The organism is Bacillus cereus group sp. BfR-BA-01523, assembly GCF_022662615.1.
In the GTDB taxonomy this organism is placed as follows: Bacteria; Bacillota; Bacilli; order Bacillales; family Bacillaceae_G; genus Bacillus_A; species Bacillus_A mycoides.
The window spans coordinates 1-230,686 of sequence record NZ_JAKUDX010000002.1 but is presented as its reverse complement, the minus strand read 5'-3'; the positions used below and the strand labels follow the sequence as shown (position 1 = coordinate 230,686).

Here is a 230,686-nt window from a genome sequence, read left to right as displayed (position 1 = left end):
CAGTTCATTCCGTATGGATGGTGATGGAATTTATGACTGGATTGAGAAATTAATGCCTATGTTTAACGGTAATCATTCTTTGACAGAGATAACCGATGGTCTCCCTCTCCCCTATCAAAATCGTGTATTTGAAATTGGAGAGATTTTATATGAAAATGGTTTCATTCGTGATGTAAGCCAAGATGCTCCCCACGAATTAACCAGTGCATTACTCGACAGATATGCTTCGCAAATTGAGTTTTTAGAAGCTGATTCCCATTCAGGCGCTTTAAAATTCGAAACGTACCGTGCAGCAAATGTGCTTATAATTGGTTCTGGCGATATGCTTACTTCCCTAGTTTCTTCTTTATTAGAATCTGGTTTACCTACATTCCATTATCTTGTTACAGATCGTGCTGAAACAAACTACGATCGAATTCATGAACTAAGCGAACGTGCATATGCAAATGATGACAATGTACTTATTCAAGAAATAGATATTACAATTGATCGCCCTTTACATGAAGTATTCGAGCCTTTCGACTGGATTTTATACGTTTCCCAAAATGGAGATATTGAAAGTTTAAGAGCAATCCATACTATTTGTAGAGAGTTTAAGAAAAATTTCATACCAGCTATTTGCTTATCAAGAATTGGTTTAGCTGGACCCGTCGTAACCAGAGACCGTGAAGAATGCTGGGAATCAGCTTGGCATCGTCTACACGAAACTACTTTACAAAGTGAAAATCCACCTGAACCTTTCTCACCAATTGCATCTGCAATGTTAGCAAATGTTATCGTTTTTGAGTTATTTAAACATGTCGCTGAAGATTCACATAGGCAGCATAATCCTCAATTCTTTTTATTAAACTTGGAAACACTTGAAGGAAAGTGGCACCCTTTCATAAAACATCTTCTCGCAACCGATGAAATCTTTACAATTGATACGGTGCAAAATCTTCAAGAAAACCTTGCCCAACGTTCCGGACAATATACTTCAACTGAACTTTTTCGTTTTTTTGATACGTTAACTTCTAAAGAAGCTGGCATATTCCACATGTGGGATGAACAAGATTTACACCAATTGCCTTTATCACAGTGCAATATTCAAGTTGCAAATCCATTATCAGACGGACCTACCTCTCCCCTTCCTACTATAACTTGCGGTGGATTAACTCATAATGAAGCACGCCGCGAAGCTGGTTTAACAGGAGTTGAAACATATGTAGCTGAAATGATTCATCGTCTTATCCCCGAACATACTGATATCGGTATTGGTGCTGGGGAAACGATGACAGAAGGTGTATACCGAGCACTCCAAAAACATTTAAATAATAAGTTATATGAACGCCAATCACATATGCTAGAAGAGATTACAGAGCTTGATTTAACCGAAATTCATGATAAACATTGTAGGTTTTACTACGATGCTCTCTCTACAATTCATGAAATACCTAAAGTAGGAATGAGTGAGGAGTTACTTGGTTTTCCTGTCGTTTGGATCGGTATTAATGATAGATGGTATGGTGCGGCAAATATTAATATAACACTCGCTTTAAGAAATGCTCTGCAACAGGCACTCCTTCATATTCAAAATGAAGAGATTCCTTATAAAGCTAATATGTTACCGGAATCATCCATTGTTTTATATAGTACGGATTCTGTTAGAGTAGCAATACAAGAAGAGGAAGAAATTCCAGGCGTACAGTCTTTACAAGTTGCTTTGCAAAATTTAGCGGAAAACAACTTGTATCCATTCGTTTTTGATTTAGCTATTGAGTCATTTTTAAGAGACAGCTTAGACGGTGTATATGGAGTATTAATTGCAAAGGAGGATGACCAATGACTCAAAACATACTACTTATAGGAGATGGCCTACTCACAGACTATGTACATGAGCAATTGTGCAAGCAATATTCACTCATCCGCCAGCATACAATTACAGAAGCTCTCCCTGAAAACATTCATCTTGCTCTCGTTTTACATGACGGGTCTCCTTCTTCCGTACATCATGATGCTGAGCTTATCTTTCGCTCAAATAATATTCCGTGGCTTCGCTCGTTTACTTCGTTTGGTGAAGGTATTATCGGTCCTTACGTGAAGCCTCTTACAACTGGATGTTCCCACTGCGCTGATGGACGCCGGTTTATAGCTGGCTTTGATCAAAGAGAAATGTGGGAACTACAACGAAAATATGCATTAAAAGCAGAGAACGTGACGAGGCGTGATGTACGCGCCACCCAAAATGGAATGTTACAAATGTGCCAGCTCATTCATGCTGAAACAGAGAAAATATTAGCTCATGGATATTCTTCTTTAGAAAACGAACTCATTTTACTGGACTTACAAACGTTACAATGTACCCGGAATTCGTTTCTCCCAGACCCTCTCTGTCCGGTATGCAGCAATTTGCCTGACGATACAGCAGATGCAGCGCAAATTTCTTTACAACCAAGTTTGAAAACGAGTACTGAAACGTATCGCTGTCGTTCCATTCATGAGCTAAACACATTTTTAACGAGAGACTATTTAGATTACCGGACTGGTATTTTAAACGGCCAAATGCAACATTCTTTATTACCGTTTGCTGATGTCATTATAAACATGCCGTTACTGTTTGGAAATGAAGGTGTCGCGGGCCGGACTCATTCATTTTCACTTAGTGAAGCAACCGCTATTTTAGAAGGGTTAGAACGCTATTGCGGTATGTCACCTCGTGGGAAAAAAACAAATGTACATGGCAGTTTTCGTGAGCTAGAAGATGTTGCACTGAATCCCCTCACACTTGGTGTACATACAAATGAACATTACAATCGTGATAGTTTTCCATTTAAGCCGTTTGATCCTGATTATGAGCAAAACTGGGTATGGGGATATTCTTTATTACAAAGCAGGCCCCTTCTAGTTCCAGAATCAATCGCTTATTATAGCCTTGGTCATAGAGATGCTTTCGTGTATGAAACATCAAATGGATGTGCCATTGGTGGTAGTTTAGAAGAAGCAATTTTTCACGGCATTTTAGAAATTGTAGAGCGTGACGCCTTTTTGCTCACTTGGTATGCCGAATTACCTCTTCCCCGTCTCGATCTTAGTTCAGCCAATGATACTGAATTGCAATTAATGATGGAACGCTTACGCACAATTACTGGATATGAATTATACGTTTTCAACGCGACGATGGAACATGGTATTCCGAGCATATGGGTCATTGCGAAAAATACAAGGCAAGATGGTATGAATCTCGTCTGTGCTGGCGGCGCACATATGGAACCAATTCGAGCTGTAAAAAATGCAATTCATGAAATAGCGGGCATGTTACTTATAACAGATGAAGAGCTTGAACAAAAAAGAGAGAAATATGAAAACTGTTTACAAGATCCATATCTTGTTTCGCAAATGGAAGACCATAGTATGCTGTATGGATTGAAAGAAGCGGAAGAACGTCTTCACTTCCTTTTACGTGATGATGCCCCGGTGCAAACGTTCCAAGAAATGAATGCATTACAATCATTTGATATGGATTTAACATCTGATCTTCATCAACTTTTAAACAGGTTACATCAATCTGGACTTGAAGTAATTGTTGTAGATCAAACGGTCCCCCTTATAGAAAAGAACGGCTTACATTGTGTAAAAGTAATTATTCCAGGCATGTTACCGATGACGTTCGGTCACCATCTCACTCGGGTTACAGGACTGGATAGAGTGTATACCGTACCGATGACACTTGGATATTGGGCTGAGCCTTTAACGAATGAAAGTTTAAATCCACATCCGCATCCGTTTCCATAATTCATAGTGAGGGGGAAATTTGATGCAACCTGATACTTTTTTACATCATCTCCATTTTTCTATTAATGAAATTATGTCGTCCGATAAAGAGATTGACTGGGAAGACGCACCACTTCCTTATAAATTATATCGAAATTTACCAGTAATCCCTCTCTCTTTAGAAATCCCATTAACTTTGCGGAATTCTTCTACTGAACCTACCTTAGAGGAAATCGGTCATTATCTTTGGTACTCATTTGGTTTAACACAATTATGTCAGCCTACTACTAACCTAGAAAATAATAAAACAACGACTCTATTTCGAAGATTCATCCCTTCTGGGGGTGCTTTATATCCAAATGAATTATATATGTATTTAAAAATTGATCATTATCCAGACGGCATTTACCATTACGACGCCGCGCACCACCGTCTTATCTTACTTCGTGAAGGAAATTTCGATTCTTATCTTACAGAAGCACTCGGCAATCGTTGTAACATACATTCTTGTTTTGGTGCTGCATTTGTATCCACTATGTTTTGGAAAAACTTCTTTAAATACAATAACTTTTCGTATCGTCTTCAAGGATTAGATAGCGGTGTTCTCATCGGTCAATTACTTGAATGCGCAAAACAATTTGGTTATACAAATGGTGTATATTTTCAGTTTCTAGATCGGGCAATGAATCATTTACTTGGACTGTCAGAAGGTGAAGAAAGTGTGTATGCTGTTATTCCTTTAAGTACAGAACCGAATACAGATTGGTTTCATGATGATCATCGTAAAAATAAAACCGTTACTTCTCATGACTTGTTGCAACAAATCCCGCCGTTAACACATGAGCATTTCGTTCGTTCAAAACATGTAGATGACTATCCGATGATAAAAAAAATAAACGCGTCATCTATGATTGAATCAACAGAACACTTCCAAACATTTACCTGTGAAGAACGACAACAATATAGTGCACACGCTATGCAGCTACCTAAATTGGAACGTTTATCATATAATTTTTTACAACTTTGTAAAAAACGATATTCACCTGATTCTGACTTCATTTTAACGAAATGGGATGCAGCCGAGCTCGCTACTTTACTACAAGAAGCGAGCCTCTCCTTCCCTTATTACAACGACCTTGATGGCAAATATTTAAATGAAAACGCACGAGTCTCACTATATGGATGTTTTTATAACGTAAAAGACATAGAAAACGGCGCTTACGCTTATAACAGTAGGACACATTCCATACAGCCACTTCGGTACGGAGACCTTCGTTATTCTCTGCAATCTAGTATGACGATGGATAACGTAAACCTTTTTCAAGTACCACTTTGTCTACATGTAATCGGAAATAAAGATTACTATAAAAATAAATTAGGTTATAGAGGATATCGCATTCATCAAATGGAAGCTGGCATGCTCGTTCATAAACTCGTTTTAGCTGCGACCGCTATGGGGATGGGCGGGCATCCGTTACTAAGTTTTGATACAAATTCATGCGATCAATTGTACGGGATTGATGCCGGAAATGAAACTTCACTCATTCAAATTCCGGTTGGGGCGTATCGAGCGCGAAATTGGCTAAAAGGGTCCTTGCATAATTAGAAGCACGCCAATTAATGGCGTGCTTTTTTTAAAGGAGTTAAATTATTAAAAGCGAAATAAATACATATTCTTATATAAAAGGAGAGTTTGAATTGAGTATTTTACAAAGATTAATCGAGCAAGCGAAAAATCCTCGCGGGACAATTGGTTCCTCTATGCTTTGCATTATGAATGCTGCGCATACGAGACTAACAAATTGGGCTTTACAAAAAATACATATACGTGAAAATGCAGTTATTTTAGATATTGGTTGTGGAGGTGGTAAAACCATACAGACTCTTTCAAAACGAACTCCGCTTGGGAAAATATACGGGATCGACTACTCCAATCAAGCTGTTGAAAACTCAAAGAAAGCAAATATGAAGGATGTCAAAGCAGCGAAAGTAATTATTCATCAAGCAAGCGTCTCCTCTATTCCATATCATCCGGACTTCTTTGATCTCATTACCGCTTTTCAAACCCACTACTTTTGGCCCGATTTTGAACACGATATGAAAGAAGTATTTCGCGTCTTAAAACCGAATGGATCCTTTTTACTAGTTGCTGAAACTTTCAAAATCCAATATCATATGGATAAATTTAAGACGACCGAAGAATTAGTAAACCTTTTTTATAAGACGGGATTTACAAACGTGAAATGTTACGAAGAAAGAGGATGCCTTTGTTTAATAGGAAATAAGTAAAAAAGCAGACCTTTCAAGGTCTGCCTTTTTTACTAGATTACTTTAAAAATACTCTTAATTTGTCTTGCAAATAACCAGTTTTTCGTACCGTAGTTATCATTTAGACTATCTAAATTAATAGCTTTCCCGTTAGAAAACTTTAGTTCTAACGTTGTATTTTTGTCATTTGTTTTTAAGTTGCTATTTGTAATGTCATCATACTTTAATTTTTCAATCTCAATATACTCTTCCTTCTCTTCTCCGATAACGACGTGATCTTGGAAGAAGAAGAATACTTCTACTTTCTTACCGAAACAAAATACGTTTTTCGTATAAATTAATGTCGCGTTATCAAGTCCGACACATACTTCTTTCATCTCTTCAACAACGTTTCCTAAGTCTTCTTCGTTTCTTGCATTTGATTCAGCAATCCATTCTTCGATTATATTCATGTTAATTGCCATACTGTGCCCCCTGGTTCGTTCATTGCTTTATTAAAAAATAAATACTATATGACAATATAAGCGATACGTACTATGTTTTCAAGGGTGAACGGTATATTCAAAATAAAGTGAAACTTTAATTAGTGGAGGTTTTCTTCATCCCCCACTGATTATCAGCCCTCACTAATCGGGCTCTTACTGCCCGCAAATAGCGGGATAAAGTTAAATTTCAAAGTAATCTACTAGGGGCACCGATTTTATTATATTTTAAACGTTTGAACGAGACATTCTTCATCATCGATTAACTGTGTTTTCTCATCAAATTCGATGTTTAGCTCCCTATATACTTTCTTCCAAAAAGAAACTGCTGGTATATTTTTCACAAGTTCGATAACGAAATATTGTCCTCTTTTCTCTTTTAATACATTCTCAATAACTTGTTTACCGATTCCTTTTCCTTTGTACTGATTCAATATGAAAATGTCATTTATACCAAAGTCGTTTTCCTTCTTCAAAAACGGGCGTTCCAATAGTAATAAAAATCCTACGATATCAGTATCGCTTTTAATAAAATACGGAGTGATTCCATCATTTACCCAAAACATATGCAAATCTTCGTATTCAAAAAATCCATTTGCCCCAATCTTTATATTAGGAGTGAATGTAGAGAGGTCATGAAGATATAGTGCGTACAAATTACGTAATATTTCTTTTTCTGATTCTTGAACTGTTTGAAGTGTTACAAACATTTTTAATAATCCCCTTCCCTATATGTAACTGTTTCTCCCTCTTTATTATTCGCTAAAAAAGTTTACCTACCTTTGCAAAAAAAATAGCACTTAAAAAGTGCTATTCCGCTCTCCTTGCTGCTTGTTGAATTGGATCCCAAACGCTGTTATATGGTGGTGCGTAACTTAAGTCGACATCTTCTAAATCGTGAATACTCATTTTATTGAAAAGTGCCATCGCGATAACATCAATACGTTTATCTACGCCCTCTTCTCCAATTACTTGACCGCCTAATAATTGTTTCGTATCGGCGTGATATAGTAATTTCAAGTGAAGTGGCGAAGCACTCGGGTAATAGCCTGCCATATTTGTTGAATCTACTTTGACCGTCTTATACGGGATGTTTAGCCCTTTCGCTTCTTTTTCATTTAAGCCTGTTCTTGCGAGCGTCAGATTCATAAATTTAATAATGCCCGTACCTAACGTACCTTTAAATGCTCTTCGTTTATCAACCATATTGAGTCCGGCAAGTCGCCCTTGTTTATTCGCAGTCGTTCCGAGCGGGATATGATCATGAGTTTCCTTTATAACATGGTAATGCGTCGCACAATCACCAGCAGCGTATACGTCTTGTACATTCGTTTGCATATAAGCATTTACTTCAATTGCACCTTTATGAGTTTTACGTATATTTGTCCCTTCAAGAAAATCAGTATTTGGCTGTACACCGACAGATACTAAAACGAGATCTGTTTTATACGTACCTTTATCTGTTTCAATTTGTTCCACTTTTTCTTGTCCTTTAAATGCTTTTACATTTTCATTCGTTAAAATTTCAATATTGTGTTTATCTGCTTCTTTATGTATATATTCAGCCATATCTGCATCATAAATCGTACCGATATGATCATTTCGCTCAATCATTCTTACTTTCTTACCAAGTTCGACGAATGTTTCTGCCATCTCTAGTCCAATTGCACCGCCGCCAATAATAGTTACATCCTCAACTTTATTCGTTTCTAGCGTTTTTAATATGCGCTCAGCATCCGGAATTGTTTTTAAAAGATGAACGCCTTGCAAATCTCGCCCTTCCCATTCTGGCATAACAGGACGCACTCCAGTCGCAATTAATAAACGGTCATACGGAAATTCAAAAACATCTTTCGTCTCCGTATGCTCTGCGTACACCATTTTCTTTTCCGTATCTACTTTCGTTACTTCATGACGTACTTTCGCATCAATTCCATATTTATCACGAAACGTCTTTACATCGCGTGCAATTAACTTTTCAGTAGAAGCAATAACACCACTAATCACATACGGTAATCCGCACTGAGCGTATGAATAGATTTCACCTTTTTCTAACGTTACAACATTTGCAGTTTCATCGTTTCTAACAATTTGCATTGCTGCACTCATACCTGCTGCATCTCCGCCAATAATGACATAGTTCACTTTACCACTCCTTCTTTTTTACATACTCTTTACGATTTCCATATTTTATAGAAATAACACCTACTTCCATTGTAAAGAAAGAGAGTTCTATCTACAAATTTGGTGCACAAACCTATGCATGAATAGGTATCCGTCGTGTCTTATAAACAAGATGTTTAATATGCTATAACAGTAACTATTGAAAGTAGGTGAAACATACATGTGCGCCGGCCTTCTCGTCCAGCTTCCAGAGGAACCGATAGAACCGAGACCAGCCCTCCCGCTTGAACAAGAGTTTACCGTTAGTGTAACTTTATACAGTGCACGTGCTTGGTTATCTGATAATGACACTTTCTCACAAACTATTTGGAAATCGATTCGCTTTGCTTCTGCCTCACACGCTCGCAAATCCATCTTCCCAGTTGGTACTGTTAAAATTGTGAACTTTTCTGAGGATACAATAACGGTTACTATATCATCAGAATCAGATGATGCACTCAAAATAGTCGTTCCCCCTCGTTCTGAAGCTGCTTTAACGTCTAGTTCTTTATCTGATGTGCAAGCAAGTACATCAGGAGGAGCAAGTAAAGTCACATTCCTCTTTCACATCTTTTTCTCAAGGGATCCTGGTCCAGCTAAACAACCATAGAAAAGGTACAGTAATATACACTGTACCTTTTTCATGCACTCTATTCTCTTGATTTAATCAGTTCAACATTATAAGATTCCACACTCGTTAACGTTCCTGTAAAATACGGATTTTCTCTGTACCAAGACTGTTTTAAAAAATACGCTTGCATATCTTTCGTTTGAAACATATGTCCATGCCTTGCGTATATTTCATTTCTAGCAATTTTCAACTGTTCTTTCGATAAATATGTTAAGTCCGCACTCGTTAATTTTCGAATATCACTATCAGGGAAGATGAAACCCTTATATACATACCCAGTCGTAGGCGGAGTAACATTGTAAACAACTGTTTTTTCTACACTTTTCTTTTGAAATGGAAGATTATAAGCCGACAGTGCCGTTACCGTTTCTACCTTTGTCGTTTCCCTTCCGTTTTCTCCATTTCGTTCTAAATAAATCGCCGCACTTCCATCGGTTGCTACCGGCCCCCACGTAATTTCTTCTCCGGCCAACGCTGTAACTGGCTTTTGATTCACATATAATGTTGCACCAGGCGCATTCGTTTGAACTGTAATATATTGCCCTTGTAACGTTAAATCTATCGTCACATTATTTTGACTTTGTTTCATAAGTACAACCTTTTCTTCACGTAATAGTTTTACATAGTCATTTTTATATTCGGATTGAAATACTTGAGTTCCTGGAAGAAACGGTCCATATTGCTTCTCAAACTTTTTGTCATTTGTCTTATCAATTTCTTTTCCGTTCATTTTTAAAAATGTCCCTTTTTCATTTGTAAGCAGCGTCGTATAATACGTCTTCGCTTTCACTTTATACCGATCAAATAAAAAGAAATGTTTCCCATCTTTCGTTAAAGAAAAATCTGCTCTTTCTATTCCATCCCCTTGTTTTTCACCTTGCCTCAAATATTCTTTCAATTCATTCACGTAAGATGGATTTTCTTTTATATATGAAAATAGAGGCGTTAAACTCTCTCTTGTTACAATAACGGCTGGATCATCTGTCGTGGTGATCTCAGCTAATTTCTCCCCGTCCCTCTCTTGTAAAACAGTAATAATTCTCTCTACTTGCGATGATTGTGAGTAATATGAAGATCCATACGCATATAATCCGCCCAATACTATAATAAAAAATGTTAAAAGTGTAATTCCAATTATTGTCCCTTTGCTCATTTTCTGCTTCTTTACTACAGGATCCCGCCTCTTCGTCCCGCAGTTTTGACAAAATTGCACACTGTCTTCAAAATGAGTCCCGCACTTTGTGCATACATTCATCCGTTCAACCACCTTTTCGTTAGAAGCCTGTTAATCCCCCGATAAAGGTTTGGATTATCGTTTTAATGTAAGACCAAAACACGATAAACGTTGCAATTCCAATTAAAACATTTGCGATAATAAGTGTATAAACAGGATCTACTCCACCGTTGTCTTGTTTTAATATAGCTACAATTATACTAATTCCCATATACGTTGTAGCCAGCCCTAATAAAATTGGTAAAAAAAAGATCAATAGGAAACTAAATAGAAAAGAAAGAACTAGTATAGCAATAGCTGGCGTCGCTATCGTCCCCCATATACCGAATGCTTCAAGAAAAGAAAAAGATGATTTCATCATCTTACCACTTACAAAAATAATAAATCCGACAAATAAAGTTAAAATTAATAAAAAGAAAAAGACCATTACAGATTCTCCAAAGAAAGTAGGAGTAGCTATATCTGGCACTAATGTCCTCGTAACAGTCGCCGCTGCGCTCATCATTCTATAAAAAATACATGCTCCTAAAAAACAAATAAGTACAAGGGTTGCAATTCCATTTCGCACTTCAATATTTCCACTTTTCATAATGGCCGATGGTGATTTAAAAGCATTTTTAAAGAACTGAAAATAGCCACTTGCAAATTGTTTCGCTTGTTCTACCGTTTCATTCGGACGACTTTCCTTTACTCGTGCCGGGCGCGATAGCTGCCCTTCTTCCTGCCCACCACTCGCTACCACTTCTTCCGTTAACGAATGTCCACAATTCCCGCAAAACCTTGCTTCCGCTGCATTTTCAGTATGACATGCCGGACATTTCATTCTCTCATCCCTCCTTAAGCATATACCTTATAGGGTGTTACAAATTCAATATATGACTTTGTACATAAAACATGACTACAAGAAAAAGAATATGAAATCCTTCTTTTAAACGAAACTATGTGTGCTAGTATTATAGAAAAATAATGGTATTATGAAACAGAGCAAATAAAGTGAAACTTTAAACAGATTGGATGAAGACAGTGGAATTTGTAAACTCGATTTTTCAAACACTCCTTACAAGCGTGATCCAATTATTTTCTTTAATTGGTGTCATCATTGTAATTGGATTTATATTAGGTTATTTAGAATCTCTCACACGAACGTATTGGTCGAGAGCTTTTGGTAGGAAGGGATTTCTTTTAACTGCGTGGATTGGTGTTCCCGTTCATGAGCTTGGACATGCAATTATGTGTCTATTATTCCGCCATAAAATTGTAGCAACTCAGTTCTTCCCGACAGATACAAGTCAAGGAGCTTTAGGTTACGTCCAACATCAATACAATCAAAAAAGCGTATATCAACGGATCGGTAATTTCTTTATCGGCATCGGTCCTATTATTTCTGGTATTACTGCCTTAATACTTTTAATGCGCTATTTCGTACCAGAGTCATATTATTTATTTAATACGAATCTGGAAAAAACTGTTACATCGACTTCTATTAACTTAGACATGATCCAAAACATGCTACTATCGACGTTTGTATTATTGAAAAGCTTATTTACATTTAACAATTTATTGAATCCTTCATTTTGGTTATTTTTATTTATCGCCATTTGTATTTCTGCACATATCGCTTTAAGTAAACCAGACATTAAAGGATCAATAGACGGTGTTATCGTCATGTTTATCATGTTATTTTTATTCAATATAATTGCAGGACTTTTTCAGTACGATAGTAACCAACTAATCGGTAAAATGATGAAGTATAATATGTATCTCATTGCGTTTTCTAGTGTGGCGCTTCTTTTCTCTTGTATTTCTACACTTGTGAGTTTTGTGTTTTATAAAATAAGAGGAGGGCGTTCATTGTGAACGCCCTCTTCCCATCAATTATTTCTCTTATAATCACAATGCTCAACCGGAACACGAGCATGCCCTTCTTCATCCGTACACCATGATTGCGACTGAAAAGCAAGGAAAATACCTACCCACTCTTCTTTCTTTTCAAAATGAATGAGCAAACCACCATCTTGCCATATACCATTATCCCCTTGCCATTTCTCTACATTCCCTTGATTCATGTGAATATCGTGTATACCGTTTCCAGGTGTAAAGTGGAAATACGAATCCGGAACCTTTTCTTCTGGTCCCCACCTTTCACCAAACGCATAAATAATCGCCTTTTCTTCTATTGCTCGCTTTATATAACGCTCTATCTTTTCATTTAAATCATTATCAACTCCTGCTTTTTCAGCAGGTAAAGGAATCATTTGCTTTGAATCAAATAAATTACCTCTTACATAATCTAAAGCTACTTTCGGTTCATTATTTTTTATTTCTGTAAAACCGAACGGTAATGTCGGTAAAATATGAATCGCCTCTGATCGAATATCGTCGCTCGCAAAATATAAAACTTCTGATGGATAACTTTGCGATTTCACGTTAATTGCAATGCGATAATCTACTCCTGCTTCACCTTGTAAATGAACTTGATAATGAGGTGTTTTGCCTTTTCCAATCTTAGATTGTATAACTGTACCTTTTAATACACCGTAGTTTTTTAAGGGCATACCTTTCATCTCCTATTCATTTAGTAGAAGCTTTTCATTTTTAAAACATTATCCAGTCATAAAGAAAATCCTCCTATGTTAGGAGGATTTTTAATTTCTCAATATATACCAAAAGAAAACTTCCACTACTACAAGTAACACCGCACCAAAAATCATTAACGTCGTCTTCTTTAATAGTTCATTTTCACGATACGGGATATTGCATAAATACGCGCCTAGTGTAATCCGTGATGGACAAGCGATTGTCGCTACTGATGATGCGGTGTTTTGGAGCGTCGTGACGTATTGCCACGGGAGTGCTACGTTTTGCGCTGTTTGCATTTGTAGCTTTATAAACATCGCATTTGATCCTGCGTTACTACCTGTTAAAAAACCGCCGATACCGCCGATGAATGGTGCAACGAAAACGAAAAACGTACCAAATGTTTCACCAGCTGTTTTTGCGAGTAATGAATGCATACCAGATGCGCCCATTAGTTCTGAAATGGCGATGAACATCGTCGTTGTAATTGTGAATGGAATCCATTGTCTTATCGTTTGCGAGAGTGATTGTTTCATAATATTAGATGGAATGCGGAAGAAAATAATTGTAAATAAACAAGTCATGGCGAGCCAAAACCCTGGCGAATATAGTAACTCTAGTTTGTAAGAGTATGATTTTAAATCGAGAACTGCATATGACCTAAGAAAATCATGTAATGCTGGAACGAGGCGAGAAAGTAAAATACAAACTGTTAAGAATATATAAGGGCTAATAATTTTTATAATAGATACTTCTCTCTCTACAGCCGCAGCCTGTTCTGTTATAAAGTTTTGCTCACTTTTCCCTTTTAATTTAATGATAAGAAAGCCAAATGTAATTGTAACGATAGAACTTAATATACCTGCTAGTTCAACACTTACGTATGCGTTAGAAAGATAGATTCCGAGAGAAAATAATAGAAAGAATCCTACTCCTTCCTTCCACTTTTCTATAACTGCCTGCCAGCCACCGACAACGTATAAAGAAAGGATGATAAAGTATGCGAAAATCGGGATGCTTAATAATGCTGTATTTGTACCAAGAGTTGTGAGCGGCATGTTAATAAGCTGAGAACCGATAATCGTACCCGTTGCCATCGCGCCCCATGAACTTGCAAGTAAACCGATAAACGATAGTAGCACAGCTTGAAACGGTTTATAACCGAGCGAAAGAAAAATAGGCGCTGCGACCATAAAACCAATTCCGAATCCACTCACTGATTCAATAAGTGGACAAATACCAAAACACATAAGAAGCATTTGCAATAATCGATCGCGCGTGACTTGTTCTAGAAATCGTGCTACTTGATCGATGTATCCCATTTTGTTCATGAGGTGAAATAAAAAAATACCGAAAAATAAAACGTATCCGACAATAAAACAAATTAACCACCCTTTAATTGTTGCGTGTACAGTTTCACTTACCCCTAATTGAAATGTTGGCGAGAGTAAAACGATTCCGATAGAAACGGCATAAGAGATTATTGAGGCTCTTAATGACGTTTGTTTAAACAAAAACAAACAAATAAAAATCATCATAATCGGGATAAGTGCCAACAATATGGCCATGCTATCATCTCTTTTCGTAAAAATTGCAATTTTTAACTATTATATAACAGATGTTATTATTTTCAATTATTTTCAATTATTTTCAATTATTTTTATAACAGATTTAAAAAAGGAGCCGCTTGGCTCCTTTTTTGAATAACTAATATTTTATCTTTTATCCTGAAAAACCGTCTGCTGTCCAATCATTTTTTCTAGTACAGCAAACACAATATAAGCACATATTACTTGCAATACAATATTCCCAAGTTTTATTAATTCAAATGAATGGATCCATTGGAATAATTCACTTAATAATACAATCGAAACGATACTAAATAGTTCTATACTAACCGAAAATATACATACTTCTAAAATAGATTGCTCTTGTATTCGATTTAATTGGGAAAAGATGAATACATATCCTAAAAACAGAGCCATCAACTCTATTTTCGTCATGCTAATGAGCCAAGCGTATAATGGTACAGTTAAAAGAAGATATAATAGTTTACGTCTTAGCATGCCTTCTCACCCTCTAAGTTATAAGTATTTTCTGTATATTTTAACATTTATTACACAAAAGAAACAGAAGAGACTTAAGCCTCTTCTGTTTCTTTTACTGCATGTATTAACTCACAAATTTCTTCTCGCTTTTCATTTTCTAACAGCTCAATGACTTTACTTCCAACGACTACTCCATCACATATTGTAATCATTTCTTCAATTTGCTCTCGTGTTGAAATACCGAATCCTGCGACTACTGGTAAGTGGACGTGTGATTTTACTTTTTCTAAGTAACTATGAATCTCACCTTTAAAGTTTTGACGTACTCCTGTTACGCCCGCTACTGTAACGGCGTAGACGAATCCTTGTGATTCACTCGTAATTTTCTTGATTCGCTCAATTGGGCTCGTTACAGTTACTAGTGGAATTAAAGCAATATTCGCATCGCGGAGAAGCGGCGCAATAATTTCTTGTTCTTCATACGGTAAGTCTGGAACGATAATACCGTCCACCCCTGCTTCAAGACAGCTCTCGATGAATCGTTCTTTTCCAAATGCGAGTACTGGATTTAAATATGTCATAAGCACAAATGGAATTTGCACTTCTTGCCTTACTTCTGCTAATGCTCGAAAAATACCTTTTAATGTTACGCCGCTATCTAGCGCTCGCTTTCCTGCTCTTTGAATGGTTGGGCCGTCCGCGACTGGATCTGAAAATGGAATGCCAATTTCAACGATACTTGCTCCTGCTTCATCAAGAAAACGAATTCTTTCTTTTAACTTTTCAAGTCCACCATCTCCGCCCATTACATACGGAATAAATGCTTTCTTGCCATTTTCAAACGCTGCTATAATTTTTTCTACTCCCATTTTTTACACCTCTTCCATATAACGTTTTATACTCTCTACATCTTTATCACCGCGGCCGGATAAACAAATGACAAGTCCTTCGTCTTCCTTCATTTGCGGCGCTAGTTTTAAAGCGTATGCAACAGCATGTGAACTTTCTAATGCCGGGATAATCCCTTCTTTTTTCGTTAATAATTGAAATGCTTCTAACGCTTCTTCATCTGTAATGGAATGATAAGAAACGCGGCCAATATCTTTTAGCAAGCTATGTTCTGGCCCAACACCTGGGTAATCCAGCCCTGCCGAAATAGAATGCGCTTCTTGAATTTGTCCTTCTTCATTTTGCAGAAGGTACATCATCGATCCGTGTAAAACACCGACGCTTCCTTTCGTTAAAGTAGCTGCGTGCTTTTCTGTATGAACGCCTTTTCCAGCTGCTTCTACACCGAAAAGGGCAACTTCTTCATCGTGTACGAACGGATAAAACATTCCCATTGCGTTACTACCACCGCCAATACAAGCAACGACTGCTTCTGGTAATTTTCCTTCTAACGCTTCGTATTGCTTTTTCGTTTCTTTCCCAATTACACTTTGGAAATCACGAACAATTTGCGGGAATGGATGTGGCCCGAGAACTGATCCCATAATGTAGTGCGTATCGTGTACATGTGAAACCCAGTAACGAAGCGCCTCGTTTACCGCATCTTTCAACGTGCCGCTACCTGCCGCAACGCTTTCTACTTTCGCTCCGAGTAATTCCATTCGAAACACGTTTAATTTTTGTCGTCTCACATCTTCTTCTCCCATGAAGATGACGCATTCTAAACCGAAAAGTGCACATACAGTAGCTGTTGCAACTCCGTGTTGTCCTGCTCCTGTTTCAGCGACAACTTTCTTCTTACCCATTCTTACCGCAAGAAGTGCCTGACCGATTGTATTGTTAATTTTATGAGCTCCCGTATGGTTCAAATCTTCACGTTTCAAATAGATTTTTGCTCCGCCGCAATACTTCGTCATATTTTCAGCGAAATAAAGCGGTGTTTCTCTTCCAACATACGTTTGTAAATAATGATTTAATTCCTTTTGAAACGCTTCATCTTGCATCGCTTCTTTATATGCTTCTTCTAATTCTAATACGGATTGCATTAACGTTTCTGGAACGTATCGTCCTCCGTATATACCGTAATGACCTTTTTCATCTGGATATGCGTAGTTCATTTTGAACACTCCTTCGCTTTTTTAATAAATTGTTTTATTTTCTTTAGATCTTTCTTTCCTTCTGTCTCTACTCCGCTGCTCACATCGATCATATATGGCTGAACGGTTCGAATTGCTTCTTCTATATTAAGGATGTTTAATCCGCCAGCTAATATCGTTTTCTCTCGCAACTCGTTTGGCATATGTGCGAGTAACTCCCATGAGAATGTCTTTCCGTTTCCTCCGTGGAACTTTTCTTTCGGGCTATCAAATAACAGATAATCTGTATCGTATTTTTTCGCATATTCAATATCTTTCTCTAAAGCTACTCCTACCGCTTTTATAGACGGAATATTCAATCTCCTAATTTGATGATTGTCTTCATCCCCATGTAGTTGCACATGCGTTAACCCGCACTCCTCTGCAATTTTCTGGATCACTTCTACTGATTCATTTACGAAAACACCTACCTTGAAAACGTGGACTGGAATTTCCCCAATAATTTCTTTCGCTAGCCCTAGGGTGATTTTCCGCTTACTTTCTGCAAAAACAAATCCAATTGCATCTGCTCCGTATTCGCAAGCATGTTTTGCTGTTTCAACATCAGTGATGCCGCAAATTTTCACTTTCATATGTTCACCTTACAGTCTTCGAAAAAGTTACTTATAGAAGATGATGTCATAAGCGCTTCTCCAACTAATACACCTTTTGCACCAGCTCGTTTGACGCGAATAATATCTTCTTTTGAATGAATGCCGCTTTCACTAATCCAAAGTAGGTTTTCCTCATTCAGTCGTTTTCCTAGCTTTTCAGTTTGGCTTAAATCTACTTCAAATGTTTTTAAATTACGGTTGTTAATACCGATAACGTGCGGATTTAATCGGATTGCAATTTCTAATTCCTGTTCATCATGAACTTCAACAATCGCTTCTAATCCTTTTTCTAGCACGTAGTTATAAAGCTCGTTTAATTTCTCTTTTGACAATGCTGCAACAATTAATAAAATAAGATCTGCACCAGCTTCATACGCTCTATCAATTTGGATTTTATCGATTATAAAATCTTTACATAAAAGCGGAATGTTACTTTCTGCTCTTGCCGTTTGTAAGTCGTGAAACGACCCTTTAAAAAATTGACCGTCTGTTAAAACCGAAACTGCTCCAGCCCCGCATTCTTCATATGTTTTTACTTGTTTTGGCACATCAACGTGTAAATTAATATCGCCTTTTGATGGAGACGCTCGCTTTACCTCTGCGATTACAGTAAACTGCTCTAAAGCTTTTACAAGTGAGTGTGTTTTCCTTTTTGCTTTTACTGGTGTATATGTTTCATATAACTCCGCAACTTCTATCTTCTTTTGCTCTACAATTTTGTCTAAAATCGTCCCCACTTTAATTCACCCTTTCTAATTTTTCGTTGCTTACTGCAATTAATAAGTTTAGTTTGGCTAATGCTTTTCCAGAGTCAATGCTATGTGCCGCTAGTTTAATTCCTTCTTCAATCGTTTCTGCTCTTCCATTTGCGAAAAGGGCTAGACCTGCATTTAATAAAACAGTATCGCGATAGACACTCTTTTCTCCGCTTAATACTCCGAGCGTAATCTTTGCATTTTCTTTCGAATTCCCGCCTCTAATTTCTTCATTTTTCACTCTTGAAAAACCATATTTTTCAGGCTCAATACTCATTTCGATTATTTCATTGTCTTTTAAAATAGCGACGCAGTTTTCTCCTTGTAATGATGCTTCATCTAAAAATCCACTTCCGTTTACGACAAGCGCTTGTTTTCTGCCAAGTTTCTGCAACACTTCCGCTACCGGTAATAACATATCTCGTTTATAAATACCGACAAATTGTGTTTCTAAATTAACCGGATTCGTCAGCGGTCCAATTAAGTTAAAAATCGTCGGAACGTTTAATTCTTTTCTTATTTTCATAATGCGTCTTAATGCTGGATGCATCGCTGGTGCGAATAAGAAGGCAATCCCTACATTTTCTAATAAGTAGTCAATTTCACCTGGCGTACAACTAATGTTTACACCGAGTTCTTCTAATAAATCAGCACTTCCTGTTTTACTAGAAACAGCGCGGTTTCCATGTTTCGCAACCTTTACACCAGCTCCGGCAAGTACAAATGCCGATGTTGTACTAATATTGAATGTTTGCGCACCGTCACCACCCGTTCCGCAATTGTCCATCGCGCCTTTTATATGATTTGAAAACGGTAATGCCTTTTCGCGAAGAGCACGAACGAGACCGTATATTTCTTCTGCTGTTTCGCCTTTCGCTTTCAGCAATACTAAGAAAGCTGCAACTTCACTTTCCAATATGTTGTCACTTAATAAAAGAAGTCCCGCTTCATACATTTCTTCTTCTGTTAAATGTTGTCCCTCTACTAATTTTCGAAGATAACTGTTCATACTCTCTCCTCCTCTTTCACTTCTGCTAAAAAGGCACGTATTAACTTTCCGCCTTCTTCTGTTGCAATTGATTCTGGGTGAAACTGTAATCCGAAGAGCGGATAATAGTTGTGACGAACTGCCATGATTTCTCCGTCATCCATCGCTGTCGCAAGTATGTCAAAACACTGCGGCAAACTATTTTGCACTGCGACGAGTGAATGGTAACGCATTGCTGTTAGCGGCTGCGTTACGTACGAAAAGATTGACGTTCCGTTATGTTTCACACGCGATGTTTTTCCGTGTTTAATGCGCTCTGCTCTAACAATTTCTCCTCCAAATGCGGATATGATTGCTTGATGGCCAAGACAAATTCCTAAGATGGGAACGTTCTTATAAAAATGACGAATAACATCGATACAAATTCCAGCATCTTCTGGTTTCCCAGGTCCTGGTGAGAGCACAATTCCTTTCGGCTTCATCTCCTCTAATTGTTCAATTGTTATTTGATCATTTCTTACGACAACAATTTCTTTCTCGTACTCGCCTAATAGTTGATACAAGTTATATGTGAACGAATCATAATTATCAATAAGTACAATCATTTCATAACCTCCAAAAGCGCTCTCGCTTTATTTAATGTTTCTTCATATTCAGCAACCGGGTCTGAATCGTAGACGATACCCGCTCCTGCCTGAACGTACGCTCTCTCGTCTTTTACAACCATCGTTCGAATTGCTAGCGCCATATCAAGGTTTCCTGAGAATGAAATATATCCAACCGCTCCGGCATATACATTTCTTTTTTCATGCTCTAACGTATTAATAATTTCCATCGCCCTTATTTTCGGAGCACCTGATACTGTACCAGCTGGTAAACAATACGCTAATGCATCAAATCCACTCGTTTGTTTTCGCAATGTTCCGTAAACTTCAGATACAATGTGCATAACGTGAGAGTATTTTTCTACTTTCATATATTTATCTATCGTCACAGAGCCAATTTCACTTACTCTGCCAATATCATTTCGTCCTAGGTCCACAAGCATCATATGCTCTGCTCGCTCTTTCTCATTTCCTAACAGTTCTTTTTCGATTTCCTTATCTTCCTGCTTCGTTTTCCCTCTCGGCCTCGTACCAGCAATTGGGTTTGTCATCACTTTATCCTCTCTTACTGATAACAAACTTTCCGGCGAAGAGCCAAGTACAACATAATCTTGAAAATCGATATAGAACATATATGGTGATGGATTTGCAATTCGAAGTTTCCGGTATAATGCAAATGGATCTCCAATACATTCACTTTGCAAACGCTGGGATAATACAACTTGGAAAATATCTCCGGCCCGAATATATTCTTTCGCTGTTTCTACCATTTCACAAAATTCTTTTTCAGTTATTGAAGAAGTGAATGATAATATTGATTGTATTTCATTTACTTCCGCTTCTTCTCCCTTTAGCACTTCCTCTTTGTATACTTGCAATCTTTCGTATACTTCTTCATAAGAAGCTGAATCGTCTTCCCTGCATACATATACAAATGACAACTTTTGGCGTAAATGATCGTAAACGGTAAACTCACGATATAGTAAAAGGTGTACTTCTGGAATATTTAATGGATCGTGTAAATCTGCTCCAATGTTTTCATACTGCCGAATGACGTCATAGCCAATATATCCAACTGCTCCCCCGCAAAACGGAAATGGACTGTCTACTTGCGCTGGTGCGATTACCTCTTCTAGCATTTGTAGTACGTTACCCTGCAGCTTTTCTTTTTTCCCATACATCATTCGCTCTACTTCTATACCAACGCTTTTCACTTCTCCATAAGGATTACACCCTAAGTAAGAATAGCGCCCTTTATCTTGATGAAGCTGCGAACTTTCTAATAAAAACTTTTTCTTTCCCTTCATACGTCTATATAAAGAAATTGGCGTAATGCTATCTCCTTCTTCTTCAGCAATTACTAAAAATGTGTTTCTTTGTTCTTTTTGCTTCATAAATTCCTCTTTTGTCATCATGCCTTTCACCTCACTCTGAAAAATAAAAAAGTCCCCTACATATCGAAATATGTAGAGGACGATAAATTTACCGTGGTACCACCTCAGGTTGGACGCAAAAGCATCCCGCTTTATTCAGGTACAAAATATATACCTTATCCTTGTAACGGCGGAACCCGGGTTGCCTACTGAAAATAATTGTTCAGCATACCTCTCGTAAGCCCATTCCGTATATGGCACCGCACCGGGCTCCCACCTGTCCCCGGCTCTCTGAAACGTCTCCAATATACGTACTCTTCTTACTTAAACGATTTAACATATTTAATTTTTTGTACACAAAAAGGGAGTACTCATCCTATAGAAAGGACGGGTACTCCCGTGGTGCCACCTTAATTCGTTACGAATGTAACGCACTTTGCCGTATCAAAAAATAATACGTGTCTCTTGTATCGATGAGATCATGTCGCCAAAGCCTACTTCTTTCGTTTCGGTTTGGAAGCTCCGAAGCCCATTCCACATCAATCCCATACTGATTCGCACCAACCATCAGCTCTCTGACATGTTCATCATGTGTACTCTTCTTCATCAACGCTTGCATTTTTTTAAGTTGCACTCATTATAGACCTAACTTTTTTCACAAGTCAATACTTTTTTAAAAAAAATTATTTCTCCCTTCTTTCAATATTATATTGACAAAACAACGTGTTTTTATGTAAATATAATAAATACTCTATTAAAATTAAGGTTTTTTCGTCTGAAATTTATATATTTAAAAAGTAAAACGATATCAAAAAACGCTTACATTTCTGAAAATTCATATTTGTATATGGATTTTTCAGAATAATCATGATAGATTATAAATATGCAAAATGCATCAAAAGACATGACAAAAGGAAGGGGAACTACATGAGTACGCAGATGTTAACTTTAACTTCTATCTCTATTTACATGCTCGGGATGTTAGTAATCGGCTATTTCGCCTACAAACGAACGTCCAACTTAACAGATTATATGCTTGGCGGGCGTACACTAGGCCCCGCAGTAACAGCATTAAGTGCTGGAGCATCCGATATGAGTGGTTGGCTTTTAATGGGATTACCCGGTGCAATGTTTAGCGTTGGATTAAGTAGTAGTTGGATTGCGATCGGCCTAACACTAGGCGCATACGCAAACTGGCTTTATGTCGCTCCTCGCTTACGTACCTACTCTGAAATTGCAAACAACTCTATTACTATTCCAGAATTTTTGGAACACCGTTTCCACGACAAATCTCACATGCTACGCTTAGTATCCGGACTTGTTATTATGATTTTCTTTACTTTCTATGTAGCTTCAGGATTAGTTTCAGGCGCTGTATTATTTGAAAATTCATTTGGTATGAACTATCATGTTGGATTACTCATTGTAGCAGGCGTTGTTGTAGCTTACACATTATTTGGTGGTTTCTTAGCAGTAAGTTGGACAGACTTCGTGCAAGGAATCATTATGGTAGTTGCCCTTATTCTTGTTCCTATCGTAACAATTATGAATACAAACGGACTTGGACCTGCATTTGATACAATTCGATCTGTAGATCCAACACGTCTAGATATTTTTAAAGGTGCCTCTACTTTAGGAATGATTTCTTTATTCGCATGGGGCCTTGGTTATGTTGGACAACCTCATATCATCGTACGCTTTATGGCAATTTCGTCTGTAAAAGAAATTAAAAGCGCGCGAAGAATTGGTATGAGCTGGATGATTTTCTCTGTTGTCGGAGCTATGTTTACTGGTCTTATCGGTATTGCTTACTATTCACAACAAGGTTTGACATTATCTAACCCAGAGACAATTTTCCTTGAACTTGGAAAAATTTTATTCCATCCACTTATTACTGGATTTTTATTAGCCGCTATTTTAGCCGCTATTATGAGTACAATTTCTTCTCAGCTTCTCGTTACTTCAAGTGCAGTAACAGAAGACTTATATAGAACATTCTTTAAGCGTTCTGCTTCTGATAAAGAACTTGTATTTGTCGGTCGTATGGCTGTTCTTGGTGTTGCTTTAATTGGGTGTGCATTAGCGCTTAAACAAAATGATACGATTTTAGCTCTTGTTGGATATGCTTGGGCTGGATTTGGTTCTTCATTTGGACCTGCTATTTTATTAAGCTTATATTGGAAACGTATGACGAAATGGGGCGCGCTTGCTGGTATGATTTCAGGTGCAGCCACAGTAATTATTTGGACACAGTTTAAGTTCCTAAAAGATTTCTTATATGAAATGATTCCTGGTTTCGCTATTAGTTTAATAGTGATCATAATTGTTAGTTTACTAACTAAACCTTCAAAAGAAGTTGAAGAGCAATTTGAGAATTTTGAAAAACAACATATTCATAATCTATAAAAAGAAAGCTCTGCTGTTACGATAACAGCAGAGCTTTCTTTTAACCGCATTTCGACAATATTCTTCTCGAATTTAACAATTTCTTTATGTTTCGTTAAATTTACTATAACATTCTTCCTTTATATTATTAGTATCGACACCTATACAGAAAGGGGACTCCACAATGTTAGCATCTTTACAGCAACAACATATAAGAAAATTTTCACCTATCACAAACACTTCTACTTCTCTTTTAAACATACAATCTAATCCATCCAAAATTTCAATTGCTCCTTCTGTTATATCTGTAATTGGTATTCATATACAGAAAAATAAGCTTAAAATAAAAACCGGACAAAGTGCCGATTTATCAGCTTCCGTTTTGCCAATGCAGGCAAAGAATCAAGAGCTTATTTGGACAAATATGAACTCCGACGTCATCACCATCTATCCGAAAGGTGAGACAGTAACGATTACTGGAAAAAGTGCAGGGAGAGCAGTCGTAATTGTCACAACTGCTGAAGGAAAATTCCGCGACTTATGTATCGTTCACGTACAATCTTATATGACAAATCCAAAGTGACATAAAGAGAGTAGATATGAATCCACTCTCTTACTTTATTTCAATCCCAGTTTTTTTTCTTTTTAACAACAAAATAAATCCTTCTTTATTTCTTGGAGAAATAAGTTCTGTTTCATATGGTCCATAAACAATTTCTAATCGATCGAATGATAGTGCATAGGCGGCTAACGGATTTTTCGTGCTCGAAATTTGTTTTATATCTCGTATAAATATGCACTTTTTAACGAAACCCGATCTAATAGTAATTGTTTCTTCCCCAACAATATATTTTGTTGAAAACCAACTCCAAATAAATAGTATGGCTAAAGGAATTGTAAAAAATAAAAGAAAATATTCTCTCCCTGCAAATATCGGAGCAAAACAGACACCTACAACAATACAAAGAATTGGATATAACCATGCATCTTTTTTTGATGGAAATTCCACTAAACTTCCTCTCCCTTGATTTAAGTCAATGAATCTCCTCCTCTTCCCTATTACAATGAAAACAACATTAGAATAGGAGGACGTATTATGACTGAGCGAAATTTTGCCTTATTTGCAGGCACTTCTCTTCTTATCATGGCATTCACTGCATTTTTTTCTTACGGTTTTGTTCACGGAAATCTCGTTGTACCAAGTAATGCGAGCACGACACTCCATAATATTCAAACTTCAAGTTCACTTTTCAAAGCAGAAATTTTCGGATGGATTATCATTTTTATTACGGATATTATCGCCTCGTGGGCTCTTTATTTCTTTCTAAAACCTATCCATACTAGCCTCTCATTGCTAGCTACCTGTCTTCGTCTTATGTATACAGCTATACTTGGTATTGCTATATTCAATTTAACATTTGTATTACTTCTTTCAAAAAGCACAGTTGCTAATTCAGAAGCATATACAATGTTATTTCTAGAAGCTTTTGAATACATTTGGTCTGTTGGATTAATCAATTTCGGCTTACATCTTCTCACCTTAGGATACGTAACCTTTCAATCTAAAAACATACCGAAAACTATTAGTATATTACTGCTCATTGCTGCAATCGGCTATATCATCATTAACGTAATGAATACGATGTTTCCACAATATGATGCGATTATTTCCATTCTTAACGTTGTCTTTCAACTACCGATGATCGCAGGTGAACTAGGATTTAGTATATGGCTATTGCTTAGAGGTGGAAAAAACTCTACTGTTTGAGTCGTTTCTTAATTCTGCTTAATGATTCTGGCGTAATACCTAGATAACTTGCCAATTGATATTGAGGAACACGATCGATTAAATGAGGTCGTTTTTGTAATAATGATTTGTAGCGCTCTTCTGGTGTCGATGTAATAAATAATGTAAGTTCTTCTTGTACTTCACCAAAATTGTATTCAATCATTTGGCGCGTCATTTCTTCTAACTGTGAATATTTCTTATACATGTCCTTTGCACTATACAGATCGCCAACTACAACTAGACAATCTTCTAGGCACGTTAACGTATGTGGGGATAATTTATCTTGTTTATGATGGTTGAAATTCGCGATTGCTTGTTCTTCTGTATAAAAATTTGATGTAACTTCTTTTCCAGATTCATCTATACAATGCTGCCTCACGCATCCTTTTAATACAAAATAACATTTAGATGGAACATCTCCTTGCCCTAGGAGCACTGTTCCTTTTTTATACTCTTCAATTTGTAATTCTTCTACGATCATGCGCTGCTGTTCTTCACTTAATGTTGTAAGATTTGTCATGTATTTCATTAAAATCTCTTTCATTTAGTCTCTCCTTCCCCCTCTATATTTGTATGCGAAACGTATGATGTAACTCCACTATATATTATCTTTTTTCATGCTACATGGCGGGAATTCCCCCTATTAATCTGTTTTATTTTCTGCATGGAACAAAAAAAAGAGAAGTTACCAATAACTTCTCTTTTCGTATATTAGAATAAACTCGTTATAATTCCTGTGTATAAGCCGGTTCGTTCACCACATTTTTTGCTGTTCGCTTTTGTTGCTGTAGTAAGAAAACAGATACACCAAACAATACGAGCATGCTACCGATAATTTGCATTGCGTTTAATTTCTCTCCAAGTAAGAAGAAAGCTAGTATAGATGCCCCAACTGGTTCTCCTAAAATACTCATTGAAATCGTTGTTGCATTTACGTAATTTAATAACCAATTATTAATGACGTGTGACACTGTCGGCACAATCGCAAGTAAAAGAAAAATACTCCAATCCCACTTCGTATAGCCTGTAAATGGCACTTGAAGTATAACGTTATAAATCGCTATAAATATACCAGCGAAGGCAAATACAGTGAAACTATAAAACCAATGAGATACTTTCTTTACTGTCGTTTGTCCGATAAATAAATAACCGACAACTGCAATTACACTTAAAAAGGATAATATATCCCCATAAATTGCTTGCTCACTTAGCCCTAAATCTCCCCAGCCAATACACATTACGCCTAGTATCGCAATTCCCATCGTCGCAATTGCTGGATAGGTTGTTCTTTCTTTAAATAAGAAAAAACCTCCCACTAAAGATACGATCGGTTGAAGTGCTAAAATAATCGTCGAACTAGCAACTGTCGTATGCTTTAAGGATTCAAACCATAGAAGAAAATGAAGAGCTAAAAAGAAACCAGATCCAATTAAAAATCCCCAATCTTTTATTTGAATCCTACTAAACTCTTCCCGTTTTTTCCAAACGATCGGCAGCATAATAAGTACGATAATCCATAATCGATACATACTTAAAACGGAAGATGGTGCTGAGGACATCTTTGCAAAAACAGCTGCGAATGAAATTGCTATAATGGAAATTGCTAGTGGTAGTGCGATTGATCTTTCTTGTTTCAAATCCTGTCTCCCCTCTCACCTGTAAAAAATCCCACTTCATTATATCCGTTTTCTTTCACAACTTAAATACTAATTTTTTAGATTCTTCGTACCATTATGGTAAAATAGAAATTAAGGCACCTATTAGTGATTATTTCTTTCCTTTTCACTACAAGCGTTGCTCTTACAATCATTACAGTAAATTTTTATTTAGGGGGATATACATGAATCAAACAATAGGGAGAATTGAAGAAATTTCATTTTTTAGTACATCACTTCAAGAGGAGCTTACACTTCTTGTTTATTTACCAGTAAATTACACACCTCTCCATAAGCATACGGTTGTTATTGCACAAGATGGTAGAGATTATTTTCAGCTTGGTAAAGCGCACCGTGTAATTGAGCGTCTTCGTGAAACTGAAGAAATCGACCGCACAATTATTGTCGGTATTCCATATAAAAATGTACACGATCGTAAGGAAAAATATTTCCCAAATGATGTAAAGAATGCTACTTACATTCGTTTCCTTGCTCATGAGCTTGCTCCATATATTGATGCAAATTATCCAACATATCAAATGGGTAAAGGACGCGTTTTAATTGGAGATTCTCTCGGCGGTACAGTTTCCTTCATGACCGCACTTATGTATCCGCATACATTTGGTAAGGTCGTTATGCAATCACCATTTGTTGATGAAACAGTCATGAACTTAGCAAAAGATTTCAAAAATCCGGGGGCGCTAGATCTTTATCACGTAATTGGGACCGAAGAAACAGCTGTCAAGCGTACAGACGGACAAGTATCTGATTTCGTAGAACCGAATCGCGAGTTAAATAAACTACTTACAGATAGAAATTTCATCACGCATTATGAAGAGTTTGAAGGGAATCACACATGGAAATATTGGCAAGCAGATTTACCAAAAGCATTTTCTCATATTCTATCAATGAAATAATAGAGAGCGGTATTCAGAATAATTTGATATAATAGATAGAGAGATTTATTCTCAAAATCTAACTAGACTTGCAAAGGGAGGAATTGGAACATGAAATTAGGAATTGTAATTTTCCCATCAAAAATGATTCAAGATAAAGCGAACGGATTACGTAAACGTTATGATCCGCATTACGCATTAGTTCCGCCACATATTACATTGAAAACACCCTTTGAGACGCAAGATGAACAATTAGAATCGATTGTGAATGAGTTACATACAATCGCAAATAAAACGAACCCTTTCACCCTTCATGTTGGGAAAGTCGGTTCATTCGCACCTGTTAATAATGTTCTTTATTTTAAAGTAGAAAAAACACCTGAACTTACTTTCTTAAATGAAGAAATGCATAATGGTTTCTTTACACAAGAGCGCGAGTACTCTTTCGTACCTCATTTAACAATCGGTCAAGACTTATCAGACGCAGAGCACGCTGATGTATTAGGTCGATTACGTATGAAAGATTTCTATTATGAGCAACCAATCGATCGTTTCCACCTTCTATACCAATTAGAAAATGGAACGTGGACTGTACATGAAACATTCCACCTTGGAAAGGAGAACAACTAATTTGCACGCACAAATCGTACAAACGGACGAACAACTAAGAGATGCATTCTCTGTACGTAAGCAAGTATTTGTAAATGAGCAACGTGTTTCTGCAGAAGAAGAGTATGATGAGTTTGAAGAGATTTCAACACACGTTGTTATATATGATAATGATGTTCCAGTTGGTGCTGGCCGCTTCCGCATCGTTGATGGAATAGGAAAAATGGAGCGCATTTGCGTACTAGCTTCACATCGTAAAAAAGGCATTGGTAAAATCATTATGGATGCACTTGAAGCGTATGCGAAGGAAGAGTCTCTACCGAAATTGAAACTCCATGCTCAAACACATGCTGAATTTTTCTATAAAAAGCTAGGATACGTGACGGCTTCTGATGTGTTTATGGAAGCAAATATCCCACACGTCGTAATGATAAAAGAATTATAATTTTGTAGCAGGAGGTAGCCCCTCCTGTTTTTTACATTGCTATTTTCTTTTTCTTCCGCTAAAGTTAAATGTTGATGCTATAGTTTTGAAGGTGAATATATGACACAAGAAAAATTTTCACAAAAACCGTTAACACACGCTGGCATTCCGCAAGCGGCGTATCATATTCCGAAAACATCTACCCATTTAATTATGGAAGAAGATGCAGATGCGGCGTATTTCCGCGCATTAGAACAGCAAGGTGTTTATTTAAATGAAAAACAGTTAGAAGCAGTGCAAACGACAGAAGGACCTGTCCTTACACTAGCTGGTGCTGGAAGTGGTAAAACATCTGTTTTAACAACTCGCGTTGGTTATTTAGTTAATGTAAAACATGTCCATCCGCGAAATATTTTACTGCTGACGTTTACACAAAAAGCAGCTGAAGAAATTCGAAGCCGTGTAGCGAATTTACCTGGTATGAATCATGCCGCAAGTAGCTATGTCGTTGCTGGTACATTCCACTCTGTCTTTTTAAAATTGCTTCGTAGTCAAGGATATAATCAGCAAATTTTAGCAAATGAAAAACATAAACAAATTATGATAAAGAAAATTTTGAAAGAATTGCGCTTAAAAGACGATTATGATGCCGAAACTATACTCGCTATGATTTCACTTGAGAAAAACAACTTGAATCGTCCGAAAGATGTAAAAGCGAAAACACCGGTTGAACAAGAGTTCAAAGAAGTATACGAACGTTTCGAAGAGGTAAAACAACGACACAATTATATCGATTTTGATGACATCTTATTAGAAATGTATTATATGTTAGAAAATAACGCTCCCCTGCTTACTCAATTACAAGAGCGTTTTCATTACATTGAAGTAGATGAGTTTCAAGATACGTCGTATGCACAATATGAAATTGTAAAATTGTTAGCCACGCCGAGAAATAATTTATTTATCGCAGGTGATGACGATCAAGCGATTTATGGCTGGCGAGGGGCAAGTCACCAAATTATTTTATCTTTTCCAAAGGAATTTGATAATACTACAATTATCGCACTTAATACGAATTATCGATCTAATCCATTTATCGTAGGACTTGGAAATGAAGTTATTAAGCTCAATCAAGAACGGTTTGATAAAGAGCTATATTCTGTTCGTAACGATGGCATACAGCCGTTTTATGCACGACCTGCGACAACTCTTGATGAAGCAAATCAAATTTTGCAACTCATTCAGGAAAAAGTAGATAGTGGTGAACGAAATTATAAAGATTTTTGTTTATTATATCGTACACATTCTGTAAGCCGTTCTTTACTTGATCAGCTTACAATTCATAAGATTCCATTTATTAAACATGGAGCGAGCCAATCGTTCTACGAACATTCTTTAATTAGGCCCGTATTAGATCACTTACGACTCGTGCTTGAACCGTTCCGCCTCGAATCACTTTCAAATATATTACCAACAATGTATATTGGCCGTGATGAGTGCATTTCATTTATTGAACGTGAACAATGGAAATATGGTGAGGGCCGTTTCCCTTCTCTTCTTCATTTTCTATTACTAAACCCAAGCTTGAAACCTTTTCAAGTTAAAAAAGTAAATGAGCGAATCGATTTTATTAAGTTTATAAAAGAACTTGAACCGAAAAAAGCATTGAAAGAAATTATTCATGGTAAAGGAAAGTATTTAGAGTACTTACAAAGTAATGATCGTTCTTCCTTTACGATGCATAAGGACATACAAGAAGAAATGTTAGAAGAATTAATGGAATCAGCAACTCGCTTTACGGATATTCCAGCTTACTTACAATTTATTAACGAGGCCATTCAAGGTCAAAAAGAAATGGAAGCATTAAAAACAATGCCGCAAAAAGATGCTGTATCGCTTATGTCAATTCATAATGCGAAAGGCCTTGAGTTTCCATGCGTCTTTTTACTCGGAGCAAGCGATGGTATATTGCCGCATACTTCTTCTTTAAAAGATGCAAATGACCGTGTGACGGAGACTTCTGAAGCATTAGAAGAAGAACGACGATTACTCTATGTCGCCATTACACGCGCAAAAGAAGAACTTTACATTTCCTCCCCGCAATTTTTCAGAGGAAAGAAACTAGATATATCTCGTTTTCTATACACTACGCAAAAAGATTTACCTGAAAAGACATCCATTAAATAATGGGTGTCTTTTTCCATATCACGATATGTACATCCCCTCTATATAAATTCCCTGTTTCTATCCTGAGAATTAACGTAATATCAACCATATCCCGTTCATATTGTAATAGTGTATGTCAGAACTCACGATAAGGAGTGAACATAATGAGCTGCAATTGTAATGAAGATCATCAACACCATGATTGTGATTTCAACTGTGTATCTAATGTCGTTCGTTTTATACATGAACTACAAGAATGTGCAACCACAACATGTGGATCTGGTTGCGAAGTTCCATTTTTAGGAGCACATAACACTGCATCAGTAGCGAATACACGTCCTTTTATTTTATACACAAAAGCTGGAACACCTTTTGAAGCATTTGCACCATCTGCAAGCCTTACTAGCTGCCAATCTCCAATTTTCCGTGTAGAGAGTATAGATGATGATGACTGTGCTGTATTGCGTGTATTAACCGTAGTTTTAGGTGATGGTACCTCTGTACCACCTGGTGATGATCCAATCTGTACATTTTTAGCTGTACCAAATGCAAGATTAGTATCAACCTCCTCTTGTATTACTGTTGATTTAAGTTGCTTCTGCGCTATTCAATGCTTACGCGATGTTTCTATATAAAACTGAATACTAATTTAAGCATGGATTGGGTGGCAGATGATTCTGCCACCCAATCCATGCTTAAAAGGTATTATTATGTATTTTTTATAAAATTGGGAACTTGTCTAGAACATAGAACCTGTCCTTTTCATTAACTAAAAGTAGAAACAGATAAAGGAGTGAAAAACATGTTCTCTTCTGATTGCGAATTTAATAACATTGATTGTGAGGCGAAACCAGCTAGTACACTACCTGCCTTCGGTTTTGCTTTCAACGCTTCTGCACCTCAGTTCGCTTCACTATTCACACCACTACTATTACCTAGCGTAAGTCCAAACCCAAATATTACTGTTCCTGTAATAAATAATACAGTAAGTGTCGGAGACGGTATTCGAATTCAAGTAGCTGGTATTTATCAAATCAGTTATACATTAACGATCAGTCTTGATAACGTTCCTACTGCACCAGAAGCTGGTCGTTTCTTCTTATCATTAGGTACACCAGCTAACATTATTCCTGGATCAGGTACAGCGGTTCGCTCTAACGTTATTGGTACTGGTGAAGTAGACGTATCCAGTGGTGTTATTCTTATTAACTTAAACCCTGGTGACTTAATTCAAATTGTACCAGTTGAACTGCTTGGAACTGTAGACATCCGTGCTGCAGCATTAACAGTTGCACAAATTAGCTAGTAAAAAGCGGTATTTCTTAATTGAAATACCGCTTTTTATTTTTACAATAAAAAACACTCACCGTAACATGAGTGTTTCATTCTTCATATTGTTTTATTGTATTCTTCTTTTTCCCACAGTTGCATCCCTTTTTTTTCACAAATCCTTGTTGCTGTAACTGTTCTTGATATGCCTGTTGGTGTGCTTGTTGCTGTTGCTGTATGTTATACCACTGCTGTAGATCATATGAATTTTGCCTTGGATTATTGCTCACAGCAAACATCTCCTCTACTGTCAATTCTGTCTATTTACTATATGAACAACTCTTTATTTCCGTTCCCGCATCCTCTTAAACTCCGCTTTTTCTAACATCATGAAGATTTATCCCGATTGGTGCGGGCTGATAATTAGCGGGGAATGCCCCACACTGATTAAATTTTCACTTTATTATTCTCCCATAAAATATCCTGTAATTGTTTCAATGATTGCTGCTGCACCTGCAATGGCTAATAATGCTAGTACAGGCTCTGCAACAATAGGAATCCATTTATATAAAACTAATAAAAAAGCACTAACCCACACACCTGTACACCAATAGCAGCTTAATAATTCTCCCATCCACTTTCTTAATCCTTTTCCTTTCACCTTTGTAAAAGTCGATACACTTCCATCAGGCTCTGTAATCTCTAACTCATCAATAAACGGTCTTCGCAAAAAAGCTGTAATTTTATCATAAACAATAAGACGAGTTAACCTAAATGCAGCTAGCGCAAAAATAAAAAATAAAAGCCAGCTTGTAAATAACATAATTCCACCTTCCCTATCCTCTTTAGCCTATTTAAAAAAAAAGGTCTTAAGATTGTGACCAAATCTCCCCCACTCCAATATCTTATTAATGTAAATACAAACAAGAAGATAAGGAGTGACATTAATGAGTTGTAACGAAAATAAACACCATAGCTCTTCTCACTGCGTAGTTGACGTCGTAAAATTCATCAATGAACTACAAGATTGCTCTAGTTCAACATGTGGTTCTGGTTGTGAAATTCCATTTTTAGGAGCACACAATACAGCAGCAGTAGCAAATACACGCCCTTTTATTTTATACACAAAAGCTGGAACGCCATTTGAAGCATTTGCACCATCTTCAAACCTTACTAACTGCCAATCTCCAATTTTCCGTGTAGAAAGCGTAGATGACGATAGCTGTGCTGTCCTACGTGTGTTAACTGTAGTATTAGGTGATGGGTCTCCTGTACCACCTGGCGACAATCCAATTTGTACGTTTTTAGCTATACCAAATGCAAGATTAATCTCGACATCTACTTGCATTACTGTTGATTTAAGCTGCTTCTGTGCTATTCAGTGCTTACGCGACGTTTCTATAGTTAAGTAAACTAAAAAACTATTGGGGTGGTAGAAGCTTTCTACCACCTTTACATATTTAAAAGCCGGCCATATCAATCGTTTTGATGTCTTCTATAGATAATCGAATATCTCTCATACTATTTGGTGGCATAATGGATACAATGCCATTACGGTAAGATATAATCGATCCTATATATGAGACGGTCGTCGTTCTTATTCTACATCTTACTTTTGGAATGTAATGAGGACGATTTAATAAAAAATGAATTTTTTCTTCATTATTCATATCCTTAAAGGATTTATTGTAAGGGACCGTTCTCACTTGCTCTTCCTCTACTTTTTCTTCCACCTCCACTTGAGGCTCCTCTCGTGGTTCTTGTTTCTCTTGTTCTACCACTTCTTCCACAGCACTACTTACAATACTTTCATTTCTATTACTTTGCTCTTTTTGATCCTCATCTTCGAAATTCGTTAAAATAATTCTTTTTATTTTCGGTGCAGCGAGTTCTAAATTTACTTGTGCAATATATAACAACGGTTTTCCAACTGTTGAACTTTTATTTTTATTCTTCACACTCGTCCCTCCCACTTCCATACGTAGCTGGATAAATCGTGTACTATTATAGTTATATTCATAACGTGGCTAGAACTTTCGTTAAAAATCGTTCTTTCTGGGAACAATTAAAAAGGACAGTCTCAACGTTTAGAGACTGTCCTTTTTAAACTTTAATTCCTATTATATTTATCCTAAAATATGATATCCTGAATCAACATGAATGTTTTCACCTGTTACTCCGCGTGCTAAATCACTGAATAAGAATACTGCTGTATCTCCAACTTCTTCTGGAGTCGTCGCACGACGAAGTGGTGCGCGTTCCTCAATTTCTTTTAAGATTGAGTTAAAGTCGCCTACACCTTTCGCAGATAACGTACGAATTGGTCCTGCAGAAATAGCGTTAACGCGAATGCCATGTTGTCCTAAATCGTTCGCTAAATATTTCACGCTAGCTTCTAACGAAGCTTTCGCAACACCCATAACGTTATAATTTTTCACAACGCGCTCGCCGCCAAGGTATGTTAAAGTTAAAATATTTCCGCCTTCTGTCATCACTTTCTTCGCTTCTCTTGCTACAGCTGTTAAAGAGAATGCACTAATATTTTGTGCAAGTAAAAATCCATCGCGAGAAGTATCTACAAATTCGCCTTTTAAATCATCACGATTTGCAAAAGCAATACAGTGTGCAACACCGTGAATTGTACCAACTTCTTGCTTAATAGTTTCAAAGCAAGCTGTAAGTTCTTCATCATTCGTTACATCACAAGGTAATACAAGTGATTCTTGTCCTTCTAATGTTTCCGCTAGTTCACGAACATTTCTTTCTAAACGCTCTCCTGCATATGTGAATATTAATTTTGCACCTGCATTATGCAAAGAGCGAGCAATTCCCCATGCAATACTTCTTTGGTTCGCAACGCCCATAACAACAAATGTTTTCCCTTGTAATAGTTCCATGATATATCCTCCCAGAAATACTTATACTTGTTATTAGTACCTGATACTATAATTATAGTACCATAAAACCTCTTAAAGGCAAACAAAAAAGTCACTAACATAAATTTGTTAATGACTTTTTGTTTCTATAAAAAACCTTTCTAATCCTTCTTCCCAAGTAGGCATTTGTAAAAAACCATTTAATTGTAGCATTTTATGCTGAAAGATCGAATATTTCGGTCTCACTGCCGCCGATCCAAATTCCTCAGTCGACACAGGTAACACATTCACTCTTATTTTTGTATGCGAAAATATTTTTTGAGCAAATTCAAACCAAGAACATGAACCGCGATTTGATACGTGATACGTACCGTATAAGGATGTATGAATGAGCTTATTAATCACAGTAATTAAATCCGCCACGTACGTAGGAGAACCAACTTGATCAGCTACAACAGATATGTTTTCTCTCTCTTTTCCTAATCGTAGCATCGTTTTCACAAAATTATTTCCATACTTACCATACAACCACGATGTACGAACTATAAAATATTTATTATGTAACTCTTTTACGAACTGCTCTCCTGCAAATTTAGAAGCTCCATATATATTTATCGGTGCTGGATTATGAAATTCATGATAGCCATCCGGTTTGTCACCTGGAAATACATAATCGGTACTGACATACACTAACTTAGCCCCTACTAATTGTGAAGCAACCGCTACATTTCGAGCTCCAATCGCATTTATTAAGTAAGCAAGATCCTGTTCTTTCTCAGCACCATCTACCTTCGTATACGCTGCACAATGAACAATTGTATGTGGCTTTATTTCTTGTACCACTTGCTTAATTCGGGATATATTTGTTACATCTAATAACTTTTTATCAAATGGATATATGTCATATTCCTCAGAATTCAACTCTTCTTGTAGTTGCTTCCCTAGCTGACCGTTCGCTCCCGTTATAATAATCCGTTCTTTCATCTATATGCCCCTTACTTTTCTTTTAGTGGTTTCCACCAGTCCACATTGTTTTTATACCATTCCACCGTTTCTTTTAATCCTTGTTCGAACGTATACTTCGGTTCCCATTCAAACTCATTCTTCATTTTTTGTGCATCAATCGCATAACGACGGTCGTGACCTAAACGGTCTGTTACAAATTCAATATCTTTTTTCGTTTTCCCTAAAATTTTTATAATTTGTTCCACAACATCTACATTTGTTTTTTCGTTATTTCCGCCGATATTATACACCTCTCCTACACATCCCTTATGCAAAACGGTGTCAATTGCACTACAATGATCCGTTACATGCAGCCAATCCCTTACATTCAATCCATCACCATATAATGGTAGTTTCTTTCCTTCAAGCGCATTCGTAACCATTAACGGAATTAATTTCTCAGGATATTGGTACGGTCCGTAGTTATTAGAACAACGCGTTATAATAACCGGTAATTGATACGTTTCATAATAAGATAAGGCTATCATGTCGCTACTCGCTTTACTTGAAGAATATGGACTATTAGGAGCTAGCGGGGTTTCCTCGGTAAACTTTCCTGTTTTCCCTAAAGAACCGTATACTTCATCTGTTGATACTTGCACGAGTTTAATATGTGAATATTTTTTCACTAACTCCAACAGCGTGACTGTACCTATTACATTCGTATCATAAAAAGGAATTGGGTTTTCAATACTACGATCCACATGTGATTCAGCTGCGAAATTTACAATTACTTGCACGTCACGTTCCTTAACAACATGTTCCAGCAGCTCTCCATTTTGGATTTTCCCTTTTACAAATGAGTAGTTAGGATTTTCTTGAATAGACTTTACATTATTTAAATTCCCGCTATATGTTAATGCATCGTAATTAATGATTTTATATGTTTCATAGTTTTTTAACATATAGTGAATGAAATTACTTCCAATAAATCCAGCTCCACCTGTAACTAATATATTCATAAACAACTCTCCTACTTAAAAACTATCTTCATATTCCTGAAGTAATGGTAATATTCGATCCTTATCGGACAAGATAGGATTTGATACCGGCCATGGAATTGATAATTCTTTATCTTCCCAAAGCAAACCGGAATCGTGATTAGCACTATAATACTCATCTACTTTATACATAACAATTGTATGAGGTACAAGTGTACAAAAACCATGAGCAAATCCTTTCGGCACTAATAATTGCCTATGATTATCCGCACTTAAAATATAACCTCTCCACTTTTTAAATGTAGGTGAATCTTTTCGCAAATCAACGATAACATCATATATTGCACCTTGCATAACTTGAATGAGTTTCGTTTGTGCTTTCGGATTTTTTTGAAAGTGTAGCCCTCGAATCGTCCCCGAATGCGCTGAATAAGATACGTTATCTTGCAGAAATGAATGCGTAATCCCTAACGATTCTAGCATCTTCTTATTATAACTTTCAGTAAAAAAACCTCGCTCGTCTTCAAACAATCTCGGTTCTAACAATTTCGCATCGGTAAAATTTGTTTCTACAACTTTCATATTTTCACCTATTCTCCATTAAACTGTTTCCCAAAGTTTATATCCCGCGCTAACGTATTCGCTCTTTGAAGAGAAGCATGCGTTCCCGCATCAGTCCACCAGCCACTCATTTCATTATAAGTAAGTACTCCTCGTTTTAAATACCAATTATTAATATCTGTAATTTCAAGTTCCCCTCTTGCGGAAGGTTTTAATTCTTTTATATAAGAAAAGACTTTCGAATCATACAAATAAATTCCCGTAACAGCATAAGAACTTTTCGGCTCATTCGGCTTTTCTTCAATTTCAATTATTTTTCGGCCTTTAATATGCGCTACACCAAATCGCTCGGGATCTTCTACAGATTGAAGCAGCACTTTAGCCCCTTCTTTTTGACTTGCAAACTCTTCAACATACGGGCAAATATCATCTGAAAAGATATTATCTCCTAATATAACTACCATCCGATCATTTCCTACGAAATCTTCACAAAGTCCTAGCGCCTGCGCAATCCCACCCGCCTTATCCTGCACACGATACGTAAAGGATACACCAAACTCTTGACCACTTCCTAGAAAGCTCACAACATCTCCCATATGCTCTTTACCTGTAATAATCATAATATCTGTAATTTCACATCGCTTCAGCTTATATACCGCATGATAAATCATCGGATACCGCCCAACGGGAAGTAAATGTTTATTCGTTACTTTCGTTATTGGATATAATCTCGATCCTGTCCCGCCTGCTAAAATAATCCCTTTCATCCTTCATCTCTCCCTTATGATGGAGATAGCACCTCTTTATAATGTTCCACAAAAATTTCCCGGTATTTCTCATATGTATCCGCATCAAACTCATCTCCGTTGTAATGAATACACCATAGATTTGCTTGATTAGGGATACCAATTAAATATCCAGCCTTTTGAAATTCTAAAGACTGTGACACATCATAGAAATGGAATCCTTGAAACAAATCCTCTCGCCACGGAATATCATACTGCGTTGCCATGAGTAAACCATCGATTGCTTGCACTGACATAAAAGATTGATTTCCATAAAACCCCTGATCTAAATTTAATAATTGATAATTCTGCCTTCTATGTTCAATCACTTTCCCTACTAAATTTTTCCCTTCCCACCATATCCCGTTACTCGGTAAAAACTGAGCACCAGCTACTCCAATTAAACCAAGCTTTTCATTTTCTTTAAAAAGAGAAATGAGGGTACAAAACATATCACGATTAATAAGGTAAGTATCTTGATGTATATATACTTTATATTTCGCCGGATATGAAAGTGCTCGATTGTACGCACTTGCCATACTTTTCGCATCTCGTATCGGAAAAATTTGCACTACATAGCCAGTTGGAACAACAATGTTTCTTATTTGCCTTTCGCATTGCTCGAAAAGCTCTTCATTATTTACACAAACAACGACTAATATTGTATGATCTTTCATTTTGTAGCCCTCTATTCTTCCTTATTCACATCTGACATATAGTTCTCTACAAATACTTTTCTATACTTTTCATAGTTCGTCATATTTACATCAAAATGATAATGAATACACCAAGCATCACGCTGCACAGGGACACCGACTGTATACCCAGCTTTTTTAAATTCAAAAGATTGGGATACATCATAAAAATCAAACCCATCAAATAAGTCCTCTCGCCACGGAATATCATATTGTGTCGCCATCAATAAACCGTCAATACATTCCACAGGAATAAATGTTTTCGATTCATGAAATGGTTGCTCTAAACTTGCCATATAAAACAAATCGTTCATATAACCAATGACTTTCCCGACAATCCCACGCCCTTCGTTCCATACACCATTTGGAGGAACATATTGGGATCCAACCATCCCAATCATCCCAAGATGTTCATGCTCCTCAAATAATTGAATTAATCCGTATAGAAAGGCTCCATTTATAATAAAGACATCTTGGTGTAAATACACTTTATACTTCGCTGGATGTGAAATGGCTTGATTGTATCCGCTCGTCATACTTTTTGCATTTCGAATCGGCATAAATTGTATAGTATACCCAGGAGGTACTGCCAATTTCAATATATGTCGCGCACATTGTGCATACAATTTCCGATCATTTATACATGTAACAAATAGTATTGTTTTTTCTGCAGCACTCATAATTGTGATTTTTCTGCTTCAATAATATATTGAAATACAACTGTCTCAGCCATGAAGCCACTTCCAAGACGATACTTTTTACAAATTCCATATAACTCTTCAATAAGTGGCTCATATATTTTATGATCAACATATACACGATCTACTTTACTAATAGAATATCCTGCTTTTAAAAACATTCTTAGCATTTCATTAAAAGTAAAGAAACGAATATGCGTTTTATCTAATAATCCATATTCTGTATACGTCCAATTTCCAGCGAGTAAGGGAGCTAATACTGAAATGTGCGCAACGTTTGGTATGCTAGCTAAAATCACACCATTTTCTTTTATATATGGCTTTACTTTCTTTATAACAGCCCACGGATCAAATAAATGCTCTAATACATCCCCGAATATGACACAATCAAATTGTTCCTTCTCATAAGGAAGATCCATTGTTTCTATATCACCTAAAATAACATGATCTAGTTTTTCTTTCGCTTTTTCGGCAGCCTCTGGGAACGCCTCAATTCCTGATACACGTGCTCCATTTTCTTTTATAGCCGCTCCTAATGCACCGCTCGAGCAACCAATATCAAGAACTTCTTGCCATTCCCTTTTTATATGCTTGAATAAATTAGGGTTTATCGCATTATAATAATGTTCAGATTTTTCTTCGTATAAAGAACTTTTCTCCCGATTCATTTCACACACTCCTTATGCAAATTGAATTTGAAATATAAACAAAAGATATTCTACAAAGGGTGCCATCTCTATTGGTTGCATTACCGATAATCTAATATATAGCCATTCTACTATCATTAGAATAGCGACAAGTCATTTCCTAAAAATAGAACAAATTACATTTTATATTGTTTATCATAGATGCCTCTAAAATATTTACGGTTATATTCAATCGCAGCATTATTCGGAACATAAGAAGCTGCCAATTCATTATAATAATAAGCTTTATCTTGATCTCCTAATCTGCTATAACAAATACACATTTGTAAATATGGAATCCACGTATAACTAGCCGGACTGTGAAAAGGACTATCCTCTGCTAGCGGCACTTCAGTTGCTAGCTTAAACCAAAATATCGCTTCATTATACTTTTGTTGTTCCATATATATATATCCTATTCTTGTACAATTCTCTCCTCTAGGAATACCATAACGAAACGACTTCGTACAAGTTTCAACTGCCTTCTCCCAGTTTCCTAACTTCGCATAACAATCTCCTAACTTACCACATGCATAAATTTTCTCTTCATGCCATCCTTCCTCTTGATTAAGAAATGTTTCATACAGAAGAACCGCATCGTCGTATTTTTGATTATCCATAGATTCATTACCGTAATAAAATAAATCTCTCGGGCTTAATTCTTCTCCAGCTGCTACAGCATTTTGAAAAATTCTCAAATTACGATTCGTTATTTCTTTTTCTTTCTTATGTGTAATGGCGACATTACTATTGTAAATCTCACCAGAAACAGCTAAATACTCATGCACCTTTCCAAACCATTGAAATTGTTTTTCACGCTTTACAAGTCGATATCTTCTTGTGCAATATAAAGGTTTCCCATTAGAATCCATTACAAGATAATAAGGCATAGAAACAGCGTCAACTTTACCATCTAACTCTCGTTTTAATGTTTTCAGTGATTCTTGAGCTTCCTCTAATAACACATCATCAGCATCTAACCATAATATATATTCTTGCGTTGCTTTTGAAAACGCAAAATTTCTAGCTGCCGCAAAGTCATCAATCCACGGAAAATCGTGTATGTTAGAAGTGTATTTTGCTACAATTTCCTTCGTTCGATCAGTGGATCCTGTATCAACTACAATAATTTCATCAACAATTTTTTCTACCGCGTCCAAACATCGATCTATTGTATTTTCCTCATCGCGAACAATCATACATAGACTAATTGTAATTCCTTGCTTGTTCAACATAATCACCCTCTTCCAACTCAATCATATGTTATACATACAATAAACTTTCCATTTTTTTAACTTGTTCAAGCTATTTAAGATTTCTTTTTAATAATTCAAATGTCCGTGTCATTTTCTTGTGATTTTGCATCTACTATATAATGAAAGCTTTATGGAGGTGAATTTATGTCAAATAATAATTATTCAGATGGCTTAAATCCTGATGAATTCTTATCAGCTAGTGCATTTGATCCTAATCTTGTAGGTCCAACTTTACCACCAATACCACCGTTTACACTTCCAACCGGGCCTACTGGACCGACTGGGCCGACTGGGCCTACTGGACCTACCGTACCTACTGGGCCTACTGGACCGACTGGGCCTACTGGACCGACTGGGCCTACTGGGCCTACTGGGCCTACTGGGCCGACTGGAGACACTGGTACAACTGGCGCGACTGGAGACACTGGCGCAACTGGACCTACTGGGCCTACTGGGCCTACTGGAGACACTGGCGCAACTGGACCTACCGGGCCGACTGGAGACACTGGCGCAACTGGACCTACTGGGCCTACTGGAGACACTGGTGCAACTGGTGCGACTGGGCCTACTGGACCTACTGGGCCTACTGGACCTACTGGACCTACTGGGCCTACTGGGCCATCTGGATTAGGACTTCCAGCAGGATTGTATGCATTTAACTCTGCTACAATTTCTTTAGCTCTTGGAATTAATGATCCTGTACCGTTTAACACGGTTGGATCTCAGTTTGGTACAGCAATTTCTCAATTAGACGCTGATACTTTCATCATAAGTGAAACTGGATTCTATAAAATTACTGTTATCGCATATACTGCAGCAGTAAGTATATTAGGTAGCCTTGCAATTCAAGTGAACGGCGTTAATATACCTGGCGCTGGAACAAGTTTAATCTCACTTGGAGCGCCTCTCGTTATCCAGGCAATTACACAAATTACAATAACGCCATCAATGGTTGAAGCTGTTGTTACAGGACTTGGATTATCTCTAGCTCTTGGTACAAGTGCATCCATTATTATTGAAAAAATCGCTTAATTTTTTTACTTAGCAGTAAAACTGATATCAGTTTTACTGCTTTTTCAATTATGAATTCAAGCATGAAACTTTCACTATCTACATAATCATATTGTTGTATGACATTTTGCAGGAGGCACAAATATGGAAAATAAATTTGCTGTTCAGCTTTATCTCGAGTTGTTAAAGAAAACAATTTTATTTGAAATATGGCTAGAGTATGAGCCATACTTACCTGCTTCATTACATATTTCTAAGGAACTCCCATATGAACCAGTTACCGTACCACTTCCTTTATTCATTAAGCAATATGCTGAAAACCATAACTTGAAAATTGTGAAACCAGATGTTTTAAAAAGTGAACGTCAAGATGGGATGGATTGGCCCAGAGCAGCACACAGTATGATCGGCCGGGAACGAATGAATCAATTACATGAAGCACTGGAAACAGTTGTCCGTGAAAATATAGAAGGTGATTTTATTGAAACAGGTGTGTGGCGCGGGGGATCGTGCATTTTTATGAATGGTTTTTTACAGGCAAATAACATTACTGATCGTAATGTGTGGGTTGCAGATTCATTTGAAGGTTTGCCAACACCGAATTTAGAACACTATCCGAAAGATTACGGAGATTATTTACACTCTTTCGATTACTTACGCGTTTCTTTAGAACAAGTACAAGAGAATTTTAGAAAATATGATTTATTAAATGATCAAGTAAAATTTTTAAAAGGCTGGTTTAAAGATACTTTACCAACAGCACCAATAGAAAAAATTGCAATTGCACGCCTTGACGGTGATATGTACGAATCCACAATGGATGGTCTCGTGAACTTATACGATAAAGTTTCTAAGGGCGGCTATATTATTATTGATGACTATGGACTACCAGCTTGTGCAGAGGCCGTGACAGACTTTAGAAATCAAAGAAACTTAAAAGCTCCTATTACTAAAATTGATGTATTCGGGGTTTATTGGCGAAAAGAATAGGGCGAAACTTTATTCAGTTAGGGTTTCTCCATCTCACACTAATTATTAGCCTTCGCCAATAGCATGATAAATAAAAACAAAAGCTCCCATTACTATTTCCAGTTGTTCTAGGGAGCTTTTTACATATCGCAACAGTTCTAATATCGTTTCCCCTCCCACTATAAAATGTTAGCTGCATATTAAAAATGTTGGTTCCCTATTTACTACAAGGAAGGAGTGAAATTATGAGCGAGCTTGAAAAAAAAATCGCATTAATCCCACCTCCCGAACTCGTCCAATATGTAGGTGGCGACTTTCAAAAGGTTGGAAAAGAATTCATAAAGCATTTTATTCAAATTGGCAGTTTAAAATCCAATGAAACAGTGTTAGATGTAGGTTGTGGTGTCGGTCGAATGGCGGTTCCATTAATGAATTACTTAGGTGATGATGGAGCTTATTATGGATTTGATTTATTTAAAGATGGCATTACATGGTGCAAAAATAATATTTCAACTGCCCGTAGTAATTTCCATTTTGAACACGTTGATATATATAATCAATTCTACAACCCAGAAGGAAAAGAAGATGCTTCTCAATACAAATTTCCATATGAAGACGATTCATTCGATTTTATTTTTTTAACTTCTGTATTTACCCATCTCCTTCCGAAAGAATTAGAACATTACGTATCTGAGATTGTACGTGTTCTAAAAAAAGATGGGAGATGTTTTATTACCTTCTTTCTCATTAACCCTGAATCATCCTATTACTTAAATTCTGGGCTAAGTACATTAGGTTTTTATCATCAAATTGAAAATTGTTATGTTGTGAATAAAGATATTCCTAATTTCGCAGTTGCCTATCCTGAAGAAGATATCCGCACCTTATTAAATAAACATGGCTTAGAGGTAATTAACAAACCACATTATGGTTTATGGTGCGGCAGAAATGAGTATACAAGTTATCAAGATATCGTTCTTACAAAAAAAGCTTCTGAAAGGTAGTTTCGTATGAATAATAAAAAAAAGTCACCTCTCGTTTCCATCCTTATTCCCACTTATAATCGACCACATTATTTCAAAATTGCTCTAGAAAGTGCATTAGCACAAACTTATCCAAACATTGAAATTATTATAGGAGACGATAGTACAAATGATGAAACAGAAATCTTAATAAATGAACATTATTTACCTAATTATAAAAACATAACATACATTCGAAATACCACTACTTTAGGACAATTTCATAACGATCTTATGCTCTTAGAGAAATCTAATGGGGAGTATATAAATTTTTTAATGGACGATGATGTGTTTTATAATCATAAAATACAAAAAATGATGGCTTATTTTGAGCAAGACACAAATAAAAATCTCGCTCTTATAACTTCTTATCGAGTACGTATTGACGATCACGGGAATTTAATTGGAGATGCTCATCCAACACAAAGATTATATAGCGAAGACATTCAATTAAACGGAATATTTTTAGGCGACTGGATGTTAAAAGGTGGACATAACATTATCGGTGAGCCTACAACTATTCTGTTTAGAAAACAGTTACTCACTGAACCTTTCGGCACGCTAAAAGGAAGGCACTATTCTTGTAGTGTCGATATGGCATCATGGATTTCCTTACTTTCTAAAGGAGACGCAGTATACATATCCGAACCTTTAAGCCAATTTCGCTACCATACTGGGCAACAAATACACAGCAAGCTCCTTGAAGGATCTGAGGATTTTACGCACCTCGTTATAACTTCAAAAGAATACGGATTTTTACAAGATAATACAGATTATAGACTAGGTCTAATTAGCGCTTATAAATGGTGTAAAGGTTCCTTAGAATATTATAGCCAGCTACCAAACCTCATTCCAGATGCACATGTACGTCTTTCCCATTGTTTGGACATAATTATAAAAGAGCTACATCATTAGTCTATTCTGCGAAAATAAAATGTGTGAGCTTTACGTGAATAATGCGTATAGTTCATACATTCTTTTTAAACTATGTGATGCACCAACTAAAACCCACTAATATAGAGAGCAGTAGAAAGGAATTCATACAGTGAAAGATCCGAACACTCAATATCAAATAGACTACATATTAATATTCATTTTATTTGCCATTGGGATTGTTAGCTGCTTTGCTATCGCAAGTGCACAAGCTTCTTTACCACCATTTTTACAAAACGTAAATTTTGTATTAAAACAAATCCAATGGTATGCCATTGGATTTATCGCCATTGGTGTTATTATGGTTATTGATTTCGATCGCTATAAACAAATTGCTTGGTATTTATATAGCTTTGCACTCATACTTCTAATTGGCCTAGAACTTCAAGTTCCTGGCGCCGTTACAATTAAAGGGGCTACCGCGTGGTACAGACTTCCAGGCATCGGAAACTTTCAGCCTTCTGAAATTATGAAATTATTTTTGATTATCGTCGTTGGACGAATTATAGCGAATCATAATGAAAAATACCTTTTTCGGACAACTCGTGAAGATTTCATTTTACTTTTAAAAATATTTGCAGCTAGTTTACCTCCACTACTTCTAATCGCAAAAGAACCTGATTTAGGAAACACAATGGTCATTTCAGCGATGCTTGCAACAATGGTTTTAGTTTCTGGTATACGTTGGCGCTTTATCCTCGGATTAACCTCCGGTATTTTCGCCATAGGCTCTACCTTAACATATATTTATTTCACGCATACAGAGTTCTTTAAAGAGCACATTCTAAAAGAATATCAATTAAATCGCTTCTATGGTTGGCTTGCACCTTATGAATATGACGCACAAGGATATCAATTAAGACAAGCATTTTTAGCTACTGGATCAGGAGAGATGCAAGGAAAAGGATGGGAAAATAGACAAGTATATTTTCCAGAGCCACATACAGATTTTATTTTTACAAATATCGCTGAACAATTCGGTTTTTTAGGAGCAAGTGTTATTATTTCATTTTTTTTCTTACTCATTTACCGAATGATCCATATCGCTTTAGAAAGCAATGAACCTTTCGGTAGTTATATTTGCGCTGGTACAATTGGAATGTTTACGTTCCAAGTATTCCAAAATATTGGGATGACAATTGGTTTACTCCCTATTACAGGAATAACGTTACCGCTTATGAGCTACGGCGGGAGTTCACTGCTCACATATATGGTTGCTATCGGATTTATTTTAAACGTACGCTCAAGAACTAAAATCTTTATGTTTAAATGAACCATATCGAAAAACGGTATGGTTTTTTTCTATGTCCATTTTAGATATACTAATGAAAAAATGAGCTGGAGGTTTAAATATGAAATATGACATTATAGGTGATATTCACGGATGCTTCCAAGAGTTTCAAGATTTAACAACGAAACTAGGGTATAGCTGGGATAGTGGTATCCCAATCCATAACGCAAAACGAAGGCTTGCATTCGTTGGTGATATTACAGACCGAGGTCCTCATTCATTACGGATGATTGAAATTGTATGGGAGCTCGTAATAAATAGAAAAGATGCTTATTATGCTCCAGGGAATCACTGTAATAAACTGTATCGTTTCTTCCTTGGACGTAATGTTACAATCGCTCATGGGCTCGAAACAACTGTTGCAGAATATGAAGCATTGCCTTCTAATAAGCAACAAATAATAAAAGAAAAATTCATTACTCTTTACGAACAATCACCGCTATATCACATACTGGATGAAAAAAATTTAACCGTCTGTCACGCTGGTATTCGGCAAGATTACATAGGAAGACAAGATAAAAAAGTACAAACCTTTGTATTATATGGTGATATTACAGGCGAAAAACACCCTGACGGCTCACCTGTCCGCCAAGATTGGGCGAAAGAGTATAAGGGTGAAACATGGATTGTTTATGGACATACACCTGTCAATGAACCTCGCTTTGTGAATCATACAGTCAATATTGATACTGGTGCTGTATTTGGTGGTAAACTAACTGGACTACGTTACCCTGAGTTGGAGACCGTTTCTGTCCCTTCTTCCCTACCTTTTGTCCCTGAAAAGTTCCGCCCAATTTCATAAAGTGAAACTTTAATCAGTGGGGGTTTTGTTCATCCGCCACTAATTATTAGCCCGCACCAATCGGGATAAATACCTCTACTTAATACAATTCACGATTTGCAGAGGATCATGGTGTTTTCTAGACATATTCCACACTAAAACTAGATAAAGCAATTAAAAAAAGATGCAATAAAGTGCATCTTTTTTTAATTGCACGGCATATACTGTCGCAGGAGGTGACGGAATGAAGAAAAAATCTTCTAAACAAAAAAGAAAATTCCACCCTTTATACCATCCCATGCATGGAATTAACAACTGGTGCAGTATTCGAGCTGCAGCTATAGAAGAAATAGAAGAACAAGAGTCATCAAAAAAAAGCAAACCGAGAGAAACATATGTCTCTTTAGAAAATGCTGTTATGAGGCGAATTATAGATAGCAGGAAAATAAAAGCAAAACAAAAAAAGAAGCTCGCTTCTAATAATGATGAACCTGTGCTTAATTCGGAAAAGATACAAGAAAATATAGAAGAAAACATTCCTGCAGCAATAAAGGAAAAAGTACAACCAGAAATTCCAGCTACTATTATAAATCAAGTAAAAAAAATAAAAGAAGCATTAATCTCGGGCAACGATGTACAAATAGAAAGATCCGCCCCTATTCAGGCTCCTGTACCTACACCTATAAAAAAAGAAAATAACAAAGGAGCTCGTCACGCATATAAAGAAGGACTTCACTCTAAAGCTGATGGAATCGCTTCACATGCAGAAGGGCTTCTTACACATGCAACGGGTCCCTTTTCTCATGCAGAAGGGACAAAAACAAAGGCAACTGGACATAGTTCGCATAGCGAAGGAAGTGAAACGACAGCAGGCGGCTCTTATTCTCATGCAGAAGGAAAACATGCAATTGCTTTGGGCGAAGCAGCACATGCAGAAGGAACCGCAACTATCGCTAACGGATTCTCATCTCATGCGGAAGGAAATCATACATCAACAGCTAATTTTGCAGGCAGCCATATTATGGGTAAATTTGGTACAGCAGAAGAAGCTTATTCCTGGTTTATCGCAAATGGGACAAATGACACTGATTATAATATAGGCGCCAAATGGCTTGCCCATAACGGAGAAATGTATATCGATGGTGCTTCTTACAATGCAGGTGGTACTGATTTTGCACAAATGTTTGAGGCAGCAGATCATAGCCCTATTGATATCGGCTATTTCATTACATTTAGTAGCGAAGAAAAAATTCGAAAAGCTACTTCAAATGATTCATTCATATTAGGAATATCTAGCGCTACCCCCGCTCTCATAGGAAATAGCGGTGCTTTAAGTTGGCAAAAACGCTATAAAACAGACAGCTTCGGAAAACGTCAATATACGCGTACGGATACGCAAGAAATACGACCTCTTTTAAATACAGAATGGGATCCAGCTTGTAAGTATATATCAAGAAAAGAGCGTACTGAGTGGCTTCCTGTCGGATTAATTGGACAAATGTTAGTACGTGATGACGGCACTTGCGAAACACACGGATATTGTCGTCCGAATGATGACGGCATTGCCACGAAAGCTGAAAGTGGCTTTTTCGTTATAAAACGTACTGGTGAAAATCAAATTTTAATATTATTCCGCTAAAAAAAGGGAACAAAATTCTTTTTATGATAAGAATTTTGTTCCCTTTTAATTGTTATGTAAAGCGTATTGCATATCCTCTGGGATACTTACGGTAAAAGTCATTCCCTTTTCTAAAATAGGATGATAAAACGTCAAAGATGTACTATGCAGCGCTTGACGTTTTATCACATCTCTTCGGCCACCGTATAGATCATCCCCAAGTAGCGGATGTCCTATATATGCCATATGTACACGAATTTGATGTGTTCTTCCCGTCTCGAGCTCAAGCGCTACATGCGTCTTATCGGAAGAACTCTCCATCACTCTAAAATGAGTAACAGCTCTTTGACCATCTTCACAGACAGTTCGCTCGATAATACTATCCGATTTTCGTCCGATTGGCGCGTCAATCGTTCCTACTTCTTCTAAAATAGTCCCATGAACGATTGCCTCATACGTTCGTTTCACCCCTTTTTGTTGATGCTGCTTCGATAAAAGGTGGTGAACGAATCTATTTTTCGCAATTAGCATAAGCCCTGAAGTATCACGATCTAACCTCGTCACAATGTGCACCGTACTTGCAAGATTTTGTTTATCATAATGATATAAAAGAGCGTTTGCAATACTTCCTGACGGGTGCTCCCTAGACGGAATCGTCGACATATTTGCTTCTTTATTTATAACAAGAACCGCATCATCTTCATATACGATACATAAAGGGATCTCTTCCACTTCCATCCCTTCACTTCTTTCCTCCACTGGAAAAAAGATTTGTAACTCTTCACCAGCTTGTAACTTGTGACGAACACTTGTGTGTTGACCGTTTACTTCAATTGCTCCCCCGCGGAACTTTATATCCGTTAAAGCAGCTTTCGAAATCCCTTTTGTTTTCAAAAATTCTCTAACTAAAGTTCCCTCTTCAGCCAGCCCTATATCCCATTTCAATGTAAATCTGTTCAAATATATAAACCCTCTCTATTTATCTGCAACAAACGAGTCACGAACACGTTTCCAGAATGGGAACGGACGGAAACGAACAAATCGTACTTTCTCGTTTGCAACGCGATACTGAATTGATTTCACATCTTGATGAACCATCGTCAAATGATCCACGGTAATTTGCATGTTCATTCCTGCAGCCGGCTTTAAAACGCATGTATGATGCTTCGGCAGTACGAGCGGCGAACCTACCGTACGAAATACACGATTGTTGATAGATGCCATTTCTGCAATTTGAATCGCTTCAATAGAAGGGTGAATAATTGCTCCGCCAAGCGCCTTATTATACGCGGTACTTCCTGAAGGAGTAGAAATACAAAGACCATCTCCGCGAAACGTTTCGAAATACTCTCCGCGTATTTCCACTTCTGTTACTAATGTACCTTCTGCACTTTTTACAGTCGCTTCATTCATCGCCAAATACTGCGACTCTTTACTACCATTCACATAGCGAATAATCACTTCTAAAAGTGGATATTCAACCACTTGGAACGGTGTTTTAGCGATTGCAATCACCAACTTCTCTACTTCCGTCGGTAACCAATCTGCATAGAAACCTAAATGCCCTGTATGTACACCAACAAATGCGGTTTCATCTAATCGATTATAGTAACGATGGAATGCATATAAAAGCGTTCCATCTCCCCCAACAGAAATTACAATATCAGGTTCCTTTTCATCCATTGTAAACCCAAAATCTAACAAGTATTCTTTCATCGTACTTGCTAGTGTATCTGATGATTGATCTCCCTTTGACATAATTGTAAATTTCATCGCCCAACACCCTTTAGTTTATGATTCAGAATCTTTCGTTTCCTGCTTTCGTGAAAAGACCTTTTGCGCTTCTTGAATTTCAAGACGAATGGAAGACATTTCTTCATCTAATAAAAACGCCGCTTCCGCTGCACGTTGTAAGCGTATTTTAATATCTTCAGGAAAACGTCCACTATATTTGTAATTTAAAGAATGCTCAATCGTTGCCCAAAAATTCATTGCTAACGTGCGAATTTGAATTTCAACTAACACTTTTTTCTCCCCCTGTATCGTTTGAACAGGATAACTAATGACAACGTGGTAAGAGCGATAGCCGCTATCTTTCTTTTGCGTTACATAATCACGTTCTTCTACAATGTCAAAATCATTTCGTTTTCGAAGATATTCTACAACAGGCTTAATCTCATCTACGAATTGACACATCATTCGAAGGCCCGCGATGTCCTGCATATCTTCTCTAATTCGGTCTAGCGGTACATTTCTCTTCTCCGCTTTATCAATAATACTTGCAACCGACTTTACCCTTCCTGTTACAAACTCAATTGGAGAATGCTCCGTTAACATTGCAAATTGAGTACGCATTCCTTTTAGTTTCACTTTCAGCTCCGCCACCGCTTGGTGATACGGTGCTAAAAATTCTTCCCAATTACGATTCATTTCAACCACCACCAAAATCAATCCATTTGCTTATAGAAACACTTTTTCTACAGCAGTTACTAGTTCTTCTCCGTAATTTGCATTACCTTCAATATTTTCAACTAAATACTCTACTTCTTCTTTTAATCCTTCTAATTCTATTTCAACATCATTCACGCGAATAAACATCGCTGTATCTTTATTCATCGCTTCATGCACTGCTTCCCAGCATGTATGCGGAATACTTACATAAATGAAAGATGATTCATTTTCTAAGATATATAAAAATGATAAATTGTCTGAGTCTACAAGTACGTGATTACGCGCACTTAACTCCTTTACCTCTATTTCAGTATTTTCCGCACAAAAAATAAGCGCATTCTCTCTCATTTCTACGCTCTTAACTTGAATTTTATTTTGCATACTCGAACTCCTCCATCTCAACTTCCTGTCTTACTTAACAGTATTATTGTATCATAACATGGACGCAAACAAATAAAACATTGAACCAAATTTGCGAAAAAGCGATAATGTGGAAAGAATTATTTTTCAAAAGGAGCGCATACAATGACACAAGAAATTGAAATTGAATTTAAAAATATGGTTACAGAGGAAGAATTCCAAACATTATGCAAATCTTTTTCTATTGAAGCATTTACAAAACAAGTAAATCACTACTTTGAAACGCCTCACTTCTCTTTAAAAGATACGGGCTCTGCACTTCGTATTCGTCATAAAGATGGAACTTATACCTTAACATTAAAACAACCTGCTGAAATTGGTTTATTAGAAACTCATCAGTCTGTAACAGAAAAAGAAGCACAACTTATGATGGAAACAAACACAATCATTCAAGGAACTGTAATGGATCAGCTACACAAATTACAAATTCCCGTTTCCTCTTTAACTTATATGGGTAGTTTAACAACAGAAAGAGCTGAAATATTATTTGAAGGCGGAACGCTTGTCTTTGATCATAGTTTCTATTACAATCACGATGATTATGAGATTGAATACGAAGTGCAAGATGAAAAGACCGGTAAAGCAGCATTTATAAGGTTATTAAAGCAACATAACGTACCAGTTCGTCATACAAACAACAAAGTAAAACGCTTTTTCCTTGCCAAACAAAACGAAGAGCGCTAAAGTAAAATTTCCATCAGTGAAGAAGAGCTGTACTTACGGCTACATTTCACCTTTTTGAAAAGTAAAAGATTTATTAGCAACATATAGAATAAGCAAAGAATGTTATGAAGGCTGTTTAGTTGCTCTTCATAACATTCCATTGCTACAATAGATATACATTTCATGGAAAAAGGGGTTTATAAAGGATGAGCAAGCAACCGATGACACCATTTGAAGCAATCGGCGGTGAACAATGCATTGCAACATTAGTGGATACATTTTATTCCTATGTCAGTGAACACCCTGACTTATCTCCGATCTTCCCGGATGATTTAACAGAAACTGCTAGGAAGCAGAAACAATTTTTAACACAATATTTAGGTGGTCCTAATTTATACACTGAAGAACATGGGCATCCTATGCTAAGAGCACGCCATCTTCCGTTTGAGATTACTCCAAAACGCGCAGAAGCTTGGCTGTCATGTATGGAGCAAGCAATGGATGATACAGGAGTGCACGGTCATATAAGAGAGTTTGTTTTTGAACGTTTAGCATTAACTGCTCAACATATGGTCAATACTCCAAATGAAACAGGTGAAGTGTAATGGATAAGCAGGAAGCAAAGCATATAAATATGCCTTCTCCTTCCACATGCGAGCATAAATCTGTAGAAGCATATTTATTTATTGATCCACTTTGTAAAGATTGCTGGGATATCGAGCCATTTATTATTAAACTATGGCTTGAGTATGGGAAATACTTCTCTATTCGTCATATAGTAACAGGAAAAGTGGACGGAGCAAACGCTTCCTCACACAAATGGAATAAACCTGCTAATATTCGATTTGTGTGGGAAAAAACAACAAGTTTACAAGGTTTTTCATGTGATGGAAAAGTACATATGCAAGAGGCATCGTCAACACCATATTTAGTTTCGATGGCAATTAAGGCGGCGGAATTGCAAGGCCGAAAAGCAGGTTCGAAATTTTTGCGAAAACTCCAAGAATACATTCTTCTTGAAAATGTATCAAACCCTGACTGTGAATTATTGCTTACATGCGCTAAAGATAGTGGCATTGATGTAGAGGAATTTAAAAAAGACCTACACTCAGTTAGCGCAAAAAAAGCTTTCCAATGCGACCTAAAATTCACAAATGAGATGCATATTACAGAAATACCTTCCCTCCTATTTTTTCATGCAAATTCAGATGAGGAAGGTATTAAAATCGCGGGAATTTATTCCTATGATGTATACGTACAGTTATTAAAAGAACTTATAAAGTGCGAGATTGAGCCAGAACCATTACCTCCTTTAGAAGTATTACTAGAAGCAACACAATTTATTTCTTCAAAGGAAATCTCATTTATATATGACTGCCCTCAACAAGAAATAGAGCGTGAACTAAAGAAATTACAACTAAAACGAAAAGTACAAATGATTGAAGTGAAGTGCGAGCGTTATTGGAAATGGATAGCAAAAGAAAAAGACCTGGTGTAAACACCAGGTCTTTTTCTTTACGGCTTATAAAAATATTAAAGGGGATGGGAGAAATTTTCACGTTCAAACAAAGGGGTATATGTTTGTATGTGAATTCGTTCACGCTTATTATATTACAAGATTCGACGTCAGATGACAACCCCTTTTGTCGAATTTCACATTTTTGTCACATTCTAAACGTTTTCATTTTTGAATAAGCTATAAAAAAGAACATTTAGGAGGTTTTATTAATGAAAAAGTCTCATATCGCTCTAATTTTTCTAGCTTTCATTGTTTCTTTTTTCTTGTACATCCTTTCTCTACTACAAGCTTTTCCTAAAATTATTGCCCTCCCTCTTTTATTCGGAGTTATCGTCATCGCTGTCTCTTATTTCAACTATAGAAAACGATTTAAAGGATTTTAATTACAAAAATCAACTGTAAAACTGCCTTCTAATTTAGAAAAAGTAAGGAAATCCCCCTTATTTTTTCGACAAATATCGACAAAAACATTTTCAAACAAAAAAGACGAGGATAAAACCCCTCGTCTTTTCTCATTACTTTTCTTCAAATAATAACGCTTCTAATTCATTTAATTTCTCTTCAAATACTTGAAGTGCCTCTTTCACTGGTTCAGGAGATGCCATATCAACTCCTGCTTTTTTCAACACTTCAATTGGATAATCGGAGCTTCCCGCTTTTAAGAATTCGTTAATGTAACGTTCTACTGCAGGTTGTCCTTCTTCTAAAATTTGTTTAGATAACGCAGTCGCTGCACTAAATCCTGTTGCGTATTGATATACGTAATAGTTGTAATAGAAGTGCGGAATACGAGACCATTCTAAACCGATTTCTTTATCGATTACTAAAGCATCCCCGAAATATTTCTTATTTAAATCGTAGTAGATCTCCGTTAACATATCTGGCGTAACCGCATGTCCTTCTTGTACTTTTTTATGAATGATATGCTCGAACTCTGCAAACATTGTTTGACGGAATACAGTACCACGGAATCCTTCTAAATAATGATTTAATAAATATAGACGCTCTTTTTTATCTTCTGTCGTTTTTAATAAATAATCATTTAGAAGCGCTTCATTACAAGTTGATGCTACCTCTGCAACGAAGATTGAATAATCACCGTATACGTGTGGTTGTGTCTTTCTTGTGTAATAACTATGCACCGAATGACCAAACTCATGAGCAAGTGTATATAAATTATTTACATTATCATGCCAGTTCATTAAAATATACGGATTTGTTCCGTATGCACCAGATGAATATGCTCCGCTTCGTTTGCCTTTATTCTCGTACACATCTACCCAGCGATTTTCATATGCTTCTTTTAAAATTTCAACATATTCATCACCAAGTACGTTTAAAGATTTTAATAACAGGTCTTGTGCTTCTTCATACTTCACATTCATTTTCACTTCTTGTACAAGTGGTGTATATAAATCGTACATATGAAGCTCATCAAGTCCTAGTGCACGCTTACGAATATCAATGTAACGGTGTAATAAATGTAAGTTGTCATTTACCGTTTCAACGAGTTGATCGTATACTGCTTCAGGAATATTATTATTGCTTAATGCTGCTTGGCGAGCAGAGTCATATTTACGAATACGTGCATTGAAATTATTACGTTTCACTGCCCCGCTTAACGTACTTGCAAATGTGTTCTTAAATTTCCCATACGTTTCAAATACAGCTTTGAATGCATCTTCGCGAACACGACGATCATCACTTTCTAAAAACTGAATGTAACGGCCATGTGTTATTTCTACCTCTTCTCCATCCTCACCTTTAATAGACGGGAATTTCAAATCCGCATTATTCAACATACCGAATGTATTACTTGATGCACTCATCACTTCAGATGCTTCTGCTAATAACGCTTCCTCTGCCTCAGATAATACGTGCGGGCGTTGACGTGTAATTTCTTCTAATGCATGCTCATATACACTTAGTTCTCGATTTTCTTGTAAGAATGTTTGCAATGTATCTTCTGAAATAGATAAAATTTCAGGTACGATATACGCTGTGCTACTAGATACTTGTGAGTATAAATTTGTTGCGCGATCATTCAGTGCTTGATACACAGAGTTTGTTGTATCTTGATCGTAACGCATATGTGCATATGTATATAGCTTACCTAATCGCATTGAAATTTCATCTTCATATTGCAATGCCTCAAGCAAATTGTCTGCAGAGTCGCCAAGCTTCCCTTTAAATTCAGTTAACTTTGGCAATAGCTCTTTAATAGCTTGGAATTCTTTTTCCCATTCTGCATCTGTTTGGAAAATATCTTCTAATCGCCATGTGCTTGCTTCTTCAATCTCATTGCGATTTGGTAATGATTTTACTGTATTTTTTTCAGCCATTCTTTAAGCCCTCCTTATAATATCTCTACTTAAGTACAATTCGAGTTTTCTTATGTAATTCCTTCACGATCAGTCTTTATTATATCCCCTTTTCCCTCTCTCATGTTGTACTTTGTCTCAAATAGAGATAGTGCATGTGCTAAGCAAATTTCATCATATTTCATAATTTCTCCCTCTGTTTTTACCAACACAACATCTCTTATTTTTCGATACTTATTAATACCTATTTTTATTAATACACCTGCATAACATAAAAATGTCATATACTCCGAAACTGCTACCTTCCATATATGTTGTGCAAAATACGGAAGTAGACGCCTCTTCGTATATTTTGCTACATAGTTACATACGTATTGCAGAGAAATATACTCCCCTACCTTAAGCATACCTATACACTTCAAATAAAGAGAAGCTTGCCATATAAATGGATTTGTTTGAAAAGCAAACGCGGATGGGAGCGGAACACCGATTTCAGAAGGAAAACCCGCTGGGGTACATTTATATTGATATAAGAGGCGGAGTAGTGACTTATGATTATAATTCCAGACAGATAGAGCGTTTTGCCGAAAATGGTTCTTTTTTCTCTTCCATTCTTGTCCTAATACCTCTTTTTGGAAAGGAACGGGGGAAAAGAGCATGTCAACAGTAGTCGTATCAGTTGGTAAATAAATAGTATGTGAGAAAGAGACATTTGTAGAAAACGGAGTGATAAATGCGCATTTCATAAACGATTTTTGTTTCGGACAGAAGAAAATAAGAAATGGTTGAGGATAAGGTTGTAAGGAGAAAGCCATAAGGGAGGAGAATGTAATCCAATAGGCGGATTGCTTTTTCAACTGATTTCCACCGATTATCCAGATGACTTGTATACTAGCTTGCCAATACGAATATGTTCGCTTATAAAGCTGCTCTACGGAGAGATTTGCACATTGATATTCAATCGCAATTTTTCTATCCGCTCTCTCTACGTAAATATCTGGCCGTTGCTTGATTACTGGCAGGTAATGCTCTATATCCACATGAAAATTTTGACGTTTCAACCATCTATATAACAATTCTTTACCGTGCATATGATACATAGATTCTGCTTCATAAAAGGTAAGACATGAATCCACTTTCTTATGAGCAAAATGCCAGCTCTTTTGTTTTCCTAATTTCATTTGCACTTCTTTTCCGCAAGCTGTACAAAAGAATTTTTCTCGTTTACGCATTTCGCGTAAACGTTCTTCATCCCAGTTATATAATAGATGAATTTTCTCTCCGTTTTCTCTCCTTGCAATAAACATCACCATCACACCCTTTCAACTTCTTGTATTCTACAATTTACTACAAATTCCTCTCAAAAAAAGAGATGTCCTAAATTAGGACATCTCTTTCTATAATAAAGGTGATAATAACCGGTACGTCGATTCAACAATCCGCCTATGAAGACGTCTCTTATGAAATCGGTCAACATGAATTTCACTGGATTCTTCTAAATCGTCTTTAAAATCTTGAACGAGCTTTCTAATGCTACCTGTATCATATAAAAAGGCATTTACTTCAAAGTTTAAATGAAAACTTCTCATATCCATATTAGCTGTCCCAATTGATGCGAGATCAGAATCCACGATGACAACTTTACTATGAAGAAACCCTTTTTCATATTCATATATTTTTACTCCTGCATCTAATAACTCCGGAAAGTACGATCTTGATGCATAAAAGACAGTCCGCTTATCTGGCTTACTTGGCATTAACAAACGAACATCGATACCAGCAAGTGCAGCTACTTTTAATGCAGATAAAATATCATCATCTGGAATAAAGTATGGTGTTGCAATCCAAATCGATTTCCTAGCTGAAGCAATCATTGCAAAATATAAATGTTTAATTGTTTCCCATTTATTATCCGGTCCACCTCCAACAAGTTGGACTCCGCCCCAATGATCACCCTCAACTGCTTCCGCTTGTAAATATTCAGGTGCTAATACCGCCTCACCAGTCATATAAAACCAGTCTTGAAGGAAAATTAGCTGTAAACTTTGAACTGCTTCACCGCGTAAATATAAATGCGTGTCTCGCCAAAAACCGAAATATTTATCCTTCCCTAAATACTCATCACCAATATTTAATCCACCTACAAACCCCTCATTTCCATCTATAATAACGATTTTTCGGTGGTTTCGATAATTAATTTTATCGTTTAAAATTGGAAAGCGCACAGGGAAAAATGGAATCATTTCTACTCCTGCATCATTCAATTCCGCAATATACGAATTTGATAATTTAAAGCTTCCAACCGCGTCGTATAAAAAACGAACGACAACGCCTTCTTTTGATTTTTTTATTAAAATATCTTTAATTTCTGTACCGAGCTTGTCATCACGTACAATGTAATACTCCATATGAATGTGGTGTTTCGCTCGATTTAACCCATCTAAAATTGCCTGAAACGTTTCGTCTCCATTTGTTAATGTCCTCGTTTCAGTTTGAAATGAAATATTTAAAGCACCCAATCGATCTGCTAAACGAAATAACAATTCTTGATGCTTATGATTTCGTAAAATCCGTTCTTCGTAATCTTCGTGTCCCTTATATTGTAAAAACGCCTGTTCATCGAGTAATGCCTTCTTTTGGAACATTCTTTTTCTGCGAAAGTTTTGTCCAAATAAAAGATAAGCAAAGAAACCGAACACTGGAAAAATACCTAGTACGATTAACCACGTAAGTGTTTTTGACGGATGGCGATTTTCTAAGAAAATAACACATCCAATTAAAAATGCGGAAACCGTAAATAAAATACTAATAATACCTAAAATCGAAACATCCTTTATCCCCATGACATCCGAATAAAATGCTACATCAATAAACATGCGTAATGAAACAAATAATGCGAACAGTAGTAGAAAAAAGAAAAGTAGTTTTAGTGTATTTTTCATCTCTTCCCCCCTAATAAGAAAGCCTTCCTATTCTTCATAAAAAAAGCCGATTTCATACTATAGAAATCGGCCTACGTTTTAGGAGGGAAATTGTTGCGAATTGTCTCAAGCGCACGCTCTTTCACAACCTGTTTCCCATACTCACTTACACGGTGAATCGTTAAAGTAGATTCTTCTCCATATTCTAAAACAATACTTAAAATACGATCAATCTCTTCTTCATCATGTAGCACTTCATCGAATTCCACATATACATAATAGCGGTCCTCAAATGAATGTAATTCATCTTTTATATCTTCAAAGATAAGACGATGACTTAATGAAATAACATCTTCAAAATCATTAAACTTAATTAAAAAGCCAAACGTACCATCTTCATTAAAGTTTGTTCCTACTTGTTCTTCTACCTCTTCCACTAATTCTTGCTGGAATAATGATTCGATGCCTTCATCTAGAGGAATGTCTATAATTTTGTCTACACCTATTGGTAATTCCAGCTTTTGTCCATCCTTTGAAAGCTCCGCTTTCGTTACAAGTACTTCAATCCCTTTATCGACTGCTTGCACTTGGATCCATAACGGCCCATCGATAAAGAAATCATCATGATCACGAGCTTCGTCCATCATCTCCCAAAAGAGCTCTTCACTTCGTTCGCGATCATACCAAATTTCTTCACGATTAAACCCTCTGTCCTCTATATCAATGTACGTAATAAAAAATTTCATCGTATGGTCATTAATTCTTTCAATATCCAAAATACAACGCTCCCTTCCTGCTTAGAATTGTTATGAAGGGATTCCCCACTCATATGACAAAACAATAGATTCTTGTACTCTCATTTTATGATAAGATTCTCCAGAAGGGAAATAAAATCGATTTATTTTACAAAAATAGTTATATACCTATCTGTATTCGACTTTTTACATAAAGTGAAACAATAATCAGTATTTTTTTCATCCTCCACTGATTATTAGCTCGCACCAATCGGAATAAATATACCATTATACCAATTCACTGCTCGCAAAAAATTTGGACATACATTCCCATATTCCCTCGTACACTGTAATAAAGTGAAACTTCTATTAGAGGTGATTATTTTTTCCCCAGGCGCGCGGGATCAAAACTAGACAAACTTTCTTCACCACATACATATATTTCGCTTATTAAAACATCATAAATGGAGGCAGACGAATGGACTTAGAGTTTTTAACATCTGTACTAATGATTGTCGGTATCGATGTTGTACTAGGTGGCGATAACGCAATTGTCATCGCACTAGCTAGCCGAAATTTACCTGAAGCAAAACGAAATAAAGCCATTTTGATTGGTACTATGTTAGCAATTGTGCTACGAATTCTCCTCACGATACTAGCTGTCTATTTACTTGATATCCCATTTTTACAACTCACCGGCGGAATTTTACTCACATTAATTGCGGTCAATTTACTCACTGATAATAACAACGACCTTTCTTCTATCAAAGGAAAAACGACTTTATTCCAAGCTGTGCGTACAATTGTATTCGCGGATCTCGTTATGGGGTTTGACAATGTTATTGCCATTGCAGGAGCAGCTCACGGAAGACTTTCACTCGTAATTATCGGTTTATTCATTTCTATCCCGATTATCATTTGGGGAAGCAAACTTATTTTAATACTCATGGAACGCTTTCCATTTCTCATTTATTGCGGAGCAGCAGTTCTCGCCTATACAGCAGGAAAAATGATTACACACGAAGACAGACTTGCAACGTTTTTTCATCATAATCCTAGTTTTGCCACAAGTATCCCTTATTTGTTCATTTTCACCATTTTATGCATAGGCTTTATCGTTCAACAAGTGCGATTACGTAATGTTAAACAGTAAAAAAAAACCTTCTACTCTATAATAGGTAGAAGGTTTTCATATTATTATAATTAATTTACAAGACGCTGTGCTTCACGTAATTGGAACGTTCTTACTGTACGTGGTAAGAAACGACGGATTTCATCTTCGTTGTAACCTACTTGAAGGCGTTTTTCGTCAATCATAATTGGACGACGTAAAATACCTGGATAATCACGAATCATCTTATATAAATCTTGAAGTGGTAAAGACTCTAAGTTCACATTCAATTCTTGGAAAACTTTTGAACGAGTAGAAATAATCTCATCCGTTCCGCTTTCTGTCATACGTAAAATCTCTTTAATCTCATCAATCGTTAATGGATCTGAGAAAATATTACGTTCTGTATAAGGAATATGATTTTCCTCTAGCCATAATTTCGCCTTTCTACAAGACGTACAGCTTGGAGAACTATATAATGTTACCATACAAAGCTCACTCTCCTTAAAGAGTACAAATTCTGTACTAATTACAGTTTAAATTTCTAACTTCCGCAATTTTTCGCGATAACTTGTCTTATAGCAAAGTAAAAAATCGCAATTCATGTAAGCAACAATAATTACTTTTAATAAGTAACTTCTATAATCATTATACAATAGTTTTTGCAAGAAATATACAGTGAATTTACTGCTAGTTGAGAAAATTTCTCCGTGTACTCCACTGCTATGCAACATGATTATACTGAGTAAAACTGTCCTTTAACAACGGTCTTCAACCCTTTTGATACTTACTTTCTACAATAATCTTCACTTGATATACAATTACAGTTTCATAATCTTCCCCATTAAAAAGAGAGCGTTTTCTTACCTTTTCCCGACAAAACAATTGAGAAATGTAAGACTCTAAAGGTTAGAAACAAAAGGAACATTTGTTCTTATTTTAACAAATCTCTCCGCTCATGTCTATATGCTTTCTAAAGTAAATCGAATATTTTTCTGACATTTCTTTCTTTTTTACCATTTATCTCATACAATAAAAATACAGACAGACAAAGGGGGAATTTGCATATGATCGCTTTTTTTACTGATTTTATCATTGTTGCTACCCTCATCATCGGAATAACAGCATTGATTGGTGTCATTACAAATAGCATCGGTGAAAAACTCTTTGGTGGGAAAGAAAAAATGAAGTTTGTTAATAAAAGTTTAGATGTACAATCTGGCTGGAACCAAGTTGGCGGAAAAGGCATTTATAAAAAACGTACGTACTAAAAAAAGCAGGTAATCACCTGCTTTTTTTGTTATTTTCCTACTGATGCCCATTTGAAGCTTACTTCCCCGCCATACTTATGGTTGTACATATCTTTAATTGTTTCTCTTTGTAAATATGCTCTACCACGTTGATATACTGGAACAATCGCAGCGTCATCAAGTAACATTTTTTCTGCTTCAAGTAAGTTTTTCCAACGAGCATTTACGTCGCTTCCATCTTTCTTCGCTTTCATAATAATCTCATCGTACTTCGGATTAGAATACTTCATTTTATTTTGTGCCCCATCAGTTACGAACATATCAAGATATGTAACTGGATCTGGGAAGTCTGCACTCCATCCAGAGAATGACATTACAAAGTCGCCCGCATCTTCTAATTTTAGTTTTTGCGCGAATGGTTGTTGTTTAATTTTCACTGTTAAACCTGGTAAATTCTTTTCTAACTCACCTTTTAAATATTCACCAGTTTTCTTCGATAATTCAACGTCTTCATTTAATAGCTCTAATTCAATTTCGTTTTTACCAAGCTCTTTTTTACCAGCTTCCCAATACTTTTTCGCTTCTTTTACATTTGGTTTTACAATATCTCCATTTTCAACACGGAAATCTTTTTTATCCGGTCCTTTAATGAAATTGTCAGGAATTAATCCCGTCGCTGGCTTAGAACCGTTATTTAATAATGTATCAACGAATGGTTTACGGTCAAAACCAAGAGAAATTGCTTTACGAATATTTTTATTTGCTAAAGCTGGGTCTTTTTGATTTAAGCGAAGGAAGAATACAGATGTATCTTCTACCGTTTTGAAATCTGGTTTTCCTTTATATTTATCGATGAACTCTGCTAATAACGTCGCTCGATCGACTGCGTTTGTTTCATATAAATTAATTGGCGTAGACGTATCTTTCACAATATTAAAGTTCACTTCCTCAAGCTTCACTTCTTTATTGTCCCAATATGATGAGCTCTTTGTCATTTTGAAGCTACGTTCATGTTGCCAATCACTTAATGTAAATGGTCCGTTATAAAGTGTTGTATTTGCTTCTAAACCAAACTTCGTCCCTTGCTCTTTCACATACTTTTCATTAACAGGATAGAAGATCGGATAGACCATTAAATCAACAAGATATGGAATAGAATTATCTAATTCTACTTCTAGCGTATGATCATCAATCGCTTTTACACCTAATTGGTCTGGACTCATCTCTTTTTTATTAATTTTCTCAGCATTTTTTATATCGTACATAATGTACGCCGATTTCGCAGCTGTATCTGGATTAATTGCTCTTTGCCATGCATACACGAAATCTTTCGCCGTTACAGGTTCACCATTTGACCATTTTGCATCTTCACGTAATTTAAATGTATACTTTTTACCATCTTCTGACTTTTGGAATTCCTTCGCTACACCTGGAACTAATTTATCGTCTTTCCCAAGGCGGTATAGGCCTTCCATCGTATTGTTCATTACTTTTGAAGAAACTGCATCAGCTGATAACGCTGGGTCCATCGTTGGAATTTCTTGTGTTTCAATTAAGTTAATAACTTGCTTCGCACCGCTTTTCCCGCTATCCCCTTTTGCGTTCGCTTGCGGTTCATCTTTTTGGTAGCCACATGCCCCTAAAATCATGCTCATTGCTACTGTTGATGCTACAAAAACTGGTATCTTTTTTTTCATACTTCCACCCTCCAAAAAAATGTTAGCCCTTTCATTTTCAAACAGAAAGAAATATATATATGTTCTAATAATTCATATTATACACATAAATATATTCTTTGTATATTTATATTTCTATTTTATTAAAATTTTCTGTTAACACCACGTGCCTTTGTAAACGTTTCACACTGCGTTTTTATTGAACTAAAGTGTTGAAAATGGTCATTTTTATATTTTTCTAAATTATCAGAGAAAAATAAATTTTATATTCTATAATATCTTACGCATAATTATTCCTCCTTTTTTGTCATAAAATGAAGGTTTATTCATATTGAAAATATGTAGGCTAAAATAAGTGCAAAGGATATGAAAGTGTGTTACGATACACTTTGCTAAAAATAGATATCGGTAAAGAGGGGACGGACATGACAGCAATTCGCTCAAAAAACGGGCCAACAGAGAAATTAAGTTTATTCTTATTAACATGGCCTATTTTTCTAGAAGTTTTTCTTTTTATGCTGATGGGGATCGCTGATACTTTCATGTTAAGTGCATTATCAGACGATGCTGTATCTGGGGTTGGTGCAGCGAATCAATACCTTCATATCGCGATTTTAGTACTAGAAGTCATAGGGAATGGTGCAGCTATCGTTGTATCCCAATACCTCGGTTCTAAACGCTTTATGGAAGCATCAAAAATATCAGCATTAGCCGTCACATTAAATTTAGTGGTCGGACTCATTATAAGCGCTGGTTTTCTTTTATTTTCAAAACATATGATGATGGCAATGAATTTACAAGGCGATGTACTAACGTATGCACAAAGCTATCTATCCATCGTCGGAGGAGCTATTTTCCTTCAAGCTATTATTAACTCATTAGCCGCAATTATCCGCGTTCACGGCTTTACAAAGCAAGCAATGTTTGTTTCGCTTGGAATGAATATCATTCATATCGCCGGAAACTACGTACTTATTTTCGGGAAATTCGGTTTCCCTGAACTTGGTGTGCAAGGAGCCGCGATTTCTTCCGCTGTCAGCCGGTTAATCGCACTTATCGTTTTCTTCTGGTTACTGTACCACGTTATGGAATACCGTGTGAAATTACAATATTACTTCACTTTATCAAAAGAATACGTTGGCAAAATTTTGAAGATCGGCATTCCATCTGCATTCGAACAAGTCATGTATCAAGCTTGTCAAATTGTCTTCTTATATTACGCAACATACTTAGGTACGGAATCGTTAGCTGCAAGACAATACGCTACTAACATTTCCATGTTCACTTATTTATTCGCCATTGCTATCGGTATGGGAACAGCTATTATCGTTGGACGCCTAGTTGGCGGAAATGAAAAGGATGAAGCTTACACACGCGTATGGAAAAGTGTACAATGGGCGATTGGTGTAACTTTATTTATGGTCATGCTCGTTGTTACATTCCGCACACAATTAATGGGACTATTTACGGATAATCCTCATATTATCGCTCTAGGGGCAAGCGTTCTTTTACTAAGTGTACTACTTGAAACAGGACGGACGATGAACATCGTCATCATTAATTCACTTCGTGCAGCTGGCGATGCAAAATATCCTGTTTTAATCGGCGCATTCTCCATGGTGTTAATGAGCTTACCACTCGGCTACTTTTTCGCCTTCCATTTAGACATGGGGCTCGTTGGTATTTGGCTAGCGATTGCTATCGACGAATGGACGCGAGCAATTATTATGTTCTTCCGCTGGAGAAGTAGATCGTGGGAAAATTATGCACTTGTTAAACCAAATGAGCAAGATGAGAGTGTTTCTGTTCAGGCGCAGTAAAATAAAAGTGTTTCTAAATGAAGAAAAGGCGGCTGGATTTCAGTCGCCTTTTCTTCATTCTTGGAAACTCTTAATTTGCTGTCTTTAAACAGAAAAAGAACTTGGATAAAATCTCTTTATACTAAATTAAGTTTAATTAGTATAAAAAATAGAGCCATCCTTCTGTAATAGAAGAATGGCTCTACTTTATTATTGATAGATTTCTTTATATTTCTTATACTCTGCTTCAGAACATAATACAAAATGTCCTGGGCGAATTTCACGCATTGTTGGTGCTTCCTCGCCATATTGATGTTGAGATGGATCGTATACGATACGTTTACGATTGCGCTCATAATCTGGATCTGGAAGCGGAATTGCAGATAGTAGTGATTTTGTATATGGATGCATTGGATTCGCATATAACTCTTCACTTGTTGTCAACTCAACGATTTGACCACGGTACATTACACCAATGCGATCACTAATGTATTTTACCATTGATAAATCATGGGCGATGAATAAGTATGTTAAACCTTTTTCTCTTTGTAACTGTTTCAGTAAGTTTACAACTTGCGCCTGAATCGATACGTCAAGTGCTGAGATTGGTTCATCAGCAATGATAAATTCAGGTTCTACAGCTAGCGCACGAGCGATACCGATACGTTGACGTTGTCCGCCTGAGAATTCATGCGGGAAACGGTTTGCGTGCTCTTTATTTAAACCAACTGTATTTAATAATTCATGAACACGGTCCATACGCTCTTTTTTGCCTTTTGCTAGTCCGTGAATATCAATACCTTCTGCGATAATATCCCCTACTGTCATACGAGGATTTAATGATGCATATGGATCTTGGAAAATCATTTGCATTTTACGGTTGAACTTCTTCAGCTCTGCACGTGATTTTTTACCATGTACATTTTCACCATCGAACAACACTTCACCAGCAGTTGCATCATATAAACGAATAATCGTTCTTCCAGTTGTCGATTTACCACAACCTGATTCTCCTACAAGACCAAATGTTTCTCCGCGGTAAATATCAAATGAAATATCATTAACCGCTTTGACAACACCACCACTCACGTCGAAGTGCTGCTTTACATTTTTTACTTCAATTAATTTCTCACGTTGTTTAGTCATGTTGTTCACCTGCTTTCATTTGAAGAATGCGTTTTTCAACGACTGCCGGTGGTTTTACTTCTGGAGCTTGCTCGTGAAGTAACCAAGTTGCCGCATAGTGTGTATCACTTACTTTAAATAAAGGTGGGTCCATTTCAAAATCAATTTTCAATGCCTGCGGGTTACGTGGTGCAAAAGCATCACCCTTTGGCGGTTTTAATAAGTCTGGAGGCGTTCCTGGAATCGCATATAGCTCGTCCTCTGCACCATCTAAGCTTGGCATAGATGCGATTAAGCCCCATGTGTATGGATGTTTTGGATTGTAGAAAATTTCATCAACAGTTCCAATTTCAACAACTTTACCAGCGTACATAACCGCAACTCGGTCTGCAACGTTTGCCACTACACCTAAGTCATGCGTAATGAAAATGATTGCTGCTTCTGTTTTTTGCTGAATGTCCTTCATAAGTTCTAAAATTTGCGCCTGAATTGTAACGTCTAGCGCTGTTGTCGGCTCATCGGCAATTAATAATTTCGGGTTACAAGCTAACGCCATCGCAATAACTACACGCTGTCTCATACCACCTGAGAATTGGTGCGGATATTGTTTTAAGCGCGCTTCTGGATTCGGAATACCTACAAGGTCGATTAATTCTAACGCAACTTTACGTGCATCTGCTTTACTCATCCCTTGGTGTTTAATAAGACCTTCCATAATCTGATTACCAATAGTCATCGTTGGATTTAATGATGTCATTGGATCTTGGAAAATCATCGCAATATCTTTACCGCGTACTTGCTGCATTTCTTTTTCTGTTAGTTTCGTTAAGTCACGACCTTCAAATATGATTTCACCGTTTTTAATACGTCCTGGAGGATTCGGAATTAACCCCATTAACGCTTTAGAAGTAACTGATTTACCTGAACCAGATTCTCCTACAATCGCTAATGTCTCTCCTTTTTTCAAATCAAAAGTAACACCGCGTACAGCTTGTACTTCACCTGCATGTGTATCAAAGGAGACTTGCAAATCTTTTACCTCTAGCAATGTTTTCATTTTTACTTCTCCCCTCTTTTACTTACGCATTTTTGGATCTAACGCGTCGCGTAATCCGTCTGCAATTAAGTTGAATGCTAAGATTAACATACTGATGACAACCGCTGGGATGAACATCATATGTGGATACGTTTGAATTGATTTATAACCATCATTTACAAGAGAACCAAGTGATGCGAATGGTGGCTGAATACCTAGTCCGATGAAGCTTAAGAATGCTTCACCAAATACCGCTGTTGGAATTGTAAACATTGTCATTACGATAATTGGTCCCATTACGTTCGGAATTAAGTGCTTCACAATTAACTGTGTATTCGTTGCCCCTAATGTACGAGATGCTAATACATATTCTTGGTTTTTTAATTTTAGGATCTGTCCACGAACGATACGCGACATCCCTATCCAACCTGTAATTGCCATCGCAAGTGTAATTGACCAAATACCTGATCCCATAATGATTACCATTAAAATAACGATGATTAAGTATGGAATACCGTTAATGATCTCCATAATACGTTGCATAATATTATCTACTCTGCCGCCATAGAAAGCTGAAATACCTCCATATGCAACCCCAATTACTAAGTCAATCGCTGCTGCTAAAAGAGCGATATATAATGATACTCGTGTACCTTCCCATGTTCTTGTCCATAAATCACGGCCAAGATCATCTGTACCAAACCAGAAGTACTCTTTAATATCACGTTTTTCATATTGGTCAACACCATATTGATCTGTACCGTCAAATGGTAGCCAATGAACATTTTCAATCACTGGAATTTTCGGTGGCATTTTCGCACGACCTAAATCCTGCTCTTTATAAGAATGCTTACTTACCATCGGTCCTAAAATTGCTAGTAGTACAATAAGCATTAATAATATGAAACCAAACATTGCACCTTTATGTTGGAACAAACGTCTTCTTACATCTTGCCAAAACGTTAAGCTTGGACGGGCAATGACTTCATTATCAACATTACTCTGATTGGCTGGTTGAAATAAATCTGGAGATAATTTTTGTACATCTTTCATCATTTTTTCCCTCCCGCTAAACGAATACGAGGATCAATAATTCCGTATAAAATATCGACAATGAAAATAACTAAGATGAAGATCGCACTATAGAAAATTGTAGTTCCCATAATAACTGTATAGTCATTCACTGTAATCGATTTAACGAATTGTTCCCCAAGTCCAGGTACAGCGTAAATTTGCTCAATAACTAGTGTCCCTGTAATTAATCCTGCAACCATTGGTCCTAAAATTGTTACAACTGGAATTAATGCGTTACGCAGTGCGTGCTTGATAATGATAACGCCTTGGCTAATTCCTTTCGCTTTCGCTGTTAAAATGTAGTCTGCTTGCATAACCTCAATTAACTCTGCACGAGCGAAACGTGCGATTGTTGCGATAACTGCCATCGATAAGGCAATTGTAGGCATTACTGTAAACTCCGGTCCTTTCCAGAATGCTACTGGGAACCAACCAAGTTTTACCCCTACGAAATATTGTAGTAATGCGGCGAATACGAATGAGGGTACCGACATCCCGAGTACGGAAATAATTGTCGCCCCATAATCGACCCACGTATTGTTACGAAGCGCCGCAACGATTCCTAAAATTAAACCGATAAATGTTCCTAATATAATCGCTTGTAAACCAAGTTGTGCTGATGGTCCAATACGATCCACAATCATATCTGTTACTGGGCGGTTATCATATTGGAATGATACCCCTAAATCACCTTTTGCTAAGTTACCTAAGTAACGTGCATATTGAACTGGTACTGGATCATTTAATCCATATTTTTCAAGAATGATTTCTTTTTGTGCCGGTGATAGCTTCTCCTGGTTTTTAAGCGGAGAACCCGGTAGTAATTTCATCAAAAAGAAAGTCAGTGTAGTAATTAAAAATAATGTCAAAGCCATGTACACGAAACGTTTTAATACATAACGTCCCATAGTCAAGCACCTCCCCGTTTTTCTCAAAAGCAATAAGATAGTTTGAAATATTCTTACTTTTATTTTTTTAAAATAAGAGCACATGCCCATCATAGGCATATACCCTTATTCATGATGGAAACCATTTTTAGTTTTTGAGTTCAACCCACTTATAGCTAAATTCTCCGCCGTATTTATGTTCTAATAGGCCTGTAATTGAACTACGTTGTAAATATGCCTTTCCAGGTTGATATACTGGAGCAATCGCTGCATCTTCAAGCAATTGTTGTTCTGCTTTTAATAGAGCATCCCAACGAGCTTGTACATCTACTTCTGTTTTGGCTTTCTTAATTAGTTCATCATAAGCTGGGTTTGCGTAATTCACTTTATTTTGCGAATTACCTGTTGTATACATTTCAAGGAATGACATTGGATCCATATAATCTGGACTCCATCCCGCATATGACATCGCATAATCTCCACTTGCTTCAAGTTTTAACTTTTGTGCAAATGGCTGCATTTTTGTTGAAACTGTTAAACCTGGTAAGTTCTTTTCGAATTGTCCCTTTAAATACTCTCCGATTTTTTTAGCATCATCAGTATCAAAGTTTAATAACTCTAACTCTACTTTGTCTACACCAAGTTCTCTTTTACCAGCTTCCCAATATTTTTGAGCTTCTTTAACATCCTCTTTTATAAGCTTTCCGTTCTCTTCACGGAAGTCTTTTCCGTTAGGTCCTTTTGCCAAACCTTTCGGAACAAAACCATACATTCCTTCTGAACCATCGTTTAAGATAACTTTCCCGATATTTTCACGTTCAAAGGACATCGCAATTGCTTTTCGGATATTTTTATTTGCTAAAAATTTATTTTTTTCATTTAAACGAATGAATTGTGTAGATGGTCTCTTAATTGTTTTAAAATCAGCATCTGATTTGTATTTATCTACAAATTCTGATGTTAATACTACACGATCAATCGCTTTCGTTTCATATAAGTTTATAGCAGTTGAACGATCCTTAACAATATTGAAGTTTATCTCCTCAAGCTTCACTTCTTTATTTTCCCAATACGTTGGATTTTTCTTAAGGTGGAAACTTTGTTCATGTTTCCATTCATTTAAAACGAATGGGCCATTATAAAGTGTCGTATTGGATTCTAATCCAAATTTTGTTCCTTGTTCTTTTACAAACTTCTCATTCAAAGGATAAAATGTTGGATAGACTGTTAGACTTACAAAATAAGGAACAGGATTATCTAATTCCACTTCAAGTGTGTGATCATCAATTGCTTTTACACCAAGTTCCTCAACTGGTAATTCTTTTTTATTAATTTTCTCTGCATTTTTCACATCAAATAGTATGTAAGCAAATTTGGCACCCGTATTTGAATCAACAGCTCTTCTCCAAGAATAAACGAAGTCTTTCGCTGTTACAGGTTCACCATTCGACCATTTCGCATCTTCACGTAATTTAAATACATACTTTTTACCATCTTCTGATTTCTCATAAGATTTAGCGACTCCTGGAGCGAGTTTATCGTCTTTCCCCAGACGATACAACCCTTCCATTGTGTTATTCATGATGTTAGAAGATGCTGCATCCGTTGATAGCGTCGTATCCATTGTTGGTATTTCAGCAGTTTCTGTTAGATTCAATACTTGCTTATTTGAAGTACTGGATCCTTTCGCGCTTGCCTTATTATCATCTTTTTGATAACTACAGGCTCCTAGCACACTTACTGTCAACGTCGATGCAAGCAATAGCGGTATCTTTTTCTTCATGCTGTGTTGCCTCCCCTAATTGCACTTCCTGTACCCTCACTTGTAGAAAAACAGAATTGAAAGAATAATCTCCAAGTTTCTACAATTTTCATTATACATATAATATGACGATTGTGAATATAGTTTTTTGTTTTTTTGTTAAAATTTTTAATAAAATGTTTATATTTTTAATTTTTTGTAAAGGGATACGTTAACATTGCTACCATCATCTTGAAATTAGAACCTTAATTGCGTATAATTTTCAAAAAATTATTTATATTACTTATTATAACTTTTATAGTATAATAATTCTAGTAATATTTTGACGGAGGGGAATATTTTGAATAAAGTTTTTTTTCATACTTGTATACTATTTTTGGTTGCGATAATCGCTTCTAGTGTGGGCGCATTCCTCGTTTCATCTCATTTTTTGTTGAATTTTGTCAACATCTCATTCTATATTGCATTGTTTTTTATTCTTATAGGTGGTTTTTTATTCATATTTCAAAACGGATTTTTTAACGTAACAATTTACGCATTCCAAAGAGTATTTGGTACGAATAAAAAAATTGACTCTTTAATTGAAGAAGCAGAGGAACCTATCGATAAGAAAGAACGTATTTATAAAACATATTCATTCAAATGGACGTATCCGATTTGTATTACCGGTATCGTACTTGGGTTGTTCTCGATCCTCATTAGCTTTACTATTTTGATGTAGTTTGCAAACACTATCCCATATGATATAATAATCAGCAAAACATTTTGTTATAAAACTTTAGTTCTTTCATATTAAAAGAGCTTAGATAACAATAAATAAATTTATATGTATGCGATGATAAAGAAGAGTACATATTGAGGCAATTTCAGAGAGCTTGTGGCTGGTGTGAACAAGTAATTGCGCAGTATGGAATGGGCTTTTGAGCACCAAACCGAACCGAAAGTAGTAGGCTTTGGCGTTATATCCAGACGTTATTATGGATCTTGAGAGATTTCACAGCTGTGAAATAATTAGGGTGGTACCGCGGTCCATTCGTCCCTATGTAATTTGGGATGAATGGGCTTTTTTGTATGCCTTCTCTTCCCCATCGCACATTCAATTTTAGGAGGAATTACTTATGTCAGTTATCTTTTCTGGTATTCAGCCAAGCGGAACAATTACACTTGGAAACTATTTAGGAGCTATGAAGCAATTTACAGAGCTTCAAAATGAACACGACTGTTATTTCTGTATTGTAAACCAACATGCGATTACAGTACCTCAAGATCCCGTACAACTTCGTAAAAACATTCGCAGTCTTGCTGCACTTTATGTAGCATGTGGCATCGATCCTGAAAAAGCTACTTTATTTGTACAATCAGAAGTACCAGCACACGCTCAACTAGGATGGATTATGCAATCAGTTGCTTACGTTGGAGAATTAGAGCGTATGACGCAATATAAAGATAAATCTTCTGGTAGAGATTCAGTTCCAGCTGGATTACTAACGTATCCACCATTAATGGCTGCTGATATTTTACTTTACAACACTGAAATCGTACCTGTTGGTGATGATCAAAAACAACATATGGAATTAACACGCGACCTAGCAGAGCGTTTCAACAAACGCTTCCGTGAAGTGTTCACTGTTCCTGAAATTCGTATTCCAAAAGTAGGAGCTCGCGTTATGTCATTAACAGAACCTACGAAAAAAATGAGTAAATCTGATCCGAATCCAAAAGCAATGATCAGTATGCTTGATGAACCAAAAACAATTGAAAAGAAAATTAAAAGTGCTGTAACTGATTCTGAAGGTATCGTGAAATTTGATAAAGAAAACAAACCTGGAATCTCTAACTTATTAACAATCTACTCTTCATTCTCTGGAAAAACAGTTGAAGAAATAGAAGCAATGTACGAAGGAAAAGGATACGGGGACTTCAAAGGCGACCTAGCACAAGTAGTCGTAGAAGCAATTCGTCCAATCCAAGACAAATATAACGAACTAATCAACTCACCAGAACTAGACGAAATTCTAGACAAAGGTGCAGAAAAAGCAAACCTCGTTGCATTCAAACAACTACGCAAAGTAGAAAACGCAATGGGACTAAGTAGAAAACGTAGGTAACTTATAAAGCGGAGGCAGCTCGTTCAGCTCTGACTGGCTAAGGTTCTTTCGCATAGAAGACGCTTTTTGTCTTCTTATGCGGAAGGTTCTTAGACACGAAGAGCTTGCTGCCAGAGCTGGATTACTACAAAAAGCGGAAGCGGCTCGTTCAGAATGTGAGGGGGATGGAGCTCCTGACGTAGAGGCGCTTTTTGCCTCGCAGGAAGGCGCGAAGCCACCGAACATTCTTGTCACCTCCATAAAAAAAACCGCCAATTGGCGGTTTTTTTAATTTACCTTCTGCTCATTTTCCATTTCCCATAACTTTTCAAAAAACGGCTGTCCTTTTACAAGGCGCTCACATAATTGCTCGTGCTTCTCAGACCATCCAGTTTTCGCTTCATCATAAAGTTTAGCCCAAACATCTTCAAACTCCATATGTTGGACCATTCCGTACGCTGATGGATCCCACTCTGTGAACCAATAGCGAATTTCAGCTGGATTTTTCGTTGTATGTAATTGATCTAATGCCATAAATAATAATTGTTTTAACTGTCTTTCTTTACGAGTTAGGCCATTCATAATGAAAGGCGACGGCGATAAAATATGATGTTCTTTTTCAATCTCTTCCACTTGGAACTCATACTTTTCTGCTTGCACATTCTCTACCATCTCATATACCATCTGTTCTTGACGCGGTATAAGCCTACTTTTTCTAATTGGCACATTATAGCCGATTGAATCAATCGCAATAATTCCTTTTCCATCTGTAACTACAAAACAATATTCTTGTTGCAAACGTTCGTGATTTTTACGAATATAAGCCTTATGATATACGTCTTCCAATAATTTTTGCGGAAGCTCTAATAATTCGTTCTCGATGTAATGATATAATGTGGCATCTACTTTTAATAATGGCACTTGATCTAATAGCTCAATCGTATCATCTTTCCGCCATTCGTAAAAATGACAAACGTTATACCCATTCTCTTCACCTTCAAACCAATTTACCCATACATCATGTAGATATAACATTCACTACCCCTCACTTCACTACTGTTTGTACCAATCATTATGTTCAGTTTCGCTTAACTTTATTCCACTTGAGGAAATATATTCTAATTATTATTTTTTCTTCTATAATATAAAAAAAACAGGAGATAGCTCCCCTGTTTTTCATGAAACATGAAATGTATTTGCTTTATTCAATATTTCTTTCGCATCTATAGATAATAAAGAAAGTGTATTTTCTCCTTCAAATGCTACACAATCTTTCACAATATGAAATCCAAGTGCATAGCCAAGCATTTTCGGATACGAGTGCAGTCCATTTAATAAAACATCATGCTCCCTCGTACCTCTCTTTACGCCTATTCGTTCTTGTATTGAATTCCTCCAATAATAAATAGCATCTTCTTTTGAAATGTAAGTAGTCCACGGTGCACATCTTTTTTCTGTATACCTTTCATACACAGCTTGCTCAGCTAACCCTTCCATAATCATCGTATCAAGTAATGTATACTCTGTTTCTTTCGTCTCAATTTGATGTAACCTACATATATGATGGTATTCATGCGTTAATAAAGCTTTTAGTTCCTCTACTGAATTACGTCCACATACGAATAGGAAAATAACGTGACGCATAGATAAGCCAGCCTTCCCGTTATATTCCTCTTGTACAGTTCGATTGTATGAATCTGATAATAAAATAAAGATAGGGACATCTGGACCTTTTAGCCAACCTTTCAATTTTTCATACTCCATGCTAAGTTCTTTCCAAATTTCTTTCTTCTCTAACTCTTTAATTTCCTGCTCCCCCCGCATTACTGGGCGATACATACCTTTAGAGATTAAAAAGCGATACAGTCTCTCTTTTGGCAATGGAATATACTTTGTAAATTTCTCACAAAGCTTCTCTGGACGTCCATAATACAGATGTAACCATTCTGCCGTTTCAACAACCCCCAACCTTCATCCCTCCTTTTCTTATGTATATGCAAAAAAGAAAGGAACGTAAAGGTGATTAAAAATAAATAAGGTGTCTTTTCGTAATACTTTACGAAAAGACACCTTATTGTACATATTATTTATATGCTTTAAATACTAATACTGCGTTATGACCACCGAATCCTAATGAATTACTTAATACAGCTCGCACTTCTTGATGCCTCGCTGTATTTGGTACGTAATCTAAATCACATTCTGGATCTGGTGTTTCATAGTTAATCGTCGGAGGAATTACTCCGTCTGTAATTGATTTAATAGAGAAGATCGCTTCAACAGCACCAGCTGCTCCTAATAAATGACCTGTCATTGATTTCGTTGAGCTAATCGCTACTTTATATGCATGCTCACCGAAAGTTTCTTTAATTGCCATCGTTTCATACTTTTCATTTGCATCTGTACTTGTACCATGTGCATTAATGTAATCAATATCTTTTGGCTCTAGACCTGCATCAGCTAAAGCTTGACGCATCGCACGAACTCCGCCTTCACCGCCAGGAGCAGGCATTGTAATATGGAACGCATCACCAGTTGCACCATAACCAGCAATTTCCGCATAAATGTGAGCACCACGTGCTAATGCGTGCTCTAATTCTTCAAGAATAAGAATTCCTGATCCTTCACCCATTACGAAACCGCTACGATTTTTATCGAATGGGCGGCAAGCCGTTGCTGGATCTTCATTGAATGTTAATGCTTTCGCTGAGCTAAACCCAGCGAATGCCATACTTGTTAATGGCGCTTCTGCTCCGCCTGTTATCATCGCATCAGCATCACCGCGCTGGATTACTTTAAACGCATCACCAATTGAGTTTGCTCCAGATGCACAAGCTGTTACAGAGCAAGTATTAATTCCTTTCGCTCCTGTAGCGATTGACACTTGACCTGCTGCCATATCTGGAATCATCATTGGTACGAAGAATGGGCTCACGCGGCGCGGACCTTTTTCAGTAAAAATTTTAAATTGTTCTTCGTATGTTTCCATACCACCAATACCAGAACCAACCCATACACCAATGCGTGGTGCATTTTCTTCTGTAATTTCAAGCTTCGCATCCGCAACTGCCATTTTCGCTGCTGCTACTGCATATTGCGTAAAGCGGTCCATACGGCGCGCTTCTTTTTTATCTATATATTTTTCGACTTCAAAGTCGTTAATTTCTGCTGCTACTTTTGCAGGAATTTGTTCTGAATCTATTCTTGTAAGTCGTCCGATTCCGGATACACCGTTTTTAATGTTTTCCCAAGCTGTTTCAACATCTGTTCCGATCGGTGTAACAGCTCCTAGCCCTGTAATTACGACCCTCTTTTTTTCCATACAAAATACACTCCTTTTTTTCTCTCAGTCCTTATTTACCCCAACGAAGAGCTACTGCTCCCCATGTTAACCCGCCGCCAAAACCGACTAGTATAATTAAATCACCATCTTGAATACGTCCATTTTGCAATTCCTCTACCATTGCAATTGGAATTGAAGAAGCCGATGTATTACCGAACTTTTCAATTGTCATACTCATTTTTTCTTTCGGTAAATTTAATCTTTCTCTTGCAGATTCCATAATACGAATATTCGCTTGATGTGGTACTAAGAAGTCCACATCCTCTTTCGTAAGTCCCGCTTTTTCTAACACGCGAAGACAGGAATCACCAAGTTGGCGAACAGCAAATTTAAAGACTTCTCTGCCGTTCATCATAACATACTCGTCTTGATAAAGATGCTTACCGCCACTTCCGTCCGCTCCTAATTCAAAAGAAAGTACACCTTTCCCTTCCGAAACAGCTCCCATTACGATAGCACCTGCTCCGTCCCCAAATAGTACTGCTGTATTTCGATCGTTCCAGTCTACAATTTTAGATAGTTTGTCACTACCAACTACTAATACATTTTTATAAGTTCCCGTTTGAATAAATTGCTGCGCTGTAATCATTCCGTACATAAAGCCAGCACACGCTGCACTTAAATCCATTGCGGCTGCGTGTTTTGCGCCAATTGCTTCTTGGATTACACAAGCTACTGCTGGGAATGCGCGATCTGGCGTTACTGTTGCCACTAAAATAAGATCGATATCCTCTCCGCTAATCCCGGCATCTTCAAGTGCTTTTTTAGAAGCCTCTACCGCCATATATGAAGTATCTATTGTATCATCGGCAATGCGTCTTTCTGCAATTCCCGTTCTCGTACGAATCCATTCATCAGATGTATCTACGATTTTCTCTAAATCGTGATTTGTGACTACTTTTTCTGGCACATACCTTCCGATCCCTAAAATGCCCACGTTCACATCGCAGCCCTCCGTTTTATATCAATTATTATGACTTGGTACTAATTTTAAAACATAAATGTACTTTTGTCTAGAATATATTTCAGCTAAAAAAATAAGACAGCGTATTACTAACTTTATTTTTCATTAAAAGAAACAGAAAAATTCCTATCCTTTCAAAAGATAAACTTCCCAATACTTTTGACCTTACTCCGCTCGAAACAAAAAAGCCCTTACCGCTTCTATCCACGGCTCGAGCCTCTCTCCCATCAAAAAAGAAGGGTTTTGTTTTATTCTTTATCTGCTTTCCCTTCAAAACTAAGACCTTCTCCTCATAACATTCTCCCTTAACTACCTCATCCCTCTGGTTTCACTCCGCTCGAAACAAAAAAAGGCCCTTACCGCTTCTATCCACGGTTCGAGCCTCTCTCCCATCAAAAAAGAAGGGTTTTGTTTGGTTTTATTCTTTATCCGCTTTCCCAAGCTCATATGCTTCGCCCATTACTTTCATCAATAGCTCTAACACCGGCTGTGCTTTCTCCATATCAAGTGCAATTCCATTAGAATCTAAAATTGCCTTTGCTTCTGGTAAATGCTTCATTGCGATTTGTAAAAATTGCATACTTTTTTCGTTCATGTAATCTCTTCCTCTCCATTAAAGCTTTTCAATCAATTATCCATACAATAGTTTAACACGCGTGCTACCCTTCGTATAACTCTTTATATTTTTTCATATGTGCCAATTGTTTATTTAAACCGAATTCTACTGGTGTATTTTTTTGAATAGAAATAACCTCTACAGCTTCATCTCTTACTTCCACATTTTTGTTATTTACTTTATCATCTGCATGTAAAAGACTCATACCTTTTTCCCATAACTCTTCTTTTCCACTAAGTAAATTATATATACCGAGGTGTTTTACATTCATTCCATTTTCCCATAAATATTCACATACATCTTCAACGTAAAGTAAATCACTTCCTTTTTCTCCATTTATACAACGGCACTCTTTTTCATCAAGTTCTGATAAAATAAGCTGATGATACATCATAAACGACGGTTGCCACGGCCCATATAATGTAGGAACTCGATATGCACTATATTGTAATTCGCCTTTTTTCAACCCTTCTTCCACTTTCGAAAATAGATGTTTGTTTTCGGATTCTTCAGTGCTTCCTATTTCAATAGAAGAAATTAGATTTAACTTTACTTTATTTTTTTCACACATCCTTACGATTCGTTTTAAATATTGTAATATGACCCTTTCATTCCGAAATCCACTTTGCTGATTCGGCTCATACAAGCAAAAATAAACTGTATCGAAACTCTCTTCCTCTACCGATCGCCATCCGTCTTCATCCCTTATAGAATAGTACGTAAATAACGCATTCCGCCCAATCAACAATAATTTCTCTTCATTAATTTTTGTCATACTATCAAATTCATCAAAATCAAGACCATATACTTCTACTTCTTCCGCAATCATTTTATTCACAAGGTGATAACCTACAAACGTAAGTGCACCTATAATCAGCACGCGTTTCATACCACCAACCCTTTCCCCTTGAAACAAATAGCTCCTCATTTATGTATATGGGAGCTTCACAATTCTTCTTCATATTTTTTAAAGAAATCAGTCGTTTGTCTAACCATTTTATATTTCACATCTTGCAGATGGAATAAAACAGAAGTATCGCATTGATTGAATTGCCTCATTTTCTCGTATTTACGTAACAATTGTTTTCTTCCTCTTTTTTCCTGTGTTGAGACAAAAATTTTAACAGGTACACAAGACGGCAGAAGCGCAAATGATTTCTTATTTATTTTTGATTCTAATTCTTCTTCTTTGGAATCATACGCCAAACTTAATTCCTTCACTAATCTTTTGTAAAAAAACTTATGCTCTTTCTCAAAATCCACATATTCTGGTAAATCTAAACACGGATTTAACATAACGACAGAACGTATACATTCAGGGTATTTGTTCATCATCTCCAGCGCTACAAGCGCTCCCATACCATCTGCCATAATGTGCATTTTCGCATTCAATGTCTCTTTTCTTAGAACGACATCATACAAACGTTTTGCAAGACGAACAGCTCGGTCGTTCCCCCAATGCCTTCCATATAAGTTAGATGAAAAGACCGTATAGCCTTTTTCAATAAGGCCCTGTAAAAAATAAGCTCTCCCTGCATGCTGTGTCCATAAACTTGTACCATTCTCAATAAAATAGTTATAATCTCCTAGAAGCATAACAGAAAATCCATTTGGCTTTTCCGGTAAATAAATTACACATGGTTCTTTTTCTAAGTAAAAAAAACGTTCCGTAATACTCATTTTTCTCCCGCCTTATTTTCTAAACGTATAAAAGTACTCTTTTATAATGTATGAACAGAATGCAAATTTGCGTTGAAAAATCTACAAATATTTTTCTATATTCTTTTTTCAATTGTGTTACAATAAGGACAGATTGAACGAATAGAGGTGTAAAATATGCGTTTCATTTGGGCATTAATTTGGTCGTTCGCGCTTGTACATATGATGAGCTACGTAATCGGCTCTATGACTGGCGGTACATACGATTTTAACCAAGCGTCTATTTTCTCAGTTGTTCTTGCGGTATTAGTATTAGCGATTGCAGCTGCGATTCCAAACGAGCCAGTAGAACAACACTAAAAAGAGTCCGGATTTTATCCGAACTCTTTTTTTACTTTACATGAACGACTAATTCGTTATTTTCTACATCAACCACTACGTGACTATTGTCAGTAATCGTTCCTGCAATTAATTCTCTCGCTAATTTCGTCTCAACTTGACGCTGTACGTATCGTTTTAACGGACGAGCTCCGTACATCGGATCGAATCCAGCTTCTACAACAAATTCTTTTGCAGATTCCGTCAATTCTAATGATATGTGGCGATCTGCTAAACGCCCTTGTAATTCTTGTACAATCTTATCAACAATACCTTTAATTTCATTCCTTGTCAGAGGTTTGAATAAAATAATTTCATCGACACGGTTTAAGAATTCCGGTCGGAAATGTCCTCTTAATTGTCCCATTACAAGTTCTCTTGACTCTTCTTTAATAGAACCATCTTCTTCTAGCCCTTCTAATAAGTGAGCAGATCCAATATTTGAAGTCATAATAATAACCGTGTTTTTAAAGTCTACTGTACGTCCTTGCGAATCTGTAATGCGTCCATCGTCTAACATTTGTAATAAAATGTTGAATACTTCTGGATGTGCTTTTTCGATTTCGTCTAACAAAATAACTGAATATGGTTTACGTCTTACTGCTTCTGTTAATTGTCCGCCTTCTTCATATCCAACATATCCAGGAGGCGCTCCAATTAAGCGTGACACTGCATGTTTCTCCATATACTCAGACATATCGATACGAATCATTTGCTCTTCACTGTCAAATAACGTTTGTGCTAGCGTTTTTGCAAGCTCAGTTTTACCAACACCTGTAGGGCCTAAAAAAATGAATGAACCAATTGGACGATTCGGATCTTTAATGCCAGCGCGCGCACGAATTACTGCGTCTGATACAAGGCTTACCGCTTCCTCTTGACCGATAACACGCTCTGATAAAATTTGTTCAAGACGTAATAATTTCTCGCGTTCACCTTCAACAAGTTTTGCGACAGGAATACCAGTCCATCTTGAAACAATGTCTGCAATTTCTTCTTCGCTTACTTCCTCGCGTAATAAACGATTTTCTTGTTTATTATGTGCACCCATCTCTTCCGCTTCTTTTAACTCTTTTTCGATAGCTGGAATTTTCCCGTGGCGAAGCTCAGCTGCTTTATTTAAATCGTAATTTCCTTCTGCTTCTTCTAACTCACGGCGCAAGCGCTCTAAATGCTCACGTAAGTCACGCACTTTGTGAATGTCTTCTTTTTCTTTCTCCCATTTCGCTCTCATACTACTTGCAACTTCTTTTAAATCCGATAATTCACGTTGCAATGTTTTTAGGCGCTCTTGACTACCTAAGTCCTTTTCTTTCCCAAGAGCAGCTTCTTCAATTTCCAGCTGCATAATGCGGCGCGTTACTTCATCTAGTTCTGTTGGCATAGAATCAATTTCTGTTCGAATTGTTGCACAAGCTTCATCAACAAGATCAATTGCTTTATCGGGCAAGAAACGATCTGAAATATATCGATCTGATAAAACAGATGCCGCTACAATCGCGCGGTCATGAATATTTACACCGTGATAAATTTCAAAACGCTCTTTTAAACCACGTAAAATGGAAATTGTATCCTCAACAGTTGGCTCTTCTGCTAACACTTGTTGGAAACGTCTTTCTAACGCTGGATCTTTCTCAATATATTTACGGTATTCATCTAATGTCGTTGCCCCGATACAATGCAGTTCACCACGCGCTAGCATTGGTTTTAACATATTTCCCGCATCCATCGCTCCTTCTGTTTTACCAGCGCCGACGATTGTATGAAGTTCATCAATGAATAATAAAATGCGACCTTCACTCTTTTTAATTTCATTTAATACAGCTTGCAGACGTTCTTCAAACTCACCGCGGAATTTTGCTCCGGCCACAAGTGCACTCATATCTAAAGCGAAAATTGTTCTATCTTTTAATCCTTCTGGGACATCTTTTTTCACAATACGCTGCGCTAATCCTTCAACGATTGCTGTTTTACCAACACCTGGCTCTCCGATTAAAACGGGGTTATTTTTCGTTTTGCGTGAAAGAATGCGGATTACGCGGCGAATTTCACTATCTCTGCCAATTACAGGATCAATTTTCCCCGCTCTTACTTCAGCCACTAAATCACGGCCATATTTTTCTAACGCTTCATAAGTTGCTTCTGGATTTTGACTAGTCACTCTTTGATTCCCCCGAACTGTCATTAAAGACTGTAATAAGTTATCTTTCGTAATATAAAATTTTGCAAATAATTGATTTATATCGCCTTTCTCTTCAGAAAAAGCAAGTAATACATGTTCGATTGAAATGTAGTCATCTTGCAATTTCTCCGCTTCTTTTCCTGCTCTTACAAGCAGTTGTTGCAAAGCACCTGTTACATATAATTTCCCTGCCTCTGCCCCGCTTCCAGTTACAGAAGGCTTTTTCTTAATTAAACTTTCGGCGCCTTGTTTTAACGCTTCTATATCGACATTCATTTTTTGAAAAATACGTACTGTTAATCCGTCTTGCTGCTCTAATAACGTAAGCAATAGATGAACAGTATCTACTTCTTGATGATGATGAGATACCGCTAAAGATTGAGCACTCATAATCGCTTCCTGTGTTTTCGTTGTCATTTGATTTAAGTCCATCTTTACAGCCCTCCAAATGTTTGACTTTCTTTGACCTTTGATTTGATTATACGCCAACTGACTTTTTTATACAATAATTTTGCTTATGTAGTTCAAACTTATTATTGGAAAAAGAAAAAAGTAACATTCATTTTCCTAATCAAAAAAGCCGCAATAACGATTGCGGCTTCTGTTACGGTTTTCTTTTATATGTCCACTGACGGTTATGATTTGCGTTCTCTGGAAACTTTTCACCGGCAGTTAATTGTACCATTTGCGGATTTTTCACCATACTTCCCGTTTCACCAATTTCTACGTAAATGCCATCATTTGGCGCTTTTTGCCCTGAACGAAACCTGCGATTTTGTCCCATTTTCATTCTCCTTCCATGACGTCTTGCCTCATTAGTATATCCATTTTAAAAGAAAGCCTTTCTGTCATGTTTAGGAAACAAGTACTACCGTTTACCCATGTACATATATATAATTACACAAGCTCAAGCAGGAATTATTGGCATATTTGTTGAAAAAAAAGAAACCAACCTACTTTAGGCCAGTTTCAAAGGAGAGTCAAACATATACGAGAAGATTACATGTTCATTATAAGTCGCATCATTCAAACAATGTAACCCTTTTCACAAATTGTACATAATGAAAGAAACATTGTTTGAACTTTCTAAAAAGACATTGACTTTTCCTAATTTCCAACGAGAAATAGTAGACACCACAGCGCTTCGCGACGTAAGATGGATATATAGTGAAACTTTCATCTACAGTAGTTTCACCCAGTCTAACCTCTTATTTCTGCATATTAAAAACGGAAATACAGATAGAATCAAAAAATTTATTATAAGAGGTGAAATTATGAACAAACAACATTTAATCGCATTAGACTTAGACGGAACTTTATTAACAGACAACAAAATAATTTCTCCAAGAACGAAAAACACAATCGCAAAAGCAAAAGAACAAGGACATATTGTCGTTATTTCAACAGGACGCCCATTCCGCGCTAGTTACGATTATTATAAAGAACTTAGCCTTAACACACCAATCGTAAACTTTAATGGAGCTTACGTGCATCACCCTCTTGATTCAAGTTGGGGAACACATCACTCTCCTCTTGAACTTTCAACAGCGCAAGAAATCGTCCGAGCTTGCTTTGATTTCGGCGTGAAAAATGTCTACGCTGAAGTCATCGATGATGTGTATGTCCGTGAAATTGATGAAGATAAAAAACATATTTTTGAATTCGGTTCTCCAAAGATTTTCACAGGAGATTTATTAAATATTTTAAACGACCATCCAACTTGCTTATTAATCGATGCACATGACGAGCATTCTGCTGCAATTCGCCAACATTTAACAGATATGCATGCTGAAGTCATCGACCATAGAAAATGGGGTGCGCCTTGGCCAATTATTGAAATTGTAAAAAGCGGATTAAATAAAGCTGTCGGATTACAAAAAATTTCAGGCCATTATAATATTCCTAAAGAGCGAATTATCGCTTTTGGTGATGAGGATAACGACTTTGAAATGATCGAATTTGCTGGTCATGGAATCGCAATGGGTAATGCAATTCCTGAATTAAAATCACTCGCAAATCATACGACATTAACGAATGAAGAAGATGGTATCGCTCTATATTTAGAAGAGGTTCTTGGATTGTAATCTAAAAATTCCCTGCTTATAGTTTCTCGCCAAACGCTCATACTATTATTAGACGCAAAAGTCAGCGCGTCAATTGTTTTCAGCTAAATAAAGGGGGTTTTTCGAATGGGTAAAAAGAACAAATCAAAACGTTTTATCCAGCAAGGAGCCGATGCTGTTATGAAGCATGATGCAAGATTCCCGTACAGAGGTACATTAGCTGAGGCAGAAAAAGCGAGAAGTAACTCTTCATTTGGAGGGGTTTAAATGGGGAACTTACTATTCCAACAAGCTAGAGACGCTGTTTCAAGTGCCGTTTCTTGTTCAAGTGGCGCTGAACAACAGGAACTCGTTTATAGAGCAAAAAACTCTTTGCACTCTGCTTATGCAAACTCTTCAACTGCTGAAAAAGTTCAGCTACGTGAAATGCAGGAGCAATTGCAAAACATTACGAATTCGCATTAAAAAAGGAGGACCAGCTTTGGTCCTCTTTAATCTTTTCTAAACAATCCAAACACACCGACCGTTTGCAGTATATTTGTAAATGCACCTGGGTCCACTTGTTTAATAACCCTCTCTAATTCGTACAACTCATAACGAGTAATAACAATCATTAACATTTCTTTATTTTCATTTGTATAAGCACCTGTTGCTGGTATAGTTGTAATCCCTCTCACTAAGCGAGAGTGAATCGCTTTTCGCACATCTGCCCCGTTCTTTGTAACAATTAATGCCGTAATCTTCACATGACGGGTATGAATCGCATCAATAATTCTCGTTGATACATACAAAGTGACTAAAGTATATAATGCCTTTTCCCATCCATATACGTAGCCAGCAGCGATAATGATAAGTGCATTAAAGAAGAAAAAATACGTGCCGACAGGCTTATCTTTTATTTTTGATAAAATCATAGCAATAATATCTAGACCACCTGTAGAAGCCCCCCACTTTAAAGCAACCCCTACCCCAATCGCTGAAATAATACCACCAAAAATCGCATTCAATATAATATCGTGCGAAACCGCTCTAACTGGGATAATTTCTAAAAACAAAGTCATAAATACAACACAAAGAAAACTAAAAAATGTAAAGGCCTTCCCAACCTTTTTCCACGCTAAAATAACGACAGGAATATTAAACAAACTAAACAATACCCCCGTAGATATATGAATAGATAAAAAGTCACCTAATATTTGTGACAATAATTGAGACAATCCAGCAAAACCACTCGCATACACTTTCGCTGGTGTTAAAAATAAATTCATCCCAATCGCATTTAATAAACCCGCAATAATTACAACGACTAACTTCTTAATAAGTTCAGTATAATTCAGCTTCAAATCCATTTCTAATCCACCTTTAGTATTCATGAATGCACCGCTATACATAGTCTTTACGAAAAAGGAAATGATAAACATACAACGTTTAGAAATGGAGTTGATACATATGCCACATACTAGCGATAACGACAAAAAAGCACGCGACAATAATGCAAAGCGCACTCAAAAAAATGAACAAGAGCAAAAAAATATTCAGCAAGGAAAACGTGCATATTCTAAGAAAACCGATCACCTTTGATTACATCGTACATCAACTTTAATGTTGATGTACTTTTTTTACATTTTACAGGGAAAAAACATTAAAAATTCACTTCATGTTCACTTCTATATTCTACAATAGCGATAACATATTCGGATGAGGTGTTAGCATGAAAGGAAAAAGTACATTCATTATCACTGCACTAATAAGTATATTAATACTATCTGCTTGCGGACAAAAAAATGACTCGGCCACAATCGCTACAACAACAAACTCAACCATTACGAAGAGCGATTTCGAAAAACAATTGAAAGATCGATACGGAAAAGACACGCTATACGAAATGGTAGCACAAGATGTTATTACTAAAAAATATAAAGTATCTGATGATGCAGTAGATAAAGAAGTAGAAAAAGCAAAAGATCAATACGGAGAACAATTCAAAGCAACACTAGAAAATAATCGTTTAAAAGATGAAGAAGATTTCAAAAATCAAATTAAATTCAAACTTGCATTGAATGAAGCGATTAAACAAGGCGTTACAGAAAAAGATGTGAAAGACCACTATAAACCAGAAATTAAAGCTAGTCACATTTTAGTAAGTAACGAAAATGAAGCGAAAGAGATAAAGAAGAAATTAGATACCGGCACTTCATTTGAAGAATTAGCAAAACAAGAATCTCAAGATTTAGCATCAAAAGATAATGGCGGAGACCTCGGATACTTCGGGGCAGGCAAAATGACACCTGAATTTGAAAAAGCTGCCTACAAATTAAAGCCCGGCCAAATTAGCAATCCCGTAAGATCACCAAACGGCTATCACATTATTAAACTAACTGATAAAAAAGATTTACAACCTTACGATAAAGTGAAAGACTCTATACGTAAAGACTTAGAAGAAGAACGTCTTGCCGACCCTTCCTTCGGTCAAAAATTATTACAAGATGAATTAAAAAAGGCAGATATTAAAATAAACGACAGTGACTTAAAAGATACATTTTCTCATCTTTTTGGGAAAGGGAACTAAAAAACAAGAGTGCAAACTTTTTAAACAGTATACATGATGGTAAATGAGATTATATAAGCATTGTTTAAAATATATCGATTTGCCGACCAAAATCGACAACATAAAGAAGTAGGCTGCTTGAGCAGCCTACTTCTTTTATTCTTTCATTAATACTTTCAGCTTTTTCTTCAGACTTTTATAATGCCAATTGATGTGATCTAGTTCTATCTCTACTTCAATTAATATATCTATTAAGTCATCTTTATTTTGCTGAAAGTTCACCATACTCTCAAGCAACTTTTCAAACCTTTGACTACTCTCATATATATCACTTAAATCAACTGCCGCTATTTCACGTTCTTTTTCGGGGGATAATACGGAAAGGCTCTTTATTAATTGTTCCAGTACATTATCTTGCACTTTCATACCTCCCTTAATTCGATGCTTATACCTCTTTCTTTAACATTTCAAAATTAACCATGGATACCACAATACCTCTTCTGCCTCACTTTCCCCATCATCAATTAAATGGATAATCTGCTTTGCATCTTCATACTTATCAACAAGTGATAATTCATTTAATTTCTTACCAAAATCCTCTTGTAAATTGTTATGAATAAAAGAATAAAAATCATTGTTACTAAATCCGCATATATCAAATCCTAATATTTCATCGTTTTCAACATCAACAGGTAATGAACTTTCGAGAAAGTTATATAGAAACTTTAAAGTCATTTTCTTCTCGCTCATTTATTAAAAAATCCGTCCGATACTCTTCTGAAAGATGCAAACTAATAATCTCTAAATTATCTATCCCTTTTAAATAATTTCGCTTAAAGAATCTCGCATCTTCTAAATTTTTAAAAGCATTCGGCCACGAGAACTTTTCTTCTTCCATTAGTGTATCTAAAAAAGATTGTCCACTTTCACGTTCCTCTTTACTAATCTTCAACCTTCCATTTATCATCTGAGCAATAGGATCATTTTTATTTGAATTACACCAAGGGAAAAACCAATAATCCGGAAATGTAGGCCGAATCTCATTACATATCGTTAAAATCGTTTGTGATAGTCCCTCAATATTGCATTCTTTATAGATAAGTTCCCTATCGTAGGAAATTATGAGGTATCCGGAACTATAATATTTCATTTACATACCTCATTTCTTTTCAATCAAAATTAAATTCAAACTCTCTCTCATATAGATATAACTATCTATCCCTTCTATATTTTTAAAAATATTCCTCTTCCAATGGTTCTCTTACTCCCTTTCTCCTTTTATGCCGAACGTAAAAAAACTACCTCCTCCCTAATAAACTTAGAGAAAAGATAGTTCTTTTTAGTCCACTTTATTTCTTAAAGTAAGTCCAACCTTCTTCTTGGTAAATCTTTTCTTCTTTCATCAGTTTACCAAGTGCACGCTTAAATGCAGCCTTACTCATATTGAAACGTTCTTTAATGTCTTCTGGGTTACTCTTATCCCAAAACGGCATTGCTCCGCCTCGTTCTTCCATATATGCATAAAGTACTGCTGCATCATCTTCCATTCCTTCTTCTTTACGAGGAAGAAGTGAAATGTTAATTGTACCGTCGTCTTTCACGTCAATAATACGACCTGTTACGCGCTCACCGATGCGGACTTGTTCTTTTCTTTCTGTATGGTGTAAGAAAGCACGGAAATGCTCGTCAGTTAGTATGAACGAACCAACTTGAAGTGAGCGATACACACGTCCATTTACGTTTTTATTACGCATAGATGGCGTTGCATCTACGATAATTTCTTGCATATCACTGTCTCTTGCCGGAAGGGCAATTAAACGATCACGATTCGTTAATTTTAACGTACAATATAATTCGTCGCCTTCCTGAGGCCATACTGGCATATAAATTGGAAACTCATCAAGTGGAATTAGTATATCTTTTGATACACCAATATCAACAAACACACCTAAACTAGGAATAACTTCTACAACCTTTACCCAATTCCAATCATGCGTTGTAATAATTGGTTCCTTCATTGTTGCTGAAATACGATTTTGGTGATCAAGGTATAAGAATACATCAATCGTATCGCCTTCTGCAATTTCTCCAGCTAATTCGTTTTTATGTAGGAAGATTTCTTCCTCTTCGTTTCCAACCATATATCCGATTTCCGTTTCGCGTAAAACAGTTACCTGTTCAATCGATCCTAATTGCAAATACATATTTTTTAATTCCCTTCTCTATATATAAAGTTATCTTTTTTATCATTCCAAACAAAAGTTAATTATAACACGATTTTTCCTTTATTTGTCCAACTGCCCAAAATTCACTATAATTAAATAAAGACTGTATCTATAGGACTATATTCCCCTACGGATGATCCGTCAAAACACTTAAGTTGCAACAACTCTATCTAATCGATGTACTTTCCGCTATACTTTAATATGTATATTACATAGCCTATTTAGGTGCATGAAAAGATAGAAATTTATTTGGAGGTGCTAACTATGGCAAAAGAGAGTTCTTTTGACATCGTTTCGAAAGTAGAATTACCTGAAGTAACAAACGCAATTAACATCGCATTAAAGGAAATCCAAAACCGATATGACTTTAAAGGTAGTAAAAGTGATATTAAATTAGAAAAAGAAGTACTTGTTTTAACTTCTGAGGACGAGTTCAAATTAGACCAAGTAAAAGACGTTCTAATTTCTAAACTTGTAAAACGTAACGTTCCAATTAAAAACTTGGACTACGGAAAAGTTGAAACTGCATCTGGTAATACTGTTCGCCAACGTGCAACTCTGCAACAAGGTATCGATAAAGATAACGCGAAAAAAATTAACAACATCATTAAAGAAATGAAATTAAAAGTAAAAACGCAAGTACAAGATGACCAAGTACGCGTAACAGCGAAAAGCCGTGATGACTTACAAGCAGTAATCGCAGCCGTTCGCAGCGTCGACTTACCAATCGACGTACAGTTCATTAACTACCGCTAAGAAAAAAAGATCCTCTATCTATACAGAGGATCTTTTCTTTTTAACCGCAATTAAAAAAGCAATAAATAATACATTCACACCGACTATTAAGGAGATAAACAACCAATTCACACCTGTTTCTTCGCTAACTTTATACACATTCGACTCTTCGCGCTTTAAAACAAGATAAAAATTTCCGTTTTCTTCTCTTATAATTTCGTCTTCTAACAATCCTCTTAACTCTTGTTTTTCACCAATTGCACTTACAGGTAAGGAAACCTTTTGCGTTTTTTTCGTATTATTAATCGCTACTAGTGTTACTTCATCTTTATACTTTCGTTTTAATATACTCATTCCATCTTTATCATATAGAAGTTCAAACGTACCACGTCGTAAAGATGGTCTCGCTTGTCTAAGTTCACCTAGCTTCGTTATGTGCTGCATAAACTTTTCATCAGATTTGAAATCCATTAATCGTCTATTATCTGGAGCATCTCCCCCATCTAATGCGATTTCAGTTCCATAATAAAAATTCGGTATCCCCGGGGATGTTAATAAGTAAGTGATCGCTAGTTTTAAACGAGACGGTGGGTAATACATATTTTCTTTTGCAATACGTGCAAATCGCTTTGTTTCTTGATTATCTAAAAACGTAGCGAATTCCTCTTCTTTTCCACTCACATCATATAAAGGTTTCACAGACATATCTGCTTTTGAAAATGACTCTACTATTTTTTTATAGTACTCATTATCTTCCTTTGTCATAATGTGAAAATCTTTCTTTACCTTCTGCAAATCCTTTTGCACTTCATCCCAAAAAGCACGCGGCTTTTTTTCACTATGTATCACATAACTTCCGTCTAAATCGACTTCTTTTATCCACCATTTCATCGAGTCTATTAATTGTTGTTCATTTTCTTCATACGGAAATTGAAAGACAACTTTCATTCCTTTTTTGTGAGCCTCATTTACAAGTTCTTTCACATCATTTTCTGTTCCGAAATGTTCATTTACTTTTTGAAAATTTCGAACACTTAATCCGTCATACTTTTCACTTTCAAAAAGCGGCGAAAGCATAATAGTAGTAAATCCCATTTCTTTTATGTAGTCCAATCTTTTTATAATCCCACGTATATCTCCGCCCTGATACCCTTCTAAATTACCAACGTCTAACTGTTTGTCATTTTTCGATTCTCCGTTATTAAAGCGATCAATCATAATGGAATATATAACTTCATCTCGCCATTCCCTTTTTTCTTCCGCAAAAGTATGTACTGGTACAAACAAAATAACAGCTAAACAAAAACAAATGAATAGTTCCTTAGTCCATATTTTTTTCACACGCATCCCCCAAACTTCCAATTGTAAGAATATTATACCAATTTTTAGAGCAAATCGCATACGTTGATTTTATCCCTCCAAAATACATCATGTTAGGTTTTCTAACATTACCTAAAAAGTTTTCTGAATTTTTAGTTGATTTTTCTTTTTATTTCGAATATGATATGAAACATAACATATAGATGTTATTTTTTCTAACATCATAGGAGGAGAGAGAATGAATACGGGGGATACAGTTTTTATTTTTGTAACGACAGTAATGGTCATGTTGATGACACCAGGATTGGCACTTTTTTATGGGGGTATGGTTCGCAGTAAAAACGTACTCAGCACGACAATGCACAGTTATAGCGCAATGGCTATCGTTTCGATTCAATGGATTGTTATCGGTTATTCTTTATCATTCGGACCAGATTGGCACGGACTTATCGGCAATCTCGATTGGTTCGGTCTAAACGGAGTTACCTACGCACCAAACCCAGACTACTCATCTACTATTCCTCACAATTTATTTATGATGTTCCAACTCATGTTCGCTATTTTAACTCCCGCTTTAATTTCAGGTGCATTCGCCGAAAGAATGCGATTTTCTGCCTTTCTTATTTTTATCCTACTTTGGACAACAATCGTTTACAATCCTGTCGCTCATTGGGTGTGGGGCGTTGGCGGATGGCTGAGAGAACTTGGTGCGCTAGACTTTGCTGGCGGTAACGTCGTTCACATCACATCTGGAGTTGCTGGTCTCGTATTAGCTATTTTCCTAGGAAAACGAAAAAACATAAGCGGTACCTCTCCTCATCATTTACCATTTACAATGTTAGGCGCAGGCTTACTCTGGTTCGGCTGGTTCGGTTTTAACGTCGGTAGTGCATTATCTTTAAATGACGTAGCTTTAACTGCATTTATTAATACAAATATAGCCGCCGCTGCCGCCGCTTTAACTTGGATGCTTTCTGAATGGTTCTTCCAATCGAAGCCGACTGCGATGGGAGCTGCTTGCGGGGTTGTTTCTGGTTTAGTCGCAATTACGCCAGCTTGCGGATTCGTTACACCTTTCTCCGCTCTTCTTATCGGAGCAATTGGCGGTATATTATGTTTTGGTGCTGTCTTCTTCTTAAAAAACAAATTCGGGTACGACGATACACTTGATGCATTTGGATGCCACGGCATCGGAGGAACTTGGGGCGGTATTGCAACTGGACTATTTGCAACTACTACTGTAAACGGTGATGGCGCTAACGGATTATTTTACGGAAACGCATCTCTCCTTTTCAAACAACTTGTAGCAATCGGCGCAACATATGCATTCACAATCATAATGACGTACGCCATCATTAAAGCGATTAACTTCTTCCTCCCTGTTCGCGTCGATGAGCACGAAGAACAAATGGGGCTTGATATTTCGATGCACGGGGAGAAAGCTTATGAGTATACAGAGAGATCTGTGAACTAAAACTTACAAACATACGAAAAAGGTGTACTCCGTTCTAACACGGGGTACACCTTTTTCGTATATTCATAACAACACAAATATTCCAAACTATCGGTATATAAATATCTTTATCTATCTATTCATATAAGCATCTTATCTTTTCAATAGCGAATTTAAAACAAGTTGCACAGCAACAGCGTCATCTAAATAACCGATAGGAAAAATGTAATCTGGAATCACATCGACTGATAGAATAAAATAGATGAGAGCACTTCCCATTAAAGCTAGTTCTACAGGTGTCCCCTTCTTTTTCGTAAATCTCTCATACAATTCTTTCAGATCATTAATGAATGGTCCAATACTGCTTACCTTCTGAATCTTCTCGGTAAACCCCTTTTCAATCGTTTCTTGTCCTTCTTCTGTTTGCGAATATTGTTCGTAATTAGCCAATTGTTGCTCTACATTCGCGATACTAAACTTTTGATCATATAACTGTGAAGATTCAAGTAAATGCTCAATGTTATTAATAGATACATGAATATCAGATTGTTCTTCCTGCTTTGTTCCAATAGAATAACCTGCCGCCACAAACAAATCTGCGATCGGAATACCGAGGCAATCTGCAAACTTTTGCAAATGCTTTGGATTTGCTTTTCGCTTACCATTTATAATCATTGAAATAGTAGCAGTATCAATCCCAGTAAGCGCGCTCAGTTTTCGCATCGATAAAGATTTTTCCTTCAGTAATTCTTTTAATAACAACCCAAGATTACTTCTTTCATTTCCTTCAGACATATTCCATTCCCCTCTATTCATGAGAATAATCATAGTTGTCACATGCAAAATAACTACAACTTCTATACAATTATATTAACAAATTTTTTTGCCAAGTTACAAGATGGGGATTCGTAATATATGTTTACATTTTGTAAACATATATTACGAATCATAAAATAAAGCCATCTCAAAAAATCGAAATTTTTTAAGACGGCTTTTTCTGCGTAGTTTAATAGAGCAACTTATTGCAACCACTTTCTCAATAAAAAAAATATGCTACTACAAACAATATAAGAACTAATAAAAGTGAAAAATGCAACTAGAAATGAATGGTGCAAGGAAAAAGTTAGCACTGTTAATAACGAAGACAAAAAGAATAAATCTAATAAAATAAAATATCCTGAACTTAAAACACTTTCTACTAATTGTAATTCAGCCTCAAGTTCAGAGTACTTCAACCTTTTATAAAGTAATCTCACTTTCGCTCACCTTCTATTCATCTGATGTTAAAAATATCATTCCTTTCTCTTTCTATAAAGTGAAACTTTAATCAGTGGAGGTTATGATCATCCCTGCTGATTATAAGCCCGCAAATAGCGGGATAAATCAATCAAAAAACGCAGCAAACGCAATAATTAATAGTAACGTTCCGCTAATCAATGTTCCAAATTGTCCTAAAGTAAATTTCCCAATACGAACGTGAGCTATCTTTCTCCCTAATGCAACTCCGCCCCAAACTGTTATGAAACTACCAATTGCCGCAGCAACACATATCGCTATCGGATTCAAACCGAATAAACCAGCACCTAATCCGTTCGTTAATGCATTAGCAGACAGACCAATGCCAAGAAAGATGGATTCTACAAATCCGATTCCTCCAGATTCACCTATATTTTTCGTTAAACCATTTATTTCTGTAGATGCTATTTCACCTTCCGCACCTTCAGCTACCACCTTACGAGGAATTGCTAATAATACAATTCGAAGACCAATGACAACTAATAAGAAAGAACCAATGACTACTGGCATAATCCCAGGCAAAATTTTCGAAAGCCATAACCCAAAATAAATCCCGGCCACACTAAACAAAAAGCAAATAACCGAAATGATAAGATTGGAAAAATGACTAATTCGTATGTTGCGAATGCCGTAAGAAATTCCCACTCCTAAGTTATCAATGCTTGATGAAAATGTCAGTGCTAATACCATCATCCATGCTGTCATTTAATTCATTCACTCCTCCGCGCAAAATATATTTCTGAATATTAAGATAATTTATCCGGCATACATAGTATGGAATATGAATAAGAGAGATACAAACTCCCTATATTCCTTCCACTTAATCCCCCTCCTCGCTTAAAAGCGAGGAAGAGTGAACCATTTCATTACATTCATACGATTTGCTTTTCCTTTTTCACGAACAGAGTGAAAAATTTCACCAGTGAAAGATCCCATTTTCGTAGCAACCTCTTTTTGCATCGCTTTATTTTCTGATGCCGCTTTTACACTTAAATCTAACGCCTGCTCAAAATGCTCTAACGCTTTTTCCAAATGATAATCTACATCTTTTTCTACAGCTTTATGCATCATGCTTAATCTCCTCCTCTTCATCTTGCGCTTGTTCAGCTGCCGCTTCTATAATTTCTTGTTCATCAGTTGTGTCATCTTCCACATAAGAAAGTTCTTTTTCAAATTGCTTTTGCATCCTATCCATTTTCGCTTCCACAATAATATCTTCTACTTCTTCTTTAATTGTTTCAAAAGTAGACTTCACACCTCTTGCTCCTGATTCAACAAGCGGACGAAGTGTATTTCTTACGACAGGTAATAAAGCCGCACTCGCTAACGCTAAAGTAGATCCAATAACAACTTTTCGTATCATTTTCATTGCTCCTTTACACTGTTTTTAATAATGCAGATTCAGAAACTATCGGCTTTACTAGATTATTATTCTTATATGAAACTAAATTAATAATAGGCTTCGAAATTTTAGATACTGTACCCGCTACAAGAAGAACAGGTATCCATTGCGTCAGTGTTAACGGAACGGTATGGAATATACGAGCTAATGGCGGTACATATATAGCTGATAACAATACGAGCCAAGACGTTCCTAACGCTGCAATAAAGAAACGGTCTTTTGACCAATCGCGAATTGTTTCTTCTGATCCCTCTTGTCTCCAGGAGAAAGTTTGAATGAGCTGTCCGGCAACTAAAGCCGCAAACGCTGATGTTTGCGCTACTGGAAGAGGTACTCCAGCCGCTAAACTAATACCAAATACAGCGAGCGAACCTACCCCAAGCAATACTCCTCTTGTCACAACTTTTTTATACAATTCTTTATCAACAATATCTTGGCGTTTCGTTTGCTTCGTTTTGTTTCCAGGGTTTACAGCTAAAATCATCGCTGGTAAAGCATCGGTAATAAGATTCATTAATAAAATTTGAATTGGTACTAACGGAATCGGCATTCCTGCAATAACAGCCGCACTCGTCACTAATACTTCCGCTAAATTGCCCGTTAATAAACAACCAACTGCTTTGCGAATGTTTCCGATGATCGTTCTACCTTCTTTTACCCCTTCAACGATTGAACCAAAATGATCCTTTTTCAAAATTAAATCAGCAACTTCTTTCGTTACTTCTGTTCCAGTTTGCCCCATCGCAATACCAACATTCGCCTTTTTTATAGCCGGTGTATCATTTACACCATCTCCAGTCATCGCGACGATTTGACCGTCAGCTTGGAATGCAGTTACAATTCGTAATTTGTGAGCCGGGGTCACACGAGCAAAAACAGATGTACTTTTTACAACTTCTTTTAATTCCTCATCTGTCATGTTATCAATTTCTAATCCCGTTAAAACACGATCTTCACGATTCCAAATTCCAGTTTGTTTCGCAATAGAAATCGCTGTAGTCGGATGGTCTCCCGTAATCATTACTGGCTTCACACCTAACTCAATTGCTTCATGAATACTCTCTTCCACTTCAGGTTTCGGCGGATCAACCATACCGACTAACCCAACAAAAATAAGATCATCATTTTCGTTAGCACTGTACGCAAAACCTAATACTCGTAATGCCTGTTCCGCAAATTTTTCATTTTGTTGTAAAACGACTTCTTTTTCCTTATCACATAACGGATATATTTGACCGTTATCTTGATACCATTTACAACGAGGAAGAATTGCCTCTACAGAACCTTTCGAGAACTTATACAACTCTTCGTCGTTACTCTCTTTACAAACAACACTCATAATTTTCGTCTCAGAATCAAACGGTTCTTCATGATGGCGTTCAAATGACGCCATATCTTCATGCAGCACACCCGCTTTAGAAGCTAAACTTAATAAAGCTCCTTCAGTCGGATCACCTTTCACAACCCATAGGTCATCTTCCTGCTCTAATTTACTATTGTTACAAAGGACACCAATTTGAAGAATGCGAGCTAAATCAGGATTTTCTAGCGGCATATTTTCCGTTTCATGATAAATAGCATCTTCTACATCCATATCTACAGAAGCAGCAACTTTAGATGAAGTTACATCCGCAATTGTCCCTACTGGTTCATACCCATTACCCGTTACACTCCATAAACGATTTGGCGTAGCAATTACTTTAACAGTCATTTCATTTTTCGTAAGAGTTCCCGTTTTATCAGAACAAATAACCGTTGTTCTACCAAGCGTTTCTAAACTTGAAAGCTTCCGAACGAGCGCATTTTGCTTTTGCATACGGAATATACCCGCACTTAAAGCAATCGTAATCATAATTGGCAAGCCTTCTGGAACAGCAGAAGCAGTAAGAGCAACCGACGTTGTAATCATTTGCGTAATTGGCAGTCCCCTAATTAGACCCGCTACAAGCACAAGACCACCAGCCACAAATGCCCCTTTAATAAATGTTTTACTAATAGATGTCACCTTTTGCTGTAATGGCGTAGGCTCTGTTTCCTCCCCTTTCATTAAGGAGATCATATAGCCCATCTCTGTACGCATACCTGTTTCCACTACGATTGCCACCACTTTACCGCGTGTTACGGACGTCCCCATAAAGAGCATATTGTTTCGCTCTGCTAACGAACATTCTTCTCGCATAGCGTCAGCTTTCTTTTCAACTGGAAGTGATTCTCCCGTTAACATCGCTTCATTAATTTCTAAGTTCCAAGAGTTAACAACGCGAAGATCAGCAGGTACACGGTCTCCCGCTTTAAGGCAGACGATATCCCCAGGAACGAGTTCACTACTTGATATTTCTATTTCCGCTTCTTCCCTTATTACTTTACAAATAGGAGCGCGGAATTGATTTAAAGCCTCAACTACCTTTTCCGCCTTCCGTTCTTGAAGCGTCCCAATTATTGCATTTACAACGAGAATTGTCCCCATTGCTAATCCATCAAACCACCCACCAGATATAACAGATAACCCGGCTGCTCCAAGTAAAATAAACGATGTAAATTCTTTAAATTGGCTCATAAATGATGCAATCCAAGGAACTGACGGTTTCGGTTCAATTTGATTCATTCCGTATTCTTCTTTTCGCATATTCACTTGTGCATCACTTAATCCATATTGTTTCTCAACTTGTAATCTATTCATCACTTTTTCTTGATTAAATGTATACCACAGAATTTGATCTTGTTTAGCAGGAATCACTTTTTGCTGAGAAGAAACTATTTTCGACAATTCTCCATAAGAAAATATCTTCTCGCTCATTCTTTTCGCCCTAGATAAGAACGTTAACGATAAAGCATTTGCAAATAAGGCGATTACAGGTGCTGTGAATATAGACCAAACTGCTAACATCTCTCCCACCACATTCCACACTTTCGCTGCGCGGAAATGCTCATTCACCAACATATTGATTCGGTTTGCATACGCTGTAGATTGAGAGATATTTTTTATTTCTTCAAATGATATAGACGAAAAATCGGTATTTTGATCAGTTGCAAATAATACCTCTTCTCCATTTGAACGAAGCAATTCCACCCGTTTGGTAGCATCACCCTGCTGCCAGCTATCATCCACACCGTATTGAGAAAGAATGTTACGATTTACATGTAAACTATTTTGCAAAACACCTATACTCCACTTATTTTTACGTAACCCATTGACTACTTCTTTGAGTTCAGGAATAATGGTAACCTTCGATCCAACTAATAGACCGCAGCATTTTTTATTTTTAGCGACGAATTGAACTTGAAAACCTTCTTTTTCAAGTCTCTTCGCTTCCAGCTCATACGCACTTATATCTACACCATTTCGCTCGGCAAAATCTTTACTTCCGAAAAAGGAAGTTATCCTTTGAATTTCACCTTTTATCCCTTCATTCTCTACTTGAACTTCAAACGCCTTTCTTAACGTTCTTCCAGTTTTCGCCGCCTGTTGCACGACTTCTTCTTTCCAAACATGCTCACTTTTTTCAATAAGAGAAGCGGCTGTGCACCAAACTTGCCCGTCATTTTCATCTTGTGAAATACAACTCATTCCCTCTGCTGAGACCTGGAATATACGAGATGTATCATCCAATACTATCGTTTTTGTCCGAGATAATTGCGATAACGACCCACCACTCGGAATGACATATCCTCTTTCTCTTGCAACAAGATCACCTTGTCGCCACGCATATTCTGCCGATGAGACAGCTGGTTTGGGATTAGCAGCTAATAAAACTGCCATTCCGCGCAAAGGATTTCTAGTGAAAGCCCAAGTTGCTCCACCAAAAATCATTCCCCATTTTGATTGTTTTTCACTATAGGCTTTAATCTCCGGGGAAAGGAGATTTTCTTTATACGCTTCATTTTCTTCGTTTATGTTTGCTTGACTACGCTTCCAGTTTAAGTAGTTTAATAGACTAAGACCGGCAAGCACGACAATATTCTCCCGTGCGAGCGCAAGTGCAAGTGTTCCTACACCAAGCACAAGATCAGAATTCATCTTTTTGCTAGCAACCATTTTTTTGAATCCTCGCTTCAAGAACGGATAACCCGTCACAACAGATAAAGCTCCGGATACATAAAAAAGACCAGGACTTCTAGCTAAGGCAGATCTCCCCATAAATAATTGTTTTATGCCGAAAGCACCTAACCCAACAACTGAAAGTGCTAACGGTAACGGCACACCTTCATCCTTTTTGCTATGAACCGTGTCATTATTACGAGAAACTACACTAGATGAATAATCTATTAATTCCTTCTTTTCTTCACTGCTATTTGTACTAGTTTTCTTTCGCTTGGTCACTTGTTCTTCTATAAGTTGAATTATTTTGCAAATGTTATGTAGAGAGGTCTTGTTGATATCGTAAGTAATAAGGGCTCTTCCTGTAGAAATTGAGGGACTTACTTGATAAATACCTTCCGCTTGACTAAATCGGTCTAATATCAAGTTCGCCATGTTCTTGTTGTATTTTAGCTTGTAAATTTCAATTCGAATCCTTCCAGGTAACGATCGTATAAATCTCGTTTTTAATGATTTACTTTGCATCATCATCCTCCTTATCGTCTTGAAGGAAGTAAAAAGGTTTATTGCTCATGTGGTACTTAAGGACTGACGGGCAAATTTTCATAATCTATATTTTGCTCAGAATGATACGCATTTACACGAGAAACCCATTTTTCCTGGAATTTAGAAATTGTATTTGGAACAGCTTCTACCGCTCCTAAAATTGGTGATACTGTTCTCACAGCCACTTTACGTGCCGCTTCTTTCACTTTCGGTAAAGCTTCTTCCATTTCTGAACCAGCACTTTGAATTTGTTCTTTCGCACCAAGAAAAGCTGATACTGTTTTTACCGCTAGTTTTCGTAATCCTTTCCTTGCTTTTGGTGATGCCAATATAACCGCTGCTACCCCAATCGCTATACCAATTGGAGATTTCATAAATCGAAACATATTCATTTCTCCTCACTTAAAGTTATTTCGAATCTTTAAAACGAACAATTCATATACAATTAAGTAACCTTGTAAACCATTTCATCACATCCCTTATTTTGTAAAAAGTATATAAAGAGTATATATTTTTGTTTGTGTTATTTCAACAATTTATTAGTTTTTTGTAAATTTTATGTTAATTCTGAAGATTATTTTGTAAATACTTCTATTTCTACGTAATGGGATAAGTAATATATTCCATAAACTTTTCTTACTCAATTGTTGAGATTTTGTTGAGAATTCATTTTGTATTTTTACAAATTATAAACAAGGACATGCACTTTTACGAAACAACTTTTATATACTATAAAAAACACTATAAGGAGTGATTTTCATGAGCTTATCCTACTGGAAATACACTATCCTCAATCACATCACTGTAAATTTCCGCACCTTCTTATTCAATATTACTGTCGCTATTTTAGGTGAAATCGCACTCTTTCTTGTCCTAAGTTTTATTCCAAAAAGACTTCATAAATTTTTCGCATAAAAAAGCCTGAGTTCCTATTGATGTAGAACTCAGGCCACTTAGTTTTATTAAGTAAAAGGAAATTATTACACTTATCGTTTTTGCTATATAGTGAAATTTATACATATAATTTATTCGCATTTGCGCTCATGTATACCCCATCTAGTATTATAGAAAATATATCAACGATTTTTTAAATATACCGATCGTTTCCTTCTATTATATCGACTTTTCGACACAACATATCGATTTATCTGCAAAATTCTACGTAACTCAAACGAGAAATACCTCTGCACAACTTATGAATCACCGTACTTACTTTTGTTCAAGCTTAATATAATAAGAAACGCAATCGCTATTACAGCTAAAAAGCGAACTGGATTAAACGGTGTCCCTACCGTTTCATTAAACCGATGATAAATAAAAGGTATCATCTCAAGTACCATTAACCCCATCGCAATTTGAAACGTCTCAGCCATCGCTTTATTTTTTATAAACGCGGCGCGCTCATCACCCTGTTTCACGATTGTTATAAACATTTTTACAATAGCAAATACTACGAATAAAAATAGCAACATTCATAAAATACACCTCTTATATGTAAAATTTTTTCGACAAAAGTATAACATCTTTTACACAAAAAAGACGACCGAAAATTCTTCCAGTCGTCTTTTCCTATTTACTTCGGAACATTCCCTACATACTGCGTAATATCAACATTTAACGCCCCTGCTAAACGCATTCCGTAGTCATGATCTGCGCGGAAGAAGTTGCAAATAGCTAGTAATTTCGTTTGCTCATTTACGCCTTTTAAGTCGTTTGTTAAGTTCGCAATTAAGTTGTCTTGCTCTTCTTTAGAGAATGAACGGTAACGCTCACCCGCTTGTTTGAAGTCATTTGGTTTTTCAATTTTTTCACGAGATACGTAGCCTTCTACTTTCATAGTTGAATCGCGGTAAGCTGGATCCTCAACTGGATTTTCAGTATGACGGCTCGGTTCGTAGTTTATTGTAGATGGGTTTTGATCCACTTGCATCGCACCATCACGTTGTTGATTACGAACAGCAGCGTATGGGCAGTTTACAGGAATTTGTAAATAGTTTGCACCAAGGCGATAACGCTGCGTATCTGGGTAAGAGAATAAACGACCTTGTAATAATTTATCTTCAGATGGTTCAATACCATTTACAGTTGCACTTGGAGTAAACGCCGCTTGTTCTACTTCCGCAAAGAAGTTTTTCGGGTTACGATTTAACGTCATTGTCCCTACTTCAATTAATGGGAAGCGATCTTCCGGCCATACTTTCGTCGGATCTAGTGGATCGAAATCTAAAGAATCCGTTTCATCTAGTTGCATTACTTGTACGTGTAAATCCCATTTCGGATAGTTTCCTTTTTCGATTGCATCGAATAAATCACGAGTTGCATGATTGAAGTCTTTACCTTGCACTTGCTCGACTTCTTTTGCACTTAAGTTACGCACACCTTGCTGTGGCTTCCAATGATATTTAATGTAAACAATTTTACCTTCTGCATTAATCCATTTAAATGAATGTACGCCGAAACCTTCCATTTCACGGTAGTTTGCCGGTGTACCATAATCAGAAAATACCCATGTCATCATATGTGTAGATTCTGGAGTTAACGTCATGAAATCCCAGTAACGATCTGGCGTTTGAACATTTGTATCAGGTGCTGGCTTTAAAGAATGCACCATGTCAGGGAATTTAATTGCGTCACGAATGAAGAAAACTGGTAAGTGGTTACCTACGATATCGTAGTTTCCTTCTTCTGTATAAAATTTAACAGCGAACCCACGCGGATCACGAGCTGTCTCTGGAGAACCTTGACCATGAATAACCGTTGAGAAACGAACGAATACAGGTGTTTCAGTTCCTTCATTTTGTAAAAACGCTGCTTTCGTATATTGCTTCATGCTGTTTTTCGTTACGAATACACCGTGAGCACCTGCACCACGTGCATGCACAACACGCTCAGGAATACGTTCACGATCAAAGTGAGCAAGTTTTTCTACTAAATGATAGTCTTCTAACAATACCGGTCCACGGCGACCAGCTGTACGAGAGTTTTGGTTATCTCCAACTGGAGCACCTTGGTTTGTTGTTAAGCGCTTATTTGGATTCATCAAGGGTGATCCTCCTCTTTCCTTCATAGTAATTATTATTTATTTAAAATTATTATAAACTAATTATTATTCAAAATTAAATCCTTGTCAACTATTTCCTTCATTTTTTTGGAAACAATTTCAGCTAAACAAGCAATAAATACAGATTGTGAATTGGGCATATTTAGTCTAAATATGCGGCATTTAATTCATCAGTTACAACTTTACATTCATAATCGGTGTCATATAAAACTCCTAAATCGAGCAATGTGTTTTAAACCTAAGTAACAAAAAAATTCATACTCTGTAAACATTTTATTCATTGAATCTGTTAATTTATGCGCCTGCTCTTTCATTATTTTCCCAAGCGGTGAAATTCCACCAATTGCTTTATACCGTCCGATTAAATTTTGGAGCGCTTCTTCAGACGGCTTACGCCCGTGACGAATACGAGTATACATCATCTAATGACTCCGGCGTTCCATACGCCATCACAAGCAAACCTCTTTTCTTCGTCATCTATATAGCACCTCAATCTCGGAAATGAGAATCTTTTTCAAGAACATTTGTTTCCAATTATAACAAGCAATAATAAGTACGTCAAAATAATAATTCTAAATAAGTATTGTTTCTAATATGATTTCGAATTTTATATGACAATTTATTTAAGAAAAAGAGCGGCTCACATAAATATAAGCCGCTCTTTCCCTATTCCTTAATATTTACCCCATACTCTTTAAACCAAACATGAATTTGCGCTAAATGAGCTAAAAGCTGCGGCCCAGTCATTAATTGACCAAACCACGGTTTTTGAAATGCACTGCCGCCAGACTGGATCAATCCGCTCAATTGCTCCTTATCGAACAATTCATGCAAAATTGAGCCTTTATCCGTTAATAAATCTTGGAGCCATACTGTGACTGCTTTCGTATAGTGCGGGTTATGCGTTTTCGGATACGGACTTTTCTTTCTATACAATATATCATTTGGAAGTAATCCTTCTAAAGCCTTACGCAATAGACCTTTTTCGCGGTTTTTATACATTTTCATTTCCCAAGGAATATTCCACGCATATTCGACAAGTCGGTGGTCCGCAAATGGAACGCGTACTTCTAAGCTTGCCCCCATACTCATACGGTCTTTTCTGTCTAATAATGTTGTCATAAACCATACCATGTTTAAATAAAATAATTGTCGTCTCTTCGCTTCTAATGGGCTTTCTCCCTCTAAAATAGGAACTTCTTGAATGGATTCTTCATAGCGTTGTTGTACATATTGTTGTAAATTTAATTTATTTCTCCATTCTTTCTTCAGAAGTTGTTCACGTGCTTCTGTAGAACGCATCCACGGAAATGCACTTGATTGTAAATCATCTTCTCTATAAAACCACGGATAACCGCCGAATATTTCATCTGCACATTCTCCAGATAAACCGACGACAAAATCTTGTTTTATTTCACGGCAAAACCATAATAATGAAGAATCAATATCTGCCATACCAGGCAAATCGCGAACGAGTACTGCTTCTGTTAAATACTGTGCTAGTTGTTCATTAGAAATGACGCAGCGATGATGAATTGTTTGAAATGTCTCTGTCATTAAATTAATAAATGGTGCATCTGAATTCGGCTGAAATGCATTCGCTTTAAAATATTTGTCGTTATCTTCATAGTCAACAGAATACGTGTGCAATTGACCTTTCCCTGATCTTTCATACTCTTTCGCGGCAATTGCTGTGATAGCACTTGAATCTACACCTCCTGATAAAAAAGTGCATAGTGGTACGTCAGAAACTAATTGTCTCGTAATCGCATCTTGTAATAAAAAACGAGTTTTCTCTACTGTTTCTTCAAATGAATCTTCATGTTTTTTACTTTCTACATTCCAATATCTCCATATGCATAAACCGTCTTTTGAGAACGTCATTGCATGACCCGGACGCAGTTCTTGAATACCAGCATATACACCGTGACCAGGCGTTCTAGATGGTCCGAGGCCAAATATTTCTGACAACCCTTCTAACGTTACTTCCGCCTTCACATCTGGATGCGCTAGTATCGCTTTTAACTCTGAACCAAATAATAATCGTCCGCTATCATATTTATAAAAAAGCGGTTTTACACCTAATCTATCTCTAGCAATAAAGACTCGTTCATTTTTCTCATCCCATACTGCAAACGCATATATACCGTTTAAATGATCGACACATTCTTCTTTCCATTCAATATAAGATGCCAATAGTACTTCTGTATCGGAATGCCCTTTAAATGTATAACCTCTTCTTAATAACTCTTTGCGAATATCTTCTGTATTGTAGAGCTCTCCGTTATAGCAAATCGCATAACTCGTTTCGTCTTTTAAACAAGTCATGGGTTGTTTACCACCTTCAGGATCTACAACGATTAACCGTTTATGCCCAAATGCGACGTTCCCTTTAATCCAAACTTTATTATCATCTGGACCGCGTTTCGCTAGCGTTTCCGCCATCTTCGTCACGATGTCCCTTTCCCCTTCTAATGAGCGTTTATAATCCACCCATCCTGTAATCCCGCACATAAGAATCATCCTTCCTAATCTAATATCTGTTTCTGAACGTGCAGTAATCCCCACCCTATGAGTGCGGATACATAAAAACAACAAACTTGACGATAACTAACTATCCACATATGGAATAGCAGTTTCACAGTGTAAAGCGTGTTTTATTGTATGCCCATCTATCTTTAGGTGTGTCTAGTTATAAAGAACGTACGAACTGTCCATAACAAGAATAACTATTTCTATAAAAGGAGAAATGAACTATGCTACAACGCAAACATATTTTGTATAACCAACCGCGCGCTCATACAGTCGGTAATGTAGAATATATAAACAAAGAATGGGTATTCTTTGATGATGAAAATGATGAGGCTTTTCTATTAGAAGATATTGCTGAAGATGGTTTTGAAATTTTATATAACAACAATTGGCTACCAGCTCGTTTTTATGAACAAGATATATTACAAATTGCAAATGAACAACATTCTCTCCAAAACGGGGAAATGATACGAATTCGAAAAAAATTACTTCTTAGCTATAATGAATGGCTTGAGGAATTACCTGACTCTGTCTTTACATTATTAACCGAATCATTGCAATCACTTAATTACTCTTTATATGATTGCATGTATTGTCATAATTATTTATCCTTCTTGCCAAAAGAGGAAGCATGCGAAGGAGTAAATATTCTTTTATTCGATAACGACGAAATGATTTGTACATTGCAGCATCATTTTGTACGCCACTCTTCCTCTAATAAAAATATTTTGCGATTTACGAAAGTAAACGGAGAAGAGTTGCATATTGATGCGACATAAAATAAAAACCACCTTATCTCCCAAATATTTGAGATCATAAGGTGGTTTTATTTTTATTTGAATACGTACCAGCCAAGCGGTAATTTTAGTCCTAAGTATAATACCGCTACTAGCGCGACAATAAATAAGCCCCAAACCGCCCCTGTTGGTTTGTTTTTGCTCATTTTCACAAGAACCATTTCCATTCCAGCGATTACTAATATACCAGCTAGCATTTTCATGCCGTACCACATGTGCATGCTACCTGTTGCCGTCTTCACAATACTCATGTACAACATGAAACCTGTCACAATAATGATGATATACATAAGGCGAAGCCCCATATGTACACCTTTACCTTTTCTTCCTGCTGAATAAAGTGAATACGCAACGAAGAATAAAATTAATCCTAACGCCCATGCTGTAATATGCATATGTACCATCGTATCCCTGCCTCCTCTTTTTCACACTTTTTCACTCTATATGATAACATGTTCATATATTTTCAGGAAATGTTTCGCTTTTTTATATTTAAATGCTATAATATTTAGAGTATTTACAAACTTCTTGTAATAACAAAAGGGGGAACAATCATGATTCAAACTAAGGATATTATCGAACTTACAGACACATACGGGGCAAATAACTACCATCCACTTCCAATCGTTATTTCTAAAGCAGAAGGCGTTTGGGTAGAAGATCCTGAAGGAAACCGCTATATGGACTTATTAAGTGCATATTCTGCAGTAAACCAAGGTCATCGTCATCCAAAAATCATTAACGCTTTAATTGACCAAGCTAATCGAGTGACGTTAACTTCTCGTGCTTTCCATAGCGATCAATTAGGTCCTTGGTACGAAAAAGTTGCGAAACTAACAAATAAAAATATGGTACTTCCTATGAATACAGGTGCAGAGGCTGTTGAAACTGCAATTAAAACAGCTCGTCGCTGGGCTTATGATGTGAAAAAGGTAGAAGCAAACCGTGCAGAAATCATCGTTTGTGAAGATAACTTCCACGGACGTACAATGGGTGCTGTTTCTATGTCATCAAACGAAGAGTACAAGCGCGGCTTCGGTCCAATGCTTCCTGGCATTATTGTAATTCCTTATGGTGATTTAGAAGCGTTAAAAGCTGCGATTACACCAAATACAGCTGCATTCATTTTAGAGCCAATCCAAGGTGAAGCAGGAATTAACATTCCACCAGCTGGTTTCTTACAAGAAGCTTTTGAAGTATGTAAAAAAGAAAACGTTTTATTCGTAGCAGATGAAATCCAAACAGGCTTAGGCCGTACGGGTAAAGTATTTGCTTGCGACTGGGACAATGTAACTCCTGACATGTACATACTTGGTAAAGCACTTGGCGGCGGCGTATTCCCAATCTCTTGTGTTGCAGCAAACAGCGACATTTTAGGTGTATTCGAGCCAGGTTCTCACGGTTCTACATTCGGTGGTAACCCACTTGCATGTGCTGTTTCTATTGCAGCTCTTGAAGTATTAGAAGAAGAAAAATTAACAGAGCGTTCTCTTCAATTAGGAGAAAAACTAGTTGGGCAATTAAAAGAAATTGATAACCCAATGATTACTGACATTCGCGGTAAAGGTTTATTCATCGGTATCGAATTAAACGAGCCAGCTCGTCCTTACTGTGAACAACTAAAAGCAGCTGGTCTATTATGTAAAGAAACACACGAAAACGTAATTCGTATTGCACCACCTCTAGTAATCTCTGAAGAAGATTTAGAGTGGGCGTTCCAAAAAATTAAAGCTGTACTATCTTAATCATAGTGAGGTTGTCCTAAATATAGGACAACCTCTTTCTTTTTTTAATAGTTTATCGTAAAATAAAATTGAATATTCTGTTTTTGTTAAAAAGGGGGTAACTGTATGCTATTGAAATACGGTAAACACATTAATAATTTAGCTACAATTTTTATTTCTATGACATTCATCGGCTTCATATTATCTACAACTTTACTCAGTCATTATTCAACTCCTAATACATTCACACTACTCAAAACATCATTTTGGGCTGCTGTTTTCCTTACAATTATCGGTTTTGGCCGTGAGAGAAGCGCACTTGCAGTTATGCTAATTGGAATTTGTACTTTAGCATTAATCGGATTGTATATTTTCGCCATCATAGATTACTCCGTTAATCCACGCCCATAGAAAAGAGCTATCTTTTCACAAGATAGCTCTTTTTTCATTTCACAATATTTCTAAGCGTACCAATTCCCTCTACTGTAATAACAACTTCATCACCAGCATGTAAAAACTTCGGTGGTGTAAAACCTTTACCAACACCAGCTGGTGTCCCTGTTGCAATGATATCTCCTGGCTCTAATGTCATGCCTTTACTTATAGTTGAAATAATTTCTTCTACTGAAAAAATCATTTCTCTCGTATTTGAAGTTTGCCTTACTTCTCCATTTACCACTGTTTCAACGTGTAATGCATTCGGCGTTCTAACCATCGATTTATGAATTAAATACGGTCCCATCGGACAAAATGTATCGAAACTTTTCCCTAGGAAAAATTGTTTATGTTTCCTTTGAATATCCCGAGCAGTTACATCATTTATAACTGTATATCCAAAAACATGATCAAGAGCTTTTTCTATTTTTATTTGTTTCCCTCTCTTACCGATAACGATTGCTAGTTCACCTTCATAATCAAGCTCATTCGTCGCGTGAGGGTGACCATTAATTTGCTCATCAATTCCAATCACTGTTGTTGGCGCCTTTGTAAAAATCATTATATTTTCAGGGATAGACTCTACTCCGCCCATTTCTACCGCATGCTCACGATAGTTCTTTCCAACACAAAGAATATTTTTTCTCGGCCTTGGAATCGGTGCTAATATTTTCACCTCTGCTAACGGATAATACGCCGATCCCGCATTTTCCTTCGCCCAATTTACAATATCGTACACTTTCTCAAGACATTCGCTTCCTCTTTCAATACACTCTAACATGGTAATTGGGATAGTAACCTTTTCCCCTTTTTGTCTTTGCGCTTCTCTTAAATGTAATACCTTTTCTTCCTCTTCATCCACAATACCTACAAATACTTTTTCTTCTTTCTTCGCCGTTACAAAACGCAACATTTCCACTCTCCATCCTAAAACTCATACCCTATAATTGTATTCGCATCCTTAAGAAAAAAACCTTCTTATACACGCTAATTTTTACAATATTCAACCATTATTATATTTGTTCCTCATCCGTTATTTGACATAAAATGTAGAAATTATACTTTTTTTAGCGAAGATGTTTCTTTTTTATGGGATTTTTGTATAATATGTACTACATATATACATAAAATTTATTGAGAGATGGAGCCGATTTCAATGTTTGAGCAAGCTATCGAAAAAAAACGCGAAAAAATGATCTATTTTGCTGAACGCTACGGAATGACTTCTCAAAAAACAGTAGATTGTAGCCAGGAATTGGACAGGCTCTTAAATGTTGTTTGGCCTATACATACAGATTGCACACATACTCAAATGTTCGAAACACATACGCAATAACGTATGTGTTTCTTTTATTTCGAAAAAATACACATTTTATTGAAAACGCCCATACAATAGTAGAAAAGAAAATTTTAAAAACGAAAGGTGTTTTGTATGCCAGCTATGGTCGGACATATTCGTATCGTTAACATTGGATCAAGTGGTATTTTTCATATTGGAGATGTATTTGCGATTAGGCCTATTAGTTATTCACGCGCTTTTGCCGGAGCCGGTTCATTTAATGTTGGGGATAACGTCTCTGTCTACAATTATCAAAGCTCAACGACCGTCAATGATTCAGATGTAATTGATCAAGCAATAATTGGTTCGAACTAAAGGGGGCGATTGCATTGAATTTTTATGTGAACCAAAGTATCATCATTAACAGCATTAAAATCGATAGCATTACGACCTCTTCCGTTTTTCAAATTGGAACTGCAGGTAGTATTAAAGCTCTTTCTAAATTCTCAAATTCTGGCGGATTTACAGAACCTCTTCGTCCATTACAGGCGAAAGGACAAATTATTTCCATCAAACCATCAACTAGTTCTTCTTAAGGTATCCTTGTCATAAATATATAGCAGGAATATATTTCCCCTCCCTATTGAAAAGGAGGTTTCACAAATGAATCAAGATATATATACTTACCTACACCAACTTCAACAAGCTCTCCAAATACAGCAGCAAACTATTCTAAATCTTGAAGAGCAAGTTCGCCTACTACAAGAAGAGCTTAATGAGTTAAAAAGTCGTCCCTCCTCTTCTATAGGAAAAGTGGAATATAAATTCGATCAATTAAAAGTAGAAAATTTAAACGGCACTTTAAATATTGGCTTGAATCCATTTTCAACAAAAGGGCAACAAATTGAAGATTTTCAAGTGGATACAGAAACATTAAAAGTAAATCCTGAAACAGAAACAAATCCAGATTTTTATCAAGGTATCCTTCAAGAAATGCATCGCTATTTAGATGAAGAAGCATATAGTCGAATTCTCCATTTTGAACAAGAAGAGAGAACGCCGCTTGATGAGATGTATCGACAAATGATGGTGGATGACATAAAAAAACAGATGGAACATAGACTTCCATATTATTTATCACAAGTTCAATCGTATGAGGGTATTTCCTCAGATCCCGATTATTTACGAGACGTCATTATTCAAGCGATGAAACAAGATATTGACAAGGCGTTCCTTTCCTTTATTCAACACATACCAGGTAATTTCCGAAAGGAGTAAGTATGTATGAATTTAAATGTTGTGAACCGCGAGTTAAAAGTAGGGCAGATTAAAATGACCGGGGTTTCTTCTTCCGCATTATTTTTAATTGGAGATGCTAACCTTCTCATCCTTTCTTCTATTCTTGATACGCCATTCGAATCCGTTACAGAGGGACCATTTGTACCATTAGTAACAGATGTCCCTCCGACTCCAGGTTGAGGAGAGGAAAAATTATGCTCCGTCATACTTCAGTTGTACAAAATGTTTCTATCATTTCTATGGGGGTTGCAGCTGTCTTCCAGGCCGGGGATGCTAATCAAATAGAATTAAAAAATAGAGCGCTTATCGTTCATCGAGAAATCCCTTGTTATATAAAAGGTGAAGGTCGTTTTGATGCGTTTGAAATCTTTACAGATGAGTACATTACAATTCCAAAGCGAACAACAGATGTAAAACTAAATATTGTAAATGAGTGCCCTTTTATTGAAGTAAATGATGTTCACTTGCGAACGCTTTTAAATTCCGCGTGCTTCCAAATCGGCAATGTTGACTATGTTTTTAATAATTCTCGTACGCTACAAATCCGCCAATTTATTACTGATGAACCTTCCTCTAAATAATTCATATAGTAATTAAAAAGCTTAGTAAAGTAGGTGGATGGTATGCCTTCGGTTGTAGGAAATCTCGTCGTTCAAAACAGTAACGGCTCTTTCAACTTAGGAGATTTTTATAACGTGTCTCCGAAAGAAAATACGAAAGCTTATAACGGATCTGGAGCTTCCAATGTCGGATTTGTCGTTAACACTTTTAGCGGCGTTAGTGCAACAAATACATTCGATTCGGACGTTGCAGACCAAGATCAAATTGGAACAGCGTAAAAAAAGCATTAGCTCTTCTTGTATAGAGCTAATGCTTTTCCTTCTGTTTTTTAACACCTTACATATTTACGTTTGAACCCCAGTCTTCCTCTATCAAGTCCTTTATGAATACTTTCGTAAGCGTTTAGAAAACTGCTTTTCTTGTTGTCCCGTTTTAGCTCCACTATGCCTACTTCCTTTGCAGTTTCAACTGCCTTTTCATGTAGCGGCACATATGAAATCCCCACAGTGTTTAGAAAATTATTCATAGCGGATTTCGTACGTTCTGGCGCATCATGAATTGTATTTTTTACAACTTCTAGCATATTGGCAATCTTACTTTCGGAAAATTCATGGTCTTTTCGATTCCCTAAAAGCCAGCAGTAGCAACTCCATCCCGCTGACATTCTTAGTTCGTCACCACTTGCAATCCATTTATCAGCAACGTCTTGTGCAAAATCTGACTCTGATAAAGTTACTGCTACCACATAATCGGACAGCATATAAAAGTACGCCCCATCCATCCAACGATCAAAATCCGATTCGTTCATAGTTTTTGGATCTGCAATAATGCCTGCAAAGTACATCGCATCATAGTTCCCTGTAGCATAAAGCTCTTCAGCTAAACTTTGATTGATTTTTATTTTCTTCGCGATTGGTTTCATAGCACCTGTAGCTACTCCAAAAAGTGGCTCCTTTGCACCATTGGATATGTATATTTTTTTAGTTCGTTCCTTGCCGAGAGTTTCAAGCTCTTGCATTACTGTTTCAAAATCCATCGTGTTGCACTTCCTTCCTCAATATTATAATCAATTCGCTTATCTTCTTTATCAAGTTCTCTATACTTCATAACTCCATCTTTTAAAGCGTTTTGTCCATCGATTTACGATTTTCAAAATGGGATTTCGTTATACGCGTTTATCTAGCTAATTAATACCGATTATAAAAACTAATCATTAATGAAGATGCTACTCCCCGCTAATGATTAGTTTTTTTATTTAAATGATAATCCCTTATCTTCTAAAGCCGCTCTCAATTTAGGTAAAGATGCTGGCCCTATACCGTGCAGTTTCAAAATTTCTTTTTCACTATACTTTGAAAGTTCTGCTTCAGTCGTTATTCCATGGTGCTCTAACGCTCGCCTTGCTGGTGCTGAAAGAAGAGAAAGAAAGCCTTCTTTTGGCTTTCTCTCTTTCTCACAGGTTGGGCAAGTTGGACAATCGCTACTTTTGTAGTACTCGTGTCCTTGATCACAAGTTCTTAACGTCGCCATAATCCATAACCCCTTTCTAAGCTCTATTCGTCAATATTTACAACATGATTTCCATCAAAGAAATATAAACATTTCTCTTTCACAGGATGTTTTAAGCTTTTCTCGAGTGCTTTTGCATATAGTGAAAGCTGTACTTTGTATCGGTCTTCTAAAATTGGTTTCGCTTGATCAAATCCGCCTGGGAACTTTCCTTCAATCGTATCTGTTTTAAAGTCGATTAAAGTAATTCCGTCTTCCTCTTCGATCATGCAGTCGATAACCCCTTGGACAAGTATTGATTCGCCTTTCTTCCCTTGCCAATCTTGATACGCTTCTTCTGCTGAAAGCATCATCGTAAATGGTACTTCACGTTCAACACTTTTTGCTGCTAATACCCTTTTACCTAAGTCACTGTCAAAGAATGAAATTACCTTTTCAATCGCTATTTCTTCAGCTTGTTCAAATGTTAATAGTTCTTTATTTACCATTCTTGCAATTTGTTCTTGAAGAACTTCAATCGTAATTGGTTTCTTCAAATCTACATGCTGCATAACGGCATGGACTGCTGTCCCTCGCTCTGCGTATGTTAGCCCTTTTTTCTCCATAAAGCGCGGACGTGTTTTAATTGGTGCACGAAGTTTTTTAATAAAGGCGTTATCGCTACCTTCTTCAGATTGATAATTTCTCTTTATTTCTGTAACAGACTGTTTCGCACGGTGAGATGTCGCGTCCGCATACCCGTATTCCCACATCAATCTGTCGTACACTTCTTCTTTCCGTTCACTTTCTAACGGAACAGGTTTTTTATCACGAAGCGCTTCTAATAACTCTTGTTTCTCTTCTTGAACTGGTTCTGGTGCAAGTAAATCTTTTCCTTCAACAACTTCTACTTTCCAGCTAGCACTATATTCATAAATTTCGCCTGGAATATTTCCTTGACCTAATTCAAGAAGCATTTCACTATCACGGTGTCTATATAAGGAAGGTGCAATCCAGTCTAAGTAGCAAGACGCTCCGGCACGAATATGGTCTGGTAATAACCATTCACTATGCTCTCTTGCATCGAGCCATTTTTCCATTTCTTTATTTGCATCTTTAACTGTTCCAATTAAAATTAACTTCTCTTTTGCACGTGTTAACGCTACGTATAGTACGCGCATTTCTTCCGCAATTAATTCCATCTTCATTTTACGCTTAATCGCTAGTTGCGATAATGTCGTATATTTAATTCGTTTACGAGGATCGATAAATTGTGAACCGAAACCGAAATCTTTATGAAGTAAGAAACGCTTCATTAAATCTTGTGTATTAAAACGGCGACCAAGTCCAGCTACAAATACGACTGGGAACTCTAGCCCTTTACTTTTATGAATCGTCATAATGCGAACAACATCTTCTTGTTCTCCAAGAGCTCTCGCCGTTCCCATATCATCTCCGCGTTCTAAAATACGCTCAATAAAACGTAAGAAGCGGAATAATCCTCTAAACGATGTTGCTTCATATTGTCTTGCACGATCATATAGTACGCGTAAGTTTGCCTGCCTTTGCTTTCCGGCTGGTAAACCGCCGACAAAGTCGTAATAGCCTGTCTCACCGTACACTTTCCAAATTAAATCGGAAAGTGATTGTTGTCGCGCAAATTCACGCCACCCTTGCAGTAAGTTATAAAACCACTCTAATTTATCATGCAGTTCTTGTTCTTCTTCAAGCGGCGCTCCCTTTAAGAATGAGCTCATCACTTCATAAAACGAGCCTTTCTTTCCATGAGCACGAAGCGTCGCAAGTTCTTCGTCATTTAGTCCAACGATCGGTGAACGAAGTACAGCTGCAAGCGGAATATCTTGCATCGGGTTATCAATTACGCGGAATACGTTCATCATAATATTTACTTCTGTCGCTTCAAAGTAACCAGTCGCAAGGTCAGCATATACCGGAATTCCTTGTAGTTTTAACTCTTCCATAATTTGCGGCGCCCATGGCATGGAGCGAAGTAAAATAACGAAATCACGATATTGCACTGGGCGCATACTATCGGTTTTACGATCATACACTTCATAGCCTGAATCGACCATTGCTTTAATACGCTGCGCCATAAGACGAGCTTCAAGCTGCGCTTTTTCTACTTCGGCACCTTCTTCACCGTCTTGAACTTCTTCCTCAGTTTGCTGAATACATAATAGCTCGGCCGCTACATCTTCACCTTCTGGATAGCTAGCACCTAACTTTAATTCAGCGTCAGCATCATAATCAATTTCGCCGACTTCTTCGCCCATAATTTGTTTGAAAATAAAGTTCGTACCTGCTAGCACTTCATGACGGCTACGGAAGTTTTTCGCTAAGTCAATCTTCATTCCGCCGCCCGATCCTTCTTGTGTGAAACGTTTATATTTTCCTAAGAATAAACCAGGCTCTGCTAGTCGGAAACGATAGATTGACTGTTTTACGTCACCAACCATGAACAAGTTTCCTTCACTCTCAGAATCTTTCGTTACGAATTTAATAATTGATTCCTGTACGAAGTTCGTATCTTGATATTCATCAACTAGTACTTCAGCAAATTTATTACGATATTGAAGTGCTACTGCTGACGGCTTCATTTCACCGCCTTCACTTTGCTCGCTTAAAATTTGCAAACAGAAATGCTCTAAATCTGTGAAATCGACCATTCCTTTATCTCGCTTAATCGCTTGGAAACGCTCTGTAAATACTTTTACAAGCTTCACGAGTTTTTCTAATACAGGATGCATATCTTGAAAATCTCGTAAGAAACTTTCGGGTCTGCGGCTAAATAGCTCTTCTTGTAATTTCTTCACTTCATCTTTCGCTTTATTACGAAGAGAATCTACTTGTTTTACAACATCTTCCTTGTAATCACTTTTTTTAATACGCTTTAACGTTTGCCACGATACATTTTGCATCGCTTCATAAACGCTTGTCCACGATCCACTCGCTGCTGAGGATAACGTTCCAAGTAAAGCTAAATCCGCTTGTAAAGTTTCAACGCGAGGCGCTGGACCATCAGGAAGCATTGCGAGTTCAGTCGCCTTACGAATATGCTTTTCCGCTGTTTCAAGCTGAAACTTCACATCTTCTAATAAGTAAGAAGCGTACACTAAATCTTCAATCGTCTTTCCTTCAACGTCATATGCTTCTACTAATTTATCAAGCCACTTCTCCGGGTTTGGATGCGCTCTTGATTCTGTATGAAGCGCTAAAATCATTCGTTGTAAGTCATCGTCACTACGGTCACTCGTATAACGATCAACTAGTTCAAAGAAAATACTATTATCTTCGATTCCATATTCTTCTTCTAATATGTCATCTAGCACTTCTTCTTTTAATAACTCATTTTCTGTTTGGTTCGCAATACGAAAACGAGGATCGACATCAAGCATGTAATAATATCCTCTAATAACTTGTAAACAAAATGAATGAATTGTTGAAATGGAAGCTTTATTTAATAAGCTAAGCTGCTTTCTTATATGCTGTGAACCTGGCCCATCAATTAATACTTTTTCTAACGCTTCCCCAATTCGATTTTTCATTTCTTGCGCTGCTGCATTCGTAAATGTTACAACGAGCAGGCGGTCGACATCGACTGGATTTTCCTCACTTATAATCTTTTTAATAATACGTTCAACTAATACCGCTGTTTTCCCTGATCCAGCTGCCGCTGCGACTAAAATATCACGTCCGTTCGCTACAACCGCTTTCCACTGGTCATCTGTCCATTGACTACCTTCTGGTTTCTGAGGCCAATTTTCTATCATTCTCCGCCAACCTCCTCTCTAATTTTCTCCATCGCTTCGCTATCTTTCATATCTTTTAACGTACGGAATTGGTTATCTTCAAGTGATTCATCAAATTGACAAACAGATTTGAAGTTACAGAACGTACATGCCGCTTTATTCCCCTTTTTGTAAGGAGCAATATCGATAACACCTTCTGTAATGTCTTTTCCGATATTTTCAAACGAGTGGTGTACATATTTTTGTAGTACGTTAAACTCTTGTTCACTTGCAATGCTAGAACGCGCACTAAAACTACCATCTTTTTTCAGACCAGCAGAAATAATATCAGAGCTTCCTGTTGAAAGTTTATTATCCATTAAACGCACAACGTCAGCATCTCCTAGTACGAGACCTTTCATTTTAAATTTCTTTAAAATTTCTTTCTCAATTTCTTCTTCAGATGCATCGCCTTTCATCTCAACAATCGGGTTATGAATATGGAAATACAATACACCCGCCGGTGATGCAGTACTGCCCTTTTTCATCCACGTATGTGCATTTGAAGTAACAACATCTAAATACGTTAACATTTGAAGTGCGAGTCCGTAATACACTTCTGTTAAATCTAACGCTTTCGAACTTGATTTATAATCAATAATACGAAGGAACGTACCACTCTCATCTTCCGCCTTATCAACACGGTCAATACGGCCAACTACTTCCATCTTCACACCATTTGGCAACGCAAATTCCATTGGCGGAAGAGATCCAGTCCCGCCCATACCGAACGGTACTTCTAAATCAACTGGTACAAATCCACTCGACTTCGCATGTTCACGAAGAATAAGTGACGTACGGAAAATGATTTGTTGTAGTTTTTGCTTTAAATAGAAATGACGGTTCGAACTTAATAAAATTTGTCTTTGTAATAACGGTGCAATTTCTTCTATTACTAAAGCAGAAAGGTGTTCACACTCTTTTATTGATAAATCCGCCCAAGTCCGATTTTCACGTAATAACTTGTCTGCAATTCTCTTCAGCGCTGCATGGAATAACTCACCGATATCTGGCGCATCAAGTTTGAAAATATCACGCTCTCTTAGCGATAAACCGTGCTGAGCAAAATGAGCGTACGCACAGCGATTAAATAGCTCCATACGAGAAACGCTTCCCTTAATTGTATCTCCATATAAATCCCTACTTACATCTGTACTTAGTTTCTGTGCACGATTTCGGTAGAATAAACTTGATAACACACGGCTACTTTTTTGCTTCCATTCATCTGAAGTAACGTAGAAGTTATATACGTCCCACCAAAAGTCTAAATTGCCTTCAAATCCGTAACGCTTCCACGTTTGCAATTGCTGCATGACATAAGACAACGTTACTTCTGGCGTTGCTACATATGAGATTTGTTCCGAACGCGATAAGTCATTTACATCATTCGTAATAAACGATTCTTTCACATCAGGGAACATTCTTTTTATTTTTTTAATAAAACTAGAAGCAAGTAACGTCTTTCCTTCTTCATCCGCAAGCGGACAGGAAATGTATAACTTCTCAGATGCTCTCGTCACCATTTGATACATAACGAACTGTTCTTCTAATAAAGTTTGTCTCGTCGTTGGTGCTAATTCGATACCTGCAGCGGTGAGAACATTTCTTTCCTCATCAGAAAGCATACCTTCATCCATAGGCGCTGCTGGAATCACTCCTTCATTTACTCCAATAATGAACGTCGCTTTAATATCTGATAATCTAGAATGATCAATATTAGCAACTAACACTTGATCTAGTGACGGCGGAATGTTCGCAAATTGAAGTGCCTCAAGACCTGTCGACATAACCTCCGTAAACATTGAAAGGGACATCTTCTCTTCGCCAAGCATCTCAACGAACGTATCAAGAAGATTCATCACTTCTTCCCATACTTGCTCATGGTCTGTCGCAAATAAGAAATCTCCATTTTCTTCTGCACGAACACGTAATTCTTCTAGTTTTTTCGGAACGTCAAGCTCCTCTAAAAATAAATATACCGCTTCGCACATTTGCATAACTGTTCCAGCACGCTTCAGTCTTTTTTGCATACGAATAACTGGCGTTCTTACAACGTCGCGAAGTCGATTTATTTTCTCTTCCATTTCACGCTCACTGTCTGTTATCATTTCGCTCGCATCATCAAGAGAACGATAACGACGATACATCCACGGATCTTCAGAAGTCCATCTCTTCCCTTGTACACCGTACGCTAAACAGTAGTTTTCAAACTCATCCATCTCTTCGCGCATCGCTTCTTTTCTTACATCTAATGGATATAAAAGCTCTGTTTTCACGCAGCGGAATACTGCATCATAACGCCAATTCCCGCTAATAATCTCGAGTGCAGAACGAATACATTCTACTAGCGGATGATGTGACATTGGGCGTTTTTCATCGATGAAATGCGGGATATTATAATCCGTAAATAACGTTCGCATTACGTCGTAATAACTTTCTCCGTTACGAAGAAGGACTGCGATATCTCGGTAACGATAGTCTTCATCCGCCACAAGTCTTCTAATTTCACGAGCTACACCGTCTACTTCAGCTCGTAAATTAGCTGCTGTACTAATTGTTACACTCGCTTCACCATAATACTTTTCATTCGGACGCGCTTCATAATGCGTTTCTAAATGAGCTAATGCTGGAGAATGAAAACGCGGTTGTTCCATAAGTGGAATTGTTTTTTCAATTTCTATTTTCTCTTCACGCGCTACTTGTTTTATTTTTTCATACGTTAACGTCGTTTCATAAAATAAATCTAGTTCATTCACTGGCTGCGCTAACGTTTTTTCATCTATCGTTAATGTTATTGTTACTCTTGTTCCTAATCTCATTAGCCCTCTAACGATTTCTAGCTCTTGAGGAGAAAATGAATGGAATCCATCTATATAAATTTCCGCGCCTTTTACATACTCAGAGTCTGAAAGCTTCTCAATTAATAATTGTAAGTAGTCTTCTGAATCTAAATACTTTCCGATTAAAGCACGTTCAAAATCATCATATAGTAACTGTAAATCATACACTTTATTCGCTAGTAGCTTTTGCTCTGCACTACTGCTATGCGTGTCTAATTGTTGCCAAATTTCATATACGCTAGACGGCGTCACATTGTAACGTTTAAACTCAGCAATCATACTACCAAGATGTTCAAAGAAACCGTTTTGCTCCGCTGCTTTTTGAAACACAGATAGTCCATCTTTACGAGATTCTACAATTTTACGAAGCAACATATGTACACCAGCTTCATCAATATGAAGACGACTCGCTCCGCCAACTTCTTGCAGCACCTTCCACGCTAATCGCGAAAAACTAAAAACTTGTGCCCGAATAGAACCTCTTACATCTTCGCTCCCAATTAACGCCTGCTGCGTTTGGAATGTCATCTGTTCTGGCACAAGATATAATATTGTTTTCCCTCTTGGGCGCTGTTTTAACTCTTCTTGCACTTCGTGTAAACAAAGTGTACTTTTTCCACTTCCAGCTCTACCAATCACAAATCGAAGTGACATGAAACCCCACCTTTCACTTACATAACGAACGTTAGTTTGCTATCACAATTGTATTATAGGACGATAAAAAAGACAAACATACTCGTTTGTCTTTTCCTTATACTTCATTTTATTATATCAGCCTTTTGAAAAATTCGTTTGTACCTCTTGAATCGGCCAATATCGTAGATCAACTTTACCGACAACTGTATCAGCTTTCACAAAACCGAAGTGCCTACTATCCCAGCTACCAAGGCGGTTGTCACCAACTACAAAAATAGAACCGGGTGGTACAAACTTTTCTTTCGTTAACTCTTCTAGTTTAAAATCGCCTGTTAATTGCCGTCCATTTGTCTCTTTCTTATACGTCTCTAAATAAGGTTCATCCACGAATTGTCCGTTTATATATAATTTATCATGCTTATATTCGATATGATCCCCAGGTAAACCGATAATTCGCTTTACATAGTCCTCTTTTTTATTCGCATGAAAAACGACGACATCAAATCGATTCAAGTCCCCTACTTGATAACTCACCTTATTCACAACGAGCATATTTCCATCTTGCAATGTCGGCATCATTGACTTCCCCTCTACAACATACGTTGAAAAGAAAAACGTTCGAAAAAATACAGCTAATAGTACACCAATTAAAATTGTTCTTACCCACTCTAGCCCTTCTTTTTTCAAAGTTTTCTTCATTCGCTTCTCCCCTCGCCCTTTAATGATGAAGCTTATTTTTGCAAAGAAGACTTTTCCTAATGTAGTTCTAACTTTACTTCAATTTTTTTACCGACATACCATAAAATAAAAATAACAACGCCCACAATAACCGATTTCACCGGCTTATGAATAAATGACACTAAATCATGACCGATATACGTTAAAATAAAGATCATAACAAGCTTTCCAAATGCTAATGCTAGTCCAAACTGTTTTACGCTAATACGAGACAAACCAGCTACAACATTTATAAGCGCAGATGGTGTGAACGGAAAACAAAATATAACAAAGATTGGCGCGAACCCTTTTCTTTCAATCCATCCCATCGCTTTTCGCACTCTCTCATGCTTATTTACAAAAGAAAAGAAACGACTTCTTCCAAAGCTACGAATAATGAAAAATACAAGCATTGCACCAATTACTGACCCAATCCATGAATAAAGAAAACCGAACCAAAAACCAAATGCAACAGCATTCGCCAACACAAACACAATGAGTGGCAATGCCGGAATAAGCGCCTCAATCATCGGTAAGCCAATACCGAGAAGCGGTCCGAACGCACGATAACTTTCAACAATATGATCCATATTTTCTGGTGAAAAATACTCTTTGATCGTTTGAAAATCCATTCTACACTTTACCCCTTTACTCTAATTACTACCTCTACTGTATCATCGCTTAAATGAAAGAGGAAATGGTAGATACGACATATGGAGATGTATTTATTAAAGTTTCCATATCATTCGCTAGAATTCCTTCATTATTATGCTATGATAATCTTTCAATATTCGACAAGGTTTGTTGTACGTTTGGTTGTTTGAGGAACAATATTTTTTGATGATTTTTTCGGTAAATGAAATTACACTGGTGATTTTCTGAATACATCGACCACAATTTGATTTTTATCGACTTTCCGACAAAAACAGACAAATAAAAAGGATGAGTCTCCCCACCCTTTCCCTCTCACACTTCGCCTTCCTTCACAAAATACACTTTCTCATATGCTGGTGTTAATTTAGATTCTTCATTTTTATCAATCTCTTTAAAGCAAGGATTTCCTTGTTTTTTCTTACGATCTTCATACTCTGTCCGTAATTTCGCTGTACGATTTTGCTGATTTTCAAAGCTACTTTTTGACATTTCTAGTTTCACAGCGAAACCATTTATAAATCTAATAATAAGATTTCCATCTTTTAATTCTTTATTATCTTCAATATGAAAATGAGATAACCACGCACACTCTTTTCGAGAATAAGAATACGTAGGGAAAAAATAAAGTTGATCTGTCGGGCTAATTGCGATAGGAGCTTTATGTGTAATACGAGTTAACTCCTTCGTTCCTTCTTTTCTTCCAAAGAAACTAGAACCATGCTTCCGGCAACTTCTCTCTATAATATCAAGAGGCTTTTGAAATACGAAAAAAGAATCTTCCATTTCTACAATTCGCGTAACAACTTTCTTTTCTCCTAGAACAACAGGAAGTAAGGCCATTGTATTTTTGCTTACAACATAGTTTTCGACATAACGTTCTACTTTACTTTCCATAGTCTACTGTCTGCTACTACAAATATAGGCAAATGTATATCCTTAGAGTATGTAGTTTTTGCACGCTAAGAATACTTTTATCTATACTCGCTCTTTTGTTAGTAACAGATTTTTCACCTCTCTTTTTTTAATTTTCGATTGCTATTTAATTTCCCTTTTATAGTAGCACCTACGAAAAGGAAATGGTTTACATTATGCGATTCTTTACAAATACTTATAATAAATCAAATATAATACAAATATGTTAATAGAAATATATGGATATCAAGAGAATAATCTGTATAAAAAGAGGATTCTATATACGAAAAAAGAATTTATATCATTTGTAATATGTTTAACACATTCCCCTTTTCATATAATTACAGCAATTAATTTTGCTATAATTAAAATATAAATCAAATATACGGAGGTCTCTCATGGAAGAAAAGCAAGATCATCCAACAATTCAAATGAAAAATAGTAGCATTGTTATCGTAAAAAATTCAGCGAGTATTATATTCGGTTTATTTTTTATTTTACTGTTCTTCGCGAAGTCTTTTCGTAAATCTAAATGTCCAGAATGCAAGAAACGTGAAAAGAAAAAAGCTGTGAAAGAACACTAAAAGGCCTTCCTTTACGGAAAGCCCTTTTTACATACTGATTGCCATTTCCTTCATTCTTCTTCACCCTCAAAAAAACCTACTATTTTTTTTCCAAGATTCTCTGTATCTCTTTCAACCTGTACTATGATTATATATGGTTCTTGATCTAAATACCGAGAATGAGACTTCCTCAAATCAATTACCGTCACTTTATCATTTTCATAAGTTTTCGAGTACGCCTTTATTTCTTCAATCGTACTTTTTAGGCTGTCTTTATTACTAATATAAATATCGTATATCTCACCAACAAAAAAAAGGATGGCATAAGCCATCCTTTTTTCTATAATAAACTATAAAATTATAGTTTGATTACGTTTTTAGCTTGAGGTCCACGGTTGCCATCTTCGATTTCGAAGCTAACTTTTTGGCCTTCTTCTAAAGATTTGAAACCATCAGTTTCGATTGCAGAGAAATGTACGAATACATCGTTTTCGCCTGGAACTTCGATGAAACCGAAGCCTTTTTCATTGTTAAACCATTTTACTTGTCCTGTAACTGTCATAATTATTTCCTCCTACGAAAATACATTTTATTTAGTCTTCATGTATAAAAAAAGAATCCACACATTATCAAATTCGAAACATAAACTAGTTCTCACATACTTTTCCCGTTTGTTTTCGGCATTTGATAATATATGGATTGCTTAATTTAATTATTCAACTGGTATTATCATAACACACTTAAAATAGAATGTACAATCTTTTTAAAAATAAAATTTCTAAATTTTAGTATTTCTTATAAAATATAACCATACCTATTCTAATAAGGAGGCGTGTATGACAGAAATAATCCCTAAAAAAACATTAAAGAGAATTGAAAAAGATATTGAAAATAACAACCTTGGAAAAGCAAGAGATAGATTACACGGATTAATCACTACTTATCCGAATGAATTAGCACTTAGGAAAAAACTCGGGGACATTTACTTTACATTACAATACCCAGAAATGGCCGGACGGTATTGGTATCTTGAAAAAGAGAAAACAGATGTTATGCACGCGGCATGTCTACAATTTGAAAAATCGATGGGAAACGACTCTTATCATATTGTACGTGCTTTAAAATTCAAAGGAGATCGTAACATTATTACAGGACTACACACCGAACGTCCCTTACAGCCATTGCAGAAAAAAGTGATAGAGGAACTAATTGATGATTATGAAGAAACATGGAAAGACAAACTATTTACATGGGGCTGCCTATCATTATTCGCATTCCTTCTTTTTACTGCTATCGTTGGTATATTCACTATATTAGATTGGATATTTTAAATAGAAGTGAACGTTCCACAATACGACGACAAATAAAATTACATCCACTTTCCGACAAAGTTTAACAATGTCAGCGACGTAATAATAAATAAGAAAAGTGCCCTAAAAATATTTTTTGGGGCACCTACTTATACCTTTATTTCGTAAACTGTTCTTCTTCTGTGGATCCTTTTAGAGCAGTCGTTGATGAAGTACCGCCTGTAATCACTTGTGCTACTTCATCAAAGTATCCTGTTCCTACTTCGCGTTGATGGCGCGTTGCAGAGTAACCGTATTTCTCTGCTGCGAACTCTGCTTGTTGTAATTCAGAGTACGCTGCCATGCCGCGCTCTTTATAACCACGCGCTAATTCAAACATGCCGTAATTTAATGAATGGAATCCAGCAAGCGTTACGAACTGGAATTTATAACCGTACGATGCAATTTCTTTTTGGAAGCTTGCAATCGTTTTTTCATCTAATTTTTGTTTCCAGTTAAAAGAAGGGGAACAGTTGTAAGCAAGTAGCTTCCCTGGATATTTCTTATGAATTGCGTCCGCAAAGCGTTTTGCATCTTCTAAATTTGGCTCCGACGTTTCACACCAAACGAGATCTGCATACGGCGCATACGCTAAACCACGTGCAATTGCTTGATCAAGACCTGCTTTCGTATGATAAAACCCTTCTGGCGTTCTTTCGCCTGTAATAAACTCTTGATCAACTGGATCGATATCGCTCGTAATTAAATCTGCCGCATCTGCATCTGTTCTTGCGACGATAATTGTTGGTACACCCATTACATCCGCAGCAAGACGTGCCGAAATTAAATTACGCACCGCTGTTTGCGTCGGTAATAATACTTTACCGCCTAAATGCCCGCATTTTTTCTCTGAAGATAATTGGTCTTCAAAGTGCACGCCAGATGCACCCGCTTCAATCATCCCTTTCATTAATTCAAATACGTTTAACTGTCCACCAAACCCAGCTTCAGCATCCGCCACAATTGGGACGAAATAATCCGTATCACCGTTACCTTCCATATGCTGAATTTGATCAGCACGTTGAAGTGTTTGGTTAATTCGTTTTACAACAGCTGGCACACTGTTCGCTGGGTATAAGCTTTGGTCCGGATACATATGTCCAGAAAGGTTCGCATCTGCCGCTACTTGCCAACCGCTTAAATAAATTGCTTTTAATCCAGCCTTCACTTGTTGCATCGCTTGGTTTCCTGTTAATGCTCCAAGTGCATTAATATAATCTTCTGTATGAAGTGATTTCCAAAGCTTCTCTGCACCGCAGCGCGCTAACGTATGTTCAATATCAATCGATCCGCGCAGACGAATTACATCTTCAGCTGTATATGGACGTGTTATCCCTTTCCAGCGCGTATCTAATTCCCAGCTTTCCTGCAATTTATCAATTCTTTCGTTTTTCATATGTTCCATCCCCTTTTCTTGTTTCTTATAAAATTTCATAACCCGGTAATGTTAAAAACGGCATGAACTCGTTATTACGAACAAGGTTTGTAAACAGTTTTGTAGCTTCTTCAAATCTCCCCTTATTAAATGCTTCCTTACCAATCTCTCTTTCTATTTTTGCTAGTTCTTCTTCTTTCAATTCTTCCATTAATTTAAAAGTGATATTACGGCCATCACTTAGCTTTCCACCCTCATGACGAATCCACTGCCATACTTGTGCTCTTGATATTTCTGCTGTTGCTGCATCTTCCATTAAGTTATAAATTGGAGCTGCTCCCCGCCCGCTTAACCAAGATGCAATATATTGAATACCGACGTTAATATTCGTGCGAAGACCACCTTCTGTAATCGTTCCCATCGGTACTTCTAATAAATCCTTTTCTGTTACACGTATTCCTTCACGCTTTCTAAAAATTTGATTTGGCGTTTTCATTATGTGATTAAATACTTCCATTGCAACCGGTACAAGTCCCGGGTGGGCAACCCAAGTCCCGTCATGACCGTCTAAAGCTTCGCGCTCCTTATCAGCACGCACTTTCTCGAAAGCTGCCTCATTTGCTTCTGGATCATTTTTAATTGGGATTTGCGCCGCCATCCCTCCGATTGCTGGCGCATTACGACGATGACACGTTTGAATAACTTTCAAAGAATACGCGCGCATAAACGGCGCTGTCATCGTGACTTGCGCTCTATCCGGAAGTAAAAATTCATTATGATTACGGAAGCTCTTTAAGAAACTAAATATATAATCCCATCGCCCGCAGTTTAAACCAGCAGAATGATCTCTTAGTTCATACAAAATTTCATCCATTTCAAATGAAGCGTGAATCGTTTCTATTAACACAGTCGCTTTAATCGTTCCGTTCGGAATACCGATATACTTTTGAGCAAATACGAAAACATCATTCCATAATCTTGCCTCTAAGTAACTTTCCATTTTCGGTAAGTAAAAGTACGGGCCACTTCCTTTTGCTAAAAGCACCTTCGCATTATGGAAAAAGTACAAGCCAAAATCTACTAAACTGCCAGACATGTTCTTGCCATCAACTTGCATATGTTTTTCTTCTAAATGCCACCCTCTCGGACGCACAATTAATACAGCTGTTTTACTATTTAAACGATATTCTTTTCCGTTTTCATTTTTATGTGAAATCGTTCCCTTATTCGCATCTCGTAAGTTAATTTGACCTTCGACAGCATTTCTCCAAGTTGGTGCATTCGAATCTTCAAAGTCTGCCATAAAAAGATGTGCTCCTGAATTTAAAGCGTTAATGACCATCTTTCTATCCACCGGCCCAGTAATCTCCACGCGGCGATCCTCTAAATCTTTCGGAAGCTGGGCAATTGTCCAATCACCTTCACGTATGCTTTTTGTTTCCTCTAAAAACTTCGGAAACTCTCCCGCATCAATTCGTTTTTGTTTCTCCACACGCTTCTGTAAAAGTTCTATGCGGCGCCCATTGAAATTTTCATGTAGTTCTTTTAAAAAACTAAGCGCCTCAGGTGTCAATATTTCGTTGTACGCTGGTAACATTTCTCCGGCCAGTGTAACCCGTGAAGTTTGCGTCGACATATTAGCATCCCCTTCTTAAACTGTTTTATAACAGATTTGATTTTATGTTTTATATTATATAACAAATCTTCAGAAAAGGAAGTTTTTTTTGAAAATTCACTTCGTTTTTTTCAAACCGCCTTTCTTTCGCGCTTTATTTCACACAAAAAAGGTCACTGTTATACAACAATGACCTTTTCCTATTCTATTTCCAGTCTTCTTTCAAATGATAATTAATAATCGCATTGTTTATAAACTGAGCATATTGCTCTCTAGGTACAAAGCGATTTAATTCATACATACCATTACCAGTTCCTCTTACAACATTATTAGATTGGAGTGCACTAATTGCATCTTCTGCCCAATGACCTTTTGGGACATCTTTAAATGTATGTTTTTGTTTCACTTCAAAAGTAAATGCTTTTTTTAGAACGACAGCCATTTCTGCTCGGGAAATTGGCGCTTTCGGCCTAAAATTTCCTTGTCCATCCCCTTGAAAAACACCACGTTTTGTTAATGCTAAAATTTCTTTTTTGAAATTCGTTGTACTTTCAGACAGATCTTTATATGGATTCGCTACTGATCCTTCTTCTTTCATTTCAAGTGTTCTGTAAATAACCCCAGCTACTTGTTCACGTGTTGTAAGATCTCCAACACCATACTTTCCGTTTCCATACCCTACTATAATTTTATGATAAGCTAAATCCATAATAGCATCAAATGCCCAATATCCGTATGGAACATCATCAAATACAATCATTTCCGGATACTCTTCCGCTTTTACAGGCGCAACATTCGTTCCTACAAATAGTCCTCCTACCATTGTCGCAATCATCATAGCACTCAATATTTTTTTCTTCATTGTCCTCTCTCCCTATTTCTATTTAATTTAAAATAGAAAAATAATAGATAATACGAAGTTATCCATACTACATATGAAGCATTTCCAAATAACATGAGCAAATATTTTTAGTCATGTATTTTCATAAGCTTCACTGATTTAGGAGTATTCATTTATTGATGAATGTACGATAAAATGCAAATCTTCTAGAAGAAACATTTTTACCACCTTACTCCTTCTTCTATTGTCAAAAGGGAAGTGTCCAATCTAATGTGATATATAATGAAGTATTCTATAATCTCTTTATGATCTCCTTTGCATTTTGAAATTTCACTTTATTGCTACAAATAGTGAGATAAGTAGATTATGTTGCACTCGTATTCACCGATAGTTCCTTCTCTGCTCCCTTTCGAAAAGTAAATGCCATTCCTACAAATATTAAGGCAATCCCTACAATTTGCATACTCGTCGGTCTGAATCCAGTAAAGATCGTATCTAACAAAATTGCAACAGCAGGATCTAAAAACACTAATACAGAAATAAGTCTCGTCGGTAAATCTCTTAAACTGTCAAAAAATAAGTAATATACAAACCCAGTATGTATAAGTCCTGTCGCAGTAATCATCATCCAGTTCATCTCTGTTAATCCTTGAAACTTCCCGAAATCTACGAATGGTAGCAATAAAAATATACCTAAAAACGTTTGTAAAAAGGTCATCGCATATGCACTCGTATGCTTAATTCCTTTTCCGAGCAACGTTGTAAAAGCATAAAATAAAGCCGCAAGAAGTGCCCATACCATTCCAGATGACATTAATTTCTCAAGCGACATACTACCGTCCACTCCAGCTACTAACACTGTGCCGATAAAACAAATAACAATGGACATAACAGCAAATACTGTAAGTCTCTCTTTAAATACGATACTACCGATCATTAATACGATAATTGGAGCGAGATGATACACTGAAATCGCAATTGTAATCGACATGAGTTCAAACGCTTTAAATAAAAACACCCAGTTAAAAACGAGAAATACGCCACACGCTAATATTTGCACAATTTCTTTTTTATTCCATTTCTCATTTTTATATTGTCCTGTTGCAAACCAACATAGCGTTAAAAATAAAGTCGCACAAATACAACGAATAAATACTAATTCAAAAGATGGTAAACCCGTTTGGACAGAAAAAAATCCAATCGATCCGAAAATAGACATCGAAAGGATCATTTTTATAGCCGGCATTGATTTTGAATGAAACAATTTTCTCCTCCCCCTACAATCATCTCTTTATAAACTAAAAATTCTAAAAACATTACATATCATTATATATCACAATTGAAAAACTGTAAAAAAATAGAATGTAAAAAGTAGAGTTCACACCAAATTTTCATAATAAAAAAATCATCCTTTATTTCTTATAAAGGATGATTTTTTTGCTATTTATTCAGAGGAATTTCACTATATATAAACTTAAATATACTATTTTTGAAGAGTAAATTGTGAAACAATCTGCTTTAATCCTCCTGCTACGCTATGCAGATGCTCAATTGAAACTGAGATTTCTTGAACTGATTTTTCTTGCTGATGAATAGACTCTTTTACCCTATCAGTTCGATCAGATGATCTTTGGGAAATTTGAGCCATGTCTTCTGCAGAAGCAGAAATCTCCTCACTACTCGCTGCAATTTCATCTGTAGACATAGATACAGTTTGAATTTGATTAGATACTTGCTGCACTTTTTCAGTGATTTTTCCAAATACTTTTTCTGTATTCATCACTACTTGTGTACCTGCCTGTACCTCATTATCTACTTTCCCCATCATGTCTACCGTATGGTTCGTTGTTCCCATAACTTGAATAATAAGTTTCTCAATTTGTTTTGCAGAATCACTAGATTGTTCTGCTAATTTTCTTACTTCATCTGCCACAATTGCAAATCCTCTACCACTTTCTCCAGCACGTGCAGCCTCAATTGCGGCATTTAATGCTAATAAGTTAATCTGAGAGGTAATACCTTGCATAACATCAATGATTTTAACAATCTCTTCTGATTGTTCCTTCATAGTCTCAACTTGTTTGACACCGCTATGTACTGAATTTTGGATTGTATCCATCTGTTGAATCATTTGTTTCATTAATTTGTTACCACTCTCTGCATCTAATGCTGATTGAGCAGACAATTCATTTACAGAGGATGATGTATTCACTATACTCTGCATTCCTTGTGTCAACTCTTCCATCGCACCCGCAGTTTGTTCCATTGCTTGCATTTGGCTCTCTGCGCCATTGGCAACTTCTTCAATATCCATAGTGATTTTCTTTGCTGCACCGCTAGATACTTCTGATGCAGATACTACTCCGTCTGCATGTTGGAATAAAAGCTGAATATTATTCTCTACTTCTTGCATATTTGTTCTTAGCCCTGCAATCATCTCGTTAAAATCACTTACTAATATACCTAATTCATCTTTAGCATTATACTCACCATGTACAGTTAAATCTCCCTCTTTTGCTCTTTCCATCATACGACTAACCGTTTGTAAAGGAGCAACTATAAGTTTGCTAATAATATAACTTACTATACATATAATGATTGTAGTAACTACTGCAAGAATGATAAAGGTAATAACGGACCGATCTATCATTTTTTGAGAATCTTTAAATACTTGGTCAGCTAAATTTGAAACATACTCTTCTAAATCTACAGCATAAGCAGCTAACTCTACTCCCTTCGGTTTTAAGTCCTTTTGAAATTCGTTTACCATTTGAGATTCATTTGTTCCCTTTGCTTTGTCAAACAACTTCTTATATGTCTCCATATAACTTGGCAAAGATTTGTTCATCTTCTGAAACAGTTCATCCTCTTGCTTACTTAAATTAACGCCATCATCATATTCTTTTAATAAAGAATCATATTTTTTAAGATCCTTTTCAACATTACCAATAATCCCTTCTTTATTTGTCCCTTCATTTTGTGACGTTGTAATTAATTCTAGTAAGTTATATTCTAGTGAATTTTGTGTACGAAGCATTCCTTCTAATAAAACTGCAGAATTTTGATAATCATCTACTACAACCTCTGTATCGTGCTTAATCTTATTAATAGAATTAATTGCTACACAACTCATAATTGCCATGCCCAAAACTGCTAATGAGATAAGTAAGAATAATTTATGTTTCACTTTTAAATTTTGTAAAAAATACATATTTCCACCTTTATTCCTTTATATATAGATTTTTAGAATTTTATAGCTTATTATTTACAAAATCACAATAAAAAGCAATGATAAATATTCCCAATACCAAACTTATATTTCTATAAACAAGAAGTAGCATAATCGCTACTTCTTGTTTTTTTGTTTTTCATATTGTTCAAACGTATGAATTCTTTCGAAAATTGGTGGATGTGTATATAAGAAAAACTTCACTAACGCAGGTGGATTTACTTGGCTTAAGCTCGTTTTTGATAAATATTGAAAAGTTTTCACACCTGAATTTCCATCTTTCGTCATATCTAAAGCGTATTGATCTGCCGCTCGTTCCTCTATACGAGAAACGTAGTTTGTTGCTGGTTGTGCTGCAAAAGATAATAAAGAGGAAATTAAGAAAAATAAAGGTAAAATTGAGAAACATGCTAATTTTGGAATTTGCAGTGTATCTCCCCATTTTCGAATACACATATTTATAATACGACTAATTAAATACATACCTATAAACGATAGCAACACATAGCTCGCAACGCCCCAATATATATGTTTCATAACATAATGCCCTATTTCATGGGCCATAATAAATAAAATCTCTTTATCTTTTAATTGCTTAAGTGTTGTATCCCACATTACAATACGGGCGTTAGGGCCAATTCCCGTTACGTACGCATTTAACGAATTCGTTTTTTCCGACATATTTACTTCATATACGTGTTTAGCTGGAATATCAGCTTTATCTGCGATCGCTAAAATTTTCGTTTCTAATTCCTTATTTTTCAGCGTTGAAAAATCATTATAAAGTGGATCAATTACAACAGGTTGCACAAACGTTAAGAAAATCGTAAACGGAACAGAGAGCGCCCATCCTGCTAGCCACCATCTCTTCGGGAATTTACGGATGAGCCATAACAAAACCGTAACAATGAGTAACATAGTCGCATAGTTCACCCAAAAATCGATGACATGATCTTTTATCCAGCTTTGTGTGCTTTGCGTAGATATTCCGTAATCAACGGACACTTTACGCCCGATCCATTGCATCGGTAATGCAAGAACTGTTGTTAGTAGTGATAAATAAAAGAAATAAATCGCAACTTGTAAGACATTTATTTTGGTCGTTTCCTTCGACCATTTCTCAAACTTTTTTGAAATACCGAGCACGAGTACAAATAATAAAATAATCCATTCAAGAGGCGTCGCTAAAAAGAACAGTAAATTTTTCACACGCGAATAATCTTGACTTAGCGTAAGCTCCCTCGCATTCATAAAGGTTTCTGGATCTGCACTCGTTCCTTTATACATGTCCGGAATGAGTTCATGATTCCATCCAAATAAATACCAATATATAAGTAACGCAAACCCAACGTATAAAAAAAGCGACCACCCAATAACTTTCCTCACGCTATTCCCTCCTCTATGCTGCCTGTCTATTATTATTGTAAGTTCGTACTTTCAAAATTAGAACAAGCTAATCGTGATAATTGCTCTAGCTCGTTCAATTTACATAAAAAAACTCTTCTATTACAAGAAGAGTTTCACCGGCTCATAATCTGGTATAAGAAATGTACTTACAAACCAGTGCCTTTTACATATCGTATATATTCATAGTCCTTAAAATCCTTCTTAAGGAAGTACATCTATTAACAAACTAAAATCTTGCAAAGAAAAAGAACTATATTTCATAATACCTTGTACAGTTAAAAGTAAAATAAGACCCATCACACACATATAATTAATACTTTCTTCATGCTTTTTCTCAGCAACTACTCCGCCGCTTATACATAATATTCCTAACAAATGGAGTGCTAAATACATAAAGAAATACGCTTCCTCCCAGCGAAGAATAACATTGACTGTCGTTATCAGCACTATACTAAGCACAATCAAATAAAAAAACTTATTTGATGATATTGTTTCATTCATATAATTTTATACATCCCTTTCAAATTTCGAATTAATGATGTTTCAAAGCTATAAAGTAAATGATTGTTTTCATGCCATAAAACAAAAGGAAAGCCACTATTACTTTCTCGAATACTTTATGAACCCACATATACTTCTCTTCATTTTTTTTGAAGATGCGCTTCATCATTTCTTCTACAATTAGACCAAATATTAGTAAAACCCCTAACACAATAAGAAGAGAAATAATATTTTCTTTTAAATGAGTACTAGAAAATAAGTAATACTCTGGAAACACAATCGTATCTACTACAGGTTGAAGCCAATGGCAAACGTTTCTATCACACATATCTGTAATAGACGTAGAATCTATAATGTCTTTCAATATTTTTTCAATCGTTTTCTTCATCTCATTTACTCCCCACTACGTCTGAAAAGATTTTTTCCTGCTCTACATATATAGCTGGCATTTCTTTACTCCAATATTTGCGGTTAACAAATAAAAAGATGAGTACTAAGTTTAATCCCGTTATAAAAATAATAAGTCCTGGAAAGAACGTCGTATAGTTTGAGAAATCTGCAAAACTCATGATTTTTTCTCTACTTACTAGGAAAGATGCACAGAGTACAAATGTATTGTTTAACATATGTATCGCAATTGGCATGAGTAAGCTTTTCGTACGAATATATACGATTGATAATACGATACTAAATACGGCGGCACCGAGAAAATCGACATGTAATATCGCAAATAAAAGTGCTACAACGACCATTGCTATACTAGTACCCCATTTTGCTGCAAAACGCTGCAGTAAAAACCCTCGAAAAACAAACTCTCCGACAATAGGCGCGATAAATACAACCCTAATAAATTGAAATACATATCCCCCGGTACTATCTATAATCGGTTCATGCAAGGCATTCATAATAAAATCTGGTGTAATCCATGCAAAGCTGTACATATATAAAATAAGATAGCCGTAACTAAACATACAAAGCATAATCGCGATGTACAAAACTTGCACTAGGTTAAATGTTTCGTTTCTATTAATAAATAATGAAAATGAAACACGATGCTTTCTATATCCGTAAAAAATCCATATTATTGGAAGGATATAAAATATAAGCATATTTATAAAAGATGAATTCTGTATATGAAATGTACTTTCTAGCAATTCATTACTGCTTCGTGCTATTAAAATTAATAGTGCAAATACAATTAAAAAATATCTAGCTCGCATCGTTTGAAACGGATTCACATTCATCTCCTCCCCATGTTACTTTTATCATATCATTTGAATCTTAATTTTTTGTGAAAGAAAACCTTAAAATTTCCTTAAAAATTCCATAAGTTACAAAAAGATGATATGATATTCGAGGAAATTAGGAGGGATTCATATGTATCACGCAAATATTCTACTCATTGATGATGAAACAGCAATTTTACAATTACTAACTACCATTCTTGAAAAAGAAGGTTTTTCTCATATTACAACTGCAACATCTGCGGAAATAGCCTTATCTCTCACCGAGCAAAACAATTACGATTTAATTATTTTAGATGTAATGCTTCCTGGACAATCCGGTTTTGACATTTGTCCAATCATTCGCCAAAAAACGGATTGCCCTATCTTCTTCCTAACAGCAAAAACATCTGATGTAGATAAAATTTCCGGATTTTCATACGGTGCAGATGATTACATTACGAAACCATTTAATCCACTAGAAGTAGTCGCTCGTATGAAAGCTCAACTCCGAAGACATATGAAACAAAACATACAAGAACAAAGAATATACTCCTTTTCTTTTGGGAGATTTGAAATTGATCAACATTCTGCGGAACTAACAGTAGATGGAAACGTTGTCGAATGTTCCGCTCAACTCTTTCAACTACTACTATTCTTTTGTGAGAATCCGAACTACGTATTTTCGAAGGAAGAATTATATGAAAAAGTTTGGGGAGCACCTGCCTATAATGGAGATGATAATACTGTTATGGTTCACATTCGAAAACTACGTGAAAAAATTGAACAAGATCCAAGTAAACCAGAATACATAAAAACAGTTCGTGGACTTGGCTATAAGTTCATTACAAAGTAGGTTAAAGATATGAATTTTAATAAACGACTTATAATCCAGTTTATTTTACAACACGTTTTTGTCTTAGTTACGTTACTTATCGCAGTAATTGCTTCTTTTTCTTATTTAATTTTTCTTCTTAATAGTACTTTATATGAACCTAATATTTCTGATTATGATACCTTTACAATCTCCGAATATATTTCTTCTGAAGACAATAACATTACTTTAAAATCTGAGGTAAAAGATTTAATAACAGAAAAGAGTGATTGGCTTCAAATTGTAGATGAAGATGGAAAGGTCCTTTACAACTTTAATACGCCTAACGATGTTCCGACCTCTTACACAAAGACATCCTTACTTACGTATTTACAGAATAGTAACAACAATATTTATAAATTTAACTATTGGGAAATTAAATTAGAAAAGAAACCAGTGATCGTTATTTACGGTGCCAAACTAAAAAGTAATGCATTACTAAAAACGATACAACAAGGACACCCTTCTTTATCATTAAATGAATTTGCATTAACTGAACAAGAAAAACAATTACTTTCTAAAGAAAAAGCAACGCTGCAAATATTTAATAACAATGGCGAAGAAGTTTTTTCCTATCCAACTGGGAAGAAAAAAACATTTTCGGCTATAAAAACAGCTCTTAATGAAAAAGAACCATGGAATTATAAAGAAAATACATCTAGTTTTTACGATTCAAATAGCGGTCATCTCGTCGTTGTATCCGCCCCAAACGCTCATTATTATCCAGATGATGAATTAGATGATATATTTACCAAGAAACTTCTAATCGGATGCAGCTTAATCCTCCTTATTGTGTTTGCTTATTTAGTCATTCTTTCAATTTGGTATGGAAATAAGTTTGGAAAGCCTTTATTACACACGATGCGCTGGCTTAAAAACATAGCCGGAGGAAAATATGAAGAACCTGTTAGTAAAAAAGGCAAACCTGTTCGGTTTCGGCGCTCCGGTAAAGAAAAATGGTCGTTCCGCATATTTAAAGATGTTACAAACTCACTAGAGCACCTTTCTATTACTTTGAAAAAGAACGATGCAATGAGAAAAGTACTGCAACAAACACGTGAAGAGTGGATTACCGGCCTAACGCATGATCTAAAAACACCGCTTAGCTCTATATACGGTTATGCATTATTACTAGAATCGAAGCAATATAATTGGACGGATCAAGACATTCAACAATTTGGCCATGTAATGAAAGAAAAATCTCAATATATGACTACATTAATTGACGACTTAAGCTTAACATATCAATTAAAAAATGATACTCTGCCTGCGCAACACGTAAATGTTGAAATTAATCAGTTCGTCCGAAAAGTACTATTACAATTTATTAATAACCCGACACTACAAAATCAAAACATTGAATTCGTGCCAAGTTCAAGCAAAATCCAATATTTTATTGAAGAAAAATGGTTCCAACGTATTATCGAAAACTTACTCGCAAACGCTGTAAAACATAATAATGAAACGACAAACGTAATCGTAAAACTTTCGCAAAATGCAAATTCATTTACACTATCTATTTCAGATAATGGAAAAGGTATGGATGATAAAACGAAAGAACTTCTATTCGAGCGATATTACAGAGGAACGAATACAGAAGAAAGCAACATCGGAACTGGACTTGGTCTCGCCATTACAAAACAGCTCGTTCATGCCCATAACGGAACGATTTTCATTGATAGTGAAGTTGGAAAAGGAACGACGATTATACTTGTGTTTCCATTTAGTTCGTAGGAAAAGGTGCTTTTATAAAGCACCTTTCTCTTTTCGGAACAGCGCGCTAGTAAATGAAATTATATCGACTTAACTATAAAATACAACAATAGTAGCAACCTATTAATAAAAGAAGACCGTCCAAAAATACCTTTTGAACGGCCTTTCTTTCTATTATTTCTTCTTCACCGGTATCCAAAGCTCAACTTGAGCAAACTCACTCTTATCTGCATGGCAACGCTCATCGTACTGTTCAAACTCTGTAACTCCGCAATGTTCATATCCTGAATGCGGGAACCATTCTGAGAATACTGCATTCCACGTTTGGTGAATAGACGATACCATTTCTTCATGAGGAACTTTCGGCGTTGTAAATACTGCATACGTTGCGGATGGGAATGTACGCTTTGCAACTGCATTTGGTACATTTTCAAAGCCTGTAACTTCCATTCCGATAATATAAGTGAAGTCCCCTGTTTCTAAATTAAAATCAGTACATAATCCAAGTTCTACCCATTGGCTCGTATCTTTACGATTCGGAATCGTCGTTCCAAGATCTTTTTGTAAATATTCTTGCCAAAATGCTGGAATGTCTTGGTGGTTTTTTCCTTCTTTACTTGTCGTCTTCAGCTCATAACCCGCCATTAAAAATTCTGGTTTATTTACAATACGATATTCCATTTGTATGCCCCCTAAATATGGATTTAATTTTCTTTGTTTTACATTCACTCTATAATACATTGGTGTTTCAATTTCTTGTTTTCGATATTCACTTGGTGTCATTTGAAATAATTTTTTAAAGGCTCTCGTGAACGTTTCGTGAGATTGAAAGCCATGCTCAAATGCGATATCAATAACTTTTTCATCCGTATGAGAAAGTTGATAAGCTGCCCGGGCTAACCTCCTCTTTCGAACATACTCCATTACTGTATCGCCTACTAACGCCTGGAATACACGATGAAAATGCGACTCAGAAAAACCTGCAACACGTGCTAAATTACGCAGCGTTTGTTTTTCCATTACATCTTCCTCAATATAATCAATTGACCTTTGAATTTGTGTTTCATAGCTTTCCATCTCTGTTCACCCGCCTTATATGTATTATGATAAAAGAGAATCCTATCCAATTCTTGACGTTTTTTACTATAATTTCGTAAAAATTGTAACTTTTTTATATGTATTTCGTTGTTATGTATGAAGGGAGGGAAATGTAGTGAAACGCAAACAATCATTAGAAGAAATTTACTCCGAGCATATGCAAGATTTATTTCGCTATCTTCTCTCCCTAACTGGAGATTCTCATAGTGCTGAAGATCTCATGCAAGAAACATTTTACCGAATGCTCGTCCATATTGACTATTATAAAGGAGAAGAAATTAGGCCGTGGTTATTTACAATCGCCTACAACGCCTTTATCGATTGGTACCGAAAAGAAAAGAAGTATAAAACAACGCAAATTGAAGAATTCCATTTACCAAACGTGCCAAGTACAGAACACTCTTATTTCGTAAAACATGAGATTGCTAGTTGGTTACAAAGTATAAAAGACGAAATGTGTTACTACTACGAGATTACTACGGATTCTCTTATAAGGAAATAGCAGAAATGACTGGTCTCTCGTTAGCAAAAGTAAAAATTGAATTACACCGAGGACGAAAAGAAACGAAAAGCATAAAGGAGTGATACAGATGGGTTGTGCAGAGTTTAAAAAACTGTGGACGAAATACGAAAAAGGAACGCTCACACATGACGAACAAGAACAGTTAGAAAGTCATATAGAAACTTGTGCAGAATGTGGAGCTCATTTAGATGAATTGCTTGCGAAGAGTGAACCCGTAAAGAAAAAATTACCGCCAAAAGATCTTAAAGTTCCTTTTTGGAGGATTAAATGGAAACATCGTTTGCAGATGTTTGGTTTTATACTATCAATTTGCATCATTATATATATGATCGGCGGAGTATTATCTGCCTTTTATTTTCAAGCTAATAATGATAAAAGGCTAGAAGAAATTAGAGAGGTCCCTTCTCTTGTACTTGAAGCAACTATGCCAAATAGCCGCGTTATGGGGGGCGGAACAAGTGTAGAAGCTTTTTTCCGTACAAATAGCCACTTTGATTTAGTGAAAACGGTCGGTAAAAAAGAAATGCCACTTGGTACAGTAAAAACAAAAAGCTTCTTATCATCTGTAGATGTCATGGACCAAACTTGGATGAATCCATTCTATCAGCCAAAACTCTTCTTCGTTCATCCAAAAACAGAGCAAGGCGATTATTTAAAGGAATCTTCCAAAAAAGTATGGGATACACTTGCAAAAGTACATGATGGAACGGTTGCAGAAGTAGCAATTTCTTTTGACAAATCTTACACTTTAAAAGAATTAGAACCACTTTTATATAACGTATTTGGAGCACAAGAACTCCCTCCAACTCCTGTATGGTACGCTTTAGATACCGGACAAGAAAGAACAGATGTAGAAGACTATATCCTACATGGCGGAGAAGCTATAGGATTTCCAGAACATATAAGATTCCTAGATAGTGACGCAGACAAGAAGAAAACGCCAGAAGATAACATAATCGAAATGATGCGTATTCTTTCTACACATACAGAAACGGTAAGTAAAATAGCTGCCCTGCCTGAGAAAGAACTAAAATTAGATAAACGTTATAAATATGTAAAAGATAACGGCGTAAAAGTATACGGCATTGTCATTACTGGACCGTCAAAAGAATTATTAAAATTACAAAACTCGCCTCACATACGTTATGCGACTCTTGGAGATATTGAGGTTTGGAATTGGTTTGATAATTAATAAAAAGAAGTAGCGCATTAGAAACGGTGCGCTACTTCTTTTTTAATTCGAAATCACTTTCACATACATCCCCCTCACAGCTTTTTCATAAGCAATATCACTCATCTGCCTTATTTTTTCTGATACGACAGACGCCTGAACAACTTCCACTTCATGAAGTAACGGTGGATCAATAAGACGCACTTTATTTTTCTGATATAGATCATAATCGTTTCTATCTTCTTTTACTTTTACATTTGGATGAACTTTGCTTAATAAAACTTCCACTTCCGGATCGTTACATAGCTGCAATTTCGTAATAAGCTCATGATCTTCAAGAAGAAAGTCATCGGCATGAATGACCTTTTTATAAAGAGCCAACTTTAAAGTTTTAGCTAACATATCATTTCCATAAATATTCATTGGTTTCATAAAGAAATCAATTACTTCTTTGTAATACGTTTCTGTAAACCACTCTGCCATTTCGATACTTTGAAGGACCATTTTCCCGTTTACTGCGATGAGATCCTCTAAAAAACTGTGAACTTCTTCTAAAGATGTATATCCATATGTATACATATCTCGTAACGTATAATCCACTCGATCTGCGCATAATTCTGGTGCTGACCTTTCCAATAACGTCCAATTCGAATCATCTAACAAAATATCTTCATAGTTATAATCATGCTTCACAAGGATCGCTGGAATTTCTGAGTTTTTCACAACAGAACTAAATATCTCTTCATGATAACTTTCATTTCTATTATCAAAAACATAATCAATCACATGAGAAAAAGCAGTATGTGATACGTCGTGCAGTAAACCTGCAATTTGTTCTTCTACTGAACCACCTAGTTTTTTAATTAACAACATAACACCAACTGAATGATCGAAGCGCGTTACATTCCAGTTCTCATTTATTAAGTAGCTTGCGCCATTTTGATGAATACCTTTTAGTCTTTGCACGGACTTACTCAAGATTAATTCTTCTAACACTTTATCTACTTCAAATTCTCCGTATAGTACATCTGATATGATCACTTGTAATCCCCCTTTTTCAAGCAGAGTCTTCTTATAGTATCTCTTTTTTCAGAGAGTAAATAAAGAAGTTCACACGAAAATTTTGTACCTTTAAATTTAAAAATAGAGAGCCATCAGCTCTCTATTTCACATACCTATTCAAACGTAACCTCCACCTGCACAATCTCTGACCTGCTTCCAAGTCTTAGCGGCGGTCCCCAAAATCCGAAACCAGAAGAAACAATAGCGTGGAATGCACCTTTTTGTACATATCCCCAGTCTAGCTCGTACATTCTTCTCGTCACAATATGATTCGGCGCCATTTGTCCGCGGTGCGTGTGACCGGATAATAGTAAATCGACGCCGGCATCCGCTGCCTGCTTTAATTCAAATGGCTGGTGATCCATTGCGATAACAGGAAGCGATTTATCTATCGTACTCATTAGATTTTCAAAGCTTTGACGATCACGCTCTGTTTTATCCCTTCTTCCAACGAGATAAAAATGATCTTCAATTGTAATGACTTCATCTAAAAGAATACGAATATCAATCTTATCCATCTCTTGTAAAAACTCAGGAACAGCTCGGCCGTAATATTCATGGTTTCCTAACACACCATATACGCCTAATGGAGCTTTCATCTGTTTCATGATTGGACCCATATTTTTTTGAATGAACACACCTGGATGATCATCTATAATATCACCAGGCAGTAAAATAATATCTGGTTTCATTTCATTTACATGATGGACAAGTCTCTTTAAATGAGATACACCAGACAGTTTACCGAAATGCATATCAGAAGCCATCGCAATGCGTAAACTTTTACGACCTTCTACCTTTTTCGGTATATGTACATCATACTTTCTTACAACCGGGCTATACGCATTAAATACTCCATACGCAAAGATAAAGATGAACACGAGTAAAACGACCGTTCCTGTCCAAATAATTGCCGTCTCTTTCTCCACTGAAAACTGCAGTAGGAAGACTGCAATATCGGCTAACGGCAATAACATAAGCGCGTATTGTATTACCGCAAACCAAATTGAACCGACCGTTCGCAGGAAAGGAAGGAATTTAAACACTTGTACGAGAATGTACGCATATGAAATAAATCCGACTACGAAAGCGTAATATCCCCAAGATTCCCAGCCGAACACCGCATGAAGCCAAACCCATCCGTTCCAGCCGATGTAAAACATAAGTAGTGTGTATACAATTAAAATAGTGAATATATTGAGATAACGAAAATTTTTCACTGCTAGCCTCCTTATTGATTTCTTCTATTATATCTTGTTATGCACGTTTAACGGAAATAGTAAGCATTCCAAATGGACTGGAATAAGACTGCTTTATTTAACCCTTTGTTTCACGAAATTAATCGATATTTTTTAGTTGTTTTTCTAATGACCATCTAGCTGGTTTTTCTGCACTATTAAACCAAATTGCACCTTTTTCCAACCATTTTTTTCTATACTCAATAAACGTATATCCTTGATCATAATCATCATAACCAAATTGAAAGCCGCAACATGAACAAATCTCATATGATGGATCATCATCTTCATCATATGGGGGATCTAATAATTCGTTAAAACCACAAATTAAACATATATAATTCATATCATTATTATTCATCTTATCACCCTTAAAATTAGATAATAAATTATCTAACTCACGTTCAAATTCTTGTATTTCATTGACAACTTGTTCAGCGTTTAATTCACTAATAACTTTGATTGGATTAGGTTTCTCATTAATTAAAAGGTCTACTAATGAAGCAATTTTCTTCCCGCTAATAATCTCAAATTCTTTTATGGACGGACATAACATTAAAAACTTTTATCTAATAGCTTTTCCCTCTACCTTTTCTCTTAACGTTGCAATTTTCTTTAAACGCTCATTCACATTTATCACCTCATACATTCAGTAACTCAACATAATACAGCGTATCATCCGTCTGAAAATACATAACAGATCCGCGGCTATAATAATTAACAAATTGAACTGGCTCTCCTAGTTCATTACAAAGATTACTATCATACACATGATTATTGTTTAAATCATAAACAACCAACTTTTTATCTTGAGTAATGAATACTACTTTATCTTGAGCAACCGCAAAACTTTTCGACCATATTTCCCTAGTTAAATTGATTTCATTCCACGACATATGAAATTTTTTATCTTTCATTTGAACTAAAGGAAATTCTGAATAATAATAGAGCCAAACGTCTCCATCTATAATGTTCATTGCATAACAATCATCTATAGGAGGTACATTAAACCTTTCTACGTATTGATCATAATTATTAAAAATCAAGTGACCTGTAGAGTCAAAAGCAACTATACCATTTACTCCAATTGGGCACTCTCCGAAAATTCCTTCATCACAATAACTAACCCATATATCTTCATTCGCATCAACCTGACAATCTCGGATCCCTTCTCCGGCATAAAACTTAACATATTCACTTCCGTCCGGATTATAAATAACTGCGTTATCATCTTCATAATTAAATATAAGTAACCATTTCTCTCCGATTCGTTGAATACATCGCACAGATTCAACATCGATATCTACGTTTAAATTGAATTTACTTATATTCACATTATTTTTATCCAAATAAATAATACAAGGTTGATTCGTATTATCTTGTACTAGTAAAATCACATTTTGTTTATAATCCAAACTCATTTTTTTAAATTGATAGGCTTCAACTATAGACTTAAAACTTATTAACTCTTTACATATAATATCTTTCATATAGATCAAAACCCTCTCATTTATTCTAAACATAAAAAATAAGCGTCAAACTTCCTTAATCTTAAATATGTTGGACATATAATTTCAAACTGTAACTTTCGAGATTTAGAATCCACAACAATACAGTTATCCTGTATGATACAATGCACCCAAGGTATATAAAGTTGATTCCCTTCTATTATGAGCTTTGAAGGATCTCGTTTAACATTAATATCCCTCTTTTATATTCAAAGTTAACCTTTCATCTAAAATATCCATTATTCCACTAACCATCAAAGAAATCATTATTAATACATTAATGTTAGTACTAAAGAACAACCTATATGGAGTAAAGGTTGCTATGAATATATATATTAGACTCACTACTAACACCGTTACCACTTTATATTGTCTCTTTTTTAACATAAACACCAATAAATGTCTGTGTCGCCTCCATTATTCATCTGTAAAATGCCCTACTATATCACCCCTTTGATATCAAAAATTTGTAAAATATCTTGTTCTAACCTCAGTGCATTAAAATCAGACTTTGCCCTTTTACCCAATATCCTAATAGATTGAATAATGTTTTTGATTATTAATATTTTTCTCCCTGAATCATCTGCCAACAAAAATGTTTCATAATCAATCCTTAATCTAAAATCTGCTTCTTTACTCTTCCTTTTAAAGAGCTTTCTTTCTTTATGAAAACCCGCATCTTCATATTCCGGAGTTATGTTAACTACTATAGGGATTATAGCTATTTCTTCTACTTCGTTACCATAATTATTACTGTTTAATTCTTCAAGTTCACTACCGATTTCTGAAATTATATTTATAAATTCCTCAGCAATGTCGCCTTCTAATTCACCACTTAAAAAAAACCTCATAATCACTCACCCTTTTCAATAATCGCTTTTATTTAGCGGAGGACGCTTTCATTATTTTTCTTTTTATATGCTAATATCTTTTGATGTTGCCATTGATGCATTTCTTTTTTGTCCCCTTTGCTTCGAATTTCATATAAGCGTTATGCTGCTTATACAGTTTTTGTGCATATCATTTAGTTCCTTATGTTGTCTCACCATATTTTAATACTGCTTGCGTTTTTTACCTCTTAAAGAATACCCTACCGCAGATGCTTTTGTATCATGTAAACTTTTATGTACTTCATCTTTTGACTTTGGTTTAGCTTTTTGATTTTTTCTGCGTTCTTGTTTTATTAATTGTAAAAGTCATTTAACTCCACGATTCCGATCCGGACCTATCAACATCGTTGGATTATTATTCGCATACGTATATCCATTTTATGTAACAGAATTATCTTCATGGTCTGTATCCGGATCTATCGATAAGGAAACACACTAAAAAAGGATGTGGAGTATTTCCCCACATCCCTTCAAATTAATAAAGTTGATGGATATACCTTATCGGAACTAATAGGATCAGTATGTACAAATGCTTGCTCCATCGGTAATTCTTGTGGGAAATCTCCTTCATAATGATATTTAGCTTTATCGTAAATTATTGTTTGGAACAAAATTCTCACTCCTATTTCACATAATATAATTGAACTCAAATAAATTAAATTAATAAAAAGCGCCTCTCTAGCATTTTATAATAATACTTCTTTTTCATCATCCAAATAATAATTCTTAATCATTTAATTTATAAAAATAAATAATTCTTTGATACACTCTTTAAAAAGGTAAGTTGACTAAACTCTGTGGATTTTTTGCTACCAAAGGCTAATTCTATTGCTACTGCTCAAGGTTACAGTGCACCATCATCACTCGCAGGCACTATCTCAAACCGGCTAAAATTCGATATGGACTTTCCAGCATTATAAAACCTGTAAATAAAAACCCCTATAAGTTACATTCGAAGTTTGTGTCTAATCATAAAAACGTCGAATGTTTCCTTATAGGGGCTACTAATATTTGTGATTAATAGAAAATCTAGAGTTTAATGTTTTTCCAGCCAGAGAAACCAGATATCAACAATTAACCCTACTATAATCACGAAAATGAATAACTAACTTGACTTCCTAATACATCATATCCCTTTTTCTTTAATGCCGATTTTGCAAGTTCCTCAGCCCTTGCTCCTGCTCTTTTTTTCGCTTTTCTTGCTGCTTGTTTTGCTGCATAACGTGCTACATGAGGGGCAGCCATCCTTGCACCCGCTATTACAAGTGGAGCAACAGGTATATTACCATCTGGATCTATCAACATTACTGGATTATTATCACCATACGTATACCCATTCATTGTAACTGGATCATCCTCATCACCCGGATCAGGATCCACTGATAAGAACACACCATGCTCTGGATTATAATAACGCGCAATCAGATAATACATGCCAATCTCTTTATCATACATGTATCCCGCATATCCAAACGGATTGTCTGCTGCGATACCTTTCGTATCACTCTTTAATACGTTACCCCACGAATCATATTCATACGTTGCGACAACTTCTCTATTTTGATCTGTCATCGCGACTACATCACCACGAGGGTTATATAGTGGTAGTATACTGTTTGTCCTTGCGATTTCATTGCTAGACGTACGCCACTTGTAGAGTATACATATTGACAAAGTACATTTTCACTACCGTCCGTCTCGTACAACGGGTTAATGCTATCTCCATCATAGAAGTAGCGTGTTACTTTTCCATTTACATTATTTTCACCTTGTTTCGTGATCGCAACAATTTGGTCACTTTCGTTCCAGGTATACTTATACTTTCCATCCGATGTACGATTTCCATTCACATCATACGTTAACTATTTATTTCCGAATTTTACAAGTTGATTTCCTTCATTGAATGTTGTCGCTATAGACTTTGTTTCTTTTCCGTTCTCTACAACTTTCACACTCGTACGGTTTCCAAATCCATCATATGTGTAAGATTTACTTGTTCCGTTTGGTAATGCCTCGTTTAATAGTTGGTTAATCAGGTCATATACAAAGTTTGTTTCTGTTACTTTTCCGCCCGCACCTTCATGTTTAATTTTCGTACGGTTACCCGATGGTCATATTCATATCGTTCAGAAATTAGAATACTGTTTGACGTACCTACTACTAAATCTTTAAGTTTATTTGCGTGGTCATAGTTGAAGGTAGAACCTGAACCATTTCCAGCTGTATACGTACGAACATTTCCTTGATCGTCGTAATCAAATCGATACGTTTGAGAACCATCTGTCACACGTATATTTTGATCTAACGTGTTGTAGTCATACGATACTTTATTTGTGTATCCACCTTGCGTTACGGTTTGTTCTTTTAGCTTTTCTGTCTTACTGTTTGCTTTGTCATGATATGCCCAGTCAATTTTTCCGCCTCGGCTATCTGTTTCGCTTGTGACGCGGTCTGCCTTGTCCTATGTTTGTTTTTGTGCGTTCTACAACATTTGTGGTTATTATTAATTCAGTACCTATTTTTACAATAAAAAAAGACTATCTAAAATTTAATTTAGAATAGTCCTTCTTTATTATTACTCTACAACCTGTGTTTCCCATCCATCATAACTCTCACATGTTCCACTATATAAAATCGCTAACTCAGCCATTTGCTTTGTTTCTTCCCAAACATTTTCTTTTGTCGGTATACAATTTTTCCCGACTATAAATAAATAGTAACTTAACCCATCTTCTGATCTTTGTTCAGACGGTTCATAAATATCATAACCTTTTACATGTAGTACATCTGCAATTTTCTCGGCAATCTCTATTGTACCTACTAAAAAGTAATGTTCTAGATAGTGTACTTTCGTTAAATTAGATCCTGCATCCTTCAAAGCTGCTAGTGTTTCTATATCCTGATTTTCTCGTTCTTGTCTTTCATGAACTGTTTCTGTCATTTATAACTCTCCCTTAAATCACTTTATAGTACGGATAAAAGTTGCTATCCTCAGTTATACTCAATTACAAAATCTCTATTAGCGGATATCTCTTCTACAAACTTTTGTTTCTTTTCTACCTTGTATTCCATGCAGAAATCTATTAAATGAGAAGTAGACCAAGTCACATTTCGAACTGGATTTCTCCTAGTGTTTTCATTTATTTCTCCCATTATTTCCATATCAAAAATAACCTTAAGAGTATAATCGTCAAATACCATTCCATTAAGCATCAATGCTGTTAAAATGTTAGCATTATCGATATCCTCTTTAGTAGGCACTGTTTTCAAATGCAAATCGAATATAACACATAAAGGAAACACGTCTTCCATCAATTCAACAATTTGTCCGAAAAAATATGTTTCATTTGGTAAAGAGATAGAAAATACATCCCCAACTTTCCATTTTTGCTTTTTAGGTCGTTTCCAAGATTCAATGAACTGTTCATACTCTCTTTTATTCTCAAATGTAAATTCTTCGTCTATAAGTTTATTCACCAAAATCGCAACTTGTAACATTGTCTTTCCATTTGCTGAATATATCTCTACACAATCGCTCTCTGAATCAAAACGGACTTTACCTTTTATTCCCGCTTCTTTAACTTGATTTCGTATAAAAACCATTGCATCATAATTTGTCTCTAAATCTAAAAGCCCGGCTAAATCCTCAAAAATGATATATTCTTTTGAACTAAAATCCGGTATAAACATACGAATTTTCCCGACCTGTAACGTATAATTTAATTTATTAAATAATACTGATTCCATTTATTCACTCCTTCACTAATTAAACATAGTATTGTTTCCATTTTTTCTTAGCGATTTCATGACGTGCATTTTCCAGTTTCCCACCATATTTTTGCGGGCCGCCGAATTTATTAATCATTTTTTGTTCATATCTTCTTGCTTGTCGCCCTGGCTTCGTTCTAAGTAAAATCTGAAAATCATATTTGGCATTATTTTTCTTTGCATGTTCTTTTTGGCGCTTTTCATACCTTTGCATATTCTTCGCTCTACCAACATATTGTTTTCCTGTTGCTTTATTTGTCCTTAGATAAATAACAGCTGTTTTCGCCGCTTTACTCGCAACTTTAAGTTTACCACCACCAATTGCACCTTTCGCAGCCGCTTTAGCAATTCCTTTTGCACCTTTTCCAGATTTATACGCTCCGTACCCATCATAAGCTGCAAAACCAGCATTAACCACGAGCCAAAATGCATGACCATCTGGATCTACTGACATAACAGGGTTATTCCCTGCATAGGTATATCCGTTTTGTGTTACAGGATCATCTTCATCACCCGGATCAGGATCCACCGATAAGAACACACCATGCTCTGGATTATAATAACGAGCAATCAAGTAATACATACCAATTTCTTTATCATACATGTATCCCGCATATCCGAACGGATTGTCTGCTGCGATACCTTTCGTATCACTCTTTAATACGTTACCCCACGAATCATATTCATACGTTGCTACAACTTCTTTATCCTGGTTTGTCATCGCAACGACATCACCACGTGGGTTGTAGTGGTAGTATAACGTTTGTCCTTTTGATTTCATTGCTAGGCGTACGCCACTTGTAGAGTATACATATTGACGAAGTACATTTCCACTTCCATCTGTCTCGTACAACGGATTAATGCTATCTCCATCATAGAAGTAACGTGTTACTTGACCATTTACATTCTTTTCAATACGGCGATTATCCTCATCATACTTATAGGTTGCGAATGCATTGCTCTCACCTTGTTTCGTGATCGCAATAATTTGGTCATCTTCATTCCATGTATACTTGTACTTCCCATCTGATGTACGATTGCCATTTGCATCATACGTTAACGATTCGTTTCCGAATTTTACAAGCTGATTTCCTTCATTAAACGTTGCCGCTATAGACTTTGTTTCTTTTCCGTTCTCTACAACTTTCACACTTGTACGGTTTCCAAATCCATCATATGTGTATGATTTACTTGTTCCGTTTGGTAATGCCTCGTTTAATAATTGGTTAATCGGGTCATATACAAAGTTTGTTTCTGTTACTTTCCCGCCTGCACCTTCATGTTTAATCTTTGTACGGTTGCCCGCTTGGTCATATTCATATCGTTCAGATAGAAGAATACTATTTGATGAACCTACTACTAAATCTTTTATTTTATTCGCATGGTCATAGTTAAAGGTAGAACCTGAACCATTTCCAGCTGTATACGTACGAACATTTCCTTGATCATCGTAGTCAAAGCGATACGTTTGAGAACCGTCTGTCACACGTATGTTTTGGTCTAACGTGTTGTAGTCATATGCTACTTTATTTGTGTATCCGCCTTGCGTAACTGTTTGTTCTTTTAGTTTTTCTGTCTTACTGTTTGCTTTGTCATGATATGTCCAGTCAACTTTTCCGCCTCGGCTATCCGTTGCACTTGTGACACGGTCTGCCTTATCGTATGTTTTCGTGCGTTCTACACCATTGATATGGTCTTTTACTTTCGTAACTTGTCCATTTTGATCACGTTCGAATGTAAATGAATCTTTTCCGTTACGCTTTTCACCAACGACGCGATCTGCTGTATCATATACAGATTCTAAAATCGAGCCGTTTGGCATTTTTGTTTTAATCTTGTTTGCATTTTCATCGTACGTATTTTCAATACGACGATTTAACGCATCGATATACACTGTATTTTTATTATCTACATCATATTCATATTTGTGTGTTTGCGTTTTCCCACCAAACATGACAGATTTCTCTGTTGTGTTTCCATTATGATCATAAAGATAATTTACAGAAGTACCATTTTTCAAGGTAACCTTTGTTAATAGATTATCTTTATTGTAATCATATAATTTTGTATTTCCTTTTTCATCTGTCTCGCTCTTTTTATTTCCTGATGCATCATATGTGAAGGTGTTTTTCTGTCCTTCTTCATCATACGTGGCAACAACACTTCCATCGTTGTCGTACTCATTTTTAATAAGAGCATTTCCTTCTAGTAAACGTATATCATCAAACCAAACTTTCCCTTTGTTTTCTCTTCTAAATAGAAGATAAACTTCCATACGTTTAATTGGTTTAGTGGCAGGGATTACAACTGCACTACGATTCCAATCATTTGTCCCACTTGGGAATTTAGCTTGGAAATTTTCCCCACTTCCATCTTGATAATGCACATCCGCCCAAATAGAGTAATCTCGAGAGAGTTTATCTGGTGCAGTATTTTCTACATTTTCAGATTTAGACATTCCTGTTAGCGTGATTGGTTCTGCCTTTTTCTGATTTATAGTGATATGCTTGCCATATCCTACATCTGAACCTCCGTATTGGCTACGTTCTAATACAATAGACGAATTTCCTGTAAAGCTTTCGTTATGAGAAATATCTTTTGCATCACAACTTGTTCCATCTCCTCGAATCCAACCTGGCATACAGCCATTTCCCGCTATATTTTCTAAACTACTATTTTCAATTGGATTAAAGCTGGAAGACACTTCTCCTCTTTCCAATTGAATCTTATCAAACCATGCTGAACCACTTGAATCCGCTCGATTATAATCAACTTGTAGATATATTCTAACTTTTTTTGTTTGATCTGTTGTCTTAAAGGTTACTTGGCGATTCGTCCAATCTTTCTCGCCCTCTATCCTATTATGACGTGTATCAAACCAGTTATTTTCACTTCCAAGAGGACTTCCATCTTCTTTTAATAACTGAACATTAAAAAATGCACCAGCGTGAGTTAATGATGTTTTCATCATCCCACTTAATGTGTATGTTGTATTTGGTTCTACTACCACATCTTGAATCGCACTATGGTATCCCCAACCAGCGTTTTGCGCCTTTACTATCATTTGTAAAGATGAAGATCCACCCAATCCACCTGGCGCGAATATTTCATCTTTTTTCAATGATCCATGACTATTAGTCTTCTCTTCATTCCATCTCTCAGTGTTATTCATTTCAAAGCTTGGATTTTGAATCAGGTTTTCTCCTGTTCCCAGCTCTCTAGTTGTTGCAATTGGATTTCCAAACTGATCATACTGCATGAAAGATGATGTATTTGCTGCTTGGTCAGTTTCAGACACTTCTGTATTTGCCGCTTTATAAGCAACTGTTGTTTCACGATTTTCGTTATCTGTCGCCTTTATAATCCCATTGTCTTTATTGTACTCAAACTTTTCTGTCCCCATTTCATCGGTAACAGACGTAACATTCCCATTACCGTCATAGGTCGCAGTTTCTGTTTGATTTTTAGGAGTCGTAGTTTTCACTAAATTATTTGCATTATATTCATACGCCGTTGTTAAATTCAGACGCCCAGAATCTTCGACTGTTTTCACTGGATTTCCAGCATCGTTATACGTATAAACAGTCTTACGCCCTTTTGGATTCGTTAACGTAACTTCTTTCGCATCCGTATTATATGCTAATGTTGTAGCTTTTCCTAATGGATCCGTCACTTTTACTAATCTATTATTTTCGTACGCATACGATGTTTTATATGGTTTTGCATCTGTATGTTGCGGATCATAAATAGATGTTAGTAATCCATTATCATATCCGTATTTATATACTTTTCCTTCTGGTGTTGTAGAAGAAACTAGTAAATCACCATCATACTTAAATGTAATCGTCTTGTTATCTGGACCGATTACTCTTGCGGCTTTTTTATTATTTCCATCATATTGTACTAATAACTCTTTACCAGAAGCGTTCTTTACTTTTGATAAACGGGATTCACCATCATACTCATATGTCGTCGTGTTTCCGTATTTATCTTTTGTATACTCAATACGCCCCTGTGCATCGCCAGATTTATAGAAAGTAACAGTTTGGTCTTTATCTTTTATTTCATACCCACCTGATACTTGCTTAATTTCTAAATATATACCAGTAGGAGCTTGATACGTATTATCTCCTGTTCTAGTAAAGGTAATATTCGCACCGTCAGCAGAAATTAAAAGTAAGTTTCCATTTCCATCGGCCCAAATTCTTTCTTCTAATCCACTAGACCAACCCGTACCAAATAAACCTATCTTTTTACTTTGGCTATTATAAGTTCTTTCTACTGATACATCCGGCCCGCGCCCTGATAATGTAATATCTTTCTCACTCATGATAAAGTTACCATTTGTAGCATTTACTTTACCATTTAACACCGGAACTGATGCCCAGTAATCAAACATCCCTATAAATCCAAAATCTTGGGAGAATTTAGGAACAAACTCATGCGAAATTTCACTTTCAGCATGCCCAGCTTTACTATACGCTGTTACACGGAACCAGTAGTTTTTCGAACCTGCATAGATTCCACCAGAATTCTTATACACAGGTGATGGATCAACTGCTAATTCTGCACCTTTTTTATCGTGATGAAGTAAATATTGGCCTTTCGTTATTTCATCTTTTGTTGGCCAAATCTTCTCATTTTGCGTTGCCCAATTTGTTTTATTTCCCACATCGAACGCTTCGTAATCTTTTCCGTTATAAATCCAAACTTTATAACCTGTTGCTGCTGGAACTGAGTCCCACTTCAGCGTTACATAACCAGTTTGCTGATCTGTCGCATTAATATATGCTGAGCCATCTGGCTTTTTCACTTGTTCTAGTGGAATAAATGGAACTACTCCATCAGAAAGCGGACTATCACCAAATGGATACTCTGCCACAATACGAATCCAGTAGCTACTTCTTCCGCTATAATCCCCGTATGGACCTCCTGCTTGATAAGCATTTTTATATATTTGTCCTGGGTCAGTAGGTGCTTCTGCACCTTGTCCGTCATCATGTATCCAGTAACGCCCTTGTGCAATTTCTTCTGGCGTTGGGAATATTTTTTTATCCTTCGTTGTCCAACTTGTCACATTACCAACTGAAATATATTCATAGTCATATCCATTAAAAATAGCTACTTTATACTCTGTTGCTCCTGGAACTGGATCCCATTGTACATTAAAGTGACCTGAACTACTTCCACTCCCATTCGAGTAAGCTTGTACTCTCGGTGTATTCGGTTTTGCATACGAATACTTAACTTCTAAGTACGGTGCATTTTCTCCGCTTTCAGCTGCAATAAACTTTTTCCAATGATTCTGACCATTTCCATTTGCATGTAGCTTAAAACCGTTGTTTGGTCTCGCACCTTCTACCCATGCTTTCACTGTATTCGTTACATTGAACTGAGCCCATTTTCCGCGGCCTACATCAGCGTGTGCAATGTTGTTAGAACCTGGTTTATTATTCCAGTTAATACCTCCGACATTCCATCCACCTGTAACTTCATCTAACCAAACACCATTTGGTTGATTTCCATAATAATGCCAAACTGCATAGGCATGGAATGTTGCACTTTCAATCTTTGCACCTTTTAAATTTGAAACGTCTGGTTTAATGAATGAAAAGTTTGTCCCAGAGGCCCCGTCATAATAACCTACTTTTAATGTATAAGCATTTTGACCAGCGTCCCAAAGCTTTCCTCCTGAATAATTGACAGTTGGATACGCGCTTGAAGCATAAGCATTTTCAAAATTATCCAGTTCAATTGAAGGGTCTACATATACCGGGTATTTTCGTTCTGGTGCTTGTAACCACTTTGGATCTGCGGTAACAGTTAATATATATGTTTTTCCATCTGTCTTCTCAATATTGTAACGAACCGCATCTGACGTTACAGCCTCACCTGATTGTTGATCTACATTTGAATCGTTCATATACGGTTTCGGTAATGTGAAGACTTTTTCTTTTTTCTCATTTTGGAAGTCGATTGAACCATCTTCCTGTATATTCGGTGTTAAATCTGTTTCTAATGCAAACGTAAAAATATGATGTCCTGTATATTCACGTAATACAAAATCTTCTTTTACATTTTCATTAAACGTCGTACTCTTTAAATCAATATTTGGGAAAATCCCTTTATACCAGACTGTATTATTTTCATGTGTTGCAGTAACTGGTGATGGCTTCACTTCACCTTTTTCACCATTTGCACTTATTAATTTGTACTGAATATTATGATTTTTTATTTTAAATTGAACGTACTTTCCATCTTGTGTTGTTTTCTCAAATTCTGGTTCTAATTTTGTATTTTCCGTTACAATTTTTTCATTTTGTGCTTCTACTAATTTCGGTGAAACCTCTTCTAACTTTCCATCTTTCTCAATATGAATCGGTTCCGTATATACCTTTTTCGTATAAGTACCATCATTATTATCGAAAACTTTCTCTGTTTCCGTTCTTTCTTCTACAATCTCAGTCGGATTTGCCTGTGCTTTAGCCTTATCCTTCTTTAACTGATCTGGATGTGGAGCTGGTAACTCCTTTTCCTCTTTCTTTTCTACTTCTGGACTTTGTTCTGAATTCGGAGATGGTGTAAACGGTGGTGCTGTTTCCGCCAATCCATTCAGTGGTATAGAGGTAATAATTAATGCAACTACCATAAGTTGGATTAAGTACCTATACCAATTCTTTTGTTTCTTTTCTTTCATAAACTCACCTCGCTGAAATATTTTTAACATAATAATGTTACATATCCCAATCTAAATAAACGAAAGAGTAAAGTAAATATAGTTTTAAAGTTTTGAAGATTTTATGCATAAAATCCGACAATTTAACAACAATTTTATAAATTTAATTACAGATAACTTTTTTTGTTATATATTTGAAGATTAACAATAATCTTATCTATTATTGTTCGCTAGCGACATGATATGAACATCATTCAACTAACCTTTTATTTTCACTTTCGATTTTGTTCTAGTATTCAATAAAGCTAATACACTGAGCTTCATATTCCTGGTGTAAATGTGCTTCCCTTAACTGTAATACCTTTATTTATAGAAGATAATCAGAATATATTCCTTAATAACTGTTTGAACACGCCCCCTCTCCTTGTTATATCTACAGCTTTTCCAACTATATTTCATATGAGAAAAGGTTATCACTACAAACAAAGAGGAAGCCTCCCAAAATATATTTTAGGAGGCTTCCTCTTATTAATAGATTGCTGATTTTAACTCTCTTAAATAACAAAATCCTCCGGAATAAACACCTTCACTTCTCTCGGATGTACGTATACAAACTCACCCGTTTGAATGCCTAGCTGTCTAAACTGTTCTTTACTAATTTCTGCTTCTAGATACTCATCTGTTCCGTCGCGCTTCAATTCTACATATACGACAGGGCCAACTGCATGTGAGTATGTTACTTTCGCAGGGATGGCATCTATACTTTGTTTCGTACGATCGATTGATAAGTGATGTGGTCTTACGTATCCCACTCCGTCTACGTTTGAAACGTGCTTATGCTCTGGTGCTTCTAGTTCCACCGATCCTACATTTAGTTTACCTTTATGAACGCGGCCGTGAAATAAATTCACGTTTCCTAAAAAGTCGTATACGAACGGGCTTGCCGGTTTTTCATATACTTCTTCCGGTGTTCCCATTTGTTCAATACGTCCTTCATTCATTACAACGATGCGGTCCGCAACGTCTAACGCTTCTTCTTGGTCATGCGTTACGAATACGCTCGTAATTTGAAATTCGTCATGTAGTTTCCGGAGCCATCTTCGCAATTCTTTCCGTACTTTTGCATCAAGTGCACCGAACGGTTCATCTAACAATAAAATTTTCGGTTCGACCGCAAGCGCCCGGGCTAGCGCGATACGCTGTCGTTGTCCGCCAGATAATTGCGCTGGGTATCGTTTTGCGAAACCATCCATTTTTACTAGTTTCAATAGTTCTGTTACTTTTTCTTTTATTACTTCAGCTGACGGTCTTACACTTTTCCTTCTTACTTTTAAACCGAAAGCGACATTTTCAAATACATTCATATGTTTAAAAAGTGCATAGTGCTGGAAGACGAAACCGACTTGCCTGTTTTTCACGTGAATATCAGTTAAATCTTCTCCATCAAATGAAATGGAGCCTCCATCCGCTTCTTCTAGTCCTGCAATAATTCGTAATAATGTCGTCTTCCCAGAACCTGATGGGCCTAATAAAGCGACCAGTTCTCCTTTTGGAATATCCAAATGAATGTCTGTCAGCGCTTGAAATGTACCATATTGTTTTGATACATTTTGAATTTGAATACTCACCGCACTCACTCCTTATTGTCGTTTTTCCATTCTCCATTCAATCCAGTTTTTTATAACGAGCGTAAAAACTGCGATGAGTGACATTAAAGTCGCCACAGCGAACGCTGCTGAAAATTGATATTCATTGTACAAAATTTCAATATGAAGCGGCATCGTATTTGTAACGCCGCGCACGTGACCAGACACAACGGAAACCGCTCCGAATTCACCAATGGCCCGGGCATTACATAAAATCATGCCGTATAAAAGGCCCCATTTTATATTTGGCAATGTGACGCGCCAAAACATTTTCCAGCCGCTTGCGCCAAGTGATAGAGCCGCTTCTTCTTCACTCTTTCCTTGCGCCTGCATAACTGGGATTAATTCACGCGCAACAAACGGAAACGTAACAAATATCGTCGCAATGATAATGCCAGGGACAGAGAAGATGAGCTTTATCCCGTGTTCCATTAACCATCCGCCAAGATTCGCACGAGGTGTGAAAAGTAAAACGAATACTAATCCTGCAATGACTGGTGATACAGCAAACGGCAGTTCAATAAGAGATAATAATAGTTGCTTTCCTTTAAACTGAAACTTCGTAATAAGCCAAGCTGCTGCTATTCCGAATATCGTATTCAGCGGCACAACAATTAATGCAACGAGAAGTGTTAACCTAATTGCCCAAAATGCTTCTTGATCTGTTACTGCGGCAATATATACATCAATTCCTCGTTCGAATGCTTTCATAAAAATTGTCACGAGCGGCAGTAATAGAAAGAGAGATAAAAATAAAACTGTTATCGTAATGAATAGAATGGGTACAAACTTAGATTCTTTTTTAACTGATACGCTTTTTACTATTTTCTTTTCTAATAATGTTGGTTCCATTTTCTCCCCTCCTATTCGCTTTTCAGTTCATGCCTTCTGCTCCAAGTTTGAATCATATTAATAAGTAGTAGGAAAAGGAGAGAAATAATAAGCATCACAGCCGCTACAGCTGTTGCTCCTGCATAATCATATTGTTCGAGTTTCGTCATAATCATAAGCGGTGCAATTTCTGTTTTCATTGGCATATTACCTGCAATGAACACGACAGATCCATATTCCCCTAACGCCCGCGCAAAGGCGAGTGAAAAACCAGCAAGTAGAGCAGGGAATATTTCTGGCAAAATAATTTTCAAAAATATTTGGAAGCGTGATGCCCCTAAACTAGAAGCTGCTTCTTCTACTTCTTTATCAATACTTTGCAGCACTGGTTGCACCATCCGAACGACAAAGGGCAAACCAATAAACGTAAGCGCCACAATAATGCCGAGCTGGGTAAAAGCTACTTTTATATGAAACAGATTAAATATTTTTCCGATCCAACCATTTTCCGCATAAAGCGTCGTAAGTGTAATACCAGCTACAGCAGTCGGAAGAGCGAATGGTAAATCGATTAGTCCGTCTAATAACCGCTTCCCTGGAAATGTGTAGCGAACGAGTACCCAAGCAATTAATAAACCAAAAATGGCATTTACGATTGCCGCTGCAAGTGAAGTTGTGAAACTTACTTGATACGAATGCAGCACGCGCTCACTCGTTATAACCCCAGCAAACTTCTTCCAGCCTAGCTGCGAAGTTTGAATAAATACGATAGAAAGTGGTATAAGTACGAATAAACTCATATATAGCATTGTAAATCCAAGAGATAATCCAAACCCTGGTAAGACACGCTTCTTCCTCATATAACGTCACCTCATCCCCCCTTATTTTTTATACATTTGATCGAATACGCCGCCATCATTAAAATGCTTTTCTTGTGCTTTTTTCCATCCTCCAAATAGTTCATCAACTGTAAATAATTGAACTTTCGGAAATTGTGATGCGTACTTTTCTGCTACTTTTTCATTACGAGGGCGATAAAAGTTTTTCGCCGCAATTTCTTGCCCTTTTTCTGAATACAAATATTCAAGATATCCTTCTGCTACTTTTTTCGTTCCCTTTTTATCAACGACTTTGTCTACAACTGCTACTGGCGGCTCGGCAAGTATACTAATCGAAGGTGTTACAATTTCGAATTTATCTTTTCCAAGTTCTTTTTGTGATAATAACGCTTCATTTTCCCAAGCGATTAACACATCACCAATTCCTTTTTCAACGAAAGTTGTTGTTGCCCCACGTGCCCCTGAATCTAGTACTTCCACGTTTTTATAAATTTGACCGACAAACTCTTTCGCTTTATCTTCACTATTCTTATATTTCTTCAGTGCATATCCCCACGCCCCTAAATAGTTCCACCGTGCTCCCCCAGATGTTTTCGGGTTTGGTGTAATGACAGACACACCTTTTTTCGTTAAATCATCCCAATCTTTAATTCCTTTCGGGTTTCCTTTTCTCACAAGAAATACAATCGTTGATGTATACGGAGTAGAATTATCCGCAAGTCGCTTCTGCCAATCTTCTGCTAGTTGTTTCTTCTTACTAATCGCGTCAATATCATAAGCGAGCGCTAGTGTTACAACGTCTGCTTCTAAGCCGTCAATAACGGAGCGTGCCTGACTTCCAGATCCCCCGTGTGATTGCTTTACATTTACTGTTTGACCATGCTTCTCTTTCCAATACTTCGCAAAGTCTTTATTGAAATCTTGATATAACTCACGCGTTGGATCATATGAAACATTTAAAAGTTCGACTGTCTTCTTATCTGCACTTCCTTCAGAATTGTTAGTGGATGTTGCCGAACCACACCCTGACAAAAGGACAAATGCTGATAATAAAACACCTGTACTTTTCATTAATGCTGTCTTACTCCACTGTTTCATATATAAAGCCCCCTTAGTTTGTACAATAGAAAAAGGCACACAATCTATTCACAAAAGTGAACGTTGTGCGCCTTCAGTTTCTCTGATGAGCTTCTATTGTATTCTGTTTGATTTCTTTCCATTTTAATTCCGTAATTCACATGTGTCAACTTGGAATTCGGAATTATTATATAAGAAACTTCATACAAGCTAAAAATCAGCGGGAATAGAATCCCACTGATTTTAGTTTCGATTTATTTCTTTAACTTATCTGTCTTCGCAATAAATTGAGCTGCTTCTGCGCGGCTTACCGCTTTATCTGGAGCCCATCCATTATCTGTTCCAACTGAAATATTTTCTTGGATTAAAATGTTCGCATACTTCGTACCCCAATGATCTTTTAAATCAGCAAATTCTTTTGGTAGTTTAATATTTTCATTTCTTTCTAATTTATATGCATTCACAAGCATAGAAGCCATTGATGCACGGTTAATTAGCCCGCTCGGATTAAAGTTACCCTTATCATCACCTTTTACAATGCCAGCTTTTTCAACTGCTGCGATGTAAGGTGTAGCCCAATGATTTTGAGCATCGCGGAATGATGGCTTCGCATCTTTATTAATTTCTAATCCTAAAACAGTAGCTAATATTTTTGCTGCTGAACCACGATCGATATTTTCAGCTGGTGCAAATGTACCATCTGGCTTACCGTGTACTGCCTCTTTGTCTACTAAATATTGAACTGACTCTTGTGCCCAAGTCGGTACATCTGAGAACTTAGATTTCTTTTCAATTGCACTCGCATCGATTTCAAACTGCACTTGATATTTATGGTCATATTTAATTGCTGGAATTAATATGTGCATTTGCATATTATATTTTTTCGAGAACTCATCGATTTCAAATTGAACAACTTTCGTACCATTATTTGTTTTATCTTCAGAGATCACTTTCACATCATGGAATGTCCCTAATTTATTAGTATCTTCTACTTTAAGATACTGGAAATAGCTACTATCTTGTACTGTTAACGTAACAATTTTTTTGTCACCTTGAATTGTTACTTTTACATTTTTTAAATATGTAGAAGCAACAGATGTTTCATTCGTTTGATCTTTATACGTTTTTAAAATAACGTCATATGTACCATCTGCAAGTTTACTATTTGCTTTCATTTCTACTGCCGCTTCTGCTTTCGCAATCGGTGCCATAATACCACTGAATGGAACTGCTAAAGTTGCTGCTATAACGAACGCATTAACATATTTTTTCTTAATCATTATCAATGTCAAATAAAATTAATAATACTATTTCCTACATAAGTACGCCTTCCGCTCATTTTTAAAAAGCAAATAATGCGCCGTGTGAACTTTTCTTTCCAAATAATCAATAGAATACGAGCTTGATGGATCAACTAAATCACCTATCGCCCCTGAAAGGTGATCAATTACCTTTTGCAATGTTTCTAAGTTCTTCTTTTCCCTCTCCATATTCATTTCATCCATAATGTCACAAATAAGATATTGCACTTTCCGTAAGCGTAATTCCTTCTGCTCCACGTATATCTCCTCCTTATTAGTCATATTACGGTTTAAATATATGGGCTTATAGCTTAACCAATTCTAAAAAATAACGTGAAACTTTAATGAGTAAGAATTTTGTCCATCCAAACTAATCCAGCTTTTTTGGGACAAAAAGATATCCATCTCTATACATGTAGTCATAGTGATGGATATCTTTATTTTTATACTTGCAATGCCTTCTCTCTCAAAGCTCTTCGTAACAACTTACCAGTTGTATTCTTCGGCAATTCTGTTAAAAACTCAATGCTCTTTGGCACTTTGTATTTCGCTAAATGCAGCGTGCAGTAATGCGTAAGCTCCTCTTCTGTTACGTTCGTTTGCTTCAGAACGACGTAAGCTCGCACTGCTTCTCCTAAGTTTTCATCCGGTACACCAATTACGACAACTTCAGCCACAGATTCGTGAGTATATAATACTTCTTCTACTTCACGAGGGTATACGTTATAACCACCAACTAGGACGATATCTTTTTTGCGATCGACGATATAGAAGTAACCTTCTTCATCCATTTTCGCTAAGTCACCTGTATATAGCCAGCCGTCTTTAAGTGTCGCAGCTGTATCTTCTGGCGCATTATAGTAACCCTTCATAACGTTAGGTCCGCGAACAATTAGCTCCCCAACTGCACCGACAGGTACTTCTTCCCCAAGTTCATTCACAATTTTATTTTCTACATGCCAAATATTTGTACCAATCGAACCTGGTTTACGAGGACGATCTAACGGATTAAAACAAGTAACTGGTGATGCTTCTGATAAGCCGTATCCTTCTGAAACAATCACATCAAAACGTTTTTCAAAGTTTTGCAGAAGGGCAACAGGCATTGACGCACCACCTGAAATACAGAGACGAAGCGTCTTTACATCTTCTGCGCTTGCTTCTTCAAATAAATATAAGTAATTGTACATCGTCGGCACACCTGCAAAAATCGTTGGTTCATACGTACGACAAATACGGAATACTTCTTTCGGACTAAACCTCGGTACCATTAAAATCGTTGCCCCGTTCACAATCGGCGCATTTACTGCAACTGTTAAACAGAACACATGGAACATCGGCAATGCCGCAACGACGCGATCATCCGCAGTATATTGTAAATATGACGCAACATCGCTTGCGTTACTATATAAATTTTCATGTGTTAACATAGCGCCTTTTGGCTTTCCAGTTGTACCTGAAGTGTATAAAATAACAGCTACATCTTCTTCATCTAGTTCAGGACCTTCGTAAGTTATATCTCCAGTTCCTATAAAACTAGTAAACGTTTTCATTTTTTCCGTTTCTGTATGAGTAAAATCTGATGAGGTTTCGCATATGATGATGTTTTCAAGTGAAGGAAGTCTTGTTGTAAGAGATTGTATAACAGGTAGAAGGACGTCGATTACAATGATTGTTTTTACATCTCCATTTTGTAATATGTAATGTATTTCGTCTGCTGTATAAATTGGATTAATCGGAATGACAGTTGCTCCGGCTTTCATCGTTCCGTATAAACCTACTAAAAAATGTGGTGAATTGCCTACAGCTAATGCGACATTGTCCCCTTTTCCAATGCCCATTTTTGCTAAATTACTAGAAAACCTAGTGACCACTTTGTTTAATTGGTCATAAGAGACCGACTGATCCATAAATATGTACGCCGGTTTATCCCCCTTCTTTTTTGCCGTTTCAGCCAAAGATTGAACGAGATTCACACAAACCCCACCTTTATAAAATTTAGAATATTTAAAAATTCTAAATTAATTATATTAAAAGAAAATTAAAGTAGCAAGTGATATTCCATTAATCGAATATACATAAACCACTTTCTTCCAGAATACTTTAGTAAGATACGAGAATTATATGTGAAAGAAACAGGTACAAACATATAGTTAAACTGTGGCTAAAATCATTGTAGGATAATATGCACTCATCTTTCCCCTAAGTTTTTCACCTTCCTCTTTATTTAAAGCCGTATACTCTCCATACAAATTGAGAGCGTCCGCTCCATTTTCATGCAAGTAGATTGTAACATATAGTGTCGGTAATCCTTTATTGTCTTCATCTATCGACAAGACAACATCTGGCGTTTTACCAACGCTACTAAACGTTTCATTTCTTTTCCATTTCTTATTTTGAAACATAGTTTGTATATCATTTATTTTTTGTTTGTTATTTGTATGCGTATAATATATGACATTATCCTTCGCTGGCTTTCCAATAGACAAAGTCGTACGGTTTGAAGAAGTTTCATCGTTACAAGCTGTCATTCCAATAACGAAGCTGATCAATAATATAAAGTGTATTATCCTTTTCATTTCGATCATCCTCCTTTTAGTATATATATTCCTTTATAAGGAGCTGATGACCTGTAAATATACGTTTTGCGATAAGTGAAATTATATCGGCGATTTTTCGAATATATCGACCATAACTCGAAATATATCAGCGATTTTTGATATATATCGATCGTAAACCAATTTATATCAGCGATTCTTGAAATATATCGACTTACCGACAAAAAGTGACAATCTATATAAAAAGAAAGAGGCTGTCTTTTATGACAGCCTCCCTCATTTTTAGAAGAATAAATGCAAGAAATCTTCTGTTGTAATATTACCGAAGTAGCGTGCGATATCTACGCCTTCTAAAGCTACAATGAATGCATCTTTATCAAATTGTACGCCTGTTAGACGCTCTTCAATGTCATGAACATCTAGTGATCCGAAGAAGTCACCGTAAATTTTACATTCTGTTACTGTTCCTTTTTTCACTTCAAGACGAACGTCAACTTGTCCAACTGAGAAGCGGTGTGAATGTTGTAAGTTGAACTTCGGAGATTTTCCGTAGTTCCAATCCCAATTTTGGTAGCGCTCTTCAGAAAGTTTATGGATTTCTTTCCAATCATTTTCTGTTAATTCGTACGTTGGAATTTCTGTTTCTCCTTCGAAAATTGTTTCTAGAAGAAGTTGTCTAAACTCTTCTGTCGTCATTTTTTCGTTTAAGAACTCTGTAATATTCGCAACGCGGCTACGGATTGATTTAATTCCTTTTGATTGAATTTTATCCATTTTCACTTTTAGTGCTGATACAACGTGATCGATTTCAGAGTCAAATAGTAACGTGCCATGACTAAACATACGACCTTTCGTTGAGAACTGCGCGTTACCTGAAATTTTTCTACCTTCAGCTAAAATATCGTTACGACCACTTAGTTCTGCATTTACGCCTAATTTACCAAGCGCTTTCGTTACAGGCTCTGTGAACTTTTTGAAGTTGCTGAAACTATCTCCATCATCTTTCGTAATAAAGCTGAAGTTTAAGTTTCCTAAATCATGATATACTGCGCCTCCGCCTGATAGACGACGAACAACATGAATACCTTGTTCTTTTACGTAATCTGCATTAATTTCTTCTACTGTGTTTTGGTTTTTACCAATGATAATGGAAGGTTTGTTAATGTAGAACAGTAAATATGTTTCGTTAATATCTAAATTCTTCACACAATATTCTTCAATCGCTAAGTTTATTCTAGGATCTGTAATCCCTTTATTATCAATAAATAACATCGTATCACCTCATGAATTCCATACGTAGCCACTATGCGCTAGCGTAATATGGCCACTGAAAATTTGTTTTGCTTCTGTTACTAAATCAGATGGGTTTCCTGTATGCGGTAAGTGCGTTAATAAAAGTTCTTTTACATTCGCATCTTTCGCAATACTTGCCACTTCTGTACTATTCATATGCCCTGCTTTTGCAGCCTCTTGATGTGCATACATATTACACTCACAAATGAAAAGATCAGCATCTTTTGTGAATGGAATAAATTCAGGAATATAACTGGAATCTGCGCTATATACTACAGCGTCACTACCAGCTGTAATGCGCATCGCAAAACATGTAACAGGATGAACAGTTTTTAAGAATGAAATCGAAAACGGTCCAATTTGAAGTGTTTCTTCTGGATTGTAGGCGATTCCTTTCGTATGCGGTTCATGCGTTAAAGAACGGAATCCATTCTCGTCAAACGTATGACCGTATATTGGTAATTCCGGTAGTTGTCCCTTTGTCGCACTCGTAATTAATCTCGCATATTGCAATACCCCAATGTCTGCAACATGATCGTGATGATAGTGCGACAGTACAACTGCATCTATATGAGATGGTGTTATATATTTTTGAAGCTGTGCTAGTACACCACTGCCACAGTCTACAAGTAAACGAAAACCATCGTGTTCAAACAAATACCCCGACGTTGCTTCTCCCGCTTCTGGAAAGCCGCCCCAAAAGCCGACAACAGTCATCTTCATATGTATCCATCCTTTCTAAAACCGCGTAGGAATGCCGTTTTTTTCCGTACTTGAGAAAGTTTTTTACTTACATCCTACATTGTTAACTATAATCCATTTCCTAAACTTTTTCATTAATTTTCACTTTTGTTATAAAACAGTTGTTGACTTTTGTTTTTTGTACTAATACAATGATAGTAAGAAATGGAAATGGAGGGATTGACATGATCGATCAACCAATGGAGTTTTTCCGAAATTTACCGACGAAAACTTGTGCTCATTGCGGGAAGGAAATTGATGAGCAGCACGAAGCATACCATAACAAATGTGACGATTGCGTTCACGAAGAATAGTAGTTTGTAAACATAAAAAAACCTAGCAGACATAGTCTACTAGGCTAATAACATCGTATCCTTCATCGTTGAACCTTTCACCAAGAGCTCCAGTTCAAACTCATACAATTCTTTTTGTCGATAATTTTTCGTATGGATTTTATCCATCATTAAGTCGACAACTTTTCGGGCCATCTCGTCGATTGGTTGTTCAATTGTCGTAATACCTGGCTCTGTAATCTGCGCCAAAATTTGATTATCAAAACCGATCACAGCGAGATCTTCTGGAATACTCCAACCATGGCGTTTCGCCTCTGAGATAATTCCAGCTGCAACCTCGTCGCCTCCTGCCAAAATCGCGGTAGGATTTTTTTTGTCCTTTAATACTTCATTGAATATTCGTTTTCCATCATCCCAAGAGAAAGCGTTTTCAAGAAAATCGATCGCTTCCACTTCTCTACTCTTTTCAGTAATAGCGCGTAAAAAGCCCATTTTCCGCTGTTGGCTCACTACTTTCGTTTCGTTGCCACGGCAAAAAATCAGATTACGATATCCTTGTTCTAATACATGATTGGCAGCTATGTATGCACCCTGTGCATGATCGAACTTCACTGTTGGAACATTTGCTTCCTCAATATATTCATTACATAACACGATTGGACCGTGTTGCAAGTATGGCTCCACATTCTCCCATGGATTTTCTAGTGAACATAGAATAATCCCATCTACTTGTTTCGTAGATAATAATTGTAAATACTCCATCTCTTTTTCCGGTAAATATCTTGTTTGACAAATAATCAGTTTATATTTATGTTCAGAAGCAGCAATCTCGATTGCTTCAATAAATCTACTAAAAAAAGGATTTGTAATCCTTGGAACAAGCACCGCAATTGTTTCTGTTTTTTGTTTACGAAGCCTTCTCGCCGCAGAATTAGGAACGAAGCCTAAATGCTTCATTGCTAATTGAACCCTTTTCTTCTTCTCATCTGAAACATATGGATGATTATTGATCACCCTAGAAACCGTTGTCCTTGATAACCCCGCTAATTTCGCCACGTCCTCGATAGTCGACACGAAATTCCCCCCTTTGCATGAAAACGTTTTCTTATCCTGATTATATAGTATATTATTGGAAACTGCAATATAGGTTCTTATGATTTTACTATATTAATATTATACATAGGGAAAAGTCTGTTAATAGCAGGGAATTACACACTACTTTTAGAATTTCACAATAAGAATATTTATCAAATAAAGGATGATATTTCATGAATCGGACGGATCGTTTATTAGCTATATTAATTGAATTACAAAGAAAACAAACTGTCACAGCACAAAGCTTAGCTGAAAAATTCGAGACAAGTATACGCACTATTTATCGAGATATGGACGCACTCAGCGAATCCGGTGTTCCCATTTTTTCAATGCCTGGTCACGGCTATTCATTAATGGATGGTTATTTCTTACCACCCATTCAGCTTACGCCAGAAGAGGCCGTTACTCTTTTATTGGGCGGTGATTATATTGAGAAAGCTTTCACCTCTTCTTTTTCTGTACATGCGCAATCAGCAAAAGAGAAACTTGAGATAGTCCTCCCTACTGATCAACAAAAGAAAATTGAGGAATTGCGAGGAACTTTCCGTTTCCTTTCCCCTATATTTTCAAACCAGCAAGCCGAGCAAGAAAAGCTAGAGAGCCAACTTTTCTTGTTACAAGAAGCTATTCAAAGAGAGCAATCTATCTCTTTTTCGTATCGTAAACCGAGAGAAACTACAAAAACAAAACGTACCGTTCATCCTTACGGTTTAGTCAACATTTCTGGAATTTGGTACATCGTTGCTCATTGCTTACTGCGAAAACAAATACGTAATTTTCGCTTAGACCGTATGGATACATTACAGCAAGAACAAGAATTTTTTACAAAACCGAAGGACTTTTCTTTACAAGACTATCAACCTGAAAACAATCGTACTGTTACGATCCATTTATTATTCCCAGCCCACATTGCACATAAAATTATTGAATCACGATACTTTTTTATAGATTCATACGAGCATAAAGATAATGATTTTCACGTCTTTTTGAAATCAAGAAGCATAGACGAAGTATTTCAATGGGTATTAAGCTGGGGAAGCCAAGTGCAAGTACTAGAGCCAAAAATTCTTTCTGAGAAAATATATGATGAAGTAAAAAAAATGTTAAAACTTTAATTTTTCATTTTACTACTGACATAATGTTGTCAGCATCCCTCCTTTATTGTAGGTATTAACAAATACATTTTCTTAAAAAGGGGATAACAATATGAACAGTACTGTTATGTTAGAGAAATTCGAAAGTTTAGCAACGTATTATGTGAAGGAATTAGACAAATATACGATTGAACAATTTAGAAAAAAACCTTCTGAAGAAGAATGGTCGCTCGGTCAAATGTATAACCATCTGCTAGCTGCTGCATATATGCAATTAGATGCACTCGAGAAATGTAAAACTGAAACACCATCTGTAGCTAACAAAAAAACGGATATGGGTGAAAAAGTATATATAATGGGGGCTTTTCCTGACATACAAATAAAAGTGCCAGATTATCCGGGATATACACCCGAAAATCGAACTACTAAAGAAGAATTACAAGAACATTTTCTGGAGTTAATTACAATTGTTAAAGACATTAAACCAACACTTACTTCTATTCCAAATGATTGTAAAGTAGAGCATCCTGGGCTTGGTTACTTAAATGCGACAGAGTGGTTCCAGCTTATTTCTATGCATTTTGCACATCATCTTCGTCAGAAAGAAAGATTGGAGATAAAAGTTTTAGTGTAAAGAATGATAAAAGGTGGTTTGTCCATATCCAAACCACCTTTTTCATACAAGCTTATAATTATACTTCCCACCTATCCTTACGGTTTAGCTATTTCCTGCATAAACCCAGCCATGCTCGCTAATAAACTAGTGAAAACGAAAAGTACAATAATAAGAGGGATAAGTTTGTCTTTATTTAAATTCGTTATCGTTTTTAAACCTATTCCTAATAAAACGTAATACCAAATATTAAATATATCTATTCTTTGAGCGATTGTATGCAAGATCATATTATCTGTCGCTATTGCACCTAAACCTGTATAAGATATCTCATACCCACTTAGAGAAAATGCAATTAATCCGTTTAAAATCATCCCTAATCTTAATACAAACGAAGCATAAATGATTATCGGGAATGTTTCTTTATAGTTAATATCAACTCCAAAGAAAATCATAATATTCTTATAGAATATAGGTGCAAAAAGTATAGCTATGATTCCGCTGACTGCTGAAATTCCAAATGTGGTAAAGAAAGTTATGTATTTTGGAACAGTAAATCCCGTTTTATCATGAAACATACTGAGTACAGGATTGTTTAAAGTATTCCAAGACATTAAGGCACTTGAAATTATAATAAGCACAATTAAAAGAGCTAACGGGAAAAATATATTTCTTTGATTCTTCATCCTTTTGAATTGTAGTGTTGGTGAAGTGAATATCCCAATAATCGATGGTTTTCCCGAAATCTCTTCCTGTATAAGACTACTAGCTTGCAAGAAAATTCCCCTTCCTTATTACACTTATAACTCCTCCCACTTCGTCCACACTTCTCTCCCGTTTATATGGTACATATTATCCTCACGATCCATAAATCCATGCACTATGAATTCTCGTCTAATCGTACAAAAATCATCATGATATTGTTTTATGAATGTATTAATTTCTTTTTCTGTATATTGATTTTCAGCGTTTAACTTGCTCACTAAATACTCTAACAATACTAATTTTTTCTTCTTTTGACCTGGAATCGATTTTAAACGATTCTCTTTATCAAAAAAGTTACGAATGGTCGTATCCCTAAATTTCATTTCGCTTTCGGTCATTTTGTTGTCCTCCATCAGTTTTTATGTAATAAAACTTTATTGTTTGTCCTTACTATTTTTCCTCATTCTTTTACTTACAACATCCACAAAGTAATACCCGCTAATTAGCACATAGTAAACTAAAAGTATTCCTAGTGCATCTTTCATATTTATATATTTTTCTTTATGAAACAAGATAGGTGAAAGGGCGTAAACAAGAAAGATGATTAGCGGATTTAAGATAAAATAATAAGTAAGATTTCCTTTCATCATATCAACTCCCATGTAATATACTTCTATTCAAATTGTTGCAATTCCTGTTCTTTCATTTAGCCTAAACATGAGATATGGTAAAATTAAGGAGAAGATACTCTTTGGAAAGTAAGAACAATTCTGAGTAATATTCAAAAGACCATACACCAAATATGCAATGTTGCATATTTGGTGTATGGTCTTTCTTGCTATAATAATATCCATATAGATTGTATCTTAAATAAAAAAAGGATTATATGCAATGAATCAAATTTTAAAGGATGCAAAACAACTATTACATCATGAAGAAAATATTTTATCCATTTTAAGATGTTCACTTACTGGCTATATTATTACACATAATGTCCCTCGTTCCGGAGTGTTACTTGCCACTAATAGGAGGGTTATTTTTTATGGACAATCATTCAAATGTTGTAAAAATGCATTGATTGTGGAATTTGAATATAAAAAAATTCTATCCATAGAGACGAAAAGAACATTCTTTGATAAAAAACTAATATTTTACTATGAAGACGAATATATAACGGTGGGACAAATTTCAAGCTCAAATATTGAGGGTTTTTTAAATGTAATACAGAGAAAAAGAATTCAATAAAGTGAAACTTTAATCAGTGGTTGATTTTGTTCATCCCCCACTGATTATTAGCCTACACCAATCGGGATTTTACGGAATAAAATACTTTTCATCTAAAAGAGAAGTACAGTTCACCTTTCTTAAAACTGTATTTCTCTCTCATCCACACTTCTCTTAATTTACTTATCACCCTCATTCTCATAACCTATTATTAAAATTAATAAATTATATATGGAAAATTATGTTATAATTAACTTATACATATTTTGGAGGGAAAATAGTGAAAAAAGCTATTATAGTATTAAGCATCCTATATCTTATTTTAACCGTACATACGGGAGCCGTTCTTTTAGGAAAAGAAGATTATAGAGGTGCTATCAATACATTAAAAGAAACGAAGGAAGTCTCTTCATTTCAATCTGCAAAAGACGGTGTGATTTTATTAAAAGGAACATTAACTACTGCGCAACCTATTACAGAGGAAAAACTTCAAAATAAAGAATTTGCACTTCTTGAAATTAATACATATAAACGACGAAAGGCAAATTGGAAAAACATTGATACCGAGCAGCATATTGCAAAGCAGCTCTTACTAAACAATGAGGCTCTTCCTGCATTAAAAGAAATCCGCTTCTCAATGGAACCAATTACACTGTCAGGAAAAGATATTTCCGCCGAAGACTACACACTAAAAAAAGATGATACTCAATTAACAATTAAAGGTAAAGGATACCGATACACAGGAATAGAAAACAAATCAGACACTCTTATTTTTGGTATAAAAAAAGGAGATACACTTGAAGGGTATAGTGGCTCTGAAATTCTAATAGGAAAAACAAAAGAGGACATTTCCAGCAACATGAAACTATATACTTTTGCTGAAAGATATGGTCCATTTGTTTGGATTGTAGCAACAATTATTCTTATAAGTATTGTTATATACTTGTTCCGTAAAAATAGAAAAACAAATGAACTTTCTCAACCAATAAAACAAGACCAATAAAAAAGGCACCATTTCGGTGCCTTTTTTTATTGGTCTTATTTAAGCTTCAATCGATTGATTCTCAGCAATATTTTTAAACTGTCGTTTGTGCATCCAAGTTAATGAAGCAATTGTTCCAAGTGATAATAAAACGATAAAGATCATTAATATCCCTATATTTTGCCACATGAAGTTAAAGTCTCCGCTTGATACGACTGCTTTCAATCCTGATACAGAATATGTCATCGGTAACCAAGCATTAAATGGTTGTAAATACTTCGGAATCAACTCTAGCGGGAATGTTCCAGCACTTGTTGTAAGCTGAATAATTAATGTGATGATTGCGATGAAACGCCCTGCATCACCGAATGCTGTTACTAAACATTGAATTAATGAAATAAACGCTAAGCTCGTAACAATACTAAAGAGTATAAAATATGGAATACTTTGTACTTCTACACCTAACCAGAATAGTAATATGACATCTGCTACTATTGCTTGAATAATACCGACTGATAGTAAAACACCAAACTTACTAATAAACCAGCTGAATCCTGATTTCGGAACGCCGACTGTATCGCGTAATGGGTATACGATAGATAATAGTAATGCCCCAACGAATAAACCGAGTGATAAGAAATACGGTGTGAATCCTGTTCCGTAGTTTGGAACTTCCGCCATTTTCTCCGTCTTCACTTTTACAGGGCTTGCAAACATATCATACGTTTTATCCGTTCCTTTCACTTCACCAGTTTTCTCTGCGCCTTCTCCAAGTTTCTCAGCAAGTTCACCTGAACCGTCGTTTACTTTTACGAGGCCATCTGTTACTTTACCAGATCCGTCTGCTAGTTTATTTACGCCATCGATTAGCTGAGTTGAGCCTGTTGACATTTGATTTAGGCCACCATTTAGTGTACCTAAGCCAGTTGTTACTTGACCAGATCCATCTGCTAATTGATTTACTCCACCTGCCATTTGGTTTGCCCCTACAGATAATGTGCCTAAACCGCCTGTTACTTGACTTGAGCCATCTGCTAATTGGGTTACTCCTACTGATAATGTACCTAAGCCGCCTGTTACTTGACTTGAGCCATCTGCTAATTTCGTTACGCCTACAGATACTGTGCCTAAACCGCCTGTTACTTGACCAGATCCATCTGCTAATTTCGTTACGCCTACAGATACTGTGCCTAAACCGCCTGTTACTTGGCTTGAGCCGTCTGCTAATTGATTTATTCCACCTGCCATTTGGTTTGCTCTTTCAGATAATGTGCCTAAACCGCCTGTTACTTGACCAGATCCATCTGCTAATTGATTTATTCCACCTGCCATTTGATTTGCTTCTGCAGATAATTGACCTAATCCAACTGTCACTTTCCCAGATCCACTTTGTAATTGCGTTACTCCATCAATTAATTGAACTGATCTATCTTTTAATTTATCAGCACCTATTTTTGCATTATCTAATCCCTTACCAAATCCATGAAACTTACTAACAAATTCATTTTGTGCGTTCGTTAGTTTCTCAATACCACCTGCTAGAGTTTTCACCCCCTCTGGATTTGGTAATTTGTTTTGCAATCCATTTGTTGTTTGATTGATTTCACCTTTTAATTGTTTTACTTCTTCATTTAATTTATTTGTTCCACTTGCTACTCCGGTAGCTTTTTGCTGAACTGTCGCTGTACTTTTTACAGCACTTGTTATGAATGGTTGTAACTGCTCTTGATATTCTTTTGGTAAACTTTCAATTTGCTTTTGTAAATTCGCTACCTCTTGCGCTGCATTTTTGGCATCTCCTGCTGTTGATTGTGTAAGTTCATTTAACTGATTTACATTCGCCCCAGCTCCATCTATTTTCTCATTTACTGTATTCAATATAGAAGGAACTTTCGACTGCATTTCCTCTAAGCCTGCAGCAGAATTTTGTACGTTACTATTTAAATCCTGCAATCCCTTTTGAATCTCTTGAGACCCTTTTTCTAATTCACTTTGTCTTCCAACAAGTTGTTCCATACCATTTGATAGTTCAGTTGTTCCTGTTTTTAATTCACCTGATTTACTTACTAATTTGTTCAAGCCATCGGTCACTTTCTCAGATCCATCATGCAATTCGCCAATTCCTTTTTGCATTTCACCCGTTTTGCTATTTAGCGCATTTAAACCGCCTGTTACTTTGCCTGACCCATCTACTAATTTTCCTATACCTGTTTGCATCTCACCTGTTTTACTATTCAACGTATTTAAACCGTTCGTTACTTTCCCGGAGCCGTCTACTAATTTCCCGATACCTGCATTGCTATTTAGTGCATGTAAACCATCTGTTACTTTGCCTGATCCATCCACCAATTTCCCTATACCTGCATTGCTATTTAATACATGTAAACCATCTGTTACTTTGCCTGATCCATCTTGCAATTTCCCTATACCTGCATTGCTATTTAATACATGTAAACCATCTGTTACTTTGCCTGATCCATCTTGTAATTTCCCTATACCTATCTGCATTTCACCCGTTTTGCTATTTAACGTATTTAAACCTGTTGTTACTTTTCCGGACCCATCTTGTAATTTATTAGATCCATCTGCTAATTTCTGAACTCCATCCTTCATCTCTCCAGACTTCCCTTGAAGTGTATGAAGGCCATCCGTCACTTTACTTGAACCATCATGCAGCTCACTTGATCCATCGTGTAGTTTATTTGCTCCGTCCGCTCCATCTGCTAATCCTTTTGAGACGTCTTTAATGGAATCAAACATTTTCTCTGCATATGTTTTCGTTAACGTACTTGATACTTCACCTTTAATCTTTTCGATTGCTGTTCCGCCAATTTGTGAAGATAAGAAGTTCAAGCTTTCGTTTGGAATGTATTCTAAGTTTAATGGTTTTGGATCATCTTTTAATAACGTTGTAGCATTACTTGAGAAGTCATCTGGAATGCGTACTAACATGTAATACTTTCTACCTTCCATTCCTTTTTTCGCTTCTTTTTCACTTACAAATTCCCATTTGAAACTTGTATTATCTTTTAAGTTATCAACGAGCTCTTTTCCGACCTCAATTGGTTTCCCATCAAATACTGCACCTTTATCTAAATTGACTACCGCCACTGGCAAATCATCTAACTGTTTATACGGATCCCAAAAGGCCCATAAAAACATACCTGCATATAAAATCGGTACAAATAAAACCGCAATGATTGGGATTAATATTTTTTTACTTTTTATAATCTCTGCAAATTCTTTACTAAGCAACTTATGCCATTTCATAATTTATCCCCCTTTTCAAAAATGACCGAAATGTATTTTTAGTCATTTTCACCCAAATAAAAAGGCTATATCTGTTCATACATATGCCTTATCCCCGAATTTATACTATGCACATTTTCATCTACATGATTATATTTAACCATCCTCCTTATACGATTGACCAATTTGTTCAATTGGTCAATTTTTATAATATTAAAAGGATTATCTTAATTTGACAATCCTTTTAGTAAATAAAGTTCGAATAATTCCGATATTTTTTCTTTTTCTAACGGTTCATGATTTTTTTCCCAATCAAAAATAAGCGATACGTATAAGCGAAGCATAATAAATGCTGTAATTTCTGGATCACATTTGCTAATTTCACCTTTTTCAATCGCAATCTTTAAATACGATTGAATGACAGAAACGATTTCCACATCTACTTGTTGCATCACTTCTTGTACTTCTTTCGTTCCCATATCACGCTCTTCTTGAATTAACTTAATCATGAGCTGATGTTCTTTTCTGAATTCTAATATGCTATATAATGCTCTATGTACATTTTCAAAAAATGAAATATCTGAACGAATTGCATTTTCTGCAACTTGCTTCATCTCTGTAATTAAATTAGAAATAATTTCACCAAATAGTTCTTCTTTATTTTTGAAAAAAGTATAAATCGTTCCTTTTCCTACATTCGCTAACTTCGCAACTTGATCCATCGTTGTTGCTTTATAACCGAACGCTGAAAAAGACTTTGTTGCAGCTTCAATAATAGAACGTTTTCGATCTATCGCCACATCGTCACCTCCAAAAATGACCAATTGGATAATATAGTCAATCAGTACATCTTTGATATTACCACACGCTTACATTCTATACAAGTTCTCTTTTTTATTATTCCCAGTATAAAAAAATTCCAGTCAATCTATATAATACTGTCATAGTGTATCAGAAAAAAAGGAGAAAGGAAAAGATGTTCTTCAGATATAATTTTTATGAACACCTTTTTCTTATTTCAGTTTAGAAAGCTTAATTTTGTCTAAACTAGAATTCAATATGTCCTTCCTTTTCCTTTCAATCTGACAATTTTCTTCTACAGTTAAACCTTACCTAACAACAACAAAATTCCTCTTTTTCTAATAAACAAATAAAAAAACAAGAAAATCCTTACATTTAATAGTAATATAGAAAGTAGACAGATTTATAAAAATAGTGGAGGCTTTTTCAGTCATGATGCGTGCGCTTCGTTTAAATATAAGGCAAGCTTTTTGTAATCGTGTTTCTTTAATTATTATGTTTAGTGGATTAGCTCTTATTTCTATTTATCATTATTATTATGTAATTCGTTATTTAGGAGACGCAACGAATGGGGCTATAGCAACTGCATTTAAATGGATCGGGTTTCGTAATAATGAAATGGATATTTATTTATTATTAATGCCTGTTATTGCAAGTTTACCATTTAGTACGAGTTATAATTCCGATAAATCCGATGGTTTCAAAACTTTTATAAGTAAGGAAATTTCCCTATTCTCGTATTCCTTTACAAAGTATATCGTTACATTTTTCTGCGGTGGATTTCTTTATACTTTACCGTTCATTCTTTCTTTATTACTTTGCAAATTAACAATTCCAAATGGAGATCCAACTGTCGGTACTAGCATGATAAATGGCAACGGAATGTTCGCAGAGTTATATTTTTCTTCTCCCATCACTTATATTTATCTATATATTGGGATTAATTTTTTATTCGCTGGTTTAATGGCCCTCTTAGGTTTAGCAGCGTCCACATGGTCACAAAAGGATTACATGGCACTTCTATTCCCATTGGCAGTTACTTCCATTCCCTTCGTCCTGCTAAATACAATATTCCCTACAATAGGCGGAGCACCTATTCACTTATATGATCCAAAACAGCCATTACACGGGATGTCACCATACATTTTACAATGTACATTTTTCTTCCTTGTCAGCTTATTTATGTACATAAAAGGATTACAACGGGACAAAAAAAGATATATGAGAAGACTTCAAAAACGAGATCGATGTAGAAAAGCTTTTCAGCCATTGTAAAAACCTAATTTCCTCACGTTATCTTGGAAATTAGGTTTTTTTATTCATTTACGGCGTACCAGCCAATCCCCACAAAATAACAACAGCCGCAAAACAAATTGCTTTAATAGCTACCACTAAACATAATGCAATAATTGCATATTTACTTAATTCTCTTCTTGCACCGATTAAAGTAAAAATAACCGCCAAACTAAACGTTATATAGGAAGATGCTGTATGTATTAAGTTATACGTAATGTCTAAACTTTCAGTAAGCCCTGTTACATCAGCTACAAATTGGAGCATCACGATCGTACTAAAAAAAATTGCAAGCTGATTCATTAACTTTCCGTTTAACCATGCTTGCATCTTTAACCTCCTCATTATAAAAAACCGAATTTTTAATTAATTTCAACGTGATTTTTACAGAAAAAGAACGCTTAGTATATTTCTAAGCGTTCCCCTACTTTAAGAAGCCTTCTTCAAATCAATTTGAACAAGTACTGGATCGTGGTCACTTACACGTCCATGTTCTTTCATAATGTTTGAGTTTAAGTGTACAGGGTCTACAATTGTGTGCGGTGCGATGTTGTTTGTTACTAAAATATGATCTAGCACTTGTGCGTTACCTTCATGAATGTACGTGTAGCGGTTCTCTTTCGGCACTGTGTTTAACATATCTTTTAATATCGTTCCCTCTAGTGCTTCTAAAGGTTTAGAGAATTCAAAGTCATTCATATCACCTAATACAACAACTGGTGCATTTGTATTCTTTTCTTGAATACCTTGTACGAAATGATTCACTTCTTGTGCTAATTGAACTCGTTTTTCTTCACTCTTTAATACGAGCGGCTGCACTTTTCCAAATGGCGTTGCATCTCCTAGTTTTGAGTTTAAGTGATTTGAAATGACAACAAGGTTTTGTCCTTGGAATGTAAATTCTGCCGCTAACGGTTTACGTGTACTTTCAAATAAAGGATTTTCGTCTCCAATACGAACTACATTTTTATCTAGTAACTTCGGTACTGTCGCTAATTTCACACGAGATGGGTTATAGAAGAAACCGACGCGAATATTCGCTCCAGGTGCCCCGCCGTCTTGATTGTTGTTCGGCGCAATTTCTACATACTCATACTTCGGTCCACGAATTTCTAATACAGCATCAATGATACGTTTTGCGCTTAAAGATGCATCAGTCGTACCGTCATTGATTGCTCCATTATTATCTTGCATCTCTTGTACACCGATAATATCAGGCATTTTTAAATTATATTTAATAGAATAAGCTAACGCTTTCACTTTTTCATCTGTTGTTTCTTTTTTGTTCGCTGAGAAGTTTTCAATGTTATATGTAGCAACTGTTAACTTATCAAGACGCGGCTGAATATTTGCCCCTACTTGCTTAAATCCGCCGTCCACTACAGATGGTAATTCCGTTACTGGCGAAATGCGGAACGAACCGTAGTCATATCCTACTACGCCTGTTATATCTCCAGTGAACGTATCGCCTACTTTCGCGACATAATCACGAGGTACTTTTACAGAAAGGCGCTCTGGATTTAATTGCTCTTTATCTAATAAAGGTGTACCATACTTCGTTACTACTTTATCTCCGCCATTTTTTACTGTTACATATAAATTACCGTTTTTCTGCGGAGCGATAATTTTTGGCGTTGGCATCGTAACGCGCATGCCTTCTACACTTTCATAAAAGTCGATTGCATCTTCATTTGGATCAAATAGACCGAATGCATCATTATCGATAATTTGATCAGGGATTTTTACACCGTTTTCTCCTAATACAATCGGCGCTGGTAAAGGTTGATTTTTTGCGATTACTGCAACGCGACTCGCCTTAATTTCCGTCGTCGTTAAGTCTGTTTCAAATCGCTCTGCATATCCAGGTCCAACATATTCTTCTACTTCTCCATCAACTTGGACAAGATCTCCTACTGCTACATTCGCATCTTTTTTGTATACGTAAATACCTTCAGAAGTAGCTGGATCATTATCCGGCTGATTATCTTCTACATAAAAACCATTTTTATCAAGCGCTGTGACAACGCCCTCCACACTGTTTACTTTCTTCCCATTGTAAGGAGAAATATGTGATTTCCCTTGAATATCATGAATACGAACTGGTTCATTATTTACGATAATAAATGAAAATGTTGAAATCGCTGAAGAAGTAAGCCCTTCTTTCTCAGCGATTGCTTTCACTACACTATTTTCATTCACTACAATTCGTCCGTTATAACGAACACTCTTGTTTGTAGGGTTAGAGCCATCTAACGTATAGTAGATTGTTGCTCCTTCTGTATTCGTTGTTAATGTTACTGCTGTTCCTTTTGCAACTTCTCCACCATTTGGTGATGCCACTACATCGCTAACGCGGTTTTGTTCTTCTCCTTGAAACTTATGAGCTGTTACTGATTTTAAACCTGGGCTACCGAAATATAACTCAAGCGTCCCTGTCAACCTAACTTTCTTCCCGATATTTTCAGGATGATCTTTCACGTTTACAGCCGTCCTCACATCACCTTTTGGCAATTGAACAGGCATGATCTTGTCTGGATTTGTTTCGTTTGGCGAATCGGCAATTGCCACGTTTGTGTCGTCAAACTTAGCCGGATCTTTCGTGTATTTAGAAGGACTTTGCGTATACCCAACGATATATCCTTCCACTATCCCCTTCGTTTTCCCTTGCTGCTTAAATACTTGAATTGCTTTTTCTACTGACATAGAAGTAGTTTCTTCCGCCTGCGCTAAAGTTCCAGTAAATGAAAGCAATAACATTAATGATAAAAAGACACTTAACAATTTCTTCACAGCCATCTCCCTCTCCCTATTTCATATTTTCTCAACATTTCTATCATATCAAATGATTCGTTATATAGAACTATATTTCGACAAGTTTTACACAAAATTTATTTAATTTACAAGTTTTCAAACTATAATACAAAATAACTTATATAAGTTTATTGACTAAAGGTATTTTATCCAATAAACAAACGCCTTCAATATAATTGAAGGCGTTTTGTTTGAAATATTTTAATGTGCGACTAATTTAGTCTCCATTACTTTCTCTAAATGAAATAACACACGTTTCGCCGCTAACTCACCTTGCTCAATACAAGCCGGAAGACCAGAACCAGCGTAAGAACTACCTGCCAAATACACACCTGGCAATTCTTCCTCCATAAATGTTGTGAGCTTTTTCATTCGCTCTTTATGGCCTACTGTATATTGAGGCATCGCTTCTTTCCAGCGGCTTACAATTGTAAACTCTGGATTCTCTGTAATATCCATTGTCTTTTGTAAGTCCTCTAATACGAGCTGTACAATTTCTTCGTCAGTTTGTTCAACAATCGCTTCATCACCTGGGCGTCCGACGTAACAGCGAAGAAGCGTTTTTCCCTCTGGCGTTGTATGTGGCCATTTTTTATGTGTCCACGTACACGCTGTAATTGTATAATCACTATTTCTTGATACGACAAATCCGGTACCATCAATATCACGCTGAATTGCAGACTTTGGGAAAGCAAGTGCCACGTTTGCAACTGATGTAGACGGAATGTTACGGAAGAAACGAAACTGCTTATACTGCGCAAACATAGATGGCAATACTTTATGCGGCGTCGCAACTACAATCGCGTCTACTTCCATTTCTTTTCCGTTACTAAGCGTAATCGTATAACTATCACCAAGTTTTGCAACCTTTTCGATACGAGTTCCCTTCATTACCATATCATTAGGAATCTTCGTTTCAAGAGATTCTACTATAGATTCTAAACCGGTTTTCACAGTTTTAAATATTCCTTTTTTCAATTCAGCCTTCTCTTGCTTTGGAGCTAGCGTACGCATACCGAGTGAAATACTACGGTGCTCCTGTTCAATTTGATAAATTTGAGGGAATGTTGACATTAAACTCATTTCATCAATATCCCCTGCATAAATACCAGATAATAATGGCTCAATTAAATTTTCAACGACTTCCTTTCCAAGGCGATGTCTGAAAAACTGCCCGAGTGATTGATCAGAAACTGGTTTTGATCTAGGCATTAATAAGTCAAAACCAGCTCTTAGTTTACCAATTGGGGAGAACAATCCGGAAAATAGAAACGGCGTAATTTGCGTTGGAATTCCCATCATTGAACCGCTCGGCATTTTATGTAACCGATTGTTTACGAGAACGAACGCTTGACCGGCCTTATTATTTACAAGTTCATCGCCAAGTCCTAATTCTTTCACTAATTTAGCTGCACTCTCTTTTCTTGCTAAGAAAGAATCAGGACCGCGTTCAATTGTAAATCCATCTTTTTGAACGGTTTGAATTTTCCCGCCAAGTTTACCAGACGCTTCTATAAGCGATGCATCTATCGGCAAGTTTTTTTCACGAATTTCTTTTTGTAAGTTATACATTGTTGTCAATCCTGTGATGCCACCGCCGATGATCACAACTTTTTTCCTCAAGTAAGCTCCCCCTTTCTACTTACATTACAGATTCTTTTTTCTTTAATACAACATCTGCTAAACAGTCGATAAATGCGTCCGATGCGTTTGGCATTTCTGGACGATAATATTTCGCGCCAATTTCATCCGTTACCACTTTACACTCAAAGTCATTGTCATATAAAACTTCTAAATGTTCCGCAACAAATCCAACTGGTGCGTATACGAATGAAGTATAACCGTACTTTTCATTTAGTTCTCTCGTTAAATCTTGTACATCTGGACCAATCCAAGGGTCTGGTGTATTTCCGGCACTTTGCCAACCTACTGCATAGTTTGCTACTTCAGCACCACGTGCAATATAGTCAGCTGTTTCGTTTAATTGATCTGGATATGGATCGCCGAGTGCGATAATTTTTTCTGGTAAGCTATGTGCAGATACGATTAACACTGCTTTTTCACGTTCTGCTTCTGACATACCGTTATATATACCTTTCACTGCATCGACCCAATACTGAATAAATTTCGGTTCTTTATACCAGCTATCGATGCCGTGAATTGCTAGGTTTCCAAGTTTTCCTGCTTCTTCTTGCGCTCGTCCTACATACGACTTCACGCTAAAAGTAGAATAGTGAGGGGCAAGAACGAGTGCAATTGCATCTTCTATTCCATCTTTATGCATAGCTTGTACTGCATCTTCAATGAACGGTTCAATATGTTTTAAACCAAGATACATGTGGTACTCTACTTCATCTTGTATTTCATTTAAACGCGTTTCTAACTTTTTAGCTTGCTCTAATGTAATAGTAGCTAAAGGAGAAATACCACCAATCGCACGGTAACGCTCTGTTAAATCTTCTAGCATTTCAGGACTTGGCTTTCTTCCTCTGCGAATATGTGTATAGTAACGTTCAATATCTTCTTCTTTATATGGCGTTCCGTATGCCATTACAAGCAAACCAATTTTCTTTTTCATACAGACAATCTCCTTTACTTCGCTAACTGTTCTTTAGAGTACTCATGAATAAATGTAGTTAAGCGTTTTAATGTATCTGGATTTACTTCTGGGAATACGCCGTGACCTAAGTTAAAGATATAACCTGGCTGCTTCATCCCTTGATCTAAAATACCTTTTACATGTTCTTCAATAACAGGCCAAGGTGCTAATAAGAATGAAGGATCCATATTTCCTTGTACCGCCTTGTGAACACCACGTGCGCGTGCTTCTTCAATCGGTAAGCGCCAATCTAAACCTACTACATCAAGCGGTAAGTCGTGCCATTCATTCACTAAATGTGCAGCACCTACGCCGTGCATAATCATTGGAACACCCACCTTACGAACTTCTGCAAAAATACGCTCCATCGCTGGTTTAATAAATATACGGTAATCCGCTACATTTACTGCTCCAACCCAAGAATCGAAAATTTGAACCGCTTTTACTCCTGCGTTAATTTGCGCTTTTAAATATGTAATAACCATATCTGCAAGCTTATCCATTAAAGCGAACCACGCTTTCGGCTCTGCATACATAAACGCTTTCGTATTATGATAGTTACGAGAAGGACCGCCTTCAATCATATAGCTCGCTAACGTAAATGGAGCTCCTGAAAAACCGATTAACGGTACATCTAACATTTCTGTCGTTAATAAACGAATTGTATCTAGTATGTAAGGTACGTCATCTTCTGGATTGATTTCCCCTAATTTTTCTACGTCTTGTAAAGAACGGATTGGACTATCGATAACTGGACCAATGCCAGATTTAATTTCCACATCAACACCAATTGCAGGTAGTGGTGACATAATATCTTTATAAAGAATTGCTGCGTCTACGTTATATTGATCAACTGGCAACTTTGTAACGTAAGCGCACAACTCTGGATTATGTGTAATTTCAAATAAAGAATATTTCTCTTTTATCTTTCTATATTCCGGCTGTGAACGACCTGCTTGACGCATATACCATGCTGGTACATACTCTGTACGTTCCCCCCTACATGCTTTTAAAAATGTCTCATTTATAGTTCTTACCAAGACCCTAGCTCCCTTCCTTACCAATGCTTTTTCTTTAAATATGCTCTATTCCGATATTTATCTTTTTTTACTATACAGCTTGTAAAAACAAAATGCATAACATTATGTACGTTGTTCATTAAATTGACACAAACGTTCGTAAAAACGTTTACTATTTTCACAACATTCTTATTATAGCACAGAGAAAAACTACGGTTTAGCTACTTTTGACTTTTCTCCTTCACGGTTCGTTTGTGTGTTATATGGTACAACGTAAAAACTTGGTTTTGAGAATATATTAATAAACTTCTCCTCATATTTCCCCGTTCCTTTTGCCGTTCCAACGTGAGTATGAATTCCTTTTTCAACTTTATAAATCCGATACATAATTCGCTCATCAGGAAGCGGCGTCCAGCTTAGTTTCATTGCAAATAAACCGAAAGGACTAAATGCTAGTTTTGCTTCCACGTTTTGAATCTTATCTAAACGAATTGGCAGTCCAATTGTTTCAACACCTTTTGGCCTATGAAAACTCGCTTTATCTTGTATGTTTGCTTTCGTTAAAATCTTTTTAAATAACATCGTTGCAGATGCATTTCCATCTTGTAATTGATGCTCTTTATCGGTGCGGTCATAGCCAATCCAAACTGCACCTACTAAATTCGGTGTATATCCAACGAACCACATATCACGCGCACCATTGTCATCATTCGGCAGTGAAGTTGTTCCTGTTTTTCCAGCTAAAGCTCCATTATATACGCCAGCTTTCGCCGTACCTTCTTTCACAACTCCTTCAAGCATCTTTGTCATATACCATGCCGTTTGCTTCGAAAAGACTTTCGTTTCAGCTTTTGATGATTCTCCAATGACTGCTCCGTGTCTATTTAATACTTTATCGATAACGTGCGGTTCGATAATATTCCCGTTTGCTAAAAAAGATCGGTACATTTTGACAAGATCGAATGGAGACACACCATTTTTTAGCCCGCCAAGTGCTGTGCTTAAACCTGAGTCCGCAATATGAACATTCCCTTTCTCTAAATATTGCTTTCCCTCATCTACCCCTAATTCATTTAATAAAGATACAGCTGGCACATTTGCTGATTCTAATACCGCATCGTACATCGTCATCTCTTTCGTATACTCATGATTATAATTTCGAGGTTCATAACCTTCAAACGAACTTTTTTCATTCGTTAATAAAGAATATGGATTATATTTCTTCGTCTCAAGTGCAGGTCCATATACGATAAGCGGCTTTAAAACAGAACCAGGCTGCCGCTTTGCAAAAACGCGATTAAGCCCTCTCGGAACATACTCTCTTCCGCCAATCGCGGCTTTAATTCCGCCAGTCTGATTATCCATTAATAAAAATGCACCTTGCGCCCCGTTTTCTTTACCAGGGAAATTTCTCGCATCTTGAAACTGGTTATATGCTACCTTTTGAACTTTTTCATCCATCGGTACGACAAACGTATATCCTCCGCGCAGTACTTCTTGATGCGATAAACCATATAAACGCGCCGCTTCATCTATAACCATATCGATATACGGCATATATGCGAGTTCACGTTCATCTGAATTTTTATAAAGAGCGATTGTTTTCCCTTGGTAACGAACACTATCTTCCGCTGTTAAATAGCCTTGTTTATGCATAAGTGACAAAACAAGATCACGGCGCCCTTTACTCTTTTCTAGGGATAAGTACGGTGAATAGCCATTTGGCGCTTTCGGAAGCCCCGCAAGCATAGCTCCCTCTTCCACTGTTAAATCTTCTACATTTTTATTAAAATACAACTTTGCTGCCGCTTGAATACCATATGCCCCATGACCGAAATAAATATGGTTCATATACATTTCAAGAATTTGCTGCTTCGTATATTTTTGCTCTAATTGAAGAGAAATTGCGACCTCTTTCAATTTGCGCGTAAATGTTTTTTCGCGAGTTAAAAAGACATTTTTAGCTAGTTGCTGCGTAATCGTACTACCGCCTTCTACCTTCTCTCCGGCTAACGCGTCTTTATAAAGCGCCCGAAATATAGAGGGGTAATCAATTCCTTGATGCTCATAAAAACGAGAATCTTCCACAGCAATAAATGCTTGCTGCACGTACTTTGGAATTTCTTCAATCGGCACGAGCTCTCTATTTTCTACATATAACTTCGTAATTTCTTTTCCTTTCTGGTCAACGATACGTGATGAAGAGTGGAAAACAAGCTGCTTTTCATCCATCATATAGCCACCAGTTAACACAATAAGTTTATAGAGTACAATCGCTACTACGAACGTTGCTACCCCGCCTAATAAAGTCCACTTTGCTTTCTTCATACATCGGCCTTCTTTCCAAATGATGGTACATTTATTATTTGAAAAAGAAGTATCTTTATGTATATAATCTTCGAAGTTTTTTAAGAGAATTGATATAATAGAGACAAATCATAAAGGGGGCATTAAAATGAAGGCTATTATTTCATACGAAACACCTCTAGAACAAGCACATTTCACTGCAAAAAATAACGAAAAAGATATGTTTTATAAAGAAAATACTGAAGAATCTGTAGAATCTACACTTCAGTATGACGTATTAGACGCTGTTGGAGAATTTAAAGGACAATCTGGCTACATCGTTTGTAACAACATTTCTGTAACAGACGAAGGTCGCCCTGTATTTGAAAACCGTTTTAAAAACCGTGCTGGTCTAATCGAAAATGAGCCTGGCTTCCAAGCAATCCGTGTTCTTCGCCCATTAAGTAATGATACATATGTCATCTTAACGATGTGGGAAACTGAGCAAAACTTTAAAGACTGGACAGAATCACGTTCATTCGAAAACGCTCATAAAAAACGCCCTGCACAAGCAGAGGGACAAGCTCAGGCTCAGGCTCAGGCGCATCCACATGCAGAACAGCAAAAAAGTATTTTCTCGCGCCCGTCGTTCGTGACTACTTTTGATGTGTTAGTTTAAGTTTCTGAGTTTAGAGACCTCGGTACATGAAATTATATTAGCGATTTTTCGAATATATCGACTTATCGACAAATGACGACACAAAAAAAGGAAACACCATTACACACTGGTGTTTCCTTTTTCTTTGTACCAATTATATATGCGAAGCGCGTCTTCTTTTCGCATATGCTTCACTTCATAACCATGTCCCGCCACCGCTACAGCAGCTGTACATAACTCGTCTTTCTTTTGAAAATAAGATTGATTGTATCCGACCACTTGAATATGCCTTCTTCGCATGATCCCTGTATATTTCGCGAGACCTCGGTGCACCATTACTAACTGATTGTCTCGTATCATATATCCACCACTTTTATATCTAGCGTATGCAAGTATTGTAAATACAATAAATAGCGGTATAAGAACGAACAACGCAGTATGTTGTTTAAAATATATACTCGCACCAGCGATTGGCACAGCGAGCACAGCACTTGTAATCCAGCCCATTACGACGTAACGGCGTAATGCAGCCTTCGGTAAATGAACGATTTCCTCTTCTATTTCATATGGCAACTGTAAATAGGCAAGTAGCTGCTGTACATCTTTTTTCTTCATAAAAGGATGTAACATCACTTCATTCCCTGCCGCTTCTATACTTTGAATGACTTCCACTTCGACAGAGCAATAACCGAAAGGCTGGCGGAGAATTCCTTCTTTCACAGTAATTGCTTGAATGCGGTGGAGCTTTAAGACAAACTCTTTCTTATCAAATAACCCTTGCACAATACGAATTTCATTTCCGTTTCGCTCTATTTTAAAGTTCGCATATTTTAGCGCATAACCAGCTGTCGAAACGACCCACGAAACCGCCATTAAAATCGCGGCCATAACGATTAATTCATATACACCGTTATCCATCACATACGCTTCCACTTTATTTATGAGCCATTCTGGAAGAAATTGATTAAACTCTGTGTAAATAAGAAGTAATCCAGAAAACACTAATCCGAATCTACCAGACGTAATGGAAGCTACTAAAATCTCTTTCATCGTTAACTGATAAATCGTCTTACTTTCTTCTGCCATGGGTACTTCTTCACTCGCAGCGCTTCTTTTTTTATTTAATAAGGCAATCAGTTCCTTCGCTTCATCTTCTTTAATACCAGCTAACATCACTTCCGGCTCACTACCGCCGCCCGCTACTTCTATATTTAATTTCGTAAGCCCAAGCATTTGATAAATGACATTAGAAGATGTACTAATGTTTTGCACACGGTCTTTATTTAAATAACTTTCCTTCTTCACAAAAACACCGTGTTTAATATGTACAATATTATTTTCAACCCAGTACACTTTGAAATACCATTTTATAGATGAGAAAATTGCCATAATAAATAATATGGCCAAAAGAACAAGATGTAAGAAATACCAAGGTTTTACTTCACCATCTGAACGAAATAAAACAAGCAAAATAAAAGGCAACAAAGTCGCAATTCGAATACCTAACAATATCGTGATCGGATGTTGCCTCTTATACACCCTCATCACTCACTTTCGCAAGCTCTCCAATTTGTCTTTTCAGCTGCTCTGCTTCTTCTTTCGTTAAGCCTGGAATACTATGAGAAGTTGCCGCTGTTGAAATATGTAATTCTGCTAAATTATACTTTCTCATAATCGGTCCTTGCTCAATCGTTACGTGCTGCACGCGAATCATCGGAATAAGTACGCGTTTTACAACGAACATTCCCTTTTGAATCTCAATCTCTTCTTCATTTAATCTGTAACTATAATAACGTTGACGTAAATTTGGAAATACAAAATAGTCGAGTGGTATGTATATAACTGCTCCTGTCACTAACAATCCAAACAACCAGCCCCACCAGTTAAAGTTAATCATAAAAAAGAAATACGCAATTACGACTGCTAGTATAACTGCCGCCCCAATTAAAGCATGAATTCTCCACACTTTCAGCATATTAGAATGAATCTCCCTCTCTAACGGCTGCATCTCATCACTCCAATTATATGAATTTATTAATTATATATTAGTTGTTATATACAGTTTTGTAAAATTATAGTTCCTTACATTGTGTCGAGCATTTCTTTAAAATTCCCTTCATTAATGGAATACACCTGAAACTGAATGTAATCTATCTCATTCGTATTAGGGCGAGCGTATGGAAAAATGTTAAATTTAGAAGCAGTTCTTCCTAACATATCTATAATCATTAGAGAAACGTCAATATATTCGAAGTCTACACGGAATACTAATGCTTCTCCCGTAAATTCATACTCTTTAATCGTATCATAAGACTTATTCGCACTTATAAGCGTCACTTTTAATAGTTGGTTTAAATTTTCTGGCTTGAAATTAATCATTTATACAACTCCTTTTTAATAAAACACTATGAAAATAGTGTAATCTTTTACTTTCATAGCCTCACACATTCATTATATTAAAAATAAAGCTAGTTTTTTATAATTTTTTTGATATAATTACTTACGGGAAACGGGAAGACATTTATCTTCCCTTGTGTTTTTATTTGCATCTAGTACTTTTGCTAGATGCTTTTTTTTATGCTAAAAAGGTACCCTCAAATACTTTGAGGATACCTTTTTCATCAATTTAGTGCATTTCAACAATTGTACCATCTTCGAACACCTTGAATACTCCAGTAAATCCTGCTCCAGCTGCACCTTCTATTTTATATGTCGTACGCACTCTAATTTGATAATATTTCTTTCCATTTTCTACTTGCGTATCCTCTAGCGTGTAATTATATTCTTCTTTATATTCTTTTTTGATATATTCTTTAGCTTTCTCAAAAGTAAATGCATCTTGATTCTTTCCTGTCTCTACCTTTTGATTCTTTTCTGTCTCTACTTTTTGGTTCTTTTCTGTTACTACCTTCTGATTCTTTTCTGTCTCTGTTTTTTGGTTCTTTTCTGTTACTACCTTTTGATTTTTTTCTGTCTCTGTTTTTTGGTTCTTTTCTGTTACTGCCTTTTGATTTTTTTCTGTCTCTGCTTTTTGGTTCTTTTCTGTCGCTACCTTTTGACTCGTTACTGCATCATTTTTTTGTGCCTTCGCTGCTGTCGTTACACTCTTTGCGGTTTTTTCCTCTTCACCAATTTTAGTGATTAATCCTAAAGCCTTTTTATTATATTCTTCAAGGTTCTTGTTATCTTTTGTTTCTGAAACTACCTTATTTAACATCTCTTTCGCTTCTGCATAATTTTTCTTACTTATTAACTCTTCGCTTTTCACCAGTTGCTCTTCATACTTCTTTTTTTGTTCTAAGATCGCTACTAATGCTGTTCGTTCTTCCTTTGCTTGTTTTATAAGCGCATTACTTCCATTCTTCATGCTCTCTACTTTTTCAAATGACTTGATCGATTCTTCTACCTTTGTTTCTTCTTTTAACTTCACTGCTTCAATCATTACTTTCGTTTGTTCTACAAGCACTTTTGCATCTGAATCATCTTTTTTCTCATCTAGTGCTCGTTCAAATGATGATAAAGCATTTTTATATTCTTTATTCGTTAACGCGGTCTTCCCTTCATCCATTGCTTTGTCAAAATCCCCATTACTACATCCAGCTAGCATTAAAAACGTAAGTCCAATTACCGCTAATAACTTTCTCATTTTCTCTCCCCCTATATATAACTAAAACAATAACATCATATGTATAAAAGTCTGTGTAGTAATTAGACTGAAAGTAACTATGTACTGTACATTTCATTTACTATCATTACTTAAAACTCCTAAATAGTTGGTAGTTGGTTTTCTTCTTCTTTTAAGACAGAAAGGAATTTTAATAAAGCCCTTACTCAGAATCTTTACTACACACACTCTTATACACATAGAAAAATCATTTTTCGTTTATAGTTTGCTATTTCTTCAGCTTTAAACATTCTCAGCTAATTGGAATACAAACTATAATCTGTAACATACCGAAAAGCAACAGAAAACGAATCGTAACAAAAGTCACGATTCGTAACTCTCTTGTAACATAAATGTAACATAAGGTTTTTAAACATACAATAGTTTTTTTACATTATTTTCCGCCTCTACATTTTAAGATCCAATAAGATTCCAACCCTAATTTCATCTCCCACCTACTATTGGACTATCGCTCTTCAAACGCTTTAAGAACGGGACTTATTTCCTAAATCATTAAAATTAATTACATAGATTGCTCTTTTTTCAACAAAACACTACGAAAACGTATAAACTTTTCCTTCCATACCTTTACACATCAAATATATATAATAAAGCTAGTTTTTATACTTTTTTTGAAATAAGCACATTCGTGAAGCGGGAAGACATTTATCTTCCCTTGTGTTTTTTATTTGCAGCTAATTCTTTTGCTAGATGCTTTTTTTATGCCAAATAAAGATAAAAAAGGTATCCTCAAATACTTTGAGGATACCTTTTCACTTTTATTATCTTTGCTGTTTTCTACCTAATACGAGTAATCCAAAACTCATCATTACAAGAAGTGCTCCCATATATGGTTCCACAGGCATTTTCTGCCCTGTCTTCGGTAATTCTTTTTCAGGTTTCTCTGGATTCGTTGTTCCAGGTTTCTCTGGATTCGTTGTTCCAGGCTTCTCTGGATTCGTTGTTCCAGGCTTCTCTGGATTCGTTGTTCCAGGTTTCTCTGGATCTGTTGTTTCCGGTTTTTCTGGATCTGGTTTTTCCGGTTTCTCTGGATCTGGTTTTTCTGGACCTGGTGGTGCTAAATGACTCAATTCGTTTAATAATTCTAATTGAACTGAATTTATCATTCCATTTGTGATTTCAAATGGAATTGGATTAGTTAATTTTTCATATCCTTTTGGTGCTTCTACTTCTACAAGTGTATAGTTACCTACAGATAGATCTGAGACTTTTGCTTTTCCTTCTTTATCTGTTGTTACTCTCGCTACTACTTTACCTTTTTCATCATGAACTTCAAACACAGCTCCTGATAATATATTCTTGCTTTCAGCAGCCATTTTTGTAATTTCCACTGAACCTTTATCTAACTTTTCATTCTCTACTTTCAATGATAAAACTTTCGTCATACCTTTTGTAATTTCGAATGATACTGGTTCTGTTAATTTTTTGTATCCTGGTAAGTTTTCCTTCTCTACTAATTTGTACTTTCCTACAGATAAATCTGAAATTGTTGCTTTTCCTTCTTTATCTGTCGTTACTTCTGTTACTACTTTTCCTTGCTCATCTTGCACTTCGAAGACTACGCCTGCTAATGCTTTTTGACTGTCTTTATCTACTTTTGTAATTTCTACTGAACCTTTATCTAACTGCTCATTCTCCACTTTCAACGATAGGACTTCTGTCATACCTTTTGTAATTTCAAATGATACTGGTTCTGTTAACTTCTTGTAACCTGGTAAGCTTTCTTTCTCTACTAATTTGTACTTTCCTACAGATAAATCTGAAATTGTCGCTTTTCCTTCTTTATCTGTCGTTACTTCTGTTACTACTTTTCCTTGCTCATCTTGCACTTCAAAAACTACGCCTGCTAATACTTTTTGGCTGTCTTTATCTACTTTTGTAATTTCTACATTACCCTTGTCTAACATTTCGTTTTCTACTGTTAAAGTAAGAGATTTTGTCATACCTTTTTCAATTTGGAAAGTAATCGGATCTACTAATTGCTTATATCCTTTTGGTGCATTTACCTCTACCAACTTGTATGTTCCAACTGATAAATTAGTAACCTGTGCGTGCCCTTTTTTATCTGTCGTTATTTTAGCGACTACTTGTCCTGCTTCGTCTTGAATCTCAAATACGGCATCAGCTAAAGCATCTTTATTTTCTTTGTCTACTTTTGTAATTTCTACATTTCCTGTATCCACTAATTCATTTTCGACAGTTAATTGTAATGCTGTAACTCTACCTTTTTCAATTTCGAATAAAATTGATTTTTCTAGTGGTTTGTATCCGGCTGGTGTTTCTACCTCCACCAACTCATACTTTCCAATAGATAAATCTGAAACGTTTGCCTTTCCATCTTTATCCGTTTTTACTTTTGTTACTACTTTCCCTTTTGAATCACGTACTTCAAACACAACACCTTCTAATGGTGCTTTACTATCTTTGTCTATTTTTGTGATTTCAACATTCCCCGTATCCACCATTTCGTTTTCTACAGTGAACGCTAGAGATTTTGTCATACCTTTTTTAATTTCAAATGATACTGGTTCTGCTAACTTTTTGTAACCTGTTAAGCTTTCTTTCTCTACTAATTTGTACTTTCCTACAGATAAGTCTGAGACTTTTGCTTTTCCATCTTTATCTGTCGTTACTTCTGTTACTACTTTGCCTGCTTCATCTTGTACTTCAAAGACTACGCCCGCTAATACTTTTTGGCTGTCTTTATCTACTTTTGTAATTTCTACTGAGCCTTTATCTAACTGCTCATTTTCTACTTTCATTGATAGGACTGTCGTCATACCTTTTGTAATTTCGAATGATACTGGTTCTGTTAATTTTTTGTAACCTGGTAAGCCTGCTTTTTCTACTAATTTGTACTTGCCTACAGACAAGTCTGAGATTTTTGCTTTTCCTTCTGTATCTGTCGTTACTTCTGTTACTACTTTTCCTTGCTCATCTTGTACTTCGAAGACTACGCCTTCTAATACTTTTTGACTGTCTTTATCTACTTTTGTAATTTCTACTGAACCTTTATCTAACTTTTCGTTCTCTACTTTCAATGATAGGACTTCTGTCTTACCTTTTTTAATTTCGAACGATACTGGTTTCGCTAGTTTTTTGTACCCTGGTAAGCTTTCTACCTCTACTAGCTTATATTTCCCTACTGATAAATCTGAAATTGTTGCTTTTCCATCTTTATCTGTTGTTACTTTTGTTACTACTTTATCTTTTTCATCTTGCACTTCGAAGGTTACGCCCGCTAATACTGCGCCACTTTCTTTGTCCACTTTTGTAATTTCTACTGAACCTTTATCTAACAGTTCGTTCTCTACTTTCAATGATAAAACTTTCGTCATACCTTTTTTAATTTCGAACGATACTGGCTCTGTTAGTTTTTTGTATCCCGGTAAGCCTGCTTTTTCTACTAATTTGTACTTGCCTACAGATAAGTCTGAGACTTTTGCTTTTCCATCTTTATCTGTCGTTACTTCTGTTACTACTTTGCCTGCTTCATCTTGTACTTCAAAGACTACGCCTGCTAATGCTTTTTGGCCTTCTTTATCTACTTTTGTAATTTCTACATTACCCTTGTCTAACATTTCGTTTTCTACTGTTAAAGCAAGAGATTTTGTCATACCTTTTTCAATTTGGAAAGTAATAGGATCTACTAATTGCTTATATCCTTTTGGTGCATTTACCTCTACCAACTTGTATGTTCCAACTGATAAATTAGTAACCTGTGCGTGCCCTTTTTTATCTGTCGTTATTTTAGCGACTACTTGTCCTGCTTCGTCTTGAATCTCAAATACGGCATCAGCTAAAGCATCTTTATTTTCTTTGTCTACTTTTGTAATTTCTACATTTCCTGTATCCACTAATTCATTTTCGACAGTTAATTGTAATGCTGTAACTCTACCTTTTTCAATCTCGAATGAAATTGGTTTTTCTAGCGGTTTGTATCCTGCTGGTGTTTCTACTTCTACCAACTCATACTTTCCAATAGATAAATCTGAAACATTTGCTTTTCCATCTTTATTCGTTGTTACTTTAGTAACTACTTTACCTTTTGAATCACGTACTTCAAACACAACACCTTCTAATGGTGCTTTACTATCTTTGTCTATTTTCGTGATTTCAACATTCCCCGTATCCACCATTTCGTTTTCTACAGTAAATGTTAAAGACTTCGTCATACCTTTTTTAATTTCAAATGATACTGGTTTTTCTAACTTTTTATAACCAGGTAAACTTTCTACCTCTACTAATTCATACTTTCCTACAGGTAAATCTGAAACATTTGCTTTTCCATCTTTATCTGTCGTTACTTTTTTTACCTCATTGCCCTTCTCATCTTGGACAACAAACGTTACTCCCGCTAACGGCGCCTTATTATCTTTATCTATCTTCGTTATCTCTACGTTTCCCGTATCTACCATTTCATTTTCTACTTTTAATGATAGTACCTCGATCATGCCTTTTTTGATTTCAAATGATACTGGCTCTGTTAGTTTCTTATAGTCTGGTAAACTTTCAACTTCTACTAGTTTGTATTTCCCTACTGATAGGTCTGCAATTTTTGCTTTCCCATTTTTATCTGTTGTTACTTTCTTTATTACTTTTCCAGCTTCATCTTGCACTTCGAAGACTACACCTTCTAATGCTTTTTGGCTGTCTTTATCTACTTTTATAATTTCTACTGAGCCTTTATCTAACTGCTCATTTTCTACTTTCAGTGATAAGACTTCTGTCATACCCTTTTTAATTTCGAATGATACTGGCTCTGTTAATTTTTTGTAACCTGGTAAGCTTTCCGTCTCTACTAATTTGTATTTTCCTACTGATAAGTCTGAGACATTCGCTTTTCCATCTTTATTTGTCGTTACTTTTTTTACCACTTTTCCTTTTTCATCTTGCACTTCGAAGACTACGCCTGCTAATGCTTTTTGGCTGTCTTTATCTACTTTTGTAATTTCTAATGAGCCTTTGTCTAACTGCTCATTTTCTACTTTCAATGATAGGACTGTCGTCATACCTTTTTTAATTTCAAATGATACTGATTCTGTTAGTTTCTTGTAACCTGGTAAGCTTTTCGTCTCTACTAATTTGTACTTTCCTACTGATAGATCTGAAACGTTTGCTTTTCCATCTTTATCTGTTACTACTTTTCTTACCACTTTATCTTTCTCATCTTGGACTTCAAATTCGACACCCGCTAATACTGCGCCGCTTTCTTTGTCCACTTTTGTAATTTCTACATTACCTTTGTCTACCATTGCATTTTCTACTGTTATTGGGAATATGCCGTCCCCTGTTACATTTACTTCGAACTCTTTTTCTTTTAATTGGTATCCTTCGGGCGCTTTCGTTTCTTTTAAAATATATTTTCCTGGTGCTAACGGTTTAGAAATTGCCTTACCGTCTTTATCTGTAATAATATGCTCAACTACTACACCGTCTTTTACTATATCAAACTCTGCATTCGCTAATGCTTTACCACCATTTTCCAAATCAATTTTCTTTAATTCAATTTGACCCTTTTGCATGGTATTTTTAATTTCAATTGTTTTTGTTTCTCCAGCTTGAAGTGTAACCTCTACCGGACTTGTTAATTTTTGATATCCTTCAGGTGCTACTTTTTCATAAATTTTATACGTTCCAGGTGCTAAAGTTTGAGGGGCTGAAAAACCTTTTTCGCCTGTTTTCAGTACTGCAACAACCTTATCCTCACTATCTCGAACTTCAAATTCGGCACCTGTTAACTCTTTAGTCGGATCCTCAGCATCTATTTTATGAATAGCTACTGTACCGTCTTTTAGAGGTTCAGGCGGCGTAACCGTTACTTCATTTGATGTTAATTTCTTATCATCAAAATGTAATTCTGCTTTATTAGGAATCTTCTTATCTACGTAAGAAGATAAGTCTGCATCAGCTTTAATTTTCGCCTTAATATTCAAGTTAATTATCTGGTCTTCATATGACTTATAGTCAAAACTCTCACCGAACGTAAATGCTACTTCACTTTTTTGTTTATCTATCTTTAGTGTTCCTTTAGAAGTAATATCTTGGCCATTTTGATCATACACTTTTGCCTCTAATACTTCTAATACATCTTCTAAGTCATCACTAATTACCATAGATGTGTATTTAGGAGGATCGTTTGGTATATGTGTACCAACTTGATATTGAATAGGTTGATCCATTTGCGCTAACTGCTGATTCTCTACAAGCTTACCATTCTCATCAACTATATTCTTTTCAATACTAGGTGGATTATCTTCGCCTGAACCGCTTCCTCCCCCACCACTTACGAATACTTCTCCTACTTTTTCTTCAGTTTTAATATTTTTACCTTCTAATTTCACTGTATTTTTATGAGGCTTTGCAGCGGGATTGGTAATCTTTGTTTTATATCTTAAAATATAACCTTTTGAACTGTCTGGAAATTCAATTGTAAATCCAGTCTTCGTTGCATTAATTTTAATTTTAGATAAATCTGCTGGCTTAATATTTGTTGGTGCATAACCATCTTCAAATACAGCCTCTTCTAATACTACACTGTCTGTAATTAACTCATGCCCAGGTCCTAATGTATCTGTTAATTTAAGATCTTGCATTTCTGTTCCAGTTGCATTTACATATACAAGCCAATCAGCAATGGACGGATCTTCTTGATTATAAGAACCCCATTTCAATAGGTTATCTGTATTGGGCTGCGGCTTCGGTCTCTCTGTCGTATTACTTACACTTACTTCTTTATTTACGATTTGACCATCAACGTTAAATTCTAATGGGATTTTTTGGACACCATCATATGCTTCTAGACCAAAGTAAAATTCTACGAATAAAGAACCTTTAACGTTATTCTTTCCTTCTACATAATCACCCATAGTACACGTTAATAGACCCTTTTTCATCTCACATATACCAACTGTTTTGCCTTCAGCATCTTTTAAAGGAAAACTCATATTCATAAGATCTTTTCTAAATTCTTTTGGCATATCAATTGTGAATTGATCTCCACTTTTTATTTGCTCTTTAGCTGACCACTTCACTTCTACTTTCATACCATCTGAAGCCTGATATGGTTCAGATGTTGTGCCATCAGTACGAGAAATATTAATCTCGTCCACTGGATTTTTTATCACAGCGGCTTGAATAACTGGAGCCCATACATTCAGCACTGAAAATAATACTAGAAAAACTAATGAAACCATTGAAATGTGCCTTTTAGTACTTTTCGTTTGCATAATTTCCTCCTGATTTTTTATATTTATATAACAAAAAAAGACCGTCCGGTTGCATCAAAAATGTGCAACCAGACGATCTTAGTAACCAATATATTACCGTAGACTCTAAGCTTTGCGGCCTATCCTTTCGAATAGTGTGCTAAAAATATTTTTTTATTCTTTTTTTGTTTCATTTTCCTTTTGAACCAAATATTACTATACCGTCTGGACGGTTATAATTCAACACCCTGCAAAATTGTTCTATTATTCTAATAAAAAAATAATTCCCCATCGGATTAAATAAACCAATGGGGAATTATTTTTTATTCTATAGTTTGTATATTCTACTTATAGGAAGCATTGATAAGAGCTTGAATCACTTTTTCTCTTAATTCAGAACTTAGTCTTCCAATCCCTAAATATTCCGAATACCATAATCCATCAGCTGCTAATCTAATAATTGTGGCACAAACAGAATCCATTTCATCATTTTCTATTTTAGTTTGCAATTGCTGAAATGCTTGTTGTAATGGCTCAAGTAATTCCGGTTTTAGCATTAATGCTGCCATCATACTACTACACAACTCTTCTGTTCTTTTCTCATTACTTAATCTTTCCTCTACAAAAGAACGAATCCACCTTCCTTTCTTCTCTGTGTCTTCCGTTACCCTATTATGAATAGCACCATGATACTCCTCTGTCCCTTTAAGTATCATGCCTTCTATTAAAGCTTCTTTATTTGAAAAGTGATACAATAATCCACCTTTACTTACACCTGCCTCTTTTGCTACTGCTTCTAAAGTTAACTTAGCTACCCCTTTAAATTGAACAATTTGAGAAGCGGCGGCTAAAATCTTTTGCCGTGTTATGCTCGTGTTCATTCCTTTTTAAACCCTCATTTCTACTAATTCTATCTAAATACGTATTTTATTTTTAATATTGTTCAGTACTACTAGGTATTTTTTTATTCAATATAGGCTTCATTATCTTTGAATTGTTAGTTGCTTCTTCTATTAAAAATTTCCATATCATCCAATATGATAACATTAAATACACTCCGTAGACTATACATCTATACATTTATATAAATTCCTAATATTCCCATAAATGCGAAATACAATTTTAACGAGTCGATTTCCTATCCTTTAGTTTTCAAGCATTTTTCGACGCTGGTCTTCCTACCACCCTATCAGCTTTATTGTTTTATTTTATAAGACGTTGCCAATTCTTTAATCACTAAATAAAAAATGTTATTACTTCTCTTTCTATAAGTAATAACATTTTCTACCTATAAACCACTTAACAAATTTGCTTCCAACTAGCATCCTTCATATCTTCACCAGTCGGTTTTCTAACTGATTCAACAAAACATTCCTCACAAGCACCAAACGCAATGAAATTTTTCTGCGCTTGTCTTAGCGAAACCTCATTTGCTCCGCCTTCAAAGTCATGATCGTTAAACTGAACAGGATCATCTTCCCAATAACATATGTTACAGATTTCATATGTACCTGGTGGTTCTTCTTCTATTGTTCTATACCCGCAGCATGGACAAGTATATTTCATTCTGTCACTCCATTATTAACTTGTTTTTTCTCCCATATATTCCGGCCCACAAAGAATGTCACAGCGCAAATCATAGTTATTCCCATGAAAAAAACATTAGAATCTTCATATGTAGTTGGAATCCCAACCGTTACTGAAACAATACTACAAGCTAAAAGTAAATATAATAATAAAGATATAATATAGCTTAGTTTAAATCGTAAAATGATACCTCTAAACAATAGCTCACCAAGAAGACAGCCACCTAAAATGATAGGTACTCCAAAATACAATGTAAGGACTCCCATTTGCGCAGTAGATTGAATTATCTTTCCAATTATGTTCGGCGAAGTCATCTCATCATTTTTTCCCATCCTATCATATAAATCAAGTGCCGTTGCTGAAATAAAGAAACCTAATATAGAAAATGAATACGGAATTAAAAATTTGCTCAATCTCATTCACCTCACTTTTCCCTTCACATATATTATTCATTATTTTCTATCATTTTTACATAAAAAAATAACCCTCTATGATAAAACATAGAGGGAAGAGCTTTGAAGTGAACCCCGAAAACAGTACACATATCAAAAAACCTAAACCGTCTGTTCCCTATATTCTTTAGGGGATAAGTGGTTTAGGTGTTTTATTAGAAGGTAGTATCTTCTTTTTTATAATATTCTTTTGAAATCTCTTCATAAAACGCTGCCGATGTCGCATAGAAATAAGGTGCAGACCATAAGAAACCGATTCCTAAAGTAAGAATACTTAAAATGAACCAGCCAAGGAAACTTAAGCATAGTAAAAAGTAATCCATTTTATGTCCATTCATCATACGGCGACTTTCGGTAATTGCTTGATTCGCTGTGTATTCTGGACGATCATTCAAAATAAAATACGTCATAGAATAAGAAAATGATTTAATAATACCCGGAATAATAAGAAGTAATGTCCATAGCATCAAGTATACATACATTAGTAAATATGTTAAAAACGACTTCATAAGCTTACTTCCATCGCTAAACCATCTAAATAAATCACCAATGCGAGCACTAGTCTCACGGATTACATTTAAAACAAGATAGTAGGCGCCTATTGTTAACGGACCAATAACAAGCATTGCAATAATACTTACTGTAAGCGAATCACTTGCTTCTTCCCAACCCCAAAACATCGAGAAAACACCTGTAATTAGAAGTTCAACAGCTCCAATAAGGATTCCAAGTAATAAGGTTGCCCCTACCGCTAATCCCCATTTTCCTTTTAATGCATCAAGTGCTTCTCTTTTCAACTGACTTATCATATATAACCTCCTAATATTATTTCTATATTAGTATACCATTTATATCAAAATTTTCACGAATTTCCCTGAAATAGAAAGGTACTACTTTTTTCTGATACGTATTGAGAAATGTGAGCTGTATTTGCACCCATATATGAATCAAACTACTCATTTCTCCATAACAAAAAAGCCTGCCTTTCATAATAGGCAAGCTTTTTCAAATTAATTCTCACTTATTCTCTTCTTATACCAATCCTGCATTCTCTCCGCATCTTCTACTCTCGTATGCTCTAGTTTATAATTCGATGATGCACTAGAAAACGTATACGTACATAAATCCGCTCGGCGCTGGAAATATGATTGTGTTTTTTCAATTGATTGGACGTGTCTTCTTCTTACAAGTCCTGTATGTTTCCCAATACTACGATGTATAATCGTAATTTGTTCTCCGTTTACACCGTAACCATTTGTTTTAAATGTTGCGTATCCAAGTGTAAAGATGAGGATAGCTAGCGGTAACAACGCCCACATGATGAAATACTTTTCAAAGTATATGCTTATCCCAGTAAGCGGGACTGCTAGCATTGCGAAGAAAATGAAACTATCAATTAAATAACGGCGCAAGGCTGCTTTTGGTAATGCAGTAATATTTGTATTCAGTTCATATGGCAATTGTAAATGAGCGAGTAACTCTTGCACACGATCTTTTCGAATAATCGGATGCAGCGTAACTTTGTCTTTCTCTTCTCCCAATCCCTTACTTTGAATGACTTCGACTTGCACAGCACAATAACCGAACATCTGACGGAAAATACCTTCTTTTATCGTAATCCCTTGAATGCGGTGTAACTTTAGTACTAGTTCTTTCCTTTCAAGTAATCCTTGAGAAATACGCACTTCATCGTTTTTTCGATTTACTGTGAAATTACCATGTTTTAACGCGTAACCAATTGTAGATATAATCCACGAAAGGACGAGTAAAATAGCTACCATGTAAATCCAGCCGTATATATCATGATCCATTACATACGACTCTACGCTATTTTTTATCCATTTCGGAATGTACTCATCTACTTGGTGATACACGAAAAAGATTAATGAGAATAATAATCCAAACTGACCAGATGTAACAGATGCTAATAAAATTTCTTTCAAAGTTAATTTGTACTCTGTCGCTTGCTTTTCCTCTGTCATAACTTCTTTTTCTACTACTTCTTCTGATGTTTCTTCTGCTTTTACTTCTGGAGTTGGCTCATTTAGTAAGGAAATAAGCTCCTTCGCCTCATCTTCTGTAATACCAGCTAGGCTTACTTCGGCATCATCGCCTCCGCCAGCTGTTTCGATTTGAATTTTCTTTAAACCGAGCATTTGATATAACACGTTTGAACTTGTATTAATCGTTTGAACACGTTCTTTATTTAAGTAGCTCTCCTTCTTCACAAAGAGCCCTTGTTTCACATGTAATACGTTATTTTCAACCCAGTATGTTGTGTAATACCATTTTTCAAACGCTGAAAAGACGGTGAGTAAACCGAATCCAGCGGGAATTAAATACCAAAATGGAAACTTTCCATTTAAACTAAACATGAAAATAAATAATGGTATAAAGTCTGTTATTTTTAATTCTAATAACATCGTAATGGGATGCTGCCTCTTATACATCCTCATCACTCACTTTCGCTAATTCTGCGATTCTCATTTTTAACATTTCTGCTTCGTACATCGTTAAGCCTGGAATGCTGTGAGAAGTTGCCGCTGTTGAAATATGTAATTCTGCTAATCCATATTTTCTCATAATTGGTCCTTGTTCAATTGTAACGTGCTGTACACGAATCATCGGTACTAATACGCGCTTTACAACGAAAAGACCGTGCTGAATTTCAAGCTCTTCTTCATTTAATTGATAGCTATAATAACGCTGACGTAGTTTCGGGAATAAAAAGTACGAAAATGGTGCTAGCGCAACTGTTAACCCAACCATCACATACAAAATCCACGCCCACCAATCAAACTTTATCATGAGGAAAAAGTATACTAAGATGACGAGAATACCTATCCCTTCTTCAATTACAGCACGAACTTTCCACACCTTGACCATGTCAGGATGAATTTCATTTTTCAATGGATCCATGTAACCACTCCAAATCTATTAATCTAATATATGAATTGTCTCAATCTATATTTTACATAACTTTACATAAAATTGAAAATTTATTATTTATCCTCTTTTTTCTCAGGAATAAAATACCCGAACCAAAGCAGCCAAACTAAACTAATTAACGCGAACCAACCTTTATCCGCTTGAAAAGCTTCAATCATACCTGGGATTTTATAAATTCCAATTAACCCCAGAAAACCGAGCCACCAATTTTTCTGCATTTTCATTTTTATTCCCCCTCCTTCATTACGTTTTTCACATTTCGAATCCAAATTTCTTTATACTTTAAATCGAATCCTATTAATATGTAATTACTCATATTATCAATAACGAGCGCTAACGTATGCGCGTTTTCTTCAGTTGCATGTTGTGACACAACACCAAGTTCCACACCTTTCTTTAATAAATCGTGGAATCCATTTAAAAACTCTTCTTGTATTTCAAATAAGCGTTTCTGGTACTTTTCATTTCGCGTCGCAGTTACGATGAATTCATTTATAACGCGTAATATGCCTTCTTGACCTCTATACTCAGACAACATATGTAAACCATCTGCGATTAACTTTTCTGCAAAATTTTCTTTCGTATATTGTTCTTTATCGAAGTAACCCACGAAATAATATCCAGAAAAAATCTCTTCAAATAAAAAATCAACTAGCGCTTCTTTAGACGGAAAATGATAATAAATAGCTGGCTTTGATATGCCAACTTCTTTTGCAATCATTGAAAGACTCATCTTCTCAATACCGTGCTCTGCCATTAGTTTAAATGATGCCTCTACAATGTTCTTCGATGTTTGTAAATTCTTTGTCATACTGTACCTCACTTATTTTTACTTACCGGTCGGTAAGTAAATTGTAAAATGAAAATGAATGATTTGCAAGTTTTCTTTATTAAAACTACTATATGGTACTTTCTTGATCAACATTATGGATCCGAGCCATATTCCTCAATAATTACTACAGTAATCTTTAATCCATTTAAACCACAAAAAGCACCTTTATGAGTGCTTCTTGTAATCTAATATTTAGGACCCATGTAATCATAACTTTGGTCCAGCGCTTTTAGTAAATCAATCGCACCCTTTAACTCTCGTTTATCAGACTCTAATTCTTCCATTTTTCTTTCAATATCTTTTTTAAAAGATTCTAAATCGCTAATGGCTTTTTTCCCTACTCCAAGCTGAGACCAGCTTGATAAGAGTAAATCATGTACAGTACTTACAACTCTTTTATTATGGTTTAAGTCTTGAATCATATGGTCAAATTGTTGTAAAGCTTGGCTCAATGCTTCTTCATTTAAGTAAATTCTCGGCATCCTAATCTTCTCCCTTAATATTGTTGATCCGTCTTCTTATAATCATCGGCTTTCTTCTCAATAAAATCTGAAATTTCCGTTGCTGTTCGTATGTACCAAAAACTTAAATGCTCTACATGTCCACGTATATTATTTACTTTAGCTTCTACCCGTCTACTTTCAGCCGTTTCTAATAATGTCATCATATTAGAAATTAACCTCGGTACTCTATCTTGAAATTCTTGCGCGTTTTGCTTCATATCTCTTACGGCCTTTTCCAAATTCTCTACAACCACACGAATCTCTCCCCCGCCTAATAACGCGCCCGGTGAATCATAAACTCTTTCATTCGTGTCTACATTTAACAAGTATTTATTGGATAAAGACCCATTCTCTCCAAACCGGAAGTTCTGATCTGTTTGATAGTGATAACCAGGGCCACTTATCGAATTCAAAAATCGAGTAACATCCATCCCGATCTTTTGCTGTAATGATAGCTTTGACATTTCTTCTTTCGAAATTGGTGGGGTTACCGCATAAGTAGAGCCTATATGACTTTCATATGCACCAAATGGTCCATAGCCAATTGAATCATTTCCGTGAACAACACTTACAATTCTATTATTAAACTCACCATTATTTGCTTTTTCTTGTAAATCAGGCGGTAACAAATGTTTTGCACTCGGCGCATTCCATGACATACATCTTACATTATCATTAGATGCCGCTGCATATTCCGCTAAAGCTCCCCCTAACGAATGACCCGTCGTATATATCTCCACATCATCCCTGTCCTTGTATGTATCCGTTACTTGTTTCATGACCCTTTCAGCCTGTTCGAATTGATTGTGTGTTTCCCAGCGCTGATTCTCTTCATTCCAATATTTCTTTGAACCTTCATTCTCAGTCCCTGCTACAGGAGGTGCTGCTGGTTCATGAACACCTTCTCGTAATACAAAATGATTGGTATCCGTTTTTAAATCCTTCATGCCTTCCCCTGACTTCATCGGAATGCCTAAAGAGTTTTTCTCTATAATTTTATCCCCTTCTGTACCTCGGAAAGCTACCATAACTTGCTTTTTGCCATCGACATCTCGTTCAAAGACTACTGCGTCCATTCCGGTTTGTTTGTCGTGGAATGTTTCACGGACCTTCCATGTTTGTAAAGTATCATCATTCGCATTATTCACTGTAATTTCATTTCTTAACTCTTTATCTGATTTATACGCATCTTTAGCCATTCGATAAAAGCTTAAATCTAACACTTCTTGTGTATTTTTGCTATCCAAAGTATTCCCTCCTCGGGATATTTAGTATATTCTAAATTATAGAACAACATTAACGGAGGGTAAACATGAGAATTAAAATCCGAAAATTTACCTTTTTTGTCTTTTTTATCTTTGTAAGTACAATAATTGGGGGATGTAATATGCAGGAAAATAATAAAGAAAAACAAATAGTAGATAAAGCAACAGAAAAAACAATTAATTACTTTAAAGAGAAACAAAATTTAGATGTAACTATTACTGATTACAGGTTCCCTTCTAATGATCTAGAATCAGTCTTCATAACTGGTCATATCAAAGATGATGAAAGCAAGGAATTCACTGCTACAATAGATTACAATAATAATTATAATGTTGGTTCTGTTTCAACGAATTTTTCTCTAAAAAAATAATACAATATGGATAAAAAAATGAGGAAATAGCATTAAAAGAAAAAGCAGAAAAGATCGCAATCCAACATTTTAAAGAAGATAAAAAGCTAGGTGTCACAGTGACAAGAGTGGAATTCGCCCCCTCAGATTTTTGGGTGATTTTTGTATCTGGTCATGTAACAAATAATCCAAACCGTAAAATAACTGCAGATATAAATTATAAAAATAAGGTTGAAAGTATTAGTTATGATGACTGAAATTAATATGAAAATAAAGTATATTTTTGTTGGCCCTTTATATTAATTCCAATTATTTCATATGTATATAAAGGATGAGATCAATATTCAATAAGCTCAACTTCTAACATTAAAAATTTAGAAGCAATGTATCAAACTTTTGGGCACCTAACAATAAGGTGTCTATTTTTTTTTTCAAAAGGAGCCCCTCAAATAATTCTTAAAAACCTAGATTGATTTGAACCTATTAAAACATTTTAAAGTTTCTCTTCTGCAACATTTGATATATCCCTAATTTAGGAACCAATGATTGGAGGAGAATTATGTTGCATAAAAGATTGTTTTTTTATTTAGTTTTCATTTTCATTATTACTACCTTAGGAGGCTGTAATAATGAAAATAATACCGAGGAAGAAATCATTAATAAAGCAAAAGAAGAAACCATTCAATATTTCAAAAAAACAGAGGGCTTAGATGTATCAATTACTGATCATGAATTTGGACCAAAAGACTTTCAAACTATCTCTATATCAGGCTATGTGACTAATGATAAAACTAAAGAATTTACTGCTTCAGTTGAATACGCAAATAATTATCATATCGGCGCTATTTCAACCACCAAAAATTTAGAGCTTAAAAACTAATAATCCAGGCACTTTAGAGTGCCTTTTCTTTATACTTCACCACACAATGTTCAGTGAATATAAAATTTATTGAAGAGGAATATAACGCAACATTCATGGAGTGATTATTCGTGAAAAAATATGCTATAAGATTATTCTTTACTTTCACACTTATCCTTTTAGGAGGATGTACTATAGATCAAAAAAATACTGAACAACAAATAGTTGAAAAGGCACAAGAAAGAACAATCCAATACTTCAAAGAAAAACAAGACTTAGATGTAGTAATCACTGATTATAGATTTGGTCCAAGTGATTTACAAGGTATCTTTATCTCCGGCTATATAAAAAATGATGAAAGCAAAACATTTAATATTACAATAGAATACGGTGGAGATGAATATACAATAGGTTCAATCTCTACAAGTGAAAATTTACATTTAAAATAATAAAGGAAAAGGCACTCTTTTAAAGTGCCTTTTCTTTATACCCCACCACAATGTTCAGTGGGTATAAAATTTAGGAAAAAGAAATATAACGCAATATTAATGGAGTGATTCTACGTGAAAAAATTCGGTATAAGATTATTCTTTATTTTTACACTTATACTTTTAGGAGGATGTACTATAGATAAAAAAAATGATGAACAACAAATAGTTAATAAAGCAGAAAAAGTAACAATTGAATATTTCAAAGAAAAAGAGAATTTAGAAGTAACCCTTACAAGTCATAAATTTGCTCCCAATGATTTTCAAACAGTTTTTATAAATGGACATGTTAAAGATGACAAAAGTAAAACTTTCTCTGTGGATGTAGAATATGGTGGCGGAGAATATCGTATAAGCTCTATGTCTCATTCAAAAAATTTAGAACTTAAAAACTAATAACCTGGGCACGCAAAATAAAAAGCCCCGGTTATATTTAACAGCCAGCGCTTTCTATTTTCAGTACTCTTATAATGTTTCATTTATATTTCCAACTCGTATGCGCGGGCGCTCTGTCGCACACGTAAATCATTATTGATCATCCACAATAATATACGCTGTTCTAATTGGCCCGTGTACACCTACGACAAGGTTCATTTCAATATCTGCGCTATTTGACGGACCAGAAACGAAGTTCACACAAGCTGGCAGGTTTTCTCCCGCTTTACTTTGATCATGAATCAGTTTTGTAGCTTGGGTTAACCTTGGTACGATCGTACTTTTAGGAACGATTGCAATATATGACTCTGGAAGCAAACTAACATGCCTTCCTTTTAACCCATCATTAAATAGCACAACGGTTCCTGATTCCGCCAGAGTCATATCACTGAACGTAATGCCAAGGTCAGCAGCTTTCGCAAATTTTATGTCCTCTTCTTTATCACCTAATCCCCATGCACGAAAATGTGTTGTGCCTTCATTGTTGAAACATGAAGTAAGACCGTACTCATTAAAGCGCTCATCGTTCGAATACATAGCAGATTTGATATTCCATTCTTTTATTAAATATTGAAATGTTTCAACAAGATTTTCCTTTGTTGTTCGCTTTACTTCTGTATGAATGACTTCGCAGTGCTCTATTAACTTTAATACAAGTTCATCTTGCGCCAGTCCGTCAAAAACAGTCCACTGCGGGGAAAAAGACCAGTTCGGTTTTTTCACTGCTTCTGGACATTTCCTACCAAGCTTTTCTGATAACTGGAGTAAAAATTCCTCACGATTTTGGATGGCCATCATCGTTCTCCTTTTCGTGTTTTTCAAACCACTCTCGAAACGGTTGTTTTTTCGGAACTGGAAAATCTCTCGCATCCGTCCAAGCTTTTAACGGCCCAATTCCACGCTCGATCTTATCCCCTTTTGCAAGAGGTTTTAATGCATACGGAGCGCTCTTCGCTGCAAAAGAAAATAGTCTAGGACTCTTCACCGCTTTTTCAAAACCTTTCATAGCCACGTTCCAAGCTACAGGTGATCGTTTTTCTTCTACAATGCGGCTGCGATGTTTAATTAATAAGTCATGTAACGGGATTTTCACTGGACACGCTTCTGTACAAGCACCACAAAGGCTAGATGCGTAAGGTAAATCCTTATATTCACCATATCCCCCTAAAAGCGGTGTCAACACAGCTCCAATTGGTCCTGGATAAATAGAGCCATATGCATGTCCACCAATATGCCTGTATACAGGACACACATTAATACATGCCGCGCAACGAATGCACTGAAGGACACTTTGGAATTCTGTTCCTACAATATTGGAACGACCATTATCAACAATAACTAAATGAAATTCCTCAGGTCCATCTGTTCCGCCAGGCTCAGTTAACCCTGTAATATAACTTGTTAACTTTTGTCCTACAGAACTTCGGCATAGAAGTGTTACTAAAACATCAAGCTCTTCCCATGTCGGAACAATACGCTCCATCCCCATAACTGTAATCAACGTTTTCGGAAGTGTCGTAGTAAGTCTTGCATTTCCTTCGTTTGCTACGATAGAAATTGATCCCGACTCTGCAACAGCAAAGTTACATCCAGTCACCCCTATATCCGCTGCAAAAAAATCATCACGTAAATACGATCTTACAAACCTCGCCATTTCCGTAGGATCAGATGTTCCAGTGTAATTTAACTTTGTTTTAAATATTTCACAAATGTGCTCTTTATCTTTGTGAAGACACGGAACAACAATATGTGATGGAGGATCGTGGTCGTTCACTTGTAGAATAAATTCAGCAAGATCTGTTTCTAACACTTCCGCTCCAGCTTCTTCAATCGCTTCATTTAAACTAATCTCTTCCGTTACCATCGATTTTGATTTCACAATTTTTTTCGCGTTTTTCTTTTTTACAATCTCTTTTACATATTCCCTTGCGTCTTCTGCAGTCTTTGCGAAATAAACGAAACCACCGTTTTTCTCAATATTTTCACTCAGCTCATATAAATAATAATCAAGGTTTTCTAATGTATGCTTTCGAATTTCTTCTCCTAAAGCTCGCCATTCTTCCCAGTTCCCAAGACTCTCAGTAGCTTTTAATTTCTTGACTCTCAGACCATCTTGCGCTTTCCTGACAGCCTGTCGCATAAATTGATCCCCAATACCTGTTGCAGTACGCTTATGAAAGGGATCGTTCCCAATTTTCATTCCCATCTCTATATCCCCCCTTGTTTTCGATCTTCATTTAATACTTGAGCAATATGTTTTACATCAATTGGATAACCATTACGTGTTAAACGTCCTTTTATATTCATTAAGCAGCTACAATCCATCCCAATTAACAATTCCGCACCGGTTTCCATAATATGCTTTACTTTTTCTTCAACCATTTGCTCAGAGATTTCTGGCATTTTCACCGAGAATGTCCCTCCAAATCCGCAACAATCATAATTATGCGGCAATGAAACAACTTCCAGTCCCTTTACACACTTTAATAGTTTTTGCGGTGGTTCCTTAATCCCCATTAATCGGCTCATATGACAAGATGTATGAACCGTTGCTTTTTTATGAAGCTCCGCACCTAAATCTTCTTTCCCTAACACTTCAACTAGAAATTGTGTGAATTCATATGTTTTATTTCCAAGTTCAGTAGCTTTTTTCTTCCAATCCGCTTCACTTTCAGAAAACAAGCTAGAAAACTCGTGAACCATCATAGCGCAAGACCCCGATGGTGCCACAACATATTCTGAACTAGAAAAGGCTTCAATCATATGTTTTGCAGCTGTTTTTGTTTCTTTCACATACCCGCTATTATAAGCAGGTTGTCCGCAGCAAGTTTGAGTTTTTGGAAAATCAACTTCACACTCTAAATCTTCAAGAATTTCCACAACATCTTTCCCTACTTCTGGATAAAAAATATCTGCAACACAAGTAATAAATATTGATACTTTCATATTTTGCACCCCTAAATACAGTAAAGTAAGCTCAAGTAACTTTATCTGTATATTATTGGTAAAAAAATTAAAAATATGAATAAAAATAAAAAAAAGCATCCTAAATGTGTAATTTAGGATACTTTTTGTAAAACAAATTAATTTCTATTAAGCAAGCGCATACGATAACAATTCATCGTCACTTCTCCAAGCCTTTGCAACAATTGATAATTTGCGTACGCTCCGACCGGGGCACCGATAATTGGGACGAGCTGAAGCATTTTCGCTAAATCGATATAGTCTCGGTATTCTGTTTGGAACTTTTCCCAGTCCATATGATTTTCTTCTTCTGTATCCCACGTTTCAATCGCTTTCCATACTTCTTTTCGGTGATCGTCACTTGAAAAAGCAAGTTGGAAAACATGAAGAATAAAAAGGCGCTCTTCTTTTTTACTCGTATCAAATCCGTACAATGTTGCTGCATCGAATAAAAATTTTATTTTAATAGTAAGTAATAACGGGAAATCGGCAAGGCCAAGGAGAATACCACCTGCTCCTGTTCCTGCCCCTTCTGCCGCTGCGACTTTTTTGTACTCATCCATTTTTTTACGTACTTCATCGTCTCGTCTTTGCAGTGACCAGTTCGTTTCTTTTAGCTTCGGTTTTATGAAGTTTGATCCAGCACTAATTGTTTGCACCATCATCCGAATCGTTTCTGTTAGTACCTTTTGCACTTTCGCGGGCACTAGTTGTTGCACTTTCACCTGCACTTTTTTAGAGAACCGTGTCATCATAGAAGAATCTTTCATGAATGTAGCTTTCCACTGCTCCAATTCTTTTATAACCTTCTCTTCATATGTAATCATAGGTTCATTCCTTTCAGTTTAAACGCTCAATGCGTTTCGCACCGTATTGATAAACGAAACCAATACTAAATAATATGCTTACGACAAATAAAATGCCGGTCATTATGAAATCTTTCGTCGCAAGTGCAAATATAACTGTAAATACAACGCTGCCGATAATAAGAATCGCATTTAATAAAGTAAGGAAATCTCTCTTCTTCTCGTCTCCCCCTACCGGATATAAATCAAGCCAAACTTTCATACGGTGATGTTTCCAAAGGGTTAAGAGCTGGTAGCCGATTAAGTATAAGAAAACAAGGCTTACGATAAAACGTCCATATAAAAATGGGATAAAGTAAAGAATAATTCCCCCAAGAACGAGTAAACGCATATATAATCCGAAATAGTTACCCGATCTTAAAAATGTTCTCGTATATAAGTATAAATATGTACGTTTCTCACCAATCATCGAAAGAATCAAATCAAGCCATTTCCTACGTGATACTCTCTCTTTTAACGCTGGTACATCAACGAACATATTCGCAATGCGGTACAGCAGCATCATTTTTTTACCTTCTTCAGAAATTAAATACTCCCAGTTTAGCGGCTTTCCTTTCACCTTTTGATGCATAACAGCAAGGTATAGTGCCATAAGAAAGACAATTACACCGGTAAAAATGAATGAAGTACGTTCTACAAGGAAGTACACAAATAAGCCGTTTAAGATAAAGCGAATGAACCAATCTGCTTTTTGAACGCTTTGATCTGTTAAAAATGATTTTTCCCACGCTACGAATAAATTCCACGCTTTTACAATGACAAACGCGATTACAATCCATATGTAATTGGCACCTGTTTGTTTCATTTGCTGGAAATATAACGGGGCAAGCGCAGCTGCTACCATTGCGATTATGTATAACTGAATCATAAACGTAAAGAGAAATGCCTTCGTAAAGTAAGGCTTTAACTTTTCTTCAACTGGAAGCAAATACACGAGGTCTGCTTCTTTTAATAACGTTTGGATGGACCCAGCTGTTAATACGAGGCCAAGTAAGACTGCCATAACAAACGCTGTCGGAAACGAAGGTGTTAACGTTTGTAACCATTGCTGGTAATAATACGCTCCTGCGCCGATGATAAATACGAAAATAAATTTCAAATGATCATTAAATACGTATTTACTATATGTACGAACTTCTTTTAGAAAGTGCCGAAATCGTTCTTTCCATAACGCTGTGCTATTCATAATCTTCTTCCTTCGTTAACGCAATATAAATATCATCAAGCGTTGCACCAGGCATATTAAACCCGGATTGAAGTTCTGATAATGTTCCCATCGCTCTCACTTCACCTTGATGCAAAATAATGAATGAATCACAATAGCGCTCTGCTGTCGCTAAAATATGTGTACTCATTAAGATGCCCGCACCACTCTTTTTCATTTGATCCATCATTTGAAGAAGTGATTGAATCGCTAACGGATCAAGCCCAACGAAAGGTTCGTCCACAATGTAAAGTGATGGTTCAACTAAAAATGCACTCATAATCATCACTTTTTGTTTCATCCCTTTTGAGAAATGAGACGGAAACCATTTCAAACGATTTTTCATCCGAAACTTTTGTAATAGTTGTCCTACGCGTTCTTCATATTGTTTTTCATCTACACCGTACGCCATCGCTGTTAATTTCAAATGCTCTTCTAACGTTAACTCATCATATAATACTGGCGTTTCTGGAATGAAGGAGAAACTAGAACGGTACGCTGTCATATCATCACGAATTGTTTTCCCATTAATTGTGACAGTTCCTTTTTTCGGCTCCATTAAACCGATGATATGTTTAATTGTCGTACTTTTCCCGGCTCCATTTAAACCGATCAAGCCAACAAGTTCGCCTTTATTAACAGAGAACGAAACATTTTGCAGTACAGGTCGTTTCGTATATCCTCCTGTAACATTTTCTACACGCAATAACTCGCTCATACGACACCACTTTCTTCATTTATATTCATTCACTTTTGTAAGAAATGTATATATTCATCTTACCAAAAATCATGGTGCACTACATAGTATCGATGCCTTCAAAAAAAAATTTAAATTTCTTGGCATATATTTTTACGAAAGCGGACATCATAATTAGTGAAGAAGGAACACATTGAAAAAGCAACCACCAATTGATGAGTACAACAACATAGTGAAGTCATCATGAAATGGGGTGTCCAAGTTGGACAATGAAATTTACACATAACCAGATAATTTGTTTCATTTTCGAAACGGGGTGTCTCCGAAAGAGCATATACTGTTTTAAAAAATAAACAATTTCATTTTAAAAAAGATTGCAATTCATTTCACTTGAAAATGGGGTGTCTACGGCAGAAACTTTAGCCGATTTACCGTGCATTTCTTAAATAAATGAGGTGTCTGCGAACCGTAAATTATAAAAAATGCTTTTTCAATCCATCTTCAGAAAACAGGAAGCTGAGTCAGCTTCCTGTTTTTCGTGTTTGTTCTCCTATGTAATTATGGTAAAATACGGCTAAGACTATTTGAAAGGATGAGATCGATGAATCATACAGCGGACAATTGTATTTTTTGTAAAATCATTGACGGGCAAATCCCTTGCTCAAAAGTATACGAAGATGAACATGTACTTGCATTTTTAGATATTAGTCAAGTAACAAAAGGACATACTCTTGTTATTCCGAAAGTTCACAAACAAGACATTTTTGCGTTAACGCCAGAAATCGCATCACATATTTTTGCGGTCGTTCCAAAAATCGCAAATGCAATGAAAGCAGAATTTAATCCAGTTGGTTTCAACCTACTTAACAATAACGGCGAGAAAGCTGGACAAACTGTATTCCACTTCCACCTTCATTTAATTCCACGCTACGGTGAAAACGATGGTTTCGGTGCTGTTTGGAAATCACACCAAAATGAATACACAATGGAAAATTTACAAAACATCGCAAGTACAATTGCAAATAGTGTGAAATAGTGCCACTATAATAAGAAGTAATACATAATAAGCCGATTCCTCTGGCATTTATTGTATGGCTTCTTTCTTCACAAAAAATGCCGGGGGTATGATTTTTTGTGCATAGCATGTACAAGAGAGAAAAGCTCACTTTTCTTCCCCTTGTCTTAAAGATATGCACACTTTTATACATCATGAATACGAACGAAAAATAAGGAGGTTTCCTTTTATGTCAAAAGCTAAATCCTTTATTACAGGTGTACTTTGCGGCGGAGCAGTTGCTGGACTAGCCGTTCTTTTCTCAACTCCTTCTTCTGGTAAAGCTATGCGTGGTAAGCTGAAAGAAAAAGGAACTGATATTAAAAAAACATTAGCTGATATTACAGCTGATACGAAGTTATTAAAGCGTCAAATCGTTGAAACTGCTTCAGAAGGTAAAGAAGTATTCCAAGAACTAAAAGACGATATGCATGACACGCTTTCTAACTGGAAACAAGATATTTCTCAAAACAAACGACATATCGAAAAAGAAATTTTAGACATTCAAAAGTCAATTGAGAAACTACAAGAAGCCGTTCCAGAAAAAGCGTAAACATATTCCTGCTTAGTTTTTTGCATATAACAAATATTTTTCATACGAATTGACCTTAACACGGCATATCACATAGATATGCCGTGTTTTTATGCATTTACAATATATGTTATCCCTTAACATGTAAAGACAACACATGTATTCTCGACTCATAAAACGCTTCCATAGTTATGCATGATTTGTATAGAATGTTATTTTTCCGAAAAATTTTCACAATTCTCACAAAAAGACTTTATTAATTTTTATTTTACTGGCATAATAGATAATAATGAAAAAAGAATGTTAAAGTGGGTGAGTAAATGAAAAGTGGAGAAAAAAATTACTCGGTAAAAGAAGCGATGATTTTCAGCCAACGTATTGCTCAATTATCGAAAGCGTTATGGAAATGCGTAGAGAAAGATTGGCAACAATGGATTAAACCTTACGATTTAAACATTAACGAGCATCATATTTTATCAATCGCTTATCATTTAAAAGGGGCTTCTATTTCTGAGATTGCTAAGTTTGGAGTTATGCACGTATCAACAGCGTTTAACTTCTCTAAAAAGCTAGAAGAACGCGGCTATCTTGTATTCTCTAAAAAAGAAGATGATAAACGAAATACGTATATTGAAATTACAGACAAAGGGGAAGAATTACTACTTCGCTTAATGGAGGAGTATGACCCTGAAAATAATTCTGTTTTTAATGGGGCACTTGAACTTCGTAATTTTTACGGTAAGTTCCCAGAAAATATCGAACTTATTGCGATCCTTCGCAATATTTACGGACAGGACTTCATCGATATTTTTGAGAAATCATTAGAGAATATTGAGGAGAACTTTACGGAGACCGATCAAAAATTAGTTAAGAAATAATCTATTTATCCTTTCGCAATCATGCGTAAGAATTCATTCATAAGTGGCACAAATAAGCCCTGCTTTGCTAGCGCTTCCGCAGTTTCGTGTACTTCGAGCTGATGTGGAAGCGCTTTTTCAAATTGATTTAATAGCGCATCAAACAATAGAAGGCCTTCTGCTTTCTCCACCACATATTGTTCGTTCAGTCTTTCACAAAGTTTTAGTATACGTTCAATGTCTTTTTTACGAGCTTTTTTCTTTATGATTAAAGAATAAAATGGACACTTTTCTTCATCAATCATTTTAAATAGTAGGTCTACGTAGTATTCAGCTTGTTCTAGTCTTCTTACAACGTCCATTTTCTCCCTCGCTTCCTAACACAAAGTCTTCTATTTCTGAATTTTGTAACACGAACAAAATATCGTATGATACAATATATAAAGTATATGTATTTTAGCCAAAAGGAGGTCTCGCCTCATGACTCTTATAACCGTTGTTTTTGTTGCATTCGCACTTCTTGTTATATTTTACACGAATTTCATGACACATACACTGTGTGAGCGAAAACAAATATCTGCGAGCCGCCAGCCCGGTGTCTTTCGAGTTATTAATGTATGTATTACCATTCTATTAATTTCTAGTTATGTAGAAATTATATTTCATGGAAAGTGAGGAAGGAAGCCCCTTCCTCACTTTTTTCCTCTATAAGCAAATTATACCTACTATAACTAATAAAATAAACAGTACAAGTAATAAAATAAGTTTTGAATTCATCCCCCATCCCCTCCTCTTTTCTGTATATGCGACATCCGCCCAATATGGTACCCTTTCAAAATCTGACACAAACTGGTTAAAATTTCTTTATCAATAGGAAAACCCGTCGAAATATGATATATTAAATTTTGTACATATTGCTTATACTATGAAATAAACGACACGCATCTAAACTTTATCCTAAAGCCTCGGTAAGCCCTGTTAAGCGTGCTTTTACATATAAAAAAAGCAAAGACATCAGTGAGACTTAATCAGGTTCTTATGAACGAAAATAACCTATCATAAGGCGTTTCTTCATTCGTATGGGATAAATTAAAAATACATAATAGTAGGAGTGTTTATTGAATGAAGAAAGCTATGCTTGCCTTAGCCGCAACAAGTGTAATCGCATTATCAGCATGTGGAACATCATCATCAGACAAAATTGTTACATCTAAAGCTGGTGACATCACTAAAGAAGAGTTCTACAATCAAATGAAGACACAAGCTGGTAAACAAGTACTAAATAACATGGTTATGGAAAAAGTACTTATTAAAAACTACAAAGTCGATGAAAAAGAAGTAGACAAAAAGTTCGATGAAATGAAAAAGCAAGTCGGTGACCAATTCGATACACTAATGAAACAACAAGGCCTTAAAGAAGAAACAGTTAAAAATGGCGTTCGCGCTTCATTAGCTCAAGAACAAGCGATTGAAAAAGCAATTACTGATAAAGACTTAAAAGCAAAATTTGAGGACTATAAGCAAGAAATTAAAGCAAGCCATATTCTTGTAAAAGATGAAGAGACTGCTAAAAAAGTGAAAGAAGAACTTGCACAAGGTAAATCTTTCGAAGAGTTAGCGAAAAAGTACTCTGAAGATCCAGGTTCAAAAGAAAAAGGTGGCGACTTAGGATTCTTCGGACCAGATAAAATGGTAAAAGAATTCGATGAAGCTGCTCGTAAGCTGAAAAAAGATGAAGTAAGTGAACCAGTAAAAACACAGCATGGTTACCATATCATTAAAGTAACTGAGACTCATGCTGACGCAACTTTCGATAAAGCAAAAGCTGACATCAAAAAAGAAGTAGTTCAAGAAAAAACACAAGATGCTCAATTTATGAATGATCTTATGATGAAAGAAATCAAAAAAGCTGACGTAAAAGTTGACGATAAAGATTTGAAAGATCTTTTCGAAGAACCAAAAGCTGACGCTAAAAAAGACGCAAAGAAATAATGAAGTGAAAAAAGCTTGGGTAGCCCCAAGCTTTTTTTATTACTTAATATCAGTATCTTCAATTAGCATTAAATTCTCACGAGTTAATTCTACACCTCGTAGACGTACTGCTTGATTCCGTTTCGTTTCTTCATATACGTTACGTATATATCTTCCGTTTCCGAATTGCTTTTCCTTACACGCAATTTCAATTTTATCTCGAAGTTTCTGATCAGCAGTCTCTGTTAACTGATATCCATTTCCCTTAAACATTTTCTCTCCCATTTGTAACAACTCATCAACACTATAATCTTTAAATTCAATTACATTTGGTATACGCGATCTCAGCCCTGGATTTGTATTTAAAAATCCTTCCATTTCATTCGTATAACCAGCAAGAATGACGATTAAATCATCACGATAATCTTCCATCGCTTTTAATAACGTATCAATCGCTTCCTTTCCGAAAGCATGTCCGGTATTCACATCTTGAGCTAAAGCGTAGGCTTCGTCAATAAACAATACACCGCCAAGAGCTGATTGAATCACTTCTTTTGTTTTTATAGCTGTTTGCCCTACATATCCAGCAACAAGGCCTGAACGATCCACCTCAATCGTCTTATTAGAAGATAAGATCCCTAAATGATAAAGTAAATTAGCAACAATTCTTGCCACAGTCGTTTTTCCTGTTCCTGGATTACCTGTAAAGATCATGTGTAATGAAGACCCTTCTTCTACTGGCAAGCCTAAACTTTTCCTTGTTTGCGCAATTCGAATTTGATCTTGTAAACTTCTCATAAAATCTTTCACTTCGTTTAATCCAATAATTGCTTGCAAATGTTCTTCTAATTGGAATTCTGCTACTACATTATTTTGTTCCTTCTCAAAATCTTCAGGAAGCAAGTTCATAATTTCATTCTCATCTAGAATTCCTTCATTTACAATTCGATTCGCCTGTTCTCTCTTAGCCTCTTCAATAACATTACGGACTAATCTTCCGTTCCCTGCATCAGCTTTCAAACGTTTAATTTCTCTCCCAAGTACTTTCGACAAAGGAGCAATTGATTGCTCTGTTAGTACAAACCCATCATTTGCTGTCGTTAACTTTGCAATCTCCACTAATTCAGCGACCGAATAATCCGGGAAATGAACGTCAATTGGGAAGCGCGACTTTAGGCCTGAGTTAACTTGTAAGAAGTCTCGCATTTCTTTCTCATATCCAGCTAGTATAACAATAACGCTATCCCTATACTCTTCCACTAGTTTAACTAATGTATCAATCGCCTCTTTACCAACATTATCGTTACTCAGCGCATATGCTTCATCAATAAACAGCACTCCGCCAAGCGCAGACATAAATACTTCTTTTACCTTCTCAGGCGTTTGACCAGCATAAGGTGCAATAAGGTTACCTTTGTCCACCTCAACCAATTTACCGCTTTTTAAGAGCCCCATTCGCTTTAATAAATCACCAACTACACGAGCTACAGTCGTTTTTCCTGTTCCCGGGTTACCGGTAAAAATCATATTTAGATTTTGAGAAAATTTATTCTTAATTCCAACACTTTGGCGAAGCTGCTGGGCAATTAGTTGTTTTTCTAATGAACGGACGAAATCTTTTATGTCTGTTAATCCCACGATTTTTTCCAGTTCTTTTTCTAAATCAAATTCTTTATCTCTTGTATCTGTGAGAAAATCTGACGCTTTGAATGTTATAAGTTCTGTAGAGTCTGCATATTCATCCTCACTAATTCGTGCTGACTGTCTACGCTCCCCTTCTTCTATAATATTTCTAATCATTCTTCCGTTTCCTGATTCTGCAGAAGATAGTTGCATTTCAGATTCTATTCTTTCTATTAAAGCGTCTCTTTCCTCTTCTGGTAAAATGAACCCTCTTCCTTTAATCATGCTTTCTCCAATTGCAACAAGCTCATGTAGAGAGTAATCTTTGAAGTCGACATTTAGAGGGAATCGAGATTTCAGACCTGAATTTGTTTTTAAGAACTCTTTCATTTCATTCTCATATCCAGCTAGTATGACGATAATATTCTCCCGATGATCTTCCATAAGTTTTACAATCGTATCGATTGCTTCTTTTCCAAATTTATCAGTAGCCAATGCATACGCTTCATCAATAAATAAAATCCCGCCTAAAGCAGACATAAATTTATCAGTTGTTTTCGGTGCTGTATGTCCTAAATACTGGCCAACAAGTCCACCTCGATCAACTTCAACGAAATGTCCAGATTTTAAAATCCCCATCTCTTTCATCATGGTCCCTAATAATCTAGCAACAGTTGTTTTACCTGTTCCTGGATTACCTGTGAAAATCATATTCAGACTTTGCCCAGCCGGAGATTGTAATCCAGCATTCTTCCTTTTCTTCTGCGCTACAAGCTGAAGTTTCATCCCCCTCATAAATTCTTTCACTTGATCAAGGCCAATGATTTTATCTAATTCAGCATTTAAGTCAAATGTATTTTCTGCGCCTAATCCAAAATCATCTTTCGTTAACATATTTAATTCTTCATCGCTTAAAAGTTTTAACGTATCACCAGAATTTTTAAGTCTAGCTGGTTGCTCCGCCATAGCCTTCTCAACGATATTTCTTGCCAATCGTCCATTTCCAGAATCATTTTTCCCTGGTATTTGTTTTCTCGAGAATTCTTCAATCAAATCATCTTTCAAATCATCTGCAAGAGTAAACCCTTCACTTTCTACAATTTTTTCAGAAATCATGAAAAGTTCTTCAGATGTATAGTCTGGAAAATCTATATGATTATTAAATCTAGATTGCAAGCCTGGATTTGTCTTTAAAAAACCGTCCATTTCATCCTTATATCCAGCAAGAATTACAACTAAATCTTCTCTAAGGTCTTCCATTCCTTTAACTATAGTATCAATAGCTTCTTTCCCAAAATCATTTTTCCCACCTCTAGCTAAAGAATATGCTTCATCAATGAATAAAACCCCGCCTTTTGCAGAATCAATCACAGCTTGTGTTTTTGGCGCTGTATCACCTATATATTGACCGACTAAAAGAGATCGATCTACTTCGACTAAATGACCGCTGGATAAATAACCTACAGCCTTTAAATATTCCGCGACTAATCGTGCGATAGTAGTCTTACCTGTACCAGGGTTTCCTGTAAAGATAAAATTCATCGTTAAACGTGTTTGTTTCGACCCGCGAGATTGTCTAATCTTTTGCAGTGCCAAGAACTCTTCCAACTGAAAAATTCTTTCTTTAACTGTATTTAAACCAATGACTTTTTCAAATTTACCTTTAATATTTTCTAAATTTTCTGCTCCTGCTTTTTTACGCGTAATTTGTATTTTCTCCACACCATCATCTAAATATAATTCATCCGATGCTGTAAGTTGATAAATGATGCCTGGTTCTATTTTTCCTGTTATACGCAAATTTGTAATAGACTGATAAATATCATCTTCTATATAACTCTTAATTCCGTGTACACCCATTGCTAAATTCGCTTTCTCAACAATAAAATCAGATACATCATGAGTACAGTTCATATTCACTTGTAATTTCGTATGAATACGTTTTTGATATTTTTTCAAATAGCGATCTGATATTTTTGTCAAAGTATGGAGTGGTAATACCGATGTTTGCGGATAATCTATTATTTTCTCTAATACCGTGGCCGGGAACATTGTACGAATATCTTTCAAATCCTTTTCGGTAGATAAAATAATTAGCTTATTTTCTATTTGAATCGAATCAATACTTTTCTCCGCTAAATTGCTATATGTTTTTTGGAGCGCTTGCCAATTCCCATTGTAAACATAGCGATCCTTCAACTTAATTTTCCCATTCATAATTAATTCTGATAACTTAGAAATTAAATTAGGCGGACATTTATCGACATTATCAAAGTACAGTACATCTGATTCAGATTTGATTCCTCTATACACATCTGATAAAAAAGTACTTTCAATATCTGACGCTCCAAGCGAACTACTAATATCAATGTAGTGTACATCTGGTTTTTCATATAAACTATACTCATTCATAATCGCTGTTAAATATTTTACTGATTTATATATTCCTGTACCTTTTCGACCAGAGACAAAAATAACATTTTTTAAGTTCGCATCTGGACGTTCGTAAATAAAGCTTCTCATGTAACCCATACATAACTGATCGATAAACTCTTCCTGACCAAATATATAGCTATTTAAACGCTTCTTCGCATCTGTAAACACTCTTTGATACTTATCGATTTCATTATTATGATTTTGCTCCCCTGTATTCGAATCGAAATTGGGATCTCTTCTTCTTTGCTGCTTATATTCCTCTTTAGGAGGTTGCTTCGTATTTACTCCTTGAGCCTTTAGCATTAACTCACGGAATCGATCAGCCCACGAGGAATTCGGATTTCTCATCAAAAACTTCTTACAACACTTTATGCATTGCGCTTCCATTTCTGATTGTAAAAGGGCTTTCGCATAGTAATACTCTAATTCTTCACTCTTTCCGCTTTTCAACGCTTGTTCAAAATGTGTAATTGCTTGTTGCACATGCTTTTTTTCAAACAGATAAGCTTGTCCCATTCTGACATTCGCTTCATGGTGCAATGAATCTTGACTTAAAACTTTATTGAAATAAAATCTAGCTTTCTCATAATTTTCCTGTTTTAAATATAATTTTCCTAACCCCATTATCGTAGTTATATCTGCTTCTCCTAAATTATATGCACTTAGAAGCAACGTCTCTGCTTGATTAAGCTGATTCAATTCTACATATGTTATCCCTAAATACACCATGTATTCGCTATTACTCTCATCTAGTGATAGCGCTTGCTCAAAATACGTTTTTGCCTTATCGTAATTTTGATTATGGAAAAATAACAATCCAGCTAAATAAAATAACCCCGGATGATCAGGATATCGAGCAAGTAATCCATCAATTTGTGTCAATGCTTTTGACAATTCTCCTGAATGGACATTCGCTTCAAATAATGATTTAAAAGCCAAAAACTCTTCTTTGTTATACAAATTTGCCGTTGACATTGTATCCCTCCTATAAAGCAATTCAAGACTTATGAATAAAGAAAACTCCTATTCAGGAGTTTTCAAAATGTTTCATTATTTTCTACCGAACACAACCGCTATGGCGGTTAAAATACTTCGATTTCGTTGTTCTCTTTGACCAGTATTAACTTCTTTATTATCAAGCCAAACTGGAATTCTACTAATTTTCCAAACAAAGTAAAGTAACGCTCCACTAATTAATAAACTAATAAATGAGAAAGAAAATAGTGCATTTAAGAACCATATTGCAGGTATAAAACCTAAACCAGCAAAACGCCCTACTAAAAACTTTGTTTGTAATGCTTTTTCGCCTAAATCAATAAATGTTTGAATGTATCCAAGTAAATCTCTATCTGTTGCATAAATCTTTGCTTCTCTTAATAAGATTAGTCCTTGTTCAGCGCTCTCTTGAGAAATATAGCTATAATAAGTCTCACCATTACTCTCTTGAGCGTATAGCATCGATAAACACTTATAGTAGTAATTATAAGCTAATTCATTTCCTAAACTTGGGTCTTTCCCATATATTTCAATTAATTTACGTAAAATGTCAATCGCTTGATCATAATTATCTCTATGTCTTGCGATTACTGCCATTCTGAAACGATATGCTCGCTCATTTGGTTTAATACTTAATGCTTGTTGAGTTAATCTTTCAGCATGATCTAATCGCTCTTCAAAGCTTAATTTCGGATGATCTAAATAAACATCAGATAAATCGTAATAGAATACATCGTTATTTGTTTCGATATCCATCGCTTTTCTATACTCATAAATCGCATCATCATACTCATTCCACATATAATGTGCTCTCGCTAATATCGCCCACCCGTGTGCGTTAGCTCCATAATCCTCAGTGACTTTTTTTCCTACAACAATTGCATCTGCAACTCTTCCTTCTTCTAATAGACTCCATGCATAATCTATTAATTCTTGTGCAGTAGATCCTGTTGTATTATCAAACGGTTCTTGGTAATTTGCATCCACTTCAGGAGTAGAACCCTCTAACGTACGGTTATACTCGCTTCTCTTCGTTTCATCCAAAAGAATTGCCTCGGCTTCAGCAAGAATCTCAACTATTCGTTCAGCTTCCTGTCTACGCTTTAAATCAGGTGCATTCGTTCTCCCTAACCATTTTCGCTGCGCCTCAATTAACTTCTCTTTCAGCTCGGCTGTTCCAATACTTGGATCAACTTGCAGCAATTCATAATAATTCTCCAAAGGTTAAACACCCCTATCCGTATAAAATACATCAAAAAAAAATCGTTATTCTACTGAAATTCCTGCTAATTTTTCAGCTTTTTGTTCAATTGCTGCTTCTGTTAAATTTGATTTTCTTTCAATTTGCATTTCACCTAAATGTTGACCAGTATTTTCGTCTTTTCCATAAATGTGTACAACGCCATTTTCGTCATATGTAAAAATGAAGCGAACTGGGTATCCTTGTGGTTTTGGTCCTCTTAAATCTAAATTCGATCGACCGATAACTTTTACAAAATCAGGGTCACTGTCTTCCCCTTCTGTTACTTGAACGTGAAGAGATGTTTGCCCCTCATTAACTGTATAAAACACAGCTTCTTCACTAGCTGGGATTGGTGTATTTCGAACAATAATTTTTTCGTTAATGAATCCACCAGTATTATTATCATGAATTAAAATCCCTAAACTATGCGAGTTTACATCTACTACTCTCGTTTTCGGTTTAAACTCTTCTGCATTGTTAGACGCTTCATTATCTACTTGTAATAAGCTCCCTTGAATAGCAGCTCCTAATGCAACTACTTCATCAGGGTTAACATCTTTTGAAGGCTTAATTCCTGTTGTACGTTCAATTAAATCTGAAACAGCTGGAACTCTTGTCGAACCGCCAACAAGTACAATCTTATCAATATCTTCCCAAGCTAAATCAGCATCTATTAAAACATTCTTCATAATTAAAGCAGTACGACTTAAAAGAGGTGAAAGAAGCTCATCAAATTTTTCTTTTGTCACTTCAACTTTTACTGTACGCCCTTGAGATGAAAGTGTAATAACCGATTTTTTACGAGATGATAGCATTTTTTTACAAGCTTCAGCTTTCTCACGTAAATCTTGTACTGCATTTAAATCATCATATAAATCTAATCCATGCTCTTCTTCAAATTTCTGTTCTACTAATTCAAAGATTTTGTTATCAAAATCGAAACCGCCTAAGTTACGATCTCCCCCAGTAGCCTTAACAACTACTTCATCTTGATTTAGTTGTATCAGCGTCACGTCAAATGTACCTCCGCCTAAATCGTACACCATTACATTCTGCTTTTGCTCACGATTCGCTAAACCATATGCTAATGCAGCAGCCGTCGGTTCGTTAATTACCTTAAGTACATGTAAGCCAGCAATTTTCCCAGCATCTTGCGTTGCTTTTCTTTGCGCATCATCGAAATATGCTGGTACTGTAATAACAGCTTTCGTCACTTTAGCGCCTATTGCTTCTTCTGCATCTTCTTTTAAACGTTTTAAAATAAGAGCCGAAAGATCCTCAGGTGTAAATACCTCTCCACCTATCGGGAATTTATAACTTGCATTTCCCATCTGTCTCTTCACAAATTGAACAGTATTTGTTGGGTCTGATACAGAAATACTTTTTGCAGTTGAACCTATAACAGGCGATCCATCTTCAAAAAATATAACTGATGGAGTAACTCTTTCTCCCTCACGGTTTGGCAGAATTGTTGGGTTTCCACTATCATCTATGTATGCCACCGCCGAGTTGGTTGTTCCTAAATCGATACCAATAATCACCTAATCAGCTCCTCAATATCCTTTTTTCACTACATATTGTTATAACAAATAAGATAAATCTAACATTTTTTTCACAAATTTGCCATAAGCACGACTCATTAATTATAATAAATAGTTAAAAAAGTTCCGTCAATGAAAATTTCCCTTAATTTAACTACATCATTTTATGTATATTTTATACCTTCTACGACCATTTTTGTTGTATTTTTTCAGAAAAATCATAAAATAATTTCTGATATAAAAATAAGGCGGCTTTAGTAAGCACACTACAAGCCACCTTAACTACAAATATATTAAATTTTTTCATCTACAATACGAATCATAAAGTACTCAACAAGCGATTCAATTGTTAGAAACTTAGTCCCAACTTCGTTCAAATCCATTTCAAAGTTCAGCTCGAAAATATCATGTAATTCAATAAGAGCTGAAATGAACATCCCTACATCCCCAGTGTATTCAACAGGGGATCCATCTATCTTCAACTCTTCTACTGGCTTCAATCCTTTTTCCGAAATCACCGCTAATACCGATGCAATTACAGATTGTATTAAATTCTCTTTTATTGTTTTTAATGTTGACATTTTATCCACCTCATAAATAGTTTATAAAACTGTCTACCAATACCGTAAACCTTACCAATTTGTACGAGTTCATTAATTTAATATACATTTCATATTTTATATCCATCATTCAATAAAATAGAATCTCGCCTAAGCTCGCACTTTTCTCTATGCTATCGAGGACTATCTATAGTCATCAGTTTTCTTTCGCTATCTCTATAACAACTTCTAATAAATTTCTTTTTATTCTTTTTCAGCCATCTTCGCCTTCAAATATTCAGCAATTTCTGTTTGCCCAAATTCTCTAGCATATTCATATGCATTCATATTCTTAATACTCTCTCCAGTATATCTAATTGAAATATCTAAACCTTTTTCAACCAAAAACTCAACTACTTCTTTATGCCCACCATAAATAGCCCCAAATACTGGATTTCTTTTCGCTAAGCTCACATCTAATTCTGCATTGGCCTCTATTAAATACTTTACTATATTCAAGTATCCGGCTCCTGCCGCCAAATTTAATGCAGACGCATCAAATGTACCTCCTCTAGCATTGATATCTATACCTTTATTAATTAAATACTCGACCATGTCAAGTTGTCCTCTCTTGGTAGCTACATGTAACCAAGTTCCAAATGAAGTCATTGTATTCAAAAGTTCTTTATCATCGCCTATTAATCGCTGTACTTCATTAATATCGCCATTTTTAATTGCATTCCTTATCGCTTTGTTTACACTTTTCTTATCCAAAACATATCCTCCTTAATTTCAATTATCTTCTACTAGCTAGTTCACCTAATTCCTCAAGAGCTTCAACAATATCGTCAAGGTCACCTTCCTCATCTTCAACAGCTCTTAATCGATTTACAACATTCTCCAAGGCACCAAAACTATGTTGTCCTATTACAGCATTAGGTGCCCAAACAAGGTTTTCTTTCCCAATTATCGGATCTAATCCATACCTTCTTAATATTTCTTGACCTTCTCGAACCAATTCTTGTTGCTTCTGACCAAGACCTCTTTTAAATAAGATATGATGTGCATGTGGGTTTATCATATCCTCAGGCGGACTACCTACCAATCCTTTAAGATACTTACCAAAGTCCATTTTAATTAATGCTTCATTATATTCTTTAGTAATACCTAAATCGGATATCTTTTCACTAACATCAGACAATTCACTCACACTAAAAGTATTATTTTGAATAGCGTTTTTAAGCTTATTAAGCTTAGCGGAATTGATACTATCACCCTCGACTATACCATCAAGAAAATAACTTACATTGTTATCAACTTCAGCAAATGTATCACTAACTTCCTGTTTAACCTCTTCCTCTAAGACTTCTTTCTCTTGTCCACTATCCGTCTCCTGACCAATTTGTCCGTCGAGTTCTACTACCAACTCATTATAATCAGCGTCTTCAACTTTAGCCAGTATTTCTTTCAACCGAGATGAACCTTCTCTCTCTATCCCGACTCTTTCTATTTCTCTAACCTTTTTTGTATCATCTTTTTTCTCAGAAGCCTTATCATCAACTTCATCAAATAACCCTGGTGTGTCCATATATTTGATAAGATACATTCTTCCATCTTCAAACAGATGTCTCGTTTCTCTATGAATACCTTTTATATTATAATCCCACCATGCTTTTGGACTCTTATTAGCTGCCTCTAGCTGCGCCTTAAAACTACTTATTATCGTATTTGCTTCACCAGCTTCTCTCCATTTTTTATCACGTGCTTCCAAAATATCTCTTGCATCAGCTAACGGTTTATACTTATCAATGATTTTATTCGCTACTTTCATGCTATCTTCATAAACTGTTTTTATTTCTCTACTAAACTCTTCTTTATTATATTTAAACCATTCTGCCGGCCCTTGCTTTATCGCTTCTATTTGTGCTTTAATACTACCTTTCAATGTGTACTTTTCGTCTCCAGCCTCGCTCCATATTTTCTCGCGTTCTATGGCAACTTCTTTTATAGAAAATAGTATTTTATTACCTTCTATCATTTTATTTGTTACTTTCATACTATCTTCATACACATTTTTTATTTCTTTACTAAACTCTTCTTTGTTATATTTCAACCACGCTTTCGGACCTTCCTTTGCCGCATCGATTTGTGCCTTCACACTATTTTTACACATTTCCAATAGCGTTGCGCCCTCGCCATCTTCTATTCGCTTTTCATGTCGCTCTCTCAATGATACTTTTGCATTTGCTATTACCTTATAAGTATCAGTAATTTTATCCGCTATTTTCACGCCGTCTTCATACACATTTTTTATTTCTTTACTAAACTCTTCTTTGTTATATTTCAGCCACGCTTCCGGACCTTCTTTTGCCGCATCTATTTGTGCCCTCACGCTATTTTTACACATTTCTAATAGCGTTGCGCCTTCACCATCTTCTATCCGTTTTTGATGTCGCTCTTCCAGTGACACTTTTATATTTTTTAACGTTTGATAATTGTCGGTGATTTTATCCGCCATTTTTGCACAATCTTCATACGCAGTTTTTATCTCTTTACTAAACTCTTTCTTATTGTACTCCCACCATGCTTTTGGCCCTTGTTTTGCGGCTTCTATTTGCGCCTCAATACTACTTTTCAATGTGTATTTTCCTTCGCCAGCTTCATTCCATTTTTTATTCCGCTCTTCCAGTACTTCTTTTATAGGACCTAATATTTTATTATTTTCAATTACTTTATTCGCTAACTTTATTCCATCTTCATACACATGTTTTATCTCTTTACTAAACTCTTCTTTGTTATATTTCAACCACGCTTTCGGACCTTCTTTTGCCGCATCTATTTGTGCTTGTATCGCATTCTTACACATTTCTTTAAAACTATCACCATAGCCAGCTTCTCTCCAAGCATCTTTTCTTTCTTTTAAAATTTGTCCAATCGTTCGTTGATCTATCTCTTTCTTTTTCTGATCAAACAATTCTTCTAAATCGAATCCCGATTCTTCTTCTGCCTCGCTTCTCGGCTCAAACTCTTTTTTAACAGTTTCTTCTTCTCTTGGACCTTCCGACGAATCAGTTCCTTCTATATTCTCTCTTGTCTCAGAGGGATTCTCATCCTCTTGCACTTCTCGTTCCGTTGGTTCTTCCGTCTGTTCAAGTTTCTTGTCTTCATTTGTTTCTTCTTGCTTCGGCATTTCTTCTACTTGCTCTGGATTCTTCCCTCCAGTTTCTTCTGTTCTTTCTCCTGCCTGATCAAATTGGTTTTCTCCATCTGCTTCTTCTTGCCTCGGCATTTCTTCTACTTGTTCGGGTTTCTTTTCTCCAGCTTCTTCCGTTGGTTCTTCCAACTGTTCAAGTTTCTTACCTTCATCTGTTTCTTCTTGCTTCGGCATTTCTTCTACTTGCTCTGGATTCTTTCCTCCAGTTTCTTCTGTTCTTTCTCCTGCCTGATCAAGTTGGTTTTCTCCATCTGTCCCTTCTTGCTTCGGCGTTTCTTCTATTTGCTCTGGTTTCTTTTCTCCAGCTTCTTCCGTTGGTTCTTCCAACTGTTCAAGTTTCTTACCTTCATCTGTTTCTTCTTGCTTCGGCATTTCTTCTACTTGCTCTGGATTCTTTCCTCCAGTTTCTTCTGTTCTTTCTCCTGCCTGATCAAGTTGGTTTTCTCCATCTGTCCCTTCTTG

General features: G+C 36.1%; 217 protein-coding genes, 7 pseudogenes, 1 riboswitch and 3 other annotated features (1 of these 228 cut by a window edge). Of the genes and pseudogenes, 72 read left to right on the top strand and 152 right to left on the bottom strand.

Annotated features, from left to right (window positions below; translation table 11 throughout):
• The 4 genes from MR066_RS05550 to MR066_RS05535 form a co-directional block, all read left to right on the top strand.
• Window positions 1–1,825: the 3' portion of a putative thiazole-containing bacteriocin maturation protein gene (locus MR066_RS05550; protein WP_242246197.1), read on the top strand. It extends 95 nt beyond the left edge of the window; 1,825 of the gene's 1,920 nt are visible here — the last part of the coding sequence; its start codon lies off the left edge, out of view; the stop codon is at window positions 1,823–1,825.
• Window positions 1,822–3,771 carry a TOMM precursor leader peptide-binding protein gene (locus MR066_RS05545; protein ID WP_242246196.1) on the top strand — a complete coding sequence of 650 codons (1,950 nt, stop codon included), beginning with the start codon at window positions 1,822–1,824 and terminating at the stop codon, window positions 3,769–3,771. Before MR066_RS05550 ends, MR066_RS05545 begins: the two co-directional genes overlap by 4 nt.
• A 22-nt stretch (window positions 3,772–3,793) precedes the next feature.
• Window positions 3,794–5,356 carry a SagB family peptide dehydrogenase gene (locus tag MR066_RS05540; RefSeq protein ID WP_242246195.1) on the top strand — a complete coding sequence of 521 codons (1,563 nt, stop codon included), beginning with the start codon at window positions 3,794–3,796 and terminating at the stop codon, window positions 5,354–5,356.
• Between the two features lie 92 nt (window positions 5,357–5,448).
• On the top strand, window positions 5,449–6,039 hold the full coding sequence (locus MR066_RS05535; protein ID WP_219301743.1) for a class I SAM-dependent methyltransferase: 591 nt from the start codon (window positions 5,449–5,451) through the stop codon (window positions 6,037–6,039).
• 32 nt (window positions 6,040–6,071) lie between these two features.
• On the opposite strand, the gene MR066_RS05530 is transcribed toward MR066_RS05535, so the two are convergent.
• From MR066_RS05530 to MR066_RS05520, 3 genes are all read right to left on the bottom strand, one after another.
• Window positions 6,072–6,482 carry a DUF3908 family protein gene (locus tag MR066_RS05530; RefSeq protein ID WP_201051578.1) on the bottom strand — a complete coding sequence of 137 codons (411 nt, stop codon included), beginning with the start codon at window positions 6,480–6,482 and terminating at the stop codon, window positions 6,072–6,074.
• A gap of 239 nt (window positions 6,483–6,721) precedes the next feature.
• Entirely contained in the window at window positions 6,722–7,210 is a 489-nt protein-coding gene (locus tag MR066_RS05525) for a GNAT family N-acetyltransferase (RefSeq protein WP_002140882.1), read from the bottom strand.
• Between the two features lie 100 nt (window positions 7,211–7,310).
• Complete coding sequence (locus MR066_RS05520) at window positions 7,311–8,645, bottom strand: CoA-disulfide reductase (RefSeq protein WP_242246194.1); 1,335 nt, start codon at window positions 8,643–8,645, stop codon at window positions 7,311–7,313.
• Between the two features lie 199 nt (window positions 8,646–8,844).
• Here MR066_RS05520 and MR066_RS05515 point away from each other — a divergent pair, with 199 nt between their 5' ends.
• Window positions 8,845–9,273 (top strand): hypothetical protein, encoded by a 429-nt coding sequence (locus tag MR066_RS05515; protein ID WP_242246193.1) that lies wholly within the window; start codon window positions 8,845–8,847, stop codon window positions 9,271–9,273.
• Window positions 9,274–9,313: 40 nt separating this feature from the next.
• Here the strand turns inward: MR066_RS05515 and MR066_RS05510 are convergent, their stop codons facing one another.
• Both MR066_RS05510 and MR066_RS05505 read right to left on the bottom strand, forming a co-directional pair.
• Window positions 9,314–10,549 carry a TcaA 3rd/4th domain-containing protein gene (locus tag MR066_RS05510; RefSeq protein WP_242246192.1) on the bottom strand — a complete coding sequence of 412 codons (1,236 nt, stop codon included), beginning with the start codon at window positions 10,547–10,549 and terminating at the stop codon, window positions 9,314–9,316.
• A gap of 19 nt (window positions 10,550–10,568) precedes the next feature.
• Window positions 10,569–11,351, bottom strand: a complete 783-nt coding sequence (locus tag MR066_RS05505; protein ID WP_215587469.1) for a zinc ribbon domain-containing protein — start codon at window positions 11,349–11,351, stop codon at window positions 10,569–10,571.
• Window positions 11,352–11,551: 200 nt separating this feature from the next.
• Here MR066_RS05505 and MR066_RS05500 point away from each other — a divergent pair, with 200 nt between their 5' ends.
• Window positions 11,552–12,385 carry a hypothetical protein gene (locus tag MR066_RS05500; protein ID WP_242246191.1) on the top strand — a complete coding sequence of 278 codons (834 nt, stop codon included), beginning with the start codon at window positions 11,552–11,554 and terminating at the stop codon, window positions 12,383–12,385.
• Between the two features lie 14 nt (window positions 12,386–12,399).
• Here MR066_RS05500 and MR066_RS05495 read toward each other — a convergent pair whose 3' ends face one another.
• The 10 genes from MR066_RS05495 to trpE form a co-directional block, all read right to left on the bottom strand.
• Window positions 12,400–13,083 (bottom strand): DUF2278 family protein, encoded by a 684-nt coding sequence (locus tag MR066_RS05495; RefSeq protein ID WP_242246190.1) that lies wholly within the window; start codon window positions 13,081–13,083, stop codon window positions 12,400–12,402.
• 90 nt (window positions 13,084–13,173) lie between these two features.
• On the bottom strand, window positions 13,174–14,673 hold the full coding sequence (locus tag MR066_RS05490; protein WP_242246189.1) for an L-lactate permease: 1,500 nt from the start codon (window positions 14,671–14,673) through the stop codon (window positions 13,174–13,176).
• A 147-nt stretch (window positions 14,674–14,820) separates the two neighbouring features.
• The gene (locus MR066_RS05485; protein ID WP_242246188.1) at window positions 14,821–15,171 is read right to left on the bottom strand and encodes a DUF4029 domain-containing protein; all 351 of its coding nucleotides are present in this window, start codon (window positions 15,169–15,171) and stop codon (window positions 14,821–14,823) included.
• Between the two features lie 74 nt (window positions 15,172–15,245).
• Entirely contained in the window at window positions 15,246–16,022 is a 777-nt protein-coding gene (gene trpA / locus MR066_RS05480; RefSeq protein ID WP_242246187.1) for a tryptophan synthase subunit alpha, read from the bottom strand.
• A gap of 3 nt (window positions 16,023–16,025) precedes the next feature.
• Window positions 16,026–17,219, bottom strand: coding sequence for a tryptophan synthase subunit beta (gene trpB / locus MR066_RS05475; protein ID WP_242246186.1), 1,194 nt, complete (start codon window positions 17,217–17,219; stop codon window positions 16,026–16,028).
• Window positions 17,216–17,830 carry a phosphoribosylanthranilate isomerase gene (locus MR066_RS05470; RefSeq protein WP_215587466.1) on the bottom strand — a complete coding sequence of 205 codons (615 nt, stop codon included), beginning with the start codon at window positions 17,828–17,830 and terminating at the stop codon, window positions 17,216–17,218. Before MR066_RS05470 ends, trpB begins: the two co-directional genes overlap by 4 nt.
• On the bottom strand, window positions 17,827–18,588 hold the full coding sequence (trpC, locus tag MR066_RS05465) for an indole-3-glycerol phosphate synthase TrpC (protein WP_242246185.1): 762 nt from the start codon (window positions 18,586–18,588) through the stop codon (window positions 17,827–17,829). Before trpC ends, MR066_RS05470 begins: the two co-directional genes overlap by 4 nt.
• 1 nt (window position 18,589) lies before the next feature.
• Window positions 18,590–19,615: an anthranilate phosphoribosyltransferase gene (gene trpD, locus MR066_RS05460; protein WP_242246184.1), complete on the bottom strand. Its 1,026-nt coding sequence runs from the start codon at window positions 19,613–19,615 to the stop codon at window positions 18,590–18,592.
• Window positions 19,612–20,199, bottom strand: a complete 588-nt coding sequence (locus MR066_RS05455) for an anthranilate synthase component II (protein ID WP_002086924.1) — start codon at window positions 20,197–20,199, stop codon at window positions 19,612–19,614. Before MR066_RS05455 ends, trpD begins: the two co-directional genes overlap by 4 nt.
• Complete coding sequence (gene trpE / locus MR066_RS05450) at window positions 20,196–21,614, bottom strand: anthranilate synthase component I (protein WP_242246183.1); 1,419 nt, start codon at window positions 21,612–21,614, stop codon at window positions 20,196–20,198. Before trpE ends, MR066_RS05455 begins: the two co-directional genes overlap by 4 nt.
• A gap of 51 nt (window positions 21,615–21,665) precedes the next feature.
• Window positions 21,666–21,910, bottom strand: a binding site (T-box leader).
• 42 nt (window positions 21,911–21,952) lie between these two features.
• Window positions 21,953–22,191 (bottom strand) — a binding site (T-box leader).
• Window positions 22,192–22,499: 308 nt separating this feature from the next.
• Here trpE and putP point away from each other — a divergent pair.
• Together putP and MR066_RS05440 are read left to right on the top strand one after the other, a co-directional pair.
• Window positions 22,500–23,978, top strand: coding sequence for a sodium/proline symporter PutP (putP, locus tag MR066_RS05445; RefSeq protein ID WP_002086927.1), 1,479 nt, complete (start codon window positions 22,500–22,502; stop codon window positions 23,976–23,978).
• A 163-nt stretch (window positions 23,979–24,141) separates the two neighbouring features.
• A complete protein-coding gene (locus tag MR066_RS05440) occupies window positions 24,142–24,540 on the top strand; it encodes an Ig-like domain-containing protein (RefSeq protein WP_242246182.1) in 399 nt (132 codons plus the stop codon).
• Between the two features lie 30 nt (window positions 24,541–24,570).
• On the opposite strand, the gene MR066_RS05435 is transcribed toward MR066_RS05440, so the two are convergent.
• Window positions 24,571–24,966 carry a PH domain-containing protein gene (locus tag MR066_RS05435; RefSeq protein ID WP_242246181.1) on the bottom strand — a complete coding sequence of 132 codons (396 nt, stop codon included), beginning with the start codon at window positions 24,964–24,966 and terminating at the stop codon, window positions 24,571–24,573.
• An 87-nt stretch (window positions 24,967–25,053) separates the two neighbouring features.
• Here MR066_RS05435 and MR066_RS05430 point away from each other — a divergent pair, with 87 nt between their 5' ends.
• Window positions 25,054–25,725, top strand: coding sequence for a DUF4386 domain-containing protein (locus tag MR066_RS05430; protein ID WP_242246180.1), 672 nt, complete (start codon window positions 25,054–25,056; stop codon window positions 25,723–25,725).
• Here the strand turns inward: MR066_RS05430 and MR066_RS05425 are convergent.
• Entirely contained in the window at window positions 25,715–26,290 is a 576-nt protein-coding gene (locus tag MR066_RS05425; RefSeq protein WP_242246179.1) for a Crp/Fnr family transcriptional regulator, read from the bottom strand. The two genes, MR066_RS05430 and MR066_RS05425, sit on opposite strands and share 11 nt — an antisense overlap.
• Before the next feature lie 181 nt (window positions 26,291–26,471).
• Window positions 26,472–27,383 (bottom strand): DMT family transporter, encoded by a 912-nt coding sequence (locus MR066_RS05420; RefSeq protein WP_088038898.1) that lies wholly within the window; start codon window positions 27,381–27,383, stop codon window positions 26,472–26,474.
• Window positions 27,384–27,586: 203 nt separating this feature from the next.
• On the opposite strand from MR066_RS05420, the gene MR066_RS05415 reads away from it, so the two are divergent.
• The 6 genes from MR066_RS05415 (at window position 27,587) to exsF (ending at window position 32,802) form a co-directional block, all read left to right on the top strand.
• Complete coding sequence (locus tag MR066_RS05415) at window positions 27,587–28,318, top strand: alpha/beta hydrolase (protein WP_242246178.1); 732 nt, start codon at window positions 27,587–27,589, stop codon at window positions 28,316–28,318.
• Between the two features lie 90 nt (window positions 28,319–28,408).
• Entirely contained in the window at window positions 28,409–28,927 is a 519-nt protein-coding gene (locus MR066_RS05410; RefSeq protein WP_002011397.1) for a YjcG family protein, read from the top strand.
• Window position 28,928: 1 nt separating this feature from the next.
• Window positions 28,929–29,351 (top strand): GNAT family N-acetyltransferase, encoded by a 423-nt coding sequence (locus MR066_RS05405; protein ID WP_002064289.1) that lies wholly within the window; start codon window positions 28,929–28,931, stop codon window positions 29,349–29,351.
• A gap of 99 nt (window positions 29,352–29,450) precedes the next feature.
• The gene (locus tag MR066_RS05400; RefSeq protein WP_060751717.1) at window positions 29,451–31,517 is read left to right on the top strand and encodes an ATP-dependent helicase; all 2,067 of its coding nucleotides are present in this window, start codon (window positions 29,451–29,453) and stop codon (window positions 31,515–31,517) included.
• 143 nt (window positions 31,518–31,660) lie between these two features.
• Complete coding sequence (gene cotY, locus MR066_RS05395; protein ID WP_002011392.1) at window positions 31,661–32,131, top strand: spore coat protein CotY; 471 nt, start codon at window positions 31,661–31,663, stop codon at window positions 32,129–32,131.
• Window positions 32,132–32,298: 167 nt separating this feature from the next.
• Window positions 32,299–32,802 (top strand): exosporium protein ExsF, encoded by a 504-nt coding sequence (exsF, locus tag MR066_RS05390; protein WP_002011391.1) that lies wholly within the window; start codon window positions 32,299–32,301, stop codon window positions 32,800–32,802.
• 76 nt (window positions 32,803–32,878) lie between these two features.
• On the opposite strand, the gene MR066_RS05385 is transcribed toward exsF, so the two are convergent.
• A complete protein-coding gene (locus MR066_RS05385; protein ID WP_033708144.1) occupies window positions 32,879–33,064 on the bottom strand; it encodes a hypothetical protein in 186 nt (61 codons plus the stop codon).
• Between the two features lie 164 nt (window positions 33,065–33,228).
• The gene (locus MR066_RS05380; RefSeq protein ID WP_002140858.1) at window positions 33,229–33,588 is read right to left on the bottom strand and encodes a DUF1360 domain-containing protein; all 360 of its coding nucleotides are present in this window, start codon (window positions 33,586–33,588) and stop codon (window positions 33,229–33,231) included.
• Window positions 33,589–33,712: 124 nt separating this feature from the next.
• On the opposite strand from MR066_RS05380, the gene MR066_RS05375 reads away from it, so the two are divergent.
• Window positions 33,713–34,177, top strand: a complete 465-nt coding sequence (locus tag MR066_RS05375; protein WP_080449920.1) for a CotY/CotZ family spore coat protein — start codon at window positions 33,713–33,715, stop codon at window positions 34,175–34,177.
• 48 nt (window positions 34,178–34,225) lie between these two features.
• Here MR066_RS05375 and MR066_RS05370 read toward each other — a convergent pair whose 3' ends face one another.
• The 10 genes from MR066_RS05370 to MR066_RS05325 all read right to left on the bottom strand — a co-directional run bounded on the left by MR066_RS05370 (window position 34,226) and on the right by MR066_RS05325 (window position 42,247).
• Window positions 34,226–34,744 carry a CotO family spore coat protein gene (locus tag MR066_RS05370; RefSeq protein ID WP_195743474.1) on the bottom strand — a complete coding sequence of 173 codons (519 nt, stop codon included), beginning with the start codon at window positions 34,742–34,744 and terminating at the stop codon, window positions 34,226–34,228.
• 147 nt (window positions 34,745–34,891) lie between these two features.
• Window positions 34,892–35,662 carry an enoyl-ACP reductase FabI gene (gene fabI / locus MR066_RS05365; RefSeq protein ID WP_002011384.1) on the bottom strand — a complete coding sequence of 257 codons (771 nt, stop codon included), beginning with the start codon at window positions 35,660–35,662 and terminating at the stop codon, window positions 34,892–34,894.
• A 108-nt stretch (window positions 35,663–35,770) separates the two neighbouring features.
• Window positions 35,771–36,625: a dTDP-4-dehydrorhamnose reductase gene (gene rfbD, locus MR066_RS05360; protein ID WP_012260557.1), complete on the bottom strand. Its 855-nt coding sequence runs from the start codon at window positions 36,623–36,625 to the stop codon at window positions 35,771–35,773.
• Between the two features lie 11 nt (window positions 36,626–36,636).
• Window positions 36,637–37,608 (bottom strand): dTDP-glucose 4,6-dehydratase, encoded by a 972-nt coding sequence (gene rfbB, locus MR066_RS05355; RefSeq protein WP_242246177.1) that lies wholly within the window; start codon window positions 37,606–37,608, stop codon window positions 36,637–36,639.
• Window positions 37,609–37,623: 15 nt separating this feature from the next.
• Window positions 37,624–38,169, bottom strand: a complete 546-nt coding sequence (gene rfbC, locus MR066_RS05350; protein WP_242246176.1) for a dTDP-4-dehydrorhamnose 3,5-epimerase — start codon at window positions 38,167–38,169, stop codon at window positions 37,624–37,626.
• Window positions 38,170–38,177: 8 nt separating this feature from the next.
• Window positions 38,178–38,915: a sugar phosphate nucleotidyltransferase gene (locus tag MR066_RS05345; protein ID WP_201066420.1), complete on the bottom strand. Its 738-nt coding sequence runs from the start codon at window positions 38,913–38,915 to the stop codon at window positions 38,178–38,180.
• 14 nt (window positions 38,916–38,929) lie between these two features.
• Window positions 38,930–39,610, bottom strand: a complete 681-nt coding sequence (locus MR066_RS05340) for a glycosyltransferase family protein (RefSeq protein WP_242246175.1) — start codon at window positions 39,608–39,610, stop codon at window positions 38,930–38,932.
• A gap of 11 nt (window positions 39,611–39,621) precedes the next feature.
• A complete protein-coding gene (locus tag MR066_RS05335; protein WP_002140852.1) occupies window positions 39,622–40,308 on the bottom strand; it encodes a glycosyltransferase family protein in 687 nt (228 codons plus the stop codon).
• Window positions 40,305–40,994 (bottom strand): class I SAM-dependent methyltransferase, encoded by a 690-nt coding sequence (locus MR066_RS05330; RefSeq protein WP_242246174.1) that lies wholly within the window; start codon window positions 40,992–40,994, stop codon window positions 40,305–40,307. The genes MR066_RS05335 and MR066_RS05330 overlap by 4 nt, the downstream gene beginning before the upstream one ends.
• Before the next feature lie 155 nt (window positions 40,995–41,149).
• Window positions 41,150–42,247 carry a tetratricopeptide repeat-containing glycosyltransferase family 2 protein gene (locus MR066_RS05325; protein ID WP_242246173.1) on the bottom strand — a complete coding sequence of 366 codons (1,098 nt, stop codon included), beginning with the start codon at window positions 42,245–42,247 and terminating at the stop codon, window positions 41,150–41,152.
• 165 nt (window positions 42,248–42,412) lie between these two features.
• Between MR066_RS05325 and MR066_RS05320 the strand changes: the two genes are divergently transcribed.
• The 7 genes from MR066_RS05320 (at window position 42,413) to MR066_RS05290 (ending at window position 49,914) form a co-directional block, all read left to right on the top strand.
• Complete coding sequence (locus MR066_RS05320) at window positions 42,413–43,300, top strand: BclA C-terminal domain-containing protein (protein ID WP_242246172.1); 888 nt, start codon at window positions 42,413–42,415, stop codon at window positions 43,298–43,300.
• A 123-nt stretch (window positions 43,301–43,423) separates the two neighbouring features.
• Window positions 43,424–44,269: a TylF/MycF family methyltransferase gene (locus MR066_RS05315; protein ID WP_002186420.1), complete on the top strand. Its 846-nt coding sequence runs from the start codon at window positions 43,424–43,426 to the stop codon at window positions 44,267–44,269.
• 224 nt (window positions 44,270–44,493) lie between these two features.
• Window positions 44,494–45,252: a class I SAM-dependent methyltransferase gene (locus MR066_RS05310; RefSeq protein ID WP_002030399.1), complete on the top strand. Its 759-nt coding sequence runs from the start codon at window positions 44,494–44,496 to the stop codon at window positions 45,250–45,252.
• Between the two features lie 6 nt (window positions 45,253–45,258).
• The gene (locus tag MR066_RS05305; RefSeq protein ID WP_242246171.1) at window positions 45,259–46,185 is read left to right on the top strand and encodes a glycosyltransferase family 2 protein; all 927 of its coding nucleotides are present in this window, start codon (window positions 45,259–45,261) and stop codon (window positions 46,183–46,185) included.
• Between the two features lie 130 nt (window positions 46,186–46,315).
• Window positions 46,316–47,476, top strand: a complete 1,161-nt coding sequence (locus MR066_RS05300; protein WP_002030401.1) for an FtsW/RodA/SpoVE family cell cycle protein — start codon at window positions 46,316–46,318, stop codon at window positions 47,474–47,476.
• Window positions 47,477–47,555: 79 nt separating this feature from the next.
• Window positions 47,556–48,296 carry a bis(5'-nucleosyl)-tetraphosphatase PrpE gene (prpE, locus tag MR066_RS05295; protein ID WP_002086958.1) on the top strand — a complete coding sequence of 247 codons (741 nt, stop codon included), beginning with the start codon at window positions 47,556–47,558 and terminating at the stop codon, window positions 48,294–48,296.
• 223 nt (window positions 48,297–48,519) lie between these two features.
• Window positions 48,520–49,914, top strand: coding sequence for a peptidase G2 autoproteolytic cleavage domain-containing protein (locus MR066_RS05290; protein ID WP_242246170.1), 1,395 nt, complete (start codon window positions 48,520–48,522; stop codon window positions 49,912–49,914).
• Window positions 49,915–49,959: 45 nt separating this feature from the next.
• Here the strand turns inward: MR066_RS05290 and MR066_RS05285 are convergent, their stop codons facing one another.
• The 4 genes from MR066_RS05285 to MR066_RS05270 are packed head-to-tail and all read right to left on the bottom strand — an operon-like array spanning window position 49,960 to window position 52,725.
• A complete protein-coding gene (locus MR066_RS05285; RefSeq protein WP_219301718.1) occupies window positions 49,960–50,853 on the bottom strand; it encodes an RluA family pseudouridine synthase in 894 nt (297 codons plus the stop codon).
• A 15-nt stretch (window positions 50,854–50,868) separates the two neighbouring features.
• The gene (locus tag MR066_RS05280) at window positions 50,869–51,666 is read right to left on the bottom strand and encodes an NAD kinase (RefSeq protein WP_002011365.1); all 798 of its coding nucleotides are present in this window, start codon (window positions 51,664–51,666) and stop codon (window positions 50,869–50,871) included.
• A gap of 18 nt (window positions 51,667–51,684) precedes the next feature.
• Window positions 51,685–52,323, bottom strand: coding sequence for a GTP diphosphokinase (gene yjbM, locus MR066_RS05275; RefSeq protein WP_002125951.1), 639 nt, complete (start codon window positions 52,321–52,323; stop codon window positions 51,685–51,687).
• Between the two features lie 30 nt (window positions 52,324–52,353).
• Window positions 52,354–52,725: a UPF0738 family protein gene (locus MR066_RS05270; RefSeq protein ID WP_016101551.1), complete on the bottom strand. Its 372-nt coding sequence runs from the start codon at window positions 52,723–52,725 to the stop codon at window positions 52,354–52,356.
• Window positions 52,726–52,869: 144 nt separating this feature from the next.
• Here MR066_RS05270 and MR066_RS05265 point away from each other — a divergent pair, with 144 nt between their 5' ends.
• The 4 genes from MR066_RS05265 (at window position 52,870) to MR066_RS05250 (ending at window position 55,329) form a co-directional block, all read left to right on the top strand.
• Window positions 52,870–53,448, top strand: coding sequence for a CYTH domain-containing protein (locus tag MR066_RS05265; RefSeq protein WP_002064261.1), 579 nt, complete (start codon window positions 52,870–52,872; stop codon window positions 53,446–53,448).
• A gap of 185 nt (window positions 53,449–53,633) precedes the next feature.
• Window positions 53,634–54,032 carry a globin domain-containing protein gene (locus tag MR066_RS05260; protein WP_000043388.1) on the top strand — a complete coding sequence of 133 codons (399 nt, stop codon included), beginning with the start codon at window positions 53,634–53,636 and terminating at the stop codon, window positions 54,030–54,032.
• On the top strand, window positions 54,032–54,925 hold the full coding sequence (locus MR066_RS05255) for a ClpXP adapter SpxH family protein (protein ID WP_215555576.1): 894 nt from the start codon (window positions 54,032–54,034) through the stop codon (window positions 54,923–54,925). Before MR066_RS05260 ends, MR066_RS05255 begins: the two co-directional genes overlap by 1 nt.
• Before the next feature lie 230 nt (window positions 54,926–55,155).
• A complete protein-coding gene (locus MR066_RS05250) occupies window positions 55,156–55,329 on the top strand; it encodes a hypothetical protein (RefSeq protein WP_242246169.1) in 174 nt (57 codons plus the stop codon).
• A gap of 132 nt (window positions 55,330–55,461) precedes the next feature.
• On the opposite strand, the gene pepF is transcribed toward MR066_RS05250, so the two are convergent.
• The 4 genes from pepF to mecA form a co-directional block, all read right to left on the bottom strand.
• A complete protein-coding gene (gene pepF, locus MR066_RS05245) occupies window positions 55,462–57,288 on the bottom strand; it encodes an oligoendopeptidase F (RefSeq protein WP_002140837.1) in 1,827 nt (608 codons plus the stop codon).
• 50 nt (window positions 57,289–57,338) lie between these two features.
• The gene (locus MR066_RS05240; protein WP_242246168.1) at window positions 57,339–58,574 is read right to left on the bottom strand and encodes a competence protein CoiA; all 1,236 of its coding nucleotides are present in this window, start codon (window positions 58,572–58,574) and stop codon (window positions 57,339–57,341) included.
• A gap of 90 nt (window positions 58,575–58,664) precedes the next feature.
• Window positions 58,665–60,209, bottom strand: a complete 1,545-nt coding sequence (locus tag MR066_RS05235; protein WP_113937681.1) for a cardiolipin synthase — start codon at window positions 60,207–60,209, stop codon at window positions 58,665–58,667.
• A gap of 71 nt (window positions 60,210–60,280) precedes the next feature.
• On the bottom strand, window positions 60,281–60,964 hold the full coding sequence (mecA, locus tag MR066_RS05230; RefSeq protein WP_002149820.1) for an adaptor protein MecA: 684 nt from the start codon (window positions 60,962–60,964) through the stop codon (window positions 60,281–60,283).
• A gap of 436 nt (window positions 60,965–61,400) precedes the next feature.
• Between mecA and MR066_RS05225 the strand changes: the two genes are divergently transcribed.
• Window positions 61,401–62,075, top strand: a complete 675-nt coding sequence (locus tag MR066_RS05225; RefSeq protein WP_002011349.1) for a TerC family protein — start codon at window positions 61,401–61,403, stop codon at window positions 62,073–62,075.
• A 50-nt stretch (window positions 62,076–62,125) separates the two neighbouring features.
• On the opposite strand, the gene spx is transcribed toward MR066_RS05225, so the two are convergent.
• Window positions 62,126–62,521, bottom strand: coding sequence for a transcriptional regulator Spx (spx, locus tag MR066_RS05220; RefSeq protein ID WP_002011348.1), 396 nt, complete (start codon window positions 62,519–62,521; stop codon window positions 62,126–62,128).
• Between the two features lie 579 nt (window positions 62,522–63,100).
• Between spx and MR066_RS05215 the strand changes: the two genes are divergently transcribed.
• Window positions 63,101–63,304 (top strand): hypothetical protein, encoded by a 204-nt coding sequence (locus MR066_RS05215; RefSeq protein ID WP_000559981.1) that lies wholly within the window; start codon window positions 63,101–63,103, stop codon window positions 63,302–63,304.
• A 29-nt stretch (window positions 63,305–63,333) separates the two neighbouring features.
• On the opposite strand, the gene MR066_RS05210 is transcribed toward MR066_RS05215, so the two are convergent.
• Window positions 63,334–64,980, bottom strand: a complete 1,647-nt coding sequence (locus tag MR066_RS05210) for a peptide ABC transporter substrate-binding protein (protein WP_002140829.1) — start codon at window positions 64,978–64,980, stop codon at window positions 63,334–63,336.
• Between the two features lie 353 nt (window positions 64,981–65,333).
• Between MR066_RS05210 and MR066_RS05205 the strand changes: the two genes are divergently transcribed.
• Window positions 65,334–66,779 carry an MATE family efflux transporter gene (locus tag MR066_RS05205; RefSeq protein WP_242246167.1) on the top strand — a complete coding sequence of 482 codons (1,446 nt, stop codon included), beginning with the start codon at window positions 65,334–65,336 and terminating at the stop codon, window positions 66,777–66,779.
• 189 nt (window positions 66,780–66,968) lie between these two features.
• Here the strand turns inward: MR066_RS05205 and MR066_RS05200 are convergent, their stop codons facing one another.
• The 5 genes from MR066_RS05200 to MR066_RS05180 all read right to left on the bottom strand — a co-directional run bounded on the left by MR066_RS05200 (window position 66,969) and on the right by MR066_RS05180 (window position 72,663).
• On the bottom strand, window positions 66,969–67,904 hold the full coding sequence (locus tag MR066_RS05200) for an ABC transporter ATP-binding protein (protein ID WP_002086978.1): 936 nt from the start codon (window positions 67,902–67,904) through the stop codon (window positions 66,969–66,971).
• Window positions 67,897–68,940: an ABC transporter ATP-binding protein gene (locus MR066_RS05195; RefSeq protein WP_012260547.1), complete on the bottom strand. Its 1,044-nt coding sequence runs from the start codon at window positions 68,938–68,940 to the stop codon at window positions 67,897–67,899. Before MR066_RS05195 ends, MR066_RS05200 begins: the two co-directional genes overlap by 8 nt.
• 18 nt (window positions 68,941–68,958) lie before the next feature.
• Complete coding sequence (opp3C, locus tag MR066_RS05190; RefSeq protein ID WP_012260546.1) at window positions 68,959–69,975, bottom strand: oligopeptide ABC transporter permease; 1,017 nt, start codon at window positions 69,973–69,975, stop codon at window positions 68,959–68,961.
• Window positions 69,972–70,901 carry an oligopeptide ABC transporter permease gene (gene opp3b, locus MR066_RS05185; protein WP_000534165.1) on the bottom strand — a complete coding sequence of 310 codons (930 nt, stop codon included), beginning with the start codon at window positions 70,899–70,901 and terminating at the stop codon, window positions 69,972–69,974. Before opp3b ends, opp3C begins: the two co-directional genes overlap by 4 nt.
• Window positions 70,902–71,028: 127 nt before the next feature.
• Complete coding sequence (locus MR066_RS05180) at window positions 71,029–72,663, bottom strand: peptide ABC transporter substrate-binding protein (protein WP_098167265.1); 1,635 nt, start codon at window positions 72,661–72,663, stop codon at window positions 71,029–71,031.
• 319 nt (window positions 72,664–72,982) lie between these two features.
• Between MR066_RS05180 and MR066_RS05175 the strand changes: the two genes are divergently transcribed.
• A complete protein-coding gene (locus MR066_RS05175; RefSeq protein WP_002125921.1) occupies window positions 72,983–73,363 on the top strand; it encodes a DUF3899 domain-containing protein in 381 nt (126 codons plus the stop codon).
• A 105-nt stretch (window positions 73,364–73,468) separates the two neighbouring features.
• Window positions 73,469–73,686: a binding site (T-box leader), on the top strand.
• A gap of 74 nt (window positions 73,687–73,760) precedes the next feature.
• On the top strand, window positions 73,761–74,750 hold the full coding sequence (gene trpS, locus MR066_RS05170; protein WP_242246166.1) for a tryptophan--tRNA ligase: 990 nt from the start codon (window positions 73,761–73,763) through the stop codon (window positions 74,748–74,750).
• 267 nt (window positions 74,751–75,017) lie between these two features.
• Here trpS and MR066_RS05160 read toward each other — a convergent pair whose 3' ends face one another.
• The 7 genes from MR066_RS05160 to MR066_RS05130 all read right to left on the bottom strand — a co-directional run bounded on the left by MR066_RS05160 (window position 75,018) and on the right by MR066_RS05130 (window position 81,332).
• Window positions 75,018–75,764 (bottom strand): YjbA family protein, encoded by a 747-nt coding sequence (locus MR066_RS05160; protein WP_002030367.1) that lies wholly within the window; start codon window positions 75,762–75,764, stop codon window positions 75,018–75,020.
• Window positions 75,765–75,905: 141 nt separating this feature from the next.
• Window positions 75,906–76,697, bottom strand: coding sequence for a DUF2268 domain-containing putative Zn-dependent protease (locus MR066_RS05155; RefSeq protein ID WP_002030365.1), 792 nt, complete (start codon window positions 76,695–76,697; stop codon window positions 75,906–75,908).
• A gap of 115 nt (window positions 76,698–76,812) precedes the next feature.
• Complete coding sequence (gene fabF / locus MR066_RS05150; protein ID WP_002030364.1) at window positions 76,813–78,051, bottom strand: beta-ketoacyl-ACP synthase II; 1,239 nt, start codon at window positions 78,049–78,051, stop codon at window positions 76,813–76,815.
• Between the two features lie 31 nt (window positions 78,052–78,082).
• Window positions 78,083–79,015, bottom strand: a complete 933-nt coding sequence (gene fabH, locus MR066_RS05145) for a beta-ketoacyl-ACP synthase III (protein WP_001100550.1) — start codon at window positions 79,013–79,015, stop codon at window positions 78,083–78,085.
• A gap of 439 nt (window positions 79,016–79,454) precedes the next feature.
• Entirely contained in the window at window positions 79,455–79,631 is a 177-nt protein-coding gene (locus tag MR066_RS05140) for a ComZ family protein (RefSeq protein WP_002011319.1), read from the bottom strand.
• A gap of 64 nt (window positions 79,632–79,695) precedes the next feature.
• The gene (locus tag MR066_RS05135) at window positions 79,696–80,568 is read right to left on the bottom strand and encodes an NAD-dependent epimerase/dehydratase family protein (protein ID WP_002086991.1); all 873 of its coding nucleotides are present in this window, start codon (window positions 80,566–80,568) and stop codon (window positions 79,696–79,698) included.
• Window positions 80,569–80,597: 29 nt separating this feature from the next.
• A complete protein-coding gene (locus MR066_RS05130; RefSeq protein ID WP_063217364.1) occupies window positions 80,598–81,332 on the bottom strand; it encodes a lipase family protein in 735 nt (244 codons plus the stop codon).
• Window positions 81,333–81,488: 156 nt separating this feature from the next.
• Here MR066_RS05130 and MR066_RS05125 point away from each other — a divergent pair, with 156 nt between their 5' ends.
• Complete coding sequence (locus MR066_RS05125; protein ID WP_001211111.1) at window positions 81,489–81,671, top strand: YjzD family protein; 183 nt, start codon at window positions 81,489–81,491, stop codon at window positions 81,669–81,671.
• A 31-nt stretch (window positions 81,672–81,702) separates the two neighbouring features.
• On the opposite strand, the gene clpB is transcribed toward MR066_RS05125, so the two are convergent.
• Together clpB and MR066_RS05115 are read right to left on the bottom strand one after the other, a co-directional pair.
• The gene (clpB, locus tag MR066_RS05120; protein WP_242246165.1) at window positions 81,703–84,303 is read right to left on the bottom strand and encodes an ATP-dependent chaperone ClpB; all 2,601 of its coding nucleotides are present in this window, start codon (window positions 84,301–84,303) and stop codon (window positions 81,703–81,705) included.
• A 172-nt stretch (window positions 84,304–84,475) separates the two neighbouring features.
• A complete protein-coding gene (locus MR066_RS05115; RefSeq protein ID WP_002086997.1) occupies window positions 84,476–84,655 on the bottom strand; it encodes a YjzC family protein in 180 nt (59 codons plus the stop codon).
• Window positions 84,656–85,145: 490 nt separating this feature from the next.
• Here MR066_RS05115 and MR066_RS05110 point away from each other — a divergent pair, with 490 nt between their 5' ends.
• From MR066_RS05110 to MR066_RS05100, 3 genes are all read left to right on the top strand, one after another.
• The gene (locus MR066_RS05110) at window positions 85,146–85,955 is read left to right on the top strand and encodes a Cof-type HAD-IIB family hydrolase (RefSeq protein WP_002030271.1); all 810 of its coding nucleotides are present in this window, start codon (window positions 85,146–85,148) and stop codon (window positions 85,953–85,955) included.
• A gap of 105 nt (window positions 85,956–86,060) precedes the next feature.
• The gene (locus MR066_RS05105; protein ID WP_000516816.1) at window positions 86,061–86,201 is read left to right on the top strand and encodes a hypothetical protein; all 141 of its coding nucleotides are present in this window, start codon (window positions 86,061–86,063) and stop codon (window positions 86,199–86,201) included.
• On the top strand, window positions 86,202–86,399 hold the full coding sequence (locus MR066_RS05100) for a DUF3813 domain-containing protein (protein ID WP_002011309.1): 198 nt from the start codon (window positions 86,202–86,204) through the stop codon (window positions 86,397–86,399).
• 26 nt (window positions 86,400–86,425) lie between these two features.
• Here the strand turns inward: MR066_RS05100 and MR066_RS05095 are convergent, their stop codons facing one another.
• Entirely contained in the window at window positions 86,426–87,283 is an 858-nt protein-coding gene (locus MR066_RS05095; RefSeq protein ID WP_002125914.1) for a YitT family protein, read from the bottom strand.
• A 100-nt stretch (window positions 87,284–87,383) separates the two neighbouring features.
• On the opposite strand from MR066_RS05095, the gene MR066_RS05090 reads away from it, so the two are divergent.
• Window positions 87,384–87,515, top strand: coding sequence for a DUF3941 domain-containing protein (locus tag MR066_RS05090; RefSeq protein ID WP_001120851.1), 132 nt, complete (start codon window positions 87,384–87,386; stop codon window positions 87,513–87,515).
• A 130-nt stretch (window positions 87,516–87,645) separates the two neighbouring features.
• The gene (gene prsA / locus MR066_RS05085) at window positions 87,646–88,503 is read left to right on the top strand and encodes a peptidylprolyl isomerase PrsA (RefSeq protein WP_242246164.1); all 858 of its coding nucleotides are present in this window, start codon (window positions 87,646–87,648) and stop codon (window positions 88,501–88,503) included.
• 135 nt (window positions 88,504–88,638) lie between these two features.
• Here prsA (MR066_RS05085) and MR066_RS05080 read toward each other — a convergent pair whose 3' ends face one another.
• The 3 genes and pseudogenes from MR066_RS05080 to MR066_RS05070 all read right to left on the bottom strand — a co-directional run bounded on the left by MR066_RS05080 (window position 88,639) and on the right by MR066_RS05070 (window position 90,686).
• Window positions 88,639–88,902, bottom strand: coding sequence for a hypothetical protein (locus MR066_RS05080; protein ID WP_001153800.1), 264 nt, complete (start codon window positions 88,900–88,902; stop codon window positions 88,639–88,641).
• A gap of 39 nt (window positions 88,903–88,941) precedes the next feature.
• A pseudogene (locus tag MR066_RS05075) lies at window positions 88,942–89,632 on the bottom strand (hypothetical protein).
• A 199-nt stretch (window positions 89,633–89,831) separates the two neighbouring features.
• A complete protein-coding gene (locus MR066_RS05070; protein ID WP_002011240.1) occupies window positions 89,832–90,686 on the bottom strand; it encodes a CvfB family protein in 855 nt (284 codons plus the stop codon).
• Window positions 90,687–90,971: 285 nt separating this feature from the next.
• On the opposite strand from MR066_RS05070, the gene MR066_RS05065 reads away from it, so the two are divergent.
• Window positions 90,972–91,463, top strand: a complete 492-nt coding sequence (locus MR066_RS05065; RefSeq protein ID WP_002011241.1) for a YajQ family cyclic di-GMP-binding protein — start codon at window positions 90,972–90,974, stop codon at window positions 91,461–91,463.
• A gap of 18 nt (window positions 91,464–91,481) precedes the next feature.
• Here MR066_RS05065 and MR066_RS05060 read toward each other — a convergent pair whose 3' ends face one another.
• Complete coding sequence (locus tag MR066_RS05060; protein WP_242246163.1) at window positions 91,482–92,843, bottom strand: alpha-amylase family glycosyl hydrolase; 1,362 nt, start codon at window positions 92,841–92,843, stop codon at window positions 91,482–91,484.
• A 157-nt stretch (window positions 92,844–93,000) separates the two neighbouring features.
• On the opposite strand from MR066_RS05060, the gene MR066_RS05055 reads away from it, so the two are divergent.
• A complete protein-coding gene (locus MR066_RS05055; protein WP_002087005.1) occupies window positions 93,001–94,236 on the top strand; it encodes an ammonium transporter in 1,236 nt (411 codons plus the stop codon).
• Window positions 94,237–94,368: 132 nt separating this feature from the next.
• On the opposite strand, the gene MR066_RS05050 is transcribed toward MR066_RS05055, so the two are convergent.
• From MR066_RS05050 to asnB, 11 genes and pseudogenes are all read right to left on the bottom strand, one after another.
• On the bottom strand, window positions 94,369–95,010 hold the full coding sequence (locus MR066_RS05050; protein ID WP_242246162.1) for a helix-turn-helix domain-containing protein: 642 nt from the start codon (window positions 95,008–95,010) through the stop codon (window positions 94,369–94,371).
• 224 nt (window positions 95,011–95,234) lie between these two features.
• Entirely contained in the window at window positions 95,235–95,471 is a 237-nt protein-coding gene (locus MR066_RS27285; protein ID WP_002087009.1) for a hypothetical protein, read from the bottom strand.
• A 127-nt stretch (window positions 95,472–95,598) separates the two neighbouring features.
• Window positions 95,599–96,216: a sporulation membrane protein YtaF gene (gene ytaF, locus MR066_RS05045; RefSeq protein WP_242246161.1), complete on the bottom strand. Its 618-nt coding sequence runs from the start codon at window positions 96,214–96,216 to the stop codon at window positions 95,599–95,601.
• A gap of 132 nt (window positions 96,217–96,348) precedes the next feature.
• A complete protein-coding gene (locus tag MR066_RS05040; protein WP_002087011.1) occupies window positions 96,349–96,582 on the bottom strand; it encodes a hypothetical protein in 234 nt (77 codons plus the stop codon).
• Window positions 96,572–96,874, bottom strand: coding sequence for a hypothetical protein (locus MR066_RS05035; RefSeq protein ID WP_002087012.1), 303 nt, complete (start codon window positions 96,872–96,874; stop codon window positions 96,572–96,574). The genes MR066_RS05040 and MR066_RS05035 overlap by 11 nt, the downstream gene beginning before the upstream one ends.
• Window positions 96,875–96,887: 13 nt before the next feature.
• A complete protein-coding gene (locus MR066_RS05030; RefSeq protein WP_242246160.1) occupies window positions 96,888–101,477 on the bottom strand; it encodes a cation-translocating P-type ATPase in 4,590 nt (1,529 codons plus the stop codon).
• 56 nt (window positions 101,478–101,533) lie between these two features.
• Window positions 101,534–101,884: a YtxH domain-containing protein gene (locus MR066_RS05025; RefSeq protein ID WP_002087015.1), complete on the bottom strand. Its 351-nt coding sequence runs from the start codon at window positions 101,882–101,884 to the stop codon at window positions 101,534–101,536.
• An 807-nt stretch (window positions 101,885–102,691) separates the two neighbouring features.
• On the bottom strand, window positions 102,692–102,970 hold the full coding sequence (locus tag MR066_RS05020; protein ID WP_242246159.1) for a hypothetical protein: 279 nt from the start codon (window positions 102,968–102,970) through the stop codon (window positions 102,692–102,694).
• Window positions 102,971–103,071: 101 nt separating this feature from the next.
• Entirely contained in the window at window positions 103,072–104,538 is a 1,467-nt protein-coding gene (gene katB, locus MR066_RS05015) for a catalase KatB (RefSeq protein WP_061688967.1), read from the bottom strand.
• 236 nt (window positions 104,539–104,774) lie between these two features.
• A pseudogene (locus tag MR066_RS27475) lies at window positions 104,775–105,036 on the bottom strand (ferrochelatase); the annotation flags it as partial.
• A 189-nt stretch (window positions 105,037–105,225) separates the two neighbouring features.
• The gene (asnB, locus tag MR066_RS05005) at window positions 105,226–107,073 is read right to left on the bottom strand and encodes an asparagine synthase (glutamine-hydrolyzing) (RefSeq protein ID WP_061675293.1); all 1,848 of its coding nucleotides are present in this window, start codon (window positions 107,071–107,073) and stop codon (window positions 105,226–105,228) included.
• A gap of 242 nt (window positions 107,074–107,315) precedes the next feature.
• Between asnB and MR066_RS05000 the strand changes: the two genes are divergently transcribed.
• The gene (locus MR066_RS05000; RefSeq protein ID WP_242246158.1) at window positions 107,316–107,870 is read left to right on the top strand and encodes a DUF2777 domain-containing protein; all 555 of its coding nucleotides are present in this window, start codon (window positions 107,316–107,318) and stop codon (window positions 107,868–107,870) included.
• Window positions 107,871–107,923: 53 nt separating this feature from the next.
• Here the strand turns inward: MR066_RS05000 and MR066_RS04995 are convergent, their stop codons facing one another.
• A complete protein-coding gene (locus MR066_RS04995; RefSeq protein WP_002011256.1) occupies window positions 107,924–108,292 on the bottom strand; it encodes a YisL family protein in 369 nt (122 codons plus the stop codon).
• Window positions 108,293–108,442: 150 nt separating this feature from the next.
• Between MR066_RS04995 and rocD the strand changes: the two genes are divergently transcribed.
• Together rocD and MR066_RS04985 are read left to right on the top strand one after the other, a co-directional pair.
• Entirely contained in the window at window positions 108,443–109,633 is a 1,191-nt protein-coding gene (gene rocD / locus MR066_RS04990) for an ornithine aminotransferase (RefSeq protein WP_000616665.1), read from the top strand.
• A gap of 105 nt (window positions 109,634–109,738) precedes the next feature.
• Window positions 109,739–110,023, top strand: a complete 285-nt coding sequence (locus MR066_RS04985; RefSeq protein WP_000925332.1) for a hypothetical protein — start codon at window positions 109,739–109,741, stop codon at window positions 110,021–110,023.
• Window positions 110,024–110,057: 34 nt separating this feature from the next.
• On the opposite strand, the gene MR066_RS04980 is transcribed toward MR066_RS04985, so the two are convergent.
• Window positions 110,058–110,960, bottom strand: a complete 903-nt coding sequence (locus MR066_RS04980; protein WP_002140809.1) for a fumarylacetoacetate hydrolase family protein — start codon at window positions 110,958–110,960, stop codon at window positions 110,058–110,060.
• 243 nt (window positions 110,961–111,203) lie between these two features.
• Here MR066_RS04980 and MR066_RS04975 point away from each other — a divergent pair, with 243 nt between their 5' ends.
• The 7 genes from MR066_RS04975 (at window position 111,204) to gerPF (ending at window position 113,464) form a co-directional block, all read left to right on the top strand.
• Entirely contained in the window at window positions 111,204–111,383 is a 180-nt protein-coding gene (locus MR066_RS04975) for an aspartyl-phosphate phosphatase Spo0E family protein (RefSeq protein ID WP_002087032.1), read from the top strand.
• Between the two features lie 96 nt (window positions 111,384–111,479).
• On the top strand, window positions 111,480–111,701 hold the full coding sequence (gene gerPA, locus MR066_RS04970) for a spore germination protein GerPA (protein WP_001111190.1): 222 nt from the start codon (window positions 111,480–111,482) through the stop codon (window positions 111,699–111,701).
• A gap of 14 nt (window positions 111,702–111,715) precedes the next feature.
• Entirely contained in the window at window positions 111,716–111,922 is a 207-nt protein-coding gene (gene gerPB, locus MR066_RS04965) for a spore germination protein GerPB (protein ID WP_001012506.1), read from the top strand.
• Window positions 111,923–111,989: 67 nt separating this feature from the next.
• The gene (gene gerPC, locus MR066_RS04960) at window positions 111,990–112,604 is read left to right on the top strand and encodes a spore germination protein GerPC (protein ID WP_002087034.1); all 615 of its coding nucleotides are present in this window, start codon (window positions 111,990–111,992) and stop codon (window positions 112,602–112,604) included.
• Between the two features lie 6 nt (window positions 112,605–112,610).
• Entirely contained in the window at window positions 112,611–112,805 is a 195-nt protein-coding gene (gerPD, locus tag MR066_RS04955) for a spore germination protein GerPD (protein WP_002087035.1), read from the top strand.
• A gap of 14 nt (window positions 112,806–112,819) precedes the next feature.
• Window positions 112,820–113,206, top strand: coding sequence for a spore germination protein GerPE (locus MR066_RS04950; protein ID WP_002087037.1), 387 nt, complete (start codon window positions 112,820–112,822; stop codon window positions 113,204–113,206).
• Window positions 113,207–113,248: 42 nt separating this feature from the next.
• Window positions 113,249–113,464, top strand: coding sequence for a spore germination protein GerPF (gerPF, locus tag MR066_RS04945; protein ID WP_001141570.1), 216 nt, complete (start codon window positions 113,249–113,251; stop codon window positions 113,462–113,464).
• Between the two features lie 50 nt (window positions 113,465–113,514).
• Here gerPF and MR066_RS04940 read toward each other — a convergent pair whose 3' ends face one another.
• The 8 genes and pseudogenes from MR066_RS04940 to MR066_RS04905 all read right to left on the bottom strand — a co-directional run.
• Window positions 113,515–114,222, bottom strand: coding sequence for a DNA alkylation repair protein (locus MR066_RS04940; protein ID WP_242246157.1), 708 nt, complete (start codon window positions 114,220–114,222; stop codon window positions 113,515–113,517).
• Window positions 114,223–114,437: 215 nt separating this feature from the next.
• Window positions 114,438–114,716: an RNA polymerase alpha subunit C-terminal domain-containing protein gene (locus tag MR066_RS04935; protein WP_002011271.1), complete on the bottom strand. Its 279-nt coding sequence runs from the start codon at window positions 114,714–114,716 to the stop codon at window positions 114,438–114,440.
• Between the two features lie 23 nt (window positions 114,717–114,739).
• Window positions 114,740–118,465, bottom strand: coding sequence for a helicase-exonuclease AddAB subunit AddA (gene addA, locus MR066_RS04930; RefSeq protein ID WP_242246156.1), 3,726 nt, complete (start codon window positions 118,463–118,465; stop codon window positions 114,740–114,742).
• The gene (addB, locus tag MR066_RS04925; protein WP_242246155.1) at window positions 118,462–121,977 is read right to left on the bottom strand and encodes a helicase-exonuclease AddAB subunit AddB; all 3,516 of its coding nucleotides are present in this window, start codon (window positions 121,975–121,977) and stop codon (window positions 118,462–118,464) included. The genes addA and addB overlap by 4 nt, the downstream gene beginning before the upstream one ends.
• Before the next feature lie 117 nt (window positions 121,978–122,094).
• Window positions 122,095–122,658, bottom strand: coding sequence for a signal peptidase I (lepB, locus tag MR066_RS04920; protein WP_002011277.1), 564 nt, complete (start codon window positions 122,656–122,658; stop codon window positions 122,095–122,097).
• A 56-nt stretch (window positions 122,659–122,714) separates the two neighbouring features.
• Complete coding sequence (locus MR066_RS04915; RefSeq protein WP_002011278.1) at window positions 122,715–123,308, bottom strand: TVP38/TMEM64 family protein; 594 nt, start codon at window positions 123,306–123,308, stop codon at window positions 122,715–122,717.
• A 334-nt stretch (window positions 123,309–123,642) separates the two neighbouring features.
• Entirely contained in the window at window positions 123,643–124,224 is a 582-nt protein-coding gene (locus MR066_RS04910; RefSeq protein WP_002011279.1) for a competence protein ComK, read from the bottom strand.
• A 49-nt stretch (window positions 124,225–124,273) separates the two neighbouring features.
• A pseudogene (locus tag MR066_RS04905) lies at window positions 124,274–124,351 on the bottom strand (RNA-guided endonuclease TnpB family protein); the annotation flags it as partial.
• Between the two features lie 289 nt (window positions 124,352–124,640).
• Here MR066_RS04905 and MR066_RS04900 point away from each other — a divergent pair.
• Window positions 124,641–124,826, top strand: coding sequence for a hypothetical protein (locus MR066_RS04900; RefSeq protein WP_098167252.1), 186 nt, complete (start codon window positions 124,641–124,643; stop codon window positions 124,824–124,826).
• A 50-nt stretch (window positions 124,827–124,876) separates the two neighbouring features.
• Here MR066_RS04900 and MR066_RS04895 read toward each other — a convergent pair whose 3' ends face one another.
• Together MR066_RS04895 and cspA are read right to left on the bottom strand one after the other, a co-directional pair.
• Window positions 124,877–125,137, bottom strand: a complete 261-nt coding sequence (locus tag MR066_RS04895) for a hypothetical protein (protein ID WP_242246154.1) — start codon at window positions 125,135–125,137, stop codon at window positions 124,877–124,879.
• A gap of 26 nt (window positions 125,138–125,163) precedes the next feature.
• Window positions 125,164–125,367: an RNA chaperone/antiterminator CspA gene (cspA, locus tag MR066_RS04890; RefSeq protein WP_002011282.1), complete on the bottom strand. Its 204-nt coding sequence runs from the start codon at window positions 125,365–125,367 to the stop codon at window positions 125,164–125,166.
• A gap of 274 nt (window positions 125,368–125,641) precedes the next feature.
• Here cspA and MR066_RS04885 point away from each other — a divergent pair, with 274 nt between their 5' ends.
• A complete protein-coding gene (locus tag MR066_RS04885; RefSeq protein ID WP_002011284.1) occupies window positions 125,642–126,136 on the top strand; it encodes a DUF6584 family protein in 495 nt (164 codons plus the stop codon).
• A 136-nt stretch (window positions 126,137–126,272) separates the two neighbouring features.
• Here MR066_RS04885 and aceA read toward each other — a convergent pair whose 3' ends face one another.
• From aceA to MR066_RS04840, 9 genes are all read right to left on the bottom strand, one after another.
• Window positions 126,273–127,550, bottom strand: coding sequence for an isocitrate lyase (gene aceA / locus MR066_RS04880; protein WP_002140795.1), 1,278 nt, complete (start codon window positions 127,548–127,550; stop codon window positions 126,273–126,275).
• 25 nt (window positions 127,551–127,575) lie between these two features.
• Entirely contained in the window at window positions 127,576–129,165 is a 1,590-nt protein-coding gene (gene aceB, locus MR066_RS04875; RefSeq protein ID WP_242246153.1) for a malate synthase A, read from the bottom strand.
• Between the two features lie 184 nt (window positions 129,166–129,349).
• Window positions 129,350–130,006 (bottom strand): S-layer homology domain-containing protein, encoded by a 657-nt coding sequence (locus MR066_RS04870; RefSeq protein WP_098167250.1) that lies wholly within the window; start codon window positions 130,004–130,006, stop codon window positions 129,350–129,352.
• 343 nt (window positions 130,007–130,349) lie between these two features.
• Window positions 130,350–131,249: a DMT family transporter gene (locus tag MR066_RS04865; RefSeq protein ID WP_098167249.1), complete on the bottom strand. Its 900-nt coding sequence runs from the start codon at window positions 131,247–131,249 to the stop codon at window positions 130,350–130,352.
• Between the two features lie 219 nt (window positions 131,250–131,468).
• The gene (locus MR066_RS04860; protein ID WP_242246152.1) at window positions 131,469–133,196 is read right to left on the bottom strand and encodes a methyl-accepting chemotaxis protein; all 1,728 of its coding nucleotides are present in this window, start codon (window positions 133,194–133,196) and stop codon (window positions 131,469–131,471) included.
• 135 nt (window positions 133,197–133,331) lie between these two features.
• Window positions 133,332–134,600 carry a M48 family metallopeptidase gene (locus MR066_RS04855; RefSeq protein ID WP_088038842.1) on the bottom strand — a complete coding sequence of 423 codons (1,269 nt, stop codon included), beginning with the start codon at window positions 134,598–134,600 and terminating at the stop codon, window positions 133,332–133,334.
• Window positions 134,601–134,822: 222 nt separating this feature from the next.
• The gene (locus MR066_RS04850) at window positions 134,823–135,122 is read right to left on the bottom strand and encodes a hypothetical protein (RefSeq protein ID WP_088292285.1); all 300 of its coding nucleotides are present in this window, start codon (window positions 135,120–135,122) and stop codon (window positions 134,823–134,825) included.
• Between the two features lie 31 nt (window positions 135,123–135,153).
• Window positions 135,154–135,510: a hypothetical protein gene (locus MR066_RS04845; RefSeq protein WP_242246151.1), complete on the bottom strand. Its 357-nt coding sequence runs from the start codon at window positions 135,508–135,510 to the stop codon at window positions 135,154–135,156.
• 1 nt (window position 135,511) lies between these two features.
• Entirely contained in the window at window positions 135,512–136,360 is an 849-nt protein-coding gene (locus MR066_RS04840; RefSeq protein ID WP_242246150.1) for a CPBP family intramembrane glutamic endopeptidase, read from the bottom strand.
• Between the two features lie 139 nt (window positions 136,361–136,499).
• On the opposite strand from MR066_RS04840, the gene MR066_RS04835 reads away from it, so the two are divergent.
• Together MR066_RS04835 and MR066_RS04830 are read left to right on the top strand one after the other, a co-directional pair.
• Window positions 136,500–137,201 carry a response regulator transcription factor gene (locus MR066_RS04835; protein WP_002064182.1) on the top strand — a complete coding sequence of 234 codons (702 nt, stop codon included), beginning with the start codon at window positions 136,500–136,502 and terminating at the stop codon, window positions 137,199–137,201.
• Window positions 137,202–137,210: 9 nt separating this feature from the next.
• Window positions 137,211–138,953, top strand: a complete 1,743-nt coding sequence (locus tag MR066_RS04830; RefSeq protein ID WP_078204873.1) for an ATP-binding response regulator — start codon at window positions 137,211–137,213, stop codon at window positions 138,951–138,953.
• Between the two features lie 153 nt (window positions 138,954–139,106).
• Here the strand turns inward: MR066_RS04830 and MR066_RS04825 are convergent, their stop codons facing one another.
• Window positions 139,107–140,009 (bottom strand): AraC family transcriptional regulator, encoded by a 903-nt coding sequence (locus MR066_RS04825; protein ID WP_242246149.1) that lies wholly within the window; start codon window positions 140,007–140,009, stop codon window positions 139,107–139,109.
• 136 nt (window positions 140,010–140,145) lie between these two features.
• On the opposite strand from MR066_RS04825, the pseudogene MR066_RS04820 reads away from it, so the two are divergent.
• Together MR066_RS04820 and MR066_RS04815 are read left to right on the top strand one after the other, a co-directional pair.
• Window positions 140,146–140,615: pseudogene (locus tag MR066_RS04820) on the top strand (RNA polymerase sigma factor).
• 5 nt (window positions 140,616–140,620) lie between these two features.
• A complete protein-coding gene (locus MR066_RS04815) occupies window positions 140,621–141,745 on the top strand; it encodes an anti-sigma factor (RefSeq protein WP_242246148.1) in 1,125 nt (374 codons plus the stop codon).
• Window positions 141,746–141,787: 42 nt separating this feature from the next.
• Here MR066_RS04815 and MR066_RS04810 read toward each other — a convergent pair whose 3' ends face one another.
• From MR066_RS04810 to MR066_RS04715, 20 genes and pseudogenes are all read right to left on the bottom strand, one after another.
• On the bottom strand, window positions 141,788–142,765 hold the full coding sequence (locus MR066_RS04810; protein ID WP_242246147.1) for an HD domain-containing protein: 978 nt from the start codon (window positions 142,763–142,765) through the stop codon (window positions 141,788–141,790).
• A gap of 134 nt (window positions 142,766–142,899) precedes the next feature.
• Complete coding sequence (locus MR066_RS04805) at window positions 142,900–144,006, bottom strand: metallophosphoesterase (protein ID WP_242246146.1); 1,107 nt, start codon at window positions 144,004–144,006, stop codon at window positions 142,900–142,902.
• Window positions 144,007–144,403: 397 nt separating this feature from the next.
• Window positions 144,404–144,655 (bottom strand): annotated as a pseudogene (locus MR066_RS27280) (hypothetical protein); the annotation flags it as partial.
• 10 nt (window positions 144,656–144,665) lie between these two features.
• On the bottom strand, window positions 144,666–145,514 hold the full coding sequence (locus MR066_RS04795; protein WP_242246145.1) for a hypothetical protein: 849 nt from the start codon (window positions 145,512–145,514) through the stop codon (window positions 144,666–144,668).
• 458 nt (window positions 145,515–145,972) lie between these two features.
• Window positions 145,973–146,383, bottom strand: a complete 411-nt coding sequence (locus MR066_RS04790) for an Imm44 family immunity protein (protein WP_242246144.1) — start codon at window positions 146,381–146,383, stop codon at window positions 145,973–145,975.
• Window positions 146,384–146,940: 557 nt separating this feature from the next.
• Window positions 146,941–147,033: pseudogene (locus MR066_RS04785) on the bottom strand (DUF7832 domain-containing protein); the annotation flags it as partial.
• A gap of 667 nt (window positions 147,034–147,700) precedes the next feature.
• Window positions 147,701–148,883: pseudogene (locus tag MR066_RS04780) on the bottom strand (RHS repeat domain-containing protein); the annotation flags it as partial.
• A 114-nt stretch (window positions 148,884–148,997) separates the two neighbouring features.
• On the bottom strand, window positions 148,998–149,363 hold the full coding sequence (locus MR066_RS04775) for a ribonuclease E inhibitor RraB (protein ID WP_242246143.1): 366 nt from the start codon (window positions 149,361–149,363) through the stop codon (window positions 148,998–149,000).
• A gap of 50 nt (window positions 149,364–149,413) precedes the next feature.
• Entirely contained in the window at window positions 149,414–150,169 is a 756-nt protein-coding gene (locus MR066_RS04770; RefSeq protein WP_242246142.1) for an Imm26 family immunity protein, read from the bottom strand.
• 19 nt (window positions 150,170–150,188) lie between these two features.
• The gene (locus tag MR066_RS04765) at window positions 150,189–156,887 is read right to left on the bottom strand and encodes a DNRLRE domain-containing protein (RefSeq protein WP_242246141.1); all 6,699 of its coding nucleotides are present in this window, start codon (window positions 156,885–156,887) and stop codon (window positions 150,189–150,191) included.
• 533 nt (window positions 156,888–157,420) lie between these two features.
• Window positions 157,421–158,494 carry a sulfate/molybdate ABC transporter ATP-binding protein gene (locus MR066_RS04760; RefSeq protein ID WP_002188697.1) on the bottom strand — a complete coding sequence of 358 codons (1,074 nt, stop codon included), beginning with the start codon at window positions 158,492–158,494 and terminating at the stop codon, window positions 157,421–157,423.
• A gap of 12 nt (window positions 158,495–158,506) precedes the next feature.
• Window positions 158,507–159,364 (bottom strand): sulfate ABC transporter permease subunit CysW, encoded by an 858-nt coding sequence (cysW, locus tag MR066_RS04755; protein ID WP_242246140.1) that lies wholly within the window; start codon window positions 159,362–159,364, stop codon window positions 158,507–158,509.
• 11 nt (window positions 159,365–159,375) lie between these two features.
• The gene (gene cysT, locus MR066_RS04750; RefSeq protein ID WP_242246139.1) at window positions 159,376–160,203 is read right to left on the bottom strand and encodes a sulfate ABC transporter permease subunit CysT; all 828 of its coding nucleotides are present in this window, start codon (window positions 160,201–160,203) and stop codon (window positions 159,376–159,378) included.
• 21 nt (window positions 160,204–160,224) lie between these two features.
• Window positions 160,225–161,280: a sulfate ABC transporter substrate-binding protein gene (locus MR066_RS04745; protein ID WP_242246138.1), complete on the bottom strand. Its 1,056-nt coding sequence runs from the start codon at window positions 161,278–161,280 to the stop codon at window positions 160,225–160,227.
• A gap of 233 nt (window positions 161,281–161,513) precedes the next feature.
• Entirely contained in the window at window positions 161,514–162,539 is a 1,026-nt protein-coding gene (locus MR066_RS04740) for an S-layer homology domain-containing protein (RefSeq protein ID WP_242246137.1), read from the bottom strand.
• A 27-nt stretch (window positions 162,540–162,566) separates the two neighbouring features.
• Window positions 162,567–162,818, bottom strand: a complete 252-nt coding sequence (locus MR066_RS04735; RefSeq protein ID WP_002030353.1) for a hypothetical protein — start codon at window positions 162,816–162,818, stop codon at window positions 162,567–162,569.
• Window positions 162,819–163,003: 185 nt separating this feature from the next.
• On the bottom strand, window positions 163,004–164,536 hold the full coding sequence (locus tag MR066_RS04730; protein WP_242246136.1) for a fatty acid--CoA ligase family protein: 1,533 nt from the start codon (window positions 164,534–164,536) through the stop codon (window positions 163,004–163,006).
• Between the two features lie 177 nt (window positions 164,537–164,713).
• Window positions 164,714–165,139, bottom strand: coding sequence for a hypothetical protein (locus MR066_RS04725; RefSeq protein ID WP_002087112.1), 426 nt, complete (start codon window positions 165,137–165,139; stop codon window positions 164,714–164,716).
• 261 nt (window positions 165,140–165,400) lie between these two features.
• Window positions 165,401–166,390, bottom strand: coding sequence for a lipoate--protein ligase (locus MR066_RS04720; protein ID WP_242246135.1), 990 nt, complete (start codon window positions 166,388–166,390; stop codon window positions 165,401–165,403).
• Between the two features lie 9 nt (window positions 166,391–166,399).
• Window positions 166,400–167,134, bottom strand: a complete 735-nt coding sequence (locus MR066_RS04715) for an MBL fold metallo-hydrolase (RefSeq protein ID WP_002125830.1) — start codon at window positions 167,132–167,134, stop codon at window positions 166,400–166,402.
• Window positions 167,135–167,337: 203 nt separating this feature from the next.
• On the opposite strand from MR066_RS04715, the gene yhfH reads away from it, so the two are divergent.
• Window positions 167,338–167,466, top strand: a complete 129-nt coding sequence (yhfH, locus tag MR066_RS04710) for a protein YhfH (protein ID WP_000567010.1) — start codon at window positions 167,338–167,340, stop codon at window positions 167,464–167,466.
• A 39-nt stretch (window positions 167,467–167,505) separates the two neighbouring features.
• On the opposite strand, the gene MR066_RS04705 is transcribed toward yhfH, so the two are convergent.
• On the bottom strand, window positions 167,506–168,519 hold the full coding sequence (locus MR066_RS04705) for a LacI family DNA-binding transcriptional regulator (RefSeq protein WP_002087115.1): 1,014 nt from the start codon (window positions 168,517–168,519) through the stop codon (window positions 167,506–167,508).
• Window positions 168,520–168,713: 194 nt separating this feature from the next.
• On the opposite strand from MR066_RS04705, the gene MR066_RS04700 reads away from it, so the two are divergent.
• Window positions 168,714–169,655, top strand: coding sequence for a helix-turn-helix transcriptional regulator (locus MR066_RS04700; RefSeq protein ID WP_242246134.1), 942 nt, complete (start codon window positions 168,714–168,716; stop codon window positions 169,653–169,655).
• A gap of 91 nt (window positions 169,656–169,746) precedes the next feature.
• Window positions 169,747–170,268 carry a DinB family protein gene (locus MR066_RS04695; protein WP_242246133.1) on the top strand — a complete coding sequence of 174 codons (522 nt, stop codon included), beginning with the start codon at window positions 169,747–169,749 and terminating at the stop codon, window positions 170,266–170,268.
• 77 nt (window positions 170,269–170,345) lie between these two features.
• Here MR066_RS04695 and yknW read toward each other — a convergent pair whose 3' ends face one another.
• From yknW to MR066_RS04680, 3 genes are read right to left on the bottom strand one after another with little or no spacing between them, the layout of a single operon-like run.
• Window positions 170,346–171,023, bottom strand: a complete 678-nt coding sequence (gene yknW / locus MR066_RS04690; protein WP_242246132.1) for a YknW family membrane protein — start codon at window positions 171,021–171,023, stop codon at window positions 170,346–170,348.
• A 24-nt stretch (window positions 171,024–171,047) separates the two neighbouring features.
• A complete protein-coding gene (locus tag MR066_RS04685) occupies window positions 171,048–171,350 on the bottom strand; it encodes a DUF2087 domain-containing protein (protein WP_242246131.1) in 303 nt (100 codons plus the stop codon).
• 36 nt (window positions 171,351–171,386) lie between these two features.
• Window positions 171,387–171,602, bottom strand: coding sequence for a hypothetical protein (locus MR066_RS04680; RefSeq protein ID WP_242246717.1), 216 nt, complete (start codon window positions 171,600–171,602; stop codon window positions 171,387–171,389).
• A 241-nt stretch (window positions 171,603–171,843) separates the two neighbouring features.
• On the opposite strand from MR066_RS04680, the gene MR066_RS04675 reads away from it, so the two are divergent.
• Both MR066_RS04675 and MR066_RS04670 read left to right on the top strand, forming a co-directional pair.
• A complete protein-coding gene (locus MR066_RS04675; RefSeq protein ID WP_002087123.1) occupies window positions 171,844–172,197 on the top strand; it encodes a PH domain-containing protein in 354 nt (117 codons plus the stop codon).
• A gap of 259 nt (window positions 172,198–172,456) precedes the next feature.
• Entirely contained in the window at window positions 172,457–173,179 is a 723-nt protein-coding gene (locus MR066_RS04670) for a hypothetical protein (protein ID WP_242246130.1), read from the top strand.
• A 39-nt stretch (window positions 173,180–173,218) separates the two neighbouring features.
• Here MR066_RS04670 and MR066_RS04665 read toward each other — a convergent pair whose 3' ends face one another.
• Both MR066_RS04665 and MR066_RS04660 read right to left on the bottom strand, forming a co-directional pair.
• Window positions 173,219–176,428 (bottom strand): YhgE/Pip family protein, encoded by a 3,210-nt coding sequence (locus tag MR066_RS04665; RefSeq protein WP_242246129.1) that lies wholly within the window; start codon window positions 176,426–176,428, stop codon window positions 173,219–173,221.
• 206 nt (window positions 176,429–176,634) lie between these two features.
• Window positions 176,635–177,207 (bottom strand): TetR/AcrR family transcriptional regulator, encoded by a 573-nt coding sequence (locus MR066_RS04660; protein WP_061688996.1) that lies wholly within the window; start codon window positions 177,205–177,207, stop codon window positions 176,635–176,637.
• A gap of 433 nt (window positions 177,208–177,640) precedes the next feature.
• Here MR066_RS04660 and MR066_RS04655 point away from each other — a divergent pair, with 433 nt between their 5' ends.
• Window positions 177,641–178,483 carry an ABC transporter permease gene (locus MR066_RS04655; RefSeq protein ID WP_016101578.1) on the top strand — a complete coding sequence of 281 codons (843 nt, stop codon included), beginning with the start codon at window positions 177,641–177,643 and terminating at the stop codon, window positions 178,481–178,483.
• Between the two features lie 48 nt (window positions 178,484–178,531).
• Here MR066_RS04655 and MR066_RS04650 read toward each other — a convergent pair whose 3' ends face one another.
• From MR066_RS04650 to MR066_RS04625, 6 genes are all read right to left on the bottom strand, one after another.
• Complete coding sequence (locus tag MR066_RS04650) at window positions 178,532–178,831, bottom strand: hypothetical protein (RefSeq protein WP_242246128.1); 300 nt, start codon at window positions 178,829–178,831, stop codon at window positions 178,532–178,534.
• 99 nt (window positions 178,832–178,930) lie between these two features.
• Window positions 178,931–181,297: a DUF6359 domain-containing protein gene (locus MR066_RS04645; protein ID WP_242246127.1), complete on the bottom strand. Its 2,367-nt coding sequence runs from the start codon at window positions 181,295–181,297 to the stop codon at window positions 178,931–178,933.
• A 216-nt stretch (window positions 181,298–181,513) separates the two neighbouring features.
• Window positions 181,514–182,935: a protoporphyrinogen oxidase gene (hemY, locus tag MR066_RS04640; RefSeq protein ID WP_242246126.1), complete on the bottom strand. Its 1,422-nt coding sequence runs from the start codon at window positions 182,933–182,935 to the stop codon at window positions 181,514–181,516.
• Window positions 182,936–182,954: 19 nt separating this feature from the next.
• Window positions 182,955–183,890 (bottom strand): ferrochelatase, encoded by a 936-nt coding sequence (hemH, locus tag MR066_RS04635; protein WP_242246125.1) that lies wholly within the window; start codon window positions 183,888–183,890, stop codon window positions 182,955–182,957.
• Between the two features lie 14 nt (window positions 183,891–183,904).
• Entirely contained in the window at window positions 183,905–184,951 is a 1,047-nt protein-coding gene (hemE, locus tag MR066_RS04630; RefSeq protein WP_016101582.1) for a uroporphyrinogen decarboxylase, read from the bottom strand.
• Window positions 184,952–185,140: 189 nt separating this feature from the next.
• Window positions 185,141–187,258 carry a transglycosylase domain-containing protein gene (locus MR066_RS04625; protein WP_002011154.1) on the bottom strand — a complete coding sequence of 706 codons (2,118 nt, stop codon included), beginning with the start codon at window positions 187,256–187,258 and terminating at the stop codon, window positions 185,141–185,143.
• A 127-nt stretch (window positions 187,259–187,385) separates the two neighbouring features.
• Here MR066_RS04625 and hmoB point away from each other — a divergent pair, with 127 nt between their 5' ends.
• Window positions 187,386–187,895: a heme-degrading monooxygenase HmoB gene (gene hmoB / locus MR066_RS04620; protein WP_002168949.1), complete on the top strand. Its 510-nt coding sequence runs from the start codon at window positions 187,386–187,388 to the stop codon at window positions 187,893–187,895.
• 99 nt (window positions 187,896–187,994) lie between these two features.
• Here the strand turns inward: hmoB and MR066_RS04615 are convergent, their stop codons facing one another.
• From MR066_RS04615 to MR066_RS04545, 15 genes are all read right to left on the bottom strand, one after another.
• Entirely contained in the window at window positions 187,995–189,413 is a 1,419-nt protein-coding gene (locus MR066_RS04615) for a PH domain-containing protein (protein WP_201066297.1), read from the bottom strand.
• Window positions 189,406–189,882, bottom strand: coding sequence for a PH domain-containing protein (locus MR066_RS04610; protein WP_002186468.1), 477 nt, complete (start codon window positions 189,880–189,882; stop codon window positions 189,406–189,408). The genes MR066_RS04615 and MR066_RS04610 overlap by 8 nt, the downstream gene beginning before the upstream one ends.
• Window positions 189,883–189,956: 74 nt before the next feature.
• Window positions 189,957–190,253, bottom strand: a complete 297-nt coding sequence (locus MR066_RS04605; protein ID WP_242246124.1) for a protoporphyrinogen oxidase — start codon at window positions 190,251–190,253, stop codon at window positions 189,957–189,959.
• A 247-nt stretch (window positions 190,254–190,500) separates the two neighbouring features.
• Window positions 190,501–191,520, bottom strand: a complete 1,020-nt coding sequence (locus MR066_RS04600) for a hypothetical protein (RefSeq protein WP_242246123.1) — start codon at window positions 191,518–191,520, stop codon at window positions 190,501–190,503.
• 800 nt (window positions 191,521–192,320) lie between these two features.
• The gene (locus MR066_RS04595) at window positions 192,321–198,788 is read right to left on the bottom strand and encodes a SpaA isopeptide-forming pilin-related protein (RefSeq protein ID WP_242246122.1); all 6,468 of its coding nucleotides are present in this window, start codon (window positions 198,786–198,788) and stop codon (window positions 192,321–192,323) included.
• Between the two features lie 60 nt (window positions 198,789–198,848).
• Window positions 198,849–198,939, bottom strand: a riboswitch (cyclic di-GMP riboswitch).
• Between the two features lie 172 nt (window positions 198,940–199,111).
• On the bottom strand, window positions 199,112–199,648 hold the full coding sequence (locus MR066_RS04590) for a TetR/AcrR family transcriptional regulator (RefSeq protein ID WP_012260521.1): 537 nt from the start codon (window positions 199,646–199,648) through the stop codon (window positions 199,112–199,114).
• A gap of 418 nt (window positions 199,649–200,066) precedes the next feature.
• On the bottom strand, window positions 200,067–200,333 hold the full coding sequence (locus MR066_RS04585) for a CPCC family cysteine-rich protein (RefSeq protein ID WP_088038781.1): 267 nt from the start codon (window positions 200,331–200,333) through the stop codon (window positions 200,067–200,069).
• A complete protein-coding gene (locus tag MR066_RS04580) occupies window positions 200,330–200,767 on the bottom strand; it encodes a hypothetical protein (protein WP_201051432.1) in 438 nt (145 codons plus the stop codon). Before MR066_RS04580 ends, MR066_RS04585 begins: the two co-directional genes overlap by 4 nt.
• A 194-nt stretch (window positions 200,768–200,961) precedes the next feature.
• Window positions 200,962–201,615 carry a DUF975 family protein gene (locus MR066_RS04575; RefSeq protein WP_242246121.1) on the bottom strand — a complete coding sequence of 218 codons (654 nt, stop codon included), beginning with the start codon at window positions 201,613–201,615 and terminating at the stop codon, window positions 200,962–200,964.
• A 201-nt stretch (window positions 201,616–201,816) separates the two neighbouring features.
• Window positions 201,817–203,256 carry a PH domain-containing protein gene (locus MR066_RS04570; protein ID WP_201051428.1) on the bottom strand — a complete coding sequence of 480 codons (1,440 nt, stop codon included), beginning with the start codon at window positions 203,254–203,256 and terminating at the stop codon, window positions 201,817–201,819.
• Window positions 203,249–203,725 carry a PH domain-containing protein gene (locus MR066_RS04565; RefSeq protein WP_242246120.1) on the bottom strand — a complete coding sequence of 159 codons (477 nt, stop codon included), beginning with the start codon at window positions 203,723–203,725 and terminating at the stop codon, window positions 203,249–203,251. Before MR066_RS04565 ends, MR066_RS04570 begins: the two co-directional genes overlap by 8 nt.
• Before the next feature lie 83 nt (window positions 203,726–203,808).
• On the bottom strand, window positions 203,809–203,979 hold the full coding sequence (locus MR066_RS04560) for a hypothetical protein (RefSeq protein ID WP_002188645.1): 171 nt from the start codon (window positions 203,977–203,979) through the stop codon (window positions 203,809–203,811).
• A 2-nt stretch (window positions 203,980–203,981) separates the two neighbouring features.
• Window positions 203,982–204,566, bottom strand: coding sequence for a TetR/AcrR family transcriptional regulator (locus MR066_RS04555; protein WP_242246119.1), 585 nt, complete (start codon window positions 204,564–204,566; stop codon window positions 203,982–203,984).
• A gap of 206 nt (window positions 204,567–204,772) precedes the next feature.
• Window positions 204,773–205,069 (bottom strand): hypothetical protein, encoded by a 297-nt coding sequence (locus MR066_RS04550; RefSeq protein WP_242246118.1) that lies wholly within the window; start codon window positions 205,067–205,069, stop codon window positions 204,773–204,775.
• Window positions 205,070–205,083: 14 nt separating this feature from the next.
• Window positions 205,084–206,289, bottom strand: coding sequence for a lipase family protein (locus MR066_RS04545; RefSeq protein WP_396022271.1), 1,206 nt, complete (start codon window positions 206,287–206,289; stop codon window positions 205,084–205,086).
• A gap of 113 nt (window positions 206,290–206,402) precedes the next feature.
• On the opposite strand from MR066_RS04545, the gene MR066_RS04540 reads away from it, so the two are divergent.
• The 4 genes from MR066_RS04540 (at window position 206,403) to MR066_RS04525 (ending at window position 208,448) form a co-directional block, all read left to right on the top strand.
• A complete protein-coding gene (locus tag MR066_RS04540) occupies window positions 206,403–206,726 on the top strand; it encodes a hypothetical protein (RefSeq protein WP_001220548.1) in 324 nt (107 codons plus the stop codon).
• A 538-nt stretch (window positions 206,727–207,264) separates the two neighbouring features.
• Window positions 207,265–207,585 (top strand): DUF1433 domain-containing protein, encoded by a 321-nt coding sequence (locus tag MR066_RS04535; RefSeq protein WP_201051424.1) that lies wholly within the window; start codon window positions 207,265–207,267, stop codon window positions 207,583–207,585.
• A gap of 110 nt (window positions 207,586–207,695) precedes the next feature.
• Window positions 207,696–208,013 (top strand): hypothetical protein, encoded by a 318-nt coding sequence (locus MR066_RS04530; RefSeq protein WP_002188638.1) that lies wholly within the window; start codon window positions 207,696–207,698, stop codon window positions 208,011–208,013.
• Between the two features lie 114 nt (window positions 208,014–208,127).
• Complete coding sequence (locus MR066_RS04525; protein WP_002188637.1) at window positions 208,128–208,448, top strand: hypothetical protein; 321 nt, start codon at window positions 208,128–208,130, stop codon at window positions 208,446–208,448.
• 132 nt (window positions 208,449–208,580) lie between these two features.
• On the opposite strand, the gene MR066_RS04520 is transcribed toward MR066_RS04525, so the two are convergent.
• From MR066_RS04520 to ecsA, 6 genes are all read right to left on the bottom strand, one after another.
• Window positions 208,581–209,282 (bottom strand): LutC/YkgG family protein, encoded by a 702-nt coding sequence (locus MR066_RS04520; protein WP_242246116.1) that lies wholly within the window; start codon window positions 209,280–209,282, stop codon window positions 208,581–208,583.
• Window positions 209,263–210,693, bottom strand: coding sequence for a LutB/LldF family L-lactate oxidation iron-sulfur protein (locus tag MR066_RS04515; RefSeq protein ID WP_242246115.1), 1,431 nt, complete (start codon window positions 210,691–210,693; stop codon window positions 209,263–209,265). Before MR066_RS04515 ends, MR066_RS04520 begins: the two co-directional genes overlap by 20 nt.
• A 2-nt stretch (window positions 210,694–210,695) precedes the next feature.
• A complete protein-coding gene (locus MR066_RS04510) occupies window positions 210,696–211,433 on the bottom strand; it encodes a (Fe-S)-binding protein (protein WP_242246114.1) in 738 nt (245 codons plus the stop codon).
• Between the two features lie 137 nt (window positions 211,434–211,570).
• Window positions 211,571–212,278, bottom strand: a complete 708-nt coding sequence (gene ecsC, locus MR066_RS04505; protein WP_002030211.1) for an ecs operon protein EcsC — start codon at window positions 212,276–212,278, stop codon at window positions 211,571–211,573.
• A gap of 13 nt (window positions 212,279–212,291) precedes the next feature.
• Entirely contained in the window at window positions 212,292–213,503 is a 1,212-nt protein-coding gene (locus MR066_RS04500) for an ABC transporter permease (RefSeq protein ID WP_242246113.1), read from the bottom strand.
• A complete protein-coding gene (ecsA, locus tag MR066_RS04495; RefSeq protein ID WP_242246112.1) occupies window positions 213,496–214,239 on the bottom strand; it encodes an ABC transporter ATP-binding protein EcsA in 744 nt (247 codons plus the stop codon). Before ecsA ends, MR066_RS04500 begins: the two co-directional genes overlap by 8 nt.
• A 580-nt stretch (window positions 214,240–214,819) precedes the next feature.
• On the opposite strand from ecsA, the gene MR066_RS04490 reads away from it, so the two are divergent.
• The 3 genes from MR066_RS04490 (at window position 214,820) to MR066_RS04480 (ending at window position 216,682) form a co-directional block, all read left to right on the top strand.
• Entirely contained in the window at window positions 214,820–215,254 is a 435-nt protein-coding gene (locus tag MR066_RS04490; RefSeq protein WP_001016832.1) for an HIT family protein, read from the top strand.
• Window positions 215,255–215,462: 208 nt separating this feature from the next.
• On the top strand, window positions 215,463–215,825 hold the full coding sequence (locus MR066_RS04485) for a YtxH domain-containing protein (protein ID WP_002011120.1): 363 nt from the start codon (window positions 215,463–215,465) through the stop codon (window positions 215,823–215,825).
• A 299-nt stretch (window positions 215,826–216,124) separates the two neighbouring features.
• A complete protein-coding gene (locus MR066_RS04480; RefSeq protein ID WP_002011118.1) occupies window positions 216,125–216,682 on the top strand; it encodes an HTH-type transcriptional regulator Hpr in 558 nt (185 codons plus the stop codon).
• Between the two features lie 5 nt (window positions 216,683–216,687).
• Here the strand turns inward: MR066_RS04480 and MR066_RS04475 are convergent, their stop codons facing one another.
• A complete protein-coding gene (locus MR066_RS04475; protein ID WP_242246111.1) occupies window positions 216,688–217,023 on the bottom strand; it encodes a YhaI family protein in 336 nt (111 codons plus the stop codon).
• Window positions 217,024–217,141: 118 nt separating this feature from the next.
• Between MR066_RS04475 and MR066_RS04470 the strand changes: the two genes are divergently transcribed.
• Window positions 217,142–217,336 (top strand): hypothetical protein, encoded by a 195-nt coding sequence (locus tag MR066_RS04470; RefSeq protein ID WP_000172693.1) that lies wholly within the window; start codon window positions 217,142–217,144, stop codon window positions 217,334–217,336.
• A 447-nt stretch (window positions 217,337–217,783) separates the two neighbouring features.
• Complete coding sequence (prsA, locus tag MR066_RS04465) at window positions 217,784–218,653, top strand: peptidylprolyl isomerase PrsA (RefSeq protein WP_107887065.1); 870 nt, start codon at window positions 217,784–217,786, stop codon at window positions 218,651–218,653.
• Window positions 218,654–218,692: 39 nt separating this feature from the next.
• On the opposite strand, the gene MR066_RS04460 is transcribed toward prsA (MR066_RS04465), so the two are convergent.
• The 6 genes from MR066_RS04460 to MR066_RS04435 form a co-directional block, all read right to left on the bottom strand.
• A complete protein-coding gene (locus MR066_RS04460) occupies window positions 218,693–223,666 on the bottom strand; it encodes an AAA family ATPase (RefSeq protein ID WP_242246110.1) in 4,974 nt (1,657 codons plus the stop codon).
• Between the two features lie 75 nt (window positions 223,667–223,741).
• Window positions 223,742–224,908: a tetratricopeptide repeat protein gene (locus MR066_RS04455; RefSeq protein WP_242246109.1), complete on the bottom strand. Its 1,167-nt coding sequence runs from the start codon at window positions 224,906–224,908 to the stop codon at window positions 223,742–223,744.
• 45 nt (window positions 224,909–224,953) lie between these two features.
• On the bottom strand, window positions 224,954–226,471 hold the full coding sequence (locus MR066_RS04450; protein ID WP_242246108.1) for an Hsp70 family protein: 1,518 nt from the start codon (window positions 226,469–226,471) through the stop codon (window positions 224,954–224,956).
• A 293-nt stretch (window positions 226,472–226,764) separates the two neighbouring features.
• Window positions 226,765–227,052 (bottom strand): hypothetical protein, encoded by a 288-nt coding sequence (locus tag MR066_RS04445; RefSeq protein WP_144613349.1) that lies wholly within the window; start codon window positions 227,050–227,052, stop codon window positions 226,765–226,767.
• A 222-nt stretch (window positions 227,053–227,274) separates the two neighbouring features.
• Window positions 227,275–227,784 (bottom strand): ankyrin repeat domain-containing protein, encoded by a 510-nt coding sequence (locus MR066_RS04440; RefSeq protein ID WP_242246107.1) that lies wholly within the window; start codon window positions 227,782–227,784, stop codon window positions 227,275–227,277.
• Window positions 227,785–227,806: 22 nt separating this feature from the next.
• The coding region (locus MR066_RS04435) for a hypothetical protein (RefSeq protein ID WP_242246106.1) at window positions 227,807–230,686 on the bottom strand (2,880 nt) is incomplete at its 5' end.

Bases quoted from the DNA above. Each gene is read 5' to 3' on its own strand.
- MR066_RS04585 (WP_088038781.1), bottom strand. From the start codon at position 200,333: ATGAAATATACTTGTCCATGCTGCGGGTATAGAACAATAGAAGAAGAA.
- trpE (WP_242246183.1), bottom strand. From the start codon at position 21,614: ATGATGACAAAAGAGGAATTTATGAAGCAAAAAGAACAAAGAAACACA.
- MR066_RS05000 (WP_242246158.1), top strand. From the start codon at position 107,316: ATGCTACAACGCAAACATATTTTGTATAACCAACCGCGCGCTCATACA.
- MR066_RS05090 (WP_001120851.1), top strand. From the start codon at position 87,384: ATGCCACATACTAGCGATAACGACAAAAAAGCACGCGACAATAATGCA.
- MR066_RS05315 (WP_002186420.1), top strand. From the start codon at position 43,424: ATGGAAAATAAATTTGCTGTTCAGCTTTATCTCGAGTTGTTAAAGAAA.
- clpB (WP_242246165.1), bottom strand. From the start codon at position 84,303: ATGGACTTAAATCAAATGACAACGAAAACACAGGAAGCGATTATGAGT.
- yjbM (WP_002125951.1), bottom strand. From the start codon at position 52,323: ATGAATCGTAATTGGGAAGAATTTTTAGCACCGTATCACCAAGCGGTG.
- MR066_RS05505 (WP_215587469.1), bottom strand. From the start codon at position 11,351: ATGAAATGTCCGGCATGTCATACTGAAAATGCAGCGGAAGCAAGGTTT.
- MR066_RS05310 (WP_002030399.1), top strand. From the start codon at position 44,494: ATGAGCGAGCTTGAAAAAAAAATCGCATTAATCCCACCTCCCGAACTC.
- MR066_RS05290 (WP_242246170.1), top strand. From the start codon at position 48,520: ATGAAGAAAAAATCTTCTAAACAAAAAAGAAAATTCCACCCTTTATAC.
- MR066_RS04515 (WP_242246115.1), bottom strand. From the start codon at position 210,693: ATGGGAATGAAAATTGGGAACGATCCCTTTCATAAGCGTACTGCAACA.
- MR066_RS05195 (WP_012260547.1), bottom strand. From the start codon at position 68,940: ATGAAAACATTGCTAGAGGTAAAAGATTTGCAAGTCTCCTTTGATACA.
- MR066_RS05540 (WP_242246195.1), top strand. From the start codon at position 3,794: ATGCAACCTGATACTTTTTTACATCATCTCCATTTTTCTATTAATGAA.
- exsF (WP_002011391.1), top strand. From the start codon at position 32,299: ATGTTCTCTTCTGATTGCGAATTTAATAACATTGATTGTGAGGCGAAA.
- addA (WP_242246156.1), bottom strand. From the start codon at position 118,465: ATGATAGAAAATTGGCCTCAGAAACCAGAAGGTAGTCAATGGACAGAT.
- MR066_RS05210 (WP_002140829.1), bottom strand. From the start codon at position 64,980: ATGAAAAAAAAGATACCAGTTTTTGTAGCATCAACAGTAGCAATGAGC.
- MR066_RS05060 (WP_242246163.1), bottom strand. From the start codon at position 92,843: ATGCGATTTGCTCTAAAAATTGGTATAATATTCTTACAATTGGAAGTT.
- trpS (WP_242246166.1), top strand. From the start codon at position 73,761: ATGTCAGTTATCTTTTCTGGTATTCAGCCAAGCGGAACAATTACACTT.
- MR066_RS05490 (WP_242246189.1), bottom strand. From the start codon at position 14,673: ATGGCCATATTGTTGGCACTTATCCCGATTATGATGATTTTTATTTGT.
- MR066_RS04605 (WP_242246124.1), bottom strand. From the start codon at position 190,253: ATGATTAATTTCAAGCCAGAAAATTTAAACCAACTATTAAAAGTGACG.
- MR066_RS05425 (WP_242246179.1), bottom strand. From the start codon at position 26,290: ATGAAAGAGATTTTAATGAAATACATGACAAATCTTACAACATTAAGT.
- rocD (WP_000616665.1), top strand. From the start codon at position 108,443: ATGATTCAAACTAAGGATATTATCGAACTTACAGACACATACGGGGCA.
- MR066_RS05125 (WP_001211111.1), top strand. From the start codon at position 81,489: ATGCGTTTCATTTGGGCATTAATTTGGTCGTTCGCGCTTGTACATATG.
- MR066_RS04720 (WP_242246135.1), bottom strand. From the start codon at position 166,390: ATGTTATTTATTGATAATAAAGGGATTACAGATCCTAGAATAAACTTA.
- MR066_RS04940 (WP_242246157.1), bottom strand. From the start codon at position 114,222: ATGGATTTTGAAACAGTAATGCAAGAGCTTGAAACTCTCGGCAAGGAA.
- prpE (WP_002086958.1), top strand. From the start codon at position 47,556: ATGAAATATGACATTATAGGTGATATTCACGGATGCTTCCAAGAGTTT.
- MR066_RS05070 (WP_002011240.1), bottom strand. From the start codon at position 90,686: ATGTATTTGCAATTAGGATCGATTGAACAGGTAACTGTTTTACGCGAA.
- MR066_RS04740 (WP_242246137.1), bottom strand. From the start codon at position 162,539: ATGATTAAGAAAAAATATGTTAATGCGTTCGTTATAGCAGCAACTTTA.
- MR066_RS05110 (WP_002030271.1), top strand. From the start codon at position 85,146: ATGAACAAACAACATTTAATCGCATTAGACTTAGACGGAACTTTATTA.
- MR066_RS05040 (WP_002087011.1), bottom strand. From the start codon at position 96,582: ATGATGCATAAAGCTGTAGAAAAAGATGTAGATTATCATTTGGAAAAA.
- MR066_RS05025 (WP_002087015.1), bottom strand. From the start codon at position 101,884: ATGTTTCGATTTATGAAATCTCCAATTGGTATAGCGATTGGGGTAGCA.
- MR066_RS05525 (WP_002140882.1), bottom strand. From the start codon at position 7,210: ATGTTTGTAACACTTCAAACAGTTCAAGAATCAGAAAAAGAAATATTA.
- MR066_RS04935 (WP_002011271.1), bottom strand. From the start codon at position 114,716: ATGGCGACGTTAAGAACTTGTGATCAAGGACACGAGTACTACAAAAGT.
- MR066_RS04915 (WP_002011278.1), bottom strand. From the start codon at position 123,308: ATGGATTTTCAAACGATCAAAGAGTATTTTTCACCAGAAAATATGGAT.
- opp3b (WP_000534165.1), bottom strand. From the start codon at position 70,901: ATGGGACGTTATGTATTAAAACGTTTCGTGTACATGGCTTTGACATTA.
- MR066_RS04550 (WP_242246118.1), bottom strand. From the start codon at position 205,069: ATGCCGAGAATTTACTTAAATGAAGAAGCATTGAGCCAAGCTTTACAA.
- lepB (WP_002011277.1), bottom strand. From the start codon at position 122,658: ATGAAGAAAACTTTGAAAAAAGAAGGGCTAGAGTGGGTAAGAACAATT.
- MR066_RS04610 (WP_002186468.1), bottom strand. From the start codon at position 189,882: ATGCAGCCGTTAGAGAGGGAGATTCATTCTAATATGCTGAAAGTGTGG.
- MR066_RS05455 (WP_002086924.1), bottom strand. From the start codon at position 20,199: ATGATTGTACTTATTGATAATTATGATTCGTTCACATATAACTTGTAT.
- MR066_RS05385 (WP_033708144.1), bottom strand. From the start codon at position 33,064: ATGTTTGCTGTGAGCAATAATCCAAGGCAAAATTCATATGATCTACAG.
- MR066_RS04950 (WP_002087037.1), top strand. From the start codon at position 112,820: ATGCTCCGTCATACTTCAGTTGTACAAAATGTTTCTATCATTTCTATG.
- MR066_RS04655 (WP_016101578.1), top strand. From the start codon at position 177,641: ATGATGCGTGCGCTTCGTTTAAATATAAGGCAAGCTTTTTGTAATCGT.
- MR066_RS05240 (WP_242246168.1), bottom strand. From the start codon at position 58,574: ATGTTTATTGCAAGGAGAGAAAACGGAGAGAAAATTCATCTATTATAT.
- MR066_RS05095 (WP_002125914.1), bottom strand. From the start codon at position 87,283: ATGGATTTGAAGCTGAATTATACTGAACTTATTAAGAAGTTAGTCGTT.
- MR066_RS05530 (WP_201051578.1), bottom strand. From the start codon at position 6,482: ATGGCAATTAACATGAATATAATCGAAGAATGGATTGCTGAATCAAAT.
- gerPD (WP_002087035.1), top strand. From the start codon at position 112,611: ATGAATTTAAATGTTGTGAACCGCGAGTTAAAAGTAGGGCAGATTAAA.
- rfbC (WP_242246176.1), bottom strand. From the start codon at position 38,169: ATGAAAGTTGTAGAAACAAATTTTACCGATGCGAAATTGTTAGAACCG.
- ecsC (WP_002030211.1), bottom strand. From the start codon at position 212,278: ATGATTACATATGAAGAGAAGGTTATAAAAGAATTGGAGCAGTGGAAA.
- MR066_RS05380 (WP_002140858.1), bottom strand. From the start codon at position 33,588: ATGTTATTTACAAGCTGGCTTTTATTTTTTATTTTTGCGCTAGCTGCA.
- putP (WP_002086927.1), top strand. From the start codon at position 22,500: ATGAGTACGCAGATGTTAACTTTAACTTCTATCTCTATTTACATGCTC.
- MR066_RS04695 (WP_242246133.1), top strand. From the start codon at position 169,747: ATGAACAGTACTGTTATGTTAGAGAAATTCGAAAGTTTAGCAACGTAT.
- MR066_RS04700 (WP_242246134.1), top strand. From the start codon at position 168,714: ATGAATCGGACGGATCGTTTATTAGCTATATTAATTGAATTACAAAGA.
- MR066_RS04565 (WP_242246120.1), bottom strand. From the start codon at position 203,725: ATGGATCCATTGAAAAATGAAATTCATCCTGACATGGTCAAGGTGTGG.
- MR066_RS04715 (WP_002125830.1), bottom strand. From the start codon at position 167,134: ATGAAGATGACTGTTGTCGGCTTTTGGGGCGGCTTTCCAGAAGCGGGA.
- MR066_RS05250 (WP_242246169.1), top strand. From the start codon at position 55,156: ATGAAAAAGTCTCATATCGCTCTAATTTTTCTAGCTTTCATTGTTTCT.
- MR066_RS04975 (WP_002087032.1), top strand. From the start codon at position 111,204: ATGTTTGAGCAAGCTATCGAAAAAAAACGCGAAAAAATGATCTATTTT.
- MR066_RS05325 (WP_242246173.1), bottom strand. From the start codon at position 42,247: ATGTTGAACAAGCAAGGAATTACAATTAGTCTATGTATGATTGTTCGC.
- MR066_RS04570 (WP_201051428.1), bottom strand. From the start codon at position 203,256: ATGTATAAGAGGCAGCATCCCATTACGATGTTATTAGAATTAAAAATA.
- MR066_RS04775 (WP_242246143.1), bottom strand. From the start codon at position 149,363: ATGACAGAAACAGTTCATGAAAGACAAGAACGAGAAAATCAGGATATA.
- MR066_RS04680 (WP_242246717.1), bottom strand. From the start codon at position 171,602: ATGATGAAAGGAAATCTTACTTATTATTTTATCTTAAATCCGCTAATC.
- MR066_RS05260 (WP_000043388.1), top strand. From the start codon at position 53,634: ATGAGCAAGCAACCGATGACACCATTTGAAGCAATCGGCGGTGAACAA.
- MR066_RS04745 (WP_242246138.1), bottom strand. From the start codon at position 161,280: ATGAAACAGTGGAGTAAGACAGCATTAATGAAAAGTACAGGTGTTTTA.
- MR066_RS04545 (WP_396022271.1), bottom strand. From the start codon at position 206,289: ATGGCTAAAGATGCGTATAAATCAGATAAAGAGTTAAGAAATGAAATT.
- MR066_RS05225 (WP_002011349.1), top strand. From the start codon at position 61,401: ATGGACTTAGAGTTTTTAACATCTGTACTAATGATTGTCGGTATCGAT.
- ecsA (WP_242246112.1), bottom strand. From the start codon at position 214,239: ATGAGCGAGTTATTGCGTGTAGAAAATGTTACAGGAGGATATACGAAA.
- MR066_RS05375 (WP_080449920.1), top strand. From the start codon at position 33,713: ATGAGTTGTAACGAAAATAAACACCATAGCTCTTCTCACTGCGTAGTT.
- MR066_RS05215 (WP_000559981.1), top strand. From the start codon at position 63,101: ATGATCGCTTTTTTTACTGATTTTATCATTGTTGCTACCCTCATCATC.
- MR066_RS05200 (WP_002086978.1), bottom strand. From the start codon at position 67,904: ATGACTAAACAACGTGAGAAATTAATTGAAGTAAAAAATGTAAAGCAG.
- MR066_RS04535 (WP_201051424.1), top strand. From the start codon at position 207,265: ATGTTGCATAAAAGATTGTTTTTTTATTTAGTTTTCATTTTCATTATT.
- cysW (WP_242246140.1), bottom strand. From the start codon at position 159,364: ATGGAACCAACATTATTAGAAAAGAAAATAGTAAAAAGCGTATCAGTT.
- MR066_RS04625 (WP_002011154.1), bottom strand. From the start codon at position 187,258: ATGAAGAAAGCAAAGTGGACTTTATTAGGCGGGGTAGCAACGTTCGTA.
- MR066_RS04860 (WP_242246152.1), bottom strand. From the start codon at position 133,196: ATGTATTTTTTACAAAATTTAAAAGTGAAACATAAATTATTCTTACTT.
- spx (WP_002011348.1), bottom strand. From the start codon at position 62,521: ATGGTAACATTATATAGTTCTCCAAGCTGTACGTCTTGTAGAAAGGCG.
- MR066_RS05030 (WP_242246160.1), bottom strand. From the start codon at position 101,477: ATGCAAAGTAAATCATTAAAAACGAGATTTATACGATCGTTACCTGGA.
- MR066_RS05495 (WP_242246190.1), bottom strand. From the start codon at position 13,083: ATGCCCTTAAAAAACTACGGTGTATTAAAAGGTACAGTTATACAATCT.
- MR066_RS05255 (WP_215555576.1), top strand. From the start codon at position 54,032: ATGGATAAGCAGGAAGCAAAGCATATAAATATGCCTTCTCCTTCCACA.
- MR066_RS05130 (WP_063217364.1), bottom strand. From the start codon at position 81,332: ATGAGTATTACGGAACGTTTTTTTTACTTAGAAAAAGAACCATGTGTA.
- MR066_RS04845 (WP_242246151.1), bottom strand. From the start codon at position 135,510: ATGAAGAAAACGATTGAAAAAATATTGAAAGACATTATAGATTCTACG.
- MR066_RS04815 (WP_242246148.1), top strand. From the start codon at position 140,621: ATGGGTTGTGCAGAGTTTAAAAAACTGTGGACGAAATACGAAAAAGGA.
- MR066_RS04980 (WP_002140809.1), bottom strand. From the start codon at position 110,960: ATGTTGCGTTTTGTAACGGCGAAGAAAGAAGAAAAAGTATTTGTAGGT.
- MR066_RS05400 (WP_060751717.1), top strand. From the start codon at position 29,451: ATGACACAAGAAAAATTTTCACAAAAACCGTTAACACACGCTGGCATT.
- MR066_RS05160 (WP_002030367.1), bottom strand. From the start codon at position 75,764: ATGTTATATCTACATGATGTATGGGTAAATTGGTTTGAAGGTGAAGAG.
- gerPF (WP_001141570.1), top strand. From the start codon at position 113,249: ATGCCTTCGGTTGTAGGAAATCTCGTCGTTCAAAACAGTAACGGCTCT.
- MR066_RS05020 (WP_242246159.1), bottom strand. From the start codon at position 102,970: ATGTTGCTATTTTTATTCGTAGTATTTGCTATTGTAAAAATGTTTATA.
- MR066_RS04795 (WP_242246145.1), bottom strand. From the start codon at position 145,514: ATGAAAGATATTATATGTAAAGAGTTAATAAGTTTTAAGTCTATAGTT.
- MR066_RS05485 (WP_242246188.1), bottom strand. From the start codon at position 15,171: ATGCTAAGACGTAAACTATTATATCTTCTTTTAACTGTACCATTATAC.
- MR066_RS05105 (WP_000516816.1), top strand. From the start codon at position 86,061: ATGGGTAAAAAGAACAAATCAAAACGTTTTATCCAGCAAGGAGCCGAT.
- MR066_RS04575 (WP_242246121.1), bottom strand. From the start codon at position 201,615: ATGATAAGTCAGTTGAAAAGAGAAGCACTTGATGCATTAAAAGGAAAA.
- MR066_RS04770 (WP_242246142.1), bottom strand. From the start codon at position 150,169: ATGGAATCAGTATTATTTAATAAATTAAATTATACGTTACAGGTCGGG.
- MR066_RS04725 (WP_002087112.1), bottom strand. From the start codon at position 165,139: ATGAAAAGGATAATACACTTTATATTATTGATCAGCTTCGTTATTGGA.
- MR066_RS05115 (WP_002086997.1), bottom strand. From the start codon at position 84,655: ATGGGACAAAATCGCAGGTTTCGTTCAGGGCAAAAAGCGCCAAATGAT.
- MR066_RS04645 (WP_242246127.1), bottom strand. From the start codon at position 181,297: ATGGCTGTGAAGAAATTGTTAAGTGTCTTTTTATCATTAATGTTATTG.
- MR066_RS04470 (WP_000172693.1), top strand. From the start codon at position 217,142: ATGACTCTTATAACCGTTGTTTTTGTTGCATTCGCACTTCTTGTTATA.
- addB (WP_242246155.1), bottom strand. From the start codon at position 121,977: ATGTCACTTCGATTTGTGATTGGTAGAGCTGGAAGTGGAAAAAGTACA.
- MR066_RS05345 (WP_201066420.1), bottom strand. From the start codon at position 38,915: ATGAAAGGGATTATTTTAGCAGGCGGGACAGGATCGAGATTATATCCA.
- MR066_RS04995 (WP_002011256.1), bottom strand. From the start codon at position 108,292: ATGGTACATATGCATATTACAGCATGGGCGTTAGGATTAATTTTATTC.
- MR066_RS05510 (WP_242246192.1), bottom strand. From the start codon at position 10,549: ATGAATGTATGCACAAAGTGCGGGACTCATTTTGAAGACAGTGTGCAA.
- MR066_RS05410 (WP_002011397.1), top strand. From the start codon at position 28,409: ATGAAATTAGGAATTGTAATTTTCCCATCAAAAATGATTCAAGATAAA.
- MR066_RS05440 (WP_242246182.1), top strand. From the start codon at position 24,142: ATGTTAGCATCTTTACAGCAACAACATATAAGAAAATTTTCACCTATC.
- MR066_RS04765 (WP_242246141.1), bottom strand. From the start codon at position 156,887: ATGAAAGAAAAGAAACAAAAGAATTGGTATAGGTACTTAATCCAACTT.
- rfbB (WP_242246177.1), bottom strand. From the start codon at position 37,608: ATGAATATATTAGTTACAGGTGGAGCTGGATTTATTGGAAGTAATTTC.
- aceB (WP_242246153.1), bottom strand. From the start codon at position 129,165: ATGTCGACGCAAACTTCACGGGTTACACTGGCCGGAGAAATGTTACCA.
- MR066_RS05320 (WP_242246172.1), top strand. From the start codon at position 42,413: ATGTCAAATAATAATTATTCAGATGGCTTAAATCCTGATGAATTCTTA.
- MR066_RS04595 (WP_242246122.1), bottom strand. From the start codon at position 198,788: ATGCAAACGAAAAGTACTAAAAGGCACATTTCAATGGTTTCATTAGTT.
- MR066_RS05305 (WP_242246171.1), top strand. From the start codon at position 45,259: ATGAATAATAAAAAAAAGTCACCTCTCGTTTCCATCCTTATTCCCACT.
- MR066_RS04500 (WP_242246113.1), bottom strand. From the start codon at position 213,503: ATGAATAGCACAGCGTTATGGAAAGAACGATTTCGGCACTTTCTAAAA.
- MR066_RS05035 (WP_002087012.1), bottom strand. From the start codon at position 96,874: ATGATACGAAAAGTTGTTATTGGATCTACTTTAGCGTTAGCGAGTGCG.
- MR066_RS04665 (WP_242246129.1), bottom strand. From the start codon at position 176,428: ATGAAATGGCATAAGTTGCTTAGTAAAGAATTTGCAGAGATTATAAAA.
- MR066_RS04490 (WP_001016832.1), top strand. From the start codon at position 214,820: ATGAATCATACAGCGGACAATTGTATTTTTTGTAAAATCATTGACGGG.
- MR066_RS05340 (WP_242246175.1), bottom strand. From the start codon at position 39,610: ATGAAAGATCATACAATATTAGTCGTTGTTTGTGTAAATAATGAAGAG.
- gerPC (WP_002087034.1), top strand. From the start codon at position 111,990: ATGAATCAAGATATATATACTTACCTACACCAACTTCAACAAGCTCTC.
- MR066_RS04835 (WP_002064182.1), top strand. From the start codon at position 136,500: ATGTATCACGCAAATATTCTACTCATTGATGATGAAACAGCAATTTTA.
- prsA (WP_107887065.1), top strand. From the start codon at position 217,784: ATGAAGAAAGCTATGCTTGCCTTAGCCGCAACAAGTGTAATCGCATTA.
- katB (WP_061688967.1), bottom strand. From the start codon at position 104,538: ATGAATCCAAATAAGCGCTTAACAACAAACCAAGGTGCTCCAGTTGGA.
- MR066_RS05545 (WP_242246196.1), top strand. From the start codon at position 1,822: ATGACTCAAAACATACTACTTATAGGAGATGGCCTACTCACAGACTAT.
- MR066_RS05055 (WP_002087005.1), top strand. From the start codon at position 93,001: ATGAATACGGGGGATACAGTTTTTATTTTTGTAACGACAGTAATGGTC.
- MR066_RS04985 (WP_000925332.1), top strand. From the start codon at position 109,739: ATGCTATTGAAATACGGTAAACACATTAATAATTTAGCTACAATTTTT.
- MR066_RS04445 (WP_144613349.1), bottom strand. From the start codon at position 227,052: ATGTCAACATTAAAAACAATAAAAGAGAATTTAATACAATCTGTAATT.
- rfbD (WP_012260557.1), bottom strand. From the start codon at position 36,625: ATGAAAGAACGGATTATTATAACGGGAGCGAACGGTCAGCTAGGGAAG.
- MR066_RS04885 (WP_002011284.1), top strand. From the start codon at position 125,642: ATGACAGAAATAATCCCTAAAAAAACATTAAAGAGAATTGAAAAAGAT.
- MR066_RS05415 (WP_242246178.1), top strand. From the start codon at position 27,587: ATGAATCAAACAATAGGGAGAATTGAAGAAATTTCATTTTTTAGTACA.
- ytaF (WP_242246161.1), bottom strand. From the start codon at position 96,216: ATGACAGCATGGATGATGGTATTAGCACTGACATTTTCATCAAGCATT.
- MR066_RS05270 (WP_016101551.1), bottom strand. From the start codon at position 52,725: ATGCAAAATAAAATTCAAGTTAAGAGCGTAGAAATGAGAGAGAATGCG.
- MR066_RS05335 (WP_002140852.1), bottom strand. From the start codon at position 40,308: ATGAGTGCTGCAGAAAAAACAATACTATTTGTTACATGTATAAATGAT.
- MR066_RS04790 (WP_242246144.1), bottom strand. From the start codon at position 146,383: ATGAGGTTTTTTTTAAGTGGTGAATTAGAAGGCGACATTGCTGAGGAA.
- MR066_RS04825 (WP_242246149.1), bottom strand. From the start codon at position 140,009: ATGGAAAGCTATGAAACACAAATTCAAAGGTCAATTGATTATATTGAG.
- MR066_RS05065 (WP_002011241.1), top strand. From the start codon at position 90,972: ATGGCAAAAGAGAGTTCTTTTGACATCGTTTCGAAAGTAGAATTACCT.
- hmoB (WP_002168949.1), top strand. From the start codon at position 187,386: ATGAAGGCTATTATTTCATACGAAACACCTCTAGAACAAGCACATTTC.
- MR066_RS04675 (WP_002087123.1), top strand. From the start codon at position 171,844: ATGAATCAAATTTTAAAGGATGCAAAACAACTATTACATCATGAAGAA.
- MR066_RS05100 (WP_002011309.1), top strand. From the start codon at position 86,202: ATGGGGAACTTACTATTCCAACAAGCTAGAGACGCTGTTTCAAGTGCC.
- trpD (WP_242246184.1), bottom strand. From the start codon at position 19,615: ATGAACAGTTATCTTCGAAAATTAGTAGAGGGACAACATTTAACAGAA.
- trpB (WP_242246186.1), bottom strand. From the start codon at position 17,219: ATGAACTACGCATATCCAGATGAAAAAGGTCATTACGGTATATACGGA.
- MR066_RS04540 (WP_001220548.1), top strand. From the start codon at position 206,403: ATGAGAATTAAAATCCGAAAATTTACCTTTTTTGTCTTTTTTATCTTT.
- asnB (WP_061675293.1), bottom strand. From the start codon at position 107,073: ATGTGCGGGATTACAGGATGGGTGGATTATAAACGCTCATTAGAAGGG.
- MR066_RS04870 (WP_098167250.1), bottom strand. From the start codon at position 130,006: ATGAAGAAAAAAATATTGAGTGCTATGATGATTGCGACAATGGTAGGA.
- MR066_RS04560 (WP_002188645.1), bottom strand. From the start codon at position 203,979: ATGAAAATGCAGAAAAATTGGTGGCTCGGTTTTCTGGGGTTAATTGGA.
- cspA (WP_002011282.1), bottom strand. From the start codon at position 125,367: ATGACAGTTACAGGACAAGTAAAATGGTTTAACAATGAAAAAGGCTTC.
- MR066_RS04510 (WP_242246114.1), bottom strand. From the start codon at position 211,433: ATGAAAGTATCAATATTTATTACTTGTGTTGCAGATATTTTTTATCCA.
- MR066_RS05265 (WP_002064261.1), top strand. From the start codon at position 52,870: ATGACACAAGAAATTGAAATTGAATTTAAAAATATGGTTACAGAGGAA.
- aceA (WP_002140795.1), bottom strand. From the start codon at position 127,550: ATGAAAAACGAAAGAATTGATAAATTGCAGGAAAGCTGGGAATTAGAT.
- MR066_RS04485 (WP_002011120.1), top strand. From the start codon at position 215,463: ATGTCAAAAGCTAAATCCTTTATTACAGGTGTACTTTGCGGCGGAGCA.
- hemH (WP_242246125.1), bottom strand. From the start codon at position 183,890: ATGAAAAAGAAAATTGGTTTGCTTGTAATGGCATACGGAACGCCATAT.
- MR066_RS05235 (WP_113937681.1), bottom strand. From the start codon at position 60,209: ATGAAAAATACACTAAAACTACTTTTCTTTTTTCTACTACTGTTCGCA.
- MR066_RS05430 (WP_242246180.1), top strand. From the start codon at position 25,054: ATGACTGAGCGAAATTTTGCCTTATTTGCAGGCACTTCTCTTCTTATC.
- pepF (WP_002140837.1), bottom strand. From the start codon at position 57,288: ATGGCTGAAAAAAATACAGTAAAATCATTACCAAATCGCAATGAGATT.
- MR066_RS04475 (WP_242246111.1), bottom strand. From the start codon at position 217,023: ATGGACGTTGTAAGAAGACTAGAACAAGCTGAATACTACGTAGACCTA.
- MR066_RS04520 (WP_242246116.1), bottom strand. From the start codon at position 209,282: ATGGCCATCCAAAATCGTGAGGAATTTTTACTCCAGTTATCAGAAAAG.
- opp3C (WP_012260546.1), bottom strand. From the start codon at position 69,975: ATGATGAAAGATGTACAAAAATTATCTCCAGATTTATTTCAACCAGCC.
- MR066_RS05180 (WP_098167265.1), bottom strand. From the start codon at position 72,663: ATGAAGAAAAAGATACCGCTATTGCTTGCATCGACGTTGACAGTAAGT.
- MR066_RS04590 (WP_012260521.1), bottom strand. From the start codon at position 199,648: ATGAACACGAGCATAACACGGCAAAAGATTTTAGCCGCCGCTTCTCAA.
- MR066_RS04850 (WP_088292285.1), bottom strand. From the start codon at position 135,122: ATGAATGAAACAATATCATCAAATAAGTTTTTTTATTTGATTGTGCTT.
- MR066_RS04555 (WP_242246119.1), bottom strand. From the start codon at position 204,566: ATGACAAAGAATTTACAAACATCGAAGAACATTGTAGAGGCATCATTT.
- MR066_RS04480 (WP_002011118.1), top strand. From the start codon at position 216,125: ATGAAAAGTGGAGAAAAAAATTACTCGGTAAAAGAAGCGATGATTTTC.
- MR066_RS04600 (WP_242246123.1), bottom strand. From the start codon at position 191,520: ATGAGAAAGTTATTAGCGGTAATTGGACTTACGTTTTTAATGCTAGCT.
- MR066_RS05140 (WP_002011319.1), bottom strand. From the start codon at position 79,631: ATGAACGAAAAAAGTATGCAATTTTTACAAATCGCAATGAAGCATTTA.
- MR066_RS04460 (WP_242246110.1), bottom strand. From the start codon at position 223,666: ATGTCAACGGCAAATTTGTATAACAAAGAAGAGTTTTTGGCTTTTAAA.
- cysT (WP_242246139.1), bottom strand. From the start codon at position 160,203: ATGAGGAAGAAGCGTGTCTTACCAGGGTTTGGATTATCTCTTGGATTT.
- MR066_RS04900 (WP_098167252.1), top strand. From the start codon at position 124,641: ATGGAAGAAAAGCAAGATCATCCAACAATTCAAATGAAAAATAGTAGC.
- yhfH (WP_000567010.1), top strand. From the start codon at position 167,338: ATGATCGATCAACCAATGGAGTTTTTCCGAAATTTACCGACGAAAACT.
- fabI (WP_002011384.1), bottom strand. From the start codon at position 35,662: ATGGAACTATTACAAGGGAAAACATTTGTTGTTATGGGCGTTGCGAAC.
- cotY (WP_002011392.1), top strand. From the start codon at position 31,661: ATGAGCTGCAATTGTAATGAAGATCATCAACACCATGATTGTGATTTC.
- MR066_RS05370 (WP_195743474.1), bottom strand. From the start codon at position 34,744: ATGGAAGTGGGAGGGACGAGTGTGAAGAATAAAAATAAAAGTTCAACA.
- MR066_RS05280 (WP_002011365.1), bottom strand. From the start codon at position 51,666: ATGAAATTTACAATTATGTCAAAGGGAGATCAATCATCAGATACACTA.
- MR066_RS05515 (WP_242246193.1), top strand. From the start codon at position 8,845: ATGTGCGCCGGCCTTCTCGTCCAGCTTCCAGAGGAACCGATAGAACCG.
- trpA (WP_242246187.1), bottom strand. From the start codon at position 16,022: ATGGGAGTAGAAAAAATTATAGCAGCGTTTGAAAATGGCAAGAAAGCA.
- MR066_RS05470 (WP_215587466.1), bottom strand. From the start codon at position 17,830: ATGAAAGTGAAAATTTGCGGCATCACTGATGTTGAAACAGCAAAACAT.
- gerPA (WP_001111190.1), top strand. From the start codon at position 111,480: ATGCCAGCTATGGTCGGACATATTCGTATCGTTAACATTGGATCAAGT.
- MR066_RS05050 (WP_242246162.1), bottom strand. From the start codon at position 95,010: ATGTCTGAAGGAAATGAAAGAAGTAATCTTGGGTTGTTATTAAAAGAA.
- MR066_RS04910 (WP_002011279.1), bottom strand. From the start codon at position 124,224: ATGGAAAGTAAAGTAGAACGTTATGTCGAAAACTATGTTGTAAGCAAA.
- fabF (WP_002030364.1), bottom strand. From the start codon at position 78,051: ATGGAAAAAAAGAGGGTCGTAATTACAGGGCTAGGAGCTGTTACACCG.
- MR066_RS04650 (WP_242246128.1), bottom strand. From the start codon at position 178,831: ATGCAAGCATGGTTAAACGGAAAGTTAATGAATCAGCTTGCAATTTTT.
- MR066_RS05330 (WP_242246174.1), bottom strand. From the start codon at position 40,994: ATGAATCGGGAGAAAAGTTCTTTATACGAAGAAAAATCTGAACATTAT.
- prsA (WP_242246164.1), top strand. From the start codon at position 87,646: ATGAAAGGAAAAAGTACATTCATTATCACTGCACTAATAAGTATATTA.
- MR066_RS04895 (WP_242246154.1), bottom strand. From the start codon at position 125,137: ATGGCTTATGCCATCCTTTTTTTTGTTGGTGAGATATACGATATTTAT.
- MR066_RS04685 (WP_242246131.1), bottom strand. From the start codon at position 171,350: ATGACCGAAAGCGAAATGAAATTTAGGGATACGACCATTCGTAACTTT.
- MR066_RS04830 (WP_078204873.1), top strand. From the start codon at position 137,211: ATGAATTTTAATAAACGACTTATAATCCAGTTTATTTTACAACACGTT.